We start from the raw sequence: 230,686 nt of genomic DNA on the forward strand, positions 1-230,686 counted from the left end.
TTTTTCGAGGTCACCGAGGGCGCTCGGGGAATCCGGTAACAAGAGCAGCTTGTCTCGCAAGGTCCGTCCAATCGTGGCGGCCGCCAGGCGGGTCTTGCCAACCATGGAGGGCCCCACGATCAGGACCGGCCGACGCGCGCGCAGATGATCGCCGACCTCACGCTCCTTGACTGCTCTCGAGACGTACGGGATATCGACCACGGCCGCGTGGACACGCAACTCTTCCAGGCTCACGTCGGCCACAACTTTGCCCACTGCGTTCAGGCTGCGATGAACGAGCGCCAGCTCGGCTGCCCGCTGCTCCCGCCAACGCTGCCACAGGGGACCTACACCACCGACGGTTACAGCCAGTCCCGCGGCCCCACCGCCAATCCACCATGCAGCGCCCTGCCATTTCTGGAGCGTGGCCAGCCCACCAGCACCAAGTAGCAATGCAGCTAGCACAGCGACAACGAGTCTTTGACTCTGTGGTCGAAGCCTGTCCCTGCCCACGACACCTCCTCTGGCCCAAACGACCAATCGCACCAGGGCAGCTAAACGTTATGAGGGTCGCCGCCGGACTCGCGAATCAGTAGCTCAGCTGTTACCGAGTCCAGTTGATACTGGAGTCAGCGAGGCTGACCGATTGCGGGCAAATCCTGCCGTTCGCATCCTGTGGCACCTCCACTCCTCAGGCAGACACAAAGGAGCCCAGATCAACAGTCCTAGGAAGCGCTCACACGCGCCATGACTCCGCAGTGAGTGCTCGCCGTCACCGGGCGCTATGCCCAGCTGCTCGTCGGCGCACTCTGCCTGCTCTGCTTGCTCGGCTTGCGTTGCAGAAACTGATCAGCTGGAGCCCACGCACACGAACGGTCGCCGGTACGGGTCCTGCGTAGTGACCCGGGCAAGTGCGCTCGCCGGCCGGCTGCCCGCCGCGATGCGCCGGTGGAACTCGATCATCGCTTGCGTCGCGGCGCTCCTGCCGACCGGCGTCGCTGCGGGCCCGGTCGAGTAGCCACTGCTGTTGCTGGGCGACGGTGACGTGGCCGAGGGGTTTGGTGGACTCCCATCCCTTACGACGTCCGGACCGGACCGGGTTGGCCGTCAGCCGGAATTGCCACTGCTGGCCAGCGCGGAGGCTGCCGAGGAGACCGTCGTAGGCGGCGGTCTGCCAGGCGTGAGTGGTGGGCCAGCCGGCCTGTTCGACGAGGTGCTGCAGGTCGGGTTTGTCGGGGCTGACGATGAACAGCAGGACGCGGTGGGTGGCGTAGGTGTCCACACGCCACAGGACGCGCCCGTCTTCGGCGGGGCGGGCGTCGGGGAAGCCGGCGAGCACGGCTGCGTGCATGGCCTGGGGTGAGGCGAGAAGTTTTTGCGCGCCGCGCCGGCGCGGGTTGAGCTGCATCTTGGTCAGGAACACGCGTCGCCTCCCAGCAGGGTCATCGGGTCGTGCTCGGCCAGCGGTTCGGCTGTGCCGTTCGGATTGGGGACCTGCACGGTGTCACGGACGATGGCGCGCCAGGCGTATTCGCGCCGGCCCGCCGCCCTGTTCATGACCCCCGCCATCACCGGCCTTCTCGCGCGCCACACGGGACTAGAGGTCGACGCCGAGCAGGCCCGTGATGGGCTGGGATGCCTCCACCGGTTGAACCTGATCACCGAAGACCCGTGCTCGGGCACGCGGACGGTGCGGGTGCATGCGTTGGTGCAGCGCGCCACCCGCGACGCTCTGCCCGCCACACGGTTTGCGGCTTTGGCGAGTGCGGCGGCGGACGCGCTGCTGGGCATCTGGCCGGACCCCGAACGAGACGCTGCTCTGGGGCAGGTGCTGCGTGCCAACACCGACACGCTGGCCGCCGGGGCGACATCGGCAGCGCGGCACCCGTTGTGGGCCTTGGGACCGGCGGCAGTCTTCCTCCCTGAGGCTGCCGCCGTCCTGGACACGCTGATCAGCGGCTATCTGGGCTGACGCGGCGTCCGAGCGGCCCGTCTTGAACCGATGGCCTCAAGACTGTGACGCCTCGATGGGGACAGGGTTGAACGGCGCGCCCTCGCTCGTCGTGCGTTCGAATGAAGTGATGCCATCGAAGGTCACGCCGCCGAACCCGGCGGTGCCGGAGAAAGTCACATAGTCGAACCAGGTGGCATCGGAGAAGGTCGCGCGGGCGAAGGAGGCGGCGCTGGAAAAGGTCGCATAGTCGAACCAGGCGGTCTCGGAGAAGGTCGCGCGGTTGAATAAGGCGGCGGAGAAGGTCGCGCGAGTGAACCAGGCAGCGCTGCAGAAGGTCGCGCGTTCAAACCTGGCAACGCCGGAAAAGGTCGCGCGGTCGAACGTGGCGATGTCGGAGAAGGTCGCCTCGCTGAACGAAGCTGAGCCGGAGAAGGTCGCGCGGTCGAATCGGGCTTTCCCTGTCCGTGCGTTATCGAGGGTGAAGTCGATCAGATGGGCGTTGGAGAGGTCGAGATCGATGTCCGCCCAGAAGGCCTCGGGACGGTTTGGGTTGAGATGGTCGGTGAGGATGCGCTGGGCGGCGAGGCGGACTTCGCGTTCTTGGGTCCGTTCCCGGTGTTCGGCGAGGAGCACGCGAGCTTCGTCGGTGTCAGCCTCGGGTGGCTGATCGTCGGGCAAGGTGTAGGGCATGCGCAGGTAGGCGCAGATGACGTTGACGATGCTCTGGCGCTGGCCGGGGTTGCCGTGGGCGAGGCGTTCCAGCGCGTAGAGCCCGGCCATGCGAACCGGGGCCTGCTCCGAGCCGAGCTGGTCGGCGGCCTTGGTGTAGAGCTCGGTGAGGTTCTTCTCGGTCGCGTCGACCTCGCTGTGCCACTGCCGCCGCACGGCAAGCAGCAACGCGAAGATGCCCGTGGTGCCCGCGCCGATCCCAAGCCCGGTCTTGATCGCATCCACCCGGGCAGCCCCGACGTCCTTCGCCGCCGAGGCCTCGCCCAGCAGCCAGCTCGTCGCACCCCACGCCACCACGATGACGACGATGGCCGCGCCGGCCACGAACCACCAGCTCATCACCGGCATCCGCGCCGACGGCGCCCGGCCGCCCCGCAACAACCGGGTCCCCACGGCAACGCACGCCACCGCGACTGCCAGCAGCACCAGCGCTACCGCGTGCGGCCGGGCCCATCGCCCCAGCGCCGCCCAGTCCGGCCACCCCAGCAGCACCGACACCGCCGCCAGCAACGACAGCCCACCCAACGCCATCATTCCACCGGCCTGCCGCGGCACCGCGCGACGGCTATCCCACCTCGTCATACGAGAACAATCGCGCGGCCACGCTCCGTCGCTACGAACTACGGTCCCGCCGCAGCCCCACAGCCAACACAGCGTCACAGATCGCTGACAGCGTGCTCGTCGAACTCGCTGTGCCCTTGAACTCTCTTCCTCTGCGTCGCGATGCGCGGAGGAATCTTGCGACTACGTGATGGCTGCGAGCAGTCCCCGCTGATGATCCGGCCAGAGCCGATGCCGCACATCCCCGTGCAGCTCGTCGACGCCGACCCAGCAGCCGCCGGCGTCCTCCGGCAGGGCCGGTCGCTCGCTTCGCCCGAGGTCGATGTGCACGGTGAAGGTGCAGGTCCAGGCGTGCAGGATGTGCGGGCTGCTGATCGGCCGGATCGTGCGCACGATTCGCATCCGCGCGTCGACGGGCACACGCACCCCGGTCTCCTCGCACACCTTGCGGGCCGCGGTGGTGAAAATGCCGCGCGTGTGACCGTCCGGTCTCCGGCGCGCCACTGCGCCGGGCTGCGGCCTTCGTCGGCCGGGATCGCGTAGCCGCCGGTCAAGCACGGGATCCGGCCGCGGTCGGCGTCGCGGGTGGTCAGCAGCACTGCCCCTGCCGCGGTGACCACGGCGTCGACGACTGCGGTCTCGCCGAGCCACCAGGCGAAACCCAACTCGGTCGGCAGCCCGATCCGCTGGTCGGCCAGCAGCTGCGCGTGGTGGGGGTGCGTGGTCGGCCGTGCTGGTCGAGCACCCACCCCCGGGACCGGAAGTAGTTCTGCAGCGCCGCGGGTATCTGGACGCATGTCGAGGACGGCGTCGGCATCTGGATGAGTTAGTCCGGCATGTCGCCGCTGCGATCGCTGTGACCATGCAAATTCAACTGGGTTTCGCTCCCGGTGCCCTGGTCGGCGAACGGCGCTACACCGGGTGGAACTCCCCGCGCGAATGTTGTTTCATCGATTCTGACCAAGTCGCCGAATGTCACATCACCAAAAAAGGCTTCGCAAGCGAACTCTACCTCGTCCATGTAGACATCTCCCGCAAATCTTGCGCCGTTAAAACTAATTCCACCAGCGAACCTTGCCCCAGTAAATCCAGTGCCTCCACTGAATTTCGCACCGGCAAACGATGTGTTTCCAGAAAATTTCACTTCACGAAAGCCTGCGTCCGCGTCGAACTTTGCATAACTAAATTGGGCATATCCGGCCACCTCCACATCATCGAAGGCGGCAATTCCCGCGAATTCAACAGCCTTGAAATATGCCTTATTCGCGAACTTCGAATCTATGAACCACGCATTCCCGGAAAACTTCGCATCTTCGAAGTTGGCATTCTCGACGAACCTTGCACCGATGAACCACGCCTCGTTGACCGCACAGTGCCTGAAGTCGAAGACGTAAAGGACAGCGCCGTTGAGGTCGAGGTTGATGCCATCCCAGAAGCTGGCATCCGGGTGCTCTCCGTGCCCGGGACGCAGGTGGCGGCAGAGAAGTCGTTGCGCAGTCAGCCGGACCTCGCGTTCTTGCCGGGCTTCACTGTCGGCCTGGGCCCGGGTGAGCGTTCCGGATGCGCTGTCGAGTTTCTGCTGCGCAACGGTTGTTCTCGCTGAGGTGGAAGTCATTAGCGGGCGCCGTACGCCTAGTCGAGGGGAGCCTGATGCGCCCGGCAGCGCATGGGGTGTACGAAGGTAAGCGCAGATCACGTCGACGATGGTCTGCCGCTGGTCAGGGTTGTTCTGCGCGACCCGTTCCAGAGCGTAGAGACCGCCATGGCGAACTGCGGCTTTGTCGGAGCCGAGTTGCTCGACGGCTTTCAGGTACAGCTCGGTGAGCCGTCGTTCGTGCGCGTCGTGCTCGGCGTGCGCTGCGGCGCGGTCAGCGACGGCCTGGTTCTGTGCCGCCACACGCACGGCCAACTGGTGGGTCTCATACTTATGCAACAGGTCCAGCTCGGCGGAGCGCTGCCGGCGGACCGCCAGCCACAGCCCGACCAACCCGCCGAGCCCGATACCGAGCGCTCCGGCGGTCCGCAACGCGTCCAACTGGCCCGTCGTCGCGCCGCGGCCCAGCAGCAGCCATGCCGCTCCACCCGCGACAGCGAGCATCACTGGAACGCCGGCCGCGATCACCCAGCGCGGAATCGGGTGTAGCACCGGCCGTGTCGATGGCACGCCCGACTCCGGCAGGCCGGAGGTCTCGGTGGTTACTGGATGGGTTGGCGTGGAGTCCCCTCGTTCCGTCACCACTGCATCGTCGCGCGATGCCTGCGACGACGCGACGATGACACGAATTCAGGCCTCGTCCACCGTCGCCTGGTCGCCTGGGCATCGCCGGACTGCACGGCAGCGACATCGATCGCATCCTGACCAGCTCGCGGCAGGACCAGCTGCTCGGCGGGGACTCGGGTTCGGTCAGCCGATCCCGAGCACGGACTTGGCGGTGGTCCAGTTGTTCAGCATCGCCGTCTGCGCGGCGGACAGGGTGACCTGGTGGGCGCAGACAGCCTTCTTCACGGCGTTCTCCACCGAGTCCTTGCTGTAGGAGTTCGGGCTGCCCGCGTGCGGCTCCGGCCAGAGGTTGCGCGGGTCCTTCGGAGCCCCGCCGAGCTCCAGCGGAAGGAAGTGGTCCTCCTCGTAGTCAGACATGCTCGTGTCGCTGTAGCCGTAATCGATGATGCCCTGCTGCTTCAACCCGTTGGTGTAGCTCGTCGACGGGCGGATCGTGGCCGTCCAGCCGGACACACAGATCGTCGAGCCGATCGTCGACTGGGTCACGTCCGGGTTCTTCGCCCCCGGTGTGCAGGCCGGGTCCGGCAACGGCAGGTAGACCTGAAAGCACGACGCCGTCGTCGACAGCGGGCCCGCAGCCATGGTTCCGGCGGCGTAGGCAGGGATACCGGCCAGGCCGACGGTGACCGCGGCGGCGGTCACGCAGGCACGAACAACGATGCGGCTCATCCGAGTCCTTTCCAGAACGACAGCGAGCCCCCAGGGCCCGGCTTTGCTTGGTCGCCTTCACCATGCGCAGCGCCGGCGACGCCACCATGACAGTGAAGAAGCCACCAGATGACCACACCACTGCGAAACTGTTCACCGCGATGGCTTTGTGTCACATCGTCCGGAACATCCCGACCTTCGGCGGGTCAGCCGTCACGACCTCGTGCACTCTCGGCGCAATGCCGTCCGGGCGCGGTGTCACAGCAGGCCGGCCTGGTGCAGGCGGAGCACCGCGGCGAGCACGCCGCTGCTGCTGAGAAGGGCACCGAGCAAGATCTTGAGCAGGGTCAGCGCCCGTGCGGCGCGCTGGTGGTCGGTGGTCGTGAGCGCGACCGCGGCGGCGGCGCCGGCGGCGGTGAGCAGTACCAGCGCGATGAGGGTGATCAACGGCGTCCACATGATCATGTCCTGTCCTCGGAGGTCGCGAGCCGGCTTCCCCGTGCTCGAGGACCAGCCGACCAGCCGCGGACAGGGTCCGGCACGGGCTCCGTACCGACCCGGACGACGGAGTCTGCGGGTCAGCACGCTGTGGCGGGCTGACCAGGAAAAATCTGGGAACGCTGGTGGCGGGAGTACGGTGTCCGGCACTGTCCGGTGACCGTCGCCGGACGGCGACAGAGACGCACCGGGGATGGTGGGCATGGATCCGGCGGCGATCAGCACGCTGTCCCAGCTGGCTGATGCCCTCGATCAGCTGCGACAGGAGCGATCACTCTCGCTGCAGGGTCTGGCCGATGCCGCCACGAAGCTGCCGGCGCGAGGCGGGCGGCGCCCGGCTCTGCCGCGGTCGACCACCAGCCACCTGCTCAACGCCAAGTCCGTGCCCGAGGCCGACACGATGGCGACGTTCCTGGCCGCTTGCGGCCTCCACGACCAGGAGTCGCAGCGGCCGTGGCTGCAGGCGCTGGAGCGGGTGGCCACCCAGCACCAGCGGCGCCCGCCGGGCGCGGTGCGGGTCCGCGACGCGCGGCCCCGGGTGCTGGGCGTTCATGCCGCGATCCAGACCGCCGGGCCGCCCGAGCACGCGCAGTCCGGGCCGGGTGAAGGTGAGCTGCCGCTGTATGTGCCTCGGGACTTCGACGCCGACCTGCGCACGAAACTCACCCTGGCCGGGCAGCAGGGCGGGTTCGTGCTGCTGGCCGGGGACTCCTCGGTCGGGAAGACCCGCGCCCTGTTCGAGGCCGTGCAGGCGGTGCTGCCGGACTGGTGGTTGCTGCACCCCCGCGACGCCGAGCTGCTGCGGGAGTTCACCGCGCATCCGGCCGGGCGGACGGTGGTGTGGCTGGACGAGCTGCAGGACTACCTCGACTTTGCCGGGGGCGTGCTGGCAGGCCAGGTCCGTGAGCTGATCGCGGCCGGGGTGGTGCTGGTCGCGACGTGCTGGCCCGGCGAGTACAGCAAGCGAGTGGCGCTGCCCGAGGACGGTCGACCGGACGACTCGTATGCCAACGACCGGCGCCTGCTCGACCTGGCCGACGTGCTGCATGTGCCAGGCCAGTTCAGCACCCACGAGCGGCGCCGCGCCGAGGAACTCGCCGGCACCGATCGCCGGATCCGAGTCGCGCTCGACACCCCCGACGCCGGTTTCACCCAGGTGATGGCTGCGGGCCCGGAACTGATCCGCCATTGGGAACAGGCGCCCGCCTATGCCAAGGCGGTCATCACCGCCGCACTTGACGCCCGCCGTGTCGGCGCCCACGCGCCCCTGACCCGCGACTACCTCGCCGACGCCGCACCCGGCTACCTGAACGAGCGCGAAATAGCCACCGCTCCCTCGGACTGGCTCGACGTTGCCCTGAACTACGCCACTAGATTGCTACACGGCGCCACCGCCACCCTCACCCCGGTCGCCGCCGGCATGGGAAGCATCGCCGGCTACCACGTCGCCGACTACCTGCACCAGCACGCCCTGCATGTCCGCCGTACCGAGCATCTTCCCGACGCCGTCTGGCGCGCGTTGGTCTGCCACCACCACTCCGATGACACCTCACGCCTCGCCAGCAACGCCCAACGCCGCGGCCGCGATCACGAAGCGCTCACTCTGAACCAGCAGCTTGCCGACAGGGGTGGCATGGTCGCCGCCTATCGGTTGGCCGGGCTGCTCGCTGAGCTGGGGCAGGTCGAGCAGCTGCGCGCCCGCGCCGACAACGGCGACAGGTTTGCCGCTGGCCGGTTGGCTATGCTGCTGGCCGAGCAGGGGCAAGTAGACGAGCTGCGCGCCCGCGCCGAGCACGGCGACGCGCGTGCTGCCGCCCAGTTGGCCGAGCAGGGGCAGGTCGACGACGCCATCCGGCTGCTGCGCGCCCGCACCGACAACGACGACAGCTTTGCCGCCGTGCGGTTGGCTGCGCTGCTGGCCGAACGGGGACAGATCGACGACGCCATCCGGCTGCTGCGCGCCCGCGCCGACAACGACGACGCGACCGCTGCCATCCCGTTGGCTGAACTGCTGGCCGGGCAGGGACAGATCGACGACGCCATCCGGCCGCTGCGCGCCCGCGCCGACAACGACGACGGGACCGCTGCCATCCGGTTGGCTGAGCTGCTGGCATCGCAGGGACAGGTCGAGCAACTGCGCGCCCGCGCCGACAACGGCGACAGCTTTGCCGCCAACCGTTTGACTAAGCTGCTAGCCGACGAGGGACAGGTTGCGGAACTGGAAAGAGAATTGGCGGCAGGAACGTCAGGTGCAGTCGCCGCTCTGCGTCACCTGCGGTCTCAGGTTCCGCCTCACTCGGATTGACAGCTGCAGCGCGGATCTCGCCCATCCGACAGACCAATAAGGCCGCCAACGCTACTGGCGCCGCGAGTGCCAGGGAGCAGATTCACGAGCACGTGTCGCCAGCGCGATGGGGGTAGAAAGTTCCGGGCGCGGTGCTCGATCGGGTGACAACTGTCGCGTGGCCGACCCGATCGCCGCGACGATGTCGATCATGAGCGCGACCGCGCCTCGCGAGGTGGGGGTTCAGCGAGTACCCGCCGCGAGTGGCTTCTGTTGGATGTGCGGACGTCCGGCGGTGGCCGGGGAACGTCTGCCCGGACGCCGGCGACGGCACCGTGTCCGCCTTCTGTGCCGCCAGCACGACCAGGCGGTGTTCGGCGAGCCCGGCCGGGCCGCGGACGAAAAGCAGAAGAACGCTGTCCAGCCACCGTCCGCGAGAGGCGCGAAGTAGCCACCCGGTCCCCGCACCCGCCGGGGCGACCGCCGCGGCACCTCGACAGCACCCGGCCGTCGGCCAATGCGACTCAACCCCGGTCAGGGCAGTTCGACGTACGGCAGGCCGACGGCGGCGAGCTTGGTCTGCAAGTTGATGTCGCCGGTGGCGACGTAGACCGCCGATCCTGGATGATCGGACTGCAGCAGGAGAGTGGAAGCAACGAACCGGTCGTCGGGCACGCTCAGGTCCAGCCAGGAGGGAAGTCGATCGTTCTTCGGCTCGATGTGCTCGAACACCGCCCACACCTCGCCGGCAACACGTACACCGCTCTGAACGTTTCCGTTGTTGCGCAGGCCTTTGAGCCGTCGTTCGGCACGCTTGGCTGCCTCGCGTAGGTCTTGCGTCCTGCCGCCACGCTTGAGGTCGTCGATCTCGCGGAGGACGACCGGGAGCAGGTGGACCATGTACTTGGCGCCGAGCGTGCTGACGTGTACGGCCAGGTCCGGGTTGTCGATGAGGGTGTTGGTGTCGACGGTGAGCCGGGTCGTGTACTCGTCGGCGGGAAGAAGGTTGGTCAGGCCACCGAGACCGTCCACTGTCTTCGCCAGCTGGCGGACAGCCTCGTTCAGGGTCGGCGGGACGTCGTGCGCGCCGCTTGTCCTGACCAGCCAGGATTCCAAAAGTTGGAAGTTTGAGTCCAGCCGCTCCCGGACGATGGGGGTCGGGTGGGGAAAGAGCAGCCGGAATCGCGGCTCCCAGTCACGGACTCGGCGCAGCAACGACATCCGATCGGCCTCGAGAACATCTGGGCTCGGTGCCCATCCCCAGGTCGGGTGGCCGATGAACAGCACGCCGCTGCCAGGGCGATTCGGATCGACGTTGATGATCTCGGAGGCCGACAGGATCTCGGCGAAGGCGGCGTGGATGTCGGTCAGCTCGGTCAGCAGGCGTCGCGCGTACGGCTCGGGTGCAGGTGAGCTGGTCATTGGTCGTGGCACGGTGCTCCTCTCGGGCGCTGCGGGGCCAATCGGATGCAGCTCGGTCGACCCGCCCGCTCGTGCCGCTGCCCGCCGACGCCTCTGCCGGGACCACGCCGACGGCGACGTCCGCTAACCGACCGCACGTGAGCGAACCGGACTGCCGCGAGCGCGTCAGCCGCCAGCGATCTCGATCCAGGAAGATCGGTCCCAAAGCATATGTGCCGGGTTCAGCGACTGGCTCAGCTCCCCGTCCGTCGGCGTGAAGTAGGTCCTGCCGTCGGGCAACGCGCGCCAGCGTCCACCGCCGAGCGACGCCCCCTCCGCTGCCTCGTACATGTTGCTGTCCTGCCTCAGCGAAGGTGATGCGGGACCACGCCTCCTGACTGCGCGGCATCAGTCTCATCGAGTTCGCCGCTCCTGGTTTGTCTCAGCAAATGTGATCCCAGCAGAAGCGGAGGGGCTGATCGTCTCGGCCGGGGGTGCGTCGCCGATGTACGCGGTAGTGCCGGCGCGGTGAAGAGACGGCGTTACCGACTGGATCAGGATCACGCCGAGGATCATGCCGATTCCGCCTGCCCAGACCGCAAGCAGGAACAAGGTGCGTATCGAGCACAGAACCTTCATTCGTCCGCTCCTCCCGACCGAGGTGCTCTGCTGCTGGCTTCGGCCTGTTCGGCAGTGCTTCCATCACAGAGCGATCACTTTTGGTCATACTGACAATTCATTGCTGTCCCTCGAACGGTAACGCCGAGACCACTTCTGGTCAATGAGACAAGAAGGTAGGGTGTTGGCCATGAGGATCCAGGAGCTGCCCCTGTGCGCGGTCGCGGTCGACTTGGCGATTCTCACGGTCCGCGAGCAGACACTGCAGGCCTTGGTCATCGAGCGCGCCACCCCGCCTCACCAGGGAGTAGCCGCCCTTCCGGGCGGTTTCCTGCTGGCCGGGGAGACGCTGGACGATGCCGCTCACCGCAAGCTGACCCAGGAGACCGGCCTGGATGTCACGCACCTGCACATCCGCCAGCTGCACGCCTACAGCGACCCCGGCCGCGATCCCCGCGGCCGGATCGTGTCCGTCCTCTACGTCGCGTTGCTGCCCGACCTTCCCCTGCCTGCCGCCGGTGGCGGCGCCGCGACCGCGACCTGGCGGCCCGCCGAGGAGTTGCTGGCCCAGCCGGACGAGCTGGCGTTCGATCACCACCAGATGCTCGGCGACGCCGTCGAGCACGCCCGCGACAGCCTCTCCGACACGACTGTGGCCACCACGTTCTGCCCACCGGAATTCACCATCGCCGAACTCCGCACGGTCTACGAGGTCATCTGGGGCACCAGGCTGGATCCCTCGAACTTCCACCGCAAGGTCACCCGCGCCGAGGACTTCCTCATCCCGACCGGCAAAAAGACCGCCACCGACGGCGGCCGACCGGCCGCACTGTTCCGCGCCGGACCGGCCACCCGGCTGCACCCCGCCCTGCAACGCGAACGCCACCCGAAAACCCCATAACCCGACACCAGCACTGCGCACTCGCTCAACCACCGGCACGAGCACGCGGAGGATGCCATGACCACCAGCAACGACACCGTGCTGGGCACCGCGGTGATCTGCACTGCCCTGGACGTCGAGTACCGCGCAGTCCGCGAGCACCTGGACGGCCCCCTCGACGAACGCGAGAAGAACGGCACCCTCTACCAGGTCGGCACCTTCGCAACCGGCCACGGACGCTGGGTCGTCGCACTCGCGCAGACCGGAGCCGGAAACACCCAGGCCGGGATCGAACTCGAACGCGCGATCTCGGTGTTCCACCCGCAGATCGTCCTGTTCGTCGGCGTGGCCGGCGGCCGCAAAGACGTCGACCCCGGGGACGTCGTGGTCGCCGACGAGATCTACGATTACGAGTCCGGAAAGGACACCGCCAGCGAATTCCTTCCCCGCATCAAGACCAAGGCGCCGGCGCACCGGCTGATCGCACGCGCGAAAGCCCTGGCCCGGGACGATGCCTGGCAGCACCGCATCCTGCCCACCACCCCACAACCGCTGCCGAAGGCGGTGATCAAGCCGATCGCCGCGGGCAGCAAAGTGATCGCCGACCAGAACGCCGCCACCGCCCGCTACCTGGCCACCTACTGCGGGGACGCCGCCGCGGTGGAGATGGAGGGCTACGGGTTCCTGCACGGCGCCTACGTCAACGACACTGTCCAAGCCCTGGTCGTGCGCGGCATCTCCGATCTGCTTTCGGGCAAAACCGAGACCGCCGACGCACACTGGCAGCCCACCGCATCCTGCCACGCCGCCGCGTTCGCCTTCGAACTTCTCGCCCGCCACACCACACGGCCGACCCCGTCGCCAGGCGCGATCCCGCAACAACTGCTCGCGCCGCCGGCGCGGTTCGTCGGCCGCGCCGACCAGCTGGCGGAGCTCGACCGCGCCCTCACCACGCCCGAGGGCTCCTCGCCCGGAGCCGGTCCGGGCGGCGGCCCGACGGCGGTGATCTCCGCGATCGGCGGCACCGGCGGCATCGGCAAAACCTGGCTCGCCCTGACCTGGGCACACCGGCACCTGGAGCGGTTTCCCGACGGGCAGCTGTTCGTCGACCTGCACGGCTTCAGCCCCACCGGCGAACCGGTGCACCCGACGACGGCGGTGCGCGGGTTCCTCGACGCCCTGGGCGTCGAGGAACCCGCGCACCGCATCCCCATCGACCTCGACGCCCAGGCCGCGCTCTACCGCAGCAAGGTGGCCGGACGGCGGATGCTCATCGTGCTGGACAACGCCGCCACCAGCGACCAGGTCGCACCCCTGCTGCCCGGCTCGCCGTCCTGCACCGTGCTGGTCACCAGCCGGCACCGGCTGGCCTCACTGATCGACCGGCACGGCGCCCGCCACCTCTCCCTGGACGTCCTGACCCCCGAGGAGGCCCACGGCCTGCTGGCCGCCCGCCTGGGCGCCGACCGCGTCGCCGCCGAACCCGAGGCAGTGGACGAGCTGATCAAGCTGTGCGGGGGCCACCCGCTGGCGTTGTCGATCACCGCGCGCACCGCCGGCACCCGCCCCGACGTCGCGTTGGCCGAGGCCGCCGCCGAACTGCGCGACCTCGGCCTGGAGGCGCTCGACCACGACACCGACCCGGCCGCCAGCCTGCCCACCGTGCTGTCCTGGTCCCTGCGCTACCTCACCGACACCCAGCGCACCGTGTTCGCGCTGCTGGGCATCGCCCCCGGCCCCGACACCACCCCACCCGCCACCGCCGCCCTCACCGGCCTACCCGACCCCCTCGCCCGCCGGACCCTGAGCGGGCTGGAAAACGCCTCCCTACTGGAACGGCGGCAGGGCGGCCGCTACGCCATGCACGACCTGATCCGCCGCTACGCCACGGACACCGCCCACACCACCCTGCCCGAGCAGGCGCGGGAAGCAGCCCTGACCCGGGTAGGGGACTTCCACCTGCACACCGCCCACGCCGCCGACCGCCTCCTGGACCCCCATCGCGCGCTCGTGCGGATTGGGGCGCCCGCGCCCGGCGTGCACCCGCACCCGCTGCCCGACACCACCGCGGCACTAGTCTGGCTGGACGCCGAGCACGCCACCCTGCTGGCCACCCAGCGCACCGCCGCCACTCTCGGCCACCACCACACCGTCTGGCACCTGGCCTGGAACCTGGACACCTTCCACCAGCGGCGAGGACACCGGCACGACGCGGTCACCACGTGGCAGGCCGCACTGGACGCCACCGACCACCTCCCCGACCCCACCATCCGCAGCCGCACCCACCGGAACCTCGGCCGTGCCTGCTCCCTGCTGGGCCTGCACGAACAGGCCACCACCCACCTGGCGCAGGCCCTGGAACTGGCCCTGCGCCACCACGACCCCAACGAACAGGCCCACACCCACCGGATACTCGCGATAACCTGGGAACGACGGGGGGACGACCGACAGGCCCTGGAACACGCCCACCACGCCCTCGACTTCTACCGTGCCCTCGACCAGCCGGTGTGGGAAGCCTACGCGCTCAACGCAGCGGGCTGGCTCGCCGCGCGTCTGGGCCGGTTCGATACGGCCCGCGAGCACTGCCAGGCCGCCCTCACCCTGCACCGACACCACCACGATCCCAACGGCGAGGCGGATACCCTGGACAGCCTGGCTTACATCGCCCACCACACCGGCGACCACCACCAGGCCCTCGACCAATATCACCACGCCCTCACCCTGAACCGCGACCTCGGCTACGCCTCCCGAGTCGCCGGCAACCTCGAGAGCGTGGGCCATTCCCACGCCGCGCTCGGCCGGCACGAGCAGGCCCGCACGGTGTGGCGGGAGGCCCTGCAGCTGTACCGGGACCAAGGCCGCGACGCCGACGCCGAGCGCGTCCAACACCAACTCGACGACCTCGACCACACCTGAACCGCGACGCTGGTAGAAGGCGTCCAGGCTGAGCCTCTACCGAGCTTGGACCGAAGAGTCCTGAGCGCCGCCGCCGGAGGTGGAACGCGGGAACGCGAGCCACCCGAGCTAGCTCGCGTCCGGGACCTCTGTCCAGGTGGGACGATCACGCAAGGTGTGCGCCGCGATCAACGACTGCCGCAGCTCGCCGGCCGTGGGCATGAAATAGGTCGAGTCGTCAGGAAGGATGTACCAGCGTCCGCCGCCGATGGCGGGGCGCTCAGCGACCTCGTAGACCATGGCCCCCGTCAGATCCGGCTCTTCCACCGCGTCTCCCCATCCTCGTTCGGCCTAATACCAGCCTCGGCGGTCAAGCACGCCCGGCTGGAGCCACGCCGGCCGACATGCACATGTCACGTCGTTTACCTGCAGTTACCGCGATCACGTTCGAGAACTCGGCGGATGGCGAAGGGCATGCGTCGAGATCCTTCCGGCTGCGACCACCTGTTCGATCATCCGAGAGCACCCGGTCGCAGGGTTCCATCGGGACACGTTGCTACGCGTGATCACGCTCGGCGGGCAGCGGCTCGAATCGCCCGCCGAGAGGCCAGGTTCGCTGTCGCGCGGACACAGGAGCGACCAGAATGACTGTCGGATGACCAACTAGCTTGTCGCTCCACACACCCCTGTCAAGCGGCAGCCGGGTGGCCGAACGCAAGTCGTTGACCAGCGGCAGGACAGATAGCCTGACGCGCCCGGCGGACGAATACGTCAAATCATCTGGCCCTTTTCGGCGAACCCGCCACGCGTTCACGGTGGGCGCGGGAGCCATCGGGCCTGGGGTGGCGGCCGTCTTGCCACTGCCCCAGGTTCGATGGCGAAACCGGCGAGCGACGCAGGTTCGACCTGCGTCACAAGAGTCCGGCTTGATGCAGGTGGATCACCGCGGCAAGCACACCACTACTGCCGAGGACTGCCCCGAGCAGGATCTTGAGCACGGTCAGCGCCCGCAGGGCGCGCTGGTGGTCGGTGGTCGTGAGTGCCACCGCTGCGGCGGCACCAGCGGCGGTGAGCACCACCAGCGCAAAGAGGGTGATCAACGGCGTCCACATGATCGTGTCCTGTCCTCGATGTCGAGAGCTCGGCCTGCCCGTGCTCGAGGAGGAGCCGATCAGTTGGGGACGGGGTCCGGCATGGGCTCCGTACTGACCCGGACGACGGGTTCGACTAGTCGGCACGCTATGGCGGCCTGGCCAGGGAGGATGCGGCGTTTCCACGAGCTGGGTACGGTGTCCGGTGCTGTCCGGCGACCTTCTCCGGACGGCGAAGCGGAATGCAGGGGGTGGCATGGATCCGACGGAGATCGGCACGCTCCCCCAGCTAGCAGATGCCCTCGACCAGCTACGCCGTGAACGGTCGCTGTCACTGCAGGCGCTGGCCGATGCCGCCAAGAGGCTGCCGGCGCGAGGCGGGCGGCGACCGGCTCTGCCGCGGTCCACCGCCAGTGACCTGCTGAACGCCAAGTCCGTGCCCGAGGCCGAGACGGTGGTGACATTCCTTGCCGCCTGCGGCATCCACGAGAAGGAGGTGCAGCGGCCGTGGCTGCAGGCCCTAGAGCGAGTGGCCACCCAGCACCAACGGCGCCCGCCGGGGACGGTGCGGGTCCGCGACACGCAGCCACGGGTACTGGGGGTGCACGCCGCGATACAGACCACCCTGCCGCCCGAGGACGCGCAACCCGGGCCAGGTGAGGGTGAGCTGCCGCTGTACGTGCCGCGAGACTTCGACGCCGATCTACGCACGAAGCTCACCCGGGCGCAGCACCAGGGCGGGTTCGTGCTGCTGGCCGGAGACTCCTCGGTCGGAAAGACCCGCGCCCTGTTCGAGGCGGTAAAGGCGGTGATGCCGGACTGGTGGCTGCTGCACCTCCGCGATGCGAAAGCACTGCGGGAGTTCGCAGCGCATCCGGCCGAGCGGACGGTGGTGTGGCTAGACGAGCTGCAGGACTACCTCGACTTCGCCGGAGGCGTGCCGGCCGGCCAGGTCCGCGAGCTGATCGCAGCCGGGTTCGTGCTGGTCGCGACGTGCTGGCCCGGCGAGCACCGCAAGCGCGTAGCGCTGCCTGAGAAGGACCGGCCGGACCCGTATGCCAACGACCGGCGCCTGCTCGGACTGGCCGACGTGCTGCACGTGCCCTCCGCGTTCAGCCCCCACGAGCGGCGCCGCGCCGAAGACCTCGCCGGCACCGATCACCGGATCCGGGTCGCGCTTGACACCCCCGACGCCGGCTTCACCCAAGTGATGGCCGCGGGCCCGGAACTGATCCGCCACTGGAACGAGGCGCCCGCCTACGCCAAGGCGGTCATCACCGCCGCGCTTGACGCCCGCCGTGTCGGCGCCCACGCACCCCTCACCCGCGACCACCTCACCGACACCGCACCCGGCTACCTCAACGAGCGGGAAGTAGCCACCGCACCCCCGGACTGGCTCGAGGACGCCCTGGCCTACGCCACCAGGCTCCTTCACGGCGCCACCGCCGCCCTAATCCCCGTTTCCGCCGGCATGGGCACCATCGCCGGCTACCAGGTCGCCGACTACCTGCACCAGCACGCGCTACGAGTTCGCCGTCGCGAACCCCTTCCCGACACCGCTTGGCACGCCCTGACCCTCCACCATCACCCCGATGACACCCACCGCCTCGCCGGCGGCGCCGACCGCCGCGGCCGCGACCACGAAGCTCTCATTCTGTACCAACAACTCGCGGACCGCGGCAGCCAGTTCGTCCTCCGCCGGTTGGCGGAGCTGCTGGCTGAGCAGGGCCAGGTGGAGCAGCTGCGAAGCCGCGCCGACAACGGCGACCCGCACGCCGCAGCCGAGTTGGCTGAGTTGCTGGCCGAGCAGGGGCAGGTCGAGGACGCCATACAGGTGCTGCAAAGCCGCGCCGACAACGGCGGCCGACGCGCCGCTGCCCGGTTGGCTGGGCTGCTGGCCAAGTATGGGCGAGAGGAGCAACTGCGCGCCCGAGCAGACAACGGCGACCGGCCCGCCGCCGCCCAACTGGCTGAGCTGCTGGCCAAACAGGGACAGCTGGAGCAACTGCGCGTCCGCGCCGATAACGGCGACCCGCACGCCGCCGCCCAGTTAGCTGGCCTGTTGGGCGAGCACGGACAGATAGAAGAGCTGCGAAGCCGCGCAGACAACGGTAATTGGCACGCCGCCGCTCGACTAGCCGACTTGCTGGCCGAGCACGAGCAGTTGGAGGAACTGCGAGTCCGCGCCGACAACGGCGACCGGCACGCCGCCGCCCGATTGGTTGAGCTGCTGACCGGGCAGAGACAAGCGGAGCAACTGCGAGTCCGCGCCGACAACGGCGACGGGTACGCCGCTACTCGGCTAGCAGGGCTGCTGGCCGAGCCTCAGCAGATAGAGGAGCTGCGCGCCAACGCCGACAACGGCGACCGGCACGCCGCCCGCCAACTGGCTGGGTTGCTGGCCAAGCAGGGACAGGTTGAGGACGCCATCCAGATATTGCGCGCCAACGCCGACAACGGCGACCGGCACGCCGCCCGCCAACTGGCTGGGTTGCTGGCCAAGCAGGGACAGGTTGAGGACGCCATCCAGATATTGCGCGCCAACGCCGACAACGGCGACCGGCACGCCGCCCGCCAACTGGCTGGGTTGCTGGCCAAGCAGGGACAGGTTGAGGACGCCATCCAGATATTGCGCGCCGACACCGACAACGGCGACCGGCGCGCGTCCGTCCGGTTGCTTGACCTCCTGACCGAGGAAAGGCAGGTTGAGGAGTTGGAACGGGAAGTGACGGCGGGAACGGTAGGTGCGGTTGCCGCTCTGCGTCGCTTACGGTCTTGTAGGCCGCCCCACGGAACTGACAGCTGATCTTCGCGTATTCGGGCAGAGATCAATCGGGTACAGGACGCCCAGCTGACGACGGGCGGAACCGTCCAGCCGCGGTCGGCACTGCCGCGTCACGCCGACGAGTTCACTACCCAACGCCGGCCCGAGCGTCGTCTTTGGCGGCGATGCAAGACTCCAGTCGTGCCCGACTCGCTTGTTCCTGTCAAGCGACAAGCATCCTGGCCAGCCACAGTGGCCTGACCTGAGCGGCGACCAGGCTCGTTGACGCAACAGCCCGGACTTTCCGTCAAGAAACTTGGCCGATTCCAAGAGATCGGTCCTCGGCCGAGTCCTTCACCCTCTACCCAGGGGTGACCTCGGCCCGCGTCGGGCGGTCGCGCAAGGTGTGAGCGGCGATCGTCCTGATGCCTACCAAGGCGTGCGAAGCGAGGGACCCCGGGCAACTCGGAGCGTGCCTTGTCCGCCGTATGCGTCTTCTGAACTGCGCAGATACAGTCGATCAAGCCATCAGATTCGCACGGCCGATCTGAGCCAATCCGCACGTTTGGAGAGTCAGGGTTGACCTGTGGCCAGCCCGGACGCCTTGCTTGCCCTACAGCCGCACCCCGCGCCTGTGGTCGTGGCCCTAGCCGTGGTGCAGGTGGTCGTGGTACTGCTCGCGGCGCCTGCTGTCGGCAAGCTGGCACTGTTGTCCGAGTCAGCCATGGTCGGCGGGACGTCGGCGCGGCGAGGTCATCGCCACAACGGTGCCCGCGCCATTCAAGCCGTTGCCGATTCGCTTAATGTCGGCGCTGGTGATGGCGCCCTCGGCATCCACGGTGGCCTTGCCAGCCAGCTTCTCCATCTCGCGGATCAACTCGCGGCTCTTCTCCGGCGGCAGCTCCTCGAAGACCCTGGCCGACTCCTCCGGCGTCATGCCGATCAGCAGCCCGGCTGCGACCGGCGGCTTCATCGCCGCGAAGACGCTGATGGTCGGGCTGACGTCCTGGTCCTCGCTCATCAGGAACACGTTGTTGGCGGTCCGGCGCATGCGGTCCGGGCGGACGCGGTTGAACTCCGCACGCTGCCACGCAGCTAACCACTGCTCCGCCGAGTACCACGCGGGACGTTCGTGCCCAGTTTCACGGAGCAGGCCTCGATTCCGGCCGTAGCTGAGCAACCCACGGACGGCGGTCTCGAACGTCTCGGAGGTGGGCGAGCGCTTGCCGCTGAACAGGTCGCTCAGCGTGCTTACGCCCAGGCCGCCGAAGAAGTCCTGTCTGGTCATGTGCATGGCCAGCACGCGCAGGCTGGGGTTCCCGACCGCGATTCGCAGGACCCGCAGCTCGTAGATGATGTCCTCGATGGTCCGGGCCGCGTACGGTTTGGGCACACACGCATCCGGTGGGGCCAGCTCAAGCTCGACCGGGCGCAGTCGGCCCGGCTTGATTGGCTTACCCTCGGGGGTGTGCGTCGGCACGACGACGTCGGCGTCACCGAGCTTGCGCCGCAGGTGTCCGACCATCCGAGCGACCTGCAGCCGGTCGTTCTTCCAGCGCAATACCTCCTCGGCGTCGGAGCCTAGAGCGGTCACAAACGCCTCGACGACTGCCTCGGTGGGCAGCTTCATCCCGGCGCAGGCCTCGGCGAACACAGAATGCGAGTAGTAGGTGTCCGCCTCGGCCATCTCACGGAAGGTCGGCCGTGGCACGGCCGCGTCCCGGCGGTCACGCAGGCGCTGCGCGAACTGTCCGATCGGGCCGGTGTCCGCGATCGGTGCCATCTTGCGTCCCATCGCCCGTCCCCTCTCAGCCGCGGCGGCCCATGTGCCCGGCGACGGCGCTCAATACGCCAAGTGCGACGGCGGTGAGGGCGCCGGGCACGCCGAGGGCGACCGCGAGGTCCTGATGCAGGGCGAGCAGGACGACCACCAGGATCGCGTCGATGACGAACACGGCCAGGAACCCCAACAGCCAGAACAACGGCGTCCCTGCCGGCGTCGGGCTGGCCGACGCCGGCAGAGCGACCGGCGGCGCCGGGGCGTACGGCGTTGAGCTGAGGTATGGCGGCGCGCTGTCGACCGGGGAGACGATCGCGGGTGTCTCCAGCGGAACGAGGGCCTTCTCCTCGGCCGGCGTGTCCGGCGAGGTAGGGGCGGAACCGTCGGACATGGATCCTCACTTCTGCAGTTACTCTGACCTGGAGCGTTTTCGCCTCATGCGCCCCGGAGCCACCGGGCGTGCCCGCACGTAAACGCACATCATGCCCGACTTCGCTCATGATCGGGCGCTGAGTTGTCAGGGATCGCATTGTTCGCCGATTCGAGACTGTCCGACGCGACCAGTTTTTGTCCATTGTTCGCGCGACAACCTCGACAACACCCGCCAATGGGCAGGTCGAGGCGGGGGTGTCCGAGATCGTTCGGTTCTTGTCCGACCATGTGCGGCGAGATGCTTTGAAACGCGTCTCGCGTATTCAATGGACAAGCTCGCGCACCTCCTCAGGTGCACGTGCAGGCTCACTTCTTCACTGACCTGGAGCGTGTAGCCGAACCCATTCGGGACCTGTTAGCCGCAGGACCTGGTCGTATCGGGACGGAGGACCTGATGAGGCGCACATCTTCGGATGTCACCTCGTCAGCGTTTCTTCGCCTCCCGGCTCGGTAAGAGCTCGGGGACCGACGACGCCCTGGTCAGCCCCTGGTGGCGTGTATCCATCCGGGAGCGCCCGGTGGCAGTCGTCGGTCCGATTCGATACTGGCAGCCCGCGCGCTCGCGGCGAAGCCGATCGCACCATCCCGCACATCCCGCGGACACACCCTGCCAGCCGGACAATCGCCCAGCCGGTAACCCGCGTGCTCCGCGCGGCGCTACCCGAGCTGGCGATCCCGGAGCTCACGACCAAGCCGCTTCACCCGCCGCCGCACGCTCTCGCCCGCCTCGGCCGGCAGTCCGGCGCGCAGCGACGCTTCTCGCCAGGTGAACCCGTCGCCGTGCGCGTACTGCAGGAGAACCAGCCGGTACTCGGCCTTGAGCAGCGGCATCAGGGCACGGAGCCGTCGCTGCGCGTCCAGACCGCCCTCCAACGTCGCGTACGGGTCATGAGGGTCGAGCACCTGCTGGGCGAGCGTCAGCAGCCCGCCGTCGCTGCAGCCGACGGGCAGTGCACGTATTCGATCGTGCACTATTCGCGTTGGCGCTCGTGTGTCGAACCCTGTGTCTCGAGCGGGTCGCCAGCACCTCAGTCGTGCCGCCATCGCTAGGCCGACTGAGTGGTAGCCAGGCGCCATGGCAACGTGACATGCGTGACTGGCGATTACTAGCAGTAGTGCCCTCTGAGGCTCGGGCGCTCTCGCGTTGGGAGGCGGTGGTGGGACGAATCGTATGCGTGCACGGCATCGGGCAGCAGGGTGCCGGGGGGCAGTTGCTGTTGCGTGACTGGGCGCCCGCGCTCCTGGGTGGGCTGACCCGTGCCGGCGACGGCGGCGCAGCCACTGCTGATGACGTGGTGATGGGCTTCTACGGGAACTTGTTCCGGCCAGCTGGGGAGCTGTTAGCCGTCGGCGACCCGATGTTCACCGCGGATGATGTCGAGCCCGGTCTGGAGGAGGATCTGCTGCTGGCGTGGTGGCGGGAGGCAGCACGAGTGGATCCGAAAGTGGCGCCGCCGGAGGCGGACACGCTGGTGCGCGTGCCAGGGTCGGTGCAGGCGGCGCTGCGGCAGCTATCGCGGTCGCGGTTTTTCGGTGGCGTGGCGTTGCGGGCGTTGGTGTTCGATCTCAAGCAGGTCCGCCGTTACCTGCAAGACCAGCAGCTGCGAGAGGCAGCCCGGGCGGTCGTCGGCAAGCTGATCACCGAGCGCACCCGCGTGGTGGTGGCGCACTCGCTGGGGTCGGTGGTGGCCTACGAGACGCTGGCGGGGATGCCCGGCCATGCAGTGCGGGCGCTAGTGACCCTGGGCTCGCCACTGGGCATCGGCAACCTGATCTTCAACCGGCTGACGCCGGCTCCACGTGACGGTGTCGGTGCCTGGCCCGGTTCCGAGGACCTGGAGTGGACGAACGTAGCCGACCGCGGCGACGTCGTCGCGCTCGAGAAGGACCTCCGCCCGCGATTCGGGCCTCGCGTGATCAACGCGGTGGTGCACAACGGCGCCCACGCCCATGCCGTCAGCGCGTACCTGACCGACAAGCTCACCGGCGCAGCGATCGCAGGAGGCCTGCGTGACAGCTGACACCGAGGGACCGCGGCGATACCTGATCGCGTCCGCCGTCGCGCGGTACCCGAAGGCGCCGCAGTGGAACCGGCCCGGGCTGATCGAAGCCCGAGAGCAGATCATCCGCCTATTCACCGACGACCTCGGCTACCAGCACATCAGCACCCTCGGGCTGGACCCGAGCAAGGACCAGCTGACCGCATTGCTGCGCACCTTTTGCGTGGACGACGCCCGGCGACCCGACGACATCGTGGCCGTCTACATCGGTGGCCACGGCGAAGTCCTCGATGACACCCATGAGCATCTGCTGCTGACCACCGATACCGACCCGGCCGACGTCGCCGACGCGCTCCCCACCGCGGAGCTGGCGCGGAAGATGCTACTCAAGACCCGGGTCCGGCGGGTGCTGCTGATGCTAGACACCTGCTATTCAAGCCAGGGCGGCAGCGAACTCACCGCGGCCGCGATCACGTCCATGATTCGCAGCTGGGGTGACGACCACGGTTCGGGTCTGGCCGTCGTCACGTCGGCGCAGCCGTCCGAGCAAGCCGGAACGGGAGTGTTTCCGCGGCTGCTGCGCGACGCGGTCCACGGCTTGCCCATTGCCGGCTACAACCCGGCGACGTTGCCGCTGGATTCGATTGTCAAGGCGATGAACACCAGCAAGGACAAACCTGGCTACCAAACGATCGGGCACAGTGTCGCCGGGCTCACCGGGGAGGTCCCGCCGTTCCTGCCCAACCCTCGCCGCGACCGACCGGGGATGACCGAGGTTGACCTGGCTATTCAGCACGCAAGCGAGTTCGAAGTCCAGGAGGACCGCCGCGACATCGAATTCCGCACTCGGCTGCTGCATCGCGCCATGGGCGGGCGCGAGACGCAAGGCTGGTGGTTCTCTGGCCGGCACATCGCATTGCTGGACATAACTGCGTGGCTGCATCATCCGGACCCGGCCCGGGCGCTGCAGGTGGTCACGGGCAACCCGGGATCGGGCAAGACCGCCGTTCTCGGTCTGATCGCCGCATTGACCCACCCTGAGCGCCGCGCGACGGTTCCGCTGCACACCCTCGGGCTTCCCCCTGCTGCCGTGCCCGAGCCGGACACCGTGGACGTAACGATCTACGCCCAGAGCCTGACCACCGACCAGGTGCTGGCCGGCATCGCCGCAGCTGCGCACTCACACGCCGGCACACCTGGCCAGCTTCTGGAGGAGCTCAGCGGTAGAGACACGCCTCTGACCGTGCTCATCGACGCCCTCGACGAAGCTGCCGACCCCGACCATCTCGCCCGCCGCCTGCTGCGTCCCCTCGTCGACTATGCGGCGGGAAGGTTACGGCTGCTGGTCGGCACCCGGGATTTCCTGCTGGAGCGTCTTGGCCTACGCCGCGGGGACGCAATCGACTTGGATGCCGATCGCTATGCCGATCTCCCGGCGCTCACCACCTACGCTGCCCGCGGCCTACTCAAAGCCAGCGACGATAGCCCCTACCTCGATAAGGCACCTTGGCTCATCCGCGCGGTCGCGGAGGCCGTTGGTGAAGCTGCCTACCCCTCGTTCCTGGTCGCGCGGATCACCAGCGCTACCCTCGCCGCTCAAGATCAGGCCGCCGACCCAAAGGATGCTGCCTGGCGCCGGGCACTTCCCACATATCCCGGCGAAGCGATGCGCCGCGACCTGGAAAGCCGCCTCGGCGACAACGCCGCCAAAGCGCGAGACCTGCTCCGCCCCCTCGCCTACGCCGACGGCCAAGGCCTGCCCTGGGAAGACATCTGGGCCGCCGTCGCCTCCCGTGCCGCCGGCATCACCTACACCGACAACGACCTACTCTGGCTGCGAAAGCACGCTGGCTCCTACGTCGTGGAAGCCACCGAGGACGGCCGCTCCACCTACCGGCTCTACCACCAAGCCCTCGCCGACTACCTCCGCGACGGCATCGATGCTACAGCCATGCACGACGCCATCGCCGAGATCCTGATCGCCCGCGTGCCGCGCTCGCTCGACGGTGGCCGTGAATGGACCCGCGCACACCCATATACGTTGCGGTACCTTGCCACGCACGCCGCCCTCGCAGGCGAAATCGACAACCCTGGTCATCGACGCCGACTACCTCGTGTACGCGGAACCCGACGCGCTCTTGCTGGCACTGCATCAGACCAGCAGCGATACCGGCGCGCTCACGGCTGCGGTCTACCGCTGCACCGCTGATATCCACCGCCACCTACCGCCCCTACGACGGCGCCAGATCCTCGCGACTGACGCCGCACGTTTCGGCGCATCACGACTCCAGCACCACCTGTCAGCGCCGCTTGTGTGGCGACCACGCTGGGCAACCGGACAGCAAGCCGCCCACGCTCTCCACGCCACCTTCACCGGCAACTTCAGCCCGGTGGAGGCGGTAGCTTGCACCACCCTCGACAACCGTCCCGTCATCGTCACTGGCAGCTACCATGGCCCCGTACGTGTCTTGGACCTCGCCACCGGGGAACAACTCACCACCATCGTCGGCCACACCGACTCCGTGCAGGCGGTGGCCTGCACCACCCTCGACAACCGCCCCGTTGCCATCATCGGCGGCTATGACTTCACCGTTCGGGTCAGGGACCTCGCCACCGGCGAACAACTCACCACCTTCACCGGCCACACCAACTCCGTGAAAGCGGCGGCCTGCACCACCCTCGACAACCGCCCCGTTGCCATCACCGCCGGCATCGACGGCACCGCGCAGGTCTGGGACCCCGCCACCGGGCAGCAACCGCTCACCACCTTCACCGGCCACACCGGCCCGTTGGAGGCGGTCGCTTGCACCACCCTCGGCAATCGCCCGGTTGTCATTACCGGCGGCATCGACGGCACCGTTCGGGTCTGGGACCCCGCCACCGGGAAACAACTCACCACCTTCACCGGCCACACCGGCACCGTGCAGGCCGTGGCCTGCACCACCCTCGACAACCGCCCGGTTGTCATTACCGGCGGCATCGACGGCACCGTTCGGGTCTGGGACCCCGCCACCGGGAAACAACTCACCACCTTCACCGGCCACACCGGCACCGTGCAGGCCGTGGCCTGCACCACCCTCGACAACCGCCCCGTTGCCATCACCGGCGGCTTAGACGGTACCGCAAGGGTATGGCGATTTACGGTCGATACGACTCATCCACCCGCAACCCCTGGTCATTCTGCCGGGATCGTGGCTGTGGCATGCGGTGAGCTTGCTAGCGGGCCAGTCGCGCTCACTGCCAGCCAGGACAAAACCGTACGGGTCTGGGACCTCGCTACTCGCGAAAAACTCACGACCTTCACCGGCCACGCCAGCACCGTCGAGGCAGCTGCCTACGCCCGCCTCGACGACCGCCCCGTCGTCATCGCTGGCTGCTACGACCATGCCGTACGGATCTGGGACCTCTCCACCGGAGCACAACTCACCACCTTCACCGGCCACACCAGCCCCGTCAACGCGGTGGCTTGCGCCACCATCGGCAACCGCCCCGTCGCCATTACCGGCAGCCGCAACGACATCGTAGAGATTTGGGACCTCGCCACTGGAGAACAACTCCGTACCTTCACCAGCCACGTTAACGTGGTGGCTTGCACCACCCTTGACAACCGCCCCGTTGCCATCATCGGCAGCCACGACGCCGTACGAGTCTGGGACGTCGCCAGCGGCGAGCAGCTCGCCACCTTCACCGGCCACACCAGCCCGGTCAACGCGGTGGCTTGCACCACCATCGACGACCGCCCGGTCGCCATCACCGCCAGTCACGACAACACAGGAAGAGTTTGGGACCTCGCCACCGGCGCCGAAGTCGCCGTCTTGGATTTGCGCAAGATCGGCGCCCTTGCGTTAGGCCCTAACGGCGAGCTTCTGATCGCAGCCGGCTGGGACCTCATCGTGTTCGACCCTATTGCGACACACTGACACCGCTCGGAAGGAGCGTGCGTATCTGCCCAAAGACAACTCGGCACCAGATCAAGGTCGATCACGAATCGGGAGCACCCGTTTTGTCGTCACTGGTCGCAGGAGACTGTCCGTCCTCGCTCCGGGACGCGAGGTAGGAAGCCACCTCGGCCGGCACCGAAGTGGCGAACTTTGCGCAGTCAAACCCGGTGTCCCCACCGAGCTCCACGCCGTCGAACTCGGCATTCCCGCCGAACTCTACCCCAGCGAATCCGGCAACCCCGCCGAACTTCGCCCGGATGAACACCGCATCCCCGCCGAACTTCGCGTCGCCGAACCACGCGTACCCGCCGAACTCTACCCCAGCGAATCCGGCATCCCTGCCGAACTCCGCCCCGGTGAACACGGCTTCCCCGCAGAACTTCGACCGGCCGAACCCGGCGAACGCGCCGAACTTCGCCTGAGCGAACCCGGTGGCCCCGCCGAACTTCGCCTCACTGAACCAAGCGTCCCCGCCGAACTCCGCCTCGCCGAACTCGGCATCCCCGGCGAACTCTGCCCCGGCGAACTCGGCTGGCCCGCTGAATTTGGCTCGGGTGAATGTGGCGTCGTTGACGCGGCACGTACTGAGGTCCAAGTCGATGAGAACCGCTCCGGTCAGGTCAAGGTTCATGCCTGCCCAGAAGGTCGCGGGCAGATGTTTCTGATCACCGTGGTAGAGATGGCGCACGAGCAGCCGTTGCGCGGTGAGTCGCACCTCGCGTTCTTGGCGCGCTTCATCCTCGACGTCACCGCGGGTCGGCAGCTTCGGGATGTCGCGGGCCGCCGAACCTGCTCCACAATCCGCTGACCGCGTCCTGTGGAGAAGGGGGCGAGGCAGCCCCAGCCTGAGCACCGGGGCATCGCCGGGAGGCACGTAAGGCGCGCGCAGGTATGCGCAGAGCACGTCGACCACGTTCTGGCGTTGGCTTGGGTTGTCCTGCCCGACGCGGGCCAGCGCGTACAGGCCTCCGTGCCGGACTGGTGCCTTCTCCGAGCCGAGCTGTTCGACGGCTTTGACGTACAACTCGGTGAGACGGCGTTCGCGGTTGTCATGCTCAGTGGCCCACTGCCGTCGCCCGGTCAGGATCAGGGCGACGATGCCACCGGTACCGGCACCAACGGTCAACCCGGTCTTGATGACCTCGATCCGGTCCTTCGGGTCGTGTCCGACATCGACAAAGGTCAGCAGGGTGATCAGCGCAGTAGCGGTAATCAGCGCGACAGGCAGGACGATGACCAGCGTGGCCCACCACCACGTACCGCTGCGCTGATCCCACCACCGTCGAAGCCCAACGGGGCGGTTCTTGTCGTCGTTTGCACTCATGGCCAGAACGTCGCCTCCGGCCTGCTCCACGTAACAGAGAACTTTCCGCCGCACCACCAGCCGCCGATGACAACCACGATCTGTTTGTGCAGCTACCGTCGGTCGTCTGTTGGTGTAGCACATGTACTCGATCGTGCGATATTCGCCAGCACTGGAGTTGACATCGCACATCACGGTCGGCGTCGACTAACGTACGTGAGATGCGAAGCGCGGCGAGCCACGCAGAGTCACCGAGCTGGGCCGTCGAGATTCTCGACGAACTCGAGAGTAGGTGCACCGATCGCAGACCACTCGAACTCTCGTACTGCATCGGCGATCGCCATACGAGTCGCGGCCTGCCAGGCTTCAGCAGTGGTCGCGAAGATCAAGAGATCGGCCCGCAGCAAGCGCGCAATCCGACACTTCTTGATCGTCTCAGCCTTCCTCTTCTTGTTTGCACCGTCGAGGTGATCCGCACTTTTGCACTCTGCCACGATCAACGTATTACCGCGGTACGCGATCAGGTCGATCTCAGCACTGGGCTTGCCTCCTTCCACGAACGTGATCTCGGCGAGGTCCCGGTATGACTCTTTCCCGCGTGCGGCGAGGGCAAGTTGTCCTGCCAGCAATGCCGGAATCTCGCCGTGTTCCTTGAGTAGGCGCCGCGCGATGGGATGTAGGTCGTAGAACCAAGTTGGCTCCTCGACGGGGTCGTGCCAACTCGTGCGGTCAAGGTCGTTGACCGCGTCGCAGCGCACACAGACCCACCGCTGCCGTAGCTTGTCGACTGCCTGGAACTGCACCTCATCGCACGTCGCACATCTCAGCACGAGCCCTCGCGTAAGGACGCCCGCACGCAGAACGGGATCCAACCTATCGCGTACCTCGCTGGCTGTGAGCGGACCGCTTCGCGCACAGATGCCAGCGAAACTCAGGACCCCTTCACCAGCTTGGATTCGCACTCCATCATGAGCGGGATATGCCTCGCGCGTGCTGTTACCTTTCGCTTGGAAGCCGCGCAGTGCCGGAAGCAGCGGACCAGCGAACAGGTCGAGAAAGGACTCACGGCCGCCGAGCATTCGCCCTAATTGAATTGTATGACCGCCTGCGCCTTTGACGACGGTGGAGTAACCGTTTTGCCGAGCCTTCGCTCCTACCCAGTCGGCAAGGCTCAAGTCTTTGAACGCCGGTCGCGGGATTCGGTTAACCTGCGGGATACCGCCGATGACGAAGTCGAATCTGCGGGATCGATGGCTGATGCCCTGACGGCTGCTCCGAGCCAGCGTGAGCCACGGATTGGTGACTTCTGAGAATAAGGAGTGGCCCGGCAGACCGCGCCCGAGCACACTCATACTCGGCTGCCACGCGAAGTCGATATGCCAAGTCAGCTCGGTATGTGCGGCGAGGTCTGGGTTGAGCAGGGTTGCCGGCGGCGAGGGCGCCGCCATGGATCGTGTACCCGTGTCTTCAAGCACGATGGGTACGGGGAGCGCATCGTCATACTGTTCATCGACAGCGAGGTGTGAGGTACCTGTTCGCCTCCAGGGCAGTTCGCCCACGGGCACCGGGCGGCTTAAGTGGTCTGCGTCGGAGGAAACCTCTTCTGCTCCGGGGTCTCCGAAGAAGCGGTCGTGCACCGATTGGACGTCCCCAGTCGTGCGCGACGCGGAGGTAAAGAGCATTGACCCCGGCTGGTGGCTCACCTCATCGAGCAGCTCTGCCAGGCCGACGTGCAGTCCCCACGAAGGTCGGTCCTCGTCGGCGCCAAGCGCGCTTGGGAGCCAGGCACCCCGGCCGTAGGTCAGTTTCCAGAGATGAGCCAACGCGAAGTCGTCGACACTGTCGCCGATGACGATCAGCGCTGGCTCGCCGCCGGGAAAACCGGAGTAGACTCGCTCGATGCCCGCCATTGTCCGCCGGTGCGATAAAGGGGCTTCGTGCGGGAAGATGCTTGTCGCGACGGTCGGGAACCACACGAGATCCATCGGTAGCTCCGTCGGCGAGCCGCCGAGCAGCCATTGCGCCAACCGAGCGACCGTTGGCCGGTCGAGATCCGGCTCGGACGCGCCGGGGTTCGGCGGTTCAACGACTCCGGCGTGCGCAGCGACCGCGGCACCGACAGTTCCGCCCCAATTCGGTGGGCATGCCAGGACGTGACCGGTTTCAGCGCCCGGAACATCTAAGGCCCGGGGAAAGTCTTTGGACGGTCCGCTGAACGATCGGAGCGCCTCGCGGGGTGTGTCTTCCGCCGGCTGAAAGTACGGCGAGCAAACCTCCGCGACCGTATCGCGAGCTTGCAAGTCACCAGCCGTGACCTGTCGAGTACTGAGCGCGCCAGCGAGCAGCGTGGCATATTCCCGGCTCTCGCTCGGCGTCCTGCCGCCGCCGAACTTGTCGCTGTAGGCGATGTCCTCGACGCTCCGAGGGGAGGCGACGACGAAGTCGGGGTCGTAGGCCTGGACGGCATGCAGGAGCACCGGATTTACGACGCCGTCGTGGTGGGGTATGAGAGCGAAGCCCGCTCCGCCCCAGACTTGGTTGGCTAGATACAGCGCGCGGCGGGCGTGGTAGGACCAGAACTCGCCACCATCGAAAACCATGGCGACGCGCGAGGGGCGGAGGCCTCGCTTGAGAACGGAATAAGCCATGGGCGGTGCGTCAGTCACGGGGTTACACAACCACAACGGGTCGTCGCGGCGGACTACGGTGTCGGAAGAGAACTTTGTCAGCCTCAGCGGGCGCGGGTGCTGCCTCAGCGGGGGACTGGGCAGCACCCACACCCGGCCCGTCAGATGACACCCAGCTCGTGCAGCTTGACGTACGCATAGAACGCGCCGCCGCTGACGAGGAGCAGCCAGCCGAGGTATCTCAACACGGCGAAGGCGCGGATCCCCTGCCTCCGGGTCGGGTTCGGCGCCGAGCTGTCGCTGAACCTGCCTGCGCCGCAGGCCGGCGAGCCGGACCCGGCCGGGTCCACCTGCTTGTGCTCGCCCGGCCACAGGAGGGCTACCACCGCCTGTGCCGCGTCATCTTCCACGCCCAGATCGCCGGCGGCGAGAAAGGCCGCCCCCTCTACAACCTCGAAGAGGTGGTCGACGAGCTGGCCGGGCACGTCGTCGTGCTCACCGGCTGCCGCAAAGGCCCGGTCCGCCGGGCGCTCGCCCAGCACGGCCGGGCCGCCGCGCGAGCCGAGCTGGAACGGCTGGTCGACTGGTTCGGCCACTCCCACGTCGCGGTCGAGCTGATCAACCATCGGCTGCCGCTGGACGACGCAGCCAACGACGCCCTCGACGACCTGGCCCGCGAGCTGCGGCTGCCGACGGTCGTGTCGAACACGTCCACTACGCCACCCCCGCCGACGCACCGGTCGCCGACGCGGTCGCCGCGGTCCGGGCGCGCCGGTCGGCCGAGGACCTCGAGGGGTGGCGGCCGCCGTCCGGGCAGGCGTTCCTGCGGTCGGGGATGGAGCAGCGGCGCCGAACGCCCGCTCCATGTCCATACGTCAAAGCTTACGCTTGTATGCGGCAAAACTTACGATCTGGAAGGAACTAATGCGGAGACCTACTGCAAGTTTTGCCGCACCGAGCAGGCAAACGGCGGATCGGGGTTGTCGGGATGATGTCGCCTGCATCACCCCGGCACCTCCAACCCGTCGCGCAGTACATTCACCCCAATGACGTCAAAAGTTACTTCGAGAACCGGCTTTTATTGCACTCAAAGTGCAAGTTATGCCGTCACGGGATGTAATCTTTGACGTGAACCTTGCTGAGGCGGTACGACGACCCCGCGCACAGCACGCTGATCGGGTGACGCAAGGGCCGAGAAGCTACCCGCGCGCTCCCTGACATTGGTGTCGGTCTGGCGAAGTAGTCGTGGCTGGTCGAAAAGTGGACGAAAACCAGACATAGCCGGTCGAGCGATGTGCTCGACCAGCGCGACCCCGAAGACCAGCTCGGCCCGTTCCGGCCTCCGCTCGGAACCCCGCACGCAACCATCGACGCCCTCCGCACCCTCGGCGCGGCCGCCACCGGTACCAACCCGGAGCTCCGCGGGTTCTAGGCGCACATCGAGAACCTGGCCGGACTGCTGCTCGAAGGCACTGTTGCTCGGCGTTGATCCGTAACACCCTCGCCAGGCTGCGCGACGCCCCATACCAGCACGGCGGACTCTGACCACCGACCGAGAAGAGAAACCGGATGTCCACCCCCGTCGACACGCAGCTGCTCACCGACGTCACCGAGGCCGCGCGCAGGCGCGCGGGCTGGTACGGCCGGACCTACCTGAAGGAGACGGCCGCGCTGCTGGGCGACCTGCCGGAGGCCGACCAGCGGCACGGCGTCGCACCGGACGAGTGGGACAACGTCGCCAATCTGGCTGGTGCCGCCGCGGACGTCCTGTGGCGCCAGGACAAGTACCACAAGACAACCGAGACCGCCGCGGCCATGCTCGCGCTGCTCCAGCACGTGGAGAACGCACTCGCCGCGAACTGGGGCGCTGACGCCGAGCACCCAGAGGAGTGGATGCTCGCGCTCCCGCACATCGACACCAGCCCAGTCATGGGGTGTAACGGCGACGCCCAGCTCGTCATCACCATCGACGGCACCGGCGGCTGGCTGCTCACCATGAGCGACCCGGCGCACGGCAGAATGACGCGCGTGAACACCGTTTACGCGCCGTTCGACGCAGCCGGCGCCGCCGAAGTCGCCGTCCAGGTCAACCGCGACCCCAGCAACCCGCTCCCCCGCTGATAGACGAAGCTGAGCCGATGTTTGCTAAGCGCAGGCCAGATGCACGAAGAACGGTCTTGGCACGTGTCGTGAAGTGGTTGCTGGTTTTCATCGGAGGCGTCTGGTTCCTCGGGGTCGTGATCATCATGGGCGCCCTCGGCGGAGGGATCGTCACTCACTGGCCCGGCGTCGCCGGTGACGAGGTGGTGACGTCTTTTGCTGCCTCTGCGTCATCTGCGCTATTTCTGCTGGCCATCGCCGTCGTGACGTACCCCACCTTTAGGGGTAACCAGCGCGCGGCGGTACACCAGGTGACCTACGGCGACAAGATCGACGAGGTCAAATCTCACCTCACGCGCACCAGGGATTTGCTGAGCGAACTCGAAGACGACCTGACCACCAGAACGGCACTGCTTGAAAAGACCCAGGAAGACGCCGAACGGTACGAACATCTGGCATCACTCAACGCCGAGCAAGCCAAGGCCATCGACGACCTGGTGGGCAGGCAGTTCAAGCGGCAGGGCCGGGCGGACGCGATCTATTGGTGGGCCGCCCTCGTGATCGCCTTTCTGTCCGGCATCGTCGTCAACGCGATCACGCCCACCGTGCTCAGCTGGTTCTCGTAGCATCACGCGTAGCCGGCGTACGGGCTCCCTGGCGGGGAGAGCTGGCGGTCGAAGTCGGCGCGGGAGTCAATCCGGCTGCGGTTCGTCCCCAGACTCGGTCTCGCAGTGCATCGCCGGGTCCACTGGCATCCGAAGGTCGATGTTCATCCGCCCGTTCTGGGACACCAGCTGCATCTCGACGACGCACCACCAGTCCCCGGAGACCGTGAGGAACTGCTCGACCGGGCGCCCGAGTGTCCAGCCGCCGCCGACGCCGAATGCGCGAACCCAGATTGGCGTCGTCCTGCCCCAGTCGAGCCGTCGCGGCAAGAGGATCAGAGTCGTGTCGGCCTCGACGTCGACCGGCGGGTCTTTCGGGCGCACAGCTTCGCGCGTCCCCTCGAACCGCGGATCCTTCCCGAACACGTGTTCGATAATGCACGGTGGCTGACACTTGGGCAATTGCAGTCAGGACGACCGACCCGACACTCCTCCGGATCGCCGAATCCGTGCTTCCTGCCGATCAGCTGGTCGGGGCGGCTAAGTCATGAGGGCAGTCGCCGACCTGCCCGCGTGAAGAAAGGGGACCCTCGTGGAACTGGTCAAGGCCATCGTCGTCTTCGGTGTGCTCGCGCTCCTGCTCGCCGCGGGCGCCCGGCTCGCCTGGCAGCAGCCCACTCTGCGACTGGTCGTCATTCTCGGCATGATCCTCGTCGCCGTGCTCGCGCTCGTGCTCGGCTACCCGGACGTCGCACGGGAGATCTTCGGCGGGGGAGCGGGCGCCAGCCTGGCGAAGTAGTCGCGGCCGGACGAAACGTTGACAAAACGGGACGCGACCGGCCGAAAGGCGCACGGACGGGTGAACCTCCCTGTGAAATGTCCGCAGATTGCTGCGTTTTTTTCTAGAGGTGGAGCAGGCTGGTCGCTGTGACCGCCCAAAACAACCCTGAAGACGAGCTCGGCCCCTTCCGGCCGCCGCTCGGCACCCCGCACGCTGTGTTCGACGCTCTCCGGAACCTCGCCGTTGCCGCCAGCGGCAGGAACCCGGAGTTTCGCGCCCTCATGAGCCTTCCTCAGCCCGACGAAGTCACTCGGGAAGCGTGCGAAGCCGGCCTGCTGTTGCTACCCGGCGAGCGCAGGCAGCTCGACCAGATCGAGCTGCAGCTAATCGAAGGCGCCCTCGATCGCGGCGGCACGCTCAGGTCGCTCGGCGAGCAGCAAGGCATCGCTCGGCAGACGATGAGCCAGCGCTACCGCGCCCTCGGCGGCACCCGGGAGCTGTCGCCCGGACGCCCGAAGAGCACGAGCCCCGGCTACACCACGACGAAGTGGTGGGTCGCCTGCACCGTCGAAGGCCTCGACGACGTCCACCGCCGTGGCGAAGTCCAGACCAGGCGACCCGGCCCCGGCCAGGCCGGCGGCGTCACGTACCCCGTCCTCGGCGGCGGCTTCGCCACCGACGAGCCCGCGGAGGAAGGCCGCGTCGTCTACCTCGGCACGCTGCCCGACGTCGGCGACGACCCCGAACCGGGCGTGGTGGCTGTCCGCGGTGACGAGAACCCCGGCCAGATCACCACGACGCCGGTGTACGTTCGCGCCGAACACGTTGCCCTGGAGGCGAAATGACCGAGCCGCAGACCGAGTTCGCGTACCGCATCGTCGACGGGCAGAACTACGGGTGGATGCACGTCCCCGACACCGAACGGTACTGGCGGTTCGACCGGCAGGCGGCTCACGTGTAGAAGACGTTGGTCGACATCGAGCGCGAGGCCGGCGGATCTCGCCCGGTCGTCCCGCCGCGGCCGGAAGACGTCGACGAGCTGCAGGCCGCATTCGCCGCCGCAGGTCGCAAGATGGTCACCAGCCTCGCGTCCGCTCCCGAGCAGGTCTTCCACGAAGCCCGCGAACGTGACCGCACCGGCGACTCCTGGGACTACGCCAAGCGCACCTTCACGGCCGGACGGCCGGGCTCGTGGGAGGCGGAAGGCCTGATCTCGATCGTGGTGTTCGGCAACGGCATGAACCTCTGGCCGTACAAGGGCTACACGGAGCCGGAGAAGATGCGCGCCACCGGCCCGAACCCGAACCGCGTCGACGTCGCCGCCCGGGACCGGAGCCCGTGCCACCATCGCGCTTCGCGCAACCGACTCATACACCACCTGTCACTGGGCGGCCCGCGTGCGTAACACACTCACAGTAACGACACCGTAAGTGAGAAAATGACACATACACTGAGACTGATCATGGTGACATCGCCGTGAGACAGCTCAGGAACGCACAGGTAAACAAGATCAACATGTCACGCGTGCCGAGAACCTACAGGCGGCGCCGGGGCGGGCTCGGCGCGGTCAGGGCGGTTCCTCGACGTCCCGCTGTGGCCATGGGCCCGACCGCTGGACGGCCCACAGCACCTTTCCCCCGCCTGTCCCGCCGAGCATCAGCTGCGTCCCGGGCAGCTGCAGGAGACCCCGAACCAGGACTACGGCCTGCGCGAGCTCGTGTGCTTGTGGACTCGGTTTGGGGTTGACCGTTGACCCGGGTGGGGCCCCACCGTCACCAGCGAGCCCGTGTTCGCGGGGTGAACGCCGAGTCGGAACTCATCCCCCCGTGGATATCTCCCCATGGCGAGGGGGCGCATCGCGCTTGGCCGGGTTGAACGCGCGTCCGTCGTAGGTTGCCCCGTCGAACTGGGTTTCGCCGGAAAACCTTGCTCCTTCGAACCTAGCGCCGCGGTTGAACGTCACCCTACCGAAGCCGGCCACGCTACTGAAAGTCGCCCCGCCGAACCCGGCACCGCCCATGAACGTAGCCCCGCCAAATCGGGCATCGCCGATGAACGTTGCCCCGTCGAACCCGGCGCTGCGGCTGAACACAGCGCCGGCGAACCAGGCGACGCGCTTGAAAGTCGCCCCGCCGAAGCTGGCACCGCAGGAGAACGTCACCTTATCGAACCGGGCGTCACCGGCGAAAATCGCGACTTCGAACCCGGCGGCGTGATTGAACCTGACCCCGGTAAACCCGGCGTCGCCAGAGAACACTGTCCTGTCGAACCCAGCGCCGCCGGAGAATCTCGCGTCGCCGAACCAGACGACGCGTTTGAACGTCGCCCTACCGAAGCTAGCGCTACTGGAGAACGTCGCCCTGCCTAACCCGGTGTTACCAGAGAACGTCACCTTTTCGAATCGGGCTTCATTGGAGAACGTCACCCCGTTGAATCCGGCGTCATCGAGGAACGTCGCCCCCTCGAACTCAGCTTTACCCGAGAACGTCACTCCACCGAACCCAGCTTCACCGGAGAACGTCACCCCGTCGAACCGGGCTTCATCGGAGAATGTCGCCTCGCCGAACCCAGCCTTGCCAGAGAACGTCGTCCTCCTGAATTCGGCGTATCCGGCGAACATCGTCTTGTCGAACCAGGCGGAGGCGGAGAACTTCGTCTCGCGGAATGCGACGTAGTCGTCAAACGTCGCCCCGTCAAACCAGGTAACGCCAGAGAAATGCGCTCCGTCGAACCAAGTGGGGCCAGAGAACGTCGCCCCGTCAAAGTTGGCGTTGCCGGTGAACGTCACCCCGACGAACCCGGCGATGCCAGTGAAGTTCGTTCCTCGGAAAGCGGCTTTGGCAACTTGACAGCGCGAGAATGAGAAGTTGATGAGGGTGGCCCCGGAAAGGTTGATGTCGAGGCCAGACCAGAAGGGTTGCAAATGATCCGAGTCTTCACCGGGGCAGAGATTGCGTTGCAGGATGTCCTGTGCGGTCAGGCGGACCTCACGTTCCTGTAGCTGAGTTTCTCGGGCCTGGGCGTCGGGGCGTGGCGCCGGCGTGCGATCGACGGTGGTGGACCGCAGCAGCGGGCGCCGCACTCCCAGCGGGCGAGTTCCGTTCGTCTTTGGCGGCGGGGTGTAGGGGCCACGCAGGTAGGCACAGATCACGTTGACCACCGTCTGCCGCTGCTCGGGGTTGTCCTGCGCGACCCGTTCGAGCGCGTAGAGCCCGCCGTGGCGAACTGCTGCCTCCGAAGACCCGAGTTGCTCCACGGCCTTGAGGTACAGCTCGCTCAGCCGCCGCTCAGCCGAATCGTGCTCTTGATGGGCGAGCATGCGTTCGGCGGAGTGCTGGCGGCGCCAGGACAGGTAGAGCGCGACGACGCCGCCGCTGCCGACCCCGATGCTCAGCCCGATCTTGAGCGCCTCCAGCCGGGCGGATACAAGCTTGTCGCCGTTGAGTCCGGCGGTCGCCGGCCACCACAGCGCCACCACTGCGGCCGCGGTGAGCACCGTGATCACGGCCGCGGTCAGCCACATCGTTTTCGACGACAGCTCCCGCAATCGCACTGGCGGACCTGGCGTAGCGGGCCGTCGTAGGCCAGGGGCCCTCGGGATCGAGGTCGATGGCGTGTTGTCGTCGGTCATGTTCGCCTAGTCGCTGGGGCCAATCCGGATGTTGCAGTCGGCGCGGGCGGGGAACAAGACTAGATCTAAAACTGACAGAGGTTGTTGACAGTCTGGGCCCCTTGATCGAGGGAGGCCCATGGCTGAGCGAGTATGGAGTGAGAAGGACCTGGTCAGGCGCGCAAACCGGCGCCTGGCCGTCCTTCGTCACGCCGAAGAAGTCAGCGGCAACGTCGCGGCAACCTGCCGCTACTACGGCATCAGCCGGACCGTGTTCTACCGGTGGAAACGCCGCTACGAGGACGAGGGCATCGACGGGCTGAAGGACCGCTCGAGCGCCCCGCTGCACTGCCCGACGATCACTCCTCCCGAGGCGGTCGAGAAGATCGTCCACCTGCGGCAGCACTACCACTTCGGTCCGCTGAAGATCGAGATGTATCTACGCCGGTACCACGACCAGGAGATCGGCCACTCCACGATCCACCGCATCCTCAAACGCCTGGGCATGAGCCGACTGCCGGCGTCTCAACGCTACAAACGCCACCAGCAGCGGTGGAAGCGGTATGAGAAGCAGCGCCCCGGCCACCAGCTGCAGATCGACGTCAAGTTCGTCGAACCGATCACCACCGACGCCGGCCGGAAGAAGCGGTACTACCAGTACACCGCCATCGACGACTGCACCCGCCTGCGGATCCTGCGCATCTATCCCCGCTCCGACCAGAAGACCGCGATCCAGTTCCTGGACTACGTGCTGTCCCGGCTGCCGTTCCAGGTCGAGAAGATCCAGACCGACAACGGTGCGGAATTCCAGTCCGCGTTCCACTGGCACCTGCTCGACCAAGGCATCGGGCACGTCTACATCCGACCCGCCACGCCGCGGCCCAACGGGAAGGTCGAGCGTTCGCACCGCATCGACGCCGAGGAGTTCTATCGGCTGCTCGACGGTGTCGTCCTCGGCGACATCGGCGCCTTCAACGACAAGCACAAGGAATGGGAGGACTACTACAACTACCACCGCCCCCACGGCGGCCTGGCAGGCCAGACCCCGTATGAGAGGCTCCTACAGAAGACCCAACCCCCATCCCAGGGTGTCAACAACCAGAAGCAGCAGCACAACTAGCTCACGACGTCGGCGAGGAGTTGCTCCCCACTATGCGCACCCATCTGAACACGCCGTACCACCACATCAGAACCCACTCTGGCCCGGTCGCGGTCTGTCTCACGACTCACCGCGACGCCGAAAGCACCGACGACCCGGCTTTCGAAACACGGACCGACACACCGTTAGCTACTCCGCATGGCTTCAGGTGCTGACCGGGAATTATTTAGGCCGGACACCGCCTCTAACATTCTTGATTTCCCACAGTTGCACTTCATTGGGAGAGCCGCATACACCAAGATGGTTGTCGGCCGTAAAAAATAACGACTGTGCGGCAATCCCCGGTATTCGCACAATAAGTTGTCCGTCGGAAATCGTCCGCACGCACACCTCGCCCGTTTGCAGATAAGCGATCCATTCACCATCGCGCGAAACGGCGTGCAAGGTGACTAAGGAAACAAAACGAGAATTAAACTGACTTTTCTTGAGATCCCAGAGACCAACCCTCCATCCACTTTGCACCGTCACCAAATCGTTGCACGGAAACCTGACCGTCGATGTATCACTTGGATCACACACCTCCGCTTCCAGTCGAAATATTAGCGACCCACTAAAGGAATCGTACACTGCCATACCGGAGGCACAGGAAACAACTAGCCTGCGACCGTCAGGATTGAAAGCCACCGACACGGTCCGATCCCGACTGATATCAATGTCGTATCTACGTTCTCCAGTAACCGAGTCGTACACCGCGATATTCGCAATGCCAGCCACGGAACTATCGAGGTCTCTCCCCCTGTATACGACGACTTCCATCGAATCGTCAGGGCTGAATACCACCTGAATTACATCCTCCCGCCGCTCAGACCACATTTCCGCGCCGTCGACCAAGCGCCAGGTCCGCCACTTACCAGATTCGACAGTAGCGCCGAAGACGGCACCAGGTGAAATGTAGGCAACCCGCTCGTTCATAAACGGAGAATTGAGGGTGACTCGCGCCAGGAAGTCGTCGCCACTCTTCGAGACTACGCCAAGGCGGTGGACCACCGCACCCGTGCACGTGTCAAGGACGGCTATCGATCCCCTATAAATACCCTGACAGGCGAACAGAGCACCATCCCGACTGAGGGCCATACCTTGAATATCTCCATAAGGTCGTGTCGAATCAACGCACGACCAGATACTGCGGAGACGCAAACCTGTGTCCATCTCCCACAACGTGTAGCGTCGATCCGTGCTCAGAGTCGCAAGGATCCCTGATTTTTCGATGGCTACGCGAACCTTGTGGGTTAGAATCAAACCACGCTTACCTGGGTGACGAAAGACTCGAACCAGCCGGGCCCGACCCGCCGCACTTGGGGCCGATCCAGAGTTCACCGTTATGTCGCCACGGATATTGCCTGCCTGAATGATGACACTGTCGTTGACGTTCGTGACCGAGTTGTCGGTCTCATCCCCATCCGCCATGGAACCTCCAGTTCTCGAACGAACATATCAGCAACAGACAAGATCACCGGGACAAACTGACTACCCCGGCCGCAGCACCTCGCGAAGCCTTTCCCGTCGACCGCTAGGGCGTGTCCTGTAAGCGGTTGAGCTGGACCTCTGGTAGTTGTGCGCGGTGGTTGGTCGCGGTGAGTTGACGGACAAGGCATGGGCGGTGATCGAACCGTTGCTGCCGCCGCGGCAAGGCGGCGGACGGCGGTGGCGTGATCACCGCCAAGTCATCAACGCGATCCTGTGGAAACTCCGCACCGGCGCCCCATGGCGTGACCTGCCCGAACGCTACGGACCCTGGAAAACCGCCCATGAACGGCTGCGGCTGTGGACCGAAGACGGCACCTGGGATCGGATCCTCGACCGGGTGATCGTCAAAGACGACGCCGTCGGCGACCTCGAATGGATCATCTCGGTCGACTCCAGCGTGGTCCGGGCGCACCAGCATGCTGCTGGCGCCCGGAAAAAAAGGGGATGCAGCGACGCCGTCGAAGTCATCGCCCGCGACGGGGAAGGACTCGGCCGGTCCCGCGGCGGACTGAGCACCAAGATCCACCTGGCCGTCGACGGGCGAGGCCTGCCGGTACGGATCCTGCTCACCCCCGGCCAAGCCGGAGATAACCCGCAGCTGCTGCCGCTGCTGGACGGCATCAGCGTCGCCCGCCCCGGGCCAGGCCGGCACGCTGCCGGCCGGAGACGGTGATCGCAGACAAGGCGTACTCGCATCCCTCGACCCGCCGGGCGATGCGGGACCGGCAGATCACGTTCGTCGGCCCGGAGCGGGATGACCAGATCGCCCACCGCGCGGCCAAAGGCTCCCGCGGCGGGCGGCCACCGGCCTTCGATGCTGAGGTCTACAAGCAGCGCAACGTGGTCGAACGGTGCTTCAACCGGCTCAAGCAGTTCCGCGACCTGGCCACCCGCTACGCCAAACGCGCCGCCTACTACCAGGCCGAGCTCACCATCGCCGCCATCGTGCTCTGGCTCCGATGACTTACAGGACAGCTCCTAGCCGTCCGCTCACCGGTGGCTGCCGCTACTCATCGCCGTGGACTTACGCAGCTGTTCCATGACAGTGCTGTCATGACGTAGAAGCGCACGCTCCGCGTGATCTGCAGGAGCAGTTCACGGGTGCTCTTATCGCCGGGATGCGCTGGGATCGGATCTCACCGGGAAGTGTGCCGTTGGCTCACGGCCGACGGGGCGGAAGTCAGGCGTCAGCCCAGGTGACGCCGGCGGGTCGGTCGCCGTTCGAGCGGACGAAGTCGCGTGCGGCCTGGCGGACGATCTCCAGCGGAACTTCCGCGTGGCGCGGAATTTCGCGTTCGTTGTTCATGTAGTCGTAGCTGACCAGCTCGGGTGAGGTTGAGCCGCTGGTGCTGATCACGCTGCCGGCCGGGCTGACATGGCTGATGAAGCCACCCCCGGCCGGGCGGACACCCACGTGGAGAACGGCCCAGCCGTCGGCGTCCTGGCGGTTGATCTCGGCGATCACCGGGATGTCCTGTCCGGACGCTTCGCGGATCATGGTGTCCAGCAGCGCATCGACGTCGGCCTGCTCGGCCAGCACGAGAGGTTCGGCCTGGCCGGGTTCGAACCACGCTGTCACGACCACCACGGCTTTTCGCCTCCCTTGTAGATCTTGGTGAAGCCGTCCGTTCCGTGCACGGTCAACGTACTGCCTGGCGGCAGCACGACGCCGAGGAGACCGTCACAGCTCATCATGCCCTTGCAGGGCTGGTTGTTGATGACCACGGTCGCGTCGGTGATTCCCTGGTCGCGCATGGCGGCGGCGATCTTCAGCTCGACGTCTGCTGACGCGGTGACGGGCAGTTTCGGGCAGCCGGCCGCCTGCAGGACGTCGTTGACCCGTTGGGACAGGGCGTCCTGACCGCTGGTGACGGCGCTGGGGGCGGCGCCGGGGGCGAACCAGCGGCCGTGGGTTTTCTGGCCCCGGCGGGTGACCGCTGGGGGGAAGCCGGCGCCGCTGTGTTTCGACGGGTCCGGCGGGTGGTGCGCCCGGCTGCGGGTTCGGCGGGGCCGAGCCGGCCTTGCTTCCGTTCTCACTGCCAGGAGTTGCCGGGGCGACGCGGTCCCGGTAGCCGGTGAGCAAATCGGTTGCCTTACCAACGGTCGCGAGGAGTCGCTCGATGCCCTCGACGGCTGCGCTCTGCTGGCCGAGCGCCTCAGTGGGTTCCGGAGCGCCCGCTCCGGACGTGCTGCGCCGTAAGGTGTCGCGGGCGTCGGTGAGGTCCTGGTTGGCCTGCTGGAGCGCCGCCTTGACCGCGCGGAGCTTGTCCAACCCTGTCGCGACGGCGCGCACAAGCTGCTCGACGGACACCTCCGCGCGCCCCTCCCCGACGCAGCTGGTCCGGGTGTGATCGGCCGGCGCGCCGTTGCGATCATGATCGCGAAGTCCGCTTCGACGCAACTCGATCGGGCTGAATCAGCACGGGCTCCTCTGCCTGCGGCGCGGCATCCCGACGAGCAGACCCGGCGCCAACTGGGTGAAACACACGGCATCGTCAGGACGTCGCGAGCGCAGCCGGGGTCGAACCCGTTCTCCGGCTAGACGCCGCTGCGGCCGGTCTCCACGGCGTCGAGGCACTCTGCGACGCAACGCGCCAGATGTGGCTGCAGCCGCGGGGCTTCCCGCTACCGAGGTCAGACGCCGGCACACCCCGGCGACCTCGGCGCCACCGACGCGCACAACGTCCTCCGCCCCAGCGAGCCGAACAGGCCAGCTCCCAGCTCCCCGCACCACACGCTCCGGACCCGTGTCACGCCCCCACCACGACGTCGACGCCCGCACAAAGGGGTCTGGAACAGGCTCTTTGTCACGTCGCTGCTCGCACTTGGATTGGCTCTCTAGAGAGCGTCTCTACAGTGCAGCTGTCTCGCACGCACGGAGTTGAGAGGAGGTCGAGATGGATCCAAAGAAGTGGACGGAATGGACGGTGGGGCTCACCCACTGGGTAAGCCCCACCGCCAAGGCGCTGACCGCGGTGATCAAGCCGCTCGCCGAGCTGCTTGCTGAGCTACGCCGCTGGTTCAGCTAGACGCAGGAAGGGTCGTCGTCTCTCGGCCTCACCCGAGAGACGACACCTGCGACTTCCGAAGAGTAGAACCCGCCGGTCGAAGGCCCCTCAAGCCCGCACTACACTGCGTCACAACCCCGCGCTGACCTCCGTTTATGGATGGGCGCCGACGTGGTCGTTGTAGCAGTTGCGACCGTCGGTAGCGCCGCGACCCTCCCCAGGTGCTCAGCCAGCTAACCTGCCAGCACGCCAGGTCCCGAGTGGACCACCTCGGGGTGAAGGGCATGGACACGTTCGTGACGGTGGACTCCAGACAGCAAACCTGCTCTCGCACGGAAGTGACATTGAACGATGCTGCCGAGGGGCAGTGGCCCCGGCCGCGAGCCCAGTGCGCCGTCGACCTCGACCTATACGGAGACGCGCTCCCAGATCGACCGCAAGCACGTCCGCGCCCCTGGCTGGCCGCGAGCTCCGGCGACGGCAACCGCGCGGCGGGGTGGGATCCGTGGAAGTTCGACCATCAGCGCGCGCACCGCATGCGGAGTGACGACCTCTGTCAAGTCTGCGGAACATCCCGTTCAGACGTCGTGTACGTCCTGGCACCGGCCCATCGGCTGACCACGATGGTCGAGATGTACGGCGGAGCCGTGTGCTCGCTTAAATGCGCGCGGTTGACCGCAGCCGTCTGCCCGCACTACACCACGGCCGGCTCGCCCACCCTGATCTACGCCGTGCCCCGTCACGAGCGGGTCGACTTGGTCGGCTGCGACCTCGACAACGACGACGAGTACGACGTTTCCGGCATCGTGCCTACCGCCTCGATCTCGATCGACGAAGCGCGCCGACTGTGCTGAGGCGGATCTCGATCTCACGGGTGGGTTGACGGCTTACGAAGGTGACGCTGCTCGATTCCGGGCCAGAGGTGATCGATGCGGCCGGCAAGCTCGGGCGTGACCTGACCATCCGGGAAGTAGTTGTCGGACATGGTTCTGCTACTCCGTCGGACGTCTCAGCCAGAACGTGCGCTGGAGCCAGTCGCTGGTTTCGGCGCTCCCTGGCTGGGGACTGAAGATGCCGTTGCGTATTTCCTCGGTGCTCAGTTCCCAGCCCTCGGTACCGAGCCGGTTGAGTGCGCGCTGGGCGACGTCGGCGGCCCGCTCGGCGAGCGTTGCCCTGTCGAGCGGCAGGATGTACTTCCCCGCCAATGGTTGCCGCAGCGCCGGATCGACCTCGGCTGGTTCGTTGTCGACAACGAGCTCCAGTTCGGTCCGTTCGCCGGCCTGGTCCACGAGAGTGGTCGCCACCGTCCAGGCGGTCGTGACCACGTCTTCGAACGTCTGCCGTCGCACGGTCACCAGGCGTTCACTTCCGGTCACTGCGAAGCTGGGCGGTGTCCGCACCGGGCGCCATCCGCAGCAATTCTCGTGCTCGGCCGAGTCACGTTCGGTCGAATTCTGCATTCCCGCTCGCGGATGAGCCCGGCACGTGGCGCAGCAGGACTCGTGCAGTTCCGTCATCACGACGCGGCGCGTCGCGGTTACGTTGTCCGAGATCCTGCGGTTGATCCCGGTGCACGATTCGGTCCCATCCAGGCGCGATGGTCGCCGCTCGTCCACGGACTCAACCATCGGCCACAACGCGGGATCTGCCTCGGAGTCGTAGAAGGTCTGCCATCGGCGCACCTGGACGAGCCGGGAGTATTGCCACCTGGTCACGGCCCTACGCCTCCTTGGTTACCGGTCGCGAAGGAGTCGTTCCCGGGGCGCCACCCGTTACGTCCAGGCTTCACAGGAAACTCGGAAATTCCGAATAGCCAGGACCTCGCCGACCCGCCACCGCCGACAACGAGGGTGGCGGCGATGGCGGATCGCGTCGAGCTGAACGGCGGTGGTGGCCGCTGTAGCCGGAGTGCAGCCAAGTCACCGCCTTCGTCGCCAGGACGACGTCGAGGATTGGTCGGTCCAGGACTCCCCCGGGACGCTGTGCTGACCGAGATTCCGAACCGGCCGCTGGCTGGCTGGCTCCGCGGCTTCGGTCAGTCGCCGACGTGACGGCGGCTGAAGTCCCGCACGGTCCGGGGCCTTATCTCAGGCTGCGTGCTGGCGGGGCCGAGGATGTCGAAGATCAGGTCGTCCCAGTTGATGCAGGCGGGCCGGCCGTCGCTCATCAGGTGTGCGGTCCAGTGCAGGTCGGCCAGCCAGGTCCGGATCGCTCCGCGGCGACCGCGTAGCCCGCGGCGGGTTCAGAGGGGTCGTGGGTGACTGCCAGCGGCCAGGGGGTCCGGTGCGGCGAGCAGCTACTCCAGCCGGAAGTAGCCCTCGTCTTCCTCTGCGGTAAGTCGGTTCTTGCAGCAGAAGGGCCGTGGTGGTTGTGCCCGAGAGTTCCCTCGGGCACAACCACCACGAGTCTACTTTCGGAGGTTGACCTGGGCGGTGGTGAGGTTGTTGCGGTAGTTCGGGTCACCGACCTTGAGTGAGGCGCCGGCGGCCGCGATGGTCTGGGTGCCGGTCATCCCGCGGTCCGGGGTGACGATGATCTTGTAGGTCACTGATTTGGTGGTGCCCATCGACGGCACGACGAAGGCTGCTAGACGTCCGCCGTCGGTGATGATGCCGCCGCCGGCGTTCGTGACGCGCAGTCCCTTGGGCAGCGACATCCCCGCCACGACGGCGGTCGCTGTCGCTGGTCCGTTGTTGCGGACGGTCAGGGTCATCGTGAATGGTGAGCCGCTTGTGGTCGTTGCTGGGCCGGTCAGGGTCAGTGCGAGGTCCGCCCGGGCCGGACCCGGTGGCGCTGCGATGGTGGCGGTAAAGGTTGCCGGGGATGTCACTCCGGGGGTGGTCGCGGTGATGGTGACCGGGCCGGTGGTGGTGCCGGCGGTCAGGGTCGGTGCCACGGCCTGGCCGTTCGCCCCGGTGGTCGCGGTCGCCGTGGCGGCGCCGCCGGGGAAGGTGGCCGTACCGGCGGTGACGGTGAAGGTCACCGGGGCGTTGGCGGCCGGCGCGCCGATGGTGTTGGTGACCGAGGCGGTCAGTGGCGCGGTGAAGGGTGTGCCGGGGATGGTGGACTGGCCGCTGCCCGAAACTGCCGTGACGGCTGCGGGGACCGGGTCGGTGACGGTGGCGGTGAACGTGGCCGGCGTCGTCGTGCTCGGGGCGGTGGCCGCGACGGTGACCGTGCCGGGTGTTGCGGTGGCGGTCAGGGCTGGGGCGATGGCGCGACCGTCTGCGCCGGTGGTGACCAGGGCCGTGGTTGCGCCGCCGGGGAAGGTGGCGGGGCCGTCGATGGTGAAGGTGACGGGGACGTCGGCCAGCGGCGCCGAGGTGGCTGTGGCCACCGCGGCGGTCAGGGGGAGCGGGAAGGCGGTGCCCGCTGGGGTCGACTGGCCGGTGCCTGCGGCGGCGGTGATGGTGGTCGTGGGGACGGATGCTTCGTTGAGGATCTCGCCGAGGATGGCGGCGTACCGGTCGGGCCCGGCGCCTGGCTCGTAGTAGAAGCGGCCCCCGGTTTCGCGGGCTAGCTGCTCGAACACCACGCGGGATGACGGGACCTCGTCGGCTGCGACGGCGGTGCTGCTCGTCTGGTTCTGTGCCTGGGCGGTCCGTGAGGCCACGCCGGCCTCGCCGGTGCAGTCGCCGGAGAGCATCACGTTGACCGGGACACCGAGGCTCCTGGCGCGGGCGACGATGGCGCTGATGTCGCTGCTGTGCGGTGAGGCGTCGGTGGCGAGGACGATCTGCCCGGCGCTGTCCTCGTCGCCGGTCATGCGGTCCAGTGCCAGGTTCACCGCGCCCAGCGAGTCTTCGGGGCAGTCGTCGCCGCCGTCGGCCTCGAGGCTGTTGACCGTGTTGATGACCGCGGCGGTGTCGGTGGTGTTCGCCAGCCGCAGCGTCGGGGTGTCTTTGAAGCTCACCACCTCGTACGACACGCCGCGTTGCGTCTTGTTGTAGTCGGTGCCCTGGCTTTCGATGAAGCTGGCCAGCCCTGCTTTGACGCCGCCGAGCTGGTCGCTCATCGAGCCGGTGTCGTCGATCGCCAGGGTGGCGCGCAGTGGTGGCCAGGTGGACACCACGTTCTGTACCTTGACCTCGCCGCCGCAGCTGCCAGTGTGTGTCGTCTCCATGGCGGTGCGGTTGATCGGGTTCCGTGCGCCGCCGGCTGCTTTGAGGATGCGGAAGTCGACCTCGGCGCCGGTGGTGAGGAAGTCGTCGGCGTAGATCGTGCCCTGGCGGATCCCGCCGCGCGGATCACGCGAGACGGTCGAGGCCATGAAGCCGGACACCTGGGCGGTCTGCGCGCCGAACGGGCAGGTCACGACGGTTTTGGCCGTGCCGAGGATGTCCGTGCCCGAGGCTCTGATGTCGGTGACGACGCTGCCGATGCCGAAGAACAGGCCCGAGCTGATGGCCGCGCCGCCGGCGGGGGCGGAGGTGATCTTCTGCGTGGCCCTGTCGATCGTGTAGATCTTGGCCGGGTCGAGCTGGTCGAGTCGCTTGAGTCCCAGGCCGCGCAGCAGGTCGCCGAGCACCGGGTTGGATTTCAGCGCTGCCTGGCTGTATTCGGCGGACATCGCGGCGAACCCGCCTGGCGGTACGGGCCCCGGACCTGTGTCGGCCGCGGCCGACGGCGCCGCGGCGATCAGCGCTCCCAGAACTAGCGCGGCTGTTCCCAGCGCGCGGGCTTTCATGGCTCTCATGGACTCGTCCCTCGTCTGCGATGTCGTGACAACATCCGGACTCGGTTGCGGGCTCGGCCTCGTTACCGCACCGGCTCGCGAATCACCCGTTCGCTCGAGAATGGCCGGGGAACTGTGCGGCAGGGCCATCGCGGCTGCCGCAGGTTCCGTCACACACCCGTCGGAGATATTGATGCCGAACTTCGCGCAGCGCTGCGTAACAAACGCGAAGCCGTATTGGAGGCACTGCGCCTGGGACGAGGTACGCCGCCGTGACCTCGCGCTCGTGATCCGCGGCGCCTGCAACGTCGCTCCCGCCGACCGGCGAGGTCGATTCTTCGCGCTCGTCCCGGCAGCCCCAGCACCTCGTGTGGCGAAACGCGAACTTTCACCAGAACAGAAACCCGATGGCAGCTGGCGCAAGGTGTTGGAGCATCACCACCTCGACATTCCTACCGATGGCTGACATTGCCACCCCTTCGATCATCCAGTTTCACAGGTCGATCATGGGACATCGTATGGAGGTTCACGTTGCTCGACTCGACACCGGGCGCGGGACGGGTTTGCATCGTCGAGGCGAGCACGTGACGGGTTACGGACAGAAAATGAATAATTTGTGGACAATCTCGATCGTGAGGATCTCGAAGCACGATCACTTCCTGATGTTCGATGCAGACTTGGTACGAAAGAGTTAATTCTCGCCTTCACGAAGCCATGCTTTGACGATGCCGTTGTCGGCAAGCAGCGTGGCGCGTACTGTGATCAGTCCGTCACTCACGGCATACATGGGGGAAGTCCGCGCAGATGCCAGCAGAAAACTTCGTCGTGACCACAGTGATCACGCGAGCTGAGCATCGACTCGGCTGTCGCGCCCGCCGGGCAGTCGCCGGAAAGCGCTCGGCACTCCCGCGAGCTCAGCCAGTGCCTGAAGTGCCGGAGAAGAGCTGACGACGGGCGGGGAGGCCCCGATGGGAAAAGGTTTCACAGTCGCGCTGGACGAGCTGCAGCGGGTCGGCGACAGCGCCCTGCCGATGTTGCGTGACATGATGGGCGCACAGCTGCCCGTGTTGACCGCGCACGAAGGTCTCGCCGGCCCCGGGGCATTGGACGTGGTCAACGAGTTCCAGGGCTCGTACGCGCGGTTGACCGACGAGATCGCCGCCCGGCTGAAACATGGCACCGAGGTCGTCGACGCCACCGCGGCCGCGGCCACAGCGATCGTCGCGCTCTATCGCCGCGCCGACGGGCAGGCCTAGCCATGGCCGACTGGAAAACCGACGACGAGGTGCGCTCGGCCGCCGACCGCGCCGCACGCCGGCTGATCGACCTGTTCGACGACGAGCAGCCCGACGGACTGTGGCTCGGTCCGCCCGAGACCTATCCCGAAGGCGGCGGTGTGCTCCTGCGCGGTCTGCTTCACGACGCCGATCAGGTACTCAGTCTCGATCCGCAGAAGATCATCGACGAGTTTGACCGGATGAAGAAGGTCGGCCGCGCCCTGGACGGAACGAGCTCTGCCGACGTCATCGATGCGTTCAGGAAAATCGACTACTCGGTGGAGGACTGGGCAGGCGATGGCGCGGACGCGTTCCGACGCCAGATTTCGATGATTCAGGCTTTCCTCGGCCAGCAGACCGGTTACCTGGTGAGGACCGTCGAGTCGCTCGCTGTTCTGTTGGCTGCATCTGTGCAGGCGCGGCGGGACTTCATCGCGGTCGCTGAGGCCACCAGCGCCGCGGTCACCAAGGCAGTCAATCAGCACGCCGACGCAGACGAGAAGATCCTGATCGGGATCGGCGCGAGTGTCGTGTCCGCCGTCCTCGGGATCGCCACGGGCGGCGCCTGGTTCACCGCCGCCGCCGGAGTAGTGATCGGCGCTTCCTCGGCGGGGATACAGCTGGCCGTGGACGGAGACAAGTTCGCCGAAGTGTCCTCCGGCTACACCGCTGCCAGGAATCAGGTCATCGGCACCTACCAGGACAACATCCGCGACGCGCTCACCAGGGTGCACGACGCCGAACGTGACCTGCTCGAGGAAAAGAACGAACTGTTCGCCCCGATGCCGCCGAGTATTCGCGTGCTCTCCCCCACCTTCCGCTACGAAGACTTCTCCTCGACCGACCTCCCGGCCGGCGGGTTCGGCGCGCAGGTCGAACGGGAGCACCGGAAGCTGCTGGCCCAGCCCGCTCCGAGCGGCGTGGCCGGCGCGGGCACCCCGATCCAGCGGCGGCTCGATGGCTGAGGTCGTACGCCGCGGCGCGCTGGCTGCGCTCCTGCTGGCCGTCACCGCGACGGCAGGATGCACAGGTGCCGACAGCCCGCCTGCGCCCTCGTCTTCGGTGCCGGCCCCGATCACCGCGCCGGCACTGGATGTGTCCCGGTACCTGGCTGCTCCCTGCTCGGGCGTTCCAGTTCCCGTCGCCGTGCAGCTGGGGTTGGCGACCAGCGACGACGCGCACGAGACCGTGCTGGTCGGGGCAGGCGAGCAGGCGCAGTGCCGGTTCACCAGCGGTCCGCCGCTGACGGCGGCGGCCGAGGTCCGGTTTTACCCGCGGGCGCGGCCGGTGCCGCTGGTCACCGGGCCCGGCAGCACGGTCACCGCAACCACAGTCGACGGTTATCCGGCTGGGCAGTGGGTGCTCAGCACCGGCACGGGCGGCAGCTTCACCTCGTGTCAGATCCTGGTCGACGTTGCCCCGCAGCAAGGCGTGGCCTCCCTGTACAACGGCCCCAGCGGCGAACCCATCGAGACCTCGTGTTCGAAGGCCCGGCAGCTGGTGCAGGGAGTCATTGCGAACCTGCGCCGCTGAGGAGCGCGTCGAAGGTTCAGAGGGCGGCGAAGGTGTCGTTCAGGATCACCACGAACTCGCGCGGCGATCCGGGAGTCATGACGAGGTTGTCCTGGCCGTCGATGTAGACGAGCACGCGTCCGGCGTCGTCGGTGTCGATCGCGGTGATCGGTGTGCTGCGGCGGCGTGGCCCACCGGCGTCCCGGCGGGCGAGGTAGATCTGGTGCACCGCGCGACGCGGGAGCTCCATCACCTCCTCGATACGCCCGAACTCACCCATCCGGTTCCCCCTCCCGAATCCAGCCCCACCGGCCGGGGGGCGGCTCGTAAACGCCGGTCCGCCCGGTACGGCATCCCGTGATGCGATCGTGGGTGAGATCTGCGCAGCAGGCACCTCGGGCAGGGTGTCCAGCAGCGCGGTCGCGAACCACTTGCCCTCGATGGGTTCCAGGGACACAACGTTGTCGTCAATGATCGCGCGCACGGCGTCGCCGGCGCGAGCGGCGATCAACACAGAGCAGGACTGCCCGTCGGCGAAGGCGCAGAAGGCGTAGTACTCGCACGCGGCCTCGGCGAGAACACCCACGGTGGACCGCCACAGGCTGTTGAGCCGGTTGTTACGAGCCAGACCGAGATCGGTCAGCGCCGCCATAGCCCTGATCTCCAGCTCGCGGCGAGCTCCGGAGCTGGTCCAGTGGTGCAGGTTCGTGCCGAAGGCCGGTGGCAGCTCACCCGCCTCGAGCATGCCCCAGGCGGTCAGGAAGGCGAGTTTGGGCAGGATGATGGGTCGGTCGATGACGGCCACGACACACCCTCCGTGAGACGGGGACAACGAGCAAGGATGGCCGCTACCGGCCTCCGACGGAGGACCTCAGCTGGTGCCCAGTGTGGGCGGAACCGGAGCGAGCCCGGTGCGCGGATCAACCAGTCCGTCGTTCTCCTCGTCATCGAACACGCTGTTCTCATCCCGGATGTACTTGCGTTCGTGCTCGGTGTCGGACGCGGACTCCCGCCGGCTCGCGCCCGGCGCCACCCCCGCAGACCCTGCAGCTCCGCGCGCACCCACACCACCGGCCGTCGGCTCAACCTGCCCGCGCAGCCCGTTTCCCGGCACTCCGGCCGTCCCTTTCGGCCCACCGAGGTTCGGCGCACCCGGCCCAGCTAGGGGGACACCAGCAAGCCATTGCGCCTCGCTGGCAGCAGGCGCGCCAGCGGCGGCGCCTGCGGTGAACGGCCATGCCGCTCCGGCACCGCTGATCGCTGCCGCACGGGCCGGATCGAACATGGATCCGGCGAGCCCGGCGCTCTCGGCACTCTCCGATGCCGACCCAGCGACGGCGCGGGGATCGCGAGGGCCAGCCCCGACGTCACTGCCGTCGTCGTGTGCTCTCGTCTGCGGGTCGACACTGCCGGTCCCGGTCCTCCCCCGGTCGGTGTCCCCCACCACAGTGTCAGCAGTCGAGTGGTCGGCTACTGGCCGCGTCGGTCGCGCGGTGTCGAGAGCAGAACGCCGGGACGTGACGCGGCGCTGATCGGCGGGGGTGACGTCCTCGGTTGCGTTCCGCGCTATGAGCTGGCCGTAATCGCCGGAGAGCCCCTCGCCCTGGACACCCAGATGCTGCACGTAGCTGTCGTAGATACGCAGGTTCTTCTGCGCCTTCGCGTTGAAGGCAGCCACGGCGTCTTCGGTGTCGGTGTCCCACGGTGTCGCGACATCGAAGAACGACTTGTCCGGCGGGTCGCCCATCGGTTCCATCGACCGTTTCGCCAGCTCGAACCCGTAGGCAGCGTCGGTGACGTTGCAGCCATTGGAGCTCAGCGTCATCGCCGCTCTCGTGACCAGGTCGCTGAAGGACTTCGCCTGACCGGCCGCGGCGACCGCGCCGCCACCGGTCCATACCGATTCCAGGTTGCTCAGCATGCCTGTCAGCGCGGCGGCGATCTCATGATGCGCCGCTCCCGAACCGGCCGATGTGCTGCCGCACTCACTCCAGCTGCTGGCGTCACCGGCCATGACCTGATCCACGACCGCCGGGACGGACATAGCCTGAACACCGACATCGCCAGCGAACAGGTCTCCGGCCCAGGACGCCGCGTCGTGGGCCGAATGCACCAGCGCAGATCCTGCCTCTTCGGCTTCGCGGACCACGGCTTGCGCGGCCCGGCCCAGCTGATCGAAAGGGAACATCAGGACCCCGCCTTCGCTCTCAGCGTCGTGACGGCCATGTCAGCGATCTGAGGGACCAAGCCGCAGGCGTCTGCGGTGTCTCGTTTGCTGGCGCCCAGGGTGAGGCTGACGTCGATGGACAGGTCGTCGGCCAGTCCGATGCTGGCTTGGCAGAATCCGATCGGGATGCCGGTTGCTTTGGTTCCGGCGTGGGCGATGGCGGGGAATCCTTGGATGGGGGGTAGTTCTTTCCATAGTGCGGATTTGGGCCGTGTGTTGGCGTATTCGGCGCTGAGGCCGGTATGGATGTTAAGGGTGTAGGAGACGCCGACAGCGCCGCCGGTGTCGGGGTTGAACCAACCGCAGGCCGGACCGACTTGTGCCAAGTCTTCGCGCTTGCCGGTGATCTGCGCTCCTACTGCGGTCACGATCTGGGTCGGGGTGAGCGCGTCGGTGCACGGATCGCCCGACAGCACCGACCGCGGCAGCGGATCAGTCACCTTTGGTGCCCCGGCAAAGGGCAGCCCCGGCGTCGCGGGATTCTGCCCGCCCGCAGCCGGCAGCGCCCGGCCCGGCATCTCGTTGAGCGCATCACGCCCCGAGCACGCAACGGTCAATCCCGCGGTGATCAGCGCGACGAGCACGGCAGTTCGCCCGCGGCTCATCCGGCAACACTCCCCTGCGGTATCGCTGCCCGGCCCACGTCCCCTGCAGCGGCAGAATCCCCGTCGCCGACGATCCCGAACGCGTGCCGGATTTTGGCGACCAGCTCATGCAGGTAGGTGGCTTCCGCACTGACGTGGTCACCCGCTGCGGTGAAGACACCTGTGCCGTTGATCAAGCGGGCGTTGTAGGCGACGCTGGCAGGATCCTGCGCCGGCGGACTGACCTTCAACAGGGTCCCGGTCTGCCGCTGCTGTACCAGCAACTGCTCGAGCGCGGTGAGCGCCTGCGACAGCACAGCGTGCGCTTCCTGCGGTGACAAGCTCAACCCTGCCCCCGCAGTAGCCGCCGAATCCTCGTAAGCGACGCCTAGCGCCGTCACCTCGGCGGCCGCCGGACGTACTCCGGCGTCGTTGTGATGTTGTGCCACGGCTGCGTGAACCCCTCCCGCTCAGCGCCTGCGCGCGTTCACCGATCTCGACACCCCCGCCCCGCCGAGATCAGCCCAGCTGACTAGTCGAACCGATCGAGTGATGATCGGTCCGGCAGATCAGCCGCACCGATCACCGTAGCTGATCAACCACCATCCGTGAACATGAACAGCGGGCTTCACGCGTTGCAAATTGCAGCTCTGCTCCCTCCTTGTTCAGCGATCCACCAATGATCCGATTGACGTTCACCGAGGTAGACGCACACTTTCAATACTCACGATCAAGCGCCTGAGCCAGCTGGACAAATTGATGACACTTCCTACCGAGGCCCATAACGCCAACGTTGCAACTCACCCATCCGTGCAACACCATCGCATGCTCACCCAAATGCACGTGCACTTGGGCGAGCATGCGACAACTGCGGACCGATGATCAGCCACCAAATCACCGAACAATTGATCGGCCACGTCAGAATTACCCACAGCCCGACCGGGCACCGACCCGACAGACAACCGAATGCCCCCAGCCAACGACAACCCATCCGGTGTGAATGGAGGCCCGCGCGCCGGGCACCGGGCCTTCAAGCGCGACAGCTCGCCAACGAGTACGGCAGGCTCCGCCAGCTGACCCCTCAAGGTCCACTTCGCAAACCAGATCTGCGGACGAACCTCCAACAAACCGGTCCGGGGCCGACAGCTCTCTGCGATCATGAAGCCGTGAAGCCACGCCGCTGGAATCCCGACACCGTCGCCCCACCACTCGGCCGCTACAGCCATCTGACCCAGGTACCCCCTGGGCATCGGCTGGTCTTCCTCGCCGGACAACTCGGCGTCCGACCAGACGGCACCCTCGCACGCCCCGACACCGAATCGCAAGCCATGCAACTCTTCGCCAACGTCAGCGAACTCCTTGCAGCCGAAGGGGCCGGGCCGGAGCATCTGGTCAAGCTGCTGACGCTGGCCGCGGGCACCAAGCATCTCAACGGCTACCGCGCCGCGTAGGCCGAGGTCTTCGCAAACTGGTTCCCCGGAGGGGACTACCCGGCGCAGACCCTCGCCGTCGTGGCCGGCCTCGCACGCCCGGAGTACACCGTAGAGGTCGAAGCGGTCGCCGCAGTGCCCGCTTAGAGAAAGATCGCCAGCGCGAGCCCCATGCGGGTGATCAGCACACACGCCACGAACCTCGTGCGCCGATAGTGCGGGATCATCGCCGCAAACTCGCGCAGCAGGGCCCTCGACAGGTGGAACAGGTTACCGCCCTGACGGTTAGCGAACGCCATGTTCCTGAAAGACCGACGAGCCCCAAACGGGTGATTTCACCGACATTTCCGGATCGCGAACGTGCGAGGAAGCGGCAATTACGTTCGCAGAATCGGCCAGCGGGATCGCGGGACCGTACCGAGGACTTGCGGTCGGTCGTTCTCGGCGCAAGAGCACTCGGACTTTCGACACCCCCGACAAGACTTTCGACACCCCCGACAAGATCAGGGCCCTGCGCGTGTCCGGGTCGGCTGGACCAGCCTCGGGCAGCGCAAGCACGTGAAGCAGTACGGCGACGCTTCCGTCCGGCCTCAGGCGAAGTCCGGCCACCGTAGCCTCGTTCAGCGCTTCGTTGAGATCCGCCACAACCGACGCAACCATGCCCACGAGCTGATCATCGCCGGTCCGCAGCCCCAACGCACTAGATTTCACGTAGCCGTCCGGCACCAGCGCTATCGCGATAAGCACGCACATCGGCATGAGCGGACGTTGGTGTGGGGTCGATGTGGTCAGGGTGCGGCGCCGGAGGCTTACCGAGGCATCCGGCTGAGGCCGTCGAGGATGAGGTCGAGCCCGAATTCGAACTCGTCGGCGAACGTGAACCCGGTCTTCGCCAGTTCGGTGACCACCTCCGCGAGGTAGGGGTAGCCCTCGAGTCCCGACGGCTGCCGGTCCACGACGGCTTCCTGCCGCCGCGCGGCTTCCGCCGGGATGTCGCCGGCGAGGTTCTTCTCCTGGAGGGCGAACCCGTAGACGTACGCGTCCATCAGGTTGTACGCGTGCACGGCCATGCGGAAGGGAAAGCCCGCGTCACGGCGGAGGCATCGCATCACGGCGTTGTGGTGGTGCAGGTTTGCCGGTCCCGGAGTGCCCGTCTCCATCCGGCCGACCGCCCACGGGTGGCGGAGCAGAGCCAGCCGCATCGACGCCGCACGGCGGTGCATGGCGGTCCGCCAGCCGACGTCGACGGGTACCTCGACCTCGGCGAAGACCAGGTCGACCATGCCGTCGAGGAGCTCGCGCTTGTCCGCCACGTGCTTGTAGAGCGCCATGGGTACGACGCTCAACCGGGCCGCGAGCCTCCGCATGGTCAGGGCCTCGAAGCCGCCTTCATCCGCCAGCTCGACGGCGGCGCCCAGCACTTTGGCGCGGTTGAGCCGCTCCCGGCCGCCGGCCGCGGCGGTGTCCTGCATCGGGGGCCTCCACCTCCTGACCGGGGGCCCGGTCTTGACAGGTGTACATCGTACGCCTAGCTTGAGCGCCATAAAGGTGTACGTTGTACACCTCCTATTCCGCTCGGAGGAGCAAGGCATGAGTGCCACGCCCAGGCCCGGCAAGACGAAGCAGTTCTCCCTGGCGCCCAGTGAAAGGAGCCTTTCGCGGGCCGCCGGAATCGCTGCCGCGATCGCGGGGGCACAGTTCATCGCGGTCCAGATCGGCCACCCGGCCATGGACGTCTCGCTGGTCACCACCACCGACTGGGCCGTGCGCAGCGCGGCGAAAGCGCTCATGGCCGCGCTGGCGCTCGCCGGCATCACCGGCATGTACCTGCGTCAAGTCCGACAGACGGGAATCCTCGGCTTCCTCGGCTACGCGTTGTTCGCCGCCGGCTACCTGCTCATGTTCAGCATCGAGATCGTCGCCGCCGCCGTTCTGCCCGCGCTGGCACCCACGGCGCCCGGCTACGTCGCCGATGTCCTCGCCGCCGCCTTCGGCGGCACCGCAACCCATGGCATCGGCGGCATGCAGACCGTCATCGTGGTCAGCTCCGTCGGCTATCTCGCGGGTGGATGCCTGTTCGGCATCGCGTTGTTCCGGGCCCGCGTCCTCGCCCGGTGGGCGTCGGCACTGCTGGCCGCGGGCACTGTCGCGACGGTCGCGCTCGCGGTGCTCCCGGAGTCGTTCAACCGGCCGTTGGCCGTTCCGACCGGAGTAGCGTTGATCGGCTTGGGCATCTCGCTGTGGCGGGCCCGACCAGCCACGGGCAGCGACAACTCGCCGCCTTCCACTGTGGAACACGTCGTCGCGCGATGATCATCGACGTCGGCACCACCCGCGCACTGCGCGCGTGGCGGGGATGAGGCAGTATCCCGGTCCCCATGACTCACGCTCGTCGGCTACTTAAGACTGGGCGGCAGGACCGAGTCCGGCCAGACTCCGGTCCAGGTGCTCGGCGAGTCGCTCGCTCACAGCGGCTGCCCGCCGGTGTCATTGGCGTGGCTCTCTCATGGCATGCGTCTCGCCGAGCACCGCGCGAGGAGTGGCTGGAAAGGGGTCTGCCCGGCTCGAAGTAGCGGTGCCCTCCTTGCTGACATCGTCGCGTCGAGGCAAGGAGAACCGCATGCCCGTGATCATCGGAATGGATCCGCATAAACGGTCGGCGACGGTCGAGGTGATCACCGAACTCGGTGAGGTGGTCACGCTCGGGAAATTCGGTACTGACCAGTCCGGCTATGCGGAAATGCTGTCGTTCGGACGTCGGTTCCCCGAGCGGACCTGGGCGGTCGAGGGCTGCAACGGCGTTGGCCGGCATATCGCCCACCGGCTGGTCCACGACGACGAGACCGTGCTGGACGTGCCGGCGAAGCTGTCCGCGCAGGTGCGTGTGTTCGCCACCGGCAACGGCCGCAAAACCGATCCCGTAGACGCGCACTCCGTAGCTCTGGCCGCGTTGCGTGCCCCGAACTTGGCCCGAGTCCAGGTCGACCCCGAGCTGGTCGTGATGACCATGCTTGTCGACCGTCGTGACGAAATCGGCCGCGCCAGGACCCAGACTGTCAACCGTCTCCACCGCCTGCTGCTGGAGCTCTTTCCCGGCGGAGCAAAGAAGTTTCTGTTCGCGACGCAAGCACGCGCGCTCGTCGCGACGATCAAACCACGCGACATCGTGGGGAAGACCCGGCGCCGGCTGGCTGTCGAGCTCATCGCGGAACTCGAGACTATCGACAAGAAGGCCAAGGCCGCGGACAAAGATCTCCGCGAGTTGGTGATCGCCCGCGGCAGCACGCTGCTCGACCTGCACGGCATCGGCCCGTCCGGCGCCGCTCGGCTGTTGGCCGACGTCGGCGACATCCACCGGTTCGGTAACCGGGATCGATTCGCGTCCTGGAACGGCACCGCACCGTTGGATGCATCGTCCGGTGAGCAGCAACGGCATCGTTTGTCTCGTGCCGGTAATCGCCGGATCAACCGGACGCTGCACATCATGGGCGTCGTCCAGCTTCGTAATTCTACCGCCGGCCGCGTCTATTTCGACGGCAAGAAAGCCGCGGGCAAGACGTCGATGGAAGCAATGCGGGCCCTCAAACGACGCTTGTCGAACGTCGTCTACGCCCGCATGGTGGCCGACCAGCAGCGACGTGAGGTGGCAGGTTCGGGAGGGCGCTCGGGGACGACTCTGCAGTCCAGCGTGACCGGCCTGACCCCGGACACCGGCCCTTCGGACAAGCCACAACCCGAACCTGCCACCGACCAGGCTACCCCCGGCCATGGCCGGCCCTTGACATAAAGGGGAGCCATGAGCGCACCCTCACGCCGCCCGTCGTCGACTGGCCCGCGGCGTGAGGGTGCGAGGCTGTTGCCACTGGAATACTCCGGTGATGACCGATTTTCCGGCTGATGTGGAGGCGCACTGCCGGCGGTTGGCGGTGCAACGTCGCTGGCCGCCGGAGACGGAGGCCGCGTTCCGGGCAACCGTCGCGTGGTATCGGGCTTTGGACGAGAGCTCCGAACCCCGTCGGTACTTCGAGTACGTAGATCACGAAGGCATGGTCGACAAGGGAGCTCGCTGGCTGTGGGAGGCCGTCGTCGTCAACGACGAGACAGTGGCCATCAAGCAGATCGAGCTGAGTTTGTCCGGGCTCGCTCGCTGCTACTGGTGGCGGCATCTCGAGGATGACGCCGGCGGGCTCACCGATCAGGCGCTTGACCTCACCGAGCCCGGCCTCACCGCGGTGTCCGGCTCTTCGTTCCGGGCGCTCTGGGAGAGCGGGTGGAACGCACCTCGCTGAGCACGCACGGCGGCATGAGCGGACGTTCGGCTAGCACGACTGGCGCGGCGCGAAGATCAGGTGCGCTGTCTAAAGGGTTGTTCTCCCGGACAGTTGGTTCCGCCAGTGGGCGAGGTTGTTGCGGGTGGTCAAGGTGTCGGGATGGTCCGGGCCCAGGACTCGTACGCGGTCGGTGAGTAGCTGCTCGAACGCGGCCACGGAGCCCGCCGGGTCACCCGCCTCGCCACGGAAGAGGGCGAGGTTGTTGCGGGTGGTCAAGGTGTCGGGATGGTCCGGACCGAGAACTCGCATGTGGTCGGTGAGTAGCTGCTCGAACGCGGCCACGGAGCCCGCCGGGTCACCCGCCTCGCCACGGAAGAGGGCGAGGTTGTTGCGGGTGGTCAAAGTGTCGGGATGGTCCGGACCGAGAACTCGCATGTGGTCGGTGAGTAGCTGCTCGAACGCGGCCACGGAGCCCGCCGGGTCACCCGCCTTACCTCGGAAGAGGGCGAGGCCGTTGCGGGTGGTCAATGTGTGGGGATGGTCCGGACCGAGGACTCGCATGTGGTCGGTGAGTAGCTGCTCGAAGGTGGCGACGGCGGCCGCCGGGTCACCCGCTTCACCCCGCCAGTAGGCGAGGTTGCCGCGGGTGATCATGGTGTGGGTATGAATTGGGCCCAGGACTCGCACGCGGTCAGTGAGCAGTTGCTCGAACGCGGCCACGGCACCGACCGGATCACCTGCCTCACCCCGCCAACGGGCGAGGTTGTCGCGGGTGGTCAAGGTGCGGGGATGGTCCGGGCCGAGCCGCTCTGTCGCGGTGCTGTGGAGTCGGAGAAAGTAGTCTCGAGCCTCGGTGACCAACCCTCTGTTTCCGAGGCTGTTCCCTGCGCGGAACAACACGGTATGCGCGTCGGGCTCCCACAGGTGCTCGCCGGCCGCCTCAGCCAGCGCCTCGGTGTTGGCACGCAGCACCTGCCCTAACGCCGTGTTGCGTTCCGGGCGTGGCCAGATCTGCAGGAGCGCGTCCGCCATTGCGCGCCCCACCATCGCGAGCTGTTGTGTGTGCAGGGCGTCGCGGGTGGCGCGCTGTACCAATGCGTGCACCCGCACAGTCTGGGTATCCGAGCGCGGATCCACGGTGATCAGGTTCAGCCGGTGCAGGCATCCCAGCCCATCACGTGCCTGCTCGGCGTGGACCTCATCGCCAGTACGGCCCGCAAGCATGTCGGTGACGGGTGCGGTGATGAACAGCGCACCGGGGATGCCGTTGGGTTCCAGCACGCTGGTCATCTCCAGCAATGCGCCTGCGATCCTCGCCGGTTCCAATCGGTTGGCTTGCTCCACCGACAACGACCACGTTGTGGCCACGGTGGCGAGGTGCTCGTCGGGCAGCCCCTCACGCTCGGGCAGTAGCGACGGCAGGCTTCGCTGGCGGCTGGTCCACCGCGCCCGGTAGTCGGTGCAGGACAGGCCCCGATCCAGCATGTACGCGGCGGCCTGCGCCAGCGCCAACGGCAGACACCCCAGTTCAGCCGCCAACTCGACCGCACCCTCTGCCAGGTGCGGCTGGTCGGCCAGCGCGGCCCGCAGATACGCCTCGGCCTCACCTGGGGTGAACACGTCGACCTCAATCAGGCGGCGGCCGTGACCGCGCAGCGCGGCGTCACGGCGCCGGGTAGTCACCACCACCCGCCCGCCAGGGGTGGCCGGCGGCCACAGACCCCGCAGATCGGCTGGGTTCTGCACGTCATCAAGCACGATCAACCACCGCGCGGTGCTGGCGGCCAACCATTCCAGCAGCCGCTGCGCGCCGCGCTCGGGATTGGTGTCCTCGACACCGGTCAAGTCGGCGGCTAGGTGGGCGTAGCTGGACACGATCGCCTCGCGCGATCCCGCGGTCACCCACACCCATACATCGAGCCGGCCGGTTGTCCAGAGCCGCTGGGCGTAGTTCAGCGCGACTTGCGTTTTTCCGACACCGCCCAACCCTGACACCACACCGGTATGAACGTGCGGCCAGCCGGTCAACACCGCAGTGTTCCCACTCTCCAACGCCTGCACCAGCAGGCGTGTTGTGCCCGCGCGATCCTGGAAGGCCGCCGCCTGCTGCGGGGCAATCCCCGCCCGGTGCGGCAAGGACACCGCAGGACAGGACTTCTGGTGAAAGTGCACGTGACCGTTGATAACGGCGGCCTGGACCAGACTCCCGGACACGTCACCGACCACGCGGTTGACCGTGCCGCCAGCCTGTGGCACGTCGGGACGGTGACTCATTGGACCAGTATCTCGAGGCCGCCGCTCCCTAGAGCGCCGGAGCCGACACGCTGACCCGAATGGCGGAATATCGACTGTGCAACCCAACAGTACTCCGACCAAACTCAAGTTTAGCTTTATACCACACAACGCCGAGAACCCGTCCGCTCTTCGGCATGACAGGACATGAGCGCACGAACAGCGGCAAAGGGGAAGCTCACCGGGATCGTCCGCGGGCTGCTCGCGGCGGGGTTCGAGCCGAGGATGACCTGGATACGCTGATGGTTCTCGGTCGTAATGAACGGTTTGTCGGAGGGATCTGATGAAGAAGGGCATGGTCGTCATCAACGAACTGGCGCAGGACCTGCGCTCGATCGCCGGCGGCCTCGACTGGTTCGACGCCATGGCAGACGGCGAACAGGTCGCAGTACTGGAGGAGATCGCCGGCTACTGCATCCAGGCACGGGCGATCACCGCCGACGTTCCGGAGGCAATCCGGCGATCGGGGCTCCGGCCCACCTACACGCCCGCCGTTCTGGCTGCACGTGGACAATTGCACGTACAGCTGCCGAAGATCACGGCTCTGCCTTCCGACGAGCGGCGCAAGGCATTCCGTTTGCTGATCGCGCTGCTCGGTGTCGCTGACGAGCGGCGCCGAGCCGTGTTCTGCAGGCAGGGCTGCAGTCATTGGTGGCACCGGTTGGGCGGCCCGCGCATAAGTTGATCTTGTTCTGGGCAGTTGACGACTCTCAAGTCGCGGGCCATGACGGGTTAAGCCGCGGAAAATCGTGACGACGGACCTGAACAGGCCCCATCTGTTATGCACATGACCTTTCAAGCGGGCGCACGCTCGTTGGCATGAGCGCGCGTCGGCAACGCTCGGTCGGTGGCAGAGTAGGACGTTCGGGGCCGGGCTGCCTTCGGCTGGTTGGTGATCAACCGAGTAACGCGGACGCGGCGGTCCTGATTTCTTCGTCCTCGGTGAAGACGCGCCAGCCGCCGAAGTAGGCGATCCGGTGCGGGTTGACTGTGATCGCGCGAGCCACCGCCGTCACGTGATCGTTGACGATCGCCATGTCGGCGAGGTGGCGCAGTGCGGCGATGCGGACCGGCAGGCACCTGCCCTGGGCCAGTGGCTCGGCCAGTTCGGTCAGGACGGCCATCGGCTCGGTCGGGTCGCCGGTGACCCGCCACAATGCGTAGGCAGCTTCGGCCCGGGTCCAGTCGTCGGTGGAGCCGGTCAACGTCCGCAGAACATCGGTGCACGAGGCCGCGTGGGATTCGAGATCCGCCAGCAGCGCGATCGTCTTGGGGCGAAGTTCGGGTTGGGTGATGTGCTGGGTCAATGCGGTGATGCCCAGATCGGGATCCGCTCCGGTGCGCCACAACGCCCAGGCCACGGTCGGCTCGGCGACGTGCTCGCGCAGCCTCCGTGCGGCATCCACGGCGGCCGGCCCGATGGCGCCGATCGCTTTGGCCGCCGCCGGGCGGACCATCTCGTGCGCCGTCGACTTGACCACGGCGGGCAGTGCCGCGGCGGCGGCCGGGCCCCACGCCGCGACCACTTCACACAGCTGCGACGCGAGCACATGGTCGCTCCCCGCCGCGGCCAGTCGGGCCGTCAGTGGGCCGAGCAGGGCATCAGCGTGCCGATGCAGCGGGATCAGCACCTCACCGATGCCGGGATCGAACAATCCGGTCACGCCGGGCCGGAAGTAGGAGCGGCCCCGCTGAAATCCGTGAAGGGTGCCGGACAGTTGTTTCACCAGGCCGGGCAGGCACCCCGGGTGATCCTGGCGGGCCAGCGCCCACACCGCCGCGTCGCCGACTGTGGCTGGTGTCGGGGCGTCCCGCAGCGCCGCATCGGTGCTGCGGGCAGCCAGCTGGTCGGCGTACGTGGCGGCCTGCGATCCCAGGCAGGCCATCAGGGCCGCTGCCCGGTAACGGGCCTCGGGCAGCTCGTCGTCCAGGCGTTCGGCGAGCAGCGGCAGTATCTCCGCGGTGCCGGTCCGCCATCGTGACAGCACCTGCTGGGTGTGATCCAGGGCCGCGACGCGATACTCGCCGTCGCGGGCGCGGGCCAGTAGGAAGGCGAACGCGGTGGCCGCGCCCCGATCGTCGAGCAGCAGGTCGCCTGTGCTCCGGACGAGCGTGGCCGGTGTGCCGCCGATCCACGCGGAGTCACGCCACAGTGCGGCGTCCTCTTCCAGGACGGCCCGCGCGAGCGTGTCGACCTGGCCTGCGGCCAGTGCGGGTTCGGATTTGGCCAGGGCGCGCACCGCGGCCAGCCGGAGCTGCAGGTCTTCCTCGGTCAGCAGCGGAAGCAGTTCGTTCCGCAGCGCCTCTTCTGGTGCCCACGCGGACACCACGCCGAACGCGAGCACGAGGTCAGCGCGGGTGGTGCGATCGGTTTCCACGACCCACCGGTGCCGCAGCGCCGCCACCGCCTCCGGATGGCGGATGCCGCCGGCCACCATGAGAGTCGCCGCCCGGCGGACCCGCGGGTCCGGATCGGCGAGCAGGGTCAGCAGCCGTGGCCGGGTGAGGTCGAGTGCGGGTTGCCAGCCGGGGTCGACGAACTTGGCCGCCACGCTCACGGCTTCCCGGGCCAGCCGTCCGATCAATTCGACCACCTCGTGCCGGTGGTGCACCGCGGGATCGGTGGCGAGGTCGGCCAGCCACGGCAACGCGGCGGGCGCTGCCGAGCACACCCAGCCGCCTTGGTGAAACACCTTGATGTCGACCTCGTCGAGGGCTTCGGCTGCCTGGGCTGCGTTCGTGCTCGCGCACGCCCGCAGCAAGTCCGGCAGATCGGAGGCGTCGCCGTAGTTGTGTCGCAGCTGCGACCAGACAGTGTGGTCCGTGGCATCCCCCATGCCGGCAACTGTAGCCACGCCCATTTCTCGGCCGAGGTGAACAACCTCAATTCGGCATGACCGGACGTTCCTGGACAAGGCCGCCGACTACTACGACGTTCAGGACGACGGGGACTTCCAGCGCTTGCGCGACCTGGAGCAGGGCAGAAACTGAGCATGACCGCACCGGCCGGTCGTCGTCGGTCGGGTTGCTGGCGGTTGAGCGGAAGGCCGCCAGCAACGTCATCGGCTACTGCGGACTGATCGACCGCGGGCGGGGGGTTCAAGAAAGAACCGGAGCTGGCATTCGAGCTGCTGCACCGGGCCTGGCGGCGGGGCTACTTGGCCGAGGCCGCGATGGCTGTTCCAGGCTAGGCCAAGTCGACCGGGTACGGACGTCTGTCGGCCACGGTGTGAGAGTAGAACAGCCTCCCGCCGCGTGCTGGCCATGCTCGAATTCACCGAAGCCGAGCATGAGCAGGTGGCGAAGTCTACGGAACCTTCCTGGTCACCACCAGATGGCTGTAGCACGGTCGGTAACTCTCCGGACCTGGGCCCGACCAGCGAGTACGAGTTCCAAACGAAGCGCATCAGCGTCGACGTCTGAAGGCCAGCGAGCGATCGTGGGACAATCCGAGATTCTACTACAGCGAAGGGGGCAATCACCTTCTGCGCGAAGACGAACCATCGCATGGTAGGTGTCGACTACATCGGGATCTGACGTTAGAGCTTGACTCCTGACCATTTCGCGAGTCCAGCGAGCGAGCCGGTTGCACGACGGTCGGCTGCAGCCAGTCCGAGCAGCGTCTCGCGGAAACTTGGGTGATGCCGGACCGCGTTCGGTGCAGCGCGCCTCGCGACATTAAGTTCAGAGACGGCCTTCGCGCGATCACCGTGGAGCATCCACGCGCGACCCATGTCCATGTGGTGATGACCGACCCGCTCGGGGCGCCGCGGGTCGTCGACGTTGACCTTCGCGGCGCGCCGGACCGCCTCCGCGCCGTCATAGCGCTCAACCGGCGCCGCGCACCAATGCGCGAGGATGTTCGTCGAACTAGCGTCCACCCCGTAGTACGGAACCTCGGGCGGTTCGAATTCGCGCGCAATTGCGCGCGCCTCCTCGAGGTACCCGTCGGCTTCGGCTCCGTCGCCCGCGCGGGCGGCAAGGATCGATGCTCTCAGGTCGAGCTGGATCTGGACGGCCCGGCCGGCGGCGGTAGCGTCGAGGTGTTCGCGGGCACGATCGAGCAGCCTGAGTCCGGCGCGGTACTCGCCGTGCTGGAGGTAGCGAGTGCTGCGGTGGTAAGAGCTGATCGCGATGCGCCTCGGGTCGCCGGTGCGTTCAGCGAGCTGGACGTGTCTTTCCGAGGCGATCGCGGCAAGCTCGGGTTGCCGGAAGCGTCCGGCAACGGTGGCAGCCATTCGGTACGCGTCATGCAGGGTGGCGTTGACCAACTCACCAGGTCGCCCCGGCTGGTCGGACAGTACGTAAAGATGGTGAAGTAGCCCGGCGAGCCGCCCAGCAACCTCGTCGTGGCGGAGCTTGAGCACCTTCTCTGAGTCCGTGCCGAGCCGGGCTGTTACCGCGGCGAGATCAAGAGCAGGCCCCTCCGGCCGCGGGTCATCGTAAGCGTCGAGGGCGCTACGCAGCTCGGCCACACCGGCAGCCTCAGGGCTCGGTTCGTCGACGATCTGCTGCATTCCATACAGCGTCGCTGCTTTAACGGCGAGCGCTCGACCAGCCTCGGCGACAAAGGCGGCGCTCGGGGGGACCTGTCCCTGTTCAACCTTCTTGATCAAACTCACGGAGAAGCTCGTGGCCCGCGCTAGCTGCGCTTGCGTGACCCCGGCGAACTTGCGGGCCGCTTTGAGGCGTTCGCCGACGCTCTCGCCAGGGAGTTCAGCAGGAAGCATGGCGCCACCTTCTCTCATGTTCGGTCGGAGTTCTCATCACCAGCGTACGGCGTTGTCCCTTTGTTGTCCCTCCGTATCGCCTTTCGCACTTAGCGTCACATAGGTGACGGCGCGTGACGGTGAGATGCCTTCCGCTGAGGCGGGCGACAAGAGCGACCAGGTCACTCCGCAGGACCGGCCCGACTATGAACACGCCCTCTCCGCGCCGTCACACCCCCAGCCCACAACCATCAACGGAGCCCTCTTCCGCCCCAGCTCCGAATGGTCTGCGCGCGAGTGGCGAGACGCACAAGCCCGGGTCCAGCGCCACTGGCCTAAGCAAAACCGGTGGCCGGAATGACCGCCATCGACGAGCGCGCGCGACCGCTCACCCCGCCCCCACCACTTAGCCGGTGGGAATGGCACCTGTTCGACGCCGATCGATGGGCACACCTCTACGCCATCACCGAGCTAGTGGACCAGCGCCTAGACCTGCTACTCCCCTGGTGCCTGCGCCGCGCGCCCTACCCACTCGAACACGACCGGGCGAGCATCGAACCGAGCCCGCTGGTGATGCCCCAGCGAATCGGCACCGGCGTCTGCCCAGTGTGCCTAACGCACAGCTGGGCGAGCATCCCACATCCACGATCGGGAACGTTGCTCGCCGGTGGGTTCGTCGGTGACCTGGCCGAGGTGGTGATCCCCGATGCCATTGGACCAGCGTGACCGCGAGCCGATCACAACAATCCGCCAGGTCGCCGCACGCAGCATGGCATTCGGCGACGGGCCGACCTCACTCATGCGCCTGTACTGCAACACAGGCGATCAAATGAGCGGCCAGTCCGCCGCGCAGTTCGCACCCCCGTCGTCGAGAGTCTCCACACCGAGCACCACTGCGATGGCCATCGATGACCCCGGAACCACACGAGCAGCACACCGCCCGCAACACCGAGATCGTGCAACCCCGCGTCAGCGGCACCCCGGTCGTCGACATCACCGAGCGGTCCGGCCTGTCGCCGACCCGGACAAGCCAGATTCTGTGCGAAGGCGACACGAAGCCCGGCCGCGGTCGGGGTCTTCGGTCGACATCGACATCCAGCCCTACCGAACCGCCGACGACAACAGCGCCAGCGTCCGAGCACTCGTCGACGCCATCGGCATCTCTTACAGCTCGATGCACCCCGGCTCCGCGCAGGTCGGTACCACCTTCCGCCCCTCGCGGGGCAGCCGATGACCCGAGCAGAACAGATCGAGAATGGAGCGCCCCGAACAGTGACCCGAGTTGTGCCGCGACCAGCCAACGTCATCGTCGGCGCCGGCCTTGTCGAAGCCCGCGAGGCGCGCAACCTCAGCCTCCGCAACGTCGCCAAACGAGCAAAAATCTCACCGGGCGCGCTGTCGTACTACGAGTGGGGCGGGAGCGCACCGAGCGTCGCAACAGCAGCCATGCTCCTCGGCATTCTCGAAGCCCCAGTGGCCGTACGAAACCACCTCCTCGACCTGGTCGCCCGAGCGCAGGAACGCAACTTCGTCGCCTGCACAGAACGCGAGCTGCACCTGCTGCGTACCGGCTACGAACAGCTGGCGTTCCGGGTGTGCGAATGGTCCCCGACGCTGTTCCCGAGCGCGTTGCGGACCTCGACCTACGCCCAGGCGCTGCACGAGTCCAGGCTGCTCAGCTTCGACATCACCCCGCGCAGCATCATCCCCGGCAAACGGGTCCGCGCCCCGGACGACAACCAACGAGGCCGCGCCTTCAGACGCGAAACCGAACCCCGACGCACATTCCTGATCGGCGAAGCCGCGACACGACCGGACGCGTGCACGTCCGACGTGCTACGCGACCAGATCGAAGAAGTGGGAATGCTGCAATCCCTGCTGGACGTATCTGTCGACTTCGTCCCCGCCTCGGCCTGCGCGCCCGGCCTGGTCGAACCGTTCACCCTCTACGAGGACCAACAGCGCGCCATCGCCGCCGCCGTTCCCCACCGCAACGGCGCGATCTTCTTCACCGACCCAGAAACAGTCAAGCGCTACCAGAAAGCAGCCCAACACCTACGTAGCAGCGTCGTCAACCACGCCTGGACCTGACAAAAGCCCCCGGCCGGTGCCTCTGCACCCCTCCCCCTCTGGCGGGCCCACCGGCCGGATCCCAACCACCCGACAGCCGAACCCCGCCCCTGCGATCACCACCCCGATCGACAGGGCCACGCGAGGAAACGACTCCCGGCCGGCGCGCTGCCCTCCATCAGTACGCCGGCCGGGTTCCAGCCGCCCGCACTAGAGCATCCGCGGCGGAGCCAAGACCGCGGCACGGCCCACAACCCCACCCGCCGGACGCACCAGCCCGTCCCGCCGGCCCATCCACCGAACACGGAAACCCCGCACATGACCACCACACCCCCGCTCCCGCGGCTCGTCACGCTGGTGATGTGTGCGGTCTCGCAGGATCCTTGACAGTTTGTCGTCTCAGCTTCCTTGACGTCAGCTGAGTTCTATCGGCGCCGTGCGTAGGGCTTCATGCGGGCGATCGGGCGGTTCGGGTCACGCGGGTGCAGGGACAGTTCTTGCTCGCCGTGAAGGACCCGGAAGTGGGTGTCTTCGACGACGACGGTGACGATCTTGCCCGCGTGAGTGGCGCCGACGCGAAGGAGCTGGCGGGCGACCATAATGATCCCGTCTTTGGGGACGCGTCGTTCGGCTTGCGGTGGCCGCTGCGGCGGGGCCGGCGGCAGCGGGCTGGTGGCTTGTCGTGCGCCAGTGAGAGCGAGTCGTTTATCCAGCGTGATCGGGTAGGGCAGGGTCTTGACCAGGGTGTTGTTCGCGATCACGTGCATTAGGTGCCCGTCCAACCGGACTGAAACGCGCTGCCCCGCGAGGCCGGTGCCGACCGGGAACTGCTCGCCCTTGAAGTTGACGACACCGTCTCGGCCGATCGCTCGGTCCACCTCGATCGCGGTGTTCTCGGGCAGTCGGGTCCGGCCTGCGCTGGTCCGCGGTAACGCGGGCGCTGCCGGTGCGGGGCCGGCCGGTCGGCCGCCTCGCATCAGCAGGTAGCGCAGGTGTTCTTCGTGCAGGCGGGAGCTAACGGTCTTGATGTGGTGCCCGTCGAGGTTGACGTGAATGCTGCGGTCGTCTGCCCAGATCATGACGGTGCGGCCCGAGTAGGCCGGGCCGAGCCAGAGTTCCTGGCTTCCGGCGATGGCGAAATGCCCGCTTGGCGGGACCCGGAACTCCGCCTCGACCGCGGACGGTGCTCCGGTGGCCGGCGGGTCCTGGATCAACGCCTCGGCCACGTCGAATTCCGTGTCAGCGGTGGAGTCGGCGGACTCGAGTGCCGTCGCTGGAACAGTGAGCGGTTTCGGTTTGCTCGGCCGGAACAGGCTTGCTGGAGTGGCCATGTCCAGCGACTGATGTGGCCGGCTGTGGTTGTACTCGTGCACCCATGCGGAGATAGCGTCCTGAGCGGCATCAAGGCTCTCGAACGCCTCGACATCGTCGAGCAGCTCCTCGCGCAGGGTCTTGTGGAACCGCTCGATCTTGCCGGTGGTGGTGGGCGATCGGCGTTTGGTCAGCCGTTGGCTGATGCCGTTCTCGCGGCAGATCCGCTCGAACAGCACCTCGGCCGGATACGGACGTGTGAAGCGCCCTGTGAACTGCTTTCCGTTATCCGTCAAAACTTCCGAGGGGACGCCGTAGCGGCGCATCGCCGTGGTGAAGGCTTCGACGACCGCACGACCGGTGGGGATCACAACGACCGCGGCGATCACGATGAACCGAGAGTGGTCATCGATACCGGTGACCAATTTGCACTCGCGCCCATCAGCGAGGAATACGCCGCCGACGAGGTCCATCTGCCACAGCTGCATGGGTGCTTCTCGTTGCCAGCGCTTGTATTTGCGCTTGTGTTCCTGCTCTTGGGAAGCGATCAAGCCGTTGCGTGACAGGACACGATGCACAGCCGCCCGTGAGGGAACGCGCTCGACCTGGCGCCGTCCGAGCTCGTGACGGACTCGCCTCGCGCCCCAGCGCGGGTGTTGGCGGCGGATCTCACAGATCAGCGCTTCGAGATCGGCTTCCACCCGGTGCGGTGTCCGGTGTGGTCGGCGAGATCCTTCTTGTAGACCGGCTACGCCGTGTTCGGTGTATCGGCTTCGCCAGGTGTAGATCGTCTGCCGGGACACCCCGTATCGCGCCGCTACCTCGCTCACTGGCGCCCCGTCTGCGGCCTCCAGCACTGCCCGGTAGCGCTGTTCGGCCTTTCACGCATCGTTCTCGCCCACTCGACCTCCGTCACGCGCCTCGACGAGGCCAACAAGATCAACAAGCGTTGGAGTTGTCAACCATCCTGCGAGAACGAAACGTCAAGGATCCTGCGAGACCACACACATCACCCGGGCCAGCGGGCGATGATCCGCCTCGGCTGGCGGTTGGTGGCGCCAGTCGGGTCGAGGAACCGGCGGCGGTTCAGGCCCAGCTGCAGCAGGTGCCGGCCGACGGTCCGCACCGAGATGGTGACGCCCTCGGCGGCCAGTTCGGTGGCGATCCGACGGGCGGAGTACTTCCGCTGTCGGCGCAATTGCTCGATTCGGGCCATCACCTCGGCTGGGGTGGCGGTGGGCTGGTGGTGGGAGACGCTCGGGTGGTCGAGCTGGCCGGTCTCGCCGTGGCGGCGCCAGCGGTTGATCCACTTGGATGCGCATTGGCGGGAGAGGCCCATCTCGGCGGCGACGTGGGCGATCGGGTGGGTCTTGGCAGCGCGCGACGAGCCGGCGGCGGCCCTCGATCGACAGCGGGACATTGCGGTGGGACACGGACGGGGCTTTCTGTTCGGCGTGATGGGTGGGTCGCACTTCTCATCCTGCCGCTGAAAGACCCGTCCCTCGCCCGCGTCACCAACGTCATGACCCGCAACAGCTAGTTGTCGGATTCTATGCCTTCGGCTGCCACTCCTTCAGCGCAACCTGAGCTGCCAAGGTGTCGGGGTGGTCGGGGCCGCGAACCCGGAGTTGGTCGGCTAGCAGGTCCGCGAACGCAGCCACGGCCGCGGCCGGATCCCCGGCCTCGCCGCGCCAGCGTGCGATGTTGTAGCGGGTCAGGAGGGTGTCGGGGTGATCGGGCCCGAGAACCCGGAGCCGGTCGCCGAGCACGTCAACGAACGCGGCAAGGGCCCCGGCCGGATCTCCTGCGCGTCCCTGCCAGTAGGCCACGCTGTGGCGGGTCTTGAGGGTGTCGGGGTGGTCAGGCCCGAGAACCCGGAGCCGGTCGCCGAGCACGTCAACGAACGCGGCAAGGGCCCCGGCCGGATCTCCTGCGCGTCCCTGCCAGTAGGCCACGCTGTGGCGAGTCAAGAGAGTGTCGGGGTGATCAGGCCCGAAGACCCGGAGTTGGTCGGCGAGCAGGTCAGCGAACGCGGCGGAGGCCGAGGCCGGGTCTCCGGCCTCGGCATGCCAGTAAGCCACATTGTGGCGGGTCATAAGGGTATCGGGATGCTCTGGCCCGAGGATCCGGAGTTTGTCGGTGAGCAGGTCGGCGAAAGCGGTGGCGGCCCCCTCCGGGTCCCCGGCCTCGCCACGGCTCTGCGCCATGTTGTGGCGGGTCAAGAGGGTGTAGGGGTGGTCGCGGCCGAAGACCCGGAGTTTGTCGGTGAGCAGGTCGGCGAACGCGGCGGCGGCCCCCTCCGGGTCCCCGGCCTCGCCACGCATGTAAGCCATGTTGTGGCGGGTCAAGAGGGTGCTTGGGTGGTCGCGACCGAAGACCCGCACCATGTCGTCTAGCAGGTCACTCAACGCAGCGCCAGCCCAGGTCGCGTCTCCGGCCTCGCCAAGCCGGTAGATGATGTTGTGGCGGGTCGTGAGGACGTGCTGGTGGTCGGGCCCAAAAACCTTTACCACGTCGTCCAGCAAATCAGCCAACACAGCGGCAGATCCAGCCAGGTCTCCGGCATGCCCCTGCCAGTGAGCGAGATTGTGGCGGGCGGTTAGGGTATCGGGGTGGTCCGATCTAAGCCGGGTCTTGGCGAGGGTGCGGAGCTGACTAAAGTGCGTGATGGCGGCGGCGAGCAGACCGGCTTCGCCGAGGCTGGTTCCGGTGCGAAACAGGACGGCGTGGCCATTGGGTGTCCAGAGGGCATCCGAGGCGACGGTATGCAGAGCCGTGGTGTTGGATCGCAGCGCCGCCGCCAGCGCCTGGTCGCGCTCGACCTGGGGCCAGATCGCCAGCAGGGCATCCGCAGTGACCCGGACCGTTGCGGAGTTGTCGGGTCTTCCGCGGAAGCCGTCGCGGGTCGTACGTTGAACCACGGCGTGGACCCGAACCTCTCTGTGCGGGGCCTGAGTGTCGAGGGTGATCAGAGACAGCCGGTGCAGCATCCCCAGCGCCTCCTCCACGTCATCGCTCCCGACATCTCGGTCGAGCGTGGTGCTCCAGTGTTCGCGAAGAGCGCTGATGCCGAACAGAACGAGAGGTGACCCGGCGGGGTCCAGAAGGCTGGCGACGTGCATTACCGGCCCGGCCATGCCAACTGGACGCATCGTGTTGGCCAGGTCCAGGGACAGGGCGAATGTGGCGGCGACGGTCCGGTTGTAGCCGTCGGCTAACTCGTCCAAGGTGGGCAGTAGGTCGTCCAGGCGGCGGTGCTGCTCGGCAAGCCGAGATCGGTAACCGGGGATGGTCATGAGGTCGACGGACAGGTCGAGCAGGACGGGCCGGTTGATCACGTAGGCAATCGCATGCGCCAGGGCCAGCGGCAGATACCCGAGGTCCCGGGCCAGGCCCTTCAGCTCAGCGGGCCCGCCAAGCAAGGCTGGGTGCTCGGCAACTTTCGCGGTCAGGTAAGCGTACGCCTCTTGCTCGGAGAACACCCCGACGTCGATCAGCTTTCGCTCTGGGCGGGCGAGAGCGGGATCGCGACGCCGGGTCGTTACGATTACTTGGCCGCGCGGGGCCGCGGGAGGCCACAGGTCGTGCAGATCTTTCAGGTGTTGCAGGTCGTCGAGCACGATCAGCCAGCGCCCCTTGTCGCCTGCACACCAGTTGAGCAGCTTCTGCGCGGCGCTTTCCGGGTCAGAGGGGGCGTCTTCGACCAGGTCGTGGGCGGCGTCGGCGTAGGCGGTCACGATCGTGTCCCGCGACCGGGCCGATACCCAGATCACGAGCCGCAGTCGCGGGTCCCTCCAGTGGGTCCAGGCATAGTCGGCAGCCAGCTGGGTCTTGCCGACCCCGCCGGTGCCGACGAGCACCTGGGTTCGCACCACCGGGTCCGAAGCAGCCTCTGTCACACCCAGTGAGCTGGTCAGGACGAGGCGGGGTTGGAATCGCTCATCCAGCACCGGCGGCCACCCGACCCGCACAGTAGGTTCAGGCTGTCCAGGAGTGCCGGCGGGGTGCTTGAGCAGCGACAGCAGATCCTCGTGCCTGGTCTTCCACTCCCTCACCTCCAGCGCGCGGCAGGCGACCTCGTCCAGACCTGGCCGCAGCGGCTCGTCCGTCCGTTTGCGATACGCCCAGGCCACGCATGCCACGATCAGAGCCTCGATGGTCTCCCACTCCGGTCGCTCAGCCTGCCTGGCCGGGTCGAGCAAGTTGTTCAGCGTCGTAGGGGCCAGATGGTTGATATGGGGGTCAGTGATTTTGGCGAAGCTCGCTAACGCCCGCGGCGAGGGGACTCCGCAGTGCTTCATCAGCCGCTGGAGACTTCCGGCGAACCAGGCGTGCGGATCCACTGCCGTCCGCGCCACGCGACACCACCCCCAAGAACTAAGTTCTTTACACGTAGCCCCCGCCTAGCGCAAGGCCAGGCGTGTTCATTCCTGTTCCGTCCTCGACCAGCTCACAACGGCGCAAGAGGGCTCTGAGCAGCGGAAACATCACCGACCGGCCACCCGGTGTCCACGAGTGTTCGGGGATGCGCGGCGACGTTGCCCGCTTGGCGGGGTGCCGGTCACGGTGAAAGCAGGTCGGCCGACCTGCTTCCACAGCCCGCGCACCGCGGGCCCCGCGACGAGCAGAACACGAGGAACCGATGATGGTGACTTGGCTGATGACCGCCTACGCGGCCGTGGTGATGGTCCTACTGGCCACCTCGGGCGGAGTGGCGTTGTTCGTCACCGACACAGCCCGCGCCGACCGTGCCTATCGACTGGTCAAACTCCTACTCGCCGCCGTCACCGGCGGCACCGGGCTGGTGGCGTGCCTGATCCAGTTGCACCAGGTCGGACTGCTGTGATCGCCGCACCGTGTCCCTGCTGGGTGCACGCGAGCTTGAACCGCTCAGTCAGCGTCTGCCGGACGGCGTCGTCATCCAGGATCGAAAGGGAACAGCTGGAAGAATTGGAGTCGGCTGGTCGTGGCGACCCATCACCAACCGGTGTTGCTGCGCTGGCCGCTAAATGCTGGGAACGATTGGACCGCAGGTACGTTCTCGAACGCGACCTCCGCTGCTTTGTACCAGCGCGCGACGCTGTTCACGTCCATCCTCGGAGATCAGCGCTGCTACTGCGCTCAACCATCGGCATCGTCGCGCTGGAGGCCGCGATGCGAGCCGGTGTGGCCAAGGTGGTCCACGTGTCCACCGACGAGGTCTACGGCCCGCTGCCCACCAGCGCCGCCGCCGAGGACGCACCGCTGCACCCAACCGTTCCCTACGCGGCCAGCAAAGCCTGCAGCGACCTGCTCGCCCACTTGTACTTCACTCGTGCGGGGTCCCTGGCTATGTCCGCGAATTTCGACGGCACTTGCTCGCGAAAAGCGACGGCGCCGAGCAAGATCGATGTCGACGAATGCTGGCAGCACCCGGGCCCGTCCAAGCGGCCGATCGTGGCCGATGCTCGCTGCTGATCAGGTCGTTCGTCCTCGCTGCGCTGCGGGCGCTCCACCTGGACCAGCAGCTTCGTCACCGGCAGGATGGCCAGGACGAGCGGACCCACCAACTGAGACCCTTGGCAGGCAGTGACGTCAACATTCGCGAGCACGGAGTCGCTCGGCTCGAAGGCGACGTCGCCATTGCCGGAGAACCGACGTCCAGATTCACGGTCAGGACCAGGTCCCGGTGTGCATCGCCCGCAGCTCCAACAACTACGGGCCACGCCAGCACCCGGGGAAGCTGATCCCGCGGTTCCTCGGGCTGCTGCTGTTCGGGGCGGCAGGTGACCGTGCACGGCCGCGGGCAGCACCGCCGCAACTGGTTGCACGTGGAAGGCAACTGCCGGGCCATCGAACAGGTCCTGCGCGCCGGGTGAGACCTACAACGTCGGCGGCGGCTCCGACCTGACAACGCAGACTTCAGTGATCAGGTCGGCGATCGCTGCCGCGACCTGGTCCGGTACGTCGTGGTTCATGTGGTGGCCGGTGCCGTCCAGCACGAGGTGGCGAGAGCGGTTCGACATGGCCGCCAGGGACCGCTGGAGCTCGAGCCAAACCGGGTAGACCGGTCCCCAGCCGTTGCCATTGCCGACCGTCAGCACGGTCATCGGCAAGTCACCGAGCCGCCGAGCCGAGGCCGGGGTGACGCGAGGGGCGACCGCAAGCCCTAGAAACTCTCCCACTACGGCACGGCGGTGTGCCGTAGTCAGGGCGCGCGCCGCCGCGGCCGGTGCCATTCGCGCTCCCACCTCGCCGACGGCCTCGCGAATCAAGCGCCGACGCCCGTTTATGTCGTGCCAGGCACGAGTCCAGCCCAGGGGCCGTGCCTGCCGGCGGCCCGCTTTCCACCACAGCTCGTTCACGGACTTCGCCGGGTCGGCCGCCGCAAGTGGCCGCGCTTGGTCCTCGTGGGAGGAGTCGACCAGGATGAGGCCGACGACGCGGTCCGGGTTCCCGGCGGCAAGGATGCGGGCAACGATCCCGCCGTAGGAGTGGCCGACCAGCACCACCGAGGTCAGTTCGAGGGCGTCCAGCAAGGCGGTGATCTCGCCGGCCAAGACCGTCGGCGTCCTCGGTCCTCGGGGAGCGGGGTCGCTCCAGCCGACACCACCGCGGTCCACGGCGTAGGCCGTGATGTCTTCGGGCAGCGCACGGAAGACCTGGTGCCATTCCAGGGCCGTCGCGCCCAGCGCGGGCAGCACCACCACGACCGGGCCGCACTCTCCCGCACTGGTCCGCACCACATGCAGCCGGCGACCGCCGATGTCGACCAGACGGCCCGGCGGCGGAAACCGACGTTCATCGCGTCCCTGTCCCACGCGCTGGTACAGCCATCCGCCGGCGGCTATCAACGCCGCGCAGGAAGCCGCCATCACCGCGGAACGCCTCATCGGGTCCTCCTTCGTAGCTCAGACTTAGTGTTCAGTCTGCTATAGCGGGACGCACACGTTCCGGACCGACTAACCCAGCAGCCGCCCGCGCCGCAGCCCGGCCCGCACCCCCGCACACCTGGTCCGGGCGATCGTGCGGCTGCGGTGGCGGCAGAGGCTGGGCCCGGTCCAGATCGGCGGCCGGCTCGACCTGCCCGCATCCACGGTGCACGCAGTGCTCGTTCGCTGCCGGATCAACCGCCTGTCCCGGCTCGACCGGGTCACCGGTGAGCCGTTGCGCCGCTACGAGCACGACCATCCCGGGTCGCTGATCCACGTCGATGTCACCAAGTTCGGCAACATCCCCGACGGCGGCGGACACCGCTACGTCGGCCGGGCTCAAGGCGAGATCAACAAACGAGCCACGCCCGGCCTGACCCGCGGCGCGGACTACAAGCCCCGCACCGGCACCGCGTTCGTGCACACCGTCATCGATGATCACTCCCGTGTCGCCTACGCCGAAATCCACGCCGACGAGACAGCAGTGACTGCCATCGCGGTGCTGCGCCGGGCAGTGGCCTGGTTCGCCGAGCTGGGCGTGATCGTCGAGCGGGTGCTGTCGGACAACGGGTCGGCCTACCGCTCGCACGCCTGGCGGGACACCTGCGCCGAGCTGGGCGTCGTCCCGAAGCGGACCCGGCCTTACCGGCCGCAGACCAATGGCAAGGTCGAGCGGTTCCACCGCACCTTGGCCGACGGGTGGGCCTACGCTTGCTTCTACCCGTCGGAGGCCCTGCGGCGGGCGGCGCTACCGGGCTGGCTGCACTTCTACAATCATCATCGACCCCACAGCTCAACCAGCGGCAAGCCGCCGGTCACCCGGCTGACCAACCTCTCTGGACATCACACCTAGCGCTACGACGGCCTTCTCGGCATGGCCAGCCAAGACCTCCGGCCGGACCGGGTTGCCGGTGACCACGGCGCGCTTGCGCGCCCGCTCCGGCAACAGCGCCATCATCGACTAGGGAGAGGCGGATCACAGAGCGCAACACCAAGGCGTCTGGGCAGCTCAGCAGCGAGTTACTGGCGCTCCGCGGTCACGCACCGCGGCCGCGACACTCAGCAGCTCGGCGACCGAGCTGGCTGGACACGCGTACTGCACATCTTCCTCGCCGGGTGACCGCTGCACGCGAGAGTCAGTTCCACAAGAGGACGCAAAGGAGGCAGGCATCGAAAATTTGCGTCTGCAAGCATCTGTACCATCAGCGAACTCTAGTAGGTTGTAACGGATGGGCGCCTCAGCAGCGACTTCAGGTCTAGGAGCAATCGGGAGGATGCTTGGTGACCAGCGTCGAGGCTGCCGTTCTGGCAAAAGTCGCAGGAATCGCAACCGAATCGGTCGTAAGGAGGATTCGACGTGTCGCGTCGGGTCGAGGTTTCGGCAAAGGGGTAGCCGTTGAGGTCACTTCAGAGCAGCTCTATCGGCACCACCAAGGGTACTGGCCCGCATCCTTGTCCGGAATGCTTCCGGCCGGCTTGAATCAACAAAAAATAGATAGCTTTCTAAGAACGCCTGAATTCGAAACTTTCACCAACCAACTTATCGCCGTACATCTGCTTAGCGGCCATTCAGATTACCGCCAGCGGGTCCGTGAATCGATTGCGGAAAAACTGGTAGATTTCTTTCCGCCAACAGATCTGAGACATGACGTTGACCAAGTCGTAAGCTTTGACGACTTGGTCGCCCGCTATAAGCGTAAATTGAATGCCTACGGCATTAAACTTGCCGAGCACCTTGATGCAAGCTGCTCGACTGCGGCTTCTATCATTAAGGATAGATCAGAAAACCAAGTACAGGTCCACGAGCTCGGATTTCGCGAAGTTGCACTAGACATACTAAACTCGATTGACGACAGTTTAAGACATTTGATACGCAATCGAGACAACTTGACATGGACCAACCTCTACAACACTCGGTTCTACAACTATCATTCCGAGATTACCGCGCCTGACTTAAATGTTCGCATGCCGATTAATTACGCGAAACTCTTCGTTGGTCCTACAGTTCTAGAAACGGATTCATCCACACTTCAACCATTTGATGACGGAAGCGACGGGCGGCCAGACAGTTTTCGGAGATTTTACAAAAACCTCGACCGCTCAGTGTTGCTAGGCGACCCCGGGGCAGGTAAATCGACATCAAGTACCGTGGCCGCACTGGAGATCCACAGAGAATCTAATCTCATCCCGTTTATCGTTGTCCTGCGCGAATTGATAGAGCCGGAGTTTTACCTTCCCGAATACTTGGCAGACCTACTGGGGCGACGTTACGATGTAAAAGCTACACCGGAATCTATCGAGAAGTTGCTCTACGAGGGCGGTGTCGTCGTAGTTTTTGATGGCCTCGATGAGGTTATTAATAATGCGGACCGACTAACACTTGCGCGAAAGATTGAAATTGTTTCTGCATCTTACCCGCTCATCAAAATTCTTGTGACGTGCCGAAAAATAGGGTACGCCCCGGCCAGATTAAACCGATCTTTTTCAACCTTTTCGATCGGCCCCTTCTCCGAAGAGCAAATTGAAGAGTACGTGACACACTGGTTTGACGCTCAAGGAAAGCTTCGCTTAGCTGAACTCGACTACGTTGTACAAGACTTCATGCTGGAAAGCAAGGAAATGCTGGATTTGACACAGAATCCTTTGCTTCTGGCTTTTATGTGTGTCCTCTATCGGGGAGCTCGAACACTCCCCGAAGACAGAGCCTCGTTGTACGAAAAGTGCGTCGCCCTACTACTTGGAGAGAGAGACAAACACTATAAGGTCGTTGCCGAGCATCCAAGTATCCTTAATACAAAAAGGGCTCTGTCACGCGTCGCACATAAAGAGCTAAAGGAACAGCGATACGGGCGACCGGAGAAAGAGATAACCGAAGATCTAATCGAGTTCCTTACCGGGCCGGTCATTCACAGTCGGGAACGTGCCGCCGAGTTTATCAAGGAGATGTTGAATTGGTGCCGTGGGCGCGCTTGGATGTTCACCGATGTCGGACCAGACCCTCAGCATAGAGACCTCTTCACTTTTACCCACGCGAGTTTCCGCGAGTACTTTGGCGCACTCTACTTCGTCAGCACGAACCGTGACGCACAAAGCCTCGTCGACCATATTTTTCCCTTGATGGAGCAAGGCAAATCAGAGATCTACGCACAAGTCTGCTGCACAATATTTGACGATGCGCTCTTATCCGGCGCGTCCGATGTCATGCTCGGTTTGATCAGGAAACTTGATGAGCAGCAACCGCATCCCATCCTGAATCACAGCGAATGGCAAAGGCGATTTGACATTAAGGATGGCGCCGGGTCAACATCTCGCAAGGAAAATGAACTAGCCGACAAACGTGAAGAGACGTCTCGCATTCGCTCCGTGGCTGCGGCCTATCTAGCAGGGATAGCGAACTGCCTCCCATCTTTGTCAGCAGATGCGATGAGTACTCTTGTCGGACTAGCCGTGGCTCAAACAACACTCGGCGACAGTGCGGCCATTGCGCGACTGCTCGATCCAGCCTCGAAACACCACGAGCCGATCCTGGAGATTCTCGCCGATCATCTAAGTCGTAGTATGGCAGCGGCAGCAGACACGAGGACGACACGCAGGCAGGTTTGGTTCGCACTTCACGCCCCTTACCTTCTTGCGAATATGTCATCGTTTGCATACCCGATCAAGCCGACGGCTGTAAAAGCACTTAACAAGGTCGTAAACACTGTCAGTCCGCATCTTAAGAAGTATGACGGTAAGTTCGATGTAGATTATGCAATGTTGATTCAAAGCGGTAGCGGAACCCATCGCCGCCTATGCGACCTTGACGCAAGCGAGTTTTGTTCAGTATTTTCATTTCTATTTGATGAATATGTTCTACCGATCGACGGTCTAGGACCAAGATCAGTTGCAATTTGGGTTTATGACAGTTTTCGCGGCAAGCGCCGCGAGACCACGCCTGTTGCAAGAGCTGCGCGCTTCCTGAAGAACCTGGGAGAAGGCCTGATTCGACACCAAAGTAGCTTGTTCGACATTCCACTTCCTTCACATCCCGCATATGCAGAGCACGACTTCCGGTCAATTTCAGAACGAATCACCGCCTATCCGGACTCATGCAGGACGGCTCTACTGTTCTTGATTGCAGCGCAGATCGAACTGAACCAGCAACTAGACCCAATGCTGAAGAATGATGTGTCAAGGAAGGATTTGGGCCAATGGGCGGCTCGCTTAAGAGTTGACAGTATTCCGTCCGCGTGGATTAAAGAAGAGTCAGACCTATGGTGTCCATCCAGCCAAATCGCAGAATAAGACTATCGTTTGCATCCCCCTATTCAAGTTCAACTGCAGCCGATCGCAAGCCCCTAGGGGCGTCGCACCGTATCGCGGTCAACATGCTCAGCCCGATCATCGACACCTCGCGCGCGCTTAGCTCTTCAGCCATTCGTGACACAGGAGCGAGAACAAGACGTTGTATTCCTCACGAATCAACTCGATCCCAGCGATGTCGAGGCCAGCGACACGGGCAGCGTCCGCAAGAGCCAAGAGTATTTTCGGCAGCGATCCGATTAGTTGCCACAGCATTATCGTTTCACTGAGCGATAGCTAAGCCGCGGGGAAGACGACAGCTGACAGTTCGAGCAATGTCGGCACCGTCTGAGTTGCTCCGGCGCGACGCAGCTCAGCCTCACTCGTCTTGCCAGTAGCCACGCCCACGACTCGTACTCCTGCAGACCTTCCGGCCTTCATATCGTTTGGCGTGTCTCCGACCAGCACCACATGCTGATCCTGGTACCAAGTGCCTGTTTGAGTTGCAGCTCGCTGTCGAGCGATCTTCACCAGCTCGGACCGCTCTGCGTGGTCCTCGCCGAAGGCACTGCTGTCGAAGTCGAGGAAGCCAGCGAGGTCGAATGCCTCTAGCTTGATGCGCGCCACTTGGCGCAGGTTGCCGGTCAGGATGGCCTGGTGGACCGAATGATCGGCAGCGAACTGCTGGAGTGTTTGCCGCGCACCGGGTAGAGCCCGTCCGACGGCGGCCAGCTCGTCGCGGGCATCTTCGTAGCCCTGCACCAGGGCATCGGCCAGCTTTTGCACGGCCCGGTCAGTCGCTTCCAGCCCGTTGACCTTCAGCGACTCGGCCATGATGTCCAGTTCGGTCCTGCCTGCAATGGTCGCCAGCTTCGCCAGCGGCTTGCCGGTCGCCGCCGGAAACGCCCGGTCGTAGATGGCCCGTCCGACGCCCCTCGTCTCGATAAGCGTGTGGTCGATGTCCCACAGCACCAAGGTCCGAGGTGCGGCGCCAGGCATGGTCATGCCGAAAGTGTGCCATCCGTGACGGATCGAGCGCGGCGCGATAACATTCGACCTGGTCAGAGGCTTAGCGGGAGGCGACGCGAGATCGTGAACGACCAGTTGGCGCGGATGGTCGGTGACCGTGTGCGGTTCTACCGCACAGCGGCCCACCAGACGAAGACGGTCGTTGCCGGGCTAACCGGTATCACGCCGGACTATCTCTACCAGATCGAGCGGGGCCAGAAACTGCCCACGATCCCGGTGCTCGCCCAGCTGGCCGAAGTCCTGCGAGTTGACCCAGGCGACTTGCTGAGCAGTCAGCCGGCGGCGCCGACCCGGCGCTCCTCCAGTGTGACGGCTGACGCGATCTATCGAGCCATGACTGCGCCGGCCACAGCCAGCCCGGTCCCTGTCCGCGAACTCGGGCGCCAGGTTTGCGAGGCATGGAGCACGTGGCAGACGTCCACTCACCGCTACAGCGAACTGACCACCGACGTGCCGGAACTCATCGCGACCACTGAAGCCACGATCCGCGGCACCTCGGGCAAGCACCATCGGCAGGCTCAGGCCGTGGCCGCTGACCTGTACGGCCTTCTCCGAACGGTGACGAAGCGCGTCGGGCGCGTTGACCTGTCACTTCTGGCCGCCGATCGTGCGCATCGGGCAGCCGAGCAGGCAGACGACCCGATCCGGTTGGCCGGAGCCCGGTGGAACCTCATCCAGGTCATGCTCGCCGACGGCCATGCCGGAGCCGCAGAAGAGGAGGCCATGAAGGCGCTCGCCGACCTTCGGTCCGCACTCGGCCCTGACCACCTCGACGCCGCGGCACTGTCGGGTGCTCTCTTGCTCATCGCTGCGGTGGCGGCAGCCCGCGCCGGCGATGCCTGGACTGGTCGTGACCGGCTCCGCCGGGCCGCCCCGCTGGCCGAGCAAGTCGGCGACCGCAATGTCTGCTGGACGGCGTTCGGGCCAACGAACGTGGCCATGTACGCCGTCTCGATCGAGGTCGAGTCCGGTGAGGCCGTGGAGGGCTTGCGGCTGGCCGCCAAGATTGACCACGAGCAGTCACCTTCGATTGAGCGCCGGGTGGCGTTCTTGCTCGACCAGGCCAAGGGCTATGCGCAGCGTCGTGAATTCGCCCAGACGCTGACTCTCCTGACTGCAGCCGAAACCGACGCGCCAGAAGATGTCCGGTTCCGGCCAGCGGCGCACGCACTCATCCGCACCGTCATGGAACGCGGGCGGCGGACCGAGTCTGTCGCTGCCGCGAAGTTTGCCAGCCGCGTCGGCTTGCCACTTTAGGCAACCCGCTGCCATACCTACCCGAGCTGACAGTTCGGATTACTGGTCAGTAACTGCCATATCGTCGCGTTCTGGATCTCAGCGGTCGGTTGATGTCCCTCTCGTCTCCGAGACGACGGGCGGACTCCGTACGCGCGACCGTCGTTTGCGGTGATGCGTACTGGTCGTCGGGATACCGACCAGTAGCTGCGAGCCACACAGGCGATTGCGAGGGGCAACACGATGACGGTCAACTTCGAATTGCTGGCCACGCTGTTGCCGATCGCTTTCACCGCTCTGTTCGCCGTCGCTTTCACTGTCGACTTAGCCGAGCAATGGGCAGTCAGTCGAAGGCGGGCACACGTAGCTGGCGGCCGGCAAGCACTTTCCCGCGGTGCGCAACTCGACAACTCAGGGCGTGATCATCGATGATCCCACCCGTCACAAGCCCGTTCGCGTTCCTCTGGGACGAGCCTGCCATCGAGCCGTTCACGACCCTGCTGCGACGCCGCTGGAACTTCCACCCTGAGTTCGACACCGACGGCCTCCTCGAACGGATCACAGCCGCGTTCACCTGGCAAGCCGACGGCTTCGTCGACGCACTCCGCATTAAAAGCGAGACCGACGCCGCCGCGATCCGCATGGCCCGCGCTGGCGGGAAGGTCTGGGAACGCGACGGCGACGCCCTCACCATCCTCCACCAGCTCGTCGAGCTTCCCGTGCCCAGCGACCCGCGCGCACCCCGGCTCGTGATCGGCTCGGCGCCCCGGTTGTGGACGCCATGAACCCGCTCTGGACGCGGCGACGCCCGCGACAACAGCCCACCACCGTCCGCCCACGACACGTCGCTGGAACACACCGATGACCGACGCCGAACGACGACCAGTCGTACTGGATGAACCCGGCGCACCGCCGATCACGCTGCTTGGCCTGCTCACCGACGCCTACACCGACGCACTGATACGACTCGCCTACGCCGAACGAGACCGGCACGACTGGACGTCCTACCGTCAGCTCGGCTACGACCTGATCGGCGTCGGGGCGCACGTCATCGTGCACGCCTACACGCGTCGCGAGCCACCCGCGGATGCACCTGAAGCAGCAGTGGCCCCTCAGGCCGTGGCGGCGGAAGCCGCCCGTCAGTTGCGGACAACACTCGCACTCGCCGAACAGGTGGCCGGCACCCCGGCGACTGCCGACTCGGTGGCGATGGAACTTGAAGCCTTGGCCGAGGACTGCGCGCAACTCACCGAGCTGCTCTACCGCAACGCCGCCGGGACGTCCCCGGCAGCGATCGTCGAAGTCAGCCCCCTCGGCGAGAACCACGGCAGCGACGACGAAGGCAGCACGCAATCGGGCGGTGAACCCACGTGAAAGGCGACCCGACCCCGACTTCCCCTCCGCCGTCGCCCGGAACGACGACAGCCTCCTCACCACCGCACGCAGGCTGTCGGCTCGGCTGGCACCCGACGAGGACACACCCTCGTCACCTGAACCCGGCCCGGACAGGCCGCCGGTGCTCCAACCTGTCCGGTCCGCGCGCCTCGACCGCTCGCGAAATCCCCCGTTCCGGGCGGTCGAGGCGCACCCACTGACCCCACCGGCGGGGCAGGCCGCATGATGGCCCGCACCGCACCCCCGCCAACCGGCACCGTCCTGCGGTCACCCGCCGGGAACCACGCGAGTATCCACGGCGTCCACGCCGCCACCTTCACCTCCGACGGCGTGCTCGCCCCGGCGTGCGCGTCAGAGCGGGCCTGCCGCGACATCGTCCGGGCGGCACGCACACGCGGCGGAGCCCGCTACCGCGCGACATCCCAAGCGATCACCTGCAAGAACACCCCCTGCGCAGCCGACACCACCGGCAGCAACCACGCCGTCGACGCTGCAGCAACCGATCCACCAGAGGTGCGGGCGTGAGGCCGGGCAGCCACGGCCCAGACCCCGACCACGTCTGGTGGACCGTCCCCCGCGCACGCCCCTTCTACGACCACTTCACCGCGCACGCACCGACGGTCCGCCTCCCCTACGCCACCCGGCACTGGCCCACCCGCGACCCCGACCACCCCCACACCACCCACCCCCTACAGCGAGCACTGGACGACCCTGATGGCGACGAGCGACACCGACACCGGCAACCTGGCCCGAGCCACCGGCGCGGAACTGCAATCCCACCGCGAACAACACCGGTGGTCCCGCCGATCCCTGGCGATCTGGTCCGGCCACGACTGCCCGCTGAGCACCCTCACCTCCTGGGAACACGGCACCCGGTCGATGAACCTGCGCCAGCTCGACCGGGCCGGCCACCTCTACAACATCGCGCCGTCGGAACTCCTGCGCCGAGCTGAACACCGCATCTCCTGGGCCCCCGGCATCGCCGTCGACCTCGACGCCCTCGCCGCCAACCAGGTGCAATCCCTCATCCCCGCGGCCCGGTGGGCCCGCTACCAGCGCCAGGCCGGCGGGGCCTCCGTACACCGGCTGTCGGTGGCCGAGATCGCCTCTCTCGCCGCGCAGTGCGGCATCGACACCGCCCGGCTGACCATCCTGCTGGCCATCGAAGCGGCGGTGCGCCCGTGACCCACACCCGCCTCCATCCAGCCGCACCGGTCACCCGCGGAGGGCAGGACGTGCCGCGGTGGCGGATCCCCGCCGGGGCCGACCCGACACGGGTCAACCTCGCCTACCTCTACGACGCCTTCCGCGAGGCCCGCAGCAACGACCACGGCGACGACCGAACCATCCCCGCGGGTAAAGACGCCCACGAAAACGAACGCGACGCCGTCCGGCACCTGTCGGCATCGGCGCCGCACGCCGGTTTCGTGTTTCGGTCCGAGCAGGCGTTCCTCGACCGCGTCACCACCTACCTGGTCAAGCACCAGGAGGTCGGGACCGTCATCGTCGCCGGCGCGGGTCTGCCCCACCTCGATCCCCGCAACGACCTGCACCGCCACATTCGCAGCTGCGAAGCCGGCAACCGCAAGCCCCGCCGCGCCAGCGTCGTCTACGTCGAACGCGACCCCCTGGTCGTCGCGGCCGTGCGCACCATCGCCGACGACGACGCCGGAGTCCATGTCGTGGCAGCCGACCCGTGGGATCCCGCCGCGATGTGGAACTCCCTGCACGCCCACAGCGGACGCAGCGGGATCCTCGCCCGCGACCACCAGCCCGTCGCGCTGCTGCTGGCCGGGGTGATGTCGTTTCACGGTGGCACCCGCACCGAAGTCGCCGAGGTCGTGCAGGACCATCTCGCGCAGCTGCCAGCCGGGTCGTTTCTGGCCATGACGCACCTCTTTCTCCCCGAGCATCCGGACATGGCCGCCGCAGCCCGCGCGTTCGAACAGGCACTGCGCGAGTTCGGGCCCGGCACCGGCAGCCTCGCCACCCGCGCCGAGATCGAGGCGATGCTCGCCGGGACACGCCTGCTGCCGCACGGGATCGTCCCGGCCTTCGGCTGGTATCCCGACGGCCCGCCCGACCCGCCGGTGTGCGGGCACTTCAACGCCGCGGCGCTCGCCCAGAAACCGCTGCCCGACGCCGATCTGCCAGCCCCGCCCTGGCACCCGGGAAAACCGCCCTGACGTCCTGGCCTGGACGGGGCCCGACACCCCGGGCAGGCCAGGAAACCGGACCCGATGACCCGTCGCGCTCCGCGGATTGATCGCGACGACACAGCCGGGTTCCGGGAACGACCGGTCACCGTGGCTGCCGGTCACCCGCGCACCGGAGAGCCGAAAACCGGCCCGCCGGTGCGCGGGACCTGGGGGTGCGCCTGGCCGTGCACACCATTCCCCTGCACGGCCAGGCACCCCACCGCCACACCCGCACTCCCCGGTCACCGTGTCCGTGCCCCACTATCCACAAGAGAGGGTCATCTGCTCGTGCGTCTCGGCAACGTCCGCCCGTCCGCCACGGTGCCCGCACCGGCGCACCCCGCCAACCCCACGGCCTCAGGACCCCGGTCGTGACGTCCGGTCTGCCGTGCCCGTGCGGCATCGCGGTCATGGGTGTCCTCGAGGCCGCCGATCCCGCCGAGGCGATCGCGGCCTGCGAACACGCCGCGCTGCACGCGCTCGCGGTCGGTGCGCAGCTCTGCGCGGACCGGCTCGCCACCGACGACACCGCCGCCGCGGAGCCGGCCGGTGAGCTGAACCTGATCGCGCGGCAGCTGCGGACCACCCACGCACAGTTCGAGCAACACCTCGCCGACCCCCGCCACAGCACGCCACTCCCGGCACCCGGGGAAACGAGCTGCGGTTCCACGCACGCGCCTTCACCCAGATCGCAGCCCGCCTCTACCGCCACGCAGCCCGCGACGACACCCACCGCGACGCGCCGCCCGCGCCTGCACCCACCGACCCAGCCGCCGAACACAGAAACCCCCGCACATGACCACCACACCCCCGCTCCCGCGGCTCGTCACGCTGGCAGCCACCCTCGTGCTCTGCGTGGGATGCGGCACGCCCGGTCACCGCACACACCTCACCCCGACAGCCACCGCGACCCAGTCGCCGTCACCGCCGGGGTTGCCCTTCGCCGGTGCGCCAACAGTGACTGATCCGCTGCCACGGTCGGTGCTGTCAGGCGACCCCTGCACCGACGCGCTCACCCCCACCCAGGTCGTGGCCGCACTTGGCGCGCAGATCACCGGCAAGCGAGAGGACCTGGCACAGGTCGGCCCGGCCTGCGGCTGGTTCAACCCCGACACCGGCGGCGCTGTCGGTGTCTCCTACACCCTCAACATCCACACCGGCCTCAGCGCCGAATACGCCAACACCCAACCCAAATCCGCACTATGGAAAGAACTACCCCCCATCCAAGGATTCCCCGCCATCGCACACGCCGGAACCAAAGCAACCGGCATCCCCATCGGATTCTGCCAAGCCAGCATCGGACTGGCCGACGACCTGTCCATCGACGTCAGCCTCACCCTGGGCGCCAGCAAACGAGACACCGCAGACGCCTGCGGCTTGGTCTCTCAGATCGCTGACATGGCCGTCACGACGCTGAGAGAGCGCGCGCCTATGACGTCCTGACCGCCCGCACCCGACCTCGCGGCTGGTCAGGATTGCAGAAGCCGTTGCCGTCACACGACACTCGGGACACCCGCGTGACGGCACCGGCCCTGCACGACCGTCCACTGGGGAGTGGCCGGTCACCTCTCGCCCACCACCGGGGTTCGGAGCCGAACCCTCGGTGCACGGAATCCCGCGAGTGCCTGGCCGCGCACAGCCATTCCCGTGCACGGCCAGGCACCCGCAGCACCACCGACCGCGACACCGCCGGTAACCGATCCACCCCACGACGGCGCCAACGGTCGATCAGTCCACCCACAACCCTCAACCGCTCAAGGAGAAACCGTTCGTGTCCACCCCCACGGCCGCCGACGCCACCGAGATCGGCACGGCCAGCGCCGCCCACACCATCAGCCGGCTGGACGCGCAGATCGGCGACCTGACCGCGCAGCGTGACGCCGCTGTCGCGACCGCGACCGACGCGGCCACCCACGTCCTGACCACCCTCCCGATGGCACCCCTCATCGCACCGGCCACCGTCGCGGCGCCGTGGATGGTCGCCACCCGCTGGGACTGCCCCGCACGCGGCCGATTCGACCAAGCCGAAAGTGTCGGCGTCCTGATCGGCCCCCGCCACGTCCTGACCGTCGCCCACTTCTTCGACACCACCCTGCCCGTCCCACCGGCCATCCAGCAGAATCCCGACTTCACCCCCTTCGCCGACCGCGACCGGTTCATCCAGGTCGGCGCATTCACCCCCGGCGGCGGCGAACGCTACGAGATCGTCGACGTCATCACCCGCAGCTTCGACAGCACACCCACCAGCATCAGGCCGGCCGAGGCGCGGAACGACATCGCCATCGCCGTGCTCGACCGACCGGTGCCCCACGCACCGATCCGGCGGGCGACCACATCCGCCGTCGTCGGCGACCGTGTCAGCCTGCTCGGCATAACCCCGCAGATCAGCAACGCCCGCCGCCTCATCCAGGTCGACACCTGCGTCATCGACCGAGCCGCCGGCGGTATCCAGCTGGGCGCCGACGAGTTCTGCGCCGCCAACCTCCCCGGCCCGCTGCAGGTCGGCGCAGGATTTTCCGGCGGGGCACTGGTCCGGCCCGGCGAGCAGGGCGAGGACTCCGAGCTGCTCGGCATCTGCAGCCGCGGCATCGGCATCAGCCCGGAGGTCAGCCCGCCGGTCGTCATCGTCGACGCCGTGCGCGCACACGGGGACGTGTTCGGCGAGGCACTCCAGGCGTGACACCCGCCGACGCCGACGCACACGAAGCTCCCGCCCGGCAGTCCGACGAACTCCTCTCGGCGGCCGCAGGCGTCCTCATTACCGCGCTGCTGAGCTGGACACCCTGGTAAACCGCGCCGTCACCCGGACCGCAAGCGAGCCCCGCACCGAGCACCCGGCGCGCCACATCCGGCCACCGATATCGCACCGCGACATCACACCAAATCCCCTCACGTAAGGACGAACCGACATGGCAACCCGATCTGTCCGAGGAACCATCCGGCATAGGTTGCTGGCCGGACCGCGGCAGGCCTACCACACCGCACTGGACAGCCTCGACACCCCGCCCCACGTCGCCGACGATCCGATCGACGCGCCGTGGATCGCCGCCGTGCACTACGACGGCGGCGACCGCAGCGACCACTTCACCGGTCTCGGCGTCGTCATCGCCCCCGACTGGGTTCTCACCTGCGCACACCTGTTCTGCCCGGCACTCGACCAGCCCCACACCGGCGAACCGCCCACCGCCGAGAAAACCTTCCACGTCCGCATCGGCGATCCCCGCCTCTTCACCGGTAAACGGCACACGATCGCCGAACGCATCGAAAACGGCTACCTGCCTGCGATCGGCACTCCCGACGCGCGGAAGAACCGCGCCAAACCCAGCGCCGATCTCGCGTTGCTGCGCCTGACCGAGCCGACCGACGTCCCACCCGCGCGCCTGCTCGCCGGCCCGATCTCCGAGGGCACCGCCCTCACCTGCCTGGGCTGGCCCGACGGCCACCACGGACCCGGGCTGCTGACCCAGGTCAACACCACCACCATCACCCGCAAAGCCGCCCTCGGCGGCCTGATCAAGTCCGACGAGTTCTGCGCGGCCAACGTCCCGGCCCCGGCGAGCATGAGCAACGGCTACTCCGGTGGAGCTGCCCGGCTCGTACCGGGCACCGCCGAGGACGCACCGCCGCCGGTCGTCGGCCTCCTCAGCCGCGGAGCCGACATCGGCGACGACACCATCTCCTGGCCCGCGATCATCGTCGACCTCACCTCGCACCGCGAGTTCATCGAGGCGACCACCGGCGTCACGTTCCTCACCGCCGAACGAACCGCGGATCTGTGATGGCAGGCGAACAACGCCGGCCGTCAGCGGTCGGCACGACGCACGCCACGACGCCCGGCGGCGGAATCACCCGCTAAAAGACGTCGGTCCCGGCCCGGGGTATCGCCTCCCAGCCCCGGCCGGGACCGCCCACCGCAACACGACGACACCGGCCTCGCCGACCCGGATGCCGGATCGGGCGCCCATGTGCCCCGCTGTCCCCGCACCGAACACGCCCCGCGGCCAGTGCGTCGGCGCGGCCGCCTGCCCCTGCGTCCTGCGGACGCTGACTCCGACGTCCTGATCCGCCGACCTGCTCCTGTCCGCTCCGCCACGAAACGACGTCATTCCTGATGGATTTCCTGTTCACCCTGCTGCTGACCGCCTGGTACCCCGCCATCGGCCTCCACACCGCGCGGACCGTCCTGCGTGAGGCCACCACCCCAGGGGCTTGCGCCTGGCTCTGCGCCGCGGCGATGGTGCCGCTGTGGCCCGCGGTCGAACTCCTTCCGCCGCTGGCGGCCTGGTGCCAGGCCTGCGCCGCGCGACTGGCCAGGACCATCAGGCGGACTCGGTGAGTCTCGTCCACGGGCACCTGCCCGATCCGGCCCAACGCGTCTACGAGCTGCTGGCCGACCTTCCCGGGCCCGACACCACCGCCGCGCCACTGGCGTGCGCTCTGGGCCGCCCCGACCACGAAGTCACCGCCGCGCTGCAGGTCCTGCACACCGCCCGGCTGGTCGAGCACCAGCCCCCAGACCGCTACCGGCTCACCGACCGATACCGCCAGCACGCCACCCACCTCCGCGATCAGGTACCACCGCCGGTCCGCGGCGCCCAGCTTGCGGGCGTGCTGGGCTGGTACGCCGCCACCGCGGCCGCCGCCATCCCCACCCTCGCGCCCCACGCGCACCGGTTCAGCCCACCCGCCACCCACCACGGCGCCGTCCCGGCCACCATCACCAGCGCAAACCAGGCCCGCACCTGGTTCGGCCGCGAACACCACGTCCTTCCCGCCGTCGTGACCGCCGCCCTCGACACCCGCCACGACGACCTCGCGCTCGAGCTGGCCGAAGCCTGCTGGCACCTGGCCCGCCCCACCTATCACCACGACGACCTCGCCTGCATCCAGCACGCCGGCCACACCGCCGCCCACCGCACCGCCCCGGAGATCGCGGCGGTCTTCCGCGCCCGCCACGCCGTCGCCCTGGCCGACCTCGGCCACCACGACGACGCCCGCACCGCGGCCGCCGACGCCACCGACCTCGCCCATAGCGGAGGCGATCCGCGCCTCGCAGCGCTCGCCCACGCCGCAGCCGGCCGGGTCCTGCTCGCCGCCGGAACGCCCGAGGCCGCCCTGCGCGCACTCGCCCTCGCACTGCGCCACCAACGCCGCCTCGCCGACGACACCCACGGCCACGCCGTCGTGCACCGCCGGATCGGCCAGGCCTACCTTGCCCACCGCCGGTTCACCGACGCCATCCGGCACCTGCGCGAGTCCCGCGACGCCATGACCCGCGCCCGCAACCCGCTCGGCGCCGCCCAAGCCGTCGCCTCCCTCGCCGAGGCCCTCATCGAGACCGGCCGGGTCGCGGAAGCCATGGGCGAACTGGGCCGGGCTCGCCGCCGCCTGGGCGAGACCACCGCACTGCGCTACCGGGCCCGCCTCGATCTGGCCGCCGCCCGCGCCGCTCACCTGCTCGGCGACACCGGCATCACCCGCCGCCTGACCCACGACCTCATCGACCAGCTCACCGATGCCGGCCCGGGCGCCGCCACCGACCTGCAGGCCGCCACCGACCTGCACGCCGCCACCCCGCACGAACACCGCTGAGCACCGACCCGACAACAGACCGATCCCCTGAGGACACCGAACTCGTGGAACCGTTCTTCCAGCCCGACCGGCTCTGGCCCACCAACACCCACCTCACCGCCGTCGGCCCGTGCGGTCACGACCACGACCACAGCGGCTGCCTGGGCGGCGACTTCACCCGCCAGCACCGGATCACCTGCACCTCCTGGGATCTCGGCACCGTCGCCAACGGCCCGCACCTGCGCCAGCAATGGACGCTGCGGATGCAGCGCCACGACACCACCGGCACCGCCTACGCGCTGACCTGGATACACGACTGGAACACCGGGACCGGCGCACTCGACTGGGACTGGGCGGTGTTCCTGCTCGCCCGCGACGCCCAGGACGGCCGGCTCAGCTGGGCCGACTACACCCGGGAAAACCACCTCACCGGCTCCACGCTGGCAGACCTCACCGCCGAACGCGAGTACTGGACCCAGTGCCAATACACCTGGCACCGCGTGCGGGACTTCCTCGGAGACGACCCGGGCCTGCTCGCGTCGTTCTTCGACATCCTCCCACCGGAGTACTGACCGCGGGTCACCCCCACATCCCTTCCCGCGAAAGGACAACGGTCATCGCCGCCGCGGCACCCCAGCCCAACCACACCACCACGCCCGCCCCGCAACCGGTGTCACCGGCCGGGACACTCACATCCGTCACCGACTGCGGCACCGCAGTCCACGCGGCCGTACAGGCCCTCGGTGACGAGCTCGCCGGCGTCCCGTTCACGTCGCTGCGGCAGCGGCTGATCGTCGCGTTCCGGCTCGACACCACCTGGCGGGCCTGGCGCGTCACCATCGCCGCCGAGATCCGCATCGCCGCGTGCGCCGCCGCTGCGGAGTCCACCGGCAGCGACACCCCCGGCACTATCACCGAGCCCCTCACGACAGGTCGGCGACGTCCGGCAACGCCGGACGCTTTCGCCGCAGCTGACCGGCGCGCCGACGGCGTCGCCGTGGCAGCCCAGGACCAGCTGGCGGCGACCGCACGCGCTCTCACCGCCGCAGTCCACGCCGTCACCCGCACGTTGGCCGAACAGCCCGCCCGCCGCCGCACACGCTTCGTACGCGACCTGCGGACCTGGCAGCGACACTGGGACCGAGCCGTCGGCACCTCCGTACTCGGGGTCCTCGGCGAGACCTGCATCGCCGCAAGAACGAAAAACTGGTCGTTCCGGGACATCGCGACCGCGACCGGAGTTCCCCGCGGCACGGTGTATCGCCGCGCGGCCGAGGCGGCTCGCCCGGTCCCGGGCCTGACCGCCGCACCTCCCGCAGAGATCACTGCATGGGTCGATGATCTGGTCGCCGTCGCACACGACGCCCCTGACGATCCGACCACACCCGATAGTGGTAACTACCTGGTCCCGAACCCGCAACACCGTCCCGATCCACTCCAGCACCCCGGCACGGCCAAACAGCCCGGCACCCCGGCCTGCTCGGACACCCCGGCGCGACGCGCCCCCGCAACACCCACATACCCACCGCAGAGCCACACACCGACGAAACCAGCCCGGCGCCTCCCGGCTCCGGTCACTCCGACAGCCGCAGGAAAACCGGCGAAACCACATCGAAACCGACGACCAAGCCCGACCGACCGAGCGGCCGGAGGTTCCTCGCCGACGGCCGCCCGTCCTGCAGCCGACACCACCGACGATCCGCGTCGCAGTCCGTTCACCATCGAGTTCAGCTCCGCCCCGCCACCATCCACAGTGGACAACAACCAGCTCCAGAGCCTGGCCGCACCCGCCCGGGAACCAGACGCCGAGCCGGCACCGGATGTCCCGCCGACCGATGCCGCCACGGCCGCACATGATTCACCGGCACCGCCCGACCTCACACCACCCGCCACCACCAATGACCCCACCGCCGGGATCGCGCATCTGTGGGCTGAATCCAGCCGCGCCGTACTCGATGAGGACCGCTACCAGAAGATCCTCGGCGACGAACTCCGGAGGCTGCGCCGCAAACGTGGCTGGACACGCAAACACCTGCGCCAACGCCTGACCTCCGACATCTCGCTGCAGACCCTCTCGACCTACGAGCACGGCACCCGGCGTATGTCGGTGCTGCGCCTGGTCGAACTCTGCCTCGCTTTCGGCGAATGTCCCCAGGACCTGATCGCCAAAGTGCACCAGCGCGCCACCCGCGACCACCTCACCGCAGACGCGTGGAAGCTCGCGGGCCTGACCGAACCGCACCTGGCGCCGCTGAGCAGCTGGGCCACCCAGCTGCTGCACCAGCCCGATCCGCCCACCCACTTCCGCCTGAACCTCGACGCCGTCGGTCGCATGGCCCAGCTGTGCGGGATGACGCCCGACGACCTCGTGGCGTTCCTGGGCGAGCACGCCCGCTGACACCCACCCCTCAACCGCACGCACAAACGATCCTGCCCCATCCACAAGGAACCTCGATGAATCTCGCGGACCCGGCCACCAGCACACCGACCCCGGCCACCGCCATCCCCCCAGCCGCGCCCTCGCCCACCGCCCCGGGCACCGGCGCGGCGGCCACCGGGCACGCCGCAGTCAAGAGCACGGCCTTCGCAGATCCCGGTTCCGCCGCCGCGCACCCGGCTCGGCGCACGCAGTTCGTCACTGCCTACCACCTAGGCACACCAGCGCCGCGGTGGCGGGCCACCGCCCTCAGCCACGCCCTGACCCACGCCGCATACGACATCCGCGCCGGCCGGTCCCTGTTCATCAAACTCATCCGCGGCGACGATCCCGACCTCGATCCCGCGCTCGCCCCCGACTGGGCTGTTCTCGCCGCAGCCCGCGATACCGCGATCCTCGTCCTGGGCGCCACACCGCTGGCCGCGCAGCTACGAGACCAGCTGGCCACCCCCGGCCCGGCCGGGCTCAGCCTCCTTCCCCTCCCCGGGCCGGGACTGCCCCTGCACCTGCTGACGCTCCCGCTCACCCGCGCGACCCGGCTGCTGCTGGAACGCGCCGGGTTCCGCTCGGCCGACGAGCTCGCTGTCGTGTCCGACACCTGCTGGAACCAGCTGCCCCGCTTCGGTCCGAAACGCTGCGCCGAACTCGCCCACGTCCTGCTCCGCGAGCAGCAGGCCCGTCCACGCCGCGACCCCCTCACCCGTCATGCCCTGCTCGTCGCCGGCCTCACGGCCACCGACATCGCCCGGCACAGCGTGATGATCGAGCTGATGGTGCGCTCGGCCCTGCCGATCGAGACCGCCCGGCAGATCTGTGCCCTCCTTGCACTCGAAGACATTCCCCCGCTGAATCCCGAGATCACCGCCATGCTGACCGACGAGGACGCCGACCCGGCCCTGCTCGACCACTACCGCCGCACCCACCGCGCGGCCGTCCCCCGCCTGTGCTGAGACGCGATGACCGCAACCGCCCCACCAGGCCCCGCGCCGCCCGGCCTCCGCTCCTGCATCCTCACGCCGGCGCCGCACCCGTCCGTACGCTCCGGGCTCAGTGCGGTGGCGAGGAATGCGTCCCACCGTTGTCCGAGAAGGTCAGCGTCGCGGTCTGATCTACCCTAGTCGTGCAGTGCCGGAACGCAGAACACCATGTCAGCCGGGATGCCTAACACCGCGACGACGTCCCAGGAGGCGACTCATTCCGCTCGCCGGCCGGCGCCTGCACAGCATTTCTCTACCGCCGATGGGGCCGGTGGCACCGGGCAATGGACTTACTCGCCGTTCTCCTCGACACCTGCGACAACGCCGGCGACGACGACGGCTGCCTGGCCGCACAAGACGGCCTCGCCACGGTTCTCCTTGCGGCGGGCCGGGCGCGCATCCGCGGCCGTTCCCCACTTGCTCCAGGCGATCTCACACGCACCCGACAACGTCGAAGACATGGCGCGTGCCGGACTGCTGATTCTGCTCGGCCGAACTGGACGAGCGACCGGACCCATGCAGGCAGGACGGCGTTTGCGGGCGCCTTGTCCTTTCTGGTCGATCGCGACAATCACGGTGCCCGCGACGTGCGTTCGTTGTTCGCCGGGCAATCACTGCCGCCAGAAGTCGCTGCGGCGCGATTGTAGGAAGTTTTTGGCTCGGGGCAGGCGCCCTCCCCAGAGACCTGCCCCGAGCCGGGAACCGTGTGACCGCCGGGGGGTCGGGCGGATCAAGGTCCCCAGAAGGGTCCACTGTGGTCGCTCCTGTGGACCACTGCGGATGTCCTTCTACAGCCAGTGTGCCCCCAAGAACCAGTAATTCGCCACAAGTGTGGCGGATTTTTTCTTTATAACGTTGAGTATCGAGTCCTGCGCGAAACGCAGTACCCGACGACATCCTCCCCGCCCCCGCGCCGCCGCGGCCGGGCGCAGCCACCGCCCAGTGCAGCAGACCCGCAGCCCGGGGCAAGCCCACCGTCTACATGGGACACATCCGGAATTCGGCGGGGGCTTGCCCAGGCCCGCGGGGCCCGCTGGCCAAGGCCGCGTCCACCGCCCATCCCCGGGCGTGGCCACCGAGGAGGAGGACTGCGTGCTCAAGTACTTCGTCTCCACCCATCGCACCCAAGGCGAACGGGACAACGACGCCAACAGCATCCCCGGAACCGAAATCGTCGACCTGGCCAGCCTTTCCCACGAAGACCCGGACAACACCTACTGCGGCTGCGCCCGCAGCTTCGTCGGCATCACCAGCCGCCAGACCACCACCACCGCCGAGATCGTCGAAACCGACATGACACCGGTCCAGTTCGTCGCCCGCTTCCACACCGCACTCCTCGCCCTGGGATTCGCCGACACTCCGCAGCTGCGCGCCGACGCCGCCGACGGCGCCACCGAGCTGCTGCGCCTGGCGGCTGCGTGGCCGGCCGGCACCGTCGTCGAACGCCGAGGCCAGGAGATCCGCGTACGCAGCTTCCCCGACGAGACCTGACCCCGCGCGACCACAGCGCCCAACCCATCGCCTGAAGGAGTGCTCATGTCCCGTTCCATCGACGCGCGGCGAGCCCGCGCGTTCCTCCAGCACGCCGCCGAACCCACCAGCGCGGCCCTCGCCCGCTACGTCGCCCGCGTCGGAGCCATCGACGCCGCCCACCGGATCGCCGAGCGCACCGCCCCCTCCGGGGTGCTCGCCGACTGCCGCGACGACGCGGGCTGGGAGCTCACCGACGCCAGCCTGGATGCCGCAGCGCAGGCCGGCGGGCGCTTCGTGATACCCGGGGACGACGAGTGGCCCACCGACGTCCTCACCGGCCTGACCCACGACGACGATGCTCCCGGCGTGCCACCGATGGGCCTGTGGGTGCGAGGCGCGGCGCGGCTGAACGAGCTGGCGGGCGCGCGTTCGGTCGCCATCGTCGGTTCCCGCGCAGCCACCCAGTACGGCGAACACCATGCCGCAGAACTCGCTCACGCGCTGGCGTCGCGCGGCGTCACGGTGTGGAGCGGTGCCGCCTACGGCGTTGATGGTGCCGCGCATCGCGGCGCACTGGCCACCGATCGTCCCGGCTCCACCGTCGCGATCCTCGGCTGCGGGTTCAGCATGGGCTATCCGGCCGGGCACGTCGGCTTGCTCGAGCGGATCGCGAGGGTCGGCGCGGTCGTGTCGGAGTACCCGCCCCACACCCCGCCGGCCCGGCACCGGTTCCTCGCTCGACACCGTCTGCTCGCCGCCCTCACCCGGGCAACAGTCATCGTAGAAACCGGAGTGCGCGGTGGTGCCCGTACCACCGCCGGCACCGCCGCGGCCCTCAGCCGTCCGGTGATGGCCCTGCCGGGCCCCGTCACCTCGGTGCAATCTGCCGGCTGCCACCAGCTGATCCAGACCGGCACCGCCCGCCTGGTCACCTCCGCCGACGACATCATCGCCGCGATCGACAAAGCCAACGCCGCGGAGACGGAACCGGAGGCGGACGTCCCGGCGGGTGAGACCCCCGGACGCTAGCGCACACCCCGACGGCGGCCCGGACCCAACGACGACCTGTGACACCGGGCGGCGACGCGGGCCGCCGTCGGCCGCGCGCTCGGGGGCGGTGGCGGCTCACGGCCTCGTGGGCCGCCACCGCCTCCTACGGCCCACACGCCGGAGAGGCCGATTCGAGGAGCGCCGACCGTGACCGTATACCTGACCCCCGGTGAACTGATCGGGACCCTGCCCGACACCTGCACTGACACCCTGCACGTCATCGCCCTCCCAACCCACCCTCGCCCCACAAGCCGGGGGCGGCTCGTCTCCCCCACCGGTACCGCGTTCCCCGCCACCCAGGTGCGCGGCATGACTACCCGCAAGATCGCCGGGCACGTGCAGGCCGCCCTACCGGCCGACCACGACACCGACCTGGCCGTCGTCATGATCGCCGAAGACCGCGCTTGGCAATGGCTGCCGCTGCGCGCCGCGATCGCCGCGATCGAGACCGAACTTCGGCCCGCCGGGCACACCGTCATCGGCCGCTACTGGGCCCCGCACACCCGCCCCGGCGCCCCCTGGCGCGACTACCGCCGCCCCACCCACCTCGGCACCGTCATCGCCCCGCGCGCCGACCTCGACTTCGCCAAGCCCCTCCAGCTCGGCGGCGACGCCCCGACCCCCACCTGGTGCCTGCCCTTCGCCGACGCCGGAGAAACCCTGCCGGCCAGCCTCAGCCGCTTCGCCCGACGGGTCGTGCCGTTCCTGGTACGTCGCGGCGACGAAGCCCACCGGATCGTCACCCACGCCGTCATCCAGGCCGGCCGCGGCGAGCTCGTCGACGACATCGCCGCGTTCGCCGTCACGACCGCGCTGGCCAATAACGCCGTCTACGGGCCCATGCTCCTGCCACCGGCCGATCTCGACCCGCAGCGGGTCGAGCAACTGTGGCTGGCCCTCTACCGCGGCACCACCGACCCTCAGGCTCGTGCGCGGCTGGCCACGTTGATCGCTGCCAGCGCCGTCCGACGCGGTGACCGCCACCTCGCCGCGTGTGCCCTGGTCCACGCCCACGGCGCGCCGGGCGCCGCCACCGTCGGACTACTGTTCCAGCAGCACGCCGGGACCGAAGTTGTAGAGCGTGAGCTGGACGAGATGGCCGTCCGGGTCAGCGCGACACGCCGCTAGCCTAAGTCCCCGACATCAAGCTCGGCCGCGGCGCTTCGGGCGTCATTCCACCGCCTGGAACGTCGCGGCCCGGCGCCACAAGGGCCGCATCGCGCGCCATGCGATCCTATGGTCCACTGGCACCGCCGCCGGCGCTCGGCTGCCGATGAGGGCCCGAAACGCGGGTAATCCAGGATTGGCCATCCCGCATCAGCTCGTTCGGTCTATCCGCTGTCACGACTGGCCATCCGACTTCCCGTCTGCGGCCGCAGCCCAACTCGCGATCGATCATCCTGGCGCACCCCGGTCACCCCGGCCGACCCGTGTCGGGGGGGGGTTGCCGCACGTGCGCAACCCAACGGCGGATCGCCTCGTGGTGATTGCGCGCGGCCTCTATGACAGTGCCGACGAGGTCGGTGTCCCCGCGGACCAATTGATGCCCGTCGAGCCCGAGCGGCACGGGGACACCGTCGGCAAGGCGAAGTAGACTTCGCGATCCCGTTCGCCAGCAGGGCATCCGTCAGCCCGGTGCGCTCCGGTGTGTATGCGTCTAGCGAGCAGACGGCGGGATCGGTCGGTGGCGTGACGGTGGGGCACGTGGGTGTCTGTCCAATACGTTGGAGGCGCCCGGGCATAAGGGGGAGTCGAGGGCGGGAGAAGGTGACATACTGAGAAGGTGCGGGGCCGGTGTCGTGCGATCCGTGACAGCCGACCCCGCGGTCGCGCGATTCTCTAGCGGGGATTGCGCGTTAGCTGATCAGGGAGCAAGCCTGATCAGCGAGGGTGGCCAGCAGGATGAGCAGTGGCACGGTGATCGCGATGATCACCGCGCAACCGCCCCTGCTGGCCGGCCCCTCCCTCCGGTGTTTTCCCATCGTTTCTCCTGGTGGGGTCGAGGCTGCCCGGCGGACAGCCGTGGTGTGCTCCCGCGGGTGCGGAAGCCCCGGTGTGCGGGGTGCATCACCGGACATCGACGACGGCGGGGCATGGCAGAGCTCGCCGGGCGCGCGGAGGCGTTGGCCGGCACAGCCTCAAGCTCCCGCCAGTCAGGAGCGTCTCCCGGATCCCAGCCGGACGAGAAAGGTGAGAGCTCAGCCGGCCATTTCCCGCACGATCAGCTGGGCATGAGCGAGCCCGGTGGCGTCCGCGCTGCCGACGCGTCGGGCGGATTCCTCCGCGCGCTCCAGGACACGCAGGATCATTTCGATCAGCGGATAGCACGATGGCGACTTCGGCGAACACAAGTTCGCCCCTGCGGCAGAGACCGCGTCTTGCGGCGGCGGGAGCTGGACCTGGCGCCAGACCTGCAGAGCGTTCTCGACCTGCTCGACGACGACGGGATCAGTCCTCTCCCGACGGTTGAGCCGCATGTAGAGGACGGTGAGCACGCTACGTAAGCCGGGTTCCTGGGTGGGCACGGTGGAGCGCTTCAGCGCGTCGTGCAGGGTGCTTTTGCTCACCGGCGCGTGCGGGAAGTGGTGCCGGGTCTCCTGCTCGATCTTGCGTAGCGTGTAGCCGGAATCCGACACCAGTGCTTTCAGGAAGTCCATGTACGCGGTCTGCGTGGTGATGGCTTGCAATCGCAGAGGCAGCGTGGGCGGCGAGCCGGACGTGAGTGACCGCCGAGCCCCGGCCGAGGAGAGCCGCTCAACCGCGTGCCGGTCGCAGGAGTCGGGGGTACCCGGCACCGCATGGCTCGCAGGGATGTCGTACCGAGCCTGGTCCCGCTCGAACAGAGCGCTGGTGTAGAGGCTGATCACCGAGGACATGTCGTCGGGGGTGCCGCAGCAGCCGCGGACGATCCCGATGTAGATGTCCATGTCCAGCAGCAGCATCGACTCCGGGTCCCAAGCCGATTCCACGACTCGGTCGGGTACGTCGGGCAGCTCAGACTTGATCTGCCATCGGTGGTTACCCACCGGTAGAAGCGCCATCCGGCGATGCAGTTGGCGGAGGGCGTGAGCCAGCGGACTATCCGGATCTGTGCTCACGCGCCGCCTCCGCTGGTCGGGAGGTGACGTGTCGGCCGGTTGCAGCGTGGTGCGCCGGCCGTGGCCGGCGGTGCGACGGCGTCGGGAAAGTTGGTTGAAGTGGGCCGGTGGCGTCGTGCTACGGGCAGCAGGCATCGCCACGTGAAGGTGTCGTACATCGTGGGTTTCCTCGAGACGGGGGATCTGTTGTACGCGGGTTCGCCGTTGACGACGTCTCCGGCGACGGCTGCAACCGTCGTGCTCCGATGACTGAGAGGCCTTGAACCCGGTTCCGATCGAACCGGACAAGTTGATCTGCCCACAAGCGGGGAGTGCATTTCCTCTGTCCGGGCCTGTCCGTCCAGTAATATCGAGTAAAACTTGACTGTGATACGGGTTACATGCCGGCTTACTCGTCAAGATCGCAAGAATTGACGTTTCTGCAGGCCAGGCGGGTTCGGCACATGCATCTGCCCGAGCATCGTGTCCGGCCGTCGCCCGGACGCGAGCAAACAGCTCTAGCCGTTGATCACCATCGCTGTTTTGATTCCAGATGCAAGTAGGAAGTTGCCCTGCGTGGCCCTCCACCACCGGCGCTTCCAGGCCACGGTTCCTCGACACACCCTTGAGACGGGGGTTGCAGGTCGAGTCGGTCGAGTACCTGGGTGGTTCTGCTGCAACGGAACCGCCCAGGGCTCGACATCCGCGCCGGCTCGCACCGTTGCCTACGCATCCATCCACTGCCGCCGACGCCGGTTCACTGTCCTTGCCTGGCCATCGTCACTCACCAGCGTCACACGACACGCCGCTATGTGCCCACGTGCCGCATCTCCCCTCGCGCACAGGTGTAACGTATCGTGACCGCGTGAACCTCATCGGTGGTTCACGGTGAACACCACGACCCGATCCAGTGAGGCGACTGTCATTCTCATTTTTTGCCTGTGACCGACGGCAGCGAACGGACACGAAGGAGCGAAGGTCGTGGGCAAGAATCAAAAATCTGTATAGCGTGTGAGCATCTGACGGTGTCGGGGGGCGCCTTGGAGAAAGTACTACCGAGAGTTTGTTTGTCAGTTCTCCCCTAATCGCGATCGGGGCTGCGCGGGGTGCAGGGGCAAAGCACCCAAGGGGAGTAGTGCTCGCTAGCGATCCGGTGCGTTGGAAGCGCCGAGGGGAGAAGGAACAGGCCAGTGAAGGCCGGAACTATTACATGCCTTGCCGGACTCAGGACAGCCCAGACGCCCCGCGGCAGGGGCCGCCCCGTCGGCCGCGCGCTGACCTGCACCGACGACTTCACCAACAAGAAGACCCTCAGCGCCGAGCATCGCCAGCTGGTGCTGTTTCTCGTGGTCGTACTCACCCGCGACGACGGCTGCCTGACGCGCATGTACGAGCGGATGATTACTCGACACGCTCACCAGCCCGGCCACTGGCTGCACGGCAAGACAGTCGAGCAGATGCAGAGCTCCTGCAGTAAGTACCTGGGCAAGTCGGCCATGTACCACCTCCGCTGGTACATGATCACTGACGCGTTGCGGGTCCAGGTCCCGCCCGAGCAGCTACCGACGATCCTTGCCTACGCCGCCGGCCTGTACTGCCGCGCGGCCGGCGTCGAGCATCCAGGCGGGGAGTATCAGGGAGAAATCACCGAACCCGCCTGGACCACCGACACCGTGGTCACCATCGACATGATCCAGCATCTGCTCACCGGTCTTCCCACCTCGGACGCTCCGGAGACTGGAACAGCCGAGGAGGTCTCCGGCGGAATCGAGGGCCAGCTCGATCCGATGCTGCTGGACCTGCTCGAGGAGATCGCCCAGCTGCGCGCCCAGCGCGACGACACCCAGGCCGAACTCGACAACACTCGCGCCCTGCTCAAGGCCACCCAAACCCAGCTGGACGAGGTCACCAAGGACCGCGACGCCTACCGGCAGATGCAGACCATCCTCAACCGCGGCACCTTGGCCCTCCATCGTCAGGTGGACCAGCTCCAGGAGGAGCTCACCGTACGACGGCGGGACCTTATCCTCAGCGACATCATCACGGAGAACGACCAGCTTCGAGACCGCAGCATCGACCTGGCCAAACAGCTGGCCCACCTCAAGAGCCAATACGCCACTCTGCTGCAGAGCAAACTGCTGCCCGACATCTCCCGCGACACCCTCCTTTCCGTCGCCCACGACCAGGCAGAAGCCGGCCTGACGCGGCGACACGGGCTGAACAACCTCGAAGTGCTGCCTACCGTCGCCGGCGGGTACGGGGACATGCGCATTCCCGGCTACGCCCCTTACGGCGAGCGCGCACCGGGACCGCGTTCGCTGAAGCCCCATCCACCACGGGCACCACGTCCGCCGCACCCCCGCTCGCCCCAGCCCCAACCGCCAGGTCCAGCCTGACGCGCCGCCAGTGTCCGCTCGCCTCGGCGGTCGTAACCTCGACCGCGATTGGCTTGCCGAGGTTGTTGAGAGCGGGGAAGAGCTGCAGTGCACGGCATCACCCGGACCCCGAGCCGCACGATTCCGGCATCAGACGAAGAGCTGTCGGAAACATAGGCTGTTCAGGTGACCTTCCGGTGTGGTCGCTTCAGCCACAACGACGTTACTAGCCTGACACCAGCAAGACCACCGCGATCGCCCAACTCGGCAAACACCGCAAGATCACCGCCCGTCGTCGCCGCGGCGACGTCCCGTACTGTTCCTGCCGGTCGTCTACATCACCGTCCCGCCAGCCGCGACCCCGAAGACACTGAACGGAGAGTTCGCGCGCTTCCCAACCTCCCGATCCGCCGCTACAGCAACCAAGCCCAGATCACCAGCAGCGCCTGTGACCTGCTCCACCACACCTGCACCGACCTTCGCGCTCGTCGGCGAAATCCACAGCATCGTCTTCCACACCCTCAATGGCGCCGAGGCTCCCGACCAACTGAAGTACCTCGCCGAACACATCGACGCCACCGTCGTCCACATCGGCATCGACGTCGCAACACAAGGCCTGTTCACCGGCATCAGCGGCCGCCAGATCGCCGGCCGGTTCAGCACGATCACCACCGGGCCCTTCGCAAACACCACGACCGTCGAACGCGACCACTGGTGAGCCCCCGTCGAGACGCTCGACCAAGCACTACGCCTACATCGCCCGACGCCCGGTGACCTCCTGCACCACGCCGACCCGCTCCACGACCACATCGGCCGCATGATCGACAGCTTGTCCCGTCGGATCCGCTACGCCACCGTAGTAGCCATCCTCAGCGGCTCGAAAACCATCACAAAGACCACTCTTACAGCGATCCGGCTTGACCCACGCAGCCGAGGACCCTCCGCCCGGTCACGGCGGCGCCCACCGGCAGCCGGCTGATGATCGCTATCGAGCCACTCCTGGGCTCGCACTTGTTCACTGTCCGCCCCGCCGACGGCGAGCTGAGCGCTCCTACCCCGCGCACCTCAACCCGGACAGCAACGGTCCTCAACCACATCACCAAGACTCCCGACGCCAGACGGCCGCTGATGCCGTTTCCGTACGAGTGAACATCGTGCTGGCGGCGTGCCGTCGGCGTGCAGATTGGGCGGTCCCGGTGCGCCGGGCGTTCGGCCATCGAAGTGTGACCGGGCCCGAGGGAACCAGGCCCGCGCCGGCGGTGCACGGCCACTACCCCGCGCCGCGAGCTCGTTCTGCAGCTCCGGGCCTGTGCACCGCCGGCGCCCGGCCTGGTGATCCGTGGCCGTCCACCCCGCGAGCCGCCGCCCTCTGGGTACCGGCTCGCGCCGCGCCACACCGAAAGGCGATCGTCGTGTCGAAGGAAACCAGCACGTGGCTCAACACCAACGTCCTCATCGGATTCACCGATAAGCGCGGCCACGCCTGGCACTACCGCGCCGAAGACCAAGGCACCGAACCCAACCACTACCCCGGCCCGATCCCCATCACCGACGTCAAACGGCGCCTGTTCGGCTGGACCGCCGAGCCAGCCCGGGTCTTCGTCGAAGACCGCTTCGGACTCCGCCTCGCCAACCACAACCTCGGAGTCACCGCCTCCGACACCGGCGACATCCTCGCCATCCACACCAACGAATACGGCATCCACCAGTACGGCACCTGGCTGCTGGACAACGTCGCCGCCCTCCTCGACGACGGCCTCACCATCGGCTCCGCCGGCCTGCTACGCGAACGCAAGCAAGCCTGGGTCAGCGTCGAAGTCCCCGACAACATCACCACCCCCGAAGGCGTGGAGTTCCGGCCCAACCTGCTGGCCTGCTCCAGCCACGACGGCAGCCTGAAGTCCCGCTACAAGCGGGTCGTCACCAACATCGTCTGCGACAACACCATGAACATCGGCCTGCGCGAGGACGGCCAGGACATCGCTGTCGTCCACAAGCGCAACAGCACCCTGCAACTGCTCAGCGCCCGCGAAGCACTGCATCTCGTGCACACCATCGCCGACGACTTCGCCGCCGAAGTCACGAAACTCTGCCAGACCACCGTCACCGACCGGACCTGGAAAGCGTTTCTCGACGCCCACACCCCGATCCCCCAGCAGCCGGGCCGGGGACGCACCACCGCCGCCAACAAGCGCTCCGCCCTCACCCGGCTGTGGACCAGCGACAGCCGCGTCAGCCCATGGAAGAACACCGGCTGGGGTGTCGTGCAGGCCGTCAACACCCACCTGCACCACGAAGCCGTCATCCGCGGCGCCACCCGCCCCGAACGGAACATGACCCGGGTGATGACCGGTGAGCTGGCCAAGCACGACCGCGCCACGACCGCCCTCCTGCACAAAGTCCTCGCCGCCGTCTGAGCCCTCACCGGTCCCCACTCTTCGCTTACCTCCCGCTACACGAGAGGACTTTCGTCATGAACTCCAGCACCTCCGTGCCAGTGGTGTGCGGCACCGACGGTTGCCCTGACACCGGGCACGGCATCTCGATCGCCGTGTCCCGTCCGAGCCTCTACCGCTGCCACGACTGCATCGCCTGCCTCGATGCCCTCGCCCCCGGCTGGGTCCGCGGGTTGCCCGATGCCCGCGCCTACGCCGACCGCAACACCGAACTCGGGCTCCTCGACGCCACGGCCCTGCGCGAGCAGGCCGCGCCGGTATTGGCCACGATCGGCGAAGCGCGGGACGCGTTCACGATGCTGGCCGACCTCGTCGGCCCGGCCTGGCCCGCGACGCCGTCACCGCGATCGTCAACGCCGGCGACCGGGTGATCGACTGCACCATCACCAACTGGTGGGCCGCCTACCGCCGCGCCGTCGGCAGCGTCCACCTCACCACCGCCGGCGTGTTCGACCGCTACGAACCCAGCACCCTCACCGGATCCGTCCTGCGCCCCGACCTGCCCGACGACGAGCAACCCGACAACGACTCCATCCACGCCGCCGCCGGCACCCTCATCACATAAACACCGATCGCGAACCCGCGGCCGATGCCGCGAATCCCGACCACCCGTGACCTCGCGGGCGGCGCGCGGCCTCGATCACGCGACCAGACCCCGCGGCACCGGTCAAGGCCCCTCCGGCGAACTCGACCTCCTGTGGGCGGACCCGGGCCTTGACCGGCGCCACGCCGGGCCCTGGATACCCGAGCCGTCCGCACACCATCCCGCACGAGGCCACCTGAATGAACCGGGAATCCCCGAATCGGCCCGCCCTGCCCCCGGGCGAGCCGAACCCCGGTTCGGGCTGGCCGGGTCAGCGCACGCGCCGCGCCAACCCGGCCAGCCCCCTTCGCCCGCCGCACGACCCCGGAGGTCTCACCATGACCCGAAGCACCGACCTGACCGCCACCGAACTGGAGGTCCTACGCGACGTCGCACGCGGTTTCAACAACATCCAGATCGGACTGCGACAATTTCGCTCAACCGAAACCGTCCGCACCCACACGAAGAACATCTTCGCGAAACTGCGGGCCCGCAACCGCGCGCATGCCGTCGCCATCGCCTACAACACCGGCATCCTCCACTGCCCGCTCCCCCACCTGCCGCTGACACAGCCGATACCGGCCCGTACCAATCCACCACCGTGCCGACGCAGCGCCGAGCTGACCCGACCGCCGGCTGATCATTCCGTAAAGGACGGTCTGCCGGTCGACTCCAGTGCCTCGTCGCCGTAGCACAGCGGGTGTACGGTGGAAGAAACCGGATCTTGGTTGGCCTTCCCCATGCATCGAGTGGCATGAGGACGGTGGTCACGATGACGCTGCTGCGGCAGAACCGCGAACTGAAACAGCTCGGGATCTGGAACTGGTCCCTACCGGCGTTCGCCGGAAAACTACCGGATGGCCGCAACTACAACGCGTGCCCATCGGCCGGGGTGTGCGCGCAAGCCTGCTACGCCCGCAACGGCACCTACCTCTTTCCGCAGGTGAAAGCGCGGCACCAGGAGAACCTGCGCTGGACCCTCGACGACCTGCCTGGCTGGCAGCACGCAATGCTAGATGAGCTGTCCCACACCCGGTTCGTCGACGCGTGGGTGCGGATCCACGACAGCGGCGACTTCTACTCCCGCACCTACCTATCCGCGTGGCTGGAGATCATGCGCGCCCGGCAGCACACCAGGTTCTACGCCTACACCAAGGAAGTCGCCGCGTTCCGAGACCTGGTCGAGCCGAACCCGCCCCGCAACTTCTGGTGGGTCTACTCCTACGGCGGCACCCAAGACTCCATATTGGACCCCGCTGTGGACCGGGTCGCCGACGTCTTCCCCGACGAGCAGGCCATCGCCGCCGCTGGCTGGCACTCGCAAGAAGAGTCCGATCTGCTGGCCGTCCTCGGGCCGGCACCGGTCGGGATCCCGGCCAACAACATCGCGCACTTCAAGGCCCGCCAAGCCGGGCGCCGATGGAGCCGCTGGCAAGCCGGCACCGACGCCGCCCGCGCCGCTCGTCGCACGGGCACCCGGTCAGCCACAGCGGGTAGCGACGACCGCGCGGGCACGTCCGGAAGCCCCCGGTAGCGCCGCCCGCGGCCACGGCAGCCGCTCCCGCAGACCACTCGCCACAATGCCTGGCAGCCGTGGCCCCGGTCCGCGCTGTCACCGGTTCCACGACGGGCCCACCCGGCCCCTCCGCCCCGCCGCGGTCGCGGTACCGACGAGCGGAGTCAGCCCGCTCACGTCCACGAGGGAGACCGAGACGATGTCGAACGAGTTGATGCCGAACCTGCGTGCGGTCGCCGACGTGCTCTCGGCCCGCCATGGCGCGCCGTCACGTCCCAGTAGGTCGGCGAAGATGCCACGCTGGCCAGCCCCGCCGGCGGCTACATCAGCGTCACCGTCGAACCACGCAAGAACGGGGATCGGCTGCTGCTGGAAGCCTGGCTGGACACCGACCTCAGCGCACACCAGCCCGCGGGCATGGTGCGACCATCGGCATTCGTGGCCCGCACCCGGCCCGCCCCTGCGGTCGGCAAGGACCTGGCCCGGCGCCCGATCCCGAAGGTCACCGAACTGATCGATGCAGCCCGGGACCTGGCGCACCGGCGTGAGTGCGATGCCGCCGACCTCTCCAGCGCCCTCGCCGCGATCGGTGTTCGCTTCGGCACCGCCCCGGCGGCCGGAGCGAACACCGTGTCGATCGGCACGTACGGTCAGCCGCTGTTCGCGACCGCGCAGGTGCTGCAGCCGATCTGGCGCTACCGCCAGCGCCAGGTGCGGTTCAGGATCGACGCCAGCTTCGACCACGCCCTCGCCCTGGCCGCGCTCGTCGGCCAACGCGCAGCTCCCGCCGTCGACCACTGACCGCCCGCAACGTCGGTGCTCAGGCCGACACCAGGTCGCCAGCGCGCCAGCCCTTCTCTTCTGCCGCCGAAATCCCCTTTGCCTCCTGAAAGGACACTGCCATCCACGCCCTCACCTGTGTCGTCACTCGCACCGACTCCCAACCCCGGATCGTCGACATCCGCGCCAACCTCAGCATCGGCGACGCCGAATTGCGCCTGCACGGCCTCAGCTCCGCGATCTCGCGCGAGACCCGCGACCGGGTGCGCGCGGCCATCCGCAACAGCGGCCTGTCCTGGCCCAGCGGCGTCGTGCACCTCACCGCCTCCACCGCGCGCCCACGCTCCGACGTCGACCTTGCCGCCGCGGCCGCCGCGCTGCTGGTCACCGGAGCTGTGCCGGTCCGGCGGCTGACCGCGACCGCGCTGATCGGCGAGCTCGGCCTCGACGGCACGGTCCGCCCGGTCCCCGACGTGGCGCCCCGCGCGATCGCGGCCGCCGACGCCGGGTTCACCCACCTGGTCGTGCCCGCCGCCACCGCCGCCGAGGCCAGCGCCGTCCCCGGCCTCACCATCATCCCCGTCACCTGCCTAGACGACCTGGTCAGCTGGCTGCGCGGCAACCCCGCTCCGGCCCTGCAGCCCGAACCCGGCAAACGAGGGCCATCAGAGACGTCCTGGGATCCCGAAGGCTGGGCCCGACTGTCCCCTGCGGCGGTCCGGGCCGCCGCCGCCGCGGCCGCCGGCGGACACCACACCGTGCACCTGGCCGCTCCCAACGACCCGGTCCTCCTGCTGCCTCGACTGATCCGGACGCTGATGGCCGACCTCACCGACACCGACGCCCTCGAGGTCAGCAGGTGGCATTCGCAGGCCGGTGAATTGCTGCCCGACAGCGGAGTGCGCACCCGGCCGCCCGGAGTGTCCCTGCACCCCACCGACACGATCGCCGCGATCGTCGGCTCCGTTAGCCGGCCCGGATTGCTGACACTCGCCCACCGCGGCGTCCTGACCGTCGAAGACCTCCCCGACTTCTCCGCCCGCACCCTCGAGGTGATCCGTTCGGAAATGCAGGACTGCGCGCTGCACGTCGCGGCTGCGGGAGGTGCAACGTCACGCCCGGCCGGGCCACGCACGGTGTTCACCGTGCGGGACTGCCTCTGCGGCTACGCCCAGGCCGAGAACTGCCGCTGCACGCCCCGGCGGCGTGCGCGCTACCTCGCGCGGATCCCGCTGTGGCTGCTGGACTGCACCGATCTGTTTGTCCGGCAGGTCACCGTCGCCGTGCCCGATCCGTCGCCGCCGTTACTGGAATCGCTGCGCGACGCCGTCGCCCGAGCTCGGGAGCGAGTCCGCAGCCGGTGGGGTACCGCACCGGAACCCGGGGCCGAGATCGACTACACCCACGCTGTCGCCGACCTTCCCGCCGGCACGGCGCAGGAGCTGGATGACGCGATCCGCGAGGGCCGGATTCGACCCGCACGGCGACGCGGTGCCTCAGGCTCGCCTGGACATGCGCCGACCTGGACGACCGGCCGCACCCGGACTTCACCGACATCTTGCTGACGCTCTCGCACCGAAGCGGAATGCTAAGCCTGCTGCGCAGCCCAGCTCCATGGTGAGCAGAAGCAGGAAACGAGACGGACAACCGAACTGCGGCAGCGGCTTGCTTGCGAGCCGGACAAGAGTAGAGAAGTCGCTGCTGCGCTCAGAAAAGCGGGCACGGGTGTTCCAGTCGGGCCGACGCACTTTAGCGGATCCTGGCGTCGGCGCAAGCCCGCCCAGTTCACGATCTCGGCTGCGGCCGTCTGGACGGGGCGGGCGTGCCGCCGACGCGGGCGGCCCCGCTCGGGCGAGTGCGTCCCGACCGGGACACCCGCACTCCGCTCGTTCTCCACCACTAGTCGGAAAACAGGGCGGCGTGCGGGGTTCGTGGCCGGTCACCGGGTTCTTCTCCGATGACCGGCCGACTCGTGTGAAGGAGCCCCTTCGTGACCAGCACGATGGATCTGCCGACCCAGCGCGACATCGACGACTCCACCATCACATCGGACACCGAGCTCACGCCGTCCAACCTGGACAGTGCCGCCACCGGTAGCGCCGCCACGGACGGCACGTCTTCGACCGACCTGGGTGACACCCCGCTCGACGAACTGTCCGACGAACAGCGCGCGGCGCTGCACGCCCGGTGGGACGCCGAGGTCGACACCATCATCTGGATCGACCCGCACTCTGCGCTGCTCGCCGAGAACGTGCGCACCGACAACGCCGAGGCCGACGAGGAAACCACGGCGAACTTCAAGGCCCATGGCGTCACCACCGCGTGCAACGGCTACCGCGACTACGACACCGGCGCCGTTGTGGTCACCGAAGGCAAGCGCCGGGTCCTCAACTCCCGCGAGGCCGGCTGCCTTTTGCCGGTCTGGATGAAGACGCCGCCGTCGGCCGACGAACGCAAGGCCACCATCGAGCGGATCGTCCACCAGTTCATCGAGAACGACATCCGCCGCGGGCTCACCCTGGCGGACAGGGCCCGCGGTTTCCAGCAGCTCGCCGCGTTCAACCTGACCCCGACCGGTATCGCCCGCAAGCTGGCGCTGGGCAAGAAGGGCAAGGCCTACGTCGAGAACGTCCTGCAGGCCGGGCAGAGCGAGCTGGCGCTCAAGGCCGCGGAACGGTTCGAGCTGGACCTGCTGCAGGCCGCGGTGGTCGCCGAGTTCGATGAGGCCGGTGACCTCGACACCGCGAAGGAACTGATCCGCATCGCGCGCGAGGCCCCGAACAACTTCGCCGTTTTCGCCGAGCGCAAGCGCGCAGAGCGCGCCCAGCACGAGCGGTTCGCCGCCCTGACCGAGGATCTCACCGAGGAACTGAGGACCGCCGGGGTCACGATCTTCGACGACTCCCTCTCGGCCTACGACGGGGACGCCCGCGCGCTCGACCGGCTGCGCCCCACCCCCGAGCACGAGCCCCGCACCGAGCTGACCGCCGAGGACCACGCGTCCTGCCCCGGTCACGGTGCGTGGATCGAGGAGGAGTACGACCAGGACGAGAAGCGGATCCCGGTGCCCGTCTACGGCTGCGCCGACTTCCTGGCCCACGGGCATGCCCTCAGCTACGCCCCGGCCGGCCGCGCGGACCTCACCCCCGTGGTGACCAGCTCCACCGGCACCTCCAGCGACCTCGGCGGCACGGCCGCGGCCGGCGACCTCGACGAGGTCGAGGCCGCCCGCGCCGAACAGGCCGCCGCCGAACTCGAGCGCCAGAAGGCGCGGATCACCCGCAAGTGGGTGATCCAGAACAACAAGGACTGGGACGCCTCCGAAGCACCGCGCCGGGAATGGCTGGCCGCGCTGCTGCAGCGCAAGAGCGCCCCGCAGGGTGCGCAGCTGTTCCTCGCCCTGCAGAAGGCCGCAGGCGGCTACGAGCTGCGGCGCGCCTTCGAACGCAACCACCCCCTCGCGATGACGCTGATCGGCCTGCCCGACGGAGCCACCCTCGCCGACCTGACCGAAAAGATCGCCAAGGCCCCCACCGCGGGTAAGGCCACGCTCTACGACCTGTTCCTCACCTTCTGCGCGATCGAGTCCGACCTGTCCCGCAACACCTGGCGCCACCCGTGGGGCTCCGCGCAGGCGTACATGGCCGCGCTCATCAGCTGGGGCTACCCGGCCTCCGACGTCGAACAGAAGGTGCTCAAACCCGAGACCGAGCAGGACGTCATCGCCGCCCAGCTCGGCAACCTCGACACCGCGGCTGCCAGCGACGGCGGCACGACCACCGACGGGGACGAGGCCGGCGTGGCGCCCGGCCACCAGCCGGACTCCGACAGCGACACCGACCCGGCCGGCCACGACTCCGACCGCGAGGCCGGGCCCGAGGACGCCGACCCCCAGGACCTCGACGAGGACGTCGCCGCCGCGGTGGACGGAGTCGACGTCGCGGGCATGGACGACCAGCACAGCACGGCGACCACCGTCACCGGTGACGACCTGTCCCGCCACGAGGAGCAGCCGCCCGGACAGGACACCGACGCCGAGGCGGAGCTGACCGGCACCGCGGTCTAACCGGACCGACCACCACCGCACCCGATTCCTCGCTGGGGCGGGCCCGCGCACCGCGACGCCGGGCCCGCCCCAGTCCCGTGCGTGAACGGAGTTTCCTCGATGCACCCGCACCTTCCGCCCGTGTTCAACCACATCCACCGCACCAGCACCTACGCCGCCGGGCACCACCCCGTCTGGCCGCACGCCCCGCTGCCGCCCGGCCCGCGCTGGACGCACGCCACCTGCCGCTGCGGGTGGGCCGAGATCGCCGAATCCCACAGCGACGCTCGCGTCCTGGCCCGCCACCACCGCCGCTACGCCGCCGACCACCCGGCCTTCTTGCCCGGTGCGGCGCTGCGGATCGGCGGCCGCGCCCACCAGGCCGACGCCACCGGCACCCACGTCTCCACCACCGGCATCCGCCACGGCTGGGCCCTCGCCGACGGCATCGGCGACAGCGCCCTGGCCGCTCACGCCGCCGGCAGCGCCGCGGCCACAGCCGCCTACGTCGCCGCCGACCGCGGTGCCGTCGCCGGGCTGCTCGCCGACACCGGGACCCTCGCCGCCCTGCTCGGTGGCGACACCGTCATGGTCGTCGCCGCGCCGCTCCCGCCCGAGCAGGGTGGTGGGTGGGACGTGGCGTGGGTCGGGGACTGCCGCGCCTACGAATACGACCCGGACACCGACGTCCTCACCCAGCTCACCGTCGGCCACACCGAAGGCCAGGAGCTTCGCGACAGCCTCGCCGAGCGCTACCGGGACCGGCCGCAGGACCTCGAGGAGCTGGCCGCCCGGCAGGACAACGTCGTCACCAGCTCCGTGGCCACCGCCGACCACGACACCCTCGGCCACGTCACCACGACCGGGCCGCGGCGTCGGTTGCTGCTGAACAGCGACGGCGTCCACAAACCCACACCGCACGCATCCCTCGTCCGCGCGGTCCGGACATTCAGCGACCCGAGGGCGTGCGCGAACCGGCTGACACTGGCCGCCCGGCACTCCCGCGGCACCGACAATGCCGCCGCCGTGGTCATCGACCCTGTACCCGCCCCGACCGCGGCGGAGCTGGTGCCATGACCACCCCGACGACGACTGCGCGCTCAGCCACGCTCGTCACCGGCACTGACCGCCTGCTCAGCGCCGCGTTGGACGCAGCAGGACGTGGGTGGCCGGTGTTCCCGCTCGCTCCGCGCAGCAAAAGACCCGCCATTCCCGAGTGGCAGCAGCGGGCGACCTGCGATCCCGACCGCATCGTCCGGTGGTGGACCCGCCACCCGACCCACAACCTGTTGACCGGACTAACGAACGACACGCCGTCGCATGTGGCGCGCGCAAGGTGGCTGACCGGTAGGACTCCCGGATCTCTGGATTCGGGAGGCTTCATGGAACTCAATCAACCCATGCGTGCTGATGCGTGTCCGAAGACGCTGCCACGGTGGGGGCGAGTAGAGGCGGTCGACGGTGTCGTGCCGTGGCTAGTCGTCGATGACCACGGCAACCCGGTCGAGCCGATCCGGCGATTCCTGCTCGATTTCGTGGCGAGCGGCTACAGCCGCGGCTCGGTGCGCAGCTACTCCTACGGGCTGCTGCGGTGGTGGCGGTGGCTGCTGGTCGACGACGTCGCCTGGGACAGGGCGACATCGAACGAGGTTCGCGGTCTGGTGCTGTGGATGCTGTCGGCGGACAAGCCTCGGCGCGCGGGTCGCACGGAATCGACGGCGACCGTCGGGACCGTCAATGTGATCACGCGCAAGCAGCACCTCAACGACGGTTATCAGCCGCGGACCATTCGCCATTCCAATGCGGTGATCCGCTCTTTCTACGAGTTCTGGCTTGACCTTGGGGAGCCCGGTGGGCCGTTGATCAACCCGGTTCCGTTGCGGGGCAAGCGTGGTGCTCGCGCGAACGAGCACCACAATCCTCTCCAGCCGTGGCGAGCCGAGGGACAACTGCGCTACAACCCGAGCGTTCCGAAGCGGAAGCCACGCGCGATGAGCGACCAGCAGTGGTTCGATCTGTTCGGTGCGCTGCGGTCCAATCGGGACCGGGCGATCCTCGCCGTGGCCGTGAGCAGCGCCGCGCGGGCCGCCGAACTGCTGGGTGTCCGGCCGGCTGACTTGGACTGGGGTGGGCAGCTGGTCCGGGTGATCCGCAAGGGCACCGCTGCGGAGCAATGGCTGCCGGCGAGCGCGGAGGCGTTTGTCTGGATCCGTTGCTATCTCGCCGATCTCGGGCAGCCGCTGGAACCTTCAGATCGGTTGTGGCAGACGCTTCGCCGCCGGGACTACGGCGCTGGGCAGGCGCGTCAGCCGTTGAACTACGAGGCGCTGCGGGCGGTGCTCCGGCGCGTCAACGCTCTACTGGGCAGCAATTGGTCGATGCACGACCTGCGGCACACCGCTGCACTGCGGATGAGTCGTGATGAGTCCTTGTCCATGCGCGACGTGCAGATCATCCTCGGGCACGCCCATCTCAGCACTACAGCCGACATCTACTTGGTCGAGGACGAAGCCGAGATCGTCCAGAGGGTGCACGAGCACTTTGCCCGGCGCAGCAAGCAGCCTCACCACCCTGCTCCTCCTGCGGCGGCCGGATACGACGAGCACGACCTGGCCGTGCTGTTCGGCAGGACCGCCCGATGACACTCGCAGACTCCTCGGTGATCGACGACCGGACGAGCAGCGACCGCATCTGTCCCGGCCACCCCACCGGTCCGCATGACTTGTTTACCACGGAGGACATTCTGCAGCGGCTGCCGACACTGCCGTGCTGGTCCGAACCGGACCGCAGTTCCTTCGGGCGGCGGCTGAGGGGCGCGAACCGGCTGCTGGAATGGCTGTCCACCATGCCGGGGAAAGGATGGCAGCAACGGTGGTCCGCGGCCGGCTGCGACCATCAGCCCTGCTGGATCGAGCAGGTCACCGCCGGTGACTGGCGCGGCCGGCCGACCAGTCTCGCCGAACTGCGCGCCGGGCTGAACTGGCTGTTCTTGGCTCGCGTCGTGCAACCCAGCTACGAATACTTCATCTGCAACACGACCTACCTGCTGTTCGAATTGGCACCGCGGGTGGTCAGCGCCGACCTCTTCGCCCGCGTCGCCGAGGCGAGCACCGGGCTACTGACGCGCCACCAGAAGGAAGCCAACAACACGCTCGTCAAGATCCTGATACACACCGGCAAAGACCTCAGCCAGATCAACGCGGCTGATCTGCTGGAATTCCGGGCTTGGCACCGCGCGCGGGGAAAGAAGCCCGAAGGGGTCAACAACGCCTGGGACCTTCTCCGGGAAACCGGATTGCTCGATGCCGACCAGACACTGTTCGAAACCAGCCGCACAGGCCAGAAGTCGCCCAGCGAGCTGGTCGACTTCTACAACCTCCGCAGCGCCAACGTCCGTCAGGCGCTGATCCGCTACCTCGAGGAACGCCAACCCCACCTGGACTACGCCTCGCTGCGCGGAATCACCGGGGCGTTGGCCGGCACATTCTGGGCTGACATCGAACGTCACCATCCCGGTATCGACAGCCTTGAACTGCCCGAACCGGTCGCCACAGCCTGGAAGGAACGCCTGTCGTTCGTCCACACCGCCGACGGGCGAACACGGCCTCGCAAGAGCAAGCTCGACATCCTGACCACCGTCCGCGCGTTCTACCTGGATCTGCAGGAATGGGCGCACAACGACGCCAGCTGGGCACAATGGGCCGTGCGCTGCCCCGTCCGCCGCGGCGACACCAACGGAATCGTCAAGGCCCGCAGGCAAGCCACCGCGCAGATGCACCAACGCGTCCGCGAACGGCTTCCGCAGCTGCACGTCCTCGTCGACACGGCCGAACAGCATCTCACGCACCCGCAAGCACTACTCGCCACCGCCCGCACGATCGTGGGCAATGAGCAGTTCACTCACAACGGACACCTCTACCGCCGCGTCATCCCCGTCGACGCCGGCACACCCCGCCACGGACGCGGCGACCACAACACCCTTCCCGTCGAACATATCGACTCCGGAACCCGCATCGACCTACTTCAGAGCGAGCGGGATGCTTTCTGGAGCTGGGCGATCATCGAGACCTTCCGCCACACCGGGGTCAGGATCGAAGAACTGCTCGAGATCACGCATCTCGCGCTCGTCACCTACGTCCTACCCGATACGGGAGAAGTCGTTCCGCTGTTGCAGATCGTTCCCTCCAAAGGCAACGAGGAGCGACTCCTGCTGGTCAGTCCCGAGCTTGCCAGTGTCCTGGCAACCATCATCACCCGCCTTCGTCAGGAGAACGGCAGCACCATCGCGCTGACGTCACGCTACGACATCCACGAACGCGTCAACGGCCCCTACCTTCCGCACCTTTTCCAACGCAGAGTCGGCAGTCACTGGCGCGTCTTCAGCTATCACACCGTCCACCGGCTACTCAACGACACCGTCACGCGGACGGGACTCCGTGACGCCGCAGGCGAGCCGTTGCGATTCACCCCGCACGACTTCCGCAGAATCTTCGCGACCGAAGCAGTCACCGGCGGACTGCCCGTCCACATCGCCGCCCGGCTTCTCGGCCACAGCTCCGTCGCCACCACACAGTCCTACCTCGCAGTTTTCCAGGACGACCTCGTCCGCTCATACCGTGCATTCCTCGACGCTCGCCGCGCCGTCCGCCCCGAAGCCGAGTACCGCGAGCCAACCAGCGAGGAGTGGGCCGAGTTCGAGCAGCACTTCCAGCTCCGCAAGCTCGAGCTCGGCACCTGCGGTCGCCCATACGGCAGTCCCTGCCAGCACGAACACGCCTGCATCCGATGCCCGATGCTGCGAGTCGATCCCCAGCAACGTCCACGACTTGTCGCGATCGCCCGCAACCTCACCGACCGCATCACCGAAGCGAGGCAAAACCGCTGGCTCGGCGAAGTCCGCGGACTCGAAACCAGTCTCGCTGCGGCAAAAGCCAAACTGGTCAGCCTCGACCGAGCGGCCCGCACCACGACGGGAACGCTCACCGACCTCGGTATTCCCCAGCTTCCGCCACGCCACGAGCACTAGCGCCTGCTGACGTCCCGAGTCAGGCCTCCCAGAAAGGGCAGATTCAGTGACCGACAACCCGTTCCGCACCGCCGCGCTCGACGCCGCACACCGCGGCTGGCCCGTCTTCCCGCTCCAGCCGAACTCGAAAATCCCCGCCATCAAACGCTGGGAGCAACGCGCCACCACCGATTCGGAGACGATCCACAGATGGTGGCCGGACAAGTCCAGAAAAAATGTGGGCATCGCCTGTGGGCCGGCAGGGCTGCTGGTGCTTGATCTCGACGCCGCCCGCGGGGTGATCCCCATCCCGTGGGCGCGCCGGGGCGCCACCCACGGCCGCGACATCCTTGCCCTGCTGGCACAGCAGGTCGGCGTGCCCGACCCAGTGGACACGTTCACAGTCGCGACTCCGCGCGGCGGTGAGCACCGCTACTTCGCCCGGCCGGCCGGATCGCGGCTGCGCAGCACCGTCGGGGCTCGCGGCCACGGGCTCGGCTGGCACATCGACACCCGCGGCCCTGGCGCGCTCATCACCGCACCGGGATCCATCGCCGTCGTCAAGGGCGTGCCGGTCCCGTATGCCGTCACCTGGGACCTGCCGGTCGCTGAACTGCCGGGCTGGCTGGTCACCGCCCTCACCCCGCCACCGCCGCCGCCTCGCCCGACGGTGGTCCGAGAACTGCCGGCGACCAGCCGCCGGGTCACCGCCTACGTCCAGGCCGCCGTGGCCGCCGAGCGCCGCAACGTCGCCACCGCAACCGAAGGCCACCGCCACATCACCGTCTACGCCGCCGCAGCAGCCCTCGGCGAGCTGCTAGGCAACGGGTGGATCAGCGCCGCCGCGATCACCCACCACCTCACCGACGCCGCCCGCCACCACCTCGGCTTCGCTGACTTCGACTCCCGCGAGCTGACCCGGACCATCCGCGACGGCATCGCCGCCGGCCGCGAACACCCCCGCATCCTCACCGACCGCCCCACACCCCAGCACGGGTAGCAGCCCGCTCACCGCTGACCGAAGGGACCTCGCCATGCCCGGCACCACCCCGTCCGATCCGGACACCACATCGAACCTCACCTGGCTCTGGCAACGCCAACCCGACAGCACCGACCTGGAAAAAGCCCTCATCCCCGCCCACCTGATCCGCGCGGCCTGGCTGCCGATGCTCCAGCACCGCTACACCGAAGGCGACCGCGTCCAGTTCACCTATGACGGGAAAGCACGGAAGGGCACAGTCGTGCAAGACCAGGGCATGTACCTGGCCATCAACGGCGAACGCCCAGGCTCGGGCTTCACCATCCACAAAACCGACGTCCGCCCGCACGACACCGAACCCGCCGCACCGACCGACCCGGTCATCGACACCGCGATCGACCCTCATCCCCATCCCGTCGTCCGCCGGGAAGGCCACACCGCGACCGCATACTGGAACCTCGGCCGCCCAGCCGTTGACGGCTGGCTGCCCTGGGCACGGCTGCACATCGCCTTCCAAACCGACATCGGTTTCGTCGCCACGCTCTCCAGCGTCGAAGAACTCGACCAAGCCGGCGAACACCGCGAACGTCAGCGGCCGCTCGACCCGATCGTGGTCCATCACCACCCCACGCGCCGCCCCAGCCACCACGCCGTCCGCACCTGCCTACGCGACGCCATCGACATCGTCATGTCCGCGGCCAGGCAACACCAACCCGTCGTCTGCGCCCACTTCGTACCGATCCTCGCCGCCGTCGGACAGAAGAAGTAACCAGCAGACGCTCGGCTGGTACGCCGCGGCGGGCGCGGTCACCACAAAAGCACAGCGCGGCCCGGACCTCACCACCGTGCCGATCCACCGTCAGACGGCGGTCCGGGCCACGCCGTGCTCGCGAGGCCCCGTTCACCACCGGCGGCCCCCAGCCGCCGGCAACCGACCATTCACGAAGGGGGCGCATGACGGAGCCGACGATCCACGTTCCTGAGGGGTACCGCGAAACCCACCTGCGCGGGCTGTGGGCCCTCATCGGCTGCCAGGTGCGCGGCGGCAACGGCAAGTACCTCGTCAGCGACAACATCGGCGGGCCAGGCGATTACGACGAGCCCACCGTGTGATACCCGCAGCCCTGCCATTGCCTGTGGTCGCCGCCGCCGGAGGACGTGCGCACGCTCGACGCCGCGCACGCACGTCTACGGCTTCACCGGGAGCGGATGCGCGAGGTCTCCGATGCGATCGGCCCACGCCAGGTCGGCGGCACTTACTGGTGCGGCTACTCGCATCGCTGGTACGTCGTTGAGTCCATCGAGATCCGCTTCCGCAACGGCAAACTGACCGCCCCGACCTGGTCGATCACCGCGCGCTGGGCCAGCGGCGAACGCGGCACCCCGTGGGATCCCCGCTACGACAGCAGCACGTCCTCCCCATCGCACTCGCCCGGTCCGGCTCCGGCGCCGCCGGAACTGCGCTCCCCACCGCCCTCTCGTGCCGGTGGTGCCGCTCCCGGTTCGCGCTCGTGCGCGCCGTTCACCGTCCGTTCTGTCTCACCTGAAAGGAAACGCTCGATGTCCGCTGCTCTACTGCCCAACATCCCTGACCGCGCTGCCGGATTCGCCCCCTCTCGCGAACCCGCGACCGATCGAGGTCGCCGCGCGCTCGGCGTCCTTCGCCGCCACGAACTGGTCCGCTGGCACGGACGCGACGAGATAGCCCGCGCCTATGTCCACCCGGAACGCGCCGTCATCGAAGTGCCGAACCGGCCCTGGCCGATCGGCCGGCCGGCCGGAGGACTACGACGACCACACCTCCACCGGGATCTGGTTCGACGCCACCGGTACACCACAGCCCGACCTGGCAGACCGTACTACACCTGAAGGTGTCACGCTGCTGTGCCGCCGCTGCGGCCTGGATTGCACCTGACAACCGCGAACGACAACCGCACGTCCACTTGAGACACAGACAGGGGAATCGATGCCTCACGAAAGCCATCCGCACGGACTTCCCACCGCCGCTCTACGCGTCGACGAAGGACTGGTATGCGGCGATGACCAGCTCTACTTCCCGGCGCAGCTCGGCGAACCGCAGTTCGCGGCCACCGACGAAACCGGCCGCCACCACTACACCGTGACGCCACGGTTTCGCCGTGTCGTCGCCGAATGGGTCGCCATCACCGTCGAAGCCACCTCCGACCATCTGCGCTTCCGCTGGGACGGCGACGAGCTGATCGTCATCGACGATGACGCACTTGACGACGACGGCGACCCGACGAGCGGCCCCGCCGTCGAACGCATCCGGCCCGACGCCGACGGCAAGTACACCTTCGCAACGTGGTTGTGGCACGTCTACGACGCTGCCGCCGAACACCTCGACGACACCACGCACGCCGCGCTGGCCCTCCTGGCGACCGACAATCTGCTGCAGGTCGACACCGTGATCCGTTACGTGGCCGCGAACACCTATCCCGCCCCCGATCCGCAGACCCTTCACGACATCCGCCACCGACACCGAACCACCGCGAATCCGCCCGTAGTCCCGAGCCGGGACACCGACGTCGAGGAGCCGCACGATGAGTAGCGACTACGCCAGAATCCCGGCGGGATGCAACGTCACGCTGACACGCCCTGGCGATAAGGCCGGCCTCGAACTGCTCTCCGACGGTGACTTCGCCCCAGCTCTGGCCGATCACGACAACGACGGTGGTCACCGTCGAGGGCACCCCCGCCGAACTGCTCGACTTCATGCACCGGGCTCAACAAGCGCTGGGAAAACGAGTGGACCTCGGCGACGGCGGCCGACTGGCGGGTCCCTGATCGTAGCCGCGAGCAGACACTCCGGTCGGTGCGGACGACCACCGCCAGCACAGCACACCCGAGCCCCTCGGGCGCTGGCTTCCGCGCAACGTCGCGTAAGTCAGTAGGCGCCCGAGGACCGCGGGCGTGCTCGGGGAGGGCGGTTCACCCGCACCCGACCCGGAGGTACCCGTGACCACATCCACCGGCCACCCCACACCGTCTGACGACGCCGAGTCCGTCTTCGAGCGGGCGTACCGGCTGATCGAAACCGAACTCGGCGGCCGCCGGCTCCCTCCGGAACCCCGGACCTGGCTCGACGACCTCGCTCGCACCCGACGATACAAGACCGCGCTCATCACCGCGGTCTGGAACACCTGCTTCCCCTCCGGTGTCGTGGAAGCCTGCCGGGTCGTCGAAGCCGTCTACCCGTACCTCGACCCCGACGGGCTCTGCACCGACGCCGCGCTCACCGCCGCCTGGAACGTCCTCGAACCCGACGCCCACACCTGGCCCGAGCAACTGCAGGACGAGCGACGCCGCTTCACCAGCAAGTGCCTCGACCGCGCGCTCGCCGAGGCGAACACGGCGGTGACCGACCATGCCTGAAGACCGGTTGTGGCTCACCGCCTACGACTGGAGCCGCTCCTACGTGCTGCCCGAGTCGGTCACCTGCAACATCCCCCGCCGCGGCAGCCTCAACGACTACGGCGCCTGGAATACCGCGCGCGGTGTCCTCGTCGAGCTGTGCCGCGCCCTGCCCGCGGCACCGGTCTCGCTGCTCTACGACGAGCCCGTACAGCGCCGCGACCGAACGCGAATGGCGATCCGGATCACCGCGCACGCCCGCCGCGGCGACGGGCAGGAAGTACGCGTGATCTACCGCAGTGAACGCACCGACGCCGAGCCCTGGCCGGAGTTCTGGAGCGTCGCGGTCAACGGGTTCATCCCCGCCTCCGGCCACGGCATCAGACGGCCCTCGCCTCCATGGATCGCTCACACCGCCGTGCAGACGCTGCGCGCCGAACGCGGCCGGTGAGCCGCGCCCCTTCCCGGCCCCAATGTCCGCGCCCTTATCCCGGCCGGGAAGAACGGCCGGGCGAGGACACCCACCGTCGATGGCACAGGTGACGTCGCTGACCTTTCAGTGGCCGATCGCGCCACCAACCACAGACACGTGGCCCTCACCTGCACCATTCGTCCGCTGTAGGCAGCGAGGTTCCCTGATGCCCGAACCGATGTTCCTGACCGACGAGAATCTTCTGGCCGCCATCCCCGCCCTGTTCGGGTTCACCCCCACCGACTCCCTCGTGATCGTCGCCGCCGTCGTGCACACCGACGGCACCGTCCGCCTGGGCCGCACCACCCGGTTCGACCTCGACCTGGCCCTGCGGCTCTTCCGCGTGATCGTCGCGGACCTCAGCCGCGCGCTGGGCGATCAGCCGATCCAGCGCCTCATCGGCGCCGTCGTCCACGACACCAGCGACGCCACCGACCTGCCCTACCGGTCCCAGCTTCACCAACTCGTTCACCAGCTGCACGAGTCCGGTTTCACCAATACCGAGTTCCTGCACGTGCCCACCTTCACCCCCGGCGCTACCTGGTCCTGCTATCACGTCGACGACCACACCGGCACCCTGCCTGACCCCGCCATCTCCCCGGTCACCACCGAACGCGTAGCCAACGGCAACCGCATCTACAGCAACCGCAAAACCTTCCTGACCCAATTCGTTCCCGTGCCCGCCGACCTCCGCGACCGGATCGCAACCCTGGCCGACCCGATCACCGAGCACGTCCAAGCCGAAGAACTCGCCGGGAACTTCCCTCGGCTGCGCCAGCTCCTGCAGCTGCTCGACGACGTGGTCACCGCCGCCACCCACGGCCAGCTCCCCACCGACCACCACGAGATCGCCGAACTGATCGCCGCCCTGACCAGCTTTCTCCTCCGCGACATCCACCTCATCCAGGACACCGAGCCGCGATGCGCGGCCGCCCAGTCACTGTGGCTGCACCTGTGGCGCTACGCCCCCGCCCGTTACGCGCCCACGATGACCGCGCTCGCCGCCGTCACCGCATACCTGCGCAAGGACGGCAAGGTCGCCGGCCTCATCATCCAGCACGATCCGCGCCCCACCAAGCTCAGCCGGCTGGTACGCCGATGGATACGCGAGGACGTCGACTTCGTCGCCCTGCACACAGACATCGCAGACGTCGCACAGCACCTGCGGACAGCGCTGACCGAATCCACCGAGAGCTGACGCACCAGCAGAACACGTGAGGGTCGGCCTCCTGCCTCGTGGCGCGCACGGGAAGTCGGGAGCACCGCACCCCCCGCGCCGGGGCGCCGGAACCCGGCGACCGTCGCCGGACGTCGCGGCTCGGCCACACCCCGCGTGCACGCGCTGCGCACCGAACTCGGCCGCTGGTCCGCGACCCGATCCCCACCGACGGCCCCAGCTCGCCTTCCTCTGAAAGGACACTCGTCGATGCCGCTCGCCCTCGCCAGCACCAGCCTCGCCGTCGCCAGCATCCCAGCACTGATCGGCTTCATTCCCGACGACTCCCTGGTACTGATCACCACACTCACCAACGACGACGGCACGGCTACTACCGGCCCGCTCACTCGAATCGACCTCAGCCAACTCACCGCCCACGGCGAAGACTGCGTGCGGCAGTTCAACCGGCAATGCGCCGACCTGCCCGTCCTCTGCGTCACCGGCATCCTCGTCCGCACCCTCGACGAGGACGCCAGCAGCGGCGAACCGCTACCGATGCGCCCGGACGTCGACACCGTCGTCGAGCTGCTGACCGAACACGGATTCACCGACGTCGACCTCGTGCACATACCGGCTATCACCGAGGGCACACGCTGGCGCTCCTACCTCGACACCGACCGCACCGGCGTCCTGCCCGACCCCGGGACCACACCGGCCGCGGTCGCCGCCGTCGCCACCGGACACACCATCGCCGGCAGCCGCGACCACCTCGCCACCCGCTTCACCCCCGCGCCCGGGCCCCTCCGCGCGCGTCTGCAGTCCCGCATCTCCGACGCCGTCGAATCCGCCGCCATCGACGTACGCTGGCACCTCGCCGCGCACGTCCGCCTGGACCGCGCCGACGCCGCGATCCTCGCCGCCGCCCACGGCGAGTTGCCCACCGACGATGCCGCCATCGTCGATCTCGCCGCGACCTTCGCCACGCTGCCGTTCCGCGACGCCCTGCTCGCCGTCCTCGACTACGCGACGCGACTGGCCGCCGAGAGCCTGGTCCTGCACCTGTGGCGCCACAGTTGCGATCCGGTTGCCACCAGGCTCGCTACCGTCGTCGCGATGCACGCCTACCTGCGCGGTGACGGAGCGGGCGCGCGGATCGCGCTGGAGAACGCCGACCTCGAGCAGCCGCTGGCGCTCCTGCTCTCGAGGATGCTCGACCACGCCGTCCCGCCGTCGAAGGTCCACCACGTGTTCCAGAACGCCAGCGCCGACGCTCGCCGCACGCTGCTCGGCAAACCCGCTGTCGACCCCGCATGACGCCCCGCTCTGCCACACCGTTCCCGGCGATCCCCGGAACGCTCGATGTGACGGCAGGAGCCCGCAGCCCGACCGCCCGTCGGGTGTGCCCCGGATCGTCGTGGGTATTGGCGCGGCGGTGAGTGGGTGCCACCGGCGGTGGCCTCGCCCGGCTCGCCGGGACGTGGATCGCCCGAAGGTAAGCACACCCCGGCCGGGGGCAGTGCGTCCCCGAAGCCCGGCCCGATCCGCCCGGATGAACCAGCCTCTCGACTGTCGAACTCCGATGCCGGTCGCGCAGCGGGCTGGTTCACGCCGGGCGGATGAGCCAGGGCCGGGGACGTCGCCTCACGGCGTCCCCCGGCCGCTGCGTGCTCAGGCTGCGCCGCGTTCCACACCCCAACGAGCACCAGGGAGCCCACCATGGCCGGCGACACCATCATCACCATCTGCGGCAACCTCACCTCCGACCCCGAACTGCGCTTCACCCAGGCCGGCACGCCGGTCGCGAACTTCACCGTCGCCTCCACCCCGAGCAGCTTCAACCGCGCCACCGGCGAATGGGACGACGGCGAGGCGCTGTTCCTGCGCTGCACCATCTGGAAGCAGGCCGCCGAGAACGTCGCCGAGTCCCTGACCCGCGGCGCCCGCGTCATCGTCCAGGGCCGCCTCAAGCAGCGCTCGTTCCAGACCCAGGAAGGCGAGAAGCGCACCGTCGTCGAGCTGGACGTCAACGAGATCGGCCCGTCGCTGCGCTACGCCACCGCGCAGGTCACCAAGAACGCGAAGAACGGGTCGGCGAAGGTCAACCCGGACCTGGTGACCAGCACGTCTACCGGCGCGACCCCGGCCGGTGACCCGTGGACCGCGGACGCCGAGCGGGAGTTGGTCGGCGCGAACGCGGGCGGCGGGTTCAGCGACGAGCCGCCGTTCTGACGAGACCCGGTGTCCGGCCGGACCTTCCCCTCCGGCCGGACACCACCCCAAGACCGGGCCAGCCTCACGGCTGGTCCCGGCCTTTCTCATGCCACGCCACGACGTCCCGGAGGTCACGATGCCCGCCACCCACAACACCACGTCCTCCGCCACATCCGATGCGACGACGAACAGCCGCGTCGCGCGCGAGCAGAGAGTGCACGCCCTGGCCCGGAAATCACCCGTTGGGGTGGCAGAATCGCTCTACGCTCGAAGCATGAGCAATCGTTACGGCGTCACGATCCCCGGGCTCGTCCTCGCCGGAGGCACCGGCTTCTACCTCGGCATCCAGCCCTTCGGCTACATCGGACTCCTCGTCACCCTATTCACCGACCCCGCCGGCCTGCTCGCCCTCCCCGGCGCCCTCCTGTTCGGCGCGCTGCTCGGATGCGTCGTCGCCTACCTCAGCCGCAACCGCATCAAGCCCAAGCTCGCCCACCGCTACCGCCGCGGCGCCAGCCTCGGCGCCCTCACCCTGCCCGGCTTCCTGTTCATCGGGCACTTCCCTGGCGCCGAGCAGGGTGGCACCGCCAGCCAGTGGGCCGTCGGGATCGCGTTCTGCTGCGGCATCGCCGCGATGATCACCTACTGCCAGCGACGCAAGCGCGCCACCCTCGCCCGCCGCGCCCGACGCCTCGTCCAGCAGCAGACCGCGACGCACTGAACATGCGACAACGCGAGAGGGGCGGTGGCACCGTCGGTGCCACCGCCCCTGTCGTGTTGTGGCCGAACGTCGCGGCTAATCCGCCGGGCTTCTCGCCTCTGCCCCCGCCTCCCGCTCTGGTTCCACCACCGACCCCTGCAGCGACCCTGCCACCGGCCGATCAGCTGATCCCGGCGTCGAGCCCGCATCGCCCGCAGCCGAGACCGCAACGTCGCGCTGCGGCACGCTCACCTCCGATGCGGCGGCGGCACGCGACAGCGCGGTAACCGCCTTCGCCGAGATTCCCAGCATCGCCGCCGTCTCCGCCGCGCCCACATCCGCCGCCCGGATCTCCGCAACCGACGTCGCCATCACCGACCGCCACTCCCCGATCTCCATCTCCGCATCCGCGCGAACCTGCTCGGCCGACCGCTCGAACTCCGCGACCCTCGCCGCGCGCTGCCGGTCCAGCTCCGCCAGCTTCCGCTCCAGCTGAGCCCCCAGCGCGGCGATCCGGTCCTCACGCCGGCGCTCCACCGCCTCGACCGCCGTCACCGCCTCCGCGAACGGCCCCAGCGCCGCATCCACGCGTCGCTCGTTCTCCCGCTCGCGCTCCAGCTGCTCGGCGCGGCGCCGCCGCGCCGCCTCCAGCCGCTCCAACGTTGCCGACGACCGGCGCTTCCGCCCAGAACCTCTTGTTTGACGTTCAACCATGACGCACCTCCCGCACTGGGAGGGCGCCAATCCAGGCTACCCGCACAGCAAGTACCCACCCGGAGGTCATCCCACCGACCGGCCGGCTTCCCCAGCTCAACGTCGAGCACTTCATCACCGACCAAGCCTGCCAGCAAACTGGACAACGCCACCGTGAGCCACACGGTGACGGCAGCACCGTCCTCACTGCCGGACCACTACCCTGTACCGTCTAGACCAGCAAGGGAGCGCCGACCGTGCCTGACTCAACCGACGACGCCACCTCGACCAGTACCGAAATCCTCGCTGTCCACGACGGCGGAGACGGTTGGGGCGTCATCACCACCACAGCACCTGCCGGCGACTACCAGTCCAGCCCTTGCGCTCGCTGCCCGTGGCTGCGCGACTCGCCCGTCGGCGCGTTCCCACCCGAAGTCTTCCGCCACTCAGCTCGCACGACCTACGACCTGGCCACCCACAAGTTCGGCTGCCATGCCAGCACTCGCGAGCAGCCCAAGACCTGCGCCGGGTTCTTGCTGCGCGGCGCTGCCCACAACCTCTCGGTCCGCGTCCACGGCCCCGATGCCACCGCCGTCAGCAGCGACCGACCGCTGTACGACAACTACCGTGAGATGGCCATCGCCAACGGTGTCCACCCCGACGACCCCGCGCTCCAGCAGTGCCGCGACAGTCGCGCCTACCATGACGACGCCCCCGCCCCTGCCGGCACTGCACCTCAGCCGCTGGTGCCGCTCGCCCTCGTCCGCGCCACCCGCATCATCCGTGACTACATCGTCGCCAGCGTCGGTGCCGACCACGGCGACGAGATGACCAGTCAAGCGCAGCTGCTCGCCAGCCGGCTTGCCGCCCACGGCCTCCTCGCCACCGTCGACACCACGTCCCGCACCGCGACCTCGGCGCCGGCAGGAGTGATCCGCGCGTTCATCGTCGAGTCGGTCGGCGAGGACAGCGGCGACGACATGACCGAACAAGCCGACCAGCTGTGTCAGCAGCTCGCGGCGGCCGGCCTTCTCGCCTACGGCACCTACGTACCCGTCACGTTCACGCCATAGGATCTGGTCGGCGGGCATCTCGGCTGCTTAACCAGGCCTCTGAAGCGGGACCAGCTGTACAGGCCAACCATCCGCTACGAAGATAGGCGCGGTACCGCCGCAGCAGTCCCGAAGGACCACGCCACCGAAGTGGCGAGCTGCAAAACTCGCGGCGGCCCGCTGACGCTCCGCCACAAGGCCGATACGAGCCCACGGAGCGTTGTTAGCAGCATACCCGCAGGCCACGAGCCTCACCGCGCACCTGCAGCACAGGCCGTCACCGCAGGTCAGGCATCTGCTCCCACTGCACACCGCCAGCGGGAAACCTGTCCATGTACTCGTTGCGTCCGCGGGTGGTGGGTGGCCCCGAAATTGTATCGGTCGTCCCCCCAAATGCAAGGGCACCCCAAACTGTTTTTGACCGAAAAGCGTGGCCAAAAACAGTTCGAGGCCCCACCCTTGCATTTGGGGCCCCTACTCCCTAGGTCAGGCATTAAGGGCAGGCCGGGGGCCTGCCCTGGTCGCTTCGAGGCCACCCACCACCCACTCAGCGCGCAGCGGCTCCTACCGCGCCGACCAGCAGGCGAGCAGGTGCGACCAGCAAGCTACATCCACGGCACGCAACCGGCCCGAAAGCAAATTCGACCACGCGCCCTAATCGGCCGCCAGAATTGGCCGAAAAAGCCTGGCAGGAAACGCTATTTTCACTGGAATCGACACCAACGGTCGGGTAATATCGAAATTGCAAGGCGATCGGGACTGCAAACCCGAGAGACCTCACGAATCCGATACATGAAAGTTGGATATCATGTTTTCGACCATTCACCGTAAGCACCGTCAGAACATCGACCGCGCCGTACAGTTCCTGCAGGCCGAACACCCGCGCGTGCGGTCCGCGCTCACCGAGCTGCGCCACGTGTTCACCGACAGCGGGGAGAACCCACCCGCAATCCTCGCCGCGTGCGCCACGCTGCTCAACACCGATGACGCGATCAGCCCGGACGTCCTCGCCGCCGTGCGTAACGTCCACGCCGAGTGGGACAGCTACGGCGAGACCGAGCGCGAGCTGTTCAACCGGTGCGTCTACAGCAGCGAGACCCGCCGTAGCGTCGCGGTGACCGAGGTCAACGACGTCACGGTGATGCTGCGTGCACAGCCGCCGCGTATCGCCGACGCGCTCAACGGGTTGCGATGGCTCAACGCCGCCACCGGATACAACCAGCAGCACGCGTTCACCGCGTGCGCCACTCTGCTCAAGAACCCCAGCGCCACCCACCCCGCCATCGTCGAAGCCATCCAGACCGCCTACCGGCTGTGGCCGACCCTCGCCGACGACATGCGCACCCTGGTGATGACGTGCGTGTACGCCAGCAAGGCCCGCGCCGAGCACGCCCGCGCCCGCACCGCCGCCCGGCAGCAGGCCATCACCGCCGAAACGGCCGAGCCGCACCGGTGCGGAAGCTGTGACGGCAACCTCGCCGACACGCCAGAACTCCCGTACTGCTCCGATGCCTGCCGCCGGGAAGCCGAATCGGCGCAGCACCCCATGCCCGGCGAGCACACCGCCGCCGAGGAACCGGCCGAGCCCGCCACCACGGCCGACATCCCCGAACCCGCCGCCCAGGCGAAGCCGAACACCCAGCGCGCCGCGAAGGCCGAACGCGAGCCGATCGAGAAGAAGGCGGACAGCCGTTACGTCGTCGGCGAAGTCGAAGCGCAGTATGACGAGAAGTGGCGCCAGATTCAGCAGGCGATCCCGGCCGCTGGTCTCGTGCGCAAGGACGAGCGCGGGGTGGACCTCTACGAGCAGGAGCGCCAGCGTCACGCCGACCTGGACGACAGCAGCGACACCGCTAGCGACTTGACCGGCTATGCCCTGTCCGATGAGGACTATGAGCGGCTTGCCTTGCTCCCGGTCGCGCCGGGTGGGTTGTGCGTGGCGTGCAACCTGGAACGCACCCCGACCGAGCAGCGCGCCGAGGGCGCCGACGACCGATGCGAGATGTGCCGGGACCGGAACATGGCACCGCTGGTGACGTTCACGCCGTCGCGCGAACTCGCCGCCGTCGCCTGACCACCCCCCGCAGGCGGGGGCACCCGGACCGGGTTCCCCCGCCCCACCCCAGTCCAGGAGCCACCACCGTGCGCACCTTCGCCGAAATTCTCGCCGACATCGACCACGAGCTTGCCGCCGCCGACACGATCCCGACCGACGCACCCGCTTCCGTCGCGGCTTTCCTGCGCGAGCTACTCGCCCGCCACGTCCGAACACATCCCGCGCAGAATGGCAACGCAGTCGACGTCGTGCCCGCCGCCGCCATCCGGCTAGAGCTGGACTACCTCACGCGGTACGGCCAGCTCTAAGCACCGTTCCCCTCCAAAGCGGCCGCCGATCTTGCGATCGGCGGCCGCTTTCGTGTGCCCTGACATCCGGGAACCGCGCAGGCGCCGGCAGACGGCGCCCGGGGCGCCTTAATGCAGGCGCCGGCGCTCGACCCGAAACGTCCGTCGCCACCAGCCCCGCCCCACCAACCCCACCCGCCCGCCACCCACCACCACACCCCACCCCGCACCATCCCCACCATCCACTCACCCCGCCCACCACGCCGCAACTACCACCACCTCACCCAACCCACCCCTACCCCGCACACAGCACGTCTTGCAGACGATCTGAACCGGGTGGGCTTCGCCGGATTTTCGGCGTAGTCTGGTGTGGACATGATGGGCTTGCGAAAGCTGAGCCCTGGTGGTCATGAGTATCTCACGAATACGGTGGCGTGCGCCGATCGCAGCCGTGAGCTCGCGCCCGGCGAGCTGTTAAGTGACTACTACCTCTCCCGTGGTTACCCGGCAGGCCAATGGTTCGGCGCCGGAGCAGAGCACTTAGGACTCTCCGGCGTGGTCACCCCTGCCCAGCTGAACGCCCTCTTCGGCGAAGGCCGGCACCCGAACGCCGACGCCATCGAAGCCGAGATGATCGCCGACGGAGCCACCGCCGCAGAAGCCTTGAAGGCGACTAGGTTGGGTCGGCGGTTCCCGCAGTACTCCGCACTGGATCATCTGCGTTCCCAGGTATCGCAGGCGTACAAGGACCACAACCGTCTGCACGGGCGTCCGATCGGCGCGCCGATCTCCGCGGCCAAGCGCGCCGAACTGCGCCGCGGCGTCCAGATCCAGGCCTACCGCAAAGCGCATGATGGCAAGGGCCCGGCGAGCGACAAGGAGCTGAACGGATGGCTGGCCGAGCAGAAACGGAACCTCAAGTCTGCAGTCTCCGGCGTTGAGGCCGTGTTCAGCTACGACAAGACCCTCTCTATCGCGTGGGCGGCTGCGTCGCCGGCCGGACGGAAGCGCATTGTCGGTATGGCCCGCCAGGCCGCCCTGGACACCGTGACCTACATGGAACGCAACATCGCCTACACCCGCCGCGGCAACATGGGCGAGGCCCAGGTCGACGTCAACGGGCTCACCGCGGCGATGTTCGAGCACTGGGACTCCCGCGCCGGCGACCCGCACCTGCACTTTCATGTGCTGATCTCCTCGAAGGTGCAGCGCAGCGACGACGGTGAATGGACTGCGCTCGACCTGCGCACCATGTTCGCCGCGACGGTCACCGCGTCGGAGTACTTCGACAACCGCCTGCGCGACCTGTTCCGTGAGCAAGGCGCGTCCTGGGTGCAGCGCGGCGCCGAAGGCGTGGACATGAAACGCCTGGTCTGGCAGCTCGAAGGTGTCCCGGTCGAGCTGGTGAAGCTGTTCTCCCAGCGGCATCGCCAGTTCGAGGCCGCGCGCGCGAAGCGCATCGTCGAGTTCCGGGCCCAGCACGGGAAGGAGCCGACACCGAAGGACATCTTCGCCATCGACCGCGCGGCCCAGTACGACAACCGCCCCGGCAAACAGCCCCCGAAGACGCTGCCGGAACATCTGAAAGCGTGGCGCGAGCACGCGCTCAGCATCATGCCCGCGAAAGTTCTGGACACGCTCGCCGACCGCGTGTTCCTCACCGGACGCGCGGAACCCGATGCCTTCGACATCGCCAAACTGGCACAGTTGACGCGGGATGTGTTGTCGGACAACTACAGCCACTTCTCGTGGTGGAACCTCGCCGCCGAAGCGCACCGCCAGACCGCGCACCTGACGGTGCCGGTGGACAAGCGCGAGCAGCTTGTCGACGACGTCGTCGACACCATCCTCGCCCAGCCCGACACCCTCGCTCTGGTCGGCCCGACCGCGGTCAACGAGCCAGCCTCGTCGCGCCGCCGCGACGGCGAGTCGGTGTTCGTGGAACACCACTCAACCCGCTACACCTCCACCGCCACCCTCGCCGCCGAGGGCGACCTGGTCGCCTGGGCCCGCCGCGGTGGCGGCCATCGCCTGCGCGTGGACACTGTGGAGAAGGCCCTCGCCGGTCAGGGATTGAACACCGGGCAGACCGAGATGGTACGCCAGTTCGCCCGCTCCGGACGGCGCCTGCAGCTCGCCTTGGCGCCCGCCGGGGCCGGGAAGACCTCGGCGATGAAAGTCCTGGCCACGGCGTGGCGGCGCACCGGGCACCGCGTCTACGCCTTCGGACCGTCTGCCCGGGCGGCGCAGGAGCTCGGATCCTCGATCGGAGCGAAGCCGCACACGCTGCACCAGCTGACCACCGCACTGAAGCTCGGGTTCGCCCACCGTGCCTTCCCGATGGAAGCCGGGGACCTCGTAATCGTCGACGAAGCGGCGATGGCCGGCACCCACACACTGATCAAGGTCGTGACATACGCGCTGACCAACGGCGCCGACGTGCGCCTCATTGGCGACGACGCGCAGCTGGCCGCCGTCGAGGCCGGCGGAGCGATCCGGCTGATCGCCCACGACGTCGGCGCTGTCCGGTTCACCGAGATCGTGCGGTTCCGCGGCGAAGACCGCGAGGACCAAGCCGCGGCGTCGTTGCAGATCCGGGCCGCAAGCCCGGCAGGGCTCGAGTACTACTTCGACCGCTGCCGGGTCTCCGGCGGGTCATTGGAGACGATGCGTGACGCCGCCCGCTCACGGTGGCAGGCCGATCTCGACGCCGGCGTCCAGTCGCTGCTGATCGTGCCGACCAACGAGGACACCGTCGCGCTGAACATCGACGCCCGCGAACGACGCCTCACCCTTGGCTTGGTCGACCGCGGGCGGGAAGTGGAGCTGCACGACGCCACCACCGCCGGTGCCGGAGACTGGGTCGTCACCCGGCACAACCAACGCCTCTTGTCGCTGTTCGGCGGGAAGGACTTCGTCAAGAACGGCGACGTGTGGACCGTGACCGACGTGCACGCCAACGGCAAGATCACCGTCCAGAACCGCGTCCACAAGGCCGCGATCACGCTGCCGGCCGAGTACGTCCAGGCCCACGTCGAGCTCGCCTACGCCGCCACCATCAATCGGGTGCAGGGCATGACCAGCACCGGCAACGCCCACCTACTGGTGCCGCCGACGATGACCCGCGAGCAGTTCTACCCCGGCATCACCCGCGCCATGCACGCCAACTTCATGTACGTGGTCACCCACCACCACGTCATCGACCAGCACCGCGAAACCCCCGAACCCGTCTCGGCACGGTCGGTGCTGACCGGGGTGCTGAACCACTCTGGCGCTGAGGTCTCGGCGACCGAGACCTTGCGGGAGGCCCAGGACGCGGCGGTGTCGATGGGCACGCTGGTGCTGCGCTACAACTACACCGCCACCTACCGCGACGAGGAACGCTACCGCGCCATCCTCACCCGTCACGCCCCCTCCACCGTCGATCTCGACAGTGAGCCGGCGCTGATTCAGACGCTGCGTAACGCCCATGACCTCGGCTGGGAACCCGACCCGCTCGTCGCCGCGGTCATGCGCTGGCGCCAGTCCCTCGATGACGCCGAGAACCCCGGTGCGGCACTGCAGGCCCGGATCACGACACATCTTCAACGCCGCACCCCACCGTCGCCGACCGCCCCACCACAGCCCGCGGACGTGACTCGCTGGCGGGGCATCGTCGATGCGATCGCCCCGCACGCGGCCGTCGAAGACCCGGAATGGGAGAAGATCTGGGTTCGCGCGGCTGGTGCGCTGGCGGTCGGGTTCGACGTCGACGCCGCGCTGACCGTGGTCGCTCATCAGCTCGCCGCGCGTGCGGTGGTGCCGGATCCAATGCCGGATGACCGGTACGCCGACGCCGCTCTCGCTGCCGAACTGGAGCGCCGACGTGAGCGTGGCGAAGCCCATCAGCGGGCTGTTCCCTGGCTGGCCCGCCCCGACTTCGCCCACGTCCGCCACTATCCGGGGCACGCCGAGTACCTGCATGAGATGAACATCGCGATCGCCGAGCGTCTCGAGCACCTGCGCGCTGCGGTGATCCGCGATCAGCCGGAATGGGTCTCGGGGCTCGGGCAGCGGCCGGACAACCCGATCGCGGCCGAGGACTGGGACGACCTGGTCGGCCTGGTCGCGGGCTACCGCGAGACGTTTCGCATCGAAAGTGAGGCGCCGCTGGGCGTAAAACCTGGCAGCCACGGCGCGAGGGCACGCGCCTGGCGCAGCCTGAGCGAGCGCTGGAAGTCCTTCGGCCGGGCGCATGCGCCAGCCCCGTCCGCACCCACCGGGCCTCGCAATGCGGCTCGAACGACCGCGCTGGACGAGGTGTTCGCCGAGTTCGATCACGTCGAGGAACGTGTCGTCCTTGAGCCGTTGAACGTGCTCGTTCGCCGCTACGAGCTGCTGGCGCGTGACGGTGATGAGGATCGCTACCTCGACGTGCTAGCCCGCTACGTCCCCAACGCGGTCAACGCCGGCGCCGAACCGGCCGCGTTGGCGGCGCTGGCTCGCGCGCAGGACCGCGGGTGGCAGGCCGAACGCATCGTCCGCGACCTGGTCGACGACCGCGGGTTCAGCTGGGCCCAGGATGCCGCGGCGGTGCTCGCCAAGCGGGTCAACGACCACGTCCGGACCCATGACGCGCCCGCCAGGATCGCCCCGGCGAGCGACGAGCAGATCGTCCGCTGGCAGCAGATCGTCGCCGCGCACCTGCCCGACGCCGCGGTGACCGAACAGCGGTGGGGCATCGTGTGGCGCCACGCCGCCGGCGGCGCCATCCGCGGACTCGACCCCGACACCGCGCTCACCGACGCAGTCCGCCTCGTTGCCGCGACAGCGACCGGTGCCGAGTACTCCGCCCCCCGCGAGACTGGCGTGGCGCTCGTCAGTGCGCTCGTGCGCCAGCACGACGCCAGCGCCGGGCACCACTCCGCCCTGCCGTGGCAGGCCCAGCCCGATCTCGCGCACGCGGCGAACCCTCACAGTTCGCTGGAGCGGCTGGCGACGCTGAACGCGGAGATCACCGCGAGAACAGAGCAGCTGCGAGACCAAGCGGTGCGGGAGCAACCGCCGTGGCTTGCACGCTTCGGTGCCCGCCCCGACGATGCCGCACTCGCGCGGCAGTGGGACCAGGTCGTCGGGCTCGCTGCGGCGTATCGTGAAACCTACGGCATCACGACTGCCGATGCTGCCTCCCCGCTCGGCAACCCACCGCCCGGCAACGACCTTCGCGCCGACGCCTGGCGAGACATCACCCGGCAATGGAGGCACCTGATGACCACACCTGACCGCGAAGACGCGGCATCGGACGTCATGCTGACCCAAGAGTCCTTGCGCGACGCCGCCAACGTCTACGCCGCACGCTTCTTTGCCACCGAAAAGGAAGAGGCAGAGGACACCGAAGCGGACACCGCCGCGGCCGAGCGGCGTACCGAACTGGAAGAAGAACTGATCGACGGCCATGACCACGGCTACGGCGAAGGCTCTCACCGCGGACTCAGCTACTGAGCTGGCACCGAACGACATCCGGCGAAGACAACCATGAATCGTTCACGTGGCCGTCTCCGCCAGACGTCGCTCTCCTGCAGTCTGTCCCGATGCTATTTCAGCGTCGTCACCTGGCCGTCATTACTTCTTCGCGGCCGCGACCTTCTTGCGCGGCGCCCGCTTCCGCCCAGCAGGGGCGGGTTCGTCGACAACGATAGGCTGGCCGCCGTTCGCCTCGAACGCCTCGATGATCTCGCTGGAGAGACGGCCGCGCTCAGACACGGTGTAGCCGTTGGCGCCAGCCCACTCCCGGATCTGGCGTGACCGTTCACGATCCGCGGCCGCAGTGCCGGGCTTCTTCCCCTGAGCTGACTCACCGGCCGCCAGCCGCACCTTACGGCCGCCCATCCGCCGTCCGGCGGCAACGTAGCGGGCGAGTTCATCGCGCAGCGCGGAGGCGTTGGCGTCGGACAGGTCGATCTCGTAGCTCACCCCGTCCAGGACGAACGGGACCGTCTGGTTGGCCGCGCCGCCGTCGATGTCGTCGACCATCTCCACGAGTACTTTCTGCGCCATAACGGCAAAACCTCCAGTAACTCCGGCTGCGAATACGATGTGCCGGACCGTGTCACCATAACTCACACCCGTTGGGTGACGCTGTGGTCGCGGCATTGTTTGCGGAATTTTCCATCGTTGTGGGGATCTTCCGCCGCAGCGGAGCGCCAACTTTACACAGTTGTTGCATCGACTGCGGACGCAGCAATCCGGCAGCGGTTGCCGCCATCGTGCGACGAAGGATCAGGCCAGGGATCTCCAACCTGTTGCGAGCCGCGGCTGAGTGGTGGGCTTAGCTTCACACCCCTCCCGGAGCCCGCGTCAGGGCAGTGCCCGATGCGCGCAGCCTCGGGTACTCGGGCAGCCGCGGCTCGTGCTTCTGGGTCGTGATCACCGCCTTCTCCACGACGGGACGCAGCACACCGGAGGTGACGACGCGGTGGAGTGCCCGGGTGACGACCAACCCGGCCGAGGTCATCGGGTGCATCAGCCGGGGCATGCCAGGCGCGAGACCTTGCGCGCTGTCGACGTAACGTCGCAGAAGCCGCTCGTAGCGGGCGAAGGCACCGGTGTGAGTGCCGCCCGGCTCGCGCAGGCTGCGGCCCAGCTCGCCGGCGAGCACGTGCGCGCCGACCAGCGCCAGCGTGGTACCCATTCCGGTCGGTCCAGATCCCCACGCGGCGTCGCCGAGCACCCCGACCCGGCCTTCGCTCCACCGTGACATCACCACCTGACCCCACCGATCGGTGTAGAACTCCTCGGGCCGGGCCGCGAACCCGTCGAGGATGCGCTCGGTCTGCCAGCCGGCCCCGCGGAAGCGCGTACGCAGGTGGTCGATCTGGGCTTCGGCGGGCAGCGTCTCGAACTCCGCGGACCGGGCGGGGAAGCTCACGCTGGCGCGGATCGTGCCGACGTTGTCGGGACGGGCGTTGACCACCCGGCCCTGCGTGGTGGTCATGAAGTACCACCAGTCGTCGTCTTCCGGGCGGCGATCGATCGTGCCGAAGGCGACATTCAACCCCTTGTCCCGGTGGGTGGTCTGCTCGGGCATTAGCAGCCGTCGGGTGCGGGAGCTGCGCCCCTCGGCGACGAGCAGCAGCTCGAACCGCTCGCGGCGACCGGAGTCGAACCGCACGTCGACACCGTTGGCGTCTTGGTCGGCGCCGACGACGAAATCGCCGTAGCGGACCTCGACGTCGTCGGCGATGCTGCCGAGCAGGATGCCGGCGAGCTCGCCGCGGAGGATCTCCAGCTCGGCCGTGGGGCCGTCGCGACCCTCTTGGCGCGCGACCTCGGCGTAGACGTGGCCCGTCTCGGTGATGAACCGGGTGCCGGCCTCCCCGGTGAGTCTGCCGAGCACGGCGTCGCGGATCCCCATGCGTTCCACGATTTCGCGGCCGAGGCCGCGGATGTCGATGTTCTGCCCGGCGCTGCGGCGGCGCGGGGACCGTTCGAGGACGACGGGCTGGAAACCCTCGCGTACCAGCCCCCAGGCGAGGGCGGGACCGGCGATGCTCCCGCCGGTGACGAGGACGCGGGGACGGGCCTGATCGGACACGCAGACTCCTTCACGGTGAACTAGTTACATCATCAAGCTACTTCACCGGATGATATGTTGCCACCCATGGCTGATGACGAGCGAGCGCCGGACCAGCGCGTCGTGCCCCAGCTGCGGGAGTTCGCCGCCGCCGGCGACGAACTGGGCAGATTGTTCGCCCGCACCAAACGAATGCACACCACCGACGCCGCCGCCATGGTCGCGATCCTCACCGCCGAGGACCAGGGCGCTCCCCTGACGCCGGCCCGCCTCGCCGAGCACGTCGTGCTGACGACCGGAGCAACGTCCTCGCTGCTCAACCGGCTCGAAGAGGCGGGGCACATCATCCGCACCCGCGGTCACAGCGATCGCCGGGTCGTCACGTTGCACTCCACGCCCGCCATCCACGCCGCGGCCGACGCGTTCTTTGCCCGGCTCGCACTGCGCCAGAACGCCGTGCTGGCCGACTACACCGAAGCGGAACTGACCCTCGTCGAGGCAGTCGTCGACCGGTTGACCGCGGTCGTGAAGGACTTCGTCGATCACCCACCGGATCCCGCCTAGGAGCTGTCTAATACGTCATCGAGCCAGAACACAATGGCGTCGACGGCGAGTTCGGCTTGGCGTCAAGCGGCGCATTTGGTATTGCGGGCTATCAGGTGACGGGACTGTACGGGCCGGTTGAAGCAGCGTTCGACCACGTTGCGCTGCTTGTCGTGGGCGATCATGGCCGGCCAGGCAGGGTCGGCGGCTCGTCGGCGTCGGCCGCTGCCCGTGCTTCTCGTTCGCGATGTTCCAGCGTGAAACGATCGGGGCGAGCCGGGACGCCGGCGGTCTTGTGGCCGTCTGATCGGCAGCGCTGATGTACCCATTCGGTGGCCATGCGCTCGGCGAAGCCGGGACGCCAGTGGTCGTGCCAGTACTGCGCATCGCGAGCGGTGGCTTTCTTGCCCAGGTGGGCTTCGCGCCAGGTGTAGGTGAGCGTAGCCAGCTCGGCGACCAACCCGGGATGATCGAGCCAGCAGTCAGGGATGGCGACCGCGCGGGTACCGGGATTGCCGACGTAGGTCTCGTTGTAGAACTGCACGAAGTGCGCGACCGTGAACAGCGGCGTTTCCCCGCGGTGCTCCTTGTCCTCGGCCGCATCCGGAGGCAGGTACATCAGCCACCGCGCCAGCCGCGGATCGCTTCCCGGCTCGTCGGTCAGCTCCGCGAGCTTCTCCGACACCTGCTCGAGCTGCTGCCCCAGGACCTTGGCTACGGTTTCCAGCCCGGCGACTACCTCGTCGAGTTCGTCCAGCGACCGTGGTTCCGATCCGCCTTGCTCGCCCGGATGCCGACCGTTGCTGGCGGCGCCATCTGGACGTTCGGCGATGTCGTCCTCGCTCATCGCCGAACACCAACGTCGGGCAACGGCAGCGGGTAGCCATCGGGAGTGATCGCGGCCTGGCCGCAACGGATCGCGGCGACGTCGCCCTGCAGCTGGGGCCAGTCCGGTCGTTGCTCGACGTCGAGGGTGCGGCCGAGGATCGGTCGGAGGTTGCTGTGCAGGATCAGGACCCGGCCGCGGTCGAGGGTGCGGATGTCCCCGGCGCGTAGCGTCGGGACGGTTTCCTCGCCGCTGGCGCCGCGTCCGGCGCTGAAGATCCCGTCGCTGTGGTGCTGGTGGGTCCGGCGGCGGTGCTGCCCGGACAAGGTGGACAGCCATTCCAGGGTCTTGTCGTCTTTCAGTCCGGGGAAGACGGTCAGGATGAGGGTGTTGTCGATCAGCTGCAGCCGGCCCGGTTCGCCGTAGAGCTCGTCCAGCTGGGAGCGCGACTGCGCGGACCAGTGGATCAGCACGCCGCGCCCGGCGGAGTCGGCGATGATCGCCGGCAGGCGCGGCACCGGCGTCCCGGCGAACAGCTCGTCGAGGATCGCGGTGACGGGCGGTTCCAGTCGGCGGCGTTCACGGCGCAGTGCGGTGTCCTGGGCGGTGGTGAGGATCTGCTCCACCAGCGCGGTCAGCACCGGCCGGGCCTGCGGCGCTTGGTGTTCCCCGGCGACGATGAACAGGCTGCCGCGGCGGCGTAGGAACTCGTCGATGTCCAGTTCCTCACCCGGGCTCGGAGTGGCGAAGTGGCGGATGGCCGGGTTCAGGAACGGCTCGATCGCCCGCCGCACGCTCATCCAGACCGCGTCGGAGGTCTCGGCGACCATCCCGATCTCCGACACCAGGTTCTGCGCGAGCTGTGGATACTGCTGCTCCAGCAGCTCGACTGGTTCCCGGTCGGCGGGTTTGGCGATCGACCACCGCACGAGGTGATCGACCGTGCGGTGGTGGTTCGCGGCGGCGAGCAGGTATGCCTGCATGACGATCGTGGCCCGGCCGCGGAACACCGCGTCGTTGCCGCCGACGTTCTCCAGCCCGAGCGAGGACGCTTCGATCAGCGTCTCCGCCCGCCGCAACGCGACCGCAGGATCGGCGCACCCGGCGACCGGGGACCAGCGGGCGTGTGCCGGCCAGGACAGGGTGCCGGTGGCATCGATCACCAGTACCGGCCCGGCGCCCGGGCGGCGGGTACGGGCTAGCAAACCCCACTCGGCGAGGTCGTTCTTCGTCGTCGACGCGACCAGCGCACCCGGCGCGGCGAGCACCTTGTGCACCAGGTCCGTGCGCGACTTGCCCGAGCGGGTCGGGGCGATCATCCCGGTCGGAGTCTCCAGTGACGTCACCAGCTGCTGGCGCCGGGGTCCGCGGTGCAGGGGAACCGCGATCTCCTCGATGGATGCGGTCCGGCGTTGCTCGTCGGTGAGATCACCGCGAGTCCACACCGCGGTCTTGCGCGCGGCAGCGATCGACAACGTCTTAGCCATGTCCCAGCGGGTGGCGTGCCCGGCATCAGACGGCGCCACCCGCCGCCAGACAGGCACCGCAGCCCCGACCGTCAGGCCGGCGGCGAGCATGGTGATCGTGGTGAACCAGATATAGAACGCCAGCTGGTGATCGCTGACCTCGCCCGACCACGGGACCGGCAGCGCCGGCCCGGGATCGGCGGCATGGAACGCGACCGACAGGGCGAACCCTGGCCACGCGGTGACCGGCGGCCACGCCCAGCTACCGGTGTGGAAGCCGGTGACCAGGACGGCGGCGGTGACGACGATCGCGCCTAGAGTGCAGAGGATCGCCAGGGAGGCAAGCGCGAGGCCCATCAGGGCGACGTCGCGGTCGAGGTTGAGGGTGTCGGTGCGTGTGCGCGGCATCGGCCGCTCCTCCCGGACGGCAGGAGAGCAGCACCACGGCGACGTTCATCGGAGTGGGCTCCCTCCCGGTGGTGAGGAGGGCGAACTGGGGTCGGCGATCCGGCGGATCGCGACGATCTTCGAGGTCCACGTGGAGAGGGGTTCGAGGATGACGCCGGTGCCGGTGTCGTAGGCGTCGACGATCAAGCCGTGCCCGGCGTACATCCCGACGTGCCGCGGCACCCGGGCGGTACCCAACGAGCCGGGGATGAACAACAGATCACCGGGCTGTACCTGCTGGATCGAGGCGACGGCGTGCCCGGCGTGGACCTGGCTGATCGTGCCGGCCGGGATCCCGACTCCGGCCGCGGCCCACGCGGCGAGCATCAGCCCGGAGCAGTCGTAGGCGTCTGGGCCTTTCGCACCCCACACGTAGGGCTTGCCGAGCTGGCCCAGTGCGAACCCGACCGCCGCACGCTGACGGACATCATCCGGCAAGGTGAACCCGGGAGGCAGCTTCTTCGGGGCCACCTGGCCCGGGTCGCGCGGGATATCGGATCCGCCCTGGTCCGGGCATAGGGTCTTCGCCTGCACGGCCTCCGTGCCAACGCCGGGCACGACGGGCGGAGTCGGATTGTCCGGCCCTATCCAGAACCGATCCACGATCGCTGCGGCGGTCGGCTCGCGCGGGGCGTAGCGGTCCGGGAAGCCGCTGCGCTGCACGGCCTGCTCCGCCCGGCCTGGTGCCATGGAGTCCCAGCCGGGCAGCGCGATGAGGGCGTCGAGAAACTTCACCGTGGCGTAGACAGGATTGAGAATCTGCTCGCGAGTGCCCCACCCCTGGCTCGGGCGCTGCTGGAACACGCCGAGCGAATCGCGGTCGCCGTAGTCGAGATTGCGTAGTCCGGACTCGACCATGCCGGTAGCGATCGCGAGGACCGCGGCCCGCCGCGGCAGCCGGCGCTGCTGGACGACGTCGACGATGGTGCGGGCGATGTCCATCTCGTCGGCGTCCAGCTGCTGGCGGTCCACCACGATCGAGCCGCCGCCCGGGCCGCCCTGCTCGCAGCCGCCCAGTTGCACGATCGTCGCAGTCGCCGTAGGCCCGATCATCAGGGCCAGTACGAGGATCGGCAACAACACCAACGCGACCAGCGCACCGGCGGCGCCAGCGAGCATCCCGGCGGGCCTCATGACGGCGACGCCGACACGTCATCACTCGGTAGCGGATTCGGCTTCGAGACAAGCTGACTGTTGGTGTCGAAGATCTGCCGCTCGACCCGGCTGAGGACCGTCTGCACCTTGAGCCCGATACGGTTCTCGATCTTCCACAGCGCCCGCCCTTGACGGTCGTTCGCCCATCCGGTTGTGGCTTCCTGTTCCTTGTCCGAGAGCGAGAGAACGTCGGCCAATTCGTTCGCGACCCGTGTGGACTGTCCAAGAAGGACACGGATCGAGCATAAGGCGAGCAGATCACGGGCGATCGCGACTTCCTGGGAGCCGGTGGCGCCGACGGAGAGGAAGTCACCGGGTTTGTGGCTGACCAGGACCTGGATTTTGCGTTCCGCGCGCGAGAGCCGCAGTTCGCTGTCCACTGCCTGCACCGCCCGCAGACCCAGGCGGAGTTGGCGCCAGATCTCGTCGCGGACGACGATCCGCAGCTCCCCGTCCTCCTGCAGGTCCGTGGCCAGCGACGACCACGACCCGAGGCAGGTCAGCGCGACGGCGACGGCCTGATCGCCACGGGTGCGTAGCCGCGAGAGGTCCAGGCTCTGGATCGGGGCGTCCCAGTCGACGGTGAAATTCGTCGCTGCGTCGAACAACCCCGCCAGCGGGCCGCTGATCAAGTTGGCCAGCGCGTCGGTGATCGAGCGCAGGTGGTCGAGGAACTGGCGGCGCCCGGCGAAGCGCAGTTCCTGCCAGAGCTGCTCATCCGGGTCAGCCAGCATCCGGTGGACCTCGGGGATGGTGATCGGCTTCAGCTGGGTGTAGCCGTCGTGAACGCCGAGCAGCTGCCGCAGCACCGCCGACAGAGCGGCCTCGTCGGTGACGGTGGGCGGGTAGCCCTGGGCTTCGGCGAGCGCGACCAGCAGCTGCACCCACCGGCCCAGGACCCCGTCGAGCTCGTCGCGTTGCCGATCGGTCGACCAGGTGTCCCAGCGGGCCGCGAGTGGGCCGAGGTCGAGGGCGTTGAGGCGGGCGTTGCTGCCGCGGCCGAGCAGGATCGGCGAGACCCCGAGCGCGTGCAGCAGCGGGGTGTATTCGCCTTTGACGTCGCCGGAGACGAGGGTGCGGACGCCGGTGAGCATCATACGCAGCAGGAACGCCACCACCGTCGAGGACTTGCCCCTGCCGGGTTCGCCGAAGAGGACCATGTTCGGGTTGGTGCAGATCGAGCGCAGGACGAACTCGACCGGATGCAGGTAGAACGTACCGCCGGAGTGGACGTCATAGCCCATCCGCGCCCCGACCGCCGGGAGCGGGCTCGCCGCCAGCAACGGGAACAACCCGCCGATCTCGTGCGTGCCGGCCTGATACACCTGCAGCGGCGCCGCCACCGGCGACCACCCGTACCCTGGCCGGGTGAACCCGCGGCGCGGCGCGGCTCGCTGGTTCACGCGAGCGCTGTGGCCGTCCGCCCCCGGGCGTCCGGGCGCGCGGGCGCCAATCGCGGGTCCGAAGGTGGCGAGCAGTTCCGCGGCGGTTCGTTCGTCGGCACGGCGGCTCACGACCCACCGCCGCGCAGGCGGGGCAGCCCCATACCGACCGGCAGGACGGCGGCGACAAATCCGGCGTCCTGGGCCAGCTCCATTCGCAGCAGCTGGAAGCGGCCGGCGATGTCGTTCTCCAGTTTCGCCGCGTGGTCCTCGACGTTCCACGTATCCGGGATCGTGACCGCGGTGGCGACGGCGAAGCGGACGATCCCGTGCCCGGCCGCGACCGCGTGCTCCTGCGCCCGCGCGCCGCCCGCCTCACGGGCTTCGGTCGCGCCAGAGTTGAAGCCCTTGGAGGATTTCCAGTCCCGCATGACGCCGGTGCGGAACCGCAAGCGACGCACCGCTCTGCGGGACCGATGCTGGGACAGGGTCTCGTAGTGGATGGCAAGGCTGCGGCGCTCGCCGGCGGTCTTGACCGCCAGCAGGCCACCCAGCGACCCGAACACCGTCCCCGCTTCCGGCGTCAGCACCGAGTAGGACACCGTGGCGAAACCGTCGTGGTGGTAGGCCCGCGCCGACGGTGCCGGCGCGTGCACCGGCCCGGCTGTTGCCCAGCGGACACCCTCCTCGTTGCCCGCGCGATGGCGGCGCGCCGCGAGGCCGGCGGCGCTGGCCGGGTTGAACCCGGTGCGGATCGCCACTGCCAGTTCCGGACCCGAGAGCCACTTGACGCCGGTGGCGCCGAGGGATTTCAGCTTGTCCTCGAGCCCGTCCAGCACTCGGTAGAGCACTGCGGCCCGGCCGGCGACCCCACCCCCGGCCGCGGCGGCCGGGCGGCGGAGGGCGTCTTCGGTTCCGGAGAGGGTGACGAAGACTTCGTGCCGGACCGACACCGCGCCGACCAGCCGATCCAGCTCTGCCGTGGCCTGCCGCGCGAGCGCGGGCGCGTCGGGCACGTCGTGTTCGGCTCGCCACGCTTGGTAGTCGGCGCCGTCGTCGGGGACGGTCCGCACCAGCAGGCTCATCCGGTCGATGACCTCGCGGTGCCCGATCGACAGCAGCAGGTTCCCGAGCCGGTTGGCCAGGCGCTCGCACTGGGCGTCGGAGAGCATCCCGACCCCGGCGTGGGTGAGCCGGGCGGTGGCGCCCCACCGGCCGTCGCCGGTGTCGTGGATCAGGCACACCCGGCCCACGTCTCTCAGCGGCGGTCCGTCAGGGAACCGCAGCCGCGCCAGCACCCCGGGTAAATCCGGCTCATCCAGGTCTGTGGCCTGCCCGGTGACCGCCCGGGACTGCCACCGCGACCACCCCAACGCGATGCCGACGCGGTAGAGCAGCAGATGCCCCAGCCACCGCAACGCCGAGCGCCCACGCACGGGCACGACCACGAGCGCCGCGGCCGGGCCGCAGAGCCCGCCCAGCGCGAGAGCCTGCCCGAAGCGCCCCGCTGCCAACGCCAGAATCACCGGGACGGCAAGTCCGACGCACACGAACGCCTGCACAGGGGTCACTCCGATGATCCACCCGGCGCGCTCCTTACGAGACAGTCCTTTGTAGATTCGCGTCGCGGCGCTCACAACAGCACCGCGGCTTCCTCGGCGTCGCCGGCCGCCGCACCGCCGCCATCATCGGGTCGTGGGCCGTTGTCGGGCTTAGGGTCCGGCGGTGTCGGCGGACCAGCATCGCCAGGTGGGTCCGGCGGTGGCGACTCACCGTCACCGTCTTCGCTGTCGTCGACGGACTCAGTCAGACTCGCGCTACCAGGACCGCCTGCCCCAGCGGTGAGAGACTCCGCCGGATCAGTTCCGGCATCTCCATCACCGCCACCGGACCCGCCGGTCGCGGAGGGGTCGGGCGCGGTGCCGGCAGCACTCGCTTCGTCGGAGGCGCGCTCATCGCCGGTCGTGTCGAGCGGCCCGGCAGTCGTGTCGTCCTCGGCGGCGGCCTGGTCGAAGCGGTCGACATTGGCCTGCTCCTGGCCACCGCCACCGTCTTCGCTGTACTCGCTGTTGCCCATTTCTTTGCGGGCCTTGTTCGAGAACGCGCTGGCGATGCGCCCGGCGATGCTGTTGGCGCCGTAGGAGTCCAGGCCGGCATCCGAGAGCTTGTCCCGCAACGCCCCCTGTGGATCGGAGTCCGGATCGACGAACGCGAACAGCTTGAGCAGCACCAACGGCACACACAACGCGACGAACAGGACCCCGATGCCGGCCAGCAACCCGGACAGGCCCTGCGTGCCACCGACGATCGCGACGGCCAGCACCAGCACGAACGCCAGCGCGGGCTTCATCACGATGGCGACCAGGCCCCAGCGGACGACTTTCCAGTACCACCGCGCGGTTGCATCGGCGACCAGCCCGGCCGCGGCGATGGGGATCGTGGCGACGAGGATGTAGATCGCGGCTTCGCGGAACACGGCCTCGACCGCGAACCCCAGCCCGGCGGGTATTACCCCGAAGGCACCGGCCAGGCCCAGCACGACGTTCTTGACCTCATCGGAGAGGGCGTCGGTGAAGCCGGTCATGGTCAGCGCGTCGCGGAAGTTCCCCACCCGCAGCCCGGTGGACAGGACCGCTTCGGTCAGGCCGTCGGCGGCGGCGAGGAACGCCGCGACCACGCTCACGGTGATCGCGACGGCGATGCCGTACTGGATCGGCCCGGTGAGCAGGCGGACAAAGCCGCGGCCGCCGTGCAGGACGGTGGTGATGATCTGCCAGAAGAACATGCCCAGCGCGATGGCTCCGGAGATCCACAGCGTCATCGGCCACAGGATCGAGACCGGTCCCTCCGTGGTGGACACGGTGAGGATGGAGAACCGGTCGACGAGCTCGAAAGCGGTCCGCAGGATGAACAGGGCCGCGGCCCAGGTGGCCGCCATGAACGGCTCGAGAATTCCCGCCGCGGTCGCGCTGATCGCCTTGCCGGCGATGCCGCCCAGCTTGTCGAGCAGATCCAGGGGGTTCACCGGGCACCGCCCCGGATCAGGGGCCGGTAGCCGGCGCGGACCGATTCGATGCTGCCCGGCCACGCGCACGCGGCGTAGGCGGCTCGGGCCCCGGGGGCGATCCGCCACGCGGCACCGGTCCGGCGCAGGGCCTCGCAGTCGCCGACGCCTATGCTCGTGGTCTGACCCTGGTAGTCGAAGCTCAGCTGCCCGAGCGTGCAGACCACCGCGAACCGGCCGCCGTCCGCGGTGCCCTTGATCAGGCCCTGGGACACGTCATAGGTCACCGTCAGGCCGGGCTTGAGCTCGCCGGGGCGGATGCCGGCGTTCTCCCGGAACGACGTCAGCAGCGCAAGCGGGCCGCTACCTTGTGGGGACGGGGCGTGCGGCAGCGCGGATTCGCCGTACGCCCGCAGGTACGTCGCCGGGTCACCGCCGCGCAGCGCCGTCTCGTTGAAGTCGGTCAGCCAGCCGAGCGCACCTTCCGCGGTCGCCGGGAACCCGTCGGAGATCACGCGGCTCGCGATCGGCACCGGTGGCGGCACGGTGATCGGCGGACCGGCCGTCGCGGTCGTGAGCTCGTGCGGCAGTGCCGCCTCCGGCGGCAGGGTCAGCATGGAACGGTTGGCCAGAGCGGTGGCCTCGTCGACCGACGCCGTGGGTGTCGGCGAAGGTGCGCCGCCGGGCGGAGTCGTTGCCGCAGGGGATGACGGCGGTTCAGTCGTCTGCCGGGCGACGAGCACCACCGCTAGCGCGGCGATCAACAGGACGATGATGATGATCAGGCGGCGGGCACGCGTGCGGGCGCGTGGCGGCGGTGTGGCGGTGAACATGGCTCACCCGCCCGCGAAGGTGCTGATCAGCGACCAGCCGATGCCGTAGAGGATCGCGCCGGCGACGGCGCAGAGCATCATGACGACGCCGACTTTCCCGGCCCGGTGATGGTCGACCCACCGGCCACCGACCCAGACGATCAAGCCGACGAAGAAACCCAGGACGAGTGCGACGCCCGCGCCCCACTTGACGTTGTTGAGCAGTCCCAGGATCTTGTCGCCACCGACGGTGGGCTGCACCGGTGTCGGATTCGGGATCTGGACGAGCCAGTCGATGACACTGTGCGCGGACATCGCGCCCTCCACATCGCACCGCCCGACGTCACATCAGGCGGGTCAAGTGGGAGGGCGTTGACGTTCTTCTCAGCTGAGCGGCGGGAGGTTCTCAGCCGGTGTCGTGATCGGTGATGCGTCCGTCGCATTCGCGAGCAATACGTAGCCACGGAAGACGTAAGCGGTGTGTCCGCTGTGGCAGGACATGCCAGGAACGGAGCAACTGTTCGGCAGGCGCGCGAAGCAATGACGGTGTCACGGCGGCGGTAACGCCATGCACGGCAAGGTCGCGGTCGTGGGGGAAGAACACGGCATCCGGTACCAGGACGCTGGTGCGGCGCCCTGCGGTACCGGCCACGCCTTTCGGCCACCGGCGCGCGCCCACGACGAGCAGTTGCGTGGGCGGGGTCACCGCGCCGGCCCGCACCCACGGCGCCAGGCGGGCCAAGACCTGTTCAGCGTGGGCGAGCCCCGGCACCGTGGGCCGCACCACCAGCGCGGGAATCGGTGACGGGCTGCCGACGCGCAGCCACTGCCCCGGCCCAAGCGCGGGGTCGGATGCTAAGCGCCAGGGGTCGTGGCCGATGTCGACCACCGTCACGTCAACGCCGTACCCCCCGCCGGGGTGCCAGTGCAGCGGCGGCGGGAACAGCACCGGCTCGGCGGCGAGATCGGCCGCATCCAGGCGCGCCAGAACTGCGCGAGCGCGCCGGGAGAACCGGATGCCGACCTCGGGGCCGGGACCGTCCCGCCGTGGCCCGTCGGCCCGCGCAGCGGATCCGAGTCCGGACCGGACTGGATCGCCGGCGTCGACGAGCAGGACCGAGCGGCCCGCCAGCTGAAGCGCATCGGCGATCGCGACGGCAGTGCTCGTCGCACCGGAACCGGGAGAGGCGGCCAGGACCGGCAGGACGCGGCCGAACGGCGACCAGTCGACCAGCTCGACCACGCCTTCCGCGAGCGCGGATTGCCGCAGCGAGGCACAGGGCGTGTCCACATCGGAGCAATCCCGAGCAGACGTGTCCTTGGATGTGGTGGCCATGACGGGCCTCCCCTCAGCGGTGGTGCGCCGGTGAAGGGTGCGGCGGTCACAGCGGGACCGTGCTCCAACCCCCTGGTCGGGGCGGCGTGGGTTGCTTTCCCTCGACGTTCCGAAGATACTCGCAACAAGCGTGGTGCTTATTTCGATGGTAGACACAACTTGCGGTATGTCAATGCGTGCCAATGCAGGACCGACGCTCCGCGCTTACTGATGTCGACACGCTACGGGGGCGGACTATGGCACGAGCATCCGATGACGGACCAGGTCTCGCGGAAGGCGACGCGGCAGCGACGCCATCGGCGCAGCTGCACTCGCCGATTCCGCGCCGTCGGGCAGCCGATCAGCAGGATCTCACCGTCGCGCTGCTGAATCTGGATACTTTTGCCGAGCGGTTGTCGTACCTGTTCGAGCACGCCTCGACCTACTACCTTTTACGAGGTGCCCCTGTCGTCGATCCCGATGAAATCGATCGGCTCGCCGCCGAGGACGCCCGCAAGGCCGCTCTGAAGGCGCGCCGCAAGCCCAGACACAGTCCGGGCGAGCTGGCGTTTCTCAAGCTCACCGCGCGACCTCCGGTGGTCGCCGAATGGGTGCGGGACCGGACCGGGTTGCCGCTGGCCGAGCAGGCACTGCGCAACTTCAGGGCCGGCATCCGGCAGAACAGCCGGCCAGCGATCACCCGGGCGTTAGCCGAGTTCTGGCGCATCCACCCGAACCTGCTCGACCCCAGCGTCCCGGCCACCGACTTCGCACCGCCCGATGACGAGGTCGCACGCAAGACTCATGAACTGGTGACCGAGCTCGGTCTGGTCGGATTCAACGCACGCGACATCGCCAGCTCGATCGGCGATGCCCCCGACGCCGATCGCCAACAGCTGCTGCAGTTGGTGGAAGGAATCGCGCGAGTCCGCCGGGCCGCACGCGACAATCCCACCTCCTGACCTCGCCGATCTACCGGCTCGGCGATCCCGCTTCCCAGAACCTGCGGTGCGTCGCGCTGATTCTCGCGGCCATGCGCTGCACTCGGCGGTGGGTCAGGGTGTCTCCGACCTCGGCCAGCCACCGGGTCCTGGCCGCATCATCGACATGCAAACGTTCGAACTCCGGCCACCATGCCGGGGACTCGGCGTCGCCGCCGTCGAGGTCGTCGGGCGGTAGCTCCGCAGCCGGGTGGGATAGATGCGCGACGAGGGCAGCGATCGCGATCTCGATGTCGACGGCTGTCGCCGTCCCCGGCGGGACATAGACGTAGAGCGCAAGGGTGTGCAGTTCGGCGCGTATCGCGCGACGGGTCCGATCGTCGACCAGCTGCTCGACGATCAGCAGAGCGTCCTCGATCTCGACCAGCTTCTGGGTCAGGGTCAGCGGTGGCGGCCGACGGTGGGCCAGCAGCACCCGCAGGCGCTTCCACAGGCGCTCGATCGCGGCGTCCCGGCGCTGGGTGCGGCGCCGGTCAAGCCAGTCGAACAGCCGCCGGGTCGCCGCAGCGAACAGCGACCCGGCGACGAACAACACCAGTCCGGCGCCGTCGGTGAAGACTCCGAAGTGCGTCCCGCGGGGCGGATGGTGCGGGTCGACCAGCAATCGGAGGACGACCCCGAGCCGCCAGGACAACCCGACCAGCGACATCGCGACCCCCAGCTGGGCCAGAGCGACGCCGCCGCGCACCCCGGCTACCTCGCCGCGGGCCACCACGGTCAGTCCCAGCAGGAGCAGCGCCAGCCAGCCGACAAGGTAGCCCAGGTAGAGGGCGGAGTAGAGCTGTGAGGGCCAGGTCGGGTTCCGGGGCGAGCCAAAGTAGAACGTGTGCGCCCCGGCCAGAACATACAGCGTGACCATCGCCGCCGTGCAGACCACGAAGATCGTGACCACCGCCGGCATGGGCAGACGCAGCTGTCCCAGGGTGTGCAGGAACCCGGCGGTAAAGACCATGGCCAGCATCGCCAGCACGTTCTGGACCACGACCGCGGCGTTGTGCAAACCCGTCAGACGGTCGGCCCAGTCCAAGGCCACCGGCGCCCCGGCGGCCAACGACAACGCCATACAGGCGATGCCGGCGGTCAGGAAGTGCCGGCTGAGCGCGTAGCCGCTCCCCCGGTTGACCAGCGCCTTGCGGACCGCCTCGACCACGCCCGCGGCTGCCGCGCCAAGCCAGAGGAGCGAGACCGCGTCAGGCATCGGCGCACAAGTGCCGTCGCGACCCGAACGCCGCCCGCAGAGCCGTCCGGCCCGGCAGCCGATCGCGATAGCGTGCAGCCCCGGCCTTCACGTGTTCCCGCAGCAAGCACGCGAACTGCTCCGCTTCGACCTCCCACCGGTCGTCCGGACACGTGCGGCGGCCGCACACGTAGTCGCCAGGGTGGCCGAGGATCCAGTGCCCGATCTCGTGGAAGGCGATGTGCGCGGCATGCGCCGGGACTGCTTTCGCCACGACCGTCAGCCAGCACTCCTCACGCGAGCGTGCCAGCAGCCCGCTGGCCCCGCCGCGCCGCAGCGGCATCCGGCCCAGGACCACGGACATGCCCCGTTGCTGTCCCACCGCGTCCAGGAACGCCCGCAATTCGAACGGATGACGGATCGGCAAGGCGCTGATGATGGTTTCGCAGCGCCGAATAAACTCCTGATCCCCGTGCTCGGTAGTGCTCATTTTCACCCCTCGTGCGTTCGACTTTCCAGCCGGCCCCCGCCGGCACCCCTGTGCCCCGTCAGCCTTGGCGACCTACATCGCGGCTGTTCAGGGCGTTGGAGCCATAGTGACGGACACGCTCCGCAACCACCGCCGCTTCGTGCCACATTTGGTCCACATGTCGACGATGTGGAGTCCACATTCTTTTCCTCAATGTCCCACCAGGGCCCTTGACCTGCGTCATTCACCGGCAGTAGCCAGGAAGGTATGGTTCTGGAAGCGGGGGACGCTGCGGCGCAGGTGTCAGGGACCGATCCGGCGGATTTGGCGTGGTCGTTAAGCCACCTCGATCCCGCCGTCGCCGAGACCGCCTACGACGCGCTGGGGGCAATCCGGCGCGGATGTCCGGTGGCGCGCAGCGGGGAGCTGGACGGGTTCGTGCTGGTCACCGGATACGCCGAGATCCGGGAGGCCGCCCGCAGCTCGGATCGGTTCTGCACTTACGTCGATGGGCTGGGCGCGGCGGCGGTGGTCACCGAGATGCGCGACGCCGTCGCGCCGATGTTCGAGACCGACGGAGACCACCACCACCAGTGGCGGCGCCTGCTGCAAGCGTTCTTCACCCCGGCCGCCGCGGCCGCGCAGGAGCAGTACGTGCGAGCGGTCTGCCGGGAGACGCTGCAAGAACTCATCCTGCACGGCGCCGGTGACCTCGTCGGGGCCTATGCCCGCCAGGTGCCGCCGTTGGTGATCGGGCGAGTGCTGGGCCTCGCCGAGCTTGAACGCGCGTGGCTGTCGGAACACGTGCGGGCTCTCTACGGCGCCGAGGCACTCACCGGGGCCCAGCAGGCAGGCCGGATCTACGCGGACTTCCTGCTCGGACTGATACGCGAACGACGCGCCCGCCCGAGCGGTGACCTGCTTTCGACGATGGTGAACGCGCAGGTGGATGGACGGTCCGCCGAGGATGACGAGCTGGTCAAGATGACCGTGCTGATGGTCGCGGCCGGTCACCTGACCACCGCCGACGCGTGCGCCACCGCGCTCCTGCACCTGCTGCAGGACCCGCCCCTGCAGGAGCGCATCACCGCCCAGCCAGCAGCCATGGAGGCGTTCGTGGAAGAGCTCGTCCGCTTCGAGCCGGCGGTCGCGGCCACCGGACGCACCGTGACCACCGAGACCCACCTCGGCGGGATGCCGCTGTTCCCGGGGGACCGGCTGCTGCTGGCGTGGGGCAGCGCCAACCGCGACGAACGGGTCTTCGACGACGGCGACCTCTTCCGCCTCGACCGCGACCATGGCGCGCAGCAGCACCTCGGGTGGGGCGCCGGGGAGCACCGCTGCCTCGGCAAGCACCTGGCCCGGGTCGAGCTGCGCGTGATGCTCACCGAGCTGCTGCGCGCGCTGCCGGGTCTGCGGCTTCAGCCCGGCGCCACGGTGCGGCGGACCTTTGGCGTCATCCGCGGTGTCGCGGCCTTGCCGGTGCAGTGGGAGCACCGGTAGGCGCCGATCGGGCCCGGTACCACTCGGCGAGCTCCCGGCGTCCCGCTACGCCCAGCAGGTCATAGATCGTGGTCAGTTCATTCTCGACCGTGCGTACGGAGAACTGCACGATCGCCGCGATTTGCTGATTCTTCAGCCCCGTGGCGACCAGCTGGACGACTTTCCACTGCCGCCCGTTCAACGTCGGTTCCGACGCAGGTTCGGTGTCGTCGAAGGCGAGGGCCACGATCTGTTCGTCGGACAGCAGGCTGCCCTCGAGGTAGGCCGCCGTCGACTCCACGGGGCCGAGCACCAACGCGATCACGGCTTTCGCGTTTCCCCGGTGGTGTTTGAAGCTGGCCAGGCCGTTGTAGTGGACGCCGTGGCGGGCTTGCAGGGTGTCCGAGCCGCCGATCCGTCGCGCTGCGCCGGCGTAGTCGCCGTCCTTCGCCAGCTCCCAGGCTTTCGTCTCGACCCACCAGCCGGGCCCCCACAGGTCACCGAGGGCGATCTGGCGCCTCAGCGGCTCGGGGTTGTCGGTCACGGGTTCGGAGCACGCGGGCAGACCGCGGGTCCACTCCGCCCACGTCAGAGCCCATTCAGCGCCGCGACGGCGGGCTTCGACCACGCAGCGTTGCGACATCCGGTCCGCTTCCTCCGCCGGGCCGAGCAGTCCCGCCGTCATGGCGTGAAACAGGTCCGCCATGAAGGCCGGCCCGTCCGCGCCCGCGGCGCGGAAACCCGCGCTGGCTGCCGCGAGCTTCGCGAACCCGCTGCGCCGCCCGAGAGCCAGTGCCTCGTAGGTGCCCTCCACGAACTGGACCACCGGAGCGTCATCCTTGCCCGCATCGCGCGCCAAGCGCACGCATTCGTCCAGGAGACTCTTGCCGCGGGCTTGCTCACCGAGGGCGATCCAGACCCAGCCGGCCATCGCCAGTGCCGAGATTCGCACATCCGACGCCACCGCAGGGCCATCGTGCAGGAGCTCCTCGACCCGGTGGCAGACCTGGATCTCGGTGGCGAAGAAGAACGGCGCCCGCGTCAGCAGCACATCCACCATGATCGCCAAGCCCCGCTCGGCCTGGCCCTTCTCCGCGCACCACGCCACCACAGCGGCGATGTTGCGGGACTCGGCGTTGACCAGGTCCAGCCACCGGACCTCCTCCGGTCCGAACCACCGCACGGCAGCCTGCCGCACCAACTCGGCGATCCAGTGGCACAGCCGTTCACTGATCTTGTCCAGTTCGCCGGATGCGTTCAGGCTGCGCCGGCCGTACTCACGCAGGAACGTGTGCTGGCGGTAGCGTCCATCGGCGGAAGCACCTTCGATGATCGAGTGCCGCACCAGGTGATCCAACGTCTCCAGGATCTCGCCCCGACTGATCAGCTCATCCGCACAGACCTGTTCAGCGGCGTCGAGGGTAAATCCGCCGGTGAAGACCGTCAGCCGCGCCCAGACACGCTGCTGCTCCGGCGAGCACAGGTCCCAGGACTCGGTGATCGCGATGTCGAGTGCGAGGTGATGCGTCGGGATCCCGCGCGCGCCGGGACCGTACCTCAGCGCCTCGCCACCCTGCAGGCGATCAAGGACCACAGCCGGTGCTCGCCCCCGGCCGAACTGGGCCGCAATGAGTTCCAGGACCAGCGGAATACCTGAGGACCAGCGGACCAGGTCGACGATGGCCTGCCAGTCGTCCTGCTCGGTCAGCGGCCGTCCAACCGTAGTGGCACGGTCGGCCAGCAGACGGACCGCGTCACTGTGCTCGGCGGCCGCGCGGCCGGCGTCCATGGCGGGGGTCGCCAAGGGGCCCAGGTGCACCCGGTGCTCGCCCTGGACGTCGAGGTAGGCGCGGCTGGTGGCGATCACCTGCACCGTGGCGGTCTCGGTGATGATGCGGTTGACCAGCTCGGCGACCGCGTCCAGCACCTGTTCGCAGTTGTCGAGCACGATCAGCACGCGCCGGTCACGGACGTGCTCGATGAGAACGTCGACGAGGTCGGCGTTCGGCTGGTGATGCGAGACACGTAATGCTGCGACAAGCAAGTTGCAGATCCGCTGCAAAACCGTCGACGTATTCGCATGCACACCGAGTTCGGCGAGTCTGATGAACACCGAGGCGTCGTAATGCTCATTCATCTGCATGAGCAGTTCGCCGGCGAATCGCGTCTTCCCGACACCGGGCGACCCGGTCAAGGTCACCGCACGGTCACCTGCGTACAGCCGCTCACAGACCTCGGTCAGCTCACGGGTTCGCCCGACGAATGTCGTCAGCTGAACACCTGCGGGTGGTTGTCCGGCCGATCTGCGAGTGCGCTTATCCACCGCAGTGAATGCAGGGACGCCGACCACCGCCGGCCGCAGATTTTGCTCGCTTCACGATGTCCCGCACGCTCCCCTCCTCGTACCGATGGCCCCGCCCCGCCCGATCGACGGACGGCACCCACTCGGCTGGCGACGCCCTCCGTGGCAGATGTCGTACCACCTGTGGCCTGCGACGATCTGCCACTTCACAACCAAACACCCGATCGGGTTAATCGTCAACACACCACCCGCACCACAGCGACACCTGGCCACGAGCGACTGTTTCGCTCAACCGACAGAAACCAGATCGACCACAGCCTGGCGACCGGCCCACAGGCAGAGAGCATGCACCGGGAGTTCTTGACCATGCGAACCCGAATCACTACCGCTCGCAACGTTCCGCAGGTCAGTAGGCCGCCATAAATCACGCCAAACAATATCGCCACAACCGTTTGAGTTTTTCCCAGGAACCGGTTAGTGTTCGTCTCAGCAAGGCAGACTCGTGCTCCACCCTGGGGAGGTGTGGAATCCCGCACGGTCAGCCCGGACACGTAGGGACATTCTCGTGTTTCCACCCTCCACACAGTGCCGTACGCAGACCGCTCGCGGACCGCCGACGACGCAACCCAGCACCAGTACATCGCCACACGTCCTAACGCTACGTCGGGACCTTTCTCGATCAGCGAACTCCACGACCGGCTCCGCACAGCCGGTCTTGTGGCCCTTTGACGTCTCCGCTCAGCCCCTCTTCGCGTATCCCTGGCTGCGGCACGAGGCCCGCCTTTCAGCACGTCCGTCACTCGAGGGACAGCACGCTGAACGGCTTTCCCTTTTCCTACAAGGAGAAACCTCGATGCACAGCCGTCTTTGGCATGCCCTCGCCGCGACCGCGGCCCTGCTCGCTTCCACCGCGGCCACCGCCGTCGCGGCACCCGACACCCCAGCTGCCGACCCCGGCGACCGCGCGCCGATCGCCGGCAGCACCCCGGCCTGGGCCACCCCACATACGGAAGTCGCCCGCAGCAACGGAAACACCGTCCGCCACATCCAGGTCGCCCTGGCGCTGCGCGACCAGCCCGGCGCCGAACGCCTCGCCGCGCAGCTGGCCACGCCGGGCAGCGCCGAACACGGGAAGTTCCTGTCGTCGAGGGCGTTCCTCGACCGGTTCGCCCCGACGCAGGACGCCGTCGACCAGGTGTCGCGCTGGCTGGGCGCCCAGGGCCTGCACGTGACCGGCGTCAGCGCCAACAGGCACTTCGTCGACGCCGAAGCGCCGACCGCTGCGGTGGAGTCGGCGTTCGGGACGAGGATCGCGGCGTTCCGGGCCCGCATCGACGGGGCCACGCGCACGCTCACGGCACCGGCGTCGCCGGTGACCGTGCCGGCCTCGTTGCGTGCCTCGATCACCGCCGTGCTCGGCCTCGACGACAGCGCCGCGCTCCTCAAGCCGCACCACACCCGCCCGGCCGCATCCGCAGCCGCAGCGGCGGAGCAGCACTGCGCGCGCTGGTGGGGTGAGCAGAACAACACCGACGTTCCGCAGAACTACCCGGCCGGGTCCCAGTCGAACTCGCTGTGCGGCTACACCGGCACGCAGGTCCGCGCGATGTACAAGCTGGACAACGGAAACACCGGCGCGGGCACGACGATCGGTGTCGTCGGCGCCTACAACTCCACCACCGTCGTGGCCGACACGAACAAGGCCGCCGCCCAGCTCGGTGTGCCGCCGCTAGCGGACGGGCAGTACAGCGCGGTGCTGCCGCAGGGCGGGTTCACCGACGCGGCCGAGTGCGGCGCCGACGGCTGGGCCGCCGAACAAACCCTCGACGTCCAGGCCTCCCACACCATCGCCCCGGGTGCGAAGATCCGTTACTACGCAGGGAAGAGCTGCAAGGGAATCGGGATCTACGACGCGTTCAATCAGGCCGTCACCGACAACGCCGTGGACGTGATCAGCAACAGCTACGGCAACGCCGACGGCGAAGCCTCCCTGCCGCAGGCCGCACGGGACCAGTTCAACAGCATGGCGCTGCAGGCCGCGATCCAGGGCCAGACTATCACCGTGTCCACCGGCGACGCCGGCAACAACTCCGGCCCCGTCGGCCACGCGACCGCCAGCTTCCCGTCCTCGAGCCCGTGGGTCGTGGCGGTCGGCGGTACCAGCGTCGGCCTGGACCAGAACAACCAGCCGAAGGTCCTGACCGGATGGGAGAACACCGGCAACACCCAGACCGGCAACTCGTGGGTGCCGCAGCGGGACGCGGACGGGCCGTTCGCCTCCGGCGCCGGCGGCGGCACCTCCGCCCTCTACGACGCACCGGACTGGCAGGCCGGCGTCGTCCCCGGCGCGGGTGGGAAGCGTGCGGTGCCGGACATCGCGGCGCTGGCCGACTCCTACACCGGGATGCTGGTCGGGCAGACCATCAAGGGCCAGTTCGGCATCGGCTCCTACGGCGGCACCTCGCTCGCGTCACCGCTGATCGCCGGGCTCGTCGCCGACGCCCAGCAGGCCCGCTCCGGCACCGCCCGGGCCGGGCTACTCACGCCGGTCCTCTACAGCTTGAAGAGCTCCGGCGCGATCGCTGACGTCGTCCCGCAGAAGGCGGGAGTCTGGACGCCGATGATGCACGCCTTCGGCGGCGTCGCCGTCCCCGGCGGGCAGGGCAGCTACCTGATCGACTTCGACGCCCGCCCGCAGAACCTCCAGAGCGCCCCCGGCTGGGACACCGTCACCGGCCTCGGCACCCCTGGCAACGGCTTCATCTCCGCGCTTTCCCAGTAACCACAACCTCTTTTCGCGGCAAGCCCGCTCTAGTGCGGGCGGGCCTACCGCGGCCTCCATCGACCTCGAGGAAGGACAGTTCCATGTCCGAGATGCCACGGCCGACACCGAACCGGTGGCGGGTGCTCGCGCTCTGGCTAGCCGGGATCGCACTCGTCGGCACCGCAGGTGCGCTGCTCGCACCGTCACCGACCGCACCCGACCCCGTCCGCGGCGCCGAACCGGTCGAGCTGGGCGTCGAACTGCACGCCCCGGCCGTGGCCCCCCGCGCGGTCCCGAATCTGACCGGGCTGCCTGAAGCCAGCACCTTCGGCACCGTGGCGACCGCGCCGCAAGACATGACAGCCGAGGAGGTCCCGGACGGGCAGCTCGTGCACCCGACCGAGCCGGTGCCGGTGTTCGACCAGCCCGGCGGTGCGGCCATCGCCGTCCTGCCGACCACACAGCTGGGATCCGACACGTGGGTACCGGTCATCGCGGACGAGCCGGGCTGGGTGCAGGTCCTGCTGCCATCCCGGCCCAACGGCTCCACCGGCTGGCTATCCACACAGGACAGCACGCTCGCGATCCGGTCGACGACCGACCGGATCGTCATCGACCGGGCCGCATTCCGGCTCACCCTCTACCGCAACCACCAGCAGATTGGCACCTGGAGCGTCGGCGTCGGCACGCCGGCCGCACCGACCCCCGCCGGACGGACCTTCGTGCTCGCCTCGATGACCGACGCGAAGCAGACGTTCAGCCCAGTGATCTTCCCGCTCGGGATCCACTCCACGACGTATTCCACCTATGGCGGCGGGCCCGGGACCACGGGCATCCACGGCTGGCCCACTACCGATGTGTTCGGCCGCCCGTCCAGCGACGGATGCATCCGGGTCCCCGCCGACGCGCTGGCCACCTTCACCAACCCCGTCGATCCGGTGCCCATCGGCACCCCGGTCCTCATCCGCTAACCCAACCACACCAACACTTCTGGAGAGAACATCCATGAACACCACTCGCAGCGCACTCGCCGCCGCCGGAGTCGGAGCGCTCCTCGTCGGCACCCTCACCTCCAGCTGCACCCCCGCGACCGCAGCACCGCCCATCCTCGCGGCCACCGCGGCGACGTCGACCGCGACCGGGATCTCCGTCTCCGGCGGCGAGCACCTCTCCGCGCGGCCGAGCGTGTCCAGCAGCGGCGCGATCAAGTCCGCCAGCGGCTCGGTGTCCAGTCCCAGCGGCGCGGTCGTGGCCAGCGGCATCAGCCTGCAGGCAGGCGCCGGCTTCGCCGAAGCCCGGGTCGCCTCAGTGCGAGTCGGCGGGACCACGGTCGGGCCGTTCACCGCGACCTGCCACAACGGCGCCATCACCACCAGCGCCCCCAAGGGCGGCAGCGGCAACCTCAAGGTCACAGCCGGCGGACACGGCACCGCCGGGGTCATCACCGTCACCACCAGCACCGCCCCCACCCGCACGAACAGCTCCGGCGGACCGACGTCGCGCAAGCCCACTGCAGGCACGGCGATCACGGTGACGGTGGCGACGGTCAGCTGCGGCGCCGGAACCCCGCCGCCGACCGGCAACCCGCCCACCGGCACCCGCCCGGCCCCGACGCACAAGCCCGGGGCTCCGGGAACATCGCGGCCGGGCGTGCCGGGCCAGCGGCACGAGCAGGGCGGCAACCCGGGCGACCGGACCGCGCCCAAGCCGCAGCCGAAGCCCGGCCACGTCGCCGTCACCGGATAACCACCGGCTGCGCGGGCCCGCGCCCCCACCTCCAACCCTCCAGCGCGGGCCCGCGCCCTCTGCTCCCACGTCCCCCGCCGGGCGGCCCCTCCCCACGCCCGCACCACCACTCGACCCATCCGACTCGCCCACCAGGGGAAATCCTCATGTCCACGCTCGTTTTCAGCCACGCCAGCACCGACCACTCCGACACCGCCACGCCCGAGAACGTCCGGGCCGTGCACTTCGTCGGCTCCCTGCCCGCCGTCCTCACCCGCGACCACCGCACGACGATGCAGTGGTTTCTCAACCACGCCCCCGACACGTCACTGACCGGGCTGCCCTGCGACCCCGACCCGCGGTGGATCATCGACTGGCTCGACGGCCTCCACACCGTCGACGCCCTCGAACCCGTCCGCGCCGGCCACTCCGCCGACTACGACGACATGCCGACCTACCGCCTCAAGCACGGGCACTGGCTCGAATCGGACGACCTGTCCCTCGGCCGCACCGCCCACACCGACGCCGTCATGGCCGCCCGCGCCCAGCTGCACGACGACCGCGATCTCCCGCCGCACCAGGTGTCAATCCCGAACCCCTACGACCTGTCGTTATTCACCTTCGGCAGCCCAGGTGCCGCGGTAACGCACCTGCCGGTGTTCCGCCAAGCCGTGCTCGACGATGTTCACACCATCCACCGCCAGCACGGCGCCCAGGTCGTCTTCCAGCTCGAAACCCCCGCCGTGCTCGCCACGCTCGACCGCACCCCACGGCCGCTCTGGCCGGCGGCGGTGCGGGCGCTGGCCAAACAGGTCGTGCGCGTCTTCGCCGACGACCCGCGCGAGGCGACGTGGCGAATTCACCTCTGCCACGGCGACCTCGGCCACCAGCCGCTGTTCGCGCTGACGGACCTCGTGCCCGCGGTGCAGTTCCTCAACGCGCTGCACAAACAGCTGCACAGGCTCCGGATCCCGATGCCCGCCGCGCACATCCCGATGTGCACCGGCACCGACGCCCCGCCGACGGATCCGCGGTTCTACCGGGCGCTGCGGCACCTGCGCCGCGACATCGACGTCATCGCCGGCCTCGTCGACGAAACCCACCCGAAGGAGTCCCGCGCCGCGCTCGGGCTGGTCGAGACCGAACTGGACCGGCCCGTGCTCGCGGTCGCCGCCGCGTGCGGCCACGGCCGCCGGACCGTTCCCGCCGCCGCGGCGAACGCGGCGCTCGCGTGCGAGCTCGCCCATCACACCACCGACACCCCGGCCCGCTGATCCCGACTGGAAGGACGCCTCGAGATGGACAGCACGACCACGCCGATACCGTCGGCAGCCGGGCACCTGGCCGACGAAGACGAGACGCTCACCCCGCTGCTACGCAGCGGCACCGCGCCCACCCGCGCGCTCTCCGGCGGCCGGATGCTTCTGCCTGGCGCCACGACACTCGCCCCGCAGCGGCACGACACCACCGAAATCGCCATCGCGATCATCAGCGGCCACGTCGCCATCCTGTCCGGCAACGCCATGGCCCCCTTCCACCCGCGGGCCGGCGACATCGTCTACATCCCCACGACCCTGCCCTACGCCGTGGTCAACCTCAGCAACAACGCCTCCGTCCTCGCCCTGGTCTTCCGCACCGACCCCGGCTTCGACACCGACGTCCACCGCATGCCCGAACTCGACCGCGCCGCCCGCGACCAGATCCCCGACCTGCGCCGCGCCCACCACAAGGCGTTGCTCACCCGACGCAACGGCCGCGCCCGCCGCACCTGAACCCGCTCTCGCGCTCCGACCAGCACCACGCCATCCGCCGACCGAAACCGTTCGGCGCCTCCCCATCACCTGGCATGCCACACCGACCGGCTCGATCAGGAAGACGTCATGCGAACCTGGATCACCGACACCGCCCGCGACCTATTCGACCGCCCGCCACCCGGCGGACCGCTCACGCTCGACGAAATCGCCGCCTGCACCGGAATCAAGACCCACCACTTGCGGGCCTACTACAGCTCGGTCGACGCCATCGCCTCCGACCACGCCGACATACCGGCTCACCCAGCCCAGGTCGGGCGGTGCTGACAGTGCGCTGGCAGAACCTGCACTTACGCGGCATCGGCGCGGCGCTCGGCGAGATCGTGGCCGTCGACCACCTCGAGTCCGGCCGAACGCTGCACGGCTCCACCAGCCAACGTGCCGTGTCGATCGCCCGCGGCAGTACCGGCATGGACCTGGCCGTCCGCGCCGGCCGCAACGCCCTCGCCAGCATGGCCGTCACCACCACCGGCCCGCTACCCGTTCCCGAACTGCACTTCCACGCCGCGATCTGGCGCGGCAGCCGCGGCATCGACTTCTGGTCCCGCGCCGCCTACGTCCGCACCCGCCTCGGCCTGCCCGGCGGCCGCGGTATCACCAGCGAGCTCAACGCCATGAGCAACAGCCTCGTCGGCGGCATCGACATCTCCGCCCGCGTCCTGGCCGGCAGCCCCGACCTCGACACCGTCCTGCTCACCGGCGGCGAAACCTTCGGCCCGCCCGCCTTCGACCACCTCGCCGCCGACCACGGCATCGCCTACGGCGACGGCGGCTCTGCCCTCATCCTCGGCCGCCACCCCGGCCTCGCCCACATCCTCGCCACCAGCTCCTACACCGACCCCACCCTCGAACAACTCCACCGCGGCAACCACCGCTTCCTCCCCGCCGGCACCACCGAACTCGGCATCGAACGCATCCGTGAGCGGAAACGCCAGTACACCGACGCCGTCGGCGCGGCCTCGGTCACCCGCCGCAATCACGACGGGGTCCGCGCCGTCATGGACGAGGCCCTCCGCGACGCCGGCCTGCAGCTCGACCAGCTGCGCTGGATCCTGCTGCCGCACTATGGACGGCACCTACTCGACACCCACTGCCTGCAACCGCTCGGCATCACCGCCGAGCGCACCCTCTGCCACGCCGGCGACCAATGGGGACACATCGGCCCCAACGACCAGATCGTCGGCCTCGCTCACCTACTCACGCGCGGCGCGGTGGTCCCTGCCGACCACGTCGCGTTGCTCGGCATCGGTATCGGCATGACCTGGACCGCCGCGATCCTCCGCATCGACACGGTGCCGCCAGACCTGAGTGCCCTTGCTCCGCCCCTGCGCTGGCCCTGGCGCGCGCCGGCCGACGCCCTGCGTTGACCAGCGCTTGGCCCCCGTAACGCCGAGCTCCCGAGGACTCCCATGCCAGACACCTACCTGCCGTCGCGCCTCGACCAGGCACTCTTCGGCGCGCCGTTCATCGTCATCGACGCCGACAACCACGCGCACACGATCACCCACCACATCGAGGACGCCGTCATCATCCTCAACACCGACGACGCGGCCCGAGCCATCGTCGGCACGCTCCGCCAGCCCCTCCTCGCCATCGACATCGACCCCGAAGACACCGGCGCCGACGCCGACGCAGGCGAAGTCGTCGCCGAACAGCTACTCCTCTGGACCGATCGCTACGGCCTGCCCTACCTCCAGCGCGCTTCCGGCCGACCGGGGCACACCCACCTCATCATCAAGACGCCGCCGTGCCTGCGCGAAGAACTACAGTGCGTCGTTCGTACGATCGCGACCCGGCACAACGTTTCCGCCACCGTCCGCTCAACCCTCCGGCTCACCTCCTCACCACACCGACACGAGCTGCCCAGCCCGATCCTGAGCTGCACGTTGACCACGGGCGACGTGCCGCCTCTCGGCGCGCCCAGGGCCCCGCGGGTTATACGACCGGCGCGTCGCCGCGGGGCCGCGAACGTCAGCAGGTCCGAACGCGAGTACGGCCACGCCCTCGCGCTGGCCCGCGCCGGCCACGCCACAGCGCACGCCTGGGCATTCGCCAACCTCGCCGGCACCAAAGCCCGCGAGATCGGACGGGAAGCCTGGCGACGTTGGTTCTGGGCCCCCGCCACCACGATCGCCGCCGCCGAACACGGCCTCACCGAGCAGCAGGCATGGGACCTCTTCCGCCGAGCGTCCCCGACGCAGGCCGCCCACGTCGGGAGAGACGCCTGGCGCCGCAACCGTTGGCTACCCGCACTTCGCGAGGCGGCCGAACCTAGGCCGCGACGACGACTCCTGGGACCACCTCAAGCCGGCGACCAGCGGAACGAACCGTCACCCCGTCAGCTACGACACATCCGTGCCGCGCTTCAGGCGGCCGTGGACGGGCGACTGGCGCGCGGAGCCAGCACGGCGGCACGCACCGGCACGATCGCCGGCGTACGGATCAGTAGCTTGCGCGCAGCTCTCGACGCATTCGCGCACGCCGTCCTCACGACACGGGGATCCATCTCGATTCGCCACTGGGCCGAGCGCGCCAACCTCGATCCTAAGACTGTGCGGCGCGCACGAGATGCCGCTCTCAAACTGGGCATCCTCAAACGCGTGCACCAATACACCGGAGGGGAAACAGACTGCGACGCATTCATTTTGACTGTAGACGCAGACGCAAATCACAACACAGAATTAACTTCCCCCACTCCGTACACCCCCAACCTCGGCCACGCGGACCCCCTCAGGCTGCGGTCTCAGCATCAGCGCGACAGACGCCAATTCGCCATCAATCACAGCCTGAGGGCCAAGATCGCCGAGGTCAGCGTTGAGCAGCCCGCAGTCGAGCCTCTACCTGCCGCTCGTATCGACGCCGTTCCTCAACGGCAAAATGAACTCACCCGAGTCGACCGCCCGCATTTCCGAGACCGCAACTTCCTCCATTGCGTCGATCGCCTTGGCAGGGATCGAGATACGCCCTCGGGTCCGAACCGCCGGAAAACCGCCTTCATCCACGGCCCGATAGATCGTCATCGCCGAAACGCCGAGCAACTTTGCCGCCTGGCCATCTGTCAAGAAACGCGGCACACTCACATCGGACTCGGACATCACAGACCTCCGCGTGCTTCGTGGTGAGGGGAGGCCAGTGCCGACGGTCCAAGTAACCGCCCACATCGACACCGTTAACTTCAGCATCCGCCAGAAACATCAACTCGTCAACTTGGCGCCTGCCAGCAGGGCCAAGACCATCCGCAGCGACCTGGCCACCGCAACAGTTGTGCCACGGCGGAGCCCACCGGTGGGGAGAAATTTTGTTGAGGGCGGGCAGCACCGTCAGGATCTCATTCGTCCTGGCCAGGGTTGGTTCTGGCGGCTTGCCAGACCGCTGATCGGCATCAGCATCGGTACCAGGCGGCAAGGAGGCGCCGCAGGGCAGCCAGCGCGTGGGCCTGCTTGTAGCGGACCCAGCCCGGGTTCTGTCCGATCACCTCGCTGGTTTCGGTGACGGTGAGCCCGACGACCACCCGCAGCACGACGACTTCCCGCTCGGTGTCGGAGAGCATGGCCAGCATCCGCCACACCTGCGAGACATCGCCGGCGTATTCACTCGAGCAGCGCCGCGTGCCGGGCAGCCGGTTCCACACCGGCATCCGCATCCGGGAACTCGAGAGCACCGCGGCCTGCGCCGAGCCGACCTGCCGCGCGGCGATCCGATACACGAGCCGAAGCAGATCCTGGTACCGCCCGAACGCGGTAGGAAGGTCCGCCAGCACGGCCAGGCAGATCTCCTGCGCCAGGTCGTCCGCGGCCACGAACGTCCCGTCGCGCTGCCCGATCTGCGCGCGGCAGTACCGCATCACCAGCGGCCGCACCGTCTGCAGCACCCGCTCGACCGCTTCCGGCGCGCCCTCGACCGCGCTCTGCACCACCGGGTCCAGCTCGTGGTTGCGCTCGGCCTGGACTCGGTCGAACATGCTCGGCAACTCCCAGCCAGACGCGACTGGCTCCGGCGGCTCGCCGCTGGGAAGGCCGCCCGGCGTGACCGACCAGCCGCGCGGGCGCTCCGGCGGAGCGCCGGTGGCCGCGGCCACCGCGACCAGCTCGGTGAGCTCCTTGCTGGCCCGCTCGGCGGCGGCCCGCTGCACGACGTGGAGCACCACGGCGCGGTCGACATCGGCGTTGACCGACTGCACGAAGCTCTCGTCGGCCTCGGCCAGCCAGCTGTCGAACTCCTCGTCCGAGGTCATTGCGTCCTCCTCCGCGGCGTCGTCGTGTCCGGTGTCTGTTCCGCTTCCTGCGCGTCGCGCAGCTGCTTCATCCGCTCGCGCGCGTGCCGCAGGTTCGACCGGACGGTCGTGGGCGACGACTCGGTGATCGCGGCGATCTCCGCCGGGTCGAACCCGTCCAAGCGCCAGGCCATCACCACGCGTTGGACATCGGGCAGCTGCCGCAGGAGCTCGGCGACCACGTCTTGTTCCTCAACCACGGCGTGCGGCTGGTCGTCGGCCCGGTCGGTCGTCGACCGGCACCCGACGATCGCCGCCTGCACGCTGCGCGGGCCCTCCATGACCAGCCGGGACGCGATCCTGCTGCCGACCGTGCGCACCCATGCCTTCGGGGCGGTGACCTCCGACCACTGCCGCAGCAGCTCGGTCATAGTCTCAGCTGCGGCGTCGCGGGCGATCTCCCGGTCGAAGCCGGACTTGCAGAAGAACCCCACCAGCCGGTCGAAGTCCCGGTCGAAGAAGGCGGCGAACTCGTCATCGGCCACTCCTGACCACCGCACCCTCCTTCGCTCACAACAACCCTGTTCACCGATGAGTGCGCTGGCGGCGGCCCAGCGTGCAACGCGGACCCAAGATTTTCCGGGCGATTTTCGCGGCCGGTGATCTTGCACGCCCGCAAGCCCGGAAACGCACTGAGCGACATGAACACCGACGATCCGCCGGAGCACCATTCTCTCCCGGCCGGCGCCACCGCGAGCGACCCGCCCGCCTGGCGCTGGATCTTCCTGCTCACCCACTACGGCTGCGGCGACGGTTGGCGCCCGATGTGCAAGATCCTGCTGCTGCTCGGGATCCCTCTCGCGCTGCTCATCTTGCTGTCACTGGCGACCGGGCCCTGGTGGGCACTGGGCACCGGTGCCGCCGTAGGCGGCACGACCTGGGTGCGCCGCCGCGCGGCTCGCCGCGTGCAGCAGCTCGGCCCGGCAAGCTGACGACGTCTGTCCCCGGCCGTTGTCTCGCGTGCCATGCAGGTCGCCGACTCCCTGTGCCAGCTGCGCGCCACGCTGGTCACGTGGGATGGTCAGGGAATCCGCCCGTTCGGCGGCACTACTCCAGCACCGAAGTCCTCGATACCACGATCGTACCCACCACCGGTCCAGTCTTGCCGCAGCGCCATTCGCAGTGAACGCATAAGAGTCATTATGCTCAAGAAGTGACGGTCCGGTAGCGAGCCGATCAAGCCGAACGTCCGGTCATGCCGACGAGCACACGTTGGAACCACCGTCGGCCAGCACGATAGCGACCGCACGGTGGGTATGCCGCGATCGGCTAGCCGATGTCCGCCAAGATCGCGGCGGTTCCGCCAGCGGAGTACGCCACCGGCCTCAAACTGCCACACACACAGGAAGTTCTCTGCTTTTCGGTGAACCACACCGGTCGGTGCACCTTCGGGATAACGTTCAAGCGCGATCAGCACCGCATCCACACCCGGACGCCCACAGCTGCCGGATTAACTTTCGACAGCGAGCTTTCCCAGATCCACGGGCCGTTCACGGTCGCTTTGATCTTGATCGGGCCGGCTGGACCAGATGAGCGCACGAAATCAGAAAGGATCTGTTCCGCTCCGCTCTGAAGGACCGGCGAGCGCCGACCGGTAGGCGTCGACTGCAGCGGTCGCCAAGGCGGCGTCGACGGAGAGCTGGGCACGGGCCTCGGCAAGGTAACGGATGGGGTTCTGCGCGTCGTCGGCCGCAGTAGACAGCTGTTTGACGACCTTCGCACCTTCTTCACGGAACGACTGCAGCACCACCGCGGCGTAGTACAGGTACGCCTGAAACCGCTCACGCACTGCCCATAGCTCTGGCGGCCAGCCAGAAGGTGTGATGTCGTGAGCGGGCGCGTTGTCGCGGTGCCCGATCAGGGAATTATGGTCGAGCGGGACGCTGGCGGTCTGCGCGAACCACTGCCGAAGCGCCCCCAACAGGGGGTCGGAACCGCCGTCCACCTGTAGAATCTGGCCGTAGGCCACGATCTCGAGGTCTTGCCGCACCAGTTCGGCCGCCAGAGCGTCCAAGTCGTCAATGCCCTTGTCCTCTCTAATGTCGTAGAGCTGCCACACGATTCGGTTCAGATCGCGCGGCAGCCCACCGGACAGCGCGTGACACAGCCACACATAAGGCTCGGGCAGCGGTAGCACCCGCTGCACCAGCAGGCGCCGGGTCTGCGCGAGTGACAACCTGCTCACCTGGATCACGGTGTCAAACGCCGAGTCGAACGCGGTACGCACCGCTAGCATCCGCCTTGAAAACGACGCCAGCGCCTCCTCCGACACCGCGATCAGGAAGAAGCACCCGGGAACACCGAAGACCGTCTTCACGTCGTTGATGAAACGCTCGGCCGCCTCGGCCTTGGCGATCTTGTCCACCTCGTCGATACACACCAGGATCCGTGGATTCCGCCGGTCCGGTCGGCCCGGGAGGTGAGTCACGAGGAAGGCCAGGAAGTCGCGGAACTCGCCCACCAGCTCTGGGTAGGTCCTGGCCTGCTCCGCCCGTTGCCGGGCGTGTGACCCGCCGAGTTCGACGATCGGAGGCTTTACCGCCGCGGTCGCTGTCTGTGTCGTGGTTTCCAAATACCGCAGGGTCCGGAGGTGGTGCCGCGCTACCTCGGCAACCGAGGCATCGCCGCGCGGGCGCCGGGAAACGCGCCGTGCAGCCGCGGTGGCTCCCGGCGAAAGGACCAACGCCACACCCACGCAAGCCACGACGATCCGCAGGTTGCGCCAGGCCCAGGTGCCTGCCTCCACCATCGAAGGCCACCGCGCCGCTCCGATAGCGAGCAGGGTCCCGACAGCGACCGGCAGCATCGACCGCAGGCGCTGCCGGCGCCGGTCTCGCCGCGTGGTGTGGGGCTCGGTCGAGAGCACCGCCAGGCACACACGACTGAACAGGTGGACAAGGAATTCCCGGCTGTGGTACTCGGTCGGCGCGGGCACGACGACCGTCAGGTCGTCCGGGTTGCCGCCGAACCGGCGGTCACCGAAGATTCCCAGGACGGTGCTCTTCCCGATGCCACGCGCACCGCTGAGCCCGATAGCACCGCCGGCCATCGCGTCGAACATCCGGTTCAGCCGCGCACTGGTTTCGGTCGGCACAAACTGCGCGCTCTCGGTGAGGCCACCAAGCCTCTTCAGCGAGGCGTCCGGAAGCTTCGTGTCGTACGACCGCTTCGCCAGCACTTCGACGCGGGCCGCCACCATAGGCAGCACCCGGGTCGTCACCAACGCCTCGACAAGCACCTCCCACGCCCGCACCGCGTCCCGCCGCGCCTGCACCGCGCCGCGAGGCAGATCCTGCTCACCAGGCCAACGATCAGGATGGTCGACGGCCAGCGCATCCCACCGCGCGTTCAACGGCCTCGCCCAAAACCACAGCAAAAGAAGCAGCACGGCGGCAGAACCCATGACGATCAACTGCGGCGACCAGGCCGCACCTCGACTCGGCAAGAAGTCGGCTGCCGATGCAGTAGCGACGGCGAGCACCGCCGCAGTGACCATGACGTCCCAGAACAAACCTTCCGGAAGCCGGTGAAGAGGTGCAAGGAACTCGGCCGCCGCCCGATGCCACCGTTCGACCCGCTTCACCACTCGCGAGCGCTCGTCTTCGTACTCCTCGTCCAACGGAAGGCTCGCAAAATCGCTCTTCCACAAAACCGGCTGCAAAACGGACGCGAGAGACAACACCAGAAGCGGGATCGTTTGGGTGAACAAGATGCTAAATGCCGGGAAAGTCACCACGACAAGCACACCGACCGTCACCGCCGCCAGCGGGCCCCCAAAATAGCCGAAATACTTCGCCCCGCGGGCTGGCCACGGAACCCCGGCGCGCGCGAGCAACCGTTTCTTCACCGTCGTAAACCGCTCGCGCGCGAGGCGCGTCGCGGACACCAGCTCACCAGCGGTGTCTTCGAGTTCGGCGACGATCTCCTGCTTCAGCCGGGCGATGCTCGGCGCCTCGATCACAGCCAGCACGTCGGCTCGCACGAACGCACGTTCTACCAGTTCGTCGCGCAGGAGCAGCACCATCGACACGGCATCCTCATCCAGTGGTGGACGGACCGACCGGAATTCGGCAGCCAGATAACCCTGCAGCCGACGGTGGTAAAATTGGTAGACATCGCCAGACTGTCGCAGCAATCCCAGCCGCCGTTCCACCTCCAGGAACTCCATCAGCTGCCACGGCAGGGCAGCTCGCCACGCCAGCCACAACCGGCTTATCGAATACCGGGCGTACGCGCTGTAGGAAGCACCAACCAGGCCAGCCGCGACCCCAAACATGGGCACCCAGATGAACCCGCGCTGGAACGCTCCCGCCAACCCAGCCGCGAGGACAACCGTCCAAGCGGCGACCGCACCCTGGACACAGGCCATTCGCCGGTCGCGTCTCAGCGAGTCCAACGGGCGCAGGCCGACGTTTCCTCGGGCTGATTCGGTAACCGCGAACCGCAGCGCTGCCAGCGCACCGACCGCGATACCGACCACCACCCATCCCATCGCTGATCCGAGCAGGCCACCGAAGGTCCACACGACGATCGAAGTGGCCGTTCCAGCGCCGGCACCGAACGCCATCGCAATCACGCTCCGCCGCGTCCGGAGGCGGATGCCCACCCGGACCGGCTCGGTGGTCACGCCACGGACAAGACCGAAAGCCGTCACACCGGCCGCTGCTACGCCGGTTGCGACCGCCACCCACGAGTTCGCGAAGGCCATCTCGCCGAAGAATCCGACCACGCAGCCGACCAGAGCGGCGGCGGCGAGGAATACCGTCGGCTTTACCTCCCGCCCGAGCCGCCACCACGCGAGGTCCGCTGTGTCCAACCGCGTGAGGTGCGCCGCGAGGAACTGCAGCCAGGATGCCGCCCTCTCGTCCGGTTCGTCGGCGCCGATTCCGTCCCCCGCCGCCGCACGGACTAGCGCCGTCTCCATCAAGTGCCGCTCGACGGCGCCGGCCGTGGCGAACCGGGTAGTGTCGAGCAGTTCTGCGGGGAAGGTGTGCGGAGCGGCGTAGGCGCGCAGGACCAGCTCCACTGACAAAGGAGTTGCGAGGGCGGCGGCGAGCGCACCCTCGGGTTGTGCAGCGAGGACGTCGAGGAGCGGCATCCATCTGGGGTCGTCCACTCGCAGGCGATCGCGCAAATAGTCCCGCACGGTGTGCGGGGCAAGCGGTTCGAGCCTCACCACGGCTGCGCCCGCCAGCACCGCTTGCCCCGCGACGACCTTGTATTCCGCCGTCCGACAACCGAGGACGAACGGGAGGCCGGATCGCTCGAGGCTGTCGAGGAAGGTACGTCGCCCCCTCGGCGAGGTTTCGTCGAGGCCGTCGAACATTGGCAGGACACGGCCCGCCTCGACGAGATCGAGCAAGGCCGAGCGGGAGAAGAGCGGGTGCTCGTTGGCGAGGTTGTCAGCCAGCCATTCGATCAGAGCTTGGTCGCCGCTCCAGCCTGTCAGTGAGACCACCACCGGCACCGGGCCGTCGGGGCGAGCTTCGGCCAGCCGGACCGCCGTCCGCAGGATGGCGGTGGACTTTCCGGAACCTGGACCGCCGACGATCACCAAGCGGTGGGGGGACGTCGCGTCGAACACTGCGATGAGCGCATCCGGGCCCACCTGAGCCCCGCCCTGCTCCGGCGGGCCAGTCAACCGCCGCTGCGGCACATCGACCGGAACGCCAGGCGCGACACCAAGCAGGATCGAACGTATCCGGGCCCGCTCGACCGCGGCGAGTTCGTGGTCCGGAGCCGGTCCCTTTGCGACCGATTTCGCCCGAATGGCCCTGAGCTGCAACGCGCTGCTGAGCACAAGCAGGAGGCCGATCGCGGTCCAGAGCCACGTCTTGCCGGACGAGGGAAAATCCGCCGCGGGACCGGCGACAAAATTCACCAGGCCGCCGACAGCAAGGGCCGGCACAACCGAGGCTAAAGCCCCTAACCAACGTCGCATGATGCATATATCGATGCGCGCCTCGCCGTCGTTTCGCTCCAGCGCGGGATCGGCCGACTGATCGGGTGACCGTCCTGCGGAGGAATCAGATAATCCTAGGCAGCGACTGGCTTGATGACGGGTAAAGCTCAGCAAACTTCGCCAAGCGCCAGCCGCTCACGAAGTCCGCTGCCAAGGTGTTATCATCTGACCGACGGGTGACATTCCTCCAACTGGCCGCTTCGACCATGAAAACGGAACTGGATCTCCTTTACACCTGCAGTCGCGCCCCGCCCACGGTGAAGGTCTACTCTAGCCTGCACGCCGAGACGTGAGCATTTGTCATCAACCCGCGCCGCCTCTAACAGTGATTATGTTTGGTCGCGGTGTTAGACCAAGCCGTGTGGCTGCTTGGTGCCGCATACATTGATCTTCGGCCAAGCATGCGAGCCACCGATCCAGGACCCCGCGCTGCGCGACAGCGTCGGACGCGCGAATGCCCGCATTGTCGAGCCCTGCGCCAGCAGCCGCCGGTCCAACTCGACCACAACCAGGGCCGAATGCTGTGCCTAATCTGCACCACATCGCAGTGCTGCACCGCGACCCGGCAGTCGCCGACGGCAGGCTCAGACGACCACAGCCGTCACCAGACTGCTGCTGGCCGTGCCGCCAGCGGATGTGGTTGCAGGCGGACGAACATGCGCCACCGAACGGCGCGTGTCGTGTATGTTGGGGACCGCACGCACGCACTGGCGAGCGGCAAAGTGCGACCGCACTGGCGGTCGGGAAGGATCGCTGTGCGCGTCATGTTCGTTTCCGTGAGCAAAACCTTCGAGCCGACCATGTCAATGTCAGCCCTAGCTCGATGTGCTGAGAAGGCCTGGCCTGTGAGCCTGCCGAAAGCCCGAGGCGTTGATCGGCTGGTAGCCGTGAAGGATGGCAAGCCGCTGGCCTCGTGGGAGGTGCACGGTGCCTACCTAACGGACGAGACGTACTCCACGAGCGGCGGTGACCGACCGCGAGTGGGGATCGTGCTCGGCGACCCGGTGCCGCTACTGCCCGCCTACTTCGAGTCCCCGGGCATGCGCCGCGGCGTGGCCGTGATCGACATCGGCGTGTAGTTGCATCTTTTGCCTCACAAAGCGGCTACGTCGTCTTCCCGAAAGAAACACACGTAGTCGGCAAGAGCTCGGGGACCTGCGACGCTCTGATCGGTCCCTGGTGACACCTGTCCAACAGGACTTCGGCCGACGATAGTGCGGGCCCGTCGGCGGCGACAGCATCAGGCTCGCCTCAGCCACTACAAACGCCGCGGCTACCCACCCATTTAACTGCCATTGCAGTACTAAACGCCGCGGTCAACTACCCCGCAGACGGGTCACCGGCCTCATCCAGGCGACGGTGTGCGCCGAAGGCGGCGACAGCAGCGGCCCGCTGTTCACCCGCGACGGCTCCGCGAACGGCAGCACCTCCGCGGCTGCGGCAACTGCCGCACCGGCGGGCGTCACCTTCTTCCAGCCGGTCACCACCGCCCTGCTCGCCGTGGGCACCCAGATAGGCGGCTGAACCGCAGCGCCGAAGATCGCCGCTTCGCCTTCGGTACCTTGGTTGCCGAAACCTGGGGCGCACCGCGACCTCGGCCGTGGGTGCGCATCGGGTACGCACCCACGACCGGTTCTGCGAACTCGGCTAGTTCCAGTTGCAGGCGTAGCCGAAGTAGCCCTGGCTCTCCCACGGGTAGATGCTCAAACGGAAGCCCGAACACCAGCCGCGATCGGCATATTGCTGCGCGAACCACCGGTGCCCGTACGCGAGGGCGTAGTACGCCGTCCTCAACTGCCACGGAACCGCGGCCGGCGGTGCCGGGACGTTCGCCTGGGCCAAGGCCCGGGTTTCGGACTTGCTGAGGTACAGCGTGCACCGGCCGCTGCCGCAGGACGCGACGGAGGCGTCGGCCGCCGCTGGCGTGGCCACGGCCACGCCGCCCGAGATCGCCGCGGTGAGGGCCAGCGCCGCGGCAGCGCCCCGGACTGCTCGCTTCCTGCCCTTCCCGCGATCCCTGGTGGCCTTTCCGGGGTGTTGCCGAGCCGCACTGCCAAGATGACTTTCCATCAGGTTCTCCTTCGTGGTGTTCCAAGGCACCGGGTGTGCCCGGCTCCACGATGCGGCCGGGCTGTAACGTGCGGCGACGATCGACTGACTGGCATTCGGACGGGCGAATGCCAGTCATTCGGCAGGCGCACCGGCCAGCGCCCGTCGTGCACCCTCAGGCCCGGGGTGTCAGGCAGGGATCGGAGGCGGTGATGAAACTCGAGGCGGAGACCGAGCGCTGGATGGTGCGAGCGCTGGCGATCCTGAGGATCGGGCAGGTCGTGCCGGCCCTGCCGGTGCTGGTGTCCTCTCCCCTGTCGGACTACCGGCAACCGGCGGTTGTCCTGGGCCTCTACGGGCTTTACGTCGGCTGGGCTGCCCTCTTGTTCAGTGTGGCGCTCTACCGCAACGCCGTCGGATCGGCCTGGGTGTGGACGGACGTAGCCATCGCCGTGCTTTGTGTGCTGGCCGTGGGGTTATCCGAGCGACCGGGTATCGGCGTGACCTGGCAGAACTGGACCATCGGCCCGGCGATGGGTGCGGCGATCCTGGCCCTGCTCTACCAGGGACGGTGGGCGGGCACAGCCGTCGGAGCCGTCTTGGTCGCGGCGCATGTGCTGGGGCTGTGGCCCGAACTGGGCAGCGGCGCGGGAGTCAACGAGGTGCTGGGCAACGCCGGAGCCGGCCTAGCGTTCACCGTCGGCGCAGGCCTGGTCGGCGGCCGGCTCCGCCGGTCGGCGTGGCTGGCCGACCGTTCAGCGGAAGACGCGTTGCACGAGCGCGAGGCACGGGCCCGGATAGCGGAGCGGGTCCGCCAGTACGACCTGCTCCACACGAACGTGCTCACCACCCTCACCTTGGTCGCCGGCGTCGGCGGCGAACTGTCAGCCGAGCTCAAGAGCCGCTGCGCCCGCGACGTCGACTTCCTCCGCAACATGGCTGCCTCGGTGATCGATGCGTCACCACGCGGCCTCAACGCCGAACTGGCGGCCATGGTGCGCGACCAGTCGGCACTCGGCCTCGACATCCAGTACAGCACCGATAGCCTTCCCGCCGACCTCCCCGCCGAGGTCGTCGCGGCGCTCACCCACGCGGCCCGCGAGGCGCTCAACAACGTCGCCAAGTACGCGGGCACCGACCGATCCTGGCTGGTCGCCACCGGCGACGAAGGCGCGGTGCACATCACGGTGACCGACCAGGGGCGCGGCTTTGACCCCACGGCCACCAGCAACGGATTCGGCCTGTCCCATGCCATCCACCACCGGGTCACCGAGGTCGGCGGAACCGTGAACATCGACAGCCGGCCAGGACAAGGAACGACAGTGGAGATTTCATGGCATCCGTGATCACCGTCGGCGCCATCGACGACGATCAGCTCCTGCTCACCCTCGCGAAGCACTGGTTCGAGTCCCTGCCGGACATCCGCCTGACCCATACCGCCGCCACCGTGGCGGAATACCTGGCGCAAAACCCGAACGACGACGTCGTCCTGCTGGACCTCAACCTCCGTGACGGCTCACGTCCCCGAAACAACGTCGAACGGCTCGTCCGTCACGGAGACAACGTCATCGTGGTCTCGGTGAACCCCGATAAGGAATTCGTCTGGGCCACCCTCGAAGCCGGCGCGATCGACTACCTGACCAAAAACACCCGGGAGAACGCCCTGGGCACCCTTGTGGCCAGTATCCGCGCCGCGGCGACCGGCCACCACACCATCAGTCACGAGCTCGCGTTCATCATCGGCCGGGACCGCCGCTCCAACCGGCCCCACTTGTCCGACCGGGAGCACGAAACCGTCGAAATGTACGGCAAGGGTATGACGATCGACGCCGTCGCGGCCCGACTCCACGTGCAGCCCGGCACCGCGCGCAGCTACCTGCACCGGGCACGCCTCAAATACGCCGAGGTCGGACGGCCGTTCCGCAACCGGACGGAACTGCAGCAGCGCCTCCGAGAGGACGGCATCGACCCGCTGCCACCGGTGTGAGCTACGGCCGCGGAGGCGGCGGGAACGTCGACTGGCTGTTCAGCGAGGAGTGGTTCCACGTCATGCAGGCACGGGCATGAGCACGGGCCGCGCGCTCGGCGGCTTCGGGGTCGCAGCTGGAGATCGACTTGACACGCTGGGCGGGCTCGTTGAGGGCCTGCTTGGCCCGGTCGGCATCTGCGAGCGCACCTTACGAGAACCGGCCCATGTTCCAGGCGAGCTCCCGGTTCACCGTCGTGAGGGTGCTGTTGCCCGCCAGCTCGTAGATCAGCTCGTGGAAAGCCTGGTTCAAGGAGACCGCGCTGTCCCGGTCAGCCCCGTCAACCGCGACGCGCATCTCCTCGATGAGCTTCGCGAGCCGCTCCAGGCTGACGGCACTGGCTCGCTGGGCCGCGAGCTGGGCGGTAAGGCCGTCGTGGATCTCGCTGATCTCGATGGCTTCGCGGACGTCGATCGCCCGGACGCTGGCACCGCGGAAGGCGTTGTGGGACACCAGGCGGTCGTCGATGAGCCGGCGCAACGCCTCGCGGACCGGTGTCCGGCTCACCTCGAACCGCCGGGCCAACTGGGACTGGTCAGCCCGTCCGTGCGGCGTCGTCTGCTTACGACCGCGGGCGTCGATCAGGCCTCGCAAGCCTTCGGCGCGGTAGCGCATCCGCGTCACGGTGCGGGCGCTGACCGGCGTCCCGGCGGCGGCGAGCTCGGCGGCCTTCGCGGCGTCGCGCTCTCGCGCCGAGCGCAGGCTCGGGTCGTACGCAGGCCGCGGGACCGCATCCAGCGGCAGACCGGCCTCGACCTCGATCACGTGCCGTTCCCATTCCCGCGCCCGCGCGTAGATGTCGCCGTCGGGCCGGCCGGTGCCGCCGACGACGGCAAGTCACCCTTGCCATTAGCCCCGCTGTTGCTTCAGACAACAACGCCGCTAGGTGCGCCCAGGCCGCTACGCATAACTTCCGTCAGCATCGCGGTCATCGTCTTTCCACCTCAATTCGGCCAGCCTGCGAGCGACCAGGGCGTCGGGGTGTCGGTGGACGCGTGTCCGACTCGGCGCGGGACGCGACGCCGAACCTGGAGCTTGCTGTCGACCGGCTCGCCGAGTTCAAGGCGATGACGGTCGGGATGAAAGTCGCGGAGAGCCAGCGCGCGGAGCCCACACCCAGCCGAGGGGGTCGCAGAGCCGCGCATCGCATCAGTGTCCGACGCCGACCAAGCGCCCCTCAAGCCAAGTACTCCGACGACACGCGCGTTCAAATTGTGACGGGCACCACACCTGCAGACTTCTCGCGTGACCCATTTCGTGACCCGAAACTGTGTTCAACCGTGTGCTTTTTGGGGTCATGAGAGGCACCTCTGAGGGTATAGTTGCTGGTAGAGGCCTTAGACGGCGTCGTGACCCACTCTCCTAAAGTCGGTGTCGCAGGCTCGAATCCCGCCGAGGGCACCATCAGGATGGAAGCGGGAGTGTCACCCGTTGGACGACACTCCCGCTCCGCAACGATCCGATCGGCACCACATGTCGCCCTTTCGGGCAGAGCAAGGCCGTGCTCAATCTGAGCCGTGCACTTCGAACGTACCCTTGGTGACGGCCCGCACGTACGTCTCGGCGCCGGCCAGCAGCCGAAGCTGCTCGTCCGTGCACCGCGCGGCGCTGAGCCCGGGCTGGACGACCAGCGTCCGCAATCTCGGGAAGAGCAACGGCGCCTGCTCGCGGATCCTGAGCAAAGCGGCACTGTCCCCGACCTCGAACGCCGTCTTGCCGGGATGCCTGAGGCGGTACGCGCGAGTCCGGCGGTCGAGGTGCTCAAGCAGCGGTCGGCCACCGCCGTCGCGCCACCGCGCGCCTCGGATCGCCTGACCGCATACTTCGTACAGGTCCTTGAGTCGGGCACCCGGGTCGTCTCCGCTGGAGAACTTGCAGTGCACCAGCGTGATCACCAGATCGTTTCCGTCGACGCGGAGCCCGACCAAGTCCGCGGCCTCCCCCTTGCCGTCGTCGTCGATCAGCACATCGAAGGTCCGATTCCGCTGCAGCTCGCGGACCATGAACGCCTGGATAGAGTTCTTCTTCTTTTCGACGCCCTGCGATTCGACACGGATGTTCACCCCCTGCGCCGGCCAGTCGCGGGTGATCAGGTTCGCCGGGTCGTAGGGACGAAGCCCTTCCCGGGGCTCCAGCAGCCGGTCGTCCCCGGTGATCATCCGGTCGCCGGACAGGAACAACGTCGGCTTGTGGCGGTTGAGCCACTCCGCCAAGGGCACGCTCTCGTCGACGCGTCCCATCGTGGCGGTCGCGTCCCGGCCGGTCGCCGTGTAGTGCAGGCCGTCCGGTCCGACCTCCGCCGAGTAGCCGACCTCCCAGTCCGCGCTGACGAGCGAGAAGACGAACGGGCCGGTGCTGCCGTGGTCGTCGACCCGGAACTCGATGTCCGTCAGGACGTGGCTTGTGCCGTCGAACTCGGCCCGGGTCGCCGTCCCGGTGCCCAGGTACAGGTCCCACGGCCATTCGAGGGCGAGCAGCGGATGCGGCGGACGCTCCGTGATCTCGGTGGGGAACAGCATCCGGCGGAAGATCGCGGTCAGGTCGAGGGTGTGGTCCCGCAGCTTGGTGCCCTGCCGGTCACACCACTCCCGCCACTCGAACAGGTTGCGCGCGGTGGCCATCGCCCAGAACCGGCCCGACAGAGCCGCGCTGATCGTCACGGACTCGCCGTCCTCGAACCCCTTCGTCGCGATGTGTGTCTGGGTCTTGTGGTCGCTCTCGGCCTCCAGCAACGCGGCTTCGACGTCGCTGCCGACGTGCATCGAGAATCGCCGATCCCGATCGCGCGCGTCCAGCAGCCCCAGGTTCGTCGGGATCAGCCGGTCGATGTGCGCGAGGACGCGGAAGGTCCGCATCCCGTTCACCGGCGAAGGTTCTTCGTCGAGCACGACTTCCACCAGCCGGTCGTACTTGGCCTTCGTGTTCGAGCCGTGGACGTAGAGCGTGCCGTGGTCCCGGTCGAAGTAGAGCATGACCAGGTCGAACGACGTGTTCTCCAGTCCGGGAACCCGCCCCCACCTCGGGTCGGCCTCCGCGCGCAGTACGAACCATGCGAAGTCGTTCCCGGTGTTGACGCTGACCAGGTCGTCCAACACCATCCCGGGGTAGACCTGCTTGGCCTTGTCCGGCTCCCAGTCGTGCTTCGCCGTCGAGTAGGCGATGGCGCTCATCTTCGGTTCGAGCAACCCGATGGGCACCTCGACCGGGGTGTACGGAAAGGACTCGTCGAACTCTCCGACTTCAAGGGCCCGCCGGGTGGCGCGCTCGGTGACGTCGCTGAGGATCACGTCCCAGTCGGGGTCCTCCCGGAGCAGGTCCCGCATCGGCGACAGGGCCATGGCGGGGTCGCGCGCTACGAATACGCTGGCGCGCCCGATCTTCGTGGGCGACGAGGTCCGGGCCAGCCGTCCGATGAGCTGGAGCATCGGGCTCAGCGATTGCCTGCTGTCGTGGATGGCCGCGATCTTTAGTGCCGGCAGGTCGAAGCCCTCGCCGAGCATGTCCACGCAGATGACGATCCGGCAGGCGCGGTTGCCGAGGGCCGCAAGCACGGCCTTGCGCCGCTTGACGGTGACGGTGTCGTGGAGGACCGACGGGCCCTGCTCCGGCGCGAGGTGCTCGTAGAGCTCGAGGATCTCGGCCGCGCGGACCTTCGTCTTCACCCGCACCAGCAGCACGTGGTCCAGCCCGGCAGCGAGGTCGTCCCGGAGGCGGGCCACCGCCGCGGCCGCGAGTTCCTCATCCACGTCCTCGATCCCGACGACGGACCGGAACTCGATCTTGCTGAAGTGGCCGTCTCGCTGGGCCTCGCGGAGCGGGAACCGGAAAATCACCCGCCCCGGGAGCCGGCGGCCGTCGCCGCGGAACGGCGTCGCCGTGAACAACAGGGTTCGGGCGCCGGGGAAGCTGCGGATCACGTGCGTCCAGGTGTCCGCCGGCGCGTGGTGCGCTTCGTCGACGATCAGGTGACTGCACGCACCGAGAAGAGCGCTGCGCGCGTCCGCATCGCAAACGTGCAGGACGTGCGGCGTCGCGACGATGACGTTGCACGCGGCCGCGACCTCGGCCGCGTCGGCCACGGATTTGAGTGCGTGCTCGAGCCGCCCGACGTTCGGCCGCAGCGCGTGCGGGGCGACGATCTCCAGCTCCTGCAGGACTCCGAGCCGCTCGAACTTCGCCGCGATCTGGTCGCGCAACGCCGCCGTCGGTACCACGACAAGCAGCAGCTCAGGCCGGGCGGCCACCGTCCAGGCGAGCATCGTCTCCGTCTTGCCCGTGCCCGTCGGCATGACCACCACCGCAGGCTCGTCCACACCGGACGCCTGGAAGCCGACGATGGCGTGCAGGGCGCCGATCTGCGGCCGGCGCAGGCTATGCGGCTCCTCGTGCGACCTGAACCCGATGGCCTCGGCGAACGACTCCCGGACCACCTCAGGCGGCACCGGCTCACGCGAGCCGGTCCAGGAAAGCCGGTGCGTTGGCTGCTCGACCGTGGGGAGTTTGGCGGTGAGCGGGCTGTCTTCAGCCGCCGTCGCTCCCCGGACCGCCGGCCACGATCCGAACCGGCCGCTCACGACCAGTTCGCCCGGCTCGCCGACGACCGCCCAGTCGGCCGCGGCCGGTACGAGGAGTTGCCGAACCTCGTTCCCGCCGCACCTACGCGAACGAGCCCAGACATTGGCGGTCTGGATCTTCATGTCGGCTTTGCACTCCTCGCCTCGATATCGCTGACTACCTGCGCGGCTGCAGCAACCGATCGGCGCAGTGGCCCCGATTCGAGACTACCGGCACGGCATTCACTCGATTGAGTGGAATTCACGTTGCGGGCGCAGGAACTGCGGCCAGCGGCTCACTCCTTCTTCCCGCTCCCCTCGGACTGCCATCAACGCTTCACGCCAGGGCAGCTGGCCGAGGCGTTCCTGGTCGTCCGGCAGCTCGGCTGGGTCGCGCTGATGCCGGCCCACGTCGTTCCGGCGCTCAGAATCAGGATTGGGAATCACGGCTAAACTCAATTATGTTCAGCCCCGCACGGTGATGCCGTCGGACGCTGCTTCGCCTCGCCCTCCCGCGCGAGAATTCTGGAAGCAGTCATGTCACACCATCGGGAACGTCGACCTGGCGAAGGCCCAATGCCTATCGCCGCCGGCACGGCCAACGCGGTTCGGTGCTCGACATCGGAGGGAGCGGGCAACAAGATCGTCGCGTCGCTGCTCCTACCGGAGCGGAGGCACAGCTCCGAACCTGTGATTCCCCTGCCGGTTGCCGATCTGGGCCCGGTGGTGGACCGTGGCTCGGTCGCGTTCAGCCTGGTCCGGGTCGGCATGAACGGCGTGGTGGCGGCGCGGGTCCCGTTGGAGCGGCTGAATTGGGCTCCGGGCCTGCCGCTACGGCTCTCGGTGTCCTCGGGTCTGCTCGTGGTAGCGCCGAGCGAGAAGCCGTCGGCTGCATTAGTTCCGTCGAAGATGAGTTTGACCTTGCCGGCTCGGCTGCGGGCGCGGTGCCGCATCCGGGCTGAAGATCAGGTGCTGCTCGCTGCTGTGCTGGAGCACGACCTGCTGGTCGTCTATCCGCAGCACGTGTTGTACACCATGGTCACCGCCTTCCACGACAACCTCGTCGTCATCCCGGAAGGGACCGCTCACAGCGACTGAGGCGGGCGCGGTCTGCACGACCGCGCCCGCCGTGGATCATTCCGTCGTCCTCGGCGTCCGGACCGGCGCGAGGGGGTGCGGTTCCCCGGTGAGCGCGGCCAGGGCTTCGGCGACCTCGGTGATGTCGGCCTTGACGTAGGTGGTGGTTGTCAGGTCGCTGCCCGACTCGGCGTGCCCGGCGTAGGCGCGGGCGACACCGATGCCGAAGTTGCGCTCGACCCAGGTCAGCGTGGTGTGACGCAGCCAGTGGGCGCTGACCTGCAGTGACCTTGCCCAATCCAACGCCTTCTGAACACGACCGAAGATGTAGTCATAGCGGCGCTTGGTGATCGGATTGCCGTTGGCGTAGCGCAGCAACTGGCTCTCCGGGTTCCCGTCGCCGCGTTCGTCGAAGTGGGCGATGAGGTGACGCATCAGCGTCGGCGAGACCGGTTGCCAGCGTTCGGTCTCGCCCTTCTCCCGCAGCAGGATCGTGCACTGCGTCCGATCCAGGTCACGGCGACGCAAGGCCAGCGCACCACCACGTCGGCAGGCGCTCTCCTCGTGCAGCCGGCAGACCAAAGCGTCCAGCTCCGGGTCATCACCGGTGCTGGAAACGACGTCGTTGAGCTCGTTGACCCGGTCGGAGGCGAGAGCCCGACGGGTGGAGGCGTTGCGCCGAGGCTTGGTGACCCGCATGGCGGGGTTGGCGCGCTTGTCGAGGCGTCCGTCGTTGACCAGGTGCTTGTAGAGGCAACGCATGGCGGCGACGAAGTTCTCCGCGGCGTTGCGTCCGCCGCGGGAGTTGCGGCGGACGCGAGCGGTGTTGCGGACGTGCTCGGCCATCGCCTTGATCTCGGTGGCCGTGATCGTGTCCATGGGCCGCTCGCCCCACCGGGCTTCGGCCTTCTTCCAGTACGACCCGTAGGAGCTGGCCGTGCTCGGCGACACGAGGTCCGAGACGACGGGGATCCATTCGCTCAGCGTCGGCATCGGCGGGCGCTCGCCGTCGGTGTTGCCGGCGGGTGCGTCACCGATGAGGTCGGCGGGATCGACGCCGAGGCGCGACAGCAGCAGCCGCGCGGCTTCGAGGTCTTGGGTGGTGGCGGTCATGATGCCTCCTCGGGGACGGCGAGGGAGGTGTGGAAGGTGCGCAGCATCGCCTGCAAGGCAGCTTCTGGGTGAACGATGAGCACGTCGTGCACGGGATCAGCGACCAGCAACAGGCGGCTGCCCGCCAGGGCTCCGCAGCCGCGGCGTACCGGAGCCGGGAGCGCCACGTAGGGCTTGCGGGGCATCACGAACACCCCGTCCGGACGCCGGCGGATCACCACAGAAGTCCGGACGAGAGTGATCAGCAGGCGATCCCCCGGGCTCCACCCGAGCGCGGCGACGGCGCCGCGGTCTTGTAACCGCCCTCCCCCGTCCATCAGCGCGATGGATAGCCGCGGCCCATCCGCCGCACCGAGATCACGCAACGGCGGCAAGTCCATCGGGACCGGCAAGGAAGCCACACGCTCCGCCTCTGGCTTGGTGGTCCGGCCGTGCAGACCCAAGGAAGGGATGCGGGTCATGCGACACCTCCCCGGCGAGCTGCGCGCGGGGAGGACGCGTTCAAGATCAGCCTAGCGGAGGCTGTCGGGAGCTGAACGCCAGAAAGACCCGCCGTAGCGGGCCTGTTACTCTGTGGTTTGGGAGATCTCCCACGTATTTGTGTCCGAGGGGGGACTTGAACCCCCACGCCCGTTAAGGGCACTAGCACCTCAAGCTAGCGCGTCTGCCATTCCGCCACTCGGACCTGCTGAAGAAAGAGTATACGGCCACCCCACCCCCTCGTTCAGGGGGGTGCACATCCACCCCCGCACCCCCTCTGGCAAGATCACCAAGTTTCACCCGACCTGCATCGATTCAGCCCGCCGGCCCAGGGCGAACATCAGCAGCGGCTCCTCGTAGCGGTACCGGTCGGTCCCGAACGGCTCCAGCAGGTGGGCGTCCACCAGTGACTCCAGCAGCACCGCCGCGTCGGTCAAAGGTACGTTCAGAGCCGACGCGGCCGTGGCGACCGAGATCGGGGTTGGGGAGGCCAGCAGGGTGAACGCGCTCGATTGGGCCGGGGTCAGCTGGGCCAGCGCCGACTCGTACGGCTTCTCGATCGCTCCGCACTCCGGGGGTGTCACCGGGGCTCCGGGGGCCGGGCGGCCCAGACGGGTCAGGGCCTCCGGCATCGTCCAGGCCGGGCGGGCCGCCAGTCTTGCTCCTAGCGCCTGGATCACCTGGGGGAAGCCCGCGGTCCGGGCGGCCAGCGTGCGCGACGACGGCGGGTCCTGGGCCACGCGGTCGGGGCCGATCAGGCGTTCCAGCAAGGTCAGCGAGTCCGCGGGGCTCAGGCCGCCCAGTTTGGTCCAGTGGGCGTGGGCCAGCCCGTACAAACGGCGGCGGGCTGTGATGATCACCGCTGGGCCTCCTGGGCCTGGAAGGAGGGGGCGGATCTCCTCCTCGCTGCGGGCGTCGTCCAGGACCACCAGCACCCTCGAACCCGTGGTGCGGGCTCGCCACAACGCGGCCTGCTCGCTGGGTGAAGGGGGCAGCGAGAAAACTCCGATTCCGCGCAGCAGCTCCGCCAACGGGTCCGGGGACGCTGCCAGGTCCACGAACAGGCGGCCGTCCGGGAAGGCCTGGGAGACCTCGTGGGCCGCGTGGACCGCCAGCGTTGTTTTTCCGATCGCCGCGAGGCCTTCGATGCCGCGTACCGGGACCGAGGATTCCGCCTGCTTCAGCGCCTCGACCAGCGTCGCCAGCTCCTGGGCTCGGCCGGTGAACTCCGGGAGGGGCGGGGGCAGCTGGGAGGGGCCGGGCAGCTGGACGGCGGCCAGCGACGGGTCCGCCGCCAGGATCCGTCGCTGCATCTCCTTCAGCTGCGGGCCCGGGTACAGGCCCAGTTCGGACTCGAGGAGCTGCTGCGTGCGGGTGAACACCGCCAGCGCCTCCGCCTGGCGGCCCGATCGGTACAGCGCCAGCATCTGCAGCTCGCGGGGACGCTCGCGCAACGGCTGTTCGGCGATCAGGTCGGCCAGGTCCGCCGCCGCCTCCGCGTGCCTGCCCTCGGCGATGTCGGCGGCTGCCAGGTCTTCGCGGGCCGTCAGGCGCAGCTCCGCCAGCCGTACGCGCTCCGCCTCCGCGTAGTCGCCGTTCAGGCCGGACAGCGGGGTTCCGCGCCACAACGCCAGGGCCTCGCGCAACACCGCCGCCGGTGCGCCGGAGCGGGCCGCGGCGAGCAGGCGCTCGAACTCGGTCAGGTCCAGGGCCGGGGCGCGCAGCGCGTAGCCGCCTGCCGACGACTCGATCGGCACGCCCGCGTGGCGCAGGCGGGACACGTACGAGCGGACCATGCCGATCGCGGCGCGGGGCTCGGCGCCGCTCCAGAGGGCCGAGACCAGCTGGGACGGCGACAGTGGGGTGCCGCCCTGCAGGAGCAGCACCGCCAGTGCCGCTCGCTGCTGGGGTGGACCCAGCTCGACCTCGGCGTCGTCGCGCCACGCTCGGACCGGGCCCAGCAGCTCGTACCGCATCACGCCGGGTGAACCCGCGGCGACGGACCGGTATTCCCGTCAGGCCGCGCGCGACGAAGACCGCAGGGCCGGGACGACTTCCGCGCCCAGCAGGTCGATCTGGTCCAGCGCCGCCGCGTGGGGCAGGCCCATGCCGTCGATGTTGAACAGCTGCCGCCGGTAGTCGCCGAAGTCCTCGCGGAACCGCATGGTCCGGTCGATGACCTGCTGCGGGCTGCCCACGGCCAGCGGTGTCTGGGCCATCGTCTCCTCGAGCGACGGGCCGTGGCCGTAGATCGGCGAGTTGTCGAAGTACGGGCGGAACTCCGCGATCGCGTCCTGGGAGCGGCGGCGCATGAACACCTGGCCGCCGAGGCCGACGATCGCCTGGTCGGCCGGGCCGTGGCCGTGGTGCTCGAAGCGCTCCCGGTAGAAGGCGACCATCCGCTTCGTGTGGTCGACCGGCCAGAAGATGTTGTTGTGGAAGAAACCGTCGCCGTAGAACGCCGCCTGCTCGGCGATCTGGGGGCTGCGGATCGACCCGTGCCACACGAACGGCGGCCGTCCGCCGAGCGGCCGGGGCGTCGACGTGAAGCCCTGCAACGGCGTCCGGAACCGCCCGGACCAGTCCACCACCTCCTCCCGCCACAGCCGCCGAAGCAGCGCGTAGTTCTCCACGGCCAGTGCGATGCCGTCGCGGATGTCCTTGCCGAACCACGGGTACACCGGGCCGGTGTTGCCGCGGCCGAGCATCAGGTCGAGGCGGCCGTCGGCGAGGTGCTGCAGCATCGCGTAGTCCTCGGCGATCTTGACCGGGTCGTTCGTGGTGATCAGCGTCGTCGACGTCGACAGCGTGATCCGGCTGGTGCGCGCCGCGACGAAGCCGAGCAGCGTGGTCGGCGACGACGGCACGAACGGCGGGTTGTGGTGCTCCCCCGTCGCGTAGACGTCGAGGCCGGCCTCCTCGGCGCGGACGGCCAGCTCGACCATCCGCTTGATCCGCTCGTGCTCGGTGGGCGCCCGGCCGGTCGCGGGGTCGGGGGCGATGTCCCCGACCCCGAAGATCCCGAACTCCATCACAGCCCCTTGAAGGCGTCCGCGTGGGCGGCGAGCCAGCCGGCGAAGTCCTGCAGCCGCGGGTTCAGCCGCCGCACCGCCTCGGGGTCGCGCGCGCCGGCGAACACGTTTTCGTGCTCGGCGTAGTAGAAGAACATGTTCGCGAGGTCGTCGGCGCCGGGCGCGCCCGAAGTGCGCAGGTCGTCCACCCCCATCGGCCGGTAGGCGACGTCGGTGCCGAGCTGCTTCGCGAACGCCGCCGCGTACTCCTCGCCGGTCAGGTTCTCGCCGGAGATGCTGATCGTCTCCCCCGCCAGCTCCGGACCGCGGGCGAAGACGCCGAACGCGGTCCGCCCGATGTCCTCGGCCGCGATGCCCGGCAGCCGGCCGGCGGCCATCGGCAGGTGCAGCGCGAGGACGCCGTCGGCGTCGCGGACCGGGCGGAAGAAGTCCACGAAGGCCTCGAAGTAGAACGTCGTCGAGAGGAACGTCGTGGGCACGCCCGCTTCGACGAAGAACGCCTCGGCCTCGGCCTTGCTGTCGAAGTGCGGGACCTTGTACCGCTCGTGCAGCGTCGGCGTGCGGTCGTCGTCGCGCAGGTGGAGGCGCGTGTCGGGCAGCGTCGACCAGATCACGTGGCGCAGCCCGGCCGCCTTGGCGGCGCCGGCCATCGCGCGGGCCTGCTGCTGTTCGCGCGCCACGGAGTTGTACTCCCAGAACGCGGTGACGAGGTAAGCGCCGTACGCGCCCTCGAACGCCTTGGTCAGGCTCGCTTCGTCGTCGAGGTCGGCGGCGACGACTTCGGCTCCGCGCGCGGCGAGCGCACGGGCGGCGTCGGAGTCCGGGTTGCGGGTGAGCGCGCGCAGCGCGAACCGCTGCTCCGGGTCGTCGAGGATGGCGCGGGCCAGCCCGCCACCCTGCTGCCCGGTCGCGCCGACGACGGCGATGATCTTCTTATCGGACATCGGAAACCTCCTGGGATCCCGGCCGGCTGATCCGGCCACGACCCCAGGGAACTCCCCCGGCATCACCATCTCGTGCACGCGGCGTGCACCCGGTTTACAAGGCCGCCGCGGCTTCCTAGGATTCGCCGGTCGGGCCGCAGAACGGGAGGTTCCGGGTATGGCGCGCGCCGGCCGTCGGCGGGACGAGGAGATCTCGGTCGCCGAGCTGCTCCGGGAGACCGGGGCGACCCCGCGATCGCTGGGCGAGGCACCCGGAGCCGCGCCCGTCCGCGCGGAAGACACCGGTGACGGCTACCGCGAGCGACTCGAGCAGCGGGCCCGCGAGGCCGCGGCGCACCAGCAACGGGCCGGGCGGCGGATCCGGTGGGTTTCCGCGCTCGGCGGCGCCGTCGTGGTGCTCGGCAGCCTCGTGCTCATCGCGGTGACGTCCGAAAGCTCGCCGGGGCGGCAGGCGGCGACGGCCCAGGACTCGCTCGCGCCCGCGACGACGACCCCGCGCTCGACGGCGCCGAAGCCCACGCCCACCCCGACGCCGATCCCCACCGTCCTGCGCCAGACCGCGACCTCGGCACCGGCGTCGACCTCGGCCGCGCCCCCGCCGCCACCGGTCGAACCCACGACGTGCGTCGTGCGCTACTCCGTGACCGACCAGTGGAACGACGGCTTCACCGCGGGCGCCGCCGTCACCAACAAGAGCGGTCGGACGCTCTCGCCGTGGACGCTCACCTGGACCTTCACCGCGGGCCAGCGCGTCACCCACAGCTGGGACGGCGACTTCGGCCAGGACGGCGGCCGGGTCACCATCACCGCCGCGTCCTACAACGCCACCCTCGCTCCGGGGGCGACCGTCAGCTTCGGCTTCAACGGCGCCTTCGACCACGGCAACCCGGCGCCCACCGCGTTCACCCTCGACGGCGCCCGCTGCTCGGGGCCCTGACGACCCGCACGCCGGACGGCTCCAGCAGGCCGTCGAGCTCGACGCGGGCCCGGGTCCGGCGCGGATCCGGGACCAGGCCTTCGGCGCGGACGACGTCGAGCAGCCTGCTCGCCAGCGGCAGCACCAGGTGCCGGCCCCAGCAGCGTTCGTTCGCGTGCCCGAACGGCAGGTAGCCGGGGTGGGTGTCCGGGTCGAGCCCGGCCCAGCGCCGGGGCCGGAACTCGGCCGGGGCCTCCCACAGCTTCGGCGAGCGATGGCTCAGCAGCGGCAGCAGCAGGACGTCGTCCCCGGCGCCGATCCGCGGGTCGACGGCGGTGAACTCCGGAGAGCGGACGCGCAGGATGTTCCACGACGGCGGGAGCAGCCGCAGGGCCTCGTGGATGACGTGCTCGTTCGGGACGTCGTCGTCGAACGGCGCGCCGAGCCACACGGCGCTGGTCACCAGGGCCGCCACCGTGAAGCAGATCGGCCCGGCGACGCGGCGGTAGAGGTACATCCGGAACCGCCGCTCGGCCAGGTTCTCGGCGGCCACGACCTGGCGTGCGAGCGTGGACAGCGGAGTGCCGGGCGCCGGCGGGCGGACCAGCGCCGCGCCCGCGGTGACGGCCGACCACGTCAGCTTCGGCGTCAGCTCCAGGCGGCGGTCGACCAGCACGCGGAAGCGGCGCAGTTCGGGACCGAAGACGAACCGGCGCAGGTAGTCGTGCGGGACGTCCGGCCAGGTGCCGGTGAGATCGGGCCGGTCGTCGGGGCGCTTCAGCGCCGCCCGGACGTCGGCGCCCAGCGCCTGCATCAGCGCGGCGGACTCGGTGCGGGTGACGCGGCGGCCCAGCACCGGCTTGAAGGTGGGCCGTTCCTCGGCGTTGGCCGGACGGGCCCGGAGCACCCCGTCCATCGCTTCCGGGTCCGCGATCCCGATGGTGTCCGGTTCGAGCCGGAAAACGCCGTCGCCGGTGTGCGCGGCGAGCAGTTGTTCGAGCCGGGGGGCGAAGACGACCGTGCGGGACGCGCGGGCGATGACCACGTTCCGGGACTCCTCGGGAAGGGGCCGGTCCCGGTGACCGGGACCGGCCGGGCGATCAGATCCAGCCGTACCAGGCGTACGACTTCAGGCTCTTCTTGGGAAGCGCTTTCTTGACCAGCCGGACGAGCTTCACCGGATTCCTCCCTAGTTCGGTTCCAGGACCGTGATCGACACTAGGCAGCGCTGGATCGGTTCCGCACCAAGCACTACACGTTCGGCCCAGATCTTTCGGCGGGAAATGGGCGCCAGGAAAAATGCGTGTTAAATCAGCTGAGCACTTCGCGCATGAATGTCACAAGCCAGTGCTGGGCCGGGCTGCGCGCGTGCGTGTGCCGCGTGTACACCGAAACCTGCGCCGGCTCGACGTCCATCGGCAGGTCGAACAGGCGGACCCGGTGCTCGGCCGCGAACATCTCCGCCACCAGGCGCGGGACCATCGCCACCAGCTCGCCGTCCTGGACCAGGTACGGCAGGGCCGCGAAGCGGGTCACCTCCAGGACCACGCGGTCGAGCAGGCCGTGCGCCTCCAGCGCCCGGCGCGGGCCGTCGTGGCCGGTCGGGCCGAACACCGTCACGTGCCGTTCGGCGGCGAGCGATTCGAAGTCGACCCGGGACTCGAGCCGCGGGTGGTCGAACGCGACCATCCCCAGGTAGCCCTCGGAGAACAGCGGGATCCGCGCCACGCGCTGGGAGCTGATCAGCGGGGACGCGATGAACGCGTCGATCTCGCCGCGGCCGAGCTGGTCCGCGGCGCGGTCGACGTCGAGGGGGCGGACGGTCAGCGTCACGCCGGGCGCGCGCGACGGCAGCGCCGCCATCAGCCGCGGCAGCAGCGAGATCTCCCCCAGGTCCGACAGGCAGAGCGTGAACGCGGCCCGCGCCGAAGCCGGGTCGAACGACCAGGCGCCGCTGACCGCCGTTTCGATCCCGGACAGCGCGCTGTGCAGCGGCTCGTAGAGCGCGCGGGCGGTCGTCGTGGGCACCAGGCCGCTGCCGCCGCGGCGGAACAGCTCGTCGGAGAACCGGCGCCGCAGCTTCTGCAGGCTGTAGCTGATCGTTGGCTGCGTGACGTGCAGGGACTCGGCGGTGGCGGTCACGCTGCGGGTCTCGTAGAGCAGCACGAACGTCCGGACCAGGTTCAGGTCGAAGTCCCGCATCATCGATCCCATCTATGAACGACCACGGCAACATTTATTGGAGCACAGCCCGGTGACCTCCCTAGGGTCTGGTCAACCCGCCCGAGAGGACCCGCGCATGCCCACCGCCCGCCGGCTCGCCCACGAGTTCCTGGACCGCCGTGGCCTGACCACGATCTTCGGCAACCCCGGCTCCAACGAGCTGCCGTTCCTGGCCGAGTTGCCGGAGCACTTCCAGTACGTCCTCGGCCTGCACGAAGGCGCCGTCGTCGGGATGGCCGACGGCTACGCCCAGGCGACCGGCCGCCCGGTGCTGGTCAACCTGCACGCCGCCGCCGGGTCGGGCAACGCGATGGGCGCGCTGACCAACGCCGTCTACTCGCGCTCGCCGCTGGTGCTGACCGCCGGGCAGCAGGTCCGCTCGGCCATCGGGCTGGAGGCGATGCTCGCCAACGTCGACGCCACGCAGCTGATGCGGCCGCTGGTCGGCTGGTCCGGCGAGCCGAGCTGCGCGGAAGACGTCCCGCGGTCGCTCGCGCAGGCGGTGTTCGAGGCCGAGCTGCACCGGCGCCCGACCTACCTGTCGGTCCCCTACGACGACTGGGCCGCCGAACTGCCCGCGAACGCCGCCGTGACGCTGGACCGGACCGTCCGAAGAGGACTGTCACCGAGCGGGGACCAGCTCGACGAGCTGGCCGCGGCACTGGCCGGGGCGAAGAACCCCGCGCTGGTGCTCGGCGGCGACGTCGACGCCACCGGCCTGTTCGACCGCGCCGTCGCCCTGGCCGAGCACCTCGGCCTGCCCACCTGGGTGGCGCCGTCGCCGCACCGGCTGCCCTTCCCCAACCGGCACCCGCTGTTCCGCGGCGTGCTGCCCGCCGGCATCGCGCCGATCTCGGCCGCGTTCACCGGGCACGACCTCGTGCTGGTGCTCGGCGCGCCGGTGTTCCGCTACCACCAGCACGTGCCCGGCGCGTACCTGCCGGAGGGCACACGGCTGATCCAGGTGACCGACGACTTCGGCGCCGCGACCCGCGCCCCGATGGGCGAGGCGCTCGTGGCCGACCCGGCGCCGGTGATCGAGGCACTGCTCGCGAAGCTGCCCGCGCGGTCCTCGGCCGGCGAGTTCGCCGCGAACCCGGAGCCCAGGACCGGCTCGGCGGCGCTGCACCCGGAGCAGGTGTTCGCCGCGCTGCGCGAGACCCAGACCGGCGACACCCGGTACGTCGTCGAATCGACGTCGACGAACTCGGCGTGGTGGCGGCAGATGGACCTGCGCCGCGAGGGTTCGTACTTCTTCCCGGCCGCCGGCGGGCTCGGGTTCGGCCTGCCCGCCGCGGTCGGCGTCGCCATGGGCAGCCCGGACCGGCCGGTCGTCGGCGTCATCGGCGACGGCTCGGCGAACTACGGCATCACGGCGTTGTGGAGCGCGGCGCACTACCGCGTCCCGGTCACGTTCGTGATCCTGCGCAACGGCGTCTACGGCGCCCTCCGGTGGTTCGGCGAGCTGCTCGGCACACCGGACGTGCCGGGCACGGAGATCCCGGGCCTGGACTTCACCGCCATCGCCGCCGGCTACGGCGTCCCCGCCACCACCGCCACCGACCTCGGCGACCTGCACGACCAGCTCAAGTCGACCCCGGACGGCCCGCGGCTGATCCAGGTCGACACCGAACCGACCACACCGGAGTGATCATGACCTTGCTGGACAACGAGTTCGTGCGCGGCAGCGGCGGGACCCACCGGGTCGTCGAACCGGCCACCGGGGAAACCTTGGGTGGCGTGGGCATCGCGACGCCGGACGACGTCGTCGAAGCGGCGGCCGCGGCGGCGAAGGCCCAGCGCGACTGGGCGCGGCGCAAGCCGGCCGAGCGCGCCGCGGTGCTGCGCCGCGCCGGTGAGCTGTGGGAGGCGCACGCCGCCGAGGTGCAGGACTGGATCGTCCGCGAAGCCGGTTCGACGCGGCCGAAAGCCGCGATCGAGACGGAGATGGCGGCCGGGATCTGCTTCGAGGCCGCGGCCCTGCCCACGTACCCCCTCGGCGAAGTGCTGAGCACCGGCGAGCCCCGCTGGTCGCTGGCGCGACGCCAGCCGTGCGGTGTGGTTTCGGTGATCTCGCCGTTCAACTTCCCGCTGATCCTGGCGATCCGCTCGGTCGCGCCCGCGCTGGCGCTCGGCAACGCCGTGCTGCTCAAGCCGGACCTGCGGACCGCGGTGTCCGGCGGGGTGAGCATCCTGCGCGTCTTCGAAGAGGCCGGTCTCCCGGAAGGGCTGCTGCACCTCCTGCCCGGTGACGCCGCCGTCGGCGCCGCGGTCGTCGACGCGCCCGAGGTGTCGGTCGTGTCGTTCACCGGGTCCACCGCGGCCGGGCGGAAGGTCGGCGAAGCCGCCGCGCGCTCGCTCAAGCGCGTGCACCTCGAGCTCGGCGGGAACAACGCGCTCGTCGTGCTGCCGGGCGCCGACGTCGCCAAGGCCGCCTCCGCCGGTGCGTTCGGCTCGTTCCTGCACCAGGGCCAGATCTGCATGACCACCGGACGGCACCTGGTCCACGAGTCCCAAGTGGACGAGTACGCCGAGGCGCTGGCGGAGAAAGCGCGGCGGCTGCCGGTCGGGAACCCGGCCACCGGCGAGGTCGCGCTGGGCCCGATCATCGACGACCGGCAGCTCGCGCACGTCACCGACGTCGTCGACCGGAGTGTCGCGGCGGGCGCCCGCGTCCTGGCCGGTGGCAAGCCCGACGCACCGTACTACCCGCCGACCGTCCTCTTCGGACTTTCCGACTCGACGCCGGCGTGGCGCGAAGAGATCTTCGGCCCGGTGGCGCCGGTGCGCGCCTACCACGACCTCGACGAGGCCGCGCGGATCGTCAACGATTCCGAGTACGGCCTGTCGGTCGGCATCCTCGGCGACGTCGGCACCGCGATGACGCTGGCCGAGGAGGTCCGCTCGGGCAAGGTGCACATCAACGAGCAGACCGTCGGCGACGAGCCCACCGCCCCGTTCGGCGGCGTCGGCGACTCCGGCAACGGCTCCCGCTTCGGCGGGGCGAAGGCCAACATCGAGGCCTTCACCGAAACGCAGTGGCTGACCGTCCGCGCGGACATCGCGGGTTACCCCTTCTAAGGAGAACGGCAATGACGACGTCTCCCGTCCGTCCCGTGTGGACGGCGGTCCTCTGCTGGCTGACCGTCCTGCTCGAGGGCTACGACCTGGTCGCGCTCGGCGCCACCATCCCGACGCTGCTCAAGAGCGGCTACCTCGGCTTCACCGCGGCCGGCGCGACGCTGGTCGCGACGGTGTCGCTGATCGGCGTGGCCGTCGGCGCGGCCTGCCTCGGCCCGCTCACCGACCGGTTCGGCCGCCGCGGCATGCTCATCGGCTCGGTGCTGCTGTTCTCGCTGTTCACCCTGCTGACGCCGCTGGCGCCGAACGTGGCGACGTTCGGGATCTTCCGGTTCGTCGCCGGCCTCGGCCTCGGCGCGTGCATGCCGGTGGCGCTGACGGTGATGTCGGAGAACCTGCCCGCCCGCCGGCGCGCCAGTGCGAGCACGCTCACCATGACCGGCTACCACGTCGGCGCGGTGCTGACGTCGATCCTCGCGCTGGTGGTGGCCGGCGACTGGCACTGGCTGTTCTACGGCGGCGGGGCCGTCGGCCTGCTGGTGGTGCCGCTGATGTGGGTGAAGCTGCCGGAGTCGGCGGCCTACCTGGCATCGCGGGAGGACGCGACGGCCGAGCGCGTCGGACTCCGCGACCTGCTGGGCGCGCGCTTCCGGCGGGTCAGCATCGCGGTGTGGACGGGCTCGTTCATGGGGCTGCTGCTGGTCTACGGGCTCAACACGTGGCTGCCGCAGCTGATGCGGACCGCGGGCTACCCGATCTCGACGTCGATCACGCTGCTGCTGGTGCTGAACATCGGCGCGGTGCTCGGGCTGGTGCTGGCGGGCACGATCGCCGACCGCTTCGGCATCCGGCCGATCGCCCGCATCTGGTTCGGCGCCGGCGCGGTGCTGCTGGCGGCGCTGAGCCTGCGCATCGGGAACGCGTTCCTGCTGAACACGGTCGTGCTGCTGACCGGCGTGTTCGTGTTTTCCGCGCAGGTGCTGATCTACGGGTACGTCGCCCAGGTGTTCCCGGCCCGGCTGCGCGGCACGGCGCTGGGGCTGACTTCGGCGGTCGGACGGCTCGGCTCGATCCTGGGCCCGTTCGTGACCGGCGCGCTGGTCACCGCGGGGGTCGCCTACCCGTGGGGGTTCTACTTCTTCGCCGTGGTGGCCGCGCTCGGGCTGGGTGCGGTGCTGGCGCTGCGCGGGGAGTCAAGGGCCGCGGAGCCGGTGCCGGTGGGCTAGGCCGTTTCTTCCGGACGGCGGCGCATGGTGGGTTCCGGCTGCTCGGCGCGGCGGTCGGAGTCGCGCAGGACCTCGCGGGCCTGGCCTTCGGGATCCTCGCTCTCGACGGCCTGCTCTTCGGGCAGCAGCTCGGCGCGGGTTTCCGTGCGGTCGGGTGTGTCGTCCATGCGTCGCTGGTACCCGCTCGGGAGGGGTCTCAGACACGGGCTCCCCGACCGGGCGGGGTTGTCGGGGCGCGCGGCCCGGGCGGGGCGGGAGGCTTGGGCGGCGCGCGGGCAAGGCAGGCAGCCGGGCGAATCCCGGCTTACGGGCGCGCTGCGGTCCCGCTCCGCCTGAGCGGGCGCGGCCGGGCGGCGGCACGACGGAAACCCCGGCCAGCGAGCGCGCCCCGGCCGCGACGCGACGGAAACCCTGTCCACCGGGCGCGCCCCGCTGGGCTGCCCGGCCGGAGCGGGCAGGAACACGGCGAACGACAGCTGAAGCGAGCAACCGGCTGCGAGCGGCGGCACCCAGCCCGCCTCAGCCACCCGCCGCCCGGCTCACTCGCGCGCCAACCTGCGGCCGGCGGCGTCGCGGCGCAAGCGGTCGGTGTGTTCCGCGATCTCCCCCACCCGTTCCGCCAGCCCGGCGTGGTCGTCCGCCAGGTGGGGCCGGGCCGCGGCCAGGGGTGGGAGCAGCGTTGCCGGGTCGTCGTCGCCGAGGGCGGCGCCGATGCGGTCCGCGCTTTCCTGGGCCGCTGGGCTCAGGCCGTCCAGGGCGCTGACCTGGCCCGCCAGGCGGCGCAGGTCGGCGGAGTTGCGGCGGGCCCAGTCGGCCACCGCCCGGTCGCCCGCGCGGCGGTCGCGTTCCGCGCCGACCCGGGCCTCGCCCGTTCGCTCGCCCGTGTCCGATGGCTGCAGCCGCAGGTAGCGCCGCTCCGCGGCCTGGCGGCTCGCGACGCCCAGGGCCGGGGCCAGCGCCACCCAGCTCGCGCCCGCTCCCCTGGCCGCCGTGATCAGCTCCGGTTCCCAGCCCGCCAGTTCGTCCCGCAGCAGGCGAAGGCCGGCCAGTGCGGCCAGCAGCTGGTCCTGGCCCGCGGTGCCGGCGCGGGCGGCCGCGAGCACGTCGTGGATCCGGTGTACCGCGTCGGCGGGATCGGTCGCGTCCATAGCGTCATCCTTTCGACGACCCTCTTCTTGTCGTCATTTGGACGACATGCTAGAACAGAGTTGATCGAGGTTCGACCCCTTCACGGAGGGTAGCGTGCGTCCCCCAACGACGACGGGTGAGCAGGTCCCGGCGACCGCTCTGCTCGAAGAACTCCTGGAACGGATCGCCGCCGACGTGCCCGGAGCGCTCGGCGCGTCGGTGTCGGTGCACCACCGCGGCCACCTCCCCCGGGTGGCCGCGGCCCGCGGGCTGGCGGGGGTCTTCGTGCCCGCGCAGCTGAACGGGTCCGGCGGCCCGGTCGCCACCGCCGGCCACACCGGGCGGCCGGTCGTGACCGCCGATGTCTTCGCCGACGAACGCTGGCCGTCGCTCACGCTGAGCGGCCTGCTCGAGCACCACCCCGGCTCCGCCTCCGACTGGCCGCGGCTGCGCGGAGTCGCGGCGCTGCCCGCGGCCGCCTGGGACGCCGAAGGCACCTTGGTGCTGTCCGTGGCGCTCGACCGGCCGGCCACCGAGGAGACGCTGGACGTCCTGCGGCGCCACGAACGGCTCGCCGCGATGGCGCTCGTCGTCGGCGAAGCCGCCCAGCCGGACCGGATGGACCAGATGCTGGACCTCCTGCAGTCGCGGGCCGCGCTGGAGGAGGCCAAGGGCATCGTCATCGCCCTGCGGCGCTGCGACCCCGAGGAGGCCTGGACCACCCTGCGGCGGGCCAGCCAGGAGTCCAACGTCAAGGTGCGCGAACTCGCCGTCGCACTGGTGGAACTGCTCGCCGGGGCACCGGCGCCGCAGCCCGGCGGCGAGCGCACGATCCACCCGAGCGGGGCCGCCCGTGACGCCGCCGGGCAGCTGCTGCGCGTCCTGGAACGCGGTTAGGCCGCTTCGACGCGGAAGACCGCGATGCGTTCCGCCGCCGCGGCGACCCCGGCCGGTGTCGCCGCTTCGGCGAGCCCGGTCGTCACGAACCGCTTGCCCACGCTCGGCGGGCTCGTTTCGACCAGCTTCCGCAGCACCGGACGCCGTTCCTCGACCGGCAGTTCGGCCAGCCGCGCGGTGGCCGTCCGGCGGCCCCGGGTGAGTGTGACCGCCGCCGCGGCGCGGACGTTCGCCACCCAGGCCGCCTTCGGGTAGGCCTGGACGATGTAGCGGTGCCCGTCGATCGGGAGCACCGCGATGGGGAACGTGCGCGGGACGCCGGTGCGCCGCCCGGGCACGGTGAGCAGCTGCATCGGGCCGAAGGCGACGCCGAGCCGCTGCAGCCCGACCACGATCTTGTTGCCGGCGTTGACCATCCGGCGGTAGCTCTGCGCTGTTGTCATGACCCGACCGTACACCATTTCATATGAGTCTCATATGATCTGACACTCATACATCGATTGACCCTGACACCGTGTCAGGCCCTATCCCGGACGCATGACGTTCTTCCGCACCGCCACCGAGGTGGCCGCCGGCATCCGCCGGGGCGCGCTTTCGTCCCGCGAACTCACCGAGGGGCTGCTCGCCCGCATCGACGCCGACGACCTCAACGCCGTCGTCGTCACCGATCGCGAAGCCGCGCTGGCCGCGGCCGCGGCGGCCGATCGGGACGCCGCCACCGGGCCGCTGCACGGCGTGCCGATCACCGTCAAGGAGGCCTTCGACGTGGCCGGGCTGCCGACGACGTGGGGCGAGCGCGCGTTCGCCCGCCACCGCGCGGACCGGGACGCCGTGGTCGTCGAACGGCTGCGGGCCGCGGGCGCGATCGTCGTGGGCAAGACCAACGCGCACCACCTGCTCGCCGACTTCGGGCAGACCGCCAACCCGCTCTACGGGCGGACGCTCAACCCGCGCGACCGCACCCGGACGCCCGGCGGCTCCAGCGGCGGCGCAGCGGCCGCCCTCGCCGCCGGGTTGTCCTTTTTGGACTACGGCTCGGACCTGGCGGGCTCGATCCGGATCCCGGCCGCGTACTGCGGCGTCTACGGGCTCAAGCCGACCGCGGGAACCGTTTCACTGCAAGGGTTCCAGCCACCGGGAGCACCCGCACCGCGCCGGGAGTTCCCGGCCGCCGTCGGGCCGCTCGCGCGGTCGGCCGCGGATCTGCGGCTCGCCCTCGACGTGACGGCGGCCCGGCGGCTCGAACCGCCCCGCCGGACCCGGCTCGCGGACTTCCGCGCCGGCGTGGTCCTCGACGCCCCGGCCTGCCCGGTGACCGCCGAAGTGGGCGAGGTCCTGTCGGACGCCGTCGACGCGCTCGCCCGCGCGGGCGTCGGGATCCGCGAAGGCTGGCCGGAGGGCGTGGACCCGGCCGCCCAGGCCGAAGCGTTCGGCTTCCAGGTCGAGCTGTTCTTCGCGAACGGCGACCTCGACGGCGCCGTCGAGCAGGAGCGGCGGCGGCTCGCGGTCACGGCGGCCTGGGACCGGTACTTCCGGGACGTCGACGTCTTCCTCTGCCCGGCCGTCTTCACGACGGCGTTCCGCGACCTCGGCGACCGCTACGCCGACCAGGCGTTCTGGATCGCGCAGGCGTCGCTGCCCGGACTGCCGGCGGTGAGCGCACCGGCCGGCGGCGCGCTGCCGGTGGGGCTGCAGGTCATCGGCGCCGCGCACGAGGACGACACCGCGCTCACGTTCGCGGACCTCGCCGCGGCCGTCGTCGGCGGGTTCACCCCGCCTGGGGAATGATCGGGCGGTGTTCTCGATCGGCGACTTCGCCCGCCACGGCCGGGTTTCGGTGCGGATGCTGCGCCACTACGACGCGCTCGGACTGCTGCGCCCGGCCCGCGTCGACCCGGCGACCGGCTACCGCAGCTACACCGCCGGCCAGCTGGCGCGGCTCAACCGGATCGTCGCGCTGAAGGACCTCGGTTTCACGCTGGAGCAGGTGGCCACGCTGCTGGCCGACGAGGTCACGGTCGAGCAGGTGCGCGGCATGCTCACTCTGCGCCGGGCGGAGCTGGAGGCGTCACTGGCGGAAGGCGCGGCGCGGCTCGCGCAGGTCGAAGCCCGGTTGCGGACGATCGACGCGCCCGACGTCGTGGTGAAGCAGCTGCCGGCGGTGCGGGTGGTCGAGCTGACCGGGATCGCGGCGGGGTTCGCCCCGGAGTCGATCGGCCCGGTCGTCCGCCCGCTGTGCGCGGAACTCGGCCGCCGCCTGCCCGCCGCGGACGTGACCCCGGCCGGGCGGCTGACGTGTTACTACGAGCAACGCGCGGAGGACGAGGTCGTGGTGCACGCGGCACTGCCGGCGTCGATCGGCCCGGGCGACCTGAACGGCCTGGCGGTGGCGGACCTCCCGGCCACGCGCGCGGCGACGCTCGTCCACCGCGGCGCGATCGACGGCGTGCTGCCGAGCTGGCAGGCGCTGGTGCGGTGGATCGCCGACCACGGTTTCGCTTCGGCGGGGGCGCAACGGGAGTTGTACCTGGACTGCCCGGCGGATCCGGCGGGCTGGGTGACGGAGCTGCAGGAGCCGATCAGCTGGCCGGGTGGTGGGCGTGGTCGTCCGTGGTGATGTCGCGGTCCACGTGCTCCGCGTGGTGCAGTGCCTGGGCCAGGAGGCCGCGGACGTGGTTGTCCGCCGCCGAGTAGTAGACGAACGTTCCCTCGCGGCGGCCCTTCACCAGGCCCGCCAGCCTCAGCTTCGCCAGGTGCTGGCTCACCGCCGTCGGGGCCGCGCCGGCCAGTTCGGCCAGGCAGGCCACCGAGGACTCGCCCTGCAGCAGTGCCCACAGGACCTTGATGCGGGTCGGGTCGGCGAGCAGGCGGAACGACTCCGCGGCCAGGTGGACCTGCTCTTCGGTGGGCATGTCGAACTCCGGCAGCGACGCGTGCATGGCGGCAACCTTACTACTTGCGTATCTGCGTGCTTGCGCAGATAGACTGCCACCATGACCGGACCTGGCCACGGCCACGGCCACCGCCACTCGCGGTGGCGCCCGCACAGCCACGACAGCGGTGATCGCGTCGACCACGCCCTCGAGACCAGCCGCCGCGGAGTGCGCACGCTCGTGTGGTCCTTCGCCGCGTTGTTCGTCACCGCGGTCGCGCAGCTCGGGCTCGTGCTGGTCACCGGGTCGGTGGCGTTGCTGGGCGACACCATCCACAACTTCGCCGACGCGCTGACCGCCGTGCCGCTCGGCATCGCCTTCCTGCTCGGCCGGCGGGCCGCGACCCGGCGCTACACCTACGGTCTCGGGCGGGCCGAGGACCTGGCCGGCGTGGTCGTCGTGCTGGTCGTCGCGGCTTCGGCGGCCGTCGCCGGGTACGAATCCGTGGTGCGGCTGCTGCGGCCCGAGCCCGTCGGGCACCCGTGGGTGGTCGCCGCGGCCGGGGTGATCGGGTTCGCCGGCAACGAGCTCGTCGCGCGCTACCGGATCAAGGTCGGCCGCGAGATCGGCTCGGCCGCGCTGGTCGCCGACGGGCTGCACGCGCGCACGGACGGCTTCACCTCACTCGCGGTCGTCGCGGGCGCGGCCGGGGTCGCGCTCGGCTTCCCGATCGCGGACCCGATCGTCGGGCTCGGCATCACCGTCGCGATCCTGTTCGTCCTGCGCGACGCGGCGAAGGAGGTCTTCCGGCGGCTGCTGGACGCCGTCGACCCCGCGTCGGTCGAGCTGGCCGAACGCACCGCCCGTGGCGTCGAAGGCGTGCTCGACGCCCGGGACCTGCGGATGCGGTGGATCGGGCACCACCTGCGGGCCGAGCTGGCGGTGACGGTGGCGGCGGACCTGACCGTCGAAGCCGCCCACGCGCTCGCGCACCAGGTGGAACACCGGCTGCTGCACACGATCCCGCGGCTGGCCGCGGTGGTGATCCACACCGAACCGAGCGCGGGGGCGGACCGGGCGCACGAGGCCGTCGCCCACCACCACTGAGGCTGAAGGGGACGTTCGGCGCATGTCATGAGCCGAAGGGCGCTTTCCTCGCATCGGATGAGCGCACCGTCCCCTTCAGCCGACGGGCTGTTCCGCCGGCTCCGGTTTCGGGCTGAGCACCCCGGCGAACAACGCCGCCAGCACGCACAGGATCACCGGGAGCGCGAAGGTCACGTTCAGCGGCAGCCAGTGGGTCAGGCCGCCGATCACCGCCGGGCCGGCCAGCAGGCCGACGTAGCCGAGGCCGACCACCCGGGCCATCAGCGCGCCGGACGCGCGGGTGTCCAGGTTGCCCGCCGCCGTGAACAGCTGCGGGACGCCGCCCGAGAGGCCGAGGCCGAACAGCGCCCAGCCGACCAGGGACACCGGCACCCAGGGCGCCGCCGCGGCGATCGTCAGGCCCACCGCGGCGAGCGCCGCGCCGTAGCGGACGATCGCCGCCGGGCCCGCCCACGCGGCGACGCGGTCGGTGAGGAACCGGCCGGTCGTCATGGCCACCGCGAAGGCGCCGTACGCGAACGCCGCCGTCGACGCCGACGTGCCGAGCACCTTCTCCATGTGCAGCGCGGCCCAGTCGTTCGCCACGCCCTCGGACAGCATCAGCGCGAGCGCCAGCAGGCCGAGCAGCCACACCACGCGCCCCGGGGTCCGGCGGCGCCCGACCGGCTCCGGCGAATCCGCGACGACGGCCGGTGCGTCGGACGGCTCCATCAGGAACCGCGCGGACACCAGGGAAAGCACGATGCACAGCAGGCCGGTGGCAGTGAGCGTGACGCCGGTGGGTACGCCCGCGCCGAGCGTCGCGGCGCCGATGACGGCCGCGATCGCGCCGCCGATCGACCACATCGCGTGGAAGGCCGCCATGATCGGGCGCGGGTAGGCGCGCTCGACCACGACCGCGTGCGCGTTCATGCCGACGTCGATGGCGCCGTTGCCGAACCCGAACAGCGCGAGGGCGAGCCCCAGCGTCCACCACGAATCCGCGAACCCGGGCGCGCAGAGCGCGAGGCCGAGGAACACCCCCGCGGCGGGCACGAGCCGCCGGTGGCCGAGGCGGTCGACGAGCGGGCCGGACACCTGCATGCCGGCGAAAGCGGCGCCGCCGAGCACGAGCAGCAGCGCGCCCAGGGTGCTGTGCGAGATGCCGGTCGCGCGCTCGACGTTCGGGATGTGCACCACCCACATGCCCATCCCGAACCCGTTGAGGCCGAAGAACATGAAGGTCGCGAACCGGGCGGCGCGCGGGCGGGGTGGGGCGGTCGTCATCGGCTCTCCGTGGTGGTGGGGACGGCGACGTGCACCAGCACGCCGCGTTCGGTCAGCGCCGCACGTTGGTCTTCGGGGGCGCCCGGGTCGGTGATCACGACGTCCGGGCGGTCGGCGGGGCAGATGTGGGCGAGCGCGGCGCGGCCCCACTTGGCGCCGTCGGCGAGCACGATCGTCCGCGCCGACACCGCCAGTGCCTGCCGTTTGACCTCGGCGTCGGCGAGGTCGAAGGCCGTCAGCCCCGCGTCGAGGCCGAGTGCGCACGGGCTCACCACCGCCACGTCGAACCGCAGCGCCCGCAGCGAAGCCAGCGTCAGCGGGCCGACCAAGGCCTGCTCGCCCGGCCGCGGTTCGCCACCGGGCAGCAGGAGGCGGACGCCGGGCGAGTCGGCCAGTTCGCCGGCCGCGTGCAGGGACAGCGGCATCACCGTCACCGGCCGGTCGCGCAGCAGCCGCGCCAGTTCCAGCGCCGTCGTGCCGCTGTCGAGGACGATCGTCTCGCCGTCGCGGATCAGCTCCGCGGCCGCGGTCGCGATGGCCCGCTTCGCCGCGACGGCCGCCGTCGCGCGGGCCGCGAACGGGGGCTCGACGCCGGACGGGGACGCCGGGACCGCGCCGCCGTGAACCCGGCGCAGGACGCCGCGCGAAGCCAGGTTGTCCAGGTCGCGGCGCACGGTCATCTCCGACGCGCCGGTCGCCGCGGCCAGCTCGGCGACGCCCACCTGGTCGGCGTCGCGCAGCCGCTCCACGATCACCTGGTGCCGTTCCGCGCTCTTCACCCCGCGATGCTCGCAAGCCCCGCGCGTTCGCACAACCGATTTGTTCGGACGCTCACGCCGTTTGTGCGAAACACCGCTGCGGCATGATGGTGCCGTGCACGCCGCCGAGACCACCGTGTCCCCGTGACCGGGGGCTACCTGAAGGGCCGGATCCGCCGCGAGGACATCATCACGGCGGCCGCCGTGGCGTACGGCGAACTCGGCTACCACGGCTCGTCGCTGCGCGAGATCGCCAAGCGCGTCGGCATTTCGCACGCCGGTCTCCTCTACCACTTCCCCACCAAGGAAGCCCTGCTCGCCGCCGTGCTCGAACGCCGCGACGCCGACGACTCCGAGCGCGAGCAGCTCCAGGTGCCGGCCGGGCTGGAAGTCCTGCGCCACTTCGTCGCACTGGCCGAGCACAACGTCCGCCACCCCGGGATCGTCGACCTCTACTCGCGGCTGGCCGCCGAAGCGGTCGCGCCGGACCACCCCGCGCACGACTACTTCCAGCGCCACTACCGGGCCGCCCGCGAAGGCGTGCACGAGTCGTTCGAGGTCCTCGCGGCCCGCGGCCAGCTGCGGTCCGGTGTCGACCCCGGGCTGGCGGCGCTGACGTTCATCGCGCTGATGGACGGCCTCCAGGTGCAGTGGCTGACCGTGCCCGGCGACGTGGACCTGGTCGGCTCGCTGCGTTTCTACCTGCAGAACCTGCTCACCGTCCCGTTCTAGAGGGTCTTCGCGTACGGGTCCCATTCCGGCGGCAGCAGCGGCGGGACCTCGACCGTGCTCGCGACTTCCACGCTCTGGCCGCGGGTCATGGACTCGTCGATGGCCAGCATCGCGTCGAGCACGTGGTAGCCGAGCTCGCCGGACGCGCGTTCGGGCACCCCGGCCCGGATCGCCCGCGCCAGCTCCAGCGCGCCGGTGCCGCGGGACGCCGCGTGCCCGGCCGCCGCCAGCTCTTCCGGTTCCTCCTGCCCGAGCAGGTGCAGCCGGGTCGGCTCGTCGAACCGGTTGGGGTCGGGCAGGACGGCCGTGCCGAGCGTGCCGGTCAGCTCGACCAGCCCGGTCCGCTTGAGCGCCGAGTCGAAGCTCAGCACCAGCTGGGCGGACCCGCGCTCGAACTCGACGAGCGCGGTGACCGTGGTCGGCACCAGCACCGGGAACTCCGTCCCGGCCCGCGGCCCGGACCCGACGACCCGGGTGTCCCGCGCCCGCCCGCCGGCCCCGGTGACCCGCCGGACCGGGCCCAGCAGGTGCACCAGCGCCGTCAGGTAGTACGGGCCCATGTCGAGCAGCGGCCCGCCGCCCGGCTGGTAGTAGAACTCCGGTGCCGGGTGCCACACCTCCGGGCCCGGCACCTGGAACAGCGCCAGTGCGGTCAGGGGACGGCCGATCCGGCCCGCGTCGACGGCCCGGCGCGCGGTCTGCAGTGCGGCGCCGAGGACGGTGTCCGGGGCGCTGGCGACGCGCAGGTTCTTCTCCCGTGCCCGATCGAGGAGCTTGCGGCCGGTCTGGCGGTCCAGTGCGAGGGGCTTCTCCGCCCAGACGTGCTTGCCCGCTTCGAGGGCGGCGAGCCCGACCTCGACGTGCGCGACCGGCACGGTCAGGTTGACGACCAGCTCGACGTCCGGGTCGGCGAGCAGCTCGGCCACCGTGCCCGACCGCGGCACGCCGTACTCGGCCGCGCGCGCCGCCGCGCGCCCGGTGTCGAGGTCGGCGATCCGCAGCACGCGGACGTCCGGGAAGCCGGTGAGGTTTTCGAGGTAGGTGCCGCTGATGACGCCGGCGCCGACGAACCCGACGCCGACCGGGCCGCCGGTCACCGGCCCGCGCCGGTCAGGAAGGCGTGGCTGGCGGCGATGGCTTCGAACAGGTCGCCGTCGTAGGCGTCGAACTCGATCACGCGCAGCGCGGCCGGCGCGGCGGCCAGCACTTCGGCGACCGGCACCCGGCCCTGCCCGGCGGGGACCTGGCCGGTGGCGTCGGTGGCGAGCCCGCCGTCCTTGACGTGGATCGCGCGGACCCGGTCGCCGAGCCGCCGCAACAGGGCGGGCGCGTCCTCGCCGCCGGCGGTGGCCCAGTAGGTGTCGACCTCCAGCGCGACGGCCGGGTCGAGCTGGTCGGCGAGGACCTCGAACGCGCTGCGGCCGCCGATCCGGGACGTCAGCTCCCACCAGTGGTTGTGGTAGCCCACGCGCACGCCGTGCTCGGCCGCGAGCTTGGCGGCCGCGTTGAGCGCCTCCGCCGTCGCCGCGATGTCGCCGGAGTTCTGCCACTGCTCGGGCTTGACCAGCGGGTCGATCACCAGGCCGATGCCCAGCTCGGCGGCCGCGGCGAACACCGCCGCCTGGTCGGCGCCGAGCAGGCGGGCGTGCGCGGTCGGCGCGGTCAGGCCGTTCGCGGGCAGCCCGGCCCGCAGCGCCTCGGCGTTTTCGACGACGCCGTACGGCTCCACCTGCGTGAAGCCGATCGCGGCGAGCCGCCGGAGGGTGTCGGCGGGATCGGCCGCGAAGGCGTCGCGGACCGAGTACAGCTGCACGGAAAGGTCGCTCATCCCCAGCTCCTGAAGTCACGTGGGCCCTGCCAAATTTCTACCACTCGGTCAGAATTGGCACCAGGGAATCGGCGCCCGGTCCACCGGACGGCGGCACGACGTGCCCGGCGTCACGACGGCCCGTGTTTTGGCAAGCCGCCGTTGGGGCAGTAACGCCGGTGAGCGGACGGAACGAACCGACGCGGGAGGTGCCGGCAGTGGACAGGACAGGGGACGAAGTGGACACGGGGGCCATCGGCCACCCGGGCTCCCGTCGCGACCTGACGGAACTGTCCGAGGCCGCGCGCGACCTCGACCGCCGGATCGAACAGCACCTCGAGCGGCTGCGCCGGGAACGCGCCGAGCGCGCCCGCGACGACATCCCGGACCAGCGGCTGCGCCCGAGCGGCTGACCTCGCCTTCACCGCCCGGACGCGACCTACTACGCTGGGTGGCGCACCGCCACCCGCCGAAGTCCTGCGAGGTCGCCATGTCCGAGACCCTGTCCCCGAGCCAGAAGCCGGTGGGAGTCGATCCCGACCGGCCGAGCATCGCGCGGATCTACGACGGGTTCCTCGGCGGCAACAACTACTACGAGGTCGACCGCGTGGTGATGGAGAAGATCCGCACCGCGGTCCCGGAAGCGGTCGACATCGCCCGCGGCAACCGCGGGTTCCACAACCGCGCGCTGCGGATGCTGGCGGCGCAGACCGGCATCCGGCAGTTCCTCGACTGCGGCTCCGGCCTGCCGACCGCGGAGAACACGCACCAGATCGTCCAGCGCATCGACAAGGACCACACGGTCGTCTACGTCGACAACGACCCGGTGGTTCTCGCGCACGGCCGCGCGCTGCTCGTCGAGAACGACTTCACGCACATGGTCGAAGCGGACATCTTCAAGCCGGAAGCGGTGCTCGGGAACGACGACGTGCGGCAGCACATCGACTTCTCCGAGCCGGTCGCGCTGCTGCACGTCGGCACCATGCACCACTTCGAGGGCGACGGCGCCGTCGACGTCATGCGCGAGTACATCGACGCGCTCGCCCCGGGCTCCTACGTGGTCCTGTCGCACTTCTTCGACCCCGAAGTGCCGGAGCTGACCGAGATCGCCAAGCGCATCGAGCAGATCCTCGTCCAGGGTCCGCTGGGCGCCGGCCGGTTCCGCACCCGCCCCGAGATCGAAGCCATGCTGCCGGGGCTCGAGTTCGTCCAGCCCAACGCCACTTCGGAGCCGGGGCTGGCCGTGTGCGACGAGTGGTGGCCGGACGGCCCCCGCCTCACCCCGCTGTCCGGTTCGGCGAAGTGCGTGGCGGGGATCGTCGGCGTCAAGCGCTAACGGAGCCGCCACAGGTGGTCGGCGGTCCCGGTGTCGCCGAACTGCACCACCTGGGCGCTGTCCGCCGTGGACATCACGTCGACGCCGAGCACCTTGCCGGAGTTGCGGTTCACGATCCGGAACCAGCCGCTGCCGTCGTCGCGCAGGCGCCACTCGTGGTCGGGCGTGCCGTTGTCGGTGAACTGGACGACGATCGCGCTGTCCGCTGTGGACATCCGATCGACGCCCAGCACCTTGCCCGAGTTGGCGTTGCGGATCAGGAACCAGCCGGCCGCCGTGGGCTCGAACGTCCACCGGTGGTCCGCGGTGCCGTTGTCGGCGAACTGCACCACCCGTGCACTGTCCGCCGTGGACATCCGGTCGACGCCGAGCACCTTGGCGGAGTTGCGGTTCTCGATCCGCACCTGCCCGTCCGGCACCAGCTGCCACAGGTGATCGGGTGTCCCGGAGTCGGCGAACTGCACCACCTGCGCGCCGTCCGCGGTCGACATCCGATCGACGCCGAGCACCTTGCCGGAGTTGCGGTTCTTCAGCCGCCACCAGCCGTCGCCGCTGTCGACCGGCTGCCACAGGTGGTCCGCCGTCCCGTTGTCGGTGAACTGCACGACGATCGCACCGTCCGCTGTGGACATCCGATCGACACCCAGCACCTTGCCCGAGTGGTGGTTGCGGATCCGGTACCAGCCGTCGCCGTTCGCGACCAGGTGCCAGACGTGGTCGTCGGTGCCGTTGTCGGCGAACTGGACCACCCGCGCACTGTCCGCCGTGGACATTTGATCGACGCCGAGCACCTTGCCGGAGTTGCGGTTGACGATCCGGAAGCCCGCTCCCCCGCCGCCGGCCGGCCACGGGTTCCCGTCCGGCGAAGCGGTCGGGAACGCCGTGATCCGCAGCCGCGCCGCGCCCATCGGGATCAGCGTGACCGTCTCCACCGGGGCGTCGCTGCGGGCCGGTGACGCCTGCAGCGGAGTGACGACGTCCTGGTCGTCCGCGGTCCACTCGGCGATCTTCCGCGCGGTCGCGGTGATCTTGACCGGCGCCGCGTCCGGAGTGAACGGGTTGGCCGGGAGCGCCCCGCCGGCCGCGGCGAAGGTCAACGCCGTGTCCGGGGCCAGTCCGTAGTTCCACGGCGTCGTCGCGTGCACCGCGTACTCGGGGAACTGCGCGGTCCCGCCGAGCCGCTCGTAGCTTTCGCCGATCTTCAGCGAGTACGTCAGCGGCCCGTGGTCGACGGACACGGAACCGTGGTTCGCCTGCCACGTCCGCAGGGTCGTGCGCTGCGGGAGCGTCAGCGTGACGACGTCGCCGTTCGTCCAGGTCCGGTCGACCTTGACGAACGACGGCCCGGCCGCCGCCGCGACCGGCGCGCCCGCGACGGTGAGCCGCGGCGCCGCGCACCAGGCCGGGATCCGGAAGTAGAGCGGGAACGCCAGCCGCTTCGGCGTCCGGACCGTGAAGGTGACCAGCTCGGAGAACGGGTAGGTGGTGTCCTCGGCGATGGTCACGGCGGTGCCGTCGCCGACCTTCGCCGTGACGCTGCTCGCGGAGTACATCGCCGCGGCGAGCCCGTTGTCCGGCGTGGCGAGCCAGAGTTCTTCGGTGAAGTACGGCCAGCCCATGCCGTAGTTGTGCGGGCAGCAGCGGTACTGGTCGACGCCCGGCAGGTAGGCCTGCATCGCGAAGCCGTTCTGGAACTGGCCTTCGCTCTTGGGCACGTTGTCGAGGTCGACGCTGTTGGCGCTGGTGATGTAGTGCACCGCGCGCCCGTCCGGGTCGAGCGAGGCGGGCAGGGAGTTGAAGGCCAGGTCCTCGCAGCGGTCCGCCCACACCGGGTCGCCGGTCAGCCGGGTGAGCAGCTGGTGACTGGCCATGAACTCGACGATCCCGCAGGTTTCGAAGCCCTGCCGCGGGTCGCCGAAGCCCGGCCGGGCGTTCTCGTCGCCGGCGAACCCGCCGCCGGGGAACTGGCCGTAGGTGGCCATGACCGTGTCGTAGTCGGCGTAGGTGGCCTGGGTCAGGCTCGCGTTGCCGGACCGCAGCGCGTACTGGGCCGGTTCGCGGAAACCCTGGGCGATGTTGACGTTGTGCAGGCTCGGGAGGTTGTTCACCCAGCTCGCGCCGTAGGCGTGGATCTTGTCGGCGAGGTCGAGCAGGAACGGGTCGCCGGTGCGGTTGAACAGCCAGAACACGCTGTCCAGGCCGTCGCCCCAGCGGACGGACACCCAGCTGGAGTCGAACGCGCTCTTGCCCTGGGCGTTCATGTAGCGGAGGAAGCGGGTGAGGAACGGGACGATCCGCGCGTCGCCGGTGTACTCCTGCCAGGAACGCAGCGCCTGCAGCAGCGGCAGGTACGGCCAGAAGTCGGGGCCGTTGTTCAGCGCGGTGCGCAGGGCCGCCGGGCCGAAGAACCCGTCGGACTGCTGGGTGGCGAGGATGGCGTCGATCCACTTGGCGGCGGTGGCTTTCGCGGTGGCGTCGCCGGTGACCGCGGCGAGGTCGACGTAGCCGCGCAGCCAGTACGGCACTTCCTCCCAGCCGCCGCGCTCCGGGTGGACCCAGCCGCTGGTCGCGAAGTCGAGGAAGTGCGACGTCTCGGCGTAGTGCCCGCAGAGGCCGTCGAGCTGGAGCCGCAGCTGCCCGGCGAGCCAGCCGCGGGCGGTGACGGCGCCGGGCGGGAGCTTGAGGAAGGCGGTGGGCCGCAGCGGCGCCGCGTTCGGCGTGTAGAGGCCGCCGTACGCGGGGGCGACCGTCCGGCGGCGCAGCGCGCCGGCGACGGCGTCCGGTGCGTTCGCCCCGGTCAGCAGCGTGGCGGCGACGGCTCCGGTGACGAACTGCCTGCGGCTCAGCGACACGGGTATCAGCCTCCGCTCGTCGTTACAACGTTGTAAAAGCAGTCTTACCCGGTTGATACAACGTTGTAAATCCGCCGTTCGTCGGCGCCGCGGGGTCAGGCGATGGTGCGGATGCGGCGGATCGCGAAGTAGACCAGCGCCGCCGTCAGCACCGCGAAGATGCCGGTTTCGATGGCTTGGAACGCCCAGAACCGGTCCCCCGGCTGGAATTCCAGCCAGTTGGCCGTGCCGGGGTCGGCCGGGCACTGCCCGGCCGGGCACGGGCCGATCCGGGCCTGCGGGAGCACCACCCGCCCCGCCTCGTCGCGGACGCTCTGGGTCAGGACCCAGTCGCCCGACGCCGGGTTCGGCGTCTGCGTGCCGGCCGGGGAGAAAGTCCGCACCTGCGCCGGCAGGTAGCGCGGCCGGGCGAGGACCTCGACCGCGACGCGGACCACCGCGTACCCGGCCAGCGCGAGCGCCATCGCCGGGACCACGCGCCGCCAGTACGTCCCCGCGAAGATCCCCAGCGCCAGCGCGAAGAGCGTGTACACCACCGGCACGATGCCCTGGACGTCGAACGCGAGGAAGGCGAGCCGGCCGGTGCTCGCGGTGACCAGCGGCTCGAACCACCACGACACGCCCAGCGCGTACCCGGCCGCCAGTACCGCCGTGATCGCGCCGGTCAGGCCGAACGTCGTGAGCGCCCACCGCAGCCGGCTCACACCCTGGGTCCACACCAGGCGGTGGGTGCCCTGCTCGACCTCGCGGGCCACCAGCGGCGCGCCGAAGAACACGCCGACCAGCGCCGGCAGGACCACGAACAGGACGGCGACGAACTGCAGGTTCCCGAACTCCCGCTGGAACTGGTGGCTGAGGCTTTCGCACCGCGCCACCGCTTCGGTCTGCGTGACCATCGACGCGGTGCCGAGCGCCGCGCGGCACGCCCCGAGGCCGTAGCCGTCGAACTTCTCGCGCATCGCCAGTCCCGTCGGCACCACGACCGCGGCGAGCAGGCCGAACACGACGAGCGTGAACAGCGCGGGCTTGCGGTGGCGGCGCCAGGTCAGCCAGAGCACGCGGGCACCTCCGCCGCGCCGAGGTGCCCGAGCACCAGGTCTTCCAGGCCGACTTCATGCTCTGTCCACAGTGGATCGATCGGCCCGGCGCGGCGCACCAGCAGCGTCGCCTGGCGTGCGGAGTGGTGAGCGCGGATGATCTGCGCGACGCCCGCGATGTCGTCGCTGCCGGCCCGCGGGCCGACGACCGTGCGGTGCGCGTCGAGCAGTTCGTCGACCGGCCCGGCCAGCCGGACGCGGGCGTCCTGGAGCACGATCAGGTGATCACAGGTGCGTTCGAGGTCGGTCAGCAGGTGCGACGACAGCAGCACGGTGGTCCCGTCCTCGGCCACCGCGCCCATGAGCGTCCGCAGGAACTCGCGGCGGGCCAGCGGGTCCAGGCTCGCGATGGGTTCGTCGAGCAGGAGGAGCCGCGGCCGCTTGGCCAGCGCGAGCGCCAGCGCGACCTGTGCGCGCTGCCCGCCCGAGAGCTTGCCGGCCGGCCGGTCCGGCGGAACGCCGGCGAGCCGCTCCCGCGCCGCCGCGGCGTCCCAGCGGCGGTTGAGCTTGCCGCCCATGGTGATCAGCTCGGCGGTGGTGAAGTCCCGGTAGAGCGGGGTGTCCTGAGCGACGAACCCGATTTCGGCGAGCGCGGCGGCGGGCGGGTGGCCGAACACCCGCACCTCGCCCGAATCCGGCCGCAAGAGCCCGGCGGCCAGGTGCAGGAGGGTGGTCTTACCCGCACCGTTCGGCCCGACGAGGGCGACGATCCGCCCGGCGGGGACGGCCAGTGCGCAGTCGCGCAGGGCCCAGGTGCGCCGGTAGCGCTTGCCCAGGCCGCGGGTTTCGACCGCCAGCTCCATCCCGGCCCCCTAGTGCCAGCGCGGCAGCGGAGTGCCGCGCGCCGGCCCACGCCCCCACGAACCGCGCACCGACGTTTCGACCGCCAGCTCCATCTCCGGCCCCCACTACGCGCGCGGCGCCGCTGTCCCGCGCACCGTCGTCTCGATCAGCGCCGCGATGTCGTCCGGCGTCATCCCCGCCGCCTCGGCGCGCTCCAGCCAGGCGACCAGCTCGTCCCGCAGGTGTGCCTGCGCGCCCAGGGACGGGCCGGCCAGGTCGCGCGTCACGAACGTGCCGACCCCCGGCCGTCCCTCGGCCAGGCCTTCGAGGACCAGCTCGCGGTAGGCCTTGAGCACCGTGTTCGGGTTGATCGCCAGGTCCTGGGCGACGTCGCGGACCTTCGGCAGCTGGTCGCCGGGGCGCAGCAGGCCGACCCGCAGCGCCTGCTTCACCTGCACGGCGAGCTGCATGTACGTGGCGACCCGGGAACGGCCGTCCAGGACGAACTCGATCACCGGACCTCCTACTGTCCTACGGCAGTAAGACAACACCGGGAAGCGCGGCGCTGTCAAGGCGGCTCCCGCGGGCATAGGGTCTCGACCGAGAGGCACACCGGCACCGGGAGGCAGGCATGTCGTTGTTGGACGGGCTGAGCGAGGCGATCACCTCGGGAGCGGTCGAGATCGTCGACCTCACCGCGCCCCTGAGCTCGAGCACGCCGATCCTGCAGTTGCCGGAGCCGTTCGCCAACACCATCCCCTTCCGCCTCGAAGAGATCAGCCGCTACGACGAGCGCGGGCCGCGCTGGTACTGGAACGACATCCACACCGGCGAGCACACCGGCACCCACCTCGACGTCCCGGTGCACTGGGTGTCCGGAAAGGACGGTCACGACGTCTCGCGGGTGCCGCTGAAGACGCTCGTCGCGCCCGCGGTCGTCCTCGACTTCTCCGCGCGGGCGGCGCAGGACCCGGACTTCCTGCTGTCCGTCGACGACGTCCGCGCCTGGACGGCCGAGCACGGGCCGCTGCCCGACGGCGGCTGGCTGCTCTACCGCACCGGCTGGGACGCGCGCAGCGAGGACCAGGGCGACTTCCTCAACGCCGACGAGACCGGGGCGCACTCCCCCGGCGTCTCGCCCGAGTGCGCGCGGTGGCTCGCCGAGGAAACGCCGATCACCGGCCTCGGTGTCGAGACCGTCGGGACCGACGCGGGGCAGGCACCCGCGCTCGAGCCGATGTTCCCCTGCCACGAACTCCTGCTGGGCGCGGGGAAGCACGGCCTGACGCAGCTGCGGAACCTGGCCGCGCTGCCGCCGACCGGGACGCTGCTGGTGGTCTCGCCGCTGCCGATCGTCGGCGGCTCCGGCAGCCCGGCGCGCGTGCTGGCGCTGGTGGAGCGGTGAACGTCGCGGAGCTCGTCGGCCGCACCCTCGCCGGCCTCGGCGCCGGCACCGCGTTCGGGGTGGTGGGCAGCGGCAACTTCGAGGTGACCAACGCGCTGCGCGCGGGCGGCGTCCGGTTCGTCGCCGCCCGCCACGAGGGCGGTGCCGCGAGCATGGCCGACGCCTACGCCCGGATGAGCGGGAAGGTGTCGGTGCTGTCGCTGCACCAGGGCTGCGGGCTGACCAACGCCGTCACGGGGATCACCGAAGCCGCCAAGAGCCGGACGCCGATGCTCGTGCTGACCGCCGACTCCGCGGGCGCGTCGGTGCTGTCCAACTTCCGCGTCGACCAGGACGGCCTGGCCGCCGCGGTCGGGGCGGTGCCGGAGCGCGTGCACTCGGCGGCGAGCGCGGTCGCCGACACCGTGCGGGCCTTCCGGACCGCGCGCCAGCAGCGGCGGACGGTCGTGCTGAACCTCCCGCTCGACGTCCAGGCCGCGCCCGCGCCCGCGCCGCCCCCGCTGCCGGCCGTCCCCGGCCCCGCGGCGGTGCGACCGGACCCCGCTTCGGTGGCCGCGTTCGCGGACCTCCTGGCGGCCGCCGAACGGCCGGTGTTCATCGCCGGCCGCGGCTCCCGCGGCAGCCGGGAACCGTTGCGGGAACTGGCTTCGCGGTGCGGTGCGCTGCTGGCGACGTCCGCCGTCGCGCACGGGCTCTTCCACGGCGACGAGTTCGCGATGGGCATTTCGGGCGGGTTCGCGTCGCCGGCCGCGGCCGAGCTGATCCTGGGCGCCGACCTCGTCGTCGGCTGGGGCTGCGCGCTGAACATGTGGACCACCTGGCACGGCAAGCTCCTCAGCCCGCACGCGAAACTCGTCCAGGTCGACGTCGAGCAGGCGGCCCTCGGCGCGCACCGGCCGGTCGACCTCGGCGTCGTCGGCGACGTCGCGGGCACCGCGGCCGAGGTGCTGGCCGTGGCGAAGGAGCGCGAGGGCTACCGCACCGAGTACGTCGCCGCCCGGATCGCGGCCGGGCGCTGGAACGACGTCGAGCACGAGGACCTGTCCCGCGGCGGGCGCATCGACCCGCGGACGCTGAGCAAGCTCCTCGACGAGCTGTTGCCGGCGGAGCGGATCGTCTCGATCGACTCCGGCAACTTCATGGGTTACCCGAGCGCCTACCTCTCGGTGCCCGACGAGCACGGATTCTGCTTCACGCAGGCGTTCCAGAGCATCGGGCTGGGCCTGGGCACGGCGATCGGCGCGGCGCTCGCCCGCCCGGACCGCCTGCCCGTACTGGGCACCGGCGACGGCGGGTTCCACATGGCACTGTCCGAACTGGACACCGCGGTCCGGCTGAAGCTGCCGCTGGTGGTCGTCGTCTACAACGACGCGGCCTACGGCGCGGAGATCCACCACTTCGGCGACGCCGACATGACGACGGTCCGCTTCCCCGACTCCGACCTCGCCGCCGTCGGCCGCGGCTTCGGCTGTGCGGGCGTGACGGTCCGGTCGGCCGAAGACCTGTTCGCGGTGCGCGAGTGGCTGGCCGGCCCGCGGACCGCGCCGCTGGTGATCGACGCGAAGATCGCCGACGACGGCGGTTCGTGGTGGCTCGCGGAGGCGTTCCGGCACTGACCCGGCCTTGACAACCGCCCGGCCCCGGCTGAATGCTGGTCGAGTTGTCTTACAGTCGTAAGACAGTGGGGGAACTAGTCATGGAGCCTCGATGCGACTCTTCCTGGCCGTCCTGGCGGCCGTCACCCTGTTCGCCGCACCGGCGGACGCGGGTCAGCCCCGCCCGCCCGCCGACCCCGCGGGCGCTCTCCTCGCCGCGTTCGACGACCACGCGATCGTCGCGAAGTCCAGCCCGGACGTCGGGCCGTTCCTGTTCGACCTCGTCCGCGACCCGCGCTTCCCCGGCCGCGTGAACGACATCGCCGTGGAGTGCGGGAATTCGCTGCTGCAGCCGTTGCTGGACAGCTACACCGCCGGCGGCGACGTCCCGGACATCAGCCGCGTCTGGCGCGACACGACCCAGCCGAGCTGCGGGTTCTCGACGTTCTACGAGCAGCTGTTCGCGCTGGTGCGGCAGGTCAACACGACGCTGCCCGCCGAGCGGAAGATCCGCGTGCTGGCGTGCGACCCGCCGGTCGACTGGAGCCGCGTCCAGGCCCCGGCCGACCTGGAGCCGTTCCTGGACCGCGACGCGACGATCACCTCGGTGGTCGAAACGCAGGTGCTGCGGAAGCACCGGAAAGTCCTGATGCTGTTCGGCCTCGGGCACCTCACGCACGACGGCGGCAGTGGCGCGGTCGCGCAGCTGGAGCGCGCGCACCCCGGGGCGGCGTACGTCGTCGCGGACCACCGCGGGTTCACCGCGGACAACGCCCGGCTCGAGCAGCGGCTGGGGTCGTGGCCCGCGCTGGTGCCGCTTCGGGGGTCTTGGCTGGGCGGGCTCGAGACGATGTACTTCCCGGTGAACCGCGACTACCCGCCGGGCACCCGGGGATACCCGGGCGTGGACGCGTACCTGTACGAAGGACCGGCGGCCACCCTGCTGCGTGAACCGCTGTCGGCGCGGGCGATCCTGGACACGAACTACCTGAACGAACTGCGGCGGCGGGCGACCGCGATCCAGGCCCCGCCGGACGGGCTCGAGTGGCCGGAGTTCTTCTTCGAGCGGGAGCGCACGTCCGGAGTCCTGCTGCGCGGCTAACGGACCGGGTGCGACACCCAGACGTTCGGCTCGACGTAGACCGCGAAGTCCTGGGCCGTCGAGACGAACACCGGGGCGAGCGCGCCCGGGACGGTCACGGCGCCGTCGCGGTCGAACGGCAGCCCCGTCCAGCGCCGCCAGTCCTCGAGCGGCGCCTGGACCGTCGCCGAGCAGGGGGCGACGGCTTCGATGCGGCCGCCCGCGCGGACGTGGGTGCGCAGCCAGCGGTCGGCGGGCAGCCCGTCCGCGCGGGTCTCCGCGGCGTACTCGCGCATCGGCCTCGACGGCACCGCCGCCTTGTCCGGCGGCCGGACCGGGATCACCAGCGACCCCAGTCCGGCCGCCGCCGCGGCTTCGCGCATCGCCGCCAGCACGGTGCCGGAGTGGCCACGGCCCTGGTGCTCCGGGTGCACGGCGATCTCCAGCGCGCCCGCGGTGTCCGGCTCGGCGTCGTCGAGCGCGTCCTCCGCGGCCCACACCGCCACCTCGTCCCAGCCGCGGGCGGGCAACTCCCCGCGGCCGCGGAACGGCACCATGATCCCGCGGGCGATCGGCTGCTCGTGCGCCAGCAACGCCACGACGAGGTGCGGCCAGCGGCGCGCCACCCGGCGGCCGCGCACCAGCAGGCTCGTGAGGCTGCCCGCCATGAACGCCGGCGAACCCGGCGGGTACGGGATGGCGTAGACGGCTTCGGCCAGGTCCGGCCGCCGCGCCAGCGTCGTGAGCACGTCAGCTGCCCCGGGACCACGACTCCAGCGCGATCAACGTCTTCGTCCCGGTCACCTGGTGGTGCCGCCGGATCTCGTCGATCGTCTTCTGCAGGTGGGCCATGTCGCGCACCCGCAGCCACACCAGCGCGTCCGGGTCGCCCGCGATCGTGAACACCGCCTGGGCCTCGGGCATGCGGGTCGTCGTGCGCAGGATCTCCGCGACCTTCGTGTTGCCGACGAAGCGCAGCTCGGTGAACGCCTCGATGCCCCAGCCCAGCTTCGCGTGGTCGACCTGGACCGTGAAGCCGGTGATCACGCCGGTCTCCCGCAGCCGGTCGATGCGGCGCTTGACCGCGGCCGTGGAGAGGGTGACGCGGCCGGCGATGTCGGACAGCGTCCGGCGGGCGTCCTCGCGCAGCAGGCCGAGGATCTCGTGGTCGGTCGCGTCGAGCAGCTCTTCGGGCATGCGCAGGAGCGTAACTCCGCGCAAAAAACCGAGCCAGCCGGCGCGTAGAGCCAAGGAAGTTTGCGTATAGGGTTCCGGAACGCCAACGCCTGTTGCGTCGCTGTGGCCGGCGTCGCACTGTGCCCGGAAGCACATCGAGAGGAGCCGCGCCGTGGAGACGTTCACGCTCGAAGACCGCTATCTGCGGGAGGCGGGAACCGTGCACCTGACCGGGGTGCAGGCCCTGGTCCGGCTGCTGTTCGACCGCGTCCGGCACGACCGCGCCCAGGGCGGCGACCCCGCCGTCTTCGTCTCGGGCTACGAGGGCTCCCCGCTGGCCGGGTACGACCTCGAGCTCGGCCGCCGCTCGACGCTGCTGGAGAAGCACGACGTCGTGCACCGGCCCGGGCTCAACGAGGAGCTGGCCGCGACCTCGGTGATGGGCAGCCAGCTCGTCGCGGGCGCCGGCGGGCAGCGCGGGGTCACCGGGTTCTGGTACGGCAAGGCCCCCGGCCTCGACCGGGCCTCCGACGCCCTCCGCCACGCCAACCTGGCCGGTACCGACCCGCGCGGCGGCGCGGTCGCGCTCGTCGGCGACGACCCGAACGCGAAGTCCTCGACCGTCCCCTGCGCGTCCGAGCTCGCCCTCGCCGACCTGGCGATCCCGATCCTCTACCCGGCCGACTCCCAGGACGTCCTCGACCTCGGCATGCACGCGGTCGAGCTGTCCCGCGCGGCCGGCGTGTGGACGTCGCTGAAGGTCGTCGCGAACGTCGCCGACGCGTCCGGCACGGCCACCGTGAGTCCGCGGTGGACCGCGCCGGAGATCGAGCGGGCGTACCGGCACACCCCGACGTCCCGGCTGCTCGGCACCAGCCTCGCCGAGCTGGAACGCAGCCTGTTCACCGTCCGGCTCCCGCTGGTCACCGATTACCTGCGCGCGAGCGGCGTCAACCGCATCACCGCGCGCGGGCCCGCCGACCGGATCGGCATCGTCTCCGCCGGCAAGTCCTACCTGGACCTCCAGCAGGCGCTGCGCGCGCTCGGCCTCGACGCGGGCGCCCTGGAAAAGTACGGGATCCGCGTGCTCAAGCTCGGCGCGATCCACCCGCTGGAGCCGTCGATCGTCCGCGAATTCGCCGACGGGCTCGAGGAAATCGTCGTCGTCGAGGAGAAGCGCTCGTTCGTCGAGTCCGCCCTCAAGGAGGTCCTCTACGGCGTTCCCGGCGCCCCCGCGGTCACCGGCAAGAAGGACCGCGACGGCCGCACGCTGTTCACCGAACTCGGTGAGCTGGAACCGGACGGCGTCGCGGCCGGGCTGGCCCGGCGGCTGCCCGGGGGCATCCCGTCGGTCGACGCCTTCAAGTCCCGCCGCCGCCGCGAGCGCATCTCGGTGCCGCTGCTCGCGCGGACGCCGTACTTCTGCTCGGGCTGCCCGCACAACTCGTCGACGAAGGTCCCGGAGGGCACGCTCGTCGGCGGCGGCATCGGCTGCCACACGATGGCCCTGTTCATGGAGCCCGACCAGGTCGGCACCGTCCTCGGCGTGACGCAGATGGGCGGCGAGGGCACGCAGTGGATCGGCATGGCGCCGTTCGTCGAGGCCGAGCACTTCGTGCAGAACATCGGCGACGGCACCTTCACCCACTCCGGCAGCCTCGCGGTCCGCGCGGCGGTCGCGGCCGGCGTCAACATCACCTACAAGCTGCTCTACAACTCCGCCGTGGCGATGACCGGCGGCCAGGACGCGGTCGGCGGGCTGCCGGTCGAGAAGGTCGCCGAGCTGCTCCTCGTCGAAGGCGCGAAGCGGGTCGTGATCACCAGCGACGCGCCCGCGAAGCTGCGGCGCCGCAAGCTCCCCGCCGGCGTCGAGGTGCGCGACCGCACGGAACTCCTGGCCACGCAAGAAGAACTCGCCGCCGTCAAGGGCGTCACCGTGCTGATCCACGAGCAGGAGTGCGCGGCCGAGAAGCGCCGGAAGCGCCGCCGCGGCAAGCAGACCACGCCGACGACCCGCGTGGTCATCAACGAGCGCGTCTGCGAAGGCTGCGGCGACTGCGGGACGAAGTCGAACTGCCTGTCCGTGCAGCCGGTGGCGACCGAGTTCGGCCGCAAGACCGCGATCCACCAGTCCTCGTGCAACGTCGACTACTCCTGCCTGGCCGGGGACTGCCCGTCGTTCGTCACCGTGGTACCGACCGGGAAGAAGCAGCGGCGCAAGCTGACCGAACTGGCCGCCGGCGCCGTTCCCGCGCCTCCGATGGCGGGCACGGACTTCACCGTGCGGATCACCGGCATCGGCGGTACCGGCGTGGTCACCGTGACGCAGATCCTCGCGACGGCGGCGGTGCTCGACGGGCGGCACGTCCGCACGCTCGACCAGACCGGGCTGGCGCAGAAGGGCGGCGCCGTCGTCTCCGACCTCAAGGTGACGGCGGAGCCGGTCGAGCAGGCACCGAAGCTCGCCGCCGGCGAGTGCGACCTGTACCTGGCGTGCGACGCGCTCGTCGGGGCGGACGCGACGAACCTCGCCGTGGCGGACGCCGCGCGGACGACCGCCGTCGTGTCGACCACCGAGGTCCCGACCGGGCGGATGGTCGTCGACACGACGGTGTCCTTCCCGGCCCCCGGCAGCGTCCTCGCGCCGCTGGAGGCCGCGGCCGCGCGGACGGTTTCGCTCGACGCCCGCGGCCTGGCCGAGGAGCTCTTCGACGACGACCAGTTCGCCAACGTGCTCCAGCTGGGCGCCGCCTACCAGACCGGCGCGATCCCGCTGCCGGCGTCGGTGATCGAGCGCGCGATCGAACTGAACGGCACCGCGGTGCAGGCGAACCTGCAGGCGTTCCGCCGCGGCCGTCAGCTCGTGGCCGAGCCCGAGGCGCTCACGACGGCCCCGGCGCCGGCGCGCCCGGTCGCGCAGCCGTCCGCACGCAAGCTGGTGCACGCCGAGCCCGGCTCCGAGCTGGCGCGGCTGCTGGACGTCCGGATCCCGGACCTGGTCGCCTACCAGGACAAGCGGTACGCCCGCGCGTACGCCGAGTTCGTCGAGCGGGTGCGGGTGCTGGAGGACGGGCCGACGGAGATCACCGAGGCCGTCGCGAAGCACCTGTACAAGCTGATGGCGTACAAGGACGAGTACGAGGTCGCCCGGCTGTCGCTCGACCCGGCGTTCACCGACGGCCTCGCGGAGCAGTTCGGCGAAGGCACGACGTACGCCTACCGGCTGCACCCGCCGGTGCTGCGGGCCCTCGGCATGAAGCGCAAGATCAGCCTCGGCCCGTGGTTCCGCCCGGGGTTCCGGCTGCTGCACGCACTGCGCAAGCTGCGCGGCACGCGGCTCGACCCGTTCGGCCGCGCCGAGGTGCGGCGGGTGGAGCGCGAGCTGGTCGAGGACTACCGCGGCACGATCCTGACCGCGTTCCGCGCGTCCGACGTGGACCGGGCCCGGGTGCTCGCGCTGGCCGAGCTGCCCGACCTGGTGCGGGGCTACGAAGACGTCAAGCTGGCCAACGTGGCGCGGTACCGGGAGAAGCAGGCGGAGCTGCTCACGCTCGTAAGTAGCTGAGCATCGCGGTGGCCTGGCCGGGGACGCGCAGCTTCGCGCTGACGTCCCCGGCGTGCTGCCGGGCGGCGTCGGTGCCGATGCCGAGCAGCCGCCCGATGGTCGGCACCGAGTGCCCCTCGGCCAGCAGCGCGACGACCTCGCACTCGCGGTCGGTCAACGCCGCCACCGGATCGCCGGGACGCCGCCGTGCCAGCTGGACCGCCACGACGTCCCGGTCCAGCACCGTGCCGCCGGCGGCGACGCGCCGGAGGGCGTCGAGGAACTCGTCGGGCTTGCCGACGCGCTCCTTGAGCAGGTACCCGGCGCCGCCACCACCGGCGGCCAGGAGGTCGCCCGCGTAGCCGTCTTCGACGAACGCGGACAGCGCGAGGATCGCGAGCCCCGGCACCCGGCGCCGCGCTTCGAGGGCGGCGCGGAGCCCTTCGTCGGTGAACGTCGGCGGCAGGCGGACGTCGACGACGGCCAGGTCCGGCGCCGCCGCCACGACCGACGCCACCAGGTCACCCGGGTGGTCGACGGCCTCGACCACCTCGAAGCCCTCGCTGCGCAGGAGCAGCACGAGCCCCTCCCGCAACAGGGCGTCGTCCTCCGCGATCACGATGCGCACGGCGGCAGCCTCCTCCAGTCCACGCACTCCCCTGCTTGATGCACGGACGCGCGGCCGGAAGCGTTCAGCCGATGCCCGTGGTCCGGAACCGGGCCCGGTAGTCGCTCGGCGTGACGCCGAGACCCCGGACGAAGGCGCGCCGGAGGGTCTCCGCGGTGCCGAAGCCCGCCCGCCGCGCCACCACGTCCAGCGGGTCGGTCGTGCGCTCCAGCTGCTGCTGCGCGGACTCCAGCCGGACCTGCTCGACGAACCGCGCCGGGGTGCGGCCGAGCTCTTCGCGGAACAGGCGGGTCAGGTGCCGGGTGCTGACGCCGGCGCGGGCGGCCAGGTCGCCGAGGGTGTGCGGGGCCGCCGGGTCGGCCGCGACGGCGTCGAGGACCCCGCGCAGCAGCTCCGTGCGCGGGCGGCCGGTCTTCAGGCGGACGCTGAACTGCGACTGGCCGCCCGGGCGTTGCAGGAAGACGACGAGGTGCTTGGCGACCAGGCGGGCCACCTCGGCGCCGAGGTCCTCTTCGACCAGCGCCAGTGCCAGGTCGATACCCGACGTGACGCCGGCCGAGGTGATGACCGGGCCGTCCTTGACGAAGATCGCGTCGCCGTCGACGCGGACGCGCGGGAAGCGCCGGGCGAGCTGGTCGGTGAGGTCCCAGTGCGTGGTGGCGCGCCGGCCGTCGAGGACGCCGGCCGCGGCGAGCGCGAAGGCGCCCGCGCACACCGACGCCGTCCGGGCCGCGCCGTCGGCGAGCCGGCGGATCTGGGCGACGAGCCCGGCGTCGGCGATCGTCCGGGCCCATTCGGGACCGCCGGGCACCAGCACGGTCGCCCCGCGCGGATCCGCCGCCGCGAGGTCGAGGTCGGCCCCCAGCCGCGTGCCGGTGTTGGTGCGGACATCGGTGCCGCCGGGTGACGCCGTCGAGAGCCGGTAGCGGCCGCCGTGCGCGTTGGCCTCGGCGAAGACCTCCAGCGGGCCCGAGACGTCGAGCAGCCGGACGCCGTCGTAGAGGACGACGAGGACGGGCCGGGCGCGCACGTCAGCCGTCGGCGGACCAGCCGCTCAGCCGGGTCAGCAGGCGCTCCAGCACCTGCGGGTCCGCGGCCACCGGATCGCCGGAGACGGGCTCGTCGACCAGGGTGCGGCGGTCCTGCCGCCGCGGGAGGCGCACCTGCCGCGCGTTCATCCCGCCGGGCAGCGCCAGCTCGCACCAGGTCGTGCGGGCCCCGCCGACGCCGTGTTCGACGCCCACGCGTTCGCCGGGCCCGGCCTTCGGCTCCGGCAGCCCGGGGACGTCGTCGTCGACCTCGACCAGCAGCACCTCGGCGCTCAGCCGCAGCCGCAGCGTCACGAAGGGCGGCGCCTTCGGGTTCCCGGCCTCGATCACGGCCTCGACCAGCCGTCTGGCGGCCGCGGTCGCCTGCTCCAGCATGGGCCGCAGGGACCAGTCGGTGAGAATCAGGCGGACGAACAGCTCGGTGACCGGCAGCGCGCTGGGCTGCGCGACGAGCCGGATGTCGTCCATCTGGGAGGTGTGCGCGCTCAAACCTGACCTTCCTCACCCAGGTGCGGCCGCTCCAGGGCCGCAACATGCCAACCCGCCCGCGGCGGCACGGTACCGCCCGCGTCCGGCGCCGCCGCCGTCGGGTCCCCAGGTGAAGCGCCCCAATGTGGCGTTCGGTGCATCCAGCGCACCCAATGTGGCGTTCGGTGCGTCAGACGCAACCAACGCCACATTGGGGCGCTTGGGCGGGTCAGACGCGGGCCGGGAGCCAGAGCTCGTCGATGGTGCGCTCCGCCGTCGCCAGGCTCGCGTCGGCCAGCGGGATGAGCTCCGCCATCGCCGGGTTGACGTGGGCCAGCGTCAGCTCCGCCGTGATGAAGCGCGGCTCCAGGCCGGTCAGCGAGACGCCGTGCGGGAGCCACTGCTCGGCGTGGTCCCAGCCTTCGCGGGGCGTGCCCTCGCCGTAGCCGCCGCCGCGGGACGCCAGCACGATGAACTCGCGGCCGCCGAGCAGGCCGGTCTGCGTTTCGTGGTCGACCGAGAGGCCGGGTGCGATCAGGTGGTCGACCCAGGTCTTGACGCTGCTCGGCGCGCCGAAGTTGTACAGCGGCAGGCCCAGCAGCACGGTGTCGGCCGCCTTGATCTCGCCGACCAGTTCGGCGGTCCGCGCCCACGCGGCCGCCTGCTCGGGCGTGTGCTGGTCCGGCGGCACCATGCCGGCCAGGCCGCTCGCGGAGTCGATGTGGGGCAGCGGGTGCGCGCCCAGGTCGCGGTAGGTGACGGTGCCGTCCGGGTGCGCCGAGCGCCACGCCGCCGCGGCCCGCGCGCTGAGCCGGCGGCTCACCGAGCGCTCGCCCTGAATGCTCGAGTCGATGTGGAGGAGATGCGCCATGTCGTTAGCCGCCCATAGATCGTTGGTGTAAGACAAACCATTAATAGCACATCGACCGTCGGGTCGCCCATATACTGGGCAGATGACGTCGCTGCCGGTCGTGAACCAGCCACCCCACCGGTGCGGTGCGCTGCTCGGCCAGCTGACGCGGCGGCTGCAGACCCGCAGCGATTCGGTGCTGAAGCCCCTCGGGCTGCGGCCGCGCCACCTGATCGCCCTGACCGTCCTGCGCGACCTGGGCGGCAGCTCGCAGCAGGACCTGGCGAAGACCCTGGAGATGGACAGCACGAACGTCGTCGGGCTGCTCAACGACCTCGAAGCCGAGAACCTGATCGAGCGGCGCCGCTCCCCCGTCGACCGGCGCCGGCACGTCGTCGAGCTCACCGACGTCGGCGTGAAGCTGCTGGTCCGGGCCGAATTCGCGCTCGCCGCGGTCGAGGACGAGGTGTTCAGCGCACTGAGCGACGACCAGCGCGAACAGCTCTACGAACTGCTGCACCAGGCGACGAACAAGTCCGAGACGCAGGCCTGCACCGAGAACATCACGACCTGCTGAAGCGTCAGCCGCCGGCGATGTCCTTCGCCAGCTGCCGGGCTTCCGGCAGCGTGAACTTCCCGCTGATCTGCGTTTCCCCGCCGCTGATGGCGGACTGGACGATCGGCGCGGTCAGGACACGGCTCTTGAGCACCATCGCGACCTGCTTGCCGACGTTCTGCCCGGTCCACTCGGCCCAGGTCTTCGCACCCTTGGCGGTGAAGCTGAGGTTGATCATCGAGCTGCCCGTCCGCGGATCGACGGCGGCGTCCACCCAGCTCACGTCCGCGCCGCTGAGGAAGCCCGGGCCGAGGACGTACTTCGTGCCCTGCGCGCGGTCGCAGCTGACCAGCGGCAACGCCGGATCGTCCCGGCCGTCCAGGGGATCCGGCTTGCCCTGGGCGCAGTCGAAGCCCTGCACGGCGGCCTGCTGGGCGGCGGAATCGGTGCTCTGCCGCTCGCCCGCCGGACCGGCCGCGGGTCCCGGCGGCGCCTCGAGCAGGACCGGCCGGAACCGCAGCACCGTCCCGTCCTTGACGACGAAGCCGGCGGGCACGGCGTGCCCGGCGACCTCGGCCGAGCACCCGGTGGCGAGCACGGCTACGGCCGCGAGCAGGAGGATCCGCACGCCACTCATTCTGGCGTGCGGGCCTACCCCGCCGCCAGCACCGCTTCCAGCCCGGACGCCTGCGTGCGCCAGTCGGCCGCGTTCGGCGTGGCCCCGGTCCAGCGCAGCCCGATCCGGTTCAGCGGGTCCCGGTCGCCCGCCCACAGCGCGTCCGCCTGCTTCTGCGCGAACGCGCGGTAGGCCGCCGAACCCGTCGCCGCGGCGAGGTCGCCGAAGTAGCGCATGAAGATGCCCTTGAACTGCTTCTGGTTGTCGTCGCAGGACCCCGCCTCGCAGGACTCGACGAGCACGCCACCCGCCGTGAGCCGGGCCATCGCCGCGTCCGCGAGCCGCTTCGCCGCGTCCAAATAGGACTGGACGCCGGTGCCGCGCCACAGCTCCAGCAGCCCGCCGATCCCGAGACCCTGGTTGTACGTCCAGACCGTCTGCCCGTTGTTGGCGCAGGACGCCGTCAGGCCGTCGTTCACCAGCCCGGACGCGTTGACCAGGCCGCTGCCCAGGTACCAGTCGCCCGCCGTCCTCGCCCGCTGCCCCCACACGGTGTCCCCGGCGATCCGCAGGTGCAGGGCCGCGGTCAGCCGCAGGTACAACCCCGCGGTGACGGCGTTCTTGTACGTCCGCTCGCGGTCCCACCACACCCCGCCGCCGCAGGTGCCGGTGTCCCAGAACCCCTGGACGTAGTTCGCGATCGTCGTCGCCTCGGTGATGTACCGCGAGTCGTGGGTGCGGTCGTAGACGGCGAGCCAGGCCAGGCCCCACCACGCGCTGTCGTCGATCGCCCGGCTGACGAAGTGCCCGTCGATCGGGTCGGAACTCCGTGCCCCGGCGGGGAAAGCGACCCGGTTGACGTCGAAGGTGCGCGCCAGCGCGGTGTCGAACCCGCCGGCGTCGGCCACCGCCGTGACGGCGACCGCGGAGTTCCACCAGCTCGACGGCCACCACGCGGTGTACGGCTCGTAGGACCACATCAGCGCGTCGAGCGCGCCGGCCGCGCGGGTCGTCGCCGGGCGCGCCCAGGCCGTACAGCTGCCTTGGGCGTGCGAGGCTTCCCGGCCGCACGCCCGGACCGCGCCGCCGTAGAGCCGGCCGCGGGGATCGCGCGTGGCGAAGGCCGTGGTGTGCGTGCCGGCCGCGCCCGCGGGGGTGCTCGTGCGGCCCAGCGACGAGCCGTCCGGCCAGCTCGCGCCGGCGTCCCACGAGCGGTCGAGCCAGATCTCGTCGCCGGCGCCGCCCGCTTCGATGCCGGCCCACGCCATGCCCCGGCCGTCGAAGTGGAGCCGGATCGTGCGGCCGAACAACGTCGTCGGCGCGACCGGCTGGCTGTCCCCGGCGGCCGGGGCGCTCCGGTCGCACGCGCTGTCGCAGACGTCCGGGTAGATCCAGGCCGTGCAGCCGACGCCTTGCGCGTCCCCGCAGGCGCGGACCAGGCCGCGGCGGTGGTGCGCCGGGTCGGTGAGGTTGTACATCAGGGTGCGGGTGCCGGTCCACGAGCCGGGGACGCTCGCCTTGCCCAGCAAGCCTTCCCAGGTGGCGCCGCCGTCCCAGGACCGGTCGAGCCAGACGGCGTCACCGGCGACGCCGTTGTCGATGCTCGCCCAGGCCATGCCGTCCGGGTCGGCGGCGTGCAGCCGCAGCACGCGCCCGTTGATCACCTTGTCCGGCAAGGGAAAGCTCTCCCGCGCGGCCCGCGACGGGTCGAGGGTGTCGCACGAGGTGACGCACACCGCGGCGGCCGTCGTGGCCGCGGTGGCGGGGATCGGGGTCAGGGAACCGAACACGAGCAGCAGCACGAGCAATGTCCGCATCGACATCCCTCTCCACGCACCGGGGTTCGTTCCAGCATAAGAACACCCCGCCGGATCCCGAAGGATTCTGTCCGGTCGCGGCGCGTTCCGGACAACGGTGGTCTAGTCCTCGGGCGGGAACAGCCGCGGCATGACCGCGAGCATCAGCGCCGACCAGGCCACGTGGGTCAGCACCGGGGCCTGCACGCCGCCCGCGTGGTGGCGCTGCACGGCGAAGAGCGTCCCCATCACCGCCGAGGCCAGGACCAGCGCGGGATTCCGCGTCGCCGTGGTCGACAGGACGTACGCCGCGGTCGCGCCGCGCGCCCCGAAGGCGTCGTAAAGCGCGCCGCGGAAGAAGACTTCCTCGGCCGCGCCGGTGACCAGCGTCGTCACCGCCACCGACGGCGTCGAACCGCGGTGGGCGTGGTCGAGCACGCCGGTGATCGCGCGGCGCAGCGGCGGGATGTGCCGGGCCACCAGCGCGAAGCCGTAGAACACGCCGAACGCGCCCGCCCCCACCACCAGGGGCTGGACGACGTCCGGGCGGCCGCGCGGCACCCGGCCCGCCCCGGCGAACCAGGTCGCCGCGACCGACGCCGTCAGCGTGTGGAACCGGCGCGAACCGGAACTGCTGGCCAGCGACGCCCCGAGCAACCCGGACCCGGCGGCCGTGACGGCGGCCAGGAACGCCCGCCTCACGCGGTCCGCCTGCTCTTCGCCCGCTCGCCCAGCGCTTGCAGCACGGCCTCGTCGTAGCCCAGCGGCTCGAACTCGACGATCCGGCGGATCGCGTCGTCGCGCACGACCACCTCGTTGGTCATCGAGTCGATCAGCGCCCGTCCGGTCGTGACGTCGATGTCGGTGACGAGCGACAGCCAGTACGACGACAGGCGCGGGGAGAGCAGCGGCACCGGCAGGATCAGCAGCGGCCGGCCTTCGATCGCGGCGACGCGCTGCAGCATGTCCCGGTAGGCCAGGACTTCGGGGCCGCCGATTTCGAAGGTCTTCCCTTCGGCTTCCGGGTGGTCGAGGACGCCGGCCAGGTAGCGCACGACGTCGGCGATCGCGATCGGCTGGGTGCGCGTGCCGACCCAGCGCGGGGTGATCATCGCCGGCAGGTGCTCGACCAGCTGGCGGGTCAGCTCCCACGACGTCCCGCCGTGGCCGACCACGATCCCGGCGCGCAGCACGGTGACCGGCACGCCGGTCTCCCCCAGCAGCAGTTCGACCTCGCGGCGGCTGGCCAGGTGCTCCGACAGCGTGTCGTCGTCGTCACCCAGCCCGCCGAGGTAGACGATCCGGCGGACCCCCGCGTCGGCCGCGGCGCGGGCGAACGCGCGGGCGGCGTCGGCGTCCCGGCGCTTGAAGTCCGCGCTGTCGAGTGAATGCACCAGGTAGTAGGCGGCTTCGACACCTTTGAGCGCGTCCCGCAGGGAACCCACGTCGGCGACGTCGCCGCGCACGGCTTCCCCGGCACCGCGGTACTTCGCGGGGTGGCGGGTCATCGCGAGCACCTCGTGCCCGGCCGCTTCCAGCGCCGGGCACAACCGGCTGCCGACGAAGCCGGACGCACCGGCTACCAGTACCCGCATGCCCGCGACGTTAGCCGGGACGTCGCTCGCGCGCAGATCGCCCGGCGCCGGCGAAGCACACGGCCGCGACCACGCCCGCGCAGCCGATCAGCTGCAGCAGGCCCGGCGCCTCCCCCAGCAGGCAGATGCCCAGGAGCACCGCGCCGACCGGCTGCAGCAGCATCAGCGTCGCACCGGCGGTGGCCGTCATCCGGGGCAGTGCGGCGGAGATCAGGATCCACCCGATCAGCTGGCCGACGACGGCGAGCGCGACCAGCCAGCCGAACGCCGCCGGGGGCGGCGTCAGGTCGAGCGTGCCGGTCGGGACGCCGGCCGCGAGGGCCACCGCGCCCGCCGAAATCGTCGCCAGTGCGAGGGATTGCGCTTGGGTGCCCGTGCCGCCGCTGAGCCGGATCAGGAACAGGTAGACCGCGTAGCCCGCGCCGGCCAGCAGCGCGGCGACAGCGCCGGTGACCGGGTCCGGGCCGAACGAGCCGGTGCCGGCGAACCCGCCGGCCAGCACCACGCCGGCCAGCATCACCGGCGCCACGACGAGGAAGCGCTTCGACGGTCGTTCGCGCAGGAAGACGAGCGCCAGGACCGGCACGATGATCACCTGGACGGCCAGCAGCACGGTGGCGATGCCGGCGCCGACCCGCGGGATGGCCTCGCCCCACAGCACGAAGTCGAGGCCGAGCCCGGCGCCGGCCAGCAGCGGGAGGAGCACGCGGCGGTGCGCCGATCCGGCCTTCCGCCGCTCCCGCGCGGCGAGCACGAGCAGCACCGGCAGGGCCAGCAGGCAGCGCCAGAACGCGCTCGTGCTGCCGCTGGTGTGCGAGACCTTGATGAAGACCGACGACAGCGAGATGCAGAAACTGCCGAGCGCGGCCAGCAGCCGCGGGTCGAACCGGCTGGTGAACGGCGGGGCGATCGTCGTGGGGCGGGGCGCGGTCGTGGTCACCCCTCCAGCGTGCGGGCCACAACTGTCAAGGACAAGCGAATGTTCCTTCGCGGAATTCGGTAGCATCTGTACTGTGTTCGGACTCGAGCGGATGCGCGCGCTGCACGCGGTCGCGACCCAGGGCTCGGTGGCTGCGGCGGCCGCCACGTTGCACGTCACGCCGTCGGGGGTGTCGCAGCAGCTGGCGAAGCTGGAGCGGGAGGCCGGCCAGACGCTGCTGGAGCCCAACGGCCGGGGCGTCCGGCTGACGAAGGCCGGCCAGGTGCTCGCCGGGCACGCCGAACGGATCCTCGCGCAGGTCGCCGAGGCGAAGGCGGACCTGGAACTGCTGCGCGAGGACGTCATCGGGCCGCTGCGGGTCGGCGCGATCCCCACGACGGTGCACGCGCTGCTGCCGCCCGCGCTGGCCACGCTCTCCGCGCAGCACCCGCGGCTGGTGGTGACGCTGAACGAAGGCGAAGCCGAGCAGACGATCCCCCGGGTGGTGTCCGGCGACCTCGACGTCGCCGTGGTGGAGAGCTGGGCCGACCGCCCGACCGAGATCCCGCCGTCGGCGACCGGCATCCCGCTGTTCGCCGACGTCGCCGACCTCGCACTGCCCGCCGGGCACCGGCTGGCCCACCGCAAGGCCGTCGACCTGGCCGAGCTGGACGACGTGCCGTGGATCGCCTGGAGCGCCGGGTCCGGCTGCCACGAGTGGCTGACCCAGGTGCTGCGCGAGCAGCGGCTGGAGCCCCGGATCAGCTGCACGGTCGGCAGCTACCCGACGCAGCTGGCCCTGGTGGCGGGCAACATCGGCGCGGCGCTCGTGCCCCGCCTCGCCCGCGACCGGCTGCCCGACGGCGTCCGCATCCTGGCCACGCGCCCGGCGCTGGACCGGACGATCTTCGCGATCTGCCGGGCCGGCGAGGAGGACCGCGGCGCGGTGCGCGCGTGCCTGGACGCGCTCCGGGCGGCCTCCGCGCGCTTCGAGCCCGCCGGACGCGGTTAGCGGCTGAGCGTCGCAAGTTGCCTGACGCCCGGGCCGCCGGAGCCGGGACGAGGTCTTGAATGAGTCATTCAGGACCTCCGAAGACCTGAGTGACTCATTCAAGACGTTCCACTCACCGTCGCGCGGTCGACGAACCTCGGGACGCGGTCAGCGGCTGAGCAGCGCCACCATCCCGGTCACCAGCGGACCGGGCCGCCGGTGGTGCACCAGGAAGATCTCGCGGACCGGCCGCGCGTCCGCCGCGTCGCGCACCTCGATCCGCGCCGGCCCCACCCGGGCGAGCACGCCCTCCGGCACGAACGCGATGCCGAGCCCGGCCTCCACCAGCGCCAGGACGACCTGGTAGTCCCGGGTTTCGTAGGCCACCCGCAGCGCGACCCCGGCGGCGTCGGCCAGCTGCTCCAGGCAGCCGCGGTTGGGCACGCCCGGGCTGCCGGAAATCCA

At 69.2% G+C, this 230,686-nt stretch carries 211 protein-coding genes, 1 tRNA gene and 3 pseudogenes (2 of these 215 only partly in view); 116 read left to right on the forward strand and 99 right to left on the reverse strand.

Going from position 1 to position 230,686, the window contains the following annotated elements; genetic code table 11:
* On the reverse strand, window positions 1–255 hold the start of the coding sequence (locus AB5J73_RS42130) for a tetratricopeptide repeat protein (RefSeq protein WP_370964710.1). 1,530 nt of this gene lie to the left of the window's left edge; 255 of the gene's 1,785 nt are visible here — the first part of the coding sequence; the start codon lies at window positions 253–255; the stop codon falls past the left edge of the window.
* A 496-nt stretch (window positions 256–751) separates the two neighbouring features.
* On the reverse strand, window positions 752–1,402 hold the full coding sequence (locus AB5J73_RS42135; RefSeq protein ID WP_370964712.1) for a type I-E CRISPR-associated protein Cas6/Cse3/CasE: 651 nt from the start codon (window positions 1,400–1,402) through the stop codon (window positions 752–754).
* Between the two features lie 90 nt (window positions 1,403–1,492).
* Here AB5J73_RS42135 and AB5J73_RS42140 point away from each other — a divergent pair, with 90 nt between their 5' ends.
* The gene (locus AB5J73_RS42140) at window positions 1,493–1,951 is read left to right on the forward strand and encodes a hypothetical protein (RefSeq protein WP_370964714.1); all 459 of its coding nucleotides are present in this window, start codon (window positions 1,493–1,495) and stop codon (window positions 1,949–1,951) included.
* 36 nt (window positions 1,952–1,987) lie between these two features.
* Here AB5J73_RS42140 and AB5J73_RS42145 read toward each other — a convergent pair whose 3' ends face one another.
* The 5 genes from AB5J73_RS42145 to AB5J73_RS42165 all read right to left on the reverse strand — a co-directional run bounded on the left by AB5J73_RS42145 (window position 1,988) and on the right by AB5J73_RS42165 (window position 6,617).
* On the reverse strand, window positions 1,988–3,217 hold the full coding sequence (locus AB5J73_RS42145) for a pentapeptide repeat-containing protein (protein ID WP_370964716.1): 1,230 nt from the start codon (window positions 3,215–3,217) through the stop codon (window positions 1,988–1,990).
* 189 nt (window positions 3,218–3,406) lie between these two features.
* Window positions 3,407–3,649, reverse strand: a complete 243-nt coding sequence (locus AB5J73_RS42150; RefSeq protein ID WP_370964718.1) for a hypothetical protein — start codon at window positions 3,647–3,649, stop codon at window positions 3,407–3,409.
* A 400-nt stretch (window positions 3,650–4,049) separates the two neighbouring features.
* The gene (locus AB5J73_RS42155; RefSeq protein WP_370964720.1) at window positions 4,050–5,459 is read right to left on the reverse strand and encodes a pentapeptide repeat-containing protein; all 1,410 of its coding nucleotides are present in this window, start codon (window positions 5,457–5,459) and stop codon (window positions 4,050–4,052) included.
* Window positions 5,460–5,627: 168 nt separating this feature from the next.
* Window positions 5,628–6,146, reverse strand: a complete 519-nt coding sequence (locus AB5J73_RS42160; protein WP_370964722.1) for a hypothetical protein — start codon at window positions 6,144–6,146, stop codon at window positions 5,628–5,630.
* A 264-nt stretch (window positions 6,147–6,410) separates the two neighbouring features.
* The gene (locus AB5J73_RS42165; protein WP_370964724.1) at window positions 6,411–6,617 is read right to left on the reverse strand and encodes a hypothetical protein; all 207 of its coding nucleotides are present in this window, start codon (window positions 6,615–6,617) and stop codon (window positions 6,411–6,413) included.
* A 235-nt stretch (window positions 6,618–6,852) separates the two neighbouring features.
* Here AB5J73_RS42165 and AB5J73_RS42170 point away from each other — a divergent pair, with 235 nt between their 5' ends.
* The gene (locus AB5J73_RS42170; protein ID WP_370964726.1) at window positions 6,853–8,955 is read left to right on the forward strand and encodes a hypothetical protein; all 2,103 of its coding nucleotides are present in this window, start codon (window positions 6,853–6,855) and stop codon (window positions 8,953–8,955) included.
* Window positions 8,956–9,468: 513 nt separating this feature from the next.
* Here AB5J73_RS42170 and AB5J73_RS42175 read toward each other — a convergent pair.
* The 3 genes from AB5J73_RS42175 to AB5J73_RS42185 all read right to left on the reverse strand — a co-directional run bounded on the left by AB5J73_RS42175 (window position 9,469) and on the right by AB5J73_RS42185 (window position 10,974).
* Window positions 9,469–10,356 carry a PIN domain-containing protein gene (locus AB5J73_RS42175; protein ID WP_370964728.1) on the reverse strand — a complete coding sequence of 296 codons (888 nt, stop codon included), beginning with the start codon at window positions 10,354–10,356 and terminating at the stop codon, window positions 9,469–9,471.
* 165 nt (window positions 10,357–10,521) lie between these two features.
* The gene (locus AB5J73_RS42180; RefSeq protein WP_370964730.1) at window positions 10,522–10,686 is read right to left on the reverse strand and encodes a hypothetical protein; all 165 of its coding nucleotides are present in this window, start codon (window positions 10,684–10,686) and stop codon (window positions 10,522–10,524) included.
* A gap of 63 nt (window positions 10,687–10,749) precedes the next feature.
* A complete protein-coding gene (locus AB5J73_RS42185) occupies window positions 10,750–10,974 on the reverse strand; it encodes a hypothetical protein (protein ID WP_370964732.1) in 225 nt (74 codons plus the stop codon).
* Between the two features lie 169 nt (window positions 10,975–11,143).
* On the opposite strand from AB5J73_RS42185, the gene AB5J73_RS42190 reads away from it, so the two are divergent.
* Together AB5J73_RS42190 and AB5J73_RS42195 are read left to right on the forward strand one after the other, a co-directional pair.
* Window positions 11,144–11,854, forward strand: coding sequence for an NUDIX domain-containing protein (locus tag AB5J73_RS42190; protein WP_370964734.1), 711 nt, complete (start codon window positions 11,144–11,146; stop codon window positions 11,852–11,854).
* A 57-nt stretch (window positions 11,855–11,911) separates the two neighbouring features.
* Complete coding sequence (locus AB5J73_RS42195; RefSeq protein WP_370964736.1) at window positions 11,912–14,749, forward strand: tetratricopeptide repeat protein; 2,838 nt, start codon at window positions 11,912–11,914, stop codon at window positions 14,747–14,749.
* Between the two features lie 108 nt (window positions 14,750–14,857).
* On the opposite strand, the gene AB5J73_RS42200 is transcribed toward AB5J73_RS42195, so the two are convergent.
* Window positions 14,858–15,055 (reverse strand): hypothetical protein, encoded by a 198-nt coding sequence (locus AB5J73_RS42200; RefSeq protein WP_370964738.1) that lies wholly within the window; start codon window positions 15,053–15,055, stop codon window positions 14,858–14,860.
* 584 nt (window positions 15,056–15,639) lie between these two features.
* Window positions 15,640–15,840 (reverse strand): hypothetical protein, encoded by a 201-nt coding sequence (locus tag AB5J73_RS42205; protein ID WP_370964740.1) that lies wholly within the window; start codon window positions 15,838–15,840, stop codon window positions 15,640–15,642.
* A gap of 235 nt (window positions 15,841–16,075) precedes the next feature.
* Between AB5J73_RS42205 and AB5J73_RS42210 the strand changes: the two genes are divergently transcribed.
* A complete protein-coding gene (locus AB5J73_RS42210) occupies window positions 16,076–18,625 on the forward strand; it encodes a hypothetical protein (RefSeq protein ID WP_370964742.1) in 2,550 nt (849 codons plus the stop codon).
* Between the two features lie 676 nt (window positions 18,626–19,301).
* Here the strand turns inward: AB5J73_RS42210 and AB5J73_RS42215 are convergent.
* The 3 genes from AB5J73_RS42215 to AB5J73_RS42225 form a co-directional block, all read right to left on the reverse strand.
* Window positions 19,302–20,378 carry a hypothetical protein gene (locus AB5J73_RS42215; RefSeq protein WP_370964744.1) on the reverse strand — a complete coding sequence of 359 codons (1,077 nt, stop codon included), beginning with the start codon at window positions 20,376–20,378 and terminating at the stop codon, window positions 19,302–19,304.
* Between the two features lie 13 nt (window positions 20,379–20,391).
* Entirely contained in the window at window positions 20,392–20,754 is a 363-nt protein-coding gene (locus tag AB5J73_RS42220) for a hypothetical protein (protein WP_370964746.1), read from the reverse strand.
* 698 nt (window positions 20,755–21,452) lie between these two features.
* Window positions 21,453–21,767: a hypothetical protein gene (locus AB5J73_RS42225; protein ID WP_370964748.1), complete on the reverse strand. Its 315-nt coding sequence runs from the start codon at window positions 21,765–21,767 to the stop codon at window positions 21,453–21,455.
* 185 nt (window positions 21,768–21,952) lie between these two features.
* On the opposite strand from AB5J73_RS42225, the gene AB5J73_RS42230 reads away from it, so the two are divergent.
* The 3 genes from AB5J73_RS42230 (at window position 21,953) to AB5J73_RS42240 (ending at window position 26,715) form a co-directional block, all read left to right on the forward strand.
* Window positions 21,953–22,816, forward strand: coding sequence for a hypothetical protein (locus tag AB5J73_RS42230; RefSeq protein ID WP_370964750.1), 864 nt, complete (start codon window positions 21,953–21,955; stop codon window positions 22,814–22,816).
* Entirely contained in the window at window positions 22,806–25,004 is a 2,199-nt protein-coding gene (locus tag AB5J73_RS42235; protein WP_370964752.1) for a hypothetical protein, read from the forward strand. Before AB5J73_RS42230 ends, AB5J73_RS42235 begins: the two co-directional genes overlap by 11 nt.
* A 322-nt stretch (window positions 25,005–25,326) precedes the next feature.
* Window positions 25,327–26,715: a WD40 repeat domain-containing protein gene (locus AB5J73_RS42240; RefSeq protein ID WP_370973492.1), complete on the forward strand. Its 1,389-nt coding sequence runs from the start codon at window positions 25,327–25,329 to the stop codon at window positions 26,713–26,715.
* 61 nt (window positions 26,716–26,776) lie between these two features.
* Here AB5J73_RS42240 and AB5J73_RS42245 read toward each other — a convergent pair whose 3' ends face one another.
* The 3 genes from AB5J73_RS42245 to AB5J73_RS42255 form a co-directional block, all read right to left on the reverse strand.
* The gene (locus tag AB5J73_RS42245; RefSeq protein WP_370964754.1) at window positions 26,777–28,231 is read right to left on the reverse strand and encodes a pentapeptide repeat-containing protein; all 1,455 of its coding nucleotides are present in this window, start codon (window positions 28,229–28,231) and stop codon (window positions 26,777–26,779) included.
* Window positions 28,232–28,287: 56 nt separating this feature from the next.
* Entirely contained in the window at window positions 28,288–30,705 is a 2,418-nt protein-coding gene (locus AB5J73_RS42250) for a hypothetical protein (RefSeq protein ID WP_370964756.1), read from the reverse strand.
* Between the two features lie 122 nt (window positions 30,706–30,827).
* Window positions 30,828–31,016 (reverse strand): hypothetical protein, encoded by a 189-nt coding sequence (locus AB5J73_RS42255; protein WP_370964758.1) that lies wholly within the window; start codon window positions 31,014–31,016, stop codon window positions 30,828–30,830.
* A 6-nt stretch (window positions 31,017–31,022) separates the two neighbouring features.
* Here AB5J73_RS42255 and AB5J73_RS42260 point away from each other — a divergent pair, with 6 nt between their 5' ends.
* The 3 genes from AB5J73_RS42260 to AB5J73_RS42270 all read left to right on the forward strand — a co-directional run bounded on the left by AB5J73_RS42260 (window position 31,023) and on the right by AB5J73_RS42270 (window position 33,392).
* Entirely contained in the window at window positions 31,023–31,658 is a 636-nt protein-coding gene (locus AB5J73_RS42260; protein ID WP_370964760.1) for a PHP domain-containing protein, read from the forward strand.
* Between the two features lie 577 nt (window positions 31,659–32,235).
* Window positions 32,236–32,787, forward strand: coding sequence for a hypothetical protein (locus tag AB5J73_RS42265; protein ID WP_370964762.1), 552 nt, complete (start codon window positions 32,236–32,238; stop codon window positions 32,785–32,787).
* A 68-nt stretch (window positions 32,788–32,855) separates the two neighbouring features.
* Window positions 32,856–33,392, forward strand: a complete 537-nt coding sequence (locus AB5J73_RS42270) for a hypothetical protein (protein ID WP_370964764.1) — start codon at window positions 32,856–32,858, stop codon at window positions 33,390–33,392.
* A gap of 66 nt (window positions 33,393–33,458) precedes the next feature.
* Here the strand turns inward: AB5J73_RS42270 and AB5J73_RS42275 are convergent, their stop codons facing one another.
* Complete coding sequence (locus AB5J73_RS42275; RefSeq protein ID WP_370964766.1) at window positions 33,459–33,797, reverse strand: hypothetical protein; 339 nt, start codon at window positions 33,795–33,797, stop codon at window positions 33,459–33,461.
* A 166-nt stretch (window positions 33,798–33,963) separates the two neighbouring features.
* Between AB5J73_RS42275 and AB5J73_RS42280 the strand changes: the two genes are divergently transcribed.
* From AB5J73_RS42280 to AB5J73_RS42290, 3 genes are all read left to right on the forward strand, one after another.
* Window positions 33,964–34,170 carry a hypothetical protein gene (locus tag AB5J73_RS42280; RefSeq protein WP_370964768.1) on the forward strand — a complete coding sequence of 69 codons (207 nt, stop codon included), beginning with the start codon at window positions 33,964–33,966 and terminating at the stop codon, window positions 34,168–34,170.
* Window positions 34,171–34,298: 128 nt separating this feature from the next.
* Entirely contained in the window at window positions 34,299–34,997 is a 699-nt protein-coding gene (locus AB5J73_RS42285) for a hypothetical protein (RefSeq protein ID WP_370964770.1), read from the forward strand.
* A gap of 122 nt (window positions 34,998–35,119) precedes the next feature.
* Window positions 35,120–35,557 carry a hypothetical protein gene (locus AB5J73_RS42290; RefSeq protein WP_370964772.1) on the forward strand — a complete coding sequence of 146 codons (438 nt, stop codon included), beginning with the start codon at window positions 35,120–35,122 and terminating at the stop codon, window positions 35,555–35,557.
* A gap of 411 nt (window positions 35,558–35,968) precedes the next feature.
* Here the strand turns inward: AB5J73_RS42290 and AB5J73_RS42295 are convergent, their stop codons facing one another.
* Entirely contained in the window at window positions 35,969–37,705 is a 1,737-nt protein-coding gene (locus tag AB5J73_RS42295) for a pentapeptide repeat-containing protein (RefSeq protein WP_370964774.1), read from the reverse strand.
* Between the two features lie 196 nt (window positions 37,706–37,901).
* Here AB5J73_RS42295 and AB5J73_RS42300 point away from each other — a divergent pair, with 196 nt between their 5' ends.
* Complete coding sequence (locus tag AB5J73_RS42300; RefSeq protein WP_370964776.1) at window positions 37,902–38,882, forward strand: IS481 family transposase; 981 nt, start codon at window positions 37,902–37,904, stop codon at window positions 38,880–38,882.
* Window positions 38,883–39,083: 201 nt separating this feature from the next.
* Here AB5J73_RS42300 and AB5J73_RS42305 read toward each other — a convergent pair whose 3' ends face one another.
* Window positions 39,084–40,328 carry a WD40 repeat domain-containing protein gene (locus AB5J73_RS42305; RefSeq protein ID WP_370964778.1) on the reverse strand — a complete coding sequence of 415 codons (1,245 nt, stop codon included), beginning with the start codon at window positions 40,326–40,328 and terminating at the stop codon, window positions 39,084–39,086.
* A gap of 154 nt (window positions 40,329–40,482) precedes the next feature.
* On the opposite strand from AB5J73_RS42305, the gene AB5J73_RS42310 reads away from it, so the two are divergent.
* Window positions 40,483–41,351 (forward strand): IS5 family transposase gene (locus AB5J73_RS42310; protein WP_370964780.1). Its coding sequence is split into 2 segments (ribosomal slippage): window positions 40,483–41,038 and window positions 41,038–41,351, totalling 870 coding nucleotides; the frame shifts between segments, so codons are not numbered across the junction.
* 217 nt (window positions 41,352–41,568) lie between these two features.
* On the opposite strand, the gene AB5J73_RS42315 is transcribed toward AB5J73_RS42310, so the two are convergent.
* Entirely contained in the window at window positions 41,569–41,973 is a 405-nt protein-coding gene (locus AB5J73_RS42315; protein WP_370964782.1) for an Imm1 family immunity protein, read from the reverse strand.
* A complete protein-coding gene (locus AB5J73_RS42320) occupies window positions 41,964–42,425 on the reverse strand; it encodes a DddA-like double-stranded DNA deaminase toxin (RefSeq protein ID WP_370964784.1) in 462 nt (153 codons plus the stop codon). Before AB5J73_RS42320 ends, AB5J73_RS42315 begins: the two co-directional genes overlap by 10 nt.
* Window positions 42,426–43,285: 860 nt before the next feature.
* On the opposite strand from AB5J73_RS42320, the gene AB5J73_RS42325 reads away from it, so the two are divergent.
* Window positions 43,286–43,417 (forward strand): hypothetical protein, encoded by a 132-nt coding sequence (locus AB5J73_RS42325; protein ID WP_370964786.1) that lies wholly within the window; start codon window positions 43,286–43,288, stop codon window positions 43,415–43,417.
* A gap of 263 nt (window positions 43,418–43,680) precedes the next feature.
* Window positions 43,681–44,250, forward strand: a complete 570-nt coding sequence (locus AB5J73_RS42330) for a hypothetical protein (RefSeq protein WP_370964788.1) — start codon at window positions 43,681–43,683, stop codon at window positions 44,248–44,250.
* A gap of 138 nt (window positions 44,251–44,388) precedes the next feature.
* Here AB5J73_RS42330 and AB5J73_RS42335 read toward each other — a convergent pair whose 3' ends face one another.
* The 3 genes from AB5J73_RS42335 to AB5J73_RS42345 all read right to left on the reverse strand — a co-directional run bounded on the left by AB5J73_RS42335 (window position 44,389) and on the right by AB5J73_RS42345 (window position 48,092).
* A complete protein-coding gene (locus tag AB5J73_RS42335; RefSeq protein ID WP_370964790.1) occupies window positions 44,389–45,111 on the reverse strand; it encodes a hypothetical protein in 723 nt (240 codons plus the stop codon).
* A gap of 320 nt (window positions 45,112–45,431) precedes the next feature.
* A complete protein-coding gene (locus tag AB5J73_RS42340; RefSeq protein WP_370964792.1) occupies window positions 45,432–45,563 on the reverse strand; it encodes a hypothetical protein in 132 nt (43 codons plus the stop codon).
* Window positions 45,564–45,803: 240 nt separating this feature from the next.
* Entirely contained in the window at window positions 45,804–48,092 is a 2,289-nt protein-coding gene (locus tag AB5J73_RS42345; protein ID WP_370964794.1) for a VWA domain-containing protein, read from the reverse strand.
* A 172-nt stretch (window positions 48,093–48,264) separates the two neighbouring features.
* On the opposite strand from AB5J73_RS42345, the gene AB5J73_RS42350 reads away from it, so the two are divergent.
* The 4 genes from AB5J73_RS42350 to AB5J73_RS42365 all read left to right on the forward strand — a co-directional run bounded on the left by AB5J73_RS42350 (window position 48,265) and on the right by AB5J73_RS42365 (window position 50,881).
* A complete protein-coding gene (locus AB5J73_RS42350; RefSeq protein ID WP_370964796.1) occupies window positions 48,265–48,537 on the forward strand; it encodes a hypothetical protein in 273 nt (90 codons plus the stop codon).
* Window positions 48,538–49,039: 502 nt separating this feature from the next.
* The gene (locus AB5J73_RS42355) at window positions 49,040–49,327 is read left to right on the forward strand and encodes a hypothetical protein (protein WP_370964798.1); all 288 of its coding nucleotides are present in this window, start codon (window positions 49,040–49,042) and stop codon (window positions 49,325–49,327) included.
* A 2-nt stretch (window positions 49,328–49,329) separates the two neighbouring features.
* Window positions 49,330–50,313 carry a hypothetical protein gene (locus AB5J73_RS42360; protein WP_370964800.1) on the forward strand — a complete coding sequence of 328 codons (984 nt, stop codon included), beginning with the start codon at window positions 49,330–49,332 and terminating at the stop codon, window positions 50,311–50,313.
* On the forward strand, window positions 50,306–50,881 hold the full coding sequence (locus AB5J73_RS42365; RefSeq protein ID WP_370964802.1) for a DUF3558 family protein: 576 nt from the start codon (window positions 50,306–50,308) through the stop codon (window positions 50,879–50,881). The genes AB5J73_RS42360 and AB5J73_RS42365 overlap by 8 nt, the downstream gene beginning before the upstream one ends.
* A gap of 16 nt (window positions 50,882–50,897) precedes the next feature.
* On the opposite strand, the gene AB5J73_RS42370 is transcribed toward AB5J73_RS42365, so the two are convergent.
* The 4 genes from AB5J73_RS42370 to AB5J73_RS42385 form a co-directional block, all read right to left on the reverse strand.
* Window positions 50,898–51,665: an ESX secretion-associated protein EspG gene (locus AB5J73_RS42370; RefSeq protein WP_370964804.1), complete on the reverse strand. Its 768-nt coding sequence runs from the start codon at window positions 51,663–51,665 to the stop codon at window positions 50,898–50,900.
* 66 nt (window positions 51,666–51,731) lie between these two features.
* A complete protein-coding gene (locus AB5J73_RS42375) occupies window positions 51,732–53,048 on the reverse strand; it encodes a hypothetical protein (protein ID WP_370964806.1) in 1,317 nt (438 codons plus the stop codon).
* Window positions 53,048–53,671: a DUF3558 domain-containing protein gene (locus AB5J73_RS42380; protein WP_370964808.1), complete on the reverse strand. Its 624-nt coding sequence runs from the start codon at window positions 53,669–53,671 to the stop codon at window positions 53,048–53,050. Before AB5J73_RS42380 ends, AB5J73_RS42375 begins: the two co-directional genes overlap by 1 nt.
* Before the next feature lie 17 nt (window positions 53,672–53,688).
* On the reverse strand, window positions 53,689–53,988 hold the full coding sequence (locus tag AB5J73_RS42385; protein WP_370964810.1) for a hypothetical protein: 300 nt from the start codon (window positions 53,986–53,988) through the stop codon (window positions 53,689–53,691).
* An 849-nt stretch (window positions 53,989–54,837) separates the two neighbouring features.
* Between AB5J73_RS42385 and AB5J73_RS42390 the strand changes: the two genes are divergently transcribed.
* Window positions 54,838–55,122 (forward strand): RidA family protein, encoded by a 285-nt coding sequence (locus AB5J73_RS42390; RefSeq protein ID WP_370964812.1) that lies wholly within the window; start codon window positions 54,838–54,840, stop codon window positions 55,120–55,122.
* A 122-nt stretch (window positions 55,123–55,244) separates the two neighbouring features.
* Here the strand turns inward: AB5J73_RS42390 and AB5J73_RS42395 are convergent, their stop codons facing one another.
* From AB5J73_RS42395 to AB5J73_RS42405, 3 genes are read right to left on the reverse strand one after another with little or no spacing between them, the layout of a single operon-like run.
* Complete coding sequence (locus tag AB5J73_RS42395; RefSeq protein ID WP_370964814.1) at window positions 55,245–55,400, reverse strand: hypothetical protein; 156 nt, start codon at window positions 55,398–55,400, stop codon at window positions 55,245–55,247.
* Window positions 55,387–55,860 carry a hypothetical protein gene (locus AB5J73_RS42400; RefSeq protein ID WP_370964816.1) on the reverse strand — a complete coding sequence of 158 codons (474 nt, stop codon included), beginning with the start codon at window positions 55,858–55,860 and terminating at the stop codon, window positions 55,387–55,389. Before AB5J73_RS42400 ends, AB5J73_RS42395 begins: the two co-directional genes overlap by 14 nt.
* 50 nt (window positions 55,861–55,910) lie before the next feature.
* On the reverse strand, window positions 55,911–56,573 hold the full coding sequence (locus tag AB5J73_RS42405; protein WP_370964818.1) for a TetR/AcrR family transcriptional regulator: 663 nt from the start codon (window positions 56,571–56,573) through the stop codon (window positions 55,911–55,913).
* Between the two features lie 118 nt (window positions 56,574–56,691).
* Here AB5J73_RS42405 and AB5J73_RS42410 point away from each other — a divergent pair, with 118 nt between their 5' ends.
* The 3 genes from AB5J73_RS42410 to AB5J73_RS42420 all read left to right on the forward strand — a co-directional run bounded on the left by AB5J73_RS42410 (window position 56,692) and on the right by AB5J73_RS42420 (window position 59,390).
* Window positions 56,692–57,414: a hypothetical protein gene (locus AB5J73_RS42410; RefSeq protein ID WP_370964820.1), complete on the forward strand. Its 723-nt coding sequence runs from the start codon at window positions 56,692–56,694 to the stop codon at window positions 57,412–57,414.
* Between the two features lie 307 nt (window positions 57,415–57,721).
* Window positions 57,722–58,888, forward strand: a complete 1,167-nt coding sequence (locus AB5J73_RS42415) for an IS110 family transposase (protein ID WP_370964822.1) — start codon at window positions 57,722–57,724, stop codon at window positions 58,886–58,888.
* Between the two features lie 91 nt (window positions 58,889–58,979).
* On the forward strand, window positions 58,980–59,390 hold the full coding sequence (locus AB5J73_RS42420) for a hypothetical protein (RefSeq protein ID WP_370964824.1): 411 nt from the start codon (window positions 58,980–58,982) through the stop codon (window positions 59,388–59,390).
* Between the two features lie 69 nt (window positions 59,391–59,459).
* Here the strand turns inward: AB5J73_RS42420 and AB5J73_RS42425 are convergent, their stop codons facing one another.
* A complete protein-coding gene (locus tag AB5J73_RS42425) occupies window positions 59,460–61,646 on the reverse strand; it encodes a tetratricopeptide repeat protein (protein ID WP_370964826.1) in 2,187 nt (728 codons plus the stop codon).
* 301 nt (window positions 61,647–61,947) lie between these two features.
* On the opposite strand from AB5J73_RS42425, the gene AB5J73_RS42430 reads away from it, so the two are divergent.
* On the forward strand, window positions 61,948–62,349 hold the full coding sequence (locus tag AB5J73_RS42430) for a DUF5958 family protein (RefSeq protein ID WP_370964828.1): 402 nt from the start codon (window positions 61,948–61,950) through the stop codon (window positions 62,347–62,349).
* 211 nt (window positions 62,350–62,560) lie between these two features.
* Here the strand turns inward: AB5J73_RS42430 and AB5J73_RS42435 are convergent, their stop codons facing one another.
* Both AB5J73_RS42435 and AB5J73_RS42440 read right to left on the reverse strand, forming a co-directional pair.
* Window positions 62,561–64,501: a HEAT repeat domain-containing protein gene (locus tag AB5J73_RS42435; RefSeq protein ID WP_370964830.1), complete on the reverse strand. Its 1,941-nt coding sequence runs from the start codon at window positions 64,499–64,501 to the stop codon at window positions 62,561–62,563.
* 46 nt (window positions 64,502–64,547) lie between these two features.
* Window positions 64,548–64,727: a hypothetical protein gene (locus AB5J73_RS42440; RefSeq protein WP_370964832.1), complete on the reverse strand. Its 180-nt coding sequence runs from the start codon at window positions 64,725–64,727 to the stop codon at window positions 64,548–64,550.
* Between the two features lie 192 nt (window positions 64,728–64,919).
* On the opposite strand from AB5J73_RS42440, the gene AB5J73_RS42445 reads away from it, so the two are divergent.
* Complete coding sequence (locus AB5J73_RS42445) at window positions 64,920–65,087, forward strand: hypothetical protein (protein ID WP_370964834.1); 168 nt, start codon at window positions 64,920–64,922, stop codon at window positions 65,085–65,087.
* A 116-nt stretch (window positions 65,088–65,203) separates the two neighbouring features.
* On the opposite strand, the gene AB5J73_RS42450 is transcribed toward AB5J73_RS42445, so the two are convergent.
* Entirely contained in the window at window positions 65,204–66,394 is a 1,191-nt protein-coding gene (locus AB5J73_RS42450; RefSeq protein ID WP_370964836.1) for a helix-turn-helix domain-containing protein, read from the reverse strand.
* 336 nt (window positions 66,395–66,730) lie between these two features.
* Between AB5J73_RS42450 and AB5J73_RS42455 the strand changes: the two genes are divergently transcribed.
* Window positions 66,731–67,099, forward strand: a complete 369-nt coding sequence (locus tag AB5J73_RS42455) for a hypothetical protein (RefSeq protein WP_370964838.1) — start codon at window positions 66,731–66,733, stop codon at window positions 67,097–67,099.
* A gap of 546 nt (window positions 67,100–67,645) precedes the next feature.
* Entirely contained in the window at window positions 67,646–68,464 is an 819-nt protein-coding gene (locus AB5J73_RS42460) for a Scr1 family TA system antitoxin-like transcriptional regulator (RefSeq protein WP_370964840.1), read from the forward strand.
* Window positions 68,465–68,868: 404 nt separating this feature from the next.
* Here AB5J73_RS42460 and AB5J73_RS42465 read toward each other — a convergent pair.
* From AB5J73_RS42465 to AB5J73_RS42475, 3 genes and pseudogenes are all read right to left on the reverse strand, one after another.
* A pseudogene (locus AB5J73_RS42465) lies at window positions 68,869–70,629 on the reverse strand (IS481 family transposase); the annotation flags it as partial.
* A gap of 137 nt (window positions 70,630–70,766) precedes the next feature.
* Window positions 70,767–71,187: pseudogene (locus AB5J73_RS42470) on the reverse strand (helix-turn-helix domain-containing protein); the annotation flags it as partial.
* Between the two features lie 117 nt (window positions 71,188–71,304).
* Window positions 71,305–74,112, reverse strand: a complete 2,808-nt coding sequence (locus tag AB5J73_RS42475) for a tetratricopeptide repeat protein (protein ID WP_370964842.1) — start codon at window positions 74,110–74,112, stop codon at window positions 71,305–71,307.
* Window positions 74,113–74,414: 302 nt separating this feature from the next.
* Between AB5J73_RS42475 and AB5J73_RS42480 the strand changes: the two genes are divergently transcribed.
* Both AB5J73_RS42480 and AB5J73_RS42485 read left to right on the forward strand, forming a co-directional pair.
* Window positions 74,415–74,600, forward strand: coding sequence for a hypothetical protein (locus tag AB5J73_RS42480; protein ID WP_370964844.1), 186 nt, complete (start codon window positions 74,415–74,417; stop codon window positions 74,598–74,600).
* A 338-nt stretch (window positions 74,601–74,938) separates the two neighbouring features.
* Entirely contained in the window at window positions 74,939–75,211 is a 273-nt protein-coding gene (locus AB5J73_RS42485; RefSeq protein ID WP_370964846.1) for a GDP-mannose 4,6-dehydratase, read from the forward strand.
* A gap of 404 nt (window positions 75,212–75,615) precedes the next feature.
* Here the strand turns inward: AB5J73_RS42485 and AB5J73_RS42490 are convergent, their stop codons facing one another.
* Window positions 75,616–76,626 (reverse strand): alpha/beta fold hydrolase, encoded by a 1,011-nt coding sequence (locus AB5J73_RS42490; protein WP_370964848.1) that lies wholly within the window; start codon window positions 76,624–76,626, stop codon window positions 75,616–75,618.
* A gap of 76 nt (window positions 76,627–76,702) precedes the next feature.
* Between AB5J73_RS42490 and AB5J73_RS42495 the strand changes: the two are divergent.
* Window positions 76,703–77,518, forward strand: a pseudogene (locus tag AB5J73_RS42495) (IS481 family transposase); the annotation flags it as partial.
* 428 nt (window positions 77,519–77,946) lie between these two features.
* Window positions 77,947–80,949: an NACHT domain-containing NTPase gene (locus tag AB5J73_RS42500; protein WP_370964850.1), complete on the forward strand. Its 3,003-nt coding sequence runs from the start codon at window positions 77,947–77,949 to the stop codon at window positions 80,947–80,949.
* A gap of 294 nt (window positions 80,950–81,243) precedes the next feature.
* On the opposite strand, the gene AB5J73_RS42505 is transcribed toward AB5J73_RS42500, so the two are convergent.
* Window positions 81,244–81,951: an HAD family hydrolase gene (locus AB5J73_RS42505; RefSeq protein ID WP_370964852.1), complete on the reverse strand. Its 708-nt coding sequence runs from the start codon at window positions 81,949–81,951 to the stop codon at window positions 81,244–81,246.
* A gap of 87 nt (window positions 81,952–82,038) precedes the next feature.
* Between AB5J73_RS42505 and AB5J73_RS42510 the strand changes: the two genes are divergently transcribed.
* The 6 genes from AB5J73_RS42510 (at window position 82,039) to AB5J73_RS42535 (ending at window position 86,792) form a co-directional block, all read left to right on the forward strand.
* Window positions 82,039–83,232 carry a helix-turn-helix domain-containing protein gene (locus tag AB5J73_RS42510; protein ID WP_370964854.1) on the forward strand — a complete coding sequence of 398 codons (1,194 nt, stop codon included), beginning with the start codon at window positions 82,039–82,041 and terminating at the stop codon, window positions 83,230–83,232.
* 222 nt (window positions 83,233–83,454) lie between these two features.
* Window positions 83,455–83,643, forward strand: a complete 189-nt coding sequence (locus AB5J73_RS42515) for a hypothetical protein (RefSeq protein WP_370964856.1) — start codon at window positions 83,455–83,457, stop codon at window positions 83,641–83,643.
* Window positions 83,640–83,996, forward strand: coding sequence for a hypothetical protein (locus tag AB5J73_RS42520; protein WP_370964858.1), 357 nt, complete (start codon window positions 83,640–83,642; stop codon window positions 83,994–83,996). Before AB5J73_RS42515 ends, AB5J73_RS42520 begins: the two co-directional genes overlap by 4 nt.
* A 76-nt stretch (window positions 83,997–84,072) precedes the next feature.
* Window positions 84,073–84,585: a hypothetical protein gene (locus AB5J73_RS42525; RefSeq protein WP_370964860.1), complete on the forward strand. Its 513-nt coding sequence runs from the start codon at window positions 84,073–84,075 to the stop codon at window positions 84,583–84,585.
* 735 nt (window positions 84,586–85,320) lie between these two features.
* Entirely contained in the window at window positions 85,321–85,791 is a 471-nt protein-coding gene (locus AB5J73_RS42530) for a hypothetical protein (protein WP_370964862.1), read from the forward strand.
* Window positions 85,788–86,792 (forward strand): SAM-dependent methyltransferase, encoded by a 1,005-nt coding sequence (locus AB5J73_RS42535; RefSeq protein ID WP_370964864.1) that lies wholly within the window; start codon window positions 85,788–85,790, stop codon window positions 86,790–86,792. Before AB5J73_RS42530 ends, AB5J73_RS42535 begins: the two co-directional genes overlap by 4 nt.
* 290 nt (window positions 86,793–87,082) lie before the next feature.
* Here the strand turns inward: AB5J73_RS42535 and AB5J73_RS42540 are convergent, their stop codons facing one another.
* A complete protein-coding gene (locus tag AB5J73_RS42540) occupies window positions 87,083–87,412 on the reverse strand; it encodes a hypothetical protein (RefSeq protein WP_370964866.1) in 330 nt (109 codons plus the stop codon).
* Between the two features lie 187 nt (window positions 87,413–87,599).
* On the opposite strand from AB5J73_RS42540, the gene AB5J73_RS42545 reads away from it, so the two are divergent.
* From AB5J73_RS42545 to AB5J73_RS42600, 12 genes are all read left to right on the forward strand, one after another.
* Entirely contained in the window at window positions 87,600–88,247 is a 648-nt protein-coding gene (locus AB5J73_RS42545; RefSeq protein ID WP_370964868.1) for a DUF3558 domain-containing protein, read from the forward strand.
* Window positions 88,248–88,575: 328 nt separating this feature from the next.
* Window positions 88,576–89,484, forward strand: coding sequence for a trypsin-like serine protease (locus AB5J73_RS42550; protein WP_370964870.1), 909 nt, complete (start codon window positions 88,576–88,578; stop codon window positions 89,482–89,484).
* Window positions 89,485–89,713: 229 nt separating this feature from the next.
* Entirely contained in the window at window positions 89,714–90,583 is an 870-nt protein-coding gene (locus AB5J73_RS42555) for a trypsin-like serine protease (protein WP_370964872.1), read from the forward strand.
* A gap of 332 nt (window positions 90,584–90,915) precedes the next feature.
* Window positions 90,916–91,140 (forward strand): hypothetical protein, encoded by a 225-nt coding sequence (locus tag AB5J73_RS42560; protein ID WP_370964874.1) that lies wholly within the window; start codon window positions 90,916–90,918, stop codon window positions 91,138–91,140.
* Window positions 91,137–92,396, forward strand: a complete 1,260-nt coding sequence (locus AB5J73_RS42565; protein ID WP_370964876.1) for a hypothetical protein — start codon at window positions 91,137–91,139, stop codon at window positions 92,394–92,396. Before AB5J73_RS42560 ends, AB5J73_RS42565 begins: the two co-directional genes overlap by 4 nt.
* A 44-nt stretch (window positions 92,397–92,440) precedes the next feature.
* Window positions 92,441–92,947 carry a hypothetical protein gene (locus AB5J73_RS42570; protein WP_370964878.1) on the forward strand — a complete coding sequence of 169 codons (507 nt, stop codon included), beginning with the start codon at window positions 92,441–92,443 and terminating at the stop codon, window positions 92,945–92,947.
* Window positions 92,948–94,299: 1,352 nt separating this feature from the next.
* Window positions 94,300–94,773: a helix-turn-helix domain-containing protein gene (locus AB5J73_RS42575; RefSeq protein WP_370973494.1), complete on the forward strand. Its 474-nt coding sequence runs from the start codon at window positions 94,300–94,302 to the stop codon at window positions 94,771–94,773.
* Between the two features lie 56 nt (window positions 94,774–94,829).
* Window positions 94,830–95,762 carry a hypothetical protein gene (locus AB5J73_RS42580; RefSeq protein WP_370964880.1) on the forward strand — a complete coding sequence of 311 codons (933 nt, stop codon included), beginning with the start codon at window positions 94,830–94,832 and terminating at the stop codon, window positions 95,760–95,762.
* Between the two features lie 1,095 nt (window positions 95,763–96,857).
* Complete coding sequence (locus AB5J73_RS42585) at window positions 96,858–97,280, forward strand: hypothetical protein (RefSeq protein WP_370964882.1); 423 nt, start codon at window positions 96,858–96,860, stop codon at window positions 97,278–97,280.
* Between the two features lie 45 nt (window positions 97,281–97,325).
* Window positions 97,326–98,291, forward strand: a complete 966-nt coding sequence (gene dprA, locus AB5J73_RS42590; protein ID WP_370964884.1) for a DNA-processing protein DprA — start codon at window positions 97,326–97,328, stop codon at window positions 98,289–98,291.
* 168 nt (window positions 98,292–98,459) lie between these two features.
* The gene (locus AB5J73_RS42595; protein WP_370964886.1) at window positions 98,460–99,440 is read left to right on the forward strand and encodes a DUF4192 family protein; all 981 of its coding nucleotides are present in this window, start codon (window positions 98,460–98,462) and stop codon (window positions 99,438–99,440) included.
* Between the two features lie 325 nt (window positions 99,441–99,765).
* A complete protein-coding gene (locus AB5J73_RS42600) occupies window positions 99,766–99,906 on the forward strand; it encodes a hypothetical protein (RefSeq protein ID WP_370964888.1) in 141 nt (46 codons plus the stop codon).
* Between the two features lie 604 nt (window positions 99,907–100,510).
* Here AB5J73_RS42600 and AB5J73_RS42605 read toward each other — a convergent pair.
* Window positions 100,511–101,254 (reverse strand): hypothetical protein, encoded by a 744-nt coding sequence (locus AB5J73_RS42605; protein ID WP_370964890.1) that lies wholly within the window; start codon window positions 101,252–101,254, stop codon window positions 100,511–100,513.
* 1,325 nt (window positions 101,255–102,579) lie between these two features.
* On the opposite strand from AB5J73_RS42605, the gene AB5J73_RS42610 reads away from it, so the two are divergent.
* The 26 genes from AB5J73_RS42610 (at window position 102,580) to AB5J73_RS42735 (ending at window position 127,060) form a co-directional block, all read left to right on the forward strand.
* Complete coding sequence (locus tag AB5J73_RS42610; protein WP_370964892.1) at window positions 102,580–103,785, forward strand: hypothetical protein; 1,206 nt, start codon at window positions 102,580–102,582, stop codon at window positions 103,783–103,785.
* Window positions 103,786–104,212: 427 nt separating this feature from the next.
* The gene (locus AB5J73_RS42615) at window positions 104,213–104,482 is read left to right on the forward strand and encodes a hypothetical protein (protein ID WP_370964894.1); all 270 of its coding nucleotides are present in this window, start codon (window positions 104,213–104,215) and stop codon (window positions 104,480–104,482) included.
* Window positions 104,483–104,909: 427 nt separating this feature from the next.
* Window positions 104,910–106,181, forward strand: a complete 1,272-nt coding sequence (locus tag AB5J73_RS42620) for a DUF932 domain-containing protein (RefSeq protein ID WP_370964896.1) — start codon at window positions 104,910–104,912, stop codon at window positions 106,179–106,181.
* A 56-nt stretch (window positions 106,182–106,237) separates the two neighbouring features.
* Window positions 106,238–106,591 carry a hypothetical protein gene (locus tag AB5J73_RS42625; protein ID WP_370964898.1) on the forward strand — a complete coding sequence of 118 codons (354 nt, stop codon included), beginning with the start codon at window positions 106,238–106,240 and terminating at the stop codon, window positions 106,589–106,591.
* Window positions 106,588–106,785: a hypothetical protein gene (locus AB5J73_RS42630; protein WP_370964900.1), complete on the forward strand. Its 198-nt coding sequence runs from the start codon at window positions 106,588–106,590 to the stop codon at window positions 106,783–106,785. Before AB5J73_RS42625 ends, AB5J73_RS42630 begins: the two co-directional genes overlap by 4 nt.
* 356 nt (window positions 106,786–107,141) lie before the next feature.
* Window positions 107,142–107,495, forward strand: coding sequence for a response regulator transcription factor (locus tag AB5J73_RS42635; RefSeq protein WP_370964902.1), 354 nt, complete (start codon window positions 107,142–107,144; stop codon window positions 107,493–107,495).
* An 80-nt stretch (window positions 107,496–107,575) separates the two neighbouring features.
* Complete coding sequence (locus AB5J73_RS42640; RefSeq protein ID WP_370964904.1) at window positions 107,576–108,337, forward strand: hypothetical protein; 762 nt, start codon at window positions 107,576–107,578, stop codon at window positions 108,335–108,337.
* A 420-nt stretch (window positions 108,338–108,757) separates the two neighbouring features.
* Entirely contained in the window at window positions 108,758–109,120 is a 363-nt protein-coding gene (locus AB5J73_RS42645; protein ID WP_370964906.1) for a hypothetical protein, read from the forward strand.
* A gap of 158 nt (window positions 109,121–109,278) precedes the next feature.
* Window positions 109,279–110,664: an ATP-binding protein gene (locus tag AB5J73_RS42650; protein ID WP_370973496.1), complete on the forward strand. Its 1,386-nt coding sequence runs from the start codon at window positions 109,279–109,281 to the stop codon at window positions 110,662–110,664.
* Window positions 110,622–110,720, forward strand: a complete 99-nt coding sequence (locus tag AB5J73_RS42655) for a hypothetical protein (RefSeq protein ID WP_370973498.1) — start codon at window positions 110,622–110,624, stop codon at window positions 110,718–110,720. The genes AB5J73_RS42650 and AB5J73_RS42655 overlap by 43 nt, the downstream gene beginning before the upstream one ends.
* 369 nt (window positions 110,721–111,089) lie before the next feature.
* A complete protein-coding gene (locus AB5J73_RS42660) occupies window positions 111,090–113,165 on the forward strand; it encodes a hypothetical protein (protein WP_370964908.1) in 2,076 nt (691 codons plus the stop codon).
* Window positions 113,166–113,285: 120 nt separating this feature from the next.
* On the forward strand, window positions 113,286–114,221 hold the full coding sequence (locus AB5J73_RS42665) for a PP2C family serine/threonine-protein phosphatase (RefSeq protein ID WP_370964910.1): 936 nt from the start codon (window positions 113,286–113,288) through the stop codon (window positions 114,219–114,221).
* Entirely contained in the window at window positions 114,218–115,786 is a 1,569-nt protein-coding gene (locus AB5J73_RS42670; RefSeq protein ID WP_370964912.1) for a tyrosine-type recombinase/integrase, read from the forward strand. The genes AB5J73_RS42665 and AB5J73_RS42670 overlap by 4 nt, the downstream gene beginning before the upstream one ends.
* Entirely contained in the window at window positions 115,783–118,170 is a 2,388-nt protein-coding gene (locus AB5J73_RS42675; protein ID WP_370964914.1) for a tyrosine-type recombinase/integrase, read from the forward strand. The genes AB5J73_RS42670 and AB5J73_RS42675 overlap by 4 nt, the downstream gene beginning before the upstream one ends.
* A gap of 46 nt (window positions 118,171–118,216) precedes the next feature.
* Window positions 118,217–119,149 (forward strand): bifunctional DNA primase/polymerase, encoded by a 933-nt coding sequence (locus tag AB5J73_RS42680; RefSeq protein ID WP_370964916.1) that lies wholly within the window; start codon window positions 118,217–118,219, stop codon window positions 119,147–119,149.
* Between the two features lie 34 nt (window positions 119,150–119,183).
* Window positions 119,184–119,897, forward strand: a complete 714-nt coding sequence (locus AB5J73_RS42685; protein ID WP_370964918.1) for a hypothetical protein — start codon at window positions 119,184–119,186, stop codon at window positions 119,895–119,897.
* 185 nt (window positions 119,898–120,082) lie between these two features.
* The gene (locus tag AB5J73_RS42690; RefSeq protein ID WP_370964920.1) at window positions 120,083–120,241 is read left to right on the forward strand and encodes a hypothetical protein; all 159 of its coding nucleotides are present in this window, start codon (window positions 120,083–120,085) and stop codon (window positions 120,239–120,241) included.
* Window positions 120,242–120,286: 45 nt separating this feature from the next.
* Entirely contained in the window at window positions 120,287–120,997 is a 711-nt protein-coding gene (locus AB5J73_RS42695) for a hypothetical protein (protein WP_370964922.1), read from the forward strand.
* Window positions 120,998–121,094: 97 nt separating this feature from the next.
* Complete coding sequence (locus AB5J73_RS42700) at window positions 121,095–121,697, forward strand: hypothetical protein (protein WP_370964924.1); 603 nt, start codon at window positions 121,095–121,097, stop codon at window positions 121,695–121,697.
* Window positions 121,698–121,780: 83 nt separating this feature from the next.
* Window positions 121,781–121,933 (forward strand): hypothetical protein, encoded by a 153-nt coding sequence (locus AB5J73_RS42705; RefSeq protein WP_370964926.1) that lies wholly within the window; start codon window positions 121,781–121,783, stop codon window positions 121,931–121,933.
* Between the two features lie 171 nt (window positions 121,934–122,104).
* Window positions 122,105–122,521, forward strand: a complete 417-nt coding sequence (locus tag AB5J73_RS42710) for a hypothetical protein (protein WP_370964928.1) — start codon at window positions 122,105–122,107, stop codon at window positions 122,519–122,521.
* Window positions 122,514–122,951: a hypothetical protein gene (locus AB5J73_RS42715; protein ID WP_370964930.1), complete on the forward strand. Its 438-nt coding sequence runs from the start codon at window positions 122,514–122,516 to the stop codon at window positions 122,949–122,951. The genes AB5J73_RS42710 and AB5J73_RS42715 overlap by 8 nt, the downstream gene beginning before the upstream one ends.
* Before the next feature lie 187 nt (window positions 122,952–123,138).
* On the forward strand, window positions 123,139–124,170 hold the full coding sequence (locus tag AB5J73_RS42720) for a DUF4192 domain-containing protein (protein WP_370964932.1): 1,032 nt from the start codon (window positions 123,139–123,141) through the stop codon (window positions 124,168–124,170).
* Between the two features lie 228 nt (window positions 124,171–124,398).
* Window positions 124,399–125,442, forward strand: a complete 1,044-nt coding sequence (locus AB5J73_RS42725) for a DUF4192 domain-containing protein (RefSeq protein ID WP_370964934.1) — start codon at window positions 124,399–124,401, stop codon at window positions 125,440–125,442.
* Between the two features lie 402 nt (window positions 125,443–125,844).
* Complete coding sequence (locus AB5J73_RS42730; RefSeq protein ID WP_370964936.1) at window positions 125,845–126,357, forward strand: single-stranded DNA-binding protein; 513 nt, start codon at window positions 125,845–125,847, stop codon at window positions 126,355–126,357.
* A gap of 256 nt (window positions 126,358–126,613) precedes the next feature.
* A complete protein-coding gene (locus tag AB5J73_RS42735; protein ID WP_370964938.1) occupies window positions 126,614–127,060 on the forward strand; it encodes a hypothetical protein in 447 nt (148 codons plus the stop codon).
* A 75-nt stretch (window positions 127,061–127,135) separates the two neighbouring features.
* On the opposite strand, the gene AB5J73_RS42740 is transcribed toward AB5J73_RS42735, so the two are convergent.
* Window positions 127,136–127,699, reverse strand: a complete 564-nt coding sequence (locus AB5J73_RS42740) for a hypothetical protein (RefSeq protein WP_370964940.1) — start codon at window positions 127,697–127,699, stop codon at window positions 127,136–127,138.
* A gap of 290 nt (window positions 127,700–127,989) precedes the next feature.
* On the opposite strand from AB5J73_RS42740, the gene AB5J73_RS42745 reads away from it, so the two are divergent.
* The 4 genes from AB5J73_RS42745 (at window position 127,990) to mobF (ending at window position 136,608) form a co-directional block, all read left to right on the forward strand.
* Window positions 127,990–128,805, forward strand: coding sequence for a DUF6283 family protein (locus tag AB5J73_RS42745; RefSeq protein WP_370964942.1), 816 nt, complete (start codon window positions 127,990–127,992; stop codon window positions 128,803–128,805).
* A 787-nt stretch (window positions 128,806–129,592) separates the two neighbouring features.
* The gene (locus AB5J73_RS42750; protein ID WP_370964944.1) at window positions 129,593–130,858 is read left to right on the forward strand and encodes a hypothetical protein; all 1,266 of its coding nucleotides are present in this window, start codon (window positions 129,593–129,595) and stop codon (window positions 130,856–130,858) included.
* A 68-nt stretch (window positions 130,859–130,926) separates the two neighbouring features.
* Window positions 130,927–131,148, forward strand: a complete 222-nt coding sequence (locus tag AB5J73_RS42755) for a hypothetical protein (RefSeq protein WP_370964946.1) — start codon at window positions 130,927–130,929, stop codon at window positions 131,146–131,148.
* A gap of 354 nt (window positions 131,149–131,502) precedes the next feature.
* Complete coding sequence (gene mobF, locus AB5J73_RS42760; protein WP_370964948.1) at window positions 131,503–136,608, forward strand: MobF family relaxase; 5,106 nt, start codon at window positions 131,503–131,505, stop codon at window positions 136,606–136,608.
* A gap of 120 nt (window positions 136,609–136,728) precedes the next feature.
* On the opposite strand, the gene AB5J73_RS42765 is transcribed toward mobF, so the two are convergent.
* Window positions 136,729–137,163: an Lsr2 family protein gene (locus AB5J73_RS42765; RefSeq protein WP_370964950.1), complete on the reverse strand. Its 435-nt coding sequence runs from the start codon at window positions 137,161–137,163 to the stop codon at window positions 136,729–136,731.
* Between the two features lie 277 nt (window positions 137,164–137,440).
* The gene (locus tag AB5J73_RS42770; protein WP_370964952.1) at window positions 137,441–138,700 is read right to left on the reverse strand and encodes an FAD-dependent monooxygenase; all 1,260 of its coding nucleotides are present in this window, start codon (window positions 138,698–138,700) and stop codon (window positions 137,441–137,443) included.
* 66 nt (window positions 138,701–138,766) lie between these two features.
* Here AB5J73_RS42770 and AB5J73_RS42775 point away from each other — a divergent pair, with 66 nt between their 5' ends.
* Window positions 138,767–139,243: a MarR family winged helix-turn-helix transcriptional regulator gene (locus AB5J73_RS42775; RefSeq protein ID WP_370964954.1), complete on the forward strand. Its 477-nt coding sequence runs from the start codon at window positions 138,767–138,769 to the stop codon at window positions 139,241–139,243.
* Window positions 139,244–139,403: 160 nt separating this feature from the next.
* On the opposite strand, the gene AB5J73_RS42780 is transcribed toward AB5J73_RS42775, so the two are convergent.
* The 9 genes from AB5J73_RS42780 to AB5J73_RS42820 all read right to left on the reverse strand — a co-directional run bounded on the left by AB5J73_RS42780 (window position 139,404) and on the right by AB5J73_RS42820 (window position 149,650).
* Entirely contained in the window at window positions 139,404–140,069 is a 666-nt protein-coding gene (locus AB5J73_RS42780; protein WP_370964956.1) for a hypothetical protein, read from the reverse strand.
* Window positions 140,066–141,922: a type IV secretory system conjugative DNA transfer family protein gene (locus AB5J73_RS42785; RefSeq protein ID WP_370964958.1), complete on the reverse strand. Its 1,857-nt coding sequence runs from the start codon at window positions 141,920–141,922 to the stop codon at window positions 140,066–140,068. Before AB5J73_RS42785 ends, AB5J73_RS42780 begins: the two co-directional genes overlap by 4 nt.
* Window positions 141,923–141,967: 45 nt before the next feature.
* On the reverse strand, window positions 141,968–143,080 hold the full coding sequence (locus tag AB5J73_RS42790; RefSeq protein WP_370964960.1) for a C40 family peptidase: 1,113 nt from the start codon (window positions 143,078–143,080) through the stop codon (window positions 141,968–141,970).
* Window positions 143,081–143,091: 11 nt separating this feature from the next.
* Window positions 143,092–144,630: an ATP-binding protein gene (locus AB5J73_RS42795; protein WP_370964962.1), complete on the reverse strand. Its 1,539-nt coding sequence runs from the start codon at window positions 144,628–144,630 to the stop codon at window positions 143,092–143,094.
* On the reverse strand, window positions 144,627–146,135 hold the full coding sequence (locus tag AB5J73_RS42800) for an SCO6880 family protein (protein WP_370964964.1): 1,509 nt from the start codon (window positions 146,133–146,135) through the stop codon (window positions 144,627–144,629). The genes AB5J73_RS42795 and AB5J73_RS42800 overlap by 4 nt, the downstream gene beginning before the upstream one ends.
* Complete coding sequence (locus AB5J73_RS42805) at window positions 146,132–147,592, reverse strand: hypothetical protein (protein ID WP_370964966.1); 1,461 nt, start codon at window positions 147,590–147,592, stop codon at window positions 146,132–146,134. The genes AB5J73_RS42800 and AB5J73_RS42805 overlap by 4 nt, the downstream gene beginning before the upstream one ends.
* Window positions 147,520–148,335 (reverse strand): hypothetical protein, encoded by an 816-nt coding sequence (locus AB5J73_RS42810; RefSeq protein WP_370964968.1) that lies wholly within the window; start codon window positions 148,333–148,335, stop codon window positions 147,520–147,522. Before AB5J73_RS42810 ends, AB5J73_RS42805 begins: the two co-directional genes overlap by 73 nt.
* A gap of 3 nt (window positions 148,336–148,338) precedes the next feature.
* Window positions 148,339–148,629: a hypothetical protein gene (locus AB5J73_RS42815; protein ID WP_370964970.1), complete on the reverse strand. Its 291-nt coding sequence runs from the start codon at window positions 148,627–148,629 to the stop codon at window positions 148,339–148,341.
* Between the two features lie 91 nt (window positions 148,630–148,720).
* Entirely contained in the window at window positions 148,721–149,650 is a 930-nt protein-coding gene (locus AB5J73_RS42820; RefSeq protein ID WP_370964972.1) for a hypothetical protein, read from the reverse strand.
* A 236-nt stretch (window positions 149,651–149,886) separates the two neighbouring features.
* On the opposite strand from AB5J73_RS42820, the gene AB5J73_RS42825 reads away from it, so the two are divergent.
* Window positions 149,887–150,591 (forward strand): hypothetical protein, encoded by a 705-nt coding sequence (locus AB5J73_RS42825; RefSeq protein ID WP_370964973.1) that lies wholly within the window; start codon window positions 149,887–149,889, stop codon window positions 150,589–150,591.
* Window positions 150,592–150,601: 10 nt separating this feature from the next.
* Here AB5J73_RS42825 and AB5J73_RS42830 read toward each other — a convergent pair whose 3' ends face one another.
* The gene (locus AB5J73_RS42830; RefSeq protein WP_370964975.1) at window positions 150,602–151,828 is read right to left on the reverse strand and encodes a hypothetical protein; all 1,227 of its coding nucleotides are present in this window, start codon (window positions 151,826–151,828) and stop codon (window positions 150,602–150,604) included.
* Window positions 151,821–152,297, reverse strand: coding sequence for an ImmA/IrrE family metallo-endopeptidase (locus AB5J73_RS42835; protein ID WP_370964977.1), 477 nt, complete (start codon window positions 152,295–152,297; stop codon window positions 151,821–151,823). The genes AB5J73_RS42830 and AB5J73_RS42835 overlap by 8 nt, the downstream gene beginning before the upstream one ends.
* A 246-nt stretch (window positions 152,298–152,543) precedes the next feature.
* Between AB5J73_RS42835 and AB5J73_RS42840 the strand changes: the two genes are divergently transcribed.
* Entirely contained in the window at window positions 152,544–153,779 is a 1,236-nt protein-coding gene (locus tag AB5J73_RS42840) for a cytochrome P450 (RefSeq protein ID WP_370964979.1), read from the forward strand.
* Here AB5J73_RS42840 and AB5J73_RS42845 read toward each other — a convergent pair.
* Entirely contained in the window at window positions 153,733–156,108 is a 2,376-nt protein-coding gene (locus AB5J73_RS42845) for an AAA family ATPase (protein WP_370964981.1), read from the reverse strand. The genes AB5J73_RS42840 and AB5J73_RS42845 overlap by 47 nt on opposite strands.
* A gap of 805 nt (window positions 156,109–156,913) precedes the next feature.
* Here AB5J73_RS42845 and AB5J73_RS42850 point away from each other — a divergent pair.
* From AB5J73_RS42850 to AB5J73_RS42880, 7 genes are all read left to right on the forward strand, one after another.
* Window positions 156,914–158,842: a protease pro-enzyme activation domain-containing protein gene (locus tag AB5J73_RS42850; RefSeq protein ID WP_370964983.1), complete on the forward strand. Its 1,929-nt coding sequence runs from the start codon at window positions 156,914–156,916 to the stop codon at window positions 158,840–158,842.
* Between the two features lie 83 nt (window positions 158,843–158,925).
* A complete protein-coding gene (locus tag AB5J73_RS42855; protein ID WP_370964985.1) occupies window positions 158,926–159,795 on the forward strand; it encodes a L,D-transpeptidase in 870 nt (289 codons plus the stop codon).
* 34 nt (window positions 159,796–159,829) lie between these two features.
* Window positions 159,830–160,570 (forward strand): hypothetical protein, encoded by a 741-nt coding sequence (locus tag AB5J73_RS42860; protein WP_370964987.1) that lies wholly within the window; start codon window positions 159,830–159,832, stop codon window positions 160,568–160,570.
* Between the two features lie 146 nt (window positions 160,571–160,716).
* Entirely contained in the window at window positions 160,717–161,823 is a 1,107-nt protein-coding gene (locus AB5J73_RS42865; RefSeq protein ID WP_370964989.1) for a hypothetical protein, read from the forward strand.
* Between the two features lie 24 nt (window positions 161,824–161,847).
* Window positions 161,848–162,321: a hypothetical protein gene (locus tag AB5J73_RS42870; protein ID WP_370964991.1), complete on the forward strand. Its 474-nt coding sequence runs from the start codon at window positions 161,848–161,850 to the stop codon at window positions 162,319–162,321.
* Between the two features lie 108 nt (window positions 162,322–162,429).
* Entirely contained in the window at window positions 162,430–162,627 is a 198-nt protein-coding gene (locus tag AB5J73_RS42875) for a hypothetical protein (protein WP_370964993.1), read from the forward strand.
* Window positions 162,621–163,727 (forward strand): 3-oxoacyl-[acyl-carrier-protein] synthase III C-terminal domain-containing protein, encoded by a 1,107-nt coding sequence (locus tag AB5J73_RS42880; protein ID WP_370964995.1) that lies wholly within the window; start codon window positions 162,621–162,623, stop codon window positions 163,725–163,727. Before AB5J73_RS42875 ends, AB5J73_RS42880 begins: the two co-directional genes overlap by 7 nt.
* A 1,470-nt stretch (window positions 163,728–165,197) precedes the next feature.
* On the opposite strand, the gene AB5J73_RS42885 is transcribed toward AB5J73_RS42880, so the two are convergent.
* From AB5J73_RS42885 to AB5J73_RS42895, 3 genes are all read right to left on the reverse strand, one after another.
* Window positions 165,198–165,542, reverse strand: a complete 345-nt coding sequence (locus AB5J73_RS42885) for an excisionase family DNA-binding protein (protein WP_370964997.1) — start codon at window positions 165,540–165,542, stop codon at window positions 165,198–165,200.
* Between the two features lie 200 nt (window positions 165,543–165,742).
* Entirely contained in the window at window positions 165,743–166,594 is an 852-nt protein-coding gene (locus tag AB5J73_RS42890) for a sigma factor-like helix-turn-helix DNA-binding protein (RefSeq protein WP_370964999.1), read from the reverse strand.
* Window positions 166,591–167,118, reverse strand: a complete 528-nt coding sequence (locus AB5J73_RS42895; RefSeq protein WP_370965001.1) for an RNA polymerase sigma factor — start codon at window positions 167,116–167,118, stop codon at window positions 166,591–166,593. Before AB5J73_RS42895 ends, AB5J73_RS42890 begins: the two co-directional genes overlap by 4 nt.
* Before the next feature lie 114 nt (window positions 167,119–167,232).
* Here AB5J73_RS42895 and AB5J73_RS42900 point away from each other — a divergent pair, with 114 nt between their 5' ends.
* Window positions 167,233–167,565 (forward strand): hypothetical protein, encoded by a 333-nt coding sequence (locus tag AB5J73_RS42900; RefSeq protein ID WP_370965003.1) that lies wholly within the window; start codon window positions 167,233–167,235, stop codon window positions 167,563–167,565.
* A gap of 611 nt (window positions 167,566–168,176) precedes the next feature.
* Here AB5J73_RS42900 and AB5J73_RS42905 read toward each other — a convergent pair.
* Window positions 168,177–172,541, reverse strand: a complete 4,365-nt coding sequence (locus AB5J73_RS42905; protein WP_370965005.1) for a hypothetical protein — start codon at window positions 172,539–172,541, stop codon at window positions 168,177–168,179.
* A 941-nt stretch (window positions 172,542–173,482) separates the two neighbouring features.
* Here AB5J73_RS42905 and AB5J73_RS42910 point away from each other — a divergent pair.
* Entirely contained in the window at window positions 173,483–173,674 is a 192-nt protein-coding gene (locus AB5J73_RS42910; protein WP_370965007.1) for a hypothetical protein, read from the forward strand.
* A 280-nt stretch (window positions 173,675–173,954) separates the two neighbouring features.
* On the forward strand, window positions 173,955–174,119 hold the full coding sequence (locus tag AB5J73_RS42915; protein WP_370965009.1) for a hypothetical protein: 165 nt from the start codon (window positions 173,955–173,957) through the stop codon (window positions 174,117–174,119).
* Window positions 174,120–174,242: 123 nt separating this feature from the next.
* Here the strand turns inward: AB5J73_RS42915 and AB5J73_RS42920 are convergent, their stop codons facing one another.
* The gene (locus AB5J73_RS42920) at window positions 174,243–174,665 is read right to left on the reverse strand and encodes a hypothetical protein (RefSeq protein WP_370965011.1); all 423 of its coding nucleotides are present in this window, start codon (window positions 174,663–174,665) and stop codon (window positions 174,243–174,245) included.
* A 191-nt stretch (window positions 174,666–174,856) separates the two neighbouring features.
* Between AB5J73_RS42920 and AB5J73_RS42925 the strand changes: the two genes are divergently transcribed.
* On the forward strand, window positions 174,857–175,990 hold the full coding sequence (locus AB5J73_RS42925; protein ID WP_370965013.1) for a sensor histidine kinase: 1,134 nt from the start codon (window positions 174,857–174,859) through the stop codon (window positions 175,988–175,990).
* Complete coding sequence (locus AB5J73_RS42930; protein ID WP_370965015.1) at window positions 175,978–176,631, forward strand: response regulator; 654 nt, start codon at window positions 175,978–175,980, stop codon at window positions 176,629–176,631. The genes AB5J73_RS42925 and AB5J73_RS42930 overlap by 13 nt, the downstream gene beginning before the upstream one ends.
* Window positions 176,632–176,821: 190 nt before the next feature.
* On the opposite strand, the gene AB5J73_RS42935 is transcribed toward AB5J73_RS42930, so the two are convergent.
* Window positions 176,822–177,436, reverse strand: coding sequence for a GntR family transcriptional regulator (locus AB5J73_RS42935; RefSeq protein WP_370965017.1), 615 nt, complete (start codon window positions 177,434–177,436; stop codon window positions 176,822–176,824).
* 740 nt (window positions 177,437–178,176) lie between these two features.
* Entirely contained in the window at window positions 178,177–181,368 is a 3,192-nt protein-coding gene (locus AB5J73_RS42940) for a DEAD/DEAH box helicase (protein ID WP_370965019.1), read from the reverse strand.
* A 111-nt stretch (window positions 181,369–181,479) separates the two neighbouring features.
* On the opposite strand from AB5J73_RS42940, the gene AB5J73_RS42945 reads away from it, so the two are divergent.
* The gene (locus AB5J73_RS42945; RefSeq protein ID WP_370965021.1) at window positions 181,480–181,677 is read left to right on the forward strand and encodes a hypothetical protein; all 198 of its coding nucleotides are present in this window, start codon (window positions 181,480–181,482) and stop codon (window positions 181,675–181,677) included.
* A gap of 123 nt (window positions 181,678–181,800) precedes the next feature.
* Window positions 181,801–182,322 carry a hypothetical protein gene (locus AB5J73_RS42950; protein ID WP_370965023.1) on the forward strand — a complete coding sequence of 174 codons (522 nt, stop codon included), beginning with the start codon at window positions 181,801–181,803 and terminating at the stop codon, window positions 182,320–182,322.
* A gap of 36 nt (window positions 182,323–182,358) precedes the next feature.
* Here AB5J73_RS42950 and AB5J73_RS42955 read toward each other — a convergent pair whose 3' ends face one another.
* The 6 genes from AB5J73_RS42955 to AB5J73_RS42980 form a co-directional block, all read right to left on the reverse strand.
* On the reverse strand, window positions 182,359–183,414 hold the full coding sequence (locus AB5J73_RS42955; RefSeq protein ID WP_370965025.1) for a tyrosine-type recombinase/integrase: 1,056 nt from the start codon (window positions 183,412–183,414) through the stop codon (window positions 182,359–182,361).
* Window positions 183,411–183,875: a hypothetical protein gene (locus AB5J73_RS42960; RefSeq protein ID WP_370965027.1), complete on the reverse strand. Its 465-nt coding sequence runs from the start codon at window positions 183,873–183,875 to the stop codon at window positions 183,411–183,413. The genes AB5J73_RS42955 and AB5J73_RS42960 overlap by 4 nt, the downstream gene beginning before the upstream one ends.
* Before the next feature lie 140 nt (window positions 183,876–184,015).
* Window positions 184,016–184,099 (reverse strand) — tRNA-Leu (locus AB5J73_RS42965).
* A 91-nt stretch (window positions 184,100–184,190) separates the two neighbouring features.
* Entirely contained in the window at window positions 184,191–185,870 is a 1,680-nt protein-coding gene (locus AB5J73_RS42970) for a BTAD domain-containing putative transcriptional regulator (protein WP_370965029.1), read from the reverse strand.
* Between the two features lie 39 nt (window positions 185,871–185,909).
* Complete coding sequence (locus AB5J73_RS42975) at window positions 185,910–186,926, reverse strand: CE1758 family FMN-dependent luciferase-like monooxygenase (RefSeq protein WP_370965031.1); 1,017 nt, start codon at window positions 186,924–186,926, stop codon at window positions 185,910–185,912.
* Window positions 186,926–187,870, reverse strand: a complete 945-nt coding sequence (locus AB5J73_RS42980; RefSeq protein WP_370965033.1) for an NmrA/HSCARG family protein — start codon at window positions 187,868–187,870, stop codon at window positions 186,926–186,928. The genes AB5J73_RS42975 and AB5J73_RS42980 overlap by 1 nt, the downstream gene beginning before the upstream one ends.
* Window positions 187,871–188,027: 157 nt before the next feature.
* Here AB5J73_RS42980 and AB5J73_RS42985 point away from each other — a divergent pair, with 157 nt between their 5' ends.
* Window positions 188,028–188,807: a cellulose-binding domain-containing protein gene (locus tag AB5J73_RS42985; RefSeq protein ID WP_370965035.1), complete on the forward strand. Its 780-nt coding sequence runs from the start codon at window positions 188,028–188,030 to the stop codon at window positions 188,805–188,807.
* Here the strand turns inward: AB5J73_RS42985 and AB5J73_RS42990 are convergent.
* The 3 genes from AB5J73_RS42990 to AB5J73_RS43000 form a co-directional block, all read right to left on the reverse strand.
* Window positions 188,773–189,831, reverse strand: a complete 1,059-nt coding sequence (locus tag AB5J73_RS42990; RefSeq protein ID WP_370965037.1) for a cytochrome P450 — start codon at window positions 189,829–189,831, stop codon at window positions 188,773–188,775. The genes AB5J73_RS42985 and AB5J73_RS42990 overlap by 35 nt on opposite strands.
* A gap of 55 nt (window positions 189,832–189,886) precedes the next feature.
* Window positions 189,887–189,964 (reverse strand): tryptorubin family RiPP precursor, encoded by a 78-nt coding sequence (locus AB5J73_RS42995; protein ID WP_360772027.1) that lies wholly within the window; start codon window positions 189,962–189,964, stop codon window positions 189,887–189,889.
* A 133-nt stretch (window positions 189,965–190,097) separates the two neighbouring features.
* Window positions 190,098–190,991 (reverse strand): LysR family transcriptional regulator, encoded by an 894-nt coding sequence (locus AB5J73_RS43000; RefSeq protein ID WP_370965039.1) that lies wholly within the window; start codon window positions 190,989–190,991, stop codon window positions 190,098–190,100.
* Window positions 190,992–191,085: 94 nt separating this feature from the next.
* Here AB5J73_RS43000 and mdlC point away from each other — a divergent pair, with 94 nt between their 5' ends.
* Genes mdlC through AB5J73_RS43015 form a run of 3 tightly spaced genes read left to right on the forward strand, consistent with a single transcriptional unit; the run spans window position 191,086 to window position 195,316 of the window.
* On the forward strand, window positions 191,086–192,660 hold the full coding sequence (gene mdlC, locus AB5J73_RS43005) for a benzoylformate decarboxylase (protein ID WP_370965041.1): 1,575 nt from the start codon (window positions 191,086–191,088) through the stop codon (window positions 192,658–192,660).
* 2 nt (window positions 192,661–192,662) lie between these two features.
* The gene (locus AB5J73_RS43010) at window positions 192,663–194,090 is read left to right on the forward strand and encodes a benzaldehyde dehydrogenase (protein WP_370965043.1); all 1,428 of its coding nucleotides are present in this window, start codon (window positions 192,663–192,665) and stop codon (window positions 194,088–194,090) included.
* A gap of 11 nt (window positions 194,091–194,101) precedes the next feature.
* On the forward strand, window positions 194,102–195,316 hold the full coding sequence (locus AB5J73_RS43015) for an MFS transporter (RefSeq protein WP_370965045.1): 1,215 nt from the start codon (window positions 194,102–194,104) through the stop codon (window positions 195,314–195,316).
* Here the strand turns inward: AB5J73_RS43015 and AB5J73_RS43020 are convergent.
* Together AB5J73_RS43020 and AB5J73_RS43025 are read right to left on the reverse strand one after the other, a co-directional pair.
* Window positions 195,313–195,483: a hypothetical protein gene (locus tag AB5J73_RS43020; protein ID WP_370965047.1), complete on the reverse strand. Its 171-nt coding sequence runs from the start codon at window positions 195,481–195,483 to the stop codon at window positions 195,313–195,315. The two genes, AB5J73_RS43015 and AB5J73_RS43020, sit on opposite strands and share 4 nt — an antisense overlap.
* 372 nt (window positions 195,484–195,855) lie before the next feature.
* Window positions 195,856–196,464: an HSP18 transcriptional regulator gene (locus AB5J73_RS43025; RefSeq protein WP_370965049.1), complete on the reverse strand. Its 609-nt coding sequence runs from the start codon at window positions 196,462–196,464 to the stop codon at window positions 195,856–195,858.
* Between the two features lie 94 nt (window positions 196,465–196,558).
* On the opposite strand from AB5J73_RS43025, the gene AB5J73_RS43030 reads away from it, so the two are divergent.
* Window positions 196,559–197,341 carry an ANTAR domain-containing protein gene (locus AB5J73_RS43030; protein ID WP_370965051.1) on the forward strand — a complete coding sequence of 261 codons (783 nt, stop codon included), beginning with the start codon at window positions 196,559–196,561 and terminating at the stop codon, window positions 197,339–197,341.
* Here the strand turns inward: AB5J73_RS43030 and AB5J73_RS43035 are convergent.
* Complete coding sequence (locus tag AB5J73_RS43035) at window positions 197,338–197,784, reverse strand: nitroreductase family deazaflavin-dependent oxidoreductase (protein WP_370965053.1); 447 nt, start codon at window positions 197,782–197,784, stop codon at window positions 197,338–197,340. The two genes, AB5J73_RS43030 and AB5J73_RS43035, sit on opposite strands and share 4 nt — an antisense overlap.
* Window positions 197,785–197,878: 94 nt before the next feature.
* On the opposite strand from AB5J73_RS43035, the gene AB5J73_RS43040 reads away from it, so the two are divergent.
* Entirely contained in the window at window positions 197,879–199,129 is a 1,251-nt protein-coding gene (locus AB5J73_RS43040; protein WP_370965055.1) for an amidase family protein, read from the forward strand.
* A gap of 7 nt (window positions 199,130–199,136) precedes the next feature.
* Window positions 199,137–199,958 carry a MerR family transcriptional regulator gene (locus AB5J73_RS43045; protein ID WP_370965057.1) on the forward strand — a complete coding sequence of 274 codons (822 nt, stop codon included), beginning with the start codon at window positions 199,137–199,139 and terminating at the stop codon, window positions 199,956–199,958.
* Here AB5J73_RS43045 and AB5J73_RS43050 read toward each other — a convergent pair.
* Entirely contained in the window at window positions 199,921–200,280 is a 360-nt protein-coding gene (locus AB5J73_RS43050) for an ArsR/SmtB family transcription factor (protein ID WP_370965059.1), read from the reverse strand. The two genes, AB5J73_RS43045 and AB5J73_RS43050, sit on opposite strands and share 38 nt — an antisense overlap.
* 54 nt (window positions 200,281–200,334) lie before the next feature.
* On the opposite strand from AB5J73_RS43050, the gene AB5J73_RS43055 reads away from it, so the two are divergent.
* A complete protein-coding gene (locus tag AB5J73_RS43055) occupies window positions 200,335–201,321 on the forward strand; it encodes a cation diffusion facilitator family transporter (protein WP_370965061.1) in 987 nt (328 codons plus the stop codon).
* Window positions 201,322–201,396: 75 nt separating this feature from the next.
* Here AB5J73_RS43055 and AB5J73_RS43060 read toward each other — a convergent pair whose 3' ends face one another.
* Both AB5J73_RS43060 and AB5J73_RS43065 read right to left on the reverse strand, forming a co-directional pair.
* On the reverse strand, window positions 201,397–202,587 hold the full coding sequence (locus AB5J73_RS43060) for an MFS transporter (RefSeq protein ID WP_370965063.1): 1,191 nt from the start codon (window positions 202,585–202,587) through the stop codon (window positions 201,397–201,399).
* Window positions 202,584–203,366, reverse strand: a complete 783-nt coding sequence (locus AB5J73_RS43065; protein ID WP_370965065.1) for a DeoR/GlpR family DNA-binding transcription regulator — start codon at window positions 203,364–203,366, stop codon at window positions 202,584–202,586. The genes AB5J73_RS43060 and AB5J73_RS43065 overlap by 4 nt, the downstream gene beginning before the upstream one ends.
* 123 nt (window positions 203,367–203,489) lie before the next feature.
* Here AB5J73_RS43065 and AB5J73_RS43070 point away from each other — a divergent pair, with 123 nt between their 5' ends.
* Window positions 203,490–204,077 (forward strand): TetR/AcrR family transcriptional regulator, encoded by a 588-nt coding sequence (locus AB5J73_RS43070; RefSeq protein WP_370965067.1) that lies wholly within the window; start codon window positions 203,490–203,492, stop codon window positions 204,075–204,077.
* Here AB5J73_RS43070 and AB5J73_RS43075 read toward each other — a convergent pair.
* Together AB5J73_RS43075 and AB5J73_RS43080 are read right to left on the reverse strand one after the other, a co-directional pair.
* Window positions 204,074–205,174 (reverse strand): Gfo/Idh/MocA family protein, encoded by a 1,101-nt coding sequence (locus AB5J73_RS43075; protein WP_370965069.1) that lies wholly within the window; start codon window positions 205,172–205,174, stop codon window positions 204,074–204,076. The genes AB5J73_RS43070 and AB5J73_RS43075 overlap by 4 nt on opposite strands.
* A complete protein-coding gene (locus AB5J73_RS43080) occupies window positions 205,171–205,905 on the reverse strand; it encodes a sugar phosphate isomerase/epimerase family protein (protein ID WP_370965071.1) in 735 nt (244 codons plus the stop codon). Before AB5J73_RS43080 ends, AB5J73_RS43075 begins: the two co-directional genes overlap by 4 nt.
* Window positions 205,906–206,102: 197 nt before the next feature.
* On the opposite strand from AB5J73_RS43080, the gene AB5J73_RS43085 reads away from it, so the two are divergent.
* Window positions 206,103–206,297, forward strand: a complete 195-nt coding sequence (locus tag AB5J73_RS43085; RefSeq protein WP_370965073.1) for a hypothetical protein — start codon at window positions 206,103–206,105, stop codon at window positions 206,295–206,297.
* 77 nt (window positions 206,298–206,374) lie between these two features.
* Window positions 206,375–207,220 (forward strand): SAM-dependent methyltransferase, encoded by an 846-nt coding sequence (locus AB5J73_RS43090; protein WP_370965075.1) that lies wholly within the window; start codon window positions 206,375–206,377, stop codon window positions 207,218–207,220.
* On the opposite strand, the gene AB5J73_RS43095 is transcribed toward AB5J73_RS43090, so the two are convergent.
* The 4 genes from AB5J73_RS43095 to AB5J73_RS43110 all read right to left on the reverse strand — a co-directional run bounded on the left by AB5J73_RS43095 (window position 207,217) and on the right by AB5J73_RS43110 (window position 212,467).
* Window positions 207,217–210,072, reverse strand: a complete 2,856-nt coding sequence (locus tag AB5J73_RS43095) for an RICIN domain-containing protein (protein WP_370965077.1) — start codon at window positions 210,070–210,072, stop codon at window positions 207,217–207,219. The genes AB5J73_RS43090 and AB5J73_RS43095 overlap by 4 nt on opposite strands.
* Before the next feature lie 95 nt (window positions 210,073–210,167).
* On the reverse strand, window positions 210,168–211,130 hold the full coding sequence (locus AB5J73_RS43100) for an ABC transporter permease (RefSeq protein WP_370965079.1): 963 nt from the start codon (window positions 211,128–211,130) through the stop codon (window positions 210,168–210,170).
* The gene (locus tag AB5J73_RS43105) at window positions 211,118–211,972 is read right to left on the reverse strand and encodes an ABC transporter ATP-binding protein (RefSeq protein WP_370965081.1); all 855 of its coding nucleotides are present in this window, start codon (window positions 211,970–211,972) and stop codon (window positions 211,118–211,120) included. The genes AB5J73_RS43100 and AB5J73_RS43105 overlap by 13 nt, the downstream gene beginning before the upstream one ends.
* Before the next feature lie 105 nt (window positions 211,973–212,077).
* Complete coding sequence (locus AB5J73_RS43110; protein WP_370965083.1) at window positions 212,078–212,467, reverse strand: GntR family transcriptional regulator; 390 nt, start codon at window positions 212,465–212,467, stop codon at window positions 212,078–212,080.
* 116 nt (window positions 212,468–212,583) lie between these two features.
* Here AB5J73_RS43110 and AB5J73_RS43115 point away from each other — a divergent pair, with 116 nt between their 5' ends.
* From AB5J73_RS43115 to AB5J73_RS43125, 3 genes are all read left to right on the forward strand, one after another.
* Complete coding sequence (locus tag AB5J73_RS43115) at window positions 212,584–213,357, forward strand: cyclase family protein (RefSeq protein ID WP_370965085.1); 774 nt, start codon at window positions 212,584–212,586, stop codon at window positions 213,355–213,357.
* Window positions 213,354–214,973 carry a thiamine pyrophosphate-binding protein gene (locus AB5J73_RS43120; protein ID WP_370965087.1) on the forward strand — a complete coding sequence of 540 codons (1,620 nt, stop codon included), beginning with the start codon at window positions 213,354–213,356 and terminating at the stop codon, window positions 214,971–214,973. The genes AB5J73_RS43115 and AB5J73_RS43120 overlap by 4 nt, the downstream gene beginning before the upstream one ends.
* A 91-nt stretch (window positions 214,974–215,064) precedes the next feature.
* The gene (locus AB5J73_RS43125) at window positions 215,065–216,054 is read left to right on the forward strand and encodes a hypothetical protein (protein ID WP_370965089.1); all 990 of its coding nucleotides are present in this window, start codon (window positions 215,065–215,067) and stop codon (window positions 216,052–216,054) included.
* Here AB5J73_RS43125 and AB5J73_RS43130 read toward each other — a convergent pair.
* Complete coding sequence (locus AB5J73_RS43130; RefSeq protein ID WP_370965091.1) at window positions 216,051–216,782, reverse strand: hypothetical protein; 732 nt, start codon at window positions 216,780–216,782, stop codon at window positions 216,051–216,053. The two genes, AB5J73_RS43125 and AB5J73_RS43130, sit on opposite strands and share 4 nt — an antisense overlap.
* 1 nt (window position 216,783) lies before the next feature.
* Window positions 216,784–217,230: an Lrp/AsnC family transcriptional regulator gene (locus AB5J73_RS43135; RefSeq protein WP_125313818.1), complete on the reverse strand. Its 447-nt coding sequence runs from the start codon at window positions 217,228–217,230 to the stop codon at window positions 216,784–216,786.
* A 151-nt stretch (window positions 217,231–217,381) separates the two neighbouring features.
* Between AB5J73_RS43135 and AB5J73_RS43140 the strand changes: the two genes are divergently transcribed.
* The gene (locus AB5J73_RS43140; RefSeq protein ID WP_370965093.1) at window positions 217,382–220,774 is read left to right on the forward strand and encodes an indolepyruvate ferredoxin oxidoreductase family protein; all 3,393 of its coding nucleotides are present in this window, start codon (window positions 217,382–217,384) and stop codon (window positions 220,772–220,774) included.
* Here the strand turns inward: AB5J73_RS43140 and AB5J73_RS43145 are convergent.
* From AB5J73_RS43145 to AB5J73_RS43160, 4 genes are all read right to left on the reverse strand, one after another.
* The gene (locus AB5J73_RS43145; RefSeq protein WP_370965095.1) at window positions 220,755–221,381 is read right to left on the reverse strand and encodes a response regulator; all 627 of its coding nucleotides are present in this window, start codon (window positions 221,379–221,381) and stop codon (window positions 220,755–220,757) included. The two genes, AB5J73_RS43140 and AB5J73_RS43145, sit on opposite strands and share 20 nt — an antisense overlap.
* Window positions 221,382–221,445: 64 nt before the next feature.
* A complete protein-coding gene (locus AB5J73_RS43150; protein ID WP_370965097.1) occupies window positions 221,446–222,411 on the reverse strand; it encodes a GlxA family transcriptional regulator in 966 nt (321 codons plus the stop codon).
* Window position 222,412: 1 nt separating this feature from the next.
* Window positions 222,413–222,919 carry an ATP-binding protein gene (locus AB5J73_RS43155; protein WP_370965099.1) on the reverse strand — a complete coding sequence of 169 codons (507 nt, stop codon included), beginning with the start codon at window positions 222,917–222,919 and terminating at the stop codon, window positions 222,413–222,415.
* A gap of 208 nt (window positions 222,920–223,127) precedes the next feature.
* Window positions 223,128–223,769 carry an FMN-dependent NADH-azoreductase gene (locus AB5J73_RS43160; protein ID WP_370965101.1) on the reverse strand — a complete coding sequence of 214 codons (642 nt, stop codon included), beginning with the start codon at window positions 223,767–223,769 and terminating at the stop codon, window positions 223,128–223,130.
* An 82-nt stretch (window positions 223,770–223,851) separates the two neighbouring features.
* Here AB5J73_RS43160 and AB5J73_RS43165 point away from each other — a divergent pair, with 82 nt between their 5' ends.
* Window positions 223,852–224,325 carry a MarR family winged helix-turn-helix transcriptional regulator gene (locus AB5J73_RS43165; protein WP_370965103.1) on the forward strand — a complete coding sequence of 158 codons (474 nt, stop codon included), beginning with the start codon at window positions 223,852–223,854 and terminating at the stop codon, window positions 224,323–224,325.
* A gap of 4 nt (window positions 224,326–224,329) precedes the next feature.
* On the opposite strand, the gene AB5J73_RS43170 is transcribed toward AB5J73_RS43165, so the two are convergent.
* From AB5J73_RS43170 to AB5J73_RS43190, 5 genes are all read right to left on the reverse strand, one after another.
* Window positions 224,330–224,932, reverse strand: coding sequence for a precorrin-3B C(17)-methyltransferase (locus AB5J73_RS43170; protein ID WP_370965105.1), 603 nt, complete (start codon window positions 224,930–224,932; stop codon window positions 224,330–224,332).
* Between the two features lie 23 nt (window positions 224,933–224,955).
* Window positions 224,956–226,737 (reverse strand): glycoside hydrolase family 76 protein, encoded by a 1,782-nt coding sequence (locus tag AB5J73_RS43175; RefSeq protein ID WP_370965107.1) that lies wholly within the window; start codon window positions 226,735–226,737, stop codon window positions 224,956–224,958.
* A 102-nt stretch (window positions 226,738–226,839) separates the two neighbouring features.
* Window positions 226,840–227,418, reverse strand: coding sequence for a lysostaphin resistance A-like protein (locus tag AB5J73_RS43180; RefSeq protein ID WP_370965109.1), 579 nt, complete (start codon window positions 227,416–227,418; stop codon window positions 226,840–226,842).
* Complete coding sequence (locus tag AB5J73_RS43185; RefSeq protein WP_370965111.1) at window positions 227,415–228,311, reverse strand: NAD(P)H-binding protein; 897 nt, start codon at window positions 228,309–228,311, stop codon at window positions 227,415–227,417. Before AB5J73_RS43185 ends, AB5J73_RS43180 begins: the two co-directional genes overlap by 4 nt.
* A 10-nt stretch (window positions 228,312–228,321) precedes the next feature.
* On the reverse strand, window positions 228,322–229,251 hold the full coding sequence (locus AB5J73_RS43190; RefSeq protein WP_370965113.1) for a DMT family transporter: 930 nt from the start codon (window positions 229,249–229,251) through the stop codon (window positions 228,322–228,324).
* A gap of 73 nt (window positions 229,252–229,324) precedes the next feature.
* On the opposite strand from AB5J73_RS43190, the gene AB5J73_RS43195 reads away from it, so the two are divergent.
* Window positions 229,325–230,242 (forward strand): LysR family transcriptional regulator, encoded by a 918-nt coding sequence (locus tag AB5J73_RS43195; RefSeq protein ID WP_370965115.1) that lies wholly within the window; start codon window positions 229,325–229,327, stop codon window positions 230,240–230,242.
* 147 nt (window positions 230,243–230,389) lie between these two features.
* Here AB5J73_RS43195 and AB5J73_RS43200 read toward each other — a convergent pair whose 3' ends face one another.
* On the reverse strand, window positions 230,390–230,686 hold the end of the coding sequence (locus tag AB5J73_RS43200; protein WP_370965117.1) for a LysR family transcriptional regulator. 588 nt of this gene lie beyond the right edge of the window; 297 of the gene's 885 nt are visible here — the last part of the coding sequence; its start codon lies beyond the right edge, outside the window; it ends in the stop codon at window positions 230,390–230,392.

The sequence above is a fragment of the Amycolatopsis sp. cg9 genome (assembly GCF_041346945.1).
Taxonomy (GTDB): domain Bacteria; phylum Actinomycetota; class Actinomycetes; order Mycobacteriales; family Pseudonocardiaceae; genus Amycolatopsis.

Excerpts from the sequence above, each read along its gene's own strand:
- AB5J73_RS42930 (WP_370965015.1), top strand. The coding sequence starts at position 175,978 with ATGGCATCCGTGATCACCGTCGGCGCCATCGACGACGATCAGCTCCTG.
- AB5J73_RS42345 (WP_370964794.1), bottom strand. The coding sequence starts at position 48,092 with ATGAGAGCCATGAAAGCCCGCGCGCTGGGAACAGCCGCGCTAGTTCTG.
- AB5J73_RS42920 (WP_370965011.1), bottom strand. The coding sequence starts at position 174,665 with ATGGAAAGTCATCTTGGCAGTGCGGCTCGGCAACACCCCGGAAAGGCC.
- AB5J73_RS43160 (WP_370965101.1), bottom strand. The coding sequence starts at position 223,769 with ATGGCGCATCTCCTCCACATCGACTCGAGCATTCAGGGCGAGCGCTCG.
- AB5J73_RS43165 (WP_370965103.1), top strand. The coding sequence starts at position 223,852 with ATGACGTCGCTGCCGGTCGTGAACCAGCCACCCCACCGGTGCGGTGCG.
- AB5J73_RS42170 (WP_370964726.1), top strand. The coding sequence starts at position 6,853 with ATGGATCCGGCGGCGATCAGCACGCTGTCCCAGCTGGCTGATGCCCTC.
- AB5J73_RS42690 (WP_370964920.1), top strand. The coding sequence starts at position 120,083 with ATGACGGAGCCGACGATCCACGTTCCTGAGGGGTACCGCGAAACCCAC.
- AB5J73_RS42580 (WP_370964880.1), top strand. The coding sequence starts at position 94,830 with ATGAATCTCGCGGACCCGGCCACCAGCACACCGACCCCGGCCACCGCC.
- AB5J73_RS42625 (WP_370964898.1), top strand. The coding sequence starts at position 106,238 with ATGAACTCCAGCACCTCCGTGCCAGTGGTGTGCGGCACCGACGGTTGC.
- AB5J73_RS42980 (WP_370965033.1), bottom strand. The coding sequence starts at position 187,870 with ATGTCCGATAAGAAGATCATCGCCGTCGTCGGCGCGACCGGGCAGCAG.
- AB5J73_RS42975 (WP_370965031.1), bottom strand. The coding sequence starts at position 186,926 with ATGGAGTTCGGGATCTTCGGGGTCGGGGACATCGCCCCCGACCCCGCG.
- AB5J73_RS43025 (WP_370965049.1), bottom strand. The coding sequence starts at position 196,464 with ATGGACGCGACCGATCCCGCCGACGCGGTACACCGGATCCACGACGTG.
- AB5J73_RS42985 (WP_370965035.1), top strand. The coding sequence starts at position 188,028 with ATGGCGCGCGCCGGCCGTCGGCGGGACGAGGAGATCTCGGTCGCCGAG.
- AB5J73_RS42950 (WP_370965023.1), top strand. The coding sequence starts at position 181,801 with ATGCCTATCGCCGCCGGCACGGCCAACGCGGTTCGGTGCTCGACATCG.
- AB5J73_RS42960 (WP_370965027.1), bottom strand. The coding sequence starts at position 183,875 with ATGACCCGCATCCCTTCCTTGGGTCTGCACGGCCGGACCACCAAGCCA.
- AB5J73_RS43060 (WP_370965063.1), bottom strand. The coding sequence starts at position 202,587 with ATGACGACCGCCCCACCCCGCCCGCGCGCCGCCCGGTTCGCGACCTTC.
- AB5J73_RS42415 (WP_370964822.1), top strand. The coding sequence starts at position 57,722 with ATGCCCGTGATCATCGGAATGGATCCGCATAAACGGTCGGCGACGGTC.
- AB5J73_RS42195 (WP_370964736.1), top strand. The coding sequence starts at position 11,912 with ATGACCACCAGCAACGACACCGTGCTGGGCACCGCGGTGATCTGCACT.
- AB5J73_RS42835 (WP_370964977.1), bottom strand. The coding sequence starts at position 152,297 with ATGAGCACTACCGAGCACGGGGATCAGGAGTTTATTCGGCGCTGCGAA.
- AB5J73_RS42855 (WP_370964985.1), top strand. The coding sequence starts at position 158,926 with ATGTCCGAGATGCCACGGCCGACACCGAACCGGTGGCGGGTGCTCGCG.
- AB5J73_RS42190 (WP_370964734.1), top strand. The coding sequence starts at position 11,144 with ATGAGGATCCAGGAGCTGCCCCTGTGCGCGGTCGCGGTCGACTTGGCG.
- AB5J73_RS42455 (WP_370964838.1), top strand. The coding sequence starts at position 66,731 with ATGACCGCCATCGACGAGCGCGCGCGACCGCTCACCCCGCCCCCACCA.
- AB5J73_RS42885 (WP_370964997.1), bottom strand. The coding sequence starts at position 165,542 with ATGCTGAAGTTAACGGTGTCGATGTGGGCGGTTACTTGGACCGTCGGC.
- AB5J73_RS42830 (WP_370964975.1), bottom strand. The coding sequence starts at position 151,828 with ATGCCTGACGCGGTCTCGCTCCTCTGGCTTGGCGCGGCAGCCGCGGGC.
- AB5J73_RS43175 (WP_370965107.1), bottom strand. The coding sequence starts at position 226,737 with ATGCGGACATTGCTCGTGCTGCTGCTCGTGTTCGGTTCCCTGACCCCG.
- AB5J73_RS42790 (WP_370964960.1), bottom strand. The coding sequence starts at position 143,080 with ATGCTCGCTGGCGCCGCCGGTGCGCTGGTCGCGTTGGTGTTGTTGCCG.
- AB5J73_RS42515 (WP_370964856.1), top strand. The coding sequence starts at position 83,455 with ATGACGGTCAACTTCGAATTGCTGGCCACGCTGTTGCCGATCGCTTTC.
- AB5J73_RS42955 (WP_370965025.1), bottom strand. The coding sequence starts at position 183,414 with ATGACCGCCACCACCCAAGACCTCGAAGCCGCGCGGCTGCTGCTGTCG.
- AB5J73_RS42480 (WP_370964844.1), top strand. The coding sequence starts at position 74,415 with ATGACCGCCTACGCGGCCGTGGTGATGGTCCTACTGGCCACCTCGGGC.
- AB5J73_RS42215 (WP_370964744.1), bottom strand. The coding sequence starts at position 20,378 with ATGGGACGCAAGATGGCACCGATCGCGGACACCGGCCCGATCGGACAG.
- AB5J73_RS42940 (WP_370965019.1), bottom strand. The coding sequence starts at position 181,368 with ATGAAGATCCAGACCGCCAATGTCTGGGCTCGTTCGCGTAGGTGCGGC.
- AB5J73_RS42220 (WP_370964746.1), bottom strand. The coding sequence starts at position 20,754 with ATGTCCGACGGTTCCGCCCCTACCTCGCCGGACACGCCGGCCGAGGAG.
- AB5J73_RS42435 (WP_370964830.1), bottom strand. The coding sequence starts at position 64,501 with ATGGGGGATGCCACGGACCACACTGTCTGGTCGCAGCTGCGACACAAC.
- AB5J73_RS42840 (WP_370964979.1), top strand. The coding sequence starts at position 152,544 with ATGGTTCTGGAAGCGGGGGACGCTGCGGCGCAGGTGTCAGGGACCGAT.
- AB5J73_RS43035 (WP_370965053.1), bottom strand. The coding sequence starts at position 197,784 with ATGACAACAGCGCAGAGCTACCGCCGGATGGTCAACGCCGGCAACAAG.
- AB5J73_RS43015 (WP_370965045.1), top strand. The coding sequence starts at position 194,102 with ATGACGACGTCTCCCGTCCGTCCCGTGTGGACGGCGGTCCTCTGCTGG.
- AB5J73_RS42640 (WP_370964904.1), top strand. The coding sequence starts at position 107,576 with ATGACGCTGCTGCGGCAGAACCGCGAACTGAAACAGCTCGGGATCTGG.
- AB5J73_RS42340 (WP_370964792.1), bottom strand. The coding sequence starts at position 45,563 with ATGAGCGACGGCCGGCCCGCCTGCATCAACTGGGACGACCTGATCTTC.
- AB5J73_RS42865 (WP_370964989.1), top strand. The coding sequence starts at position 160,717 with ATGTCCACGCTCGTTTTCAGCCACGCCAGCACCGACCACTCCGACACC.
- AB5J73_RS42180 (WP_370964730.1), bottom strand. The coding sequence starts at position 10,686 with ATGTACGAGGCAGCGGAGGGGGCGTCGCTCGGCGGTGGACGCTGGCGC.
- AB5J73_RS42850 (WP_370964983.1), top strand. The coding sequence starts at position 156,914 with ATGCACAGCCGTCTTTGGCATGCCCTCGCCGCGACCGCGGCCCTGCTC.
- AB5J73_RS43090 (WP_370965075.1), top strand. The coding sequence starts at position 206,375 with ATGTCCGAGACCCTGTCCCCGAGCCAGAAGCCGGTGGGAGTCGATCCC.
- AB5J73_RS42780 (WP_370964956.1), bottom strand. The coding sequence starts at position 140,069 with ATGAGCGAGGACGACATCGCCGAACGTCCAGATGGCGCCGCCAGCAAC.
- AB5J73_RS42305 (WP_370964778.1), bottom strand. The coding sequence starts at position 40,328 with ATGGCGGATGGGGATGAGACCGACAACTCGGTCACGAACGTCAACGAC.
- AB5J73_RS42785 (WP_370964958.1), bottom strand. The coding sequence starts at position 141,922 with ATGCCGCGCACACGCACCGACACCCTCAACCTCGACCGCGACGTCGCC.
- AB5J73_RS42440 (WP_370964832.1), bottom strand. The coding sequence starts at position 64,727 with ATGACGTTGCTGGCGGCCTTCCGCTCAACCGCCAGCAACCCGACCGAC.
- AB5J73_RS42395 (WP_370964814.1), bottom strand. The coding sequence starts at position 55,400 with ATGGCGTTCGCTAACCGTCAGGGCGGTAACCTGTTCCACCTGTCGAGG.
- AB5J73_RS42890 (WP_370964999.1), bottom strand. The coding sequence starts at position 166,594 with ATGACCTCGGACGAGGAGTTCGACAGCTGGCTGGCCGAGGCCGACGAG.
- AB5J73_RS42825 (WP_370964973.1), top strand. The coding sequence starts at position 149,887 with ATGGCACGAGCATCCGATGACGGACCAGGTCTCGCGGAAGGCGACGCG.
- AB5J73_RS42245 (WP_370964754.1), bottom strand. The coding sequence starts at position 28,231 with ATGTGCGATGTCAACTCCAGTGCTGGCGAATATCGCACGATCGAGTAC.
- AB5J73_RS42175 (WP_370964728.1), bottom strand. The coding sequence starts at position 10,356 with ATGACCAGCTCACCTGCACCCGAGCCGTACGCGCGACGCCTGCTGACC.
- AB5J73_RS43080 (WP_370965071.1), bottom strand. The coding sequence starts at position 205,905 with ATGAGCGACCTTTCCGTGCAGCTGTACTCGGTCCGCGACGCCTTCGCG.
- AB5J73_RS42810 (WP_370964968.1), bottom strand. The coding sequence starts at position 148,335 with ATGTTCACCGCCACACCGCCGCCACGCGCCCGCACGCGTGCCCGCCGC.
- AB5J73_RS42875 (WP_370964993.1), top strand. The coding sequence starts at position 162,430 with ATGCGAACCTGGATCACCGACACCGCCCGCGACCTATTCGACCGCCCG.
- AB5J73_RS43000 (WP_370965039.1), bottom strand. The coding sequence starts at position 190,991 with ATGATGCGGGACTTCGACCTGAACCTGGTCCGGACGTTCGTGCTGCTC.
- AB5J73_RS42765 (WP_370964950.1), bottom strand. The coding sequence starts at position 137,163 with ATGGCGCAGAAAGTACTCGTGGAGATGGTCGACGACATCGACGGCGGC.
- AB5J73_RS43040 (WP_370965055.1), top strand. The coding sequence starts at position 197,879 with ATGACGTTCTTCCGCACCGCCACCGAGGTGGCCGCCGGCATCCGCCGG.
- AB5J73_RS42670 (WP_370964912.1), top strand. The coding sequence starts at position 114,218 with ATGACCACCCCGACGACGACTGCGCGCTCAGCCACGCTCGTCACCGGC.
- AB5J73_RS42675 (WP_370964914.1), top strand. The coding sequence starts at position 115,783 with ATGACACTCGCAGACTCCTCGGTGATCGACGACCGGACGAGCAGCGAC.
- AB5J73_RS42490 (WP_370964848.1), bottom strand. The coding sequence starts at position 76,626 with ATGAGGCGTTCCGCGGTGATGGCGGCTTCCTGCGCGGCGTTGATAGCC.
- AB5J73_RS42820 (WP_370964972.1), bottom strand. The coding sequence starts at position 149,650 with ATGGCCACCACATCCAAGGACACGTCTGCTCGGGATTGCTCCGATGTG.
- AB5J73_RS42450 (WP_370964836.1), bottom strand. The coding sequence starts at position 66,394 with ATGCTTCCTGCTGAACTCCCTGGCGAGAGCGTCGGCGAACGCCTCAAA.
- AB5J73_RS42210 (WP_370964742.1), top strand. The coding sequence starts at position 16,076 with ATGGATCCGACGGAGATCGGCACGCTCCCCCAGCTAGCAGATGCCCTC.
- AB5J73_RS43125 (WP_370965089.1), top strand. The coding sequence starts at position 215,065 with ATGCGACTCTTCCTGGCCGTCCTGGCGGCCGTCACCCTGTTCGCCGCA.
- AB5J73_RS43020 (WP_370965047.1), bottom strand. The coding sequence starts at position 195,483 with ATGGACGACACACCCGACCGCACGGAAACCCGCGCCGAGCTGCTGCCC.
- AB5J73_RS43185 (WP_370965111.1), bottom strand. The coding sequence starts at position 228,311 with ATGCGGGTACTGGTAGCCGGTGCGTCCGGCTTCGTCGGCAGCCGGTTG.
- mobF (WP_370964948.1), top strand. The coding sequence starts at position 131,503 with ATGATGGGCTTGCGAAAGCTGAGCCCTGGTGGTCATGAGTATCTCACG.
- AB5J73_RS43135 (WP_125313818.1), bottom strand. The coding sequence starts at position 217,230 with ATGCCCGAAGAGCTGCTCGACGCGACCGACCACGAGATCCTCGGCCTG.
- AB5J73_RS42925 (WP_370965013.1), top strand. The coding sequence starts at position 174,857 with ATGAAACTCGAGGCGGAGACCGAGCGCTGGATGGTGCGAGCGCTGGCG.
- AB5J73_RS42605 (WP_370964890.1), bottom strand. The coding sequence starts at position 101,254 with ATGCTGCTGCTGGACATGGACATCTACATCGGGATCGTCCGCGGCTGC.
- AB5J73_RS42140 (WP_370964714.1), top strand. The coding sequence starts at position 1,493 with ATGGCGCGCCAGGCGTATTCGCGCCGGCCCGCCGCCCTGTTCATGACC.
- AB5J73_RS42365 (WP_370964802.1), top strand. The coding sequence starts at position 50,306 with ATGGCTGAGGTCGTACGCCGCGGCGCGCTGGCTGCGCTCCTGCTGGCC.
- AB5J73_RS42555 (WP_370964872.1), top strand. The coding sequence starts at position 89,714 with ATGGCAACCCGATCTGTCCGAGGAACCATCCGGCATAGGTTGCTGGCC.
- AB5J73_RS43010 (WP_370965043.1), top strand. The coding sequence starts at position 192,663 with ATGACCTTGCTGGACAACGAGTTCGTGCGCGGCAGCGGCGGGACCCAC.
- AB5J73_RS43050 (WP_370965059.1), bottom strand. The coding sequence starts at position 200,280 with ATGCACGCGTCGCTGCCGGAGTTCGACATGCCCACCGAAGAGCAGGTC.
- AB5J73_RS42525 (WP_370964860.1), top strand. The coding sequence starts at position 84,073 with ATGACCGACGCCGAACGACGACCAGTCGTACTGGATGAACCCGGCGCA.
- AB5J73_RS42165 (WP_370964724.1), bottom strand. The coding sequence starts at position 6,617 with ATGATCATGTGGACGCCGTTGATCACCCTCATCGCGCTGGTACTGCTC.
- AB5J73_RS42425 (WP_370964826.1), bottom strand. The coding sequence starts at position 61,646 with ATGAGTCACCGTCCCGACGTGCCACAGGCTGGCGGCACGGTCAACCGC.
- AB5J73_RS42560 (WP_370964874.1), top strand. The coding sequence starts at position 90,916 with ATGGATTTCCTGTTCACCCTGCTGCTGACCGCCTGGTACCCCGCCATC.
- AB5J73_RS42355 (WP_370964798.1), top strand. The coding sequence starts at position 49,040 with ATGGGAAAAGGTTTCACAGTCGCGCTGGACGAGCTGCAGCGGGTCGGC.
- AB5J73_RS42860 (WP_370964987.1), top strand. The coding sequence starts at position 159,830 with ATGAACACCACTCGCAGCGCACTCGCCGCCGCCGGAGTCGGAGCGCTC.
- mdlC (WP_370965041.1), top strand. The coding sequence starts at position 191,086 with ATGCCCACCGCCCGCCGGCTCGCCCACGAGTTCCTGGACCGCCGTGGC.
- AB5J73_RS42735 (WP_370964938.1), top strand. The coding sequence starts at position 126,614 with ATGAGCAATCGTTACGGCGTCACGATCCCCGGGCTCGTCCTCGCCGGA.
- AB5J73_RS42205 (WP_370964740.1), bottom strand. The coding sequence starts at position 15,840 with ATGTGGACGCCGTTGATCACCCTCTTTGCGCTGGTGGTGCTCACCGCC.
- AB5J73_RS42330 (WP_370964788.1), top strand. The coding sequence starts at position 43,681 with ATGGACACGTTCGTGACGGTGGACTCCAGACAGCAAACCTGCTCTCGC.
- AB5J73_RS42325 (WP_370964786.1), top strand. The coding sequence starts at position 43,286 with ATGGATCCAAAGAAGTGGACGGAATGGACGGTGGGGCTCACCCACTGG.
- AB5J73_RS42775 (WP_370964954.1), top strand. The coding sequence starts at position 138,767 with ATGGCTGATGACGAGCGAGCGCCGGACCAGCGCGTCGTGCCCCAGCTG.
- AB5J73_RS42870 (WP_370964991.1), top strand. The coding sequence starts at position 161,848 with ATGGACAGCACGACCACGCCGATACCGTCGGCAGCCGGGCACCTGGCC.
- AB5J73_RS43115 (WP_370965085.1), top strand. The coding sequence starts at position 212,584 with ATGTCGTTGTTGGACGGGCTGAGCGAGGCGATCACCTCGGGAGCGGTC.
- AB5J73_RS42410 (WP_370964820.1), top strand. The coding sequence starts at position 56,692 with ATGAGTGCCACGCCCAGGCCCGGCAAGACGAAGCAGTTCTCCCTGGCG.
- AB5J73_RS42715 (WP_370964930.1), top strand. The coding sequence starts at position 122,514 with ATGCCTGAAGACCGGTTGTGGCTCACCGCCTACGACTGGAGCCGCTCC.
- AB5J73_RS42430 (WP_370964828.1), top strand. The coding sequence starts at position 61,948 with ATGAAGAAGGGCATGGTCGTCATCAACGAACTGGCGCAGGACCTGCGC.
- AB5J73_RS42185 (WP_370964732.1), bottom strand. The coding sequence starts at position 10,974 with ATGAAGGTTCTGTGCTCGATACGCACCTTGTTCCTGCTTGCGGTCTGG.
- AB5J73_RS42360 (WP_370964800.1), top strand. The coding sequence starts at position 49,330 with ATGGCCGACTGGAAAACCGACGACGAGGTGCGCTCGGCCGCCGACCGC.
- AB5J73_RS42375 (WP_370964806.1), bottom strand. The coding sequence starts at position 53,048 with ATGTTCCCTTTCGATCAGCTGGGCCGGGCCGCGCAAGCCGTGGTCCGC.
- AB5J73_RS42265 (WP_370964762.1), top strand. The coding sequence starts at position 32,236 with ATGTCCACCCCCGTCGACACGCAGCTGCTCACCGACGTCACCGAGGCC.
- AB5J73_RS42300 (WP_370964776.1), top strand. The coding sequence starts at position 37,902 with ATGGCTGAGCGAGTATGGAGTGAGAAGGACCTGGTCAGGCGCGCAAAC.
- AB5J73_RS42505 (WP_370964852.1), bottom strand. The coding sequence starts at position 81,951 with ATGACCATGCCTGGCGCCGCACCTCGGACCTTGGTGCTGTGGGACATC.
- AB5J73_RS42350 (WP_370964796.1), top strand. The coding sequence starts at position 48,265 with ATGCCGAACTTCGCGCAGCGCTGCGTAACAAACGCGAAGCCGTATTGG.
- dprA (WP_370964884.1), top strand. The coding sequence starts at position 97,326 with ATGTCCCGTTCCATCGACGCGCGGCGAGCCCGCGCGTTCCTCCAGCAC.
- AB5J73_RS42400 (WP_370964816.1), bottom strand. The coding sequence starts at position 55,860 with ATGCCGATGTGCGTGCTTATCGCGATAGCGCTGGTGCCGGACGGCTAC.
- AB5J73_RS42405 (WP_370964818.1), bottom strand. The coding sequence starts at position 56,573 with ATGCAGGACACCGCCGCGGCCGGCGGCCGGGAGCGGCTCAACCGCGCC.
- AB5J73_RS42730 (WP_370964936.1), top strand. The coding sequence starts at position 125,845 with ATGGCCGGCGACACCATCATCACCATCTGCGGCAACCTCACCTCCGAC.
- AB5J73_RS42520 (WP_370964858.1), top strand. The coding sequence starts at position 83,640 with ATGATCCCACCCGTCACAAGCCCGTTCGCGTTCCTCTGGGACGAGCCT.
- AB5J73_RS42420 (WP_370964824.1), top strand. The coding sequence starts at position 58,980 with ATGACCGATTTTCCGGCTGATGTGGAGGCGCACTGCCGGCGGTTGGCG.
- AB5J73_RS42815 (WP_370964970.1), bottom strand. The coding sequence starts at position 148,629 with ATGTCCGCGCACAGTGTCATCGACTGGCTCGTCCAGATCCCGAATCCG.
- AB5J73_RS43105 (WP_370965081.1), bottom strand. The coding sequence starts at position 211,972 with ATGGAGCTGGCGGTCGAAACCCGCGGCCTGGGCAAGCGCTACCGGCGC.
- AB5J73_RS42725 (WP_370964934.1), top strand. The coding sequence starts at position 124,399 with ATGCCGCTCGCCCTCGCCAGCACCAGCCTCGCCGTCGCCAGCATCCCA.
- AB5J73_RS42720 (WP_370964932.1), top strand. The coding sequence starts at position 123,139 with ATGCCCGAACCGATGTTCCTGACCGACGAGAATCTTCTGGCCGCCATC.
- AB5J73_RS42635 (WP_370964902.1), top strand. The coding sequence starts at position 107,142 with ATGACCCGAAGCACCGACCTGACCGCCACCGAACTGGAGGTCCTACGC.
- AB5J73_RS43055 (WP_370965061.1), top strand. The coding sequence starts at position 200,335 with ATGACCGGACCTGGCCACGGCCACGGCCACCGCCACTCGCGGTGGCGC.
- AB5J73_RS42700 (WP_370964924.1), top strand. The coding sequence starts at position 121,095 with ATGCCTCACGAAAGCCATCCGCACGGACTTCCCACCGCCGCTCTACGC.
- AB5J73_RS42685 (WP_370964918.1), top strand. The coding sequence starts at position 119,184 with ATGCCCGGCACCACCCCGTCCGATCCGGACACCACATCGAACCTCACC.
- AB5J73_RS42970 (WP_370965029.1), bottom strand. The coding sequence starts at position 185,870 with ATGCGGTACGAGCTGCTGGGCCCGGTCCGAGCGTGGCGCGACGACGCC.
- AB5J73_RS42750 (WP_370964944.1), top strand. The coding sequence starts at position 129,593 with ATGTTTTCGACCATTCACCGTAAGCACCGTCAGAACATCGACCGCGCC.
- AB5J73_RS42545 (WP_370964868.1), top strand. The coding sequence starts at position 87,600 with ATGACCACCACACCCCCGCTCCCGCGGCTCGTCACGCTGGCAGCCACC.
- AB5J73_RS42530 (WP_370964862.1), top strand. The coding sequence starts at position 85,321 with ATGGCGACGAGCGACACCGACACCGGCAACCTGGCCCGAGCCACCGGC.